Consider the following 230,686-nt stretch of genomic DNA (forward strand, 5'->3'; position numbering starts at 1 on the left):
ATGGCAGAAAGCCTCATTCTAGAGCCACGAAGGGGGCGAAGTTTTCCTCGTTCAGTCAACCCAAGACCACAGCGGTACGCTAGAAATAAAAAAGCCGTTCACCTTAAGTGAACGGCATTAAAGCCAAGAGGCTTGCTTTTTTATTTGTTTTATTCGAATGTAATGTCAACGTAATTAGTGACAAACGGGACTATATTAATATTACCTGTTGCATAGCTTTCTTTAGCAACGCCTTCCGTTCTTACCTTCATATAGTAACTACCAGAAGGAACTACCTTGTCATAGTGGGTTGTTCTTGTTTCGAGCCAAATACGATTACTTTGGGCATCTATTAACCAGCCTTGGGGGCTAATCTCGTACATATAAGCTTTACATTTCACTTCACCAACACGAGGATGCAAACATTTATTTATAGCAACTCGAGTTTGCTTTTTTGGATTTTCAGCTGTACTTACTAACATGATCTGACCAAAATCTCTAGATTCTTTTGTTGCTTTATACGCTAAAACTTTTGTTTGCGTCGTTGTATAAGTACTTTGATTTGAGGAACTAATTGACTGGTTGCTAGAGCTAGATACACCATTTACTGCACCGTTAATACCGTCTTTAACTGCGCGAGTTATATCATTACTTTTACAGCCACTCAGTACTATTAGTGCGGGAACAATAAGAGCGAACTTATTCATTTTTTGATCCTTAATGTTATTGTTTTATCCTGTGCTTTATTACTTTTAATAAAGCGTATTAGCATCATGGAATCCTACATTGCCATAACCGTGTTCATCCCTGATAAAGGTAAATAATGACTAAAATATACACTTTTATCAACCCCAAGTAACGAATCTTAATAGTTGATTTAAATATAAAGTAGGTTCATTATTGCACGCTGTTTACGGTTTGCTTACTTTATATCTATAAGTTTGCTTTTATACATTAATAAATAAATAGAAATTATGTACGAATATTCAAACAATTTAGAAAGGAAGCTCATTGTTCGGTTCTTTTCCTCAATAGGGTTTATAGCAACGTTTTCGATGGCTAGCTTGGCATTTATTAACAACAGCTATTTATTAGCATTTACTTTGGTTGTTTCTTCGTTTGTTTACTTATCTGCGTTTAATATAGGTAGAGGTGTAGAGAAGTCTGCAACTGTAATTTTATATAACCTGTATGCACTGATGTTTTATCTTGTACTTACAGGAGGAGCAGAAGGTACAGGGCCTATATGGATATTTATAGTGTCTCCTGTTACTTATTCAATTCGAGGGCTTAAACGAGGGACGTTTGATATTGTTTTATTTTTATCGGCGATTGTTCTCGGTTTCTATTGCGCTGATACATTTAATATATATGACTACAATCCTGAACAGTTTCCAGTCAGAATCATACTCGCTTTTATAATTGTTGCATCGCTGAGTGGTTATTACGAATTTTCAAGAGAAAAATACAGCAGTAAATTAATTGCTTTAAGCAAAAAAAATGAATTTTTAGCAACTATAGATCCACTCACTAATCTGCCAAACCGCCGTTTCACTATGAATAAGCTTATAGCTTTTAAAAATGAGCTTAAAAATAATAATATCCCGTTTGTAATATTATTAGCTGATGTAGATAATTTTAAAAAAATTAATGATCAATTCGGCCATGATTTTGGCGATGAAGCTCTTATCCATTTAGCAAAAACGTTTGAAAATAATATTCCGCAAAATGCGATTGCTTCACGTTGGGGCGGTGAGGAGTTTTTAATTGTGATTCCAAATGTAACCGTTGATGAGGGTGAGCTCGTTGCAGAAAAAATCCATAATGCCCTTAAAGCTTCAGCTGTAAGCTTATTTTCAGATAGTGTAAATATAACGCTAAGTATTGGCATCACAGCTGCAAACGCTGAGCGCTCAATTGACCTAGATATTAAGCATGCTGATGAACTACTTTATAAAGCAAAAGAGCAAGGTAAAAACAGAACGTGCTCTTTTTAAATGTTTATTTACTTTAATCCATTGAAAACGAATCAAGGGATGGCCTTATTTTAGCCTTTCTGCGTTTTAAGCTCATGTAGCATATTACAATACACGCAATCTGCATTGTAATTAAAACCCAATAACTAACACCTAAATCACTTAGTCCATTTATTTTTTCGCTAGTAAAGTAATAGGCCACAACGATTAGTTGAAAAACTAAAAAGCTATTTAAAAACTTAAATAAACGTTGTTTAAAACAAGTATGTTTATATTTACTAAATATAATTAAACAGGTGCTTAGTACTAATAACAACCAACTTAAAATTATACAAAAATCAACTAAAGTACTGTGCATTATTTAATCCTTGAAGACGTTATTTACTAACACATTAGGCATGAGCCATTATTAGTTCTTTAGCATTTGCTTTAGCTGTTTTGCTTATGTTATCGCCGCCAAGTAAACGGGCTATTTCATTAATACGGCCATCTTTATTTAAAGGCAGCATATGAGTAAACGTTTCGCCTTGTGCTATTTCTTTAGCTACAAAAAATTGCTGATGTGCACTACTGGCAACTTGCGGTAAATGAGTAACACAAATTACTTGAGTCGACTTACCTAATTGGCGTAATAACTTACCTACAGCAGATGCCGTTGGGCCAGAAATACCTACATCAACTTCATCAAAAATAAGCGTTGGGGTTGTTACTTTTTGGGCAATAATTACCTGTATAGCAAGACTTATACGAGAAAGCTCACCACCTGATGCTACTTTAGCTAATGGCTGAAGTGGTTGCCCCGGATTAGTTGATACTAAAAACGAGACATTATCAAAGCCTAGGCTGTTTGGTGTACGATTACTCTCTTGAGTTAAGGCTATTTCAAAAACACCGTTTTCCATTGATAAATTAGCCATGCTTTCACTTATTAGTGTGTTAAGTGTATTAGCATACTCGCAGCGGCTTTTACTTAATTCATCAGCAGTTTGCTTGTAACTAAGTAACGCGCTTTCTATTTCTGACTCAAGCTGCTCCAGACGATTACTATTATTACTTATTGACTCAAGTTCTTGAGCAATCGATTGATGAAACTCAACTAACTGCTGTGGTTTTATATGATGCTTACGCGCTAAATCCATCGATCCACTTAGCCTATTTTCTACTTCAACTAAGCGTGCCGGGTCTAAATCTGCTTGCTCAGTGTAATTGCGCACTTCGCGGCTTGCTTCTTCAACTTGTACAGCGGCTTCGCTAAGCATAGCAGCTACGCTTGCTAAACTTTCGTCATATTGAGCCAGTTCGGTAAATTGTTGAGCGCTGTGCTGTAGTAATGAGCAAGCGTTTTGCTCATCACTTTCATATAAGTGTTGTAACTCACGTTGGCACGATTCTAATATTGTTTGGCTATTGCTTAGTTTGTAATGCTCAGCCTCAATTAAATCAAACTCATTTTCTTGTAATGCAAATTCATCAAGCTCAGCAACTTGATACTCTAACAATTGTTTTTGCGCTGCTTGTTGCTGCTGTTGTTGTTCTAAGTGTTTAAATTCTTTTTGTAAGTTAGCAAACTGTTTATAGTTTTTATTTACTGAGTTTACTAAGTGGTGATGCCCTGCATAGGCATCTAAAAGCTGTAACTGATGCTCAGCTTTTAATAAATATTGGTGGGCATGTTGTCCATGAATAGATATTAAATATTGACCAAGTTCTTTTAATTGTGATGCGGTAACTGCACTACCATTAATATAGCTTTTACTACGGCCATTTTTACAAACAACACGACGTAATAAGCACTCGTTGTCAGAAGTGCTTAGCATATGTTGCTCTAAAAATGCTTGAGCAAGCGGTAGATCTGTTAAGTCAAATTGTGCACATACTTCTGCTTTATCAGAGCTTGGGCGAACTGCTGATGCTTCAGCGCGCTCACCTAAGCATAGCGATAGGGCATCAATAGCAATAGATTTACCAGCACCTGTCTCACCTGTGATCGCAGTCATACCGCTGCGCCATTCGGTGCTTAAATTACTTACGATTGCAAAATTTTTAACTTCTAAACCAATTAACATACTGTTTATCCATCCAGTCAATTAACTGTTAATTTATACAGTGTTTTGGTTTTTTGCAAATTAATTTTTTATTATTTAAGCAACACTTACATCTTGAGTAAACTGTGTATCGGAAGTTTGGGAAGATGCATCAATTTGATCATCAACAATATCAGTAGGTTGTATACTCTCTTCGATTTTAAGCAGAGCAATGAGGGGGGGTAATGTATTAATATAAAAACTCTTATTGTACAAAATTCCTTGCTGGGGCAACTCAGATACAAAGTACTGTACATTATCGATCAATGGTTGAATTATATTTGTTTGATTGGTTTTAATTAACTCGTTGGACAACGTATTAATTAGTAGGTCGGCGGTATCTTCAAGCTGTTGCAAGTTCTCGTCTGTATGTGATTGAACAACAAAAAAATTATTTACAATAGCTTGAATGCGAGGAACGTATTTTGGGCGAATTATTTTAGCATCAAGTAGATCATTAAGCTTTGCTTTAAGGCGCGTATTTACATGCGAAACACGTTCATTAAATAGCTTTTTTCTAGCTTCTATCGCTTTTTTACGGTTACTCTCAATTTTGAGGTAACTGTATAAAAGTGTAATTAATAGCAGTAAAGCAAAGAATACTACATAAGTCATTGCTACTCGTTCCTAAATTAGTTGATTATTATTTTAAGTCGCCATTTTGCTTTATAGTACTAAATTTGGCAATAAAATTAGTACAAACGACTACCCCAATTCAGTTTTGTACGTAAAACGTTGTAGTAAGAGTAATTTTTTGGATGAATTAAGCGCAATTGTTTATCGGCTTTTTTAATTACTACCTCATCGCCGGGTAATACGGCTAGCACTACGTGGCTGTCGCAGCTTACCTGTAGGCTATCTGTATTTTCTAGGCTTAGCTTTAAACGAACTTCATTATCGGCATCTACCACTAAAGGTCTGCTAGATAAGGTATGAGGAAACATAGGTACTAACGATATAGCATTTAGTTCTGGCGTTAATATTGGACCGCCACCTGAAAGTGAATACGCCGTAGAGCCTGTCGGGGTTGATACTATTAAACCATCGGAGCGCTGAGAAAACACAAAGTCATTATTTATAAAAGCTTCAAATTCAATCATGTGCGCTACTTTATCGGCATGAAGTACCGCTTCGTTAACGGCTGAGTTTGCACTTTTTAATTCGTTGTGGCGATATACTTCTACTTCTAATAAAAAACGTTTTTCTTCAAGATACTCACCACTGAGTACTTGCTCTAAGCTCGCTTCAAACCCTTCGGGGTTTAAATCAGTTAAAAAACCAAGGTTGCCTCTATTTACACCAATTACAGCAATGTTAAAGCGCGCAAGTACGCGAGCTGCGCCAAGCATGTTACCGTCACCGCCTACAACAATGGCTAAATCGGCTTGTTCACCTAAGTCGACTAACTTAACAAGTTTGTCATGCGGAATATCGTCTAACTGACTCCCTGTGCGTTTTTCTACTATTACCTCAAAGCCAAGCGCAAGTAAAAAGGTATGTAAACGCTGAAGGGTAGCAGCGGCTCCCGGGTGATTAGGTTTGCCAATTAGGCCTATGGTGTTAAAAGGAGAGTCCATAATGTACGCACAAAGAGATTTAATAATAGTAGAGTAACTCAAAACAGAAGTGTTTGAAAATACAGATTATAGCAATATTATAAACCTTCAATTTTATTCGCAGTGAGTTAGCTGCACGACTTGAAAAAGAACTAAACGCCCCGATATCTCTTTCATGCAACAAGATGTAGATACCATGAAACTAAACCCACGAGATCAGCAAATTTTTTCAGCTGTTATGAACATGTACTGTAATGGTGAAGGCTTGCCTGTTCCATCAACAAAAATTGCCAAGCTTAAAGGCATGGCAGTGTGTTCGGCTACGGTTCGTAATGCTATGGCTCGCTTAGAAAAAGTGGGCTTATTGTATTCACCTCATACATCCGCAGGGCGAGTGCCGACAAATGAAGGGTTTGATTATTGGTTTGACGAATTTTTTGTGCTTGCTGATATTGCTAATTATTGGCAACCACAGCAGTCACAACTCGTTGAGCTAGCGCATGGTTTGAGCCAAAAATATCAAGTATGTTGTTGTGTTGGTTTACCTCAAGCCAGTTCACAGCAAGTGTTTAGAGTAGAAGTGCTTGATTTTGATTCTACCGACTGGCTTATTTTATTAATAGATAGGGCAGGGCAGAGTCACAATATTTGTATTGATAAACCTCATGATTCGTCAGACTCTGTTCGTTATCAATTTGCCACGTGGTTGAACACTGTATTTAGCCAACAAACCTTAATGGAAGGTTTGTATCGTATGCAAGCTATGGCAAATACAGCGCCTCGAAATTGTCATGATTCGCTTAATCAATGGACGCGACAACTAAGCCAAAAATTAGGCTCAGATAATAGTATTGTTGTTGGTGAAAATTACCTCTACAAACAAATAGACTGCGAACAAAGTTTAAATATTGGTGTTTCGTTTTTAAATTATGTAGAAGATAAGCTTGCTTTTAAAAATGGTGTATCGGTACTTAATAGCGAAAAATTACCTTTTACTGAGTGCGATGAATTAATTGTAATAAGCGTGCCGTACTTTAAAAATCAAGAATATCAAAGCCGTTTTTGTATAATTTGTCCTAAATCAGCGCAGATTGAAGAAATAATTCAAGAATTTAAATTAATTGAGGCATCTAACTCTTGAATCTTTTTATTCAATCCCCATAATTACCGCAGTTGTAAAGAATTGGAGCACGTATTTTATGTCTGAGCAGACACAAAACCCTGAGCAAGAAGTAGAATTAAACGAAGAAATTTCTAAAATGCAGGCTGATGTAGAAGCAGCAGTAGAAGCCGCTGATCAACATGCAGAACAAGAACAAAGCCCTGAAGCAGAAATTGCGATGTTATATGCAGAGCTTGAAGCTGCAAAGCAAACAATTGCTGATCAAAAAGACGGTGTTGTTCGCGCTGCAGCTGACGTTGATAATATTCGTCGTCGTGCAGCACAAGATGTAGAAAAAGCGCATAAATTTGCACTAGAAAAATTTGCTAACGAATTACTACCTGTAATTGATAACCTTGAGCGTGCTATTGAATTTTCTGATAAAGAAAATGACACACTAAAGCCGTTGCTTGAAGGTATCGATATGACGGTTAAGAGCTTTAATGACGCTGTTTCTAAATTTGGTGTTGAAATTGTAAACCCACAAGGTGAGCAGTTTAATCCAGATTTTCATCAAGCAATGTCAATTCAACCAAGTAACGATGTAACACCTAATACAGTACTTGCTGTTATGCAAAAAGGTTACACATTGAATGGTCGTTTATTACGCCCTGCAATGGTTATGGTTTCTAAAGCTGCTGACGCTTAATTAATTTAAGGTTATTAGCTTTGATAAAAATGCCTCATATTGAGGCATTTTTTTTGTCTTTTTTATAGTGAATTAGCTGTACGAGCATAGTGAGTAATACAGCACTAAACATTAAACTTGAAAATGGCACTGCGCTTTTTGCGTGCATAATGGCGAGTAGCGGGCCAACTAATGCACCACTACCAAAACGAAGTGTGCCAATTACGGCCGTTGCTGTACCTGTGTTTCTTTCAAACTTCATTAATATTAGCGAATCAGCATTACTTGCAGTGACACCTAAACTCATCATTAATGGCGCAATAGCAGCCACAATATAATAAAGTGATAAGTGCAATAAGCTAAATGTTAACAGCGCAAGCCCCGATACAAACCCACATACAAGCCCAATATAGAGCATTTTTCGAGAGCCCAGCCTTGGTACAATTCGCGTATTTAAAAAGTTACCAAACATCAGCGCCATTACATTAAACGCAAATAACACACCAAATAATTGTTCTGATACTTCATATAAATCCAAATATATAAAAGGTACTGAGGTTAAAAAGCAAAAAAATCCAAACGATACAAACATAGAACTGAGTATATCCGCACGTGCGTCTTTATTGCTCAGTACAGTTTTATAGCTATCAAAAAATAGAGCGAGGCCTTTTTTCTCATTTTTATGAATAGGTATATCTATTAAATACACTTGTACAAACGCTAATATTAAAAAGCTATATCCAGCAAGAACCAAAAATATGGTTGACCAAACAGAAAATCCTAAAATAAACGAACCAACAGAGGGGGCTACTAACGGTGCTACCATCATGATCATCGACACATACGACATTCCCTTAGCTGTATTTTGCTGATAAATATGACGAATAATACCCGGTACGACTACGGTTGCTGCAGCTCCCGTAAATGCTTGCACTGCTCTAAGAGTCCAAAACGCATGGATTTCGGTTGTAAATGCGAGTGCAAGTGAGCTTGCGCCAAATAGGGTTAAGCCAATACGTGCGAGCTTACGGCGGCCAATTTGATCGGCAATAGGGCCAAAAAATAACATCCCCAATGAATAACCCGCTAAGTAAATACTCAACGATATTTGTACATTTGGCATATTAGTTTGTAAATCGCTTGCAATTACCAGCATGGCGGGCAAATACATATCAATAGCCAAAGGAGTAATCGCCACGATACTGGCTAATAAAGGCAATAAAATACGGGTATTAAAAGACGAGGCTGAGGCGTCCATGTGTAAACTCAACAATCACTAAAAACAAGGGCTATAGTGTAACAGGGCATTGTATTTGGATAAACTTAGTTTGCCTGCTAAGTTTATCGTCTCATCGTATCTTTTTAATATAAAGGTATATAAAGCAAATATTTTAAATTGATACTGTGTTTGCTATTCTACAAGCAATAAAAAATTCATTACTTAAGAGAATTATCATGAAAAAACTAGTACTTGCAGTATTAGCGACAGCCGTTTTAGCCGGTTGTAAAACGTCACCAACAGGACGCACTCAAATAGCGCTTTACTCAGATCAACAAATGAGTGAAATGGGCACTGCTAGTTTTGCAGATATGAAAAAAAGCCAACCAATTAATAAAGATGCAAAAACAAATGCATATGTAAATTGCATTGCTGAAAAAGTAGTGGCTGTATTACCAAAAGAATACGCGTCGCAAAATTGGGAAGTAGTTGTATTTGAAGATGAATCTGCTAATGCTTTTGCACTACCTGGTGGTTACATTGGGGTGCATACGGGCTTATTAAAAATAGCCACCAATCAAGACCAACTAGCAACAGTGCTAGGGCACGAAGTAGGGCACGTAATTGCTGAGCATTCTAATGAACGTGTTTCACAAAGCTCTATTTTAGATACCGGTATGCAACTTGGTAGTGCAGCACTTGAAATGGGTAACATTCAATACCGTAATGAAATTATGCAGGGTCTAGGCTTAGGCGCACAGTATGGTGTTGTTTTGCCATTTAGCCGTTCGCACGAGTCAGAAGCTGATGAAATTGGCTTAGATTTAATGGCTGAAGCAGGCTTTAATCCACAAGAATCAGTAACCCTTTGGCAAAATATGAGTGCAGCAGGTAGTGGTACAACACCTGAGTTTTTATCAACTCACCCAGCGCCAAGCAGTCGTATTAAAGACTTACAAGCACAAATGAGTAAAGCACTTAGCGAGCAAAGTACAGCTAAAGCACAGGGTAAAAACCCACAATGTAAGCTGTAATCTAGTTTAATTACTAAATAAAAACCCCTGTGAGTAATTACTTACAGGGGTTTTTGTATTCAGTACTCACCTTTATTTAGTTGTAAGCGCTTTTTGTAATACATTTTTAAAGCGTTCAAAATCTTCAATGTGCGGCAGGTGCCCTAAGTTATCTAGTTCGAATAATTGTGCGTCAGGGATAAGTGTTGCAGCGTGTTTGCCTAATTTATCGTATCGGCCAAGCTCGTAATCAACATCCTCTTTTTTCCAGTTACGGCCAGGACCGGTTCTATCGCGTGTACCAATAATTAATTTAACTGGCACAGTTAAATCTTTAAATTCGGTTATTACAGGTTGAGTGAAAATCATATCGTATGTTTTTGCATTCACCCATGCCATTTGCTCTTTATCTGGACCTTGTATTTGCCCTGTTATAAAGTCAGTTAAGGCTGAATATGTTGTATTCCACTTACCATCGTAGTAATTTTTTTGTTGATATTTTTTTACACCTTCAGGTGTTTTTGAAAGCTCGTTTTTATAGAAAAAATTAGTATCTTTGTAATCAACATACTGCAAGTAGTTTTCAAGCCCAATAGGGTTTAATAAAATTAGCTTTTTAGTTGTATTTGGATACATTAATGCAAAACGACTCGCTAGCATCCCACCCATAGAGTGCCCAAGTACAATCGACTCTTTAATATTAAGTGAATCTATTAACGCGTGAGTATGATGAGCAAGCGTCGCAAACGAATACTGGTAATCCGTTGGTTTAGATGACTTGCCAAAACCAATTTGATCAGGGATTAATACCCCATAACCTAAAGATTGCAGATACTGAGCGGTTGTAGTCCAGTAGTCGGCGTTAAAATTTTTGCCATGCATAAGTGTAACTGTAGGCATATCGGCTTTAGTTGGCTTTAAGTAAATATAAGCCATTTTTAATGATTGTTTTTGCGACTCAAGTGCAAAGTAATTTACCTTAAAATCGTATTCGTAATTGCTTAATAGTGCATCATAAGAAAGGGCGGATGTATCTTGAGAAGGGCCAGCTAAGGCATTGTTTGTTAGTACTAATAAAGTAGAGAAACAAATAACTTTAATCGACGACATTCAGTTACTCCTATTAAAGGCGAGCGCTTGGCTTAAAAAGAAGTACAACAATAACTAAGTATTTAAACCTGTTCAATTAAATGTTTTACGTGGACGAAAAAAAGCGAAGCTAAAATAGTGCTTCGCTTATTATTACTGAGTAAAGAGCTGATTGTTGAAGCTTAAAATGTCCACTCAATATGGATTTGTGGTACCGATTCAGTGACTTCAGTACCTAATTTGTTGTGCCAGTATTGTAATTCCATTCCCAGCAGTAGTGTGTTTTCTTTCATTTGAAGGGCGTGACCCATATCCCACACTAAAATAGGCTGTGCTAGTATCCAAGCTTGTACATCGTTACCAAATTCATCTTCACGCTCTGCGATGTATTCAGCGTGGCCTTTAAAGCTAAACTTTTGTGAGCCAATAGTGAAAGGATATTCAAAAGCTACATCAAGCATCCAACTATTAGTTTCGATAGGTGCGCCGCCTTTTGCTACACCTTCACTATCGTCAATGTAGGCTGTGAACAGCGTTTGAAAAAAGTTAAACCCAGGTACATCCCAGCTTAATTTTACACCTGGTAGATACTTCATTACTTTTGCATCACCAGCAACGTTAATACCGCCCGTTAGGCCAACATCTAATAATGCGCCAGAGCCAATTTGCTTACCAGTGATGGCAGATAAGCTAACCGTTGAGTACCACTCACCATAAAAATCAGCATCTTGGTAACCGTCATCTATATCGTCTTTACTGTAATCAATAAAAAAGAAATTATCGCCGTAGTCATAGCCCGATGCATGTTGAAGCGAGTAAACAGTGGTGTCTGACTCTTGCTTAGAAAATGGATTTTTTTGGCTGCCATTATTTATATGTACTGCTGTACTGCTCCAATTGGCAGCGAAAGCCGACGATGATAAAGCGAGAGAAGTAAGGGTAATAAAAGGGAGTAATTTTTTAAATTTCATAACTGTTTATAACTATAATTTTAGTGACACGCGGAAGCGGCAATTATAGCAGAAGAGATTGATTTGTTGATCGCTAATTTAACACATGTTGCAGCCTACTTAATAAGCTGCAACATGTAATGACTCAATTTATTACGCTTTATTACGGCGCAAGCAAATAACTGCAATGGCAGTAAATGCTAAAATAAAGCAGTAGTATGACGAGGTTGATACTTCCCACGGGCTTATTTTAAAAGTAGCGCCCAGTAATAAGGCTTGTGCGCCATAAGGAAGTGAACCTTGCGTTACACAAGCAAATATATCAAGCAAACTTGCAGAGCGTTTACCGCTTATTTCACCATCATCTGCCAGTTTTTTAGCAATAGGGCCAGCAACAATAATAGATACGGTGTTATTTGCAATACACATATTACTTGTCATAACCAATGCTGCAATACCTAATTGATCGGCCACTTTACGGTGCCATTTTGCGATGATTTTAGTTATTGCTTGAATTTTTTGAGCAATGTAATCAAGGCCACCGTTAATCCGAATAAATTCAGATAAGCCACCTATAAACATTGATAGTAAAAATATTTCCTGCATATCGGTAAAGCCTTTGTAAATATCTTTTACAAAGCTTGCGCCTTCGTAACTTCCGGTAAAGCCCATAAGTGCAGCAAAAATAATACCGCTAAATAACACAACAAATACGTTCAAGCCAGCAACGGCTAACACTAAAATAAAGGCATATGGTAGTACTAACCATATATCGTAATCTTTGGTTTCGACTGCTTGTGCAACTGGTGTTAAATAAAACAATAACCCGATTGTTAATATTGCAGCAGGGACTGCAATTTTAAGATTCTCTTTAAACTTGTCTTTCATTTCACAGCCCTGCGTGCGCGTAGCTGCAATAGTGGTGTCGGAAATAATTGATAAGTTGTCGCCAAACATAGCGCCAGATACAATCGTACCTGCCATTAATGCTGGATCTATACCTGTTTTAATTGATACCGCATAAGCAATAGGCCCAATGGCACCAATCGTTCCCATTGACGTGCCCATAGCTGTAGATACAACGGCTGCAATTAAAAATAAGCCAGGGAGCAATAACGAAGGTGGAATAAGAGATAAGCCTGCATTTACTACCGCATCTACACCACCGGTTGCACTGGCAACAGCAGAAAACGCACCTGCAAGTAAGTAGATTAAACACATGGTAATAATATTGTTGTGGCCGGCACCTTTTATAAAGGTTTCTACACACTCGTTTACTGTGCCTTTATTTAAAATAAACGCAAGCATAATGGCGGGTAATATAGCCACTGGAGCAGGAAGTTGATAAAAAGCGTAGTCAACCCCTTGCGATTGTAAATATAAACCAGAGCCCAAAAATAGTGCTACAAAGGTTAAAAGGGGTAGTAAAGAAAGTATTGCTTTATTTTTGTTAAATGATGGCTGCATCATAATCCTCGAAACCAGTTAATTTACAACAGCCAAAAACTCCTCTTTTAGCTGAATTTAGCAAATCTACCTACTATGTTAATCATTAACAAAATTAGGAGAGTGCAGCGCCCGCAAGCCAAAGACCAAATCGACGCGAAAGAGAAGTTTAAATGTATAGATGGCTAAAGTAAACTGGTATTGTTATTATTATTAAATTAAAAGGTCACCTGACTATTGCATGACTTTTAGATAATATCTACAAAGTAACGCTATTTTCAGCGATTAATATTTGTCCAACTGCATAAAAATGCCCAAGCGCGTATTTGTAATGCACCGGATATATACTCAGATTAGTAAAAAACGGATCCAAATTTAAATTAGGTAAAAACAATGACTACAAATCGAATAGGCGTTTTTGGTGCTAATGGCAGAATGGGCTTAGCTTTATTAGAAGCAGCGACAATTAAAGAGCAAACACAACTTACAGGTGCATACGTTCGTAGCAGTTCATCGTTATTAGGTATTAATGTAAATCAAGTAAATAGCGCAGCCGATAACAGTGTTAGCTTTAGCGAAGAAACCACAATAGATAATGTAGATGCTTTAATCGACTTTACGCTTCCCGCTGGTATGAAAAACCATTTAAAAACCGCTGTAGCACAAAAAATTCCTATGGTTATTGGTACAACGGGCTTAACAAGCGACGATATGGCACTTTTACACGATGCCGCTAAGCATATTCCTATTGTATTTGCGCGAAACTACAGCGTAGGAGTCAACGTATTACTGAACCTTGTGCAAACCGCAGCGACCAAATTTGGTGACGATTTAGATATTGAAATATTTGAAGCGCATCATCGTCATAAAATCGATGCGCCATCGGGCACAGCATTAGCCATTGGCGAATCAATTGCACAGGCTAAAGGCTGGAACCACGACGAGGTTGCCGTATATGACCGCAGCCAAGTGGAGACCGCTAAATCGCAAAATGAAATTGGTTATTCGGTACTAAGAGGGGGCGATATAGTAGGTGAACACACCGCATACTTCGCCACAATGGGCGAAAGACTCGAATTAACCCATAAAGCAAGTTCAAGAATGACATTCGCTCTAGGTGCTGTAAGGGCTGCAAGCTGGTTGAAAAATAAACCTGTAGGACTTTATGATATGCAAGATGTACTAGATCTGAAGTAGTTTAGTTACTTTTTTAACTGTTTGGGTCTAATTTTGCCTACAGTGACTTGTTTGTAACAATTTACTAAATAATATTAGACCTAAAAGCTAACTTAATGTAATATGCAGCCAATTTGCCAAAAATTACTAAATGCGTGTTTCCAATTATACCCAAGTGGCTAGTAAATCCGGGGTTTCAGTGGGAATAAAAATAGTTTTAGGCAAGAAAAAATGATTGAAGGTTGAATGCTTTACATCTGCATCATTTAAGACTGCGTAAAACAATTTAAGCTCACAGAAATCTGGTTTTGACGATCCCTCTGGGTATTGGCGGGGTGTTAAGCAATTGCTTACTCCCGTTTTTTACTGTTAGGAGGTTTAACTTGACTAAATCCGCTCTGTTAGTCCTAGAAGACGGCACAGTGTTTCGCGGTACTGCAATCGGCGCTGACGGCATGTCAGTCGGTGAAGTAGTATTCAATACGTCTATGACTGGTTATCAAGAAATTTTGACTGATCCATCATACGCGGAACAAATCGTAACTTTGACGTACCCACATATCGGTAATACGGGTACCAACAGCGAAGACGAAGAAGCGAATCAAATTTGGGCTAAAGGCCTAGTGATCCGTGATTTGCCACTGCTAGCAAGTAATTTTCGTAACGAGCAATCGTTAGATGATTACTTAAAAGAACGTAATATTTTAGGTATTGCGGACATCGACACCAGAAAGTTAACTCGAATTTTGCGTGATAAAGGCGCACAAAACGGGTGTATTATTGCTGGCGACGAGCTAGACGAAAATAAAGCGCTACAAGCCGCGCAAGCCTTCCCAGGCTTAAAAGGTATGGATTTAGCAAAAGTTGTCTCAACCAAGGAAAATTTTGAGTGGCGCGAATCAAGCTGGACATTAGGCGAAGGATTTAAAACTCTTGATGCTGCTGATGAAAAGTTTCATGTTGTTGCCTACGACTTCGGTGTAAAGCGTAATATTTTACGTATGCTTGTAGACCGTGGCTGTAAACTTACAGTAGTACCAGCGCAAACCTCTGCCGCTGACGTACTGGCTTTAAACCCTGATGGTATCTTCCTATCTAATGGCCCTGGCGATCCTGAGCCATGTACTTACGCTATTGATGCAATTAAAACCTTTTTAGAAACCGACACACCTATTTTTGGTATCTGTTTAGGTCATCAGTTATTAGCCCTTGCTTCAGGTGCTAAAACAGAAAAAATGAAATTTGGCCACCACGGCGCTAACCACCCAGTTAAAGACCTAGACCGCGATGTAGTTATGATCACAGCTCAAAACCATGGTTTTGCAGCTCAAGAGTCAAGCCTGCCAAGTACGCTTCGTGCCACGCACAAATCGTTATTTGACGGAACGCTTCAAGGTATTCATCGTACAGATAAACCTGCGTTTAGCTTCCAGGGTCACCCTGAAGCAAGCCCTGGTCCGCACGATGCAGCCCCATTATTTGACCACTTCATCGATTTGATGCAAGCGCGTAAACACTAATTTAACTGGAGTAATAATGCCAAAACGTACCGACATAAAAAGCATTCTTATCTTAGGCGCAGGCCCAATTGTAATTGGTCAAGCTTGTGAATTTGACTACTCTGGTGCTCAAGCGTGTAAAGCACTTAGAGAAGAAGGCTACAGAGTTATATTAGTTAACTCAAACCCTGCAACTATCATGACCGACCCTGATATGGCCGATGCAACATACATCGAACCAATTCACTGGGAAGTGGTAGAAAAAATTATTGAAAAAGAAAAGCCAGATGCAGTACTGCCTACAATGGGTGGTCAAACGGCATTAAACTGTGCGCTTGAACTAGACAAGCACGGTGTATTGGCTAAACATGGTGTTGAACTAATTGGTGCAACGGCTGATGCAATCGACAAAGCAGAAAACCGTGAACGCTTTGACGTAGCAATGAAAAATATTGGTCTTGAATGTCCTCGTGCTGAGATTGCTCACTCTATGGATGAAGCCAAAGACATCATAACGCGCATTGGTTTACCATGTATTATCAGGCCTTCTTTTACTATGGGCGGCACCGGCGGCGGTGTGGCGTATAATTTAGAAGAGTTTGAAGAAATTTGTGAACGAGGCTTAGATTTATCGCCAACGAACGAATTACTAATTGATGAATCACTGATTGGTTGGAAAGAGTACGAAACAGAAGTTGTACGTGATAAAAACGACAACTGTATTATTGTTTGTACCATTGAAAACTTTGACCCTATGGGTGTTCACACTGGCGATTCAATCACCGTTGCACCAGCGCAAACGCTAACCGACAAAGAATACCAAATTATGCGTAACGCCTCTATGGCAGTATTACGTGAAATTGGTGTAGAAACTGGCGGATCTAACGTGCAGTTTGGTATTAATCCTGAAGATGGCCGTATGGTTATCATTGAGATGAACCCACGTGTATCACGTTCATCTGCATTAGCATCAAAAGCAACGGGTTTCCCAATTGCTAAAATTGCAGCAAAACTAGCCGTAGGTTATACGCTTGACGAGCTTCAAAACGACATTACTGGTGGCAAAACTCCCGCGTCTTTTGAGCCTTCAATCGATTACGTTGTTACAAAAATTCCTCGCTTTAACTTTGAAAAATTTGCCGGTGCAAACGACCGTTTAACTACGCAAATGAAATCAGTTGGCGAAGTAATGGCAATTGGTCGTAACCAACAAGAATCATTACACAAAGCATTACGTGGTCTTGAAGTGGGTGCAACGGGATTTAACCCGATAGTTGCGCTTGATGATCCTAAAGCAAAAGAAAAAATAATTCGTGAACTACGCGAGCCAGGCGCTGAGCGTATTTGGTACATTGCCGATGCAATGCGCCATGGTATGAGCGTTGATGATGTTTACGAACTGACTAAAGTTAACCGCTGGTTCTTAGTACAAATAGAAGACATTTTAAAAGACGAAGCAAAAATAGCGAAAGTAGGCATGGCGGGTTTAAATGCTGACTTCCTACGTAAACTTAAACGCAAAGGCTTTGCAGATCCGCGTATAGCAGAAATTGCAGGTGTATCTGAAGCTGAAATTCGTAAAAAACGTCATTTATTAAACATCGTGCCAGTATACAAACGTGTTGATACGTGCGCTGCAGAATTTAGCTCAGACACTGCTTACATGTACTCAACTTACGATGAAGAGTGTGAAGCTAACCCAACAGATCGTGATAAAATCATGGTTATTGGTGGTGGTCCAAACCGTATCGGTCAAGGTATTGAGTTTGATTACTGTTGTGTACATGCCTCGCTTGCGCTTCGCGAAGACGGTTACGAAACAATTATGGTTAACTGTAACCCTGAAACGGTATCTACCGATTACGATACATCTGACAGGTTATACTTTGAACCAATTACGCTTGAAGACGTACTCGAAATCGTACGTGTTGAAAAGCCAAAAGGCGTTATCGTACAGTACGGTGGTCAAACACCACTTAAACTAGCGCGTGAGCTTGAAGCGAATGGTGTACCAGTGATTGGTACTTCACCTGATGCGATTGACCGTGCAGAAGACCGCGAACGCTTCCAACAACTTGTTGAGCGTTTAAACTTACTTCAGCCAGAAAATGCAACAGTAACTTCAACCGAAGAAGCCTTACTTAAATCAGTTGAAATTGGCTTCCCGTTAGTAGTACGCCCGTCGTATGTACTAGGCGGTCGTGCGATGGAAATTGTATACGACGAAGATGATTTACGTCGCTACATGACCGAAGCTGTACAAGCATCAAACGAAGCACCTGTATTACTGGATCGTTTCTTAGATAACGCGATTGAAGTTGACGTTGACGCAATTTGTGACGGCGAGCAAGTAATTATCGGCGGTATTATGGAGCACATTGAGCAAGCGGGTGTTCACTCGGGTGACTCAGCCTGTTCATTACCAGCACATTCTTTATCACAAGAAGTGCAAGACGTAATGCGCAAGCAAGTAACCGACATGGCGCTTGAACTTGGTGTTGTTGGCTTGATGAATACACAGTTTGCAGTAAAAGAAGACAAAGTGTACTTAATCGAAGTTAACCCGCGTGCTGCACGTACTGTACCGTTTGTATCAAAAGCAACCGGTGTGGCGCTTGCAAAAGTAGCTGCACGTTGTATGGCTGGGCAGTCTTTAGCGAGCCAAGGTATTACTAAAGAAGTGATCCCTCCTTACTACAGCGTTAAAGAAGTTGTTTTACCATTTGCTAAGTTTCAGGGTGTGGATCCAATCCGTGGTCCTGAGATGCGTTCAACAGGTGAAGTGATGGGTGTTGGTGATACTTTCGCCGAAGCATTCGCAAAAGCACAATTAGGTGCAAGCAACACTTTACCACGCGGTGGTCGCGCGCTATTATCTGTTCGTAATAGCGATAAGCCACGTATTGTTGAATTAGCCAAAATCATGACCGACTTAGGTTTTGAACTTGACGCAACTGGTGGCACGGCACAAGCTCTTGAAGAAGCTGGCATTGAAGTACGACGTGTAAACAAAGTATATGAAGGCCGCCCGCATATTCTTGATTATATCAAGAATAAAGAGTACAGCTATATCGTTAATACCACCGAAGGTCGCCAAGCGATCGAAGATTCGAAGGTGTTACGTCGTGGTGCATTGCAAAATAAAACCAACTATACGACAACCTTGAACGCGGCATTCGCTAACTGTACTGCTAATAAAGCAGATGACCGCAGCAAAGTGACGTCAGTTCAAGAGCTACATCTGCGATTGAACTAAGGAAATGTGCCAAGGCCAACTAGGGCCTTGGTGTTAAGTGAGAAAAGTATGCAATCAATTCCGATGACAGTTCGTGGCGCAGATTTACTGCGTAAAGAGCTTAACGAATTAAAAACAGTTACCCGTCCTAAAATCGTAAGTGATATTGCGGTTGCACGTGAACATGGTGACTTAAAAGAAAACGCTGAATACCACGCTGCGCGTGAGCAACAGGGTTTTTGTGAAGGGCGTATTCAAGAAATTGAAGCTAAACTTTCAAATGTTCAAATTATCGACGTAACTAAAATGCCAAATACCGGTAGAGTTATTTTTGGTACTACGGTAACTATTGTAAATATAGAAACCGATGCTGAAGTAAAATACCGTATTGTGGGCGATGACGAAGCAAATATTAAAAACAACTTAATATCTGTTAACTCACCGATTGCACGTGGCTTAATTGGTAAACAAATGGACGACGCAGTGTCTATTCAAACGCCAAAAGGTATTGTTGAGTTCGAAATCATTGAAGTTGAGTATCTTTAACGCATAACTCACTTTAACGTTTTTAAATAAAAACCGATGTAATTACATCGGTTTTTTTATGTCTGTAATTTAACCTTTAATGGTAGGCGCGTTTGTACAGTATTCATGTTCTATAAATATGGTCTATGTTGGTATAGTAGGTACTTATATCAATTTACTAAAAAAATGAGCATTTAGCGCATCAAATAACTCGCTGATTTAATGTAATTGGTATTAACGTATTCTCTAAAAAGGAAAATATATGCCTAATATACTTTACCCAGCGCCTTTAAAAGTAGGATCAAAAATAGCAATTTGTTCACTTTCATCAGGCCTTAAAGAAAAGTACCATGCACGGTTAGACATTGTTATTAATGGATTAAAACATCGAGGGTATGATGTTGTTGAAGGAGAGTTTTTACGTCAAAGCAAACCGCTTGGACAGCTTAACGCCAAAGCGCACGCTCAGCAGTTAATGGGTTTTTTATTAGATGACGAGATAGATGCAATTATGCCTCCATTTGGTGGCGAGCTAGCAATGGAAATACTGCCCCTACTTGATTTTAATGCAATTAAAGAAGCAAAGCCTAAATGGTTAGTTGGGTTCTCTGATGTAAGCACCATTGCATGCGCACTCACAGCAAAGTGCCAATGGGCAACACTACACAGCGCTAATCTTATGCAGTTACATCCTGACGAAAAAAGTCCTTATTGCCTGCAAATATTTGAAACACTAAGTTATGAAACAGGTAGCAAATTTGAGCAAGCACCGTCATCGCATCATCAAAAAAATAGACCTGATTACGTACAAAACCCAAATGCATTGTTTGAACATACAGAAGTTACTCAGTGGCAGTGTTTAAATTACTTTGATGCACGCACTATTGAAATGTCGGGCCGCTTATTTGGAGGCTGCCTAGATACCGTGGGTTTATTACTCGATTCACCATTTTTAGACCTGCATGAATTTAAAAAACACAGTGCACCCGAAGGGCTTATTTTATACCTAGAAAACTCAGAGCTGACGCCAACAACCGTTGCACGGTTTTTACTTTCATTAAAATTAGCAGGTATATTTGACGATATAAACGGTATTATTATTGGTCGCAGCGTGATCACTCAAGGTCAAGATGCTTCTTTTGATTACCGCCACGCGCTTGATGTTGCACTAGGTGGGTGTTTATTTCCTGTGATTGTTGATGCCGATATTGGTCATGCTCCACCTAACTTAAATTTAGTAAACGGCGCTACTTGTACAATCACCGCTGACATAAATGAAGGTAAAGTAGTCAAAGCCTCATTAAATACCGAGCTTTGTTAGAAGTTTATTCACTTACCTTTGATAAGTAATTAAGTTAAAGGGTATAATAAGCCCGCTTTTATAGCGCTTTAGTTATAAAAGTACATTCTCAGGGCGGGGCGAAATTCCCCACCGGCGGTATGTTTAATGTTATTTATAACTTAAACGAGCCCGCGAGCGCTTTATTTAACTTATTTTTTAACTAGGTTAAGTAAAGGTCAAGCAGATCTGGTGAGATGCCAGAGCCGACGGTTACAGTCCGGATGAAAGAGAATATGGCTTATTATACTAATATCAATTTTATTAAAGACACGATCATTGTATCGCGTTAAGTGAGCTATTTTTCTAGCGTTATAATAGGTCACTAATTTAATGCCGTTGGTATAACAGTGTGCGCTGCTTTTTGCTGCGTGCTTTTTGTTATTTTATTTAAGCTATTTTGGTAGTGATCGTTTTAAATTTAAAGCGATATATTACTGATCCTTTCACAGTCCTGAATCTATTATTTTTTATTTGGAATATAATGATGATTCAGTCTCTACTTACTCAATTCGGCGAAAGCCATATCCGCGTACAAAGCGCAATTGCTGCACTACAGCAAGGGCAAGGCGTACTTGTTGTTGATGATGAAAACCGTGAAAATGAAGGCGACTTTGTATTTTCAGCTGAGCATTTAACGACTTCTCAAATGGCCGAAATGATCCGCGAAGGCAGCGGTATTGTTTGCTTGTGTATGGGGGAGGAGCGCATTAAACAGCTCGACTTACCGCAAATGGTAACCCACAACACCAGTCAAAATAACACCGCTTATACAGTCACTATTGAAGCTAAGCATGGCGTTACAACAGGCGTGTCTGCTGCTGATAGAGTAACAACTATAAAAGCAGCGACAGCCGATAATGCAAAACCAAGTGATTTATCGCGCCCGGGGCATGTATTTGGTTTAAAAGCACAAACGGGTGGAGTATTAGTTCGTCGTGGTCATACCGAAGCATCCGTTGATTTAATGCAGCTTGCCGGCTTAAAACCATTTGGCGTAATATGCGAACTAACAAATCCAGATGGTTCAATGGCGCGCTTACCTGAGGTGAGTGATTATGCTAATAAACATAATATGACTGTGGTTTCTATTGAGGATTTAGTGCAATACATTCAGGCTGCGCAGCGCAAAGTAAGTTAAACTGCTTTAAAGCAAAAAACCACTTATTTAAATAAGTGGTTTTTTAATATTATTATCATTTAAGTTTATAACGTATTACTTATAAAACCTGAATAACTTGCTCTTTTGCTAAGCGAGATTTAGGTAATTTAGCATTATAGTCTTCTGCGCTATCGTGATAGCCAAGTACTAATGCTACGTCGCACACGTAACCATCAAGTTCTTTTTCAAAAACTTCGCCAATCAGCTCGGCATCTACGCCTTCCATTGGAGTAGAGTCAACACCTAAGCGTGCAGCTGCATGCATAGTGTTACCCAGTGCAATGTAAGTTTGTGCTTTAGTCCACTCTTCATTATTGCCTTGCTCATCAGTATTCATATCAACAAACGCGTAAGCACCAAAAGCTTGTTCGCGATTTTCTGCTTTAGTACGACCATTTTTAATATCTGCATCAATGATTTGTGCGTAATCATCGCGGGTATATTTAGGGTTGTGAGCAAATAATATTATATGCGAAGCTGTTTTAATGTGTGGCTGGTTAAACGCAAATTTATTAGCAAATGTACTATGCATACGCTCTTTAGCCTCATCTGATTCAATTACGATGAATTTCCAAGGCTGCGAGTTAATAGATGAAGGAGACAGGCGCATAGCTTCGTAAATAACGGCTAAATCGTCTTGAGATACACGTTTCGTTGCATCATAACGTTTTGCTGTGTAGCGCTTTTTTAAGTCATTAATAATAGGGTGAGTCATTAGTTTTTCCATTGAGTAGGTGTTTTACCAGTATTTACTATGTTGAGTCAGTTTTAGTAAAAACAAACCCTTTTAAAAATTTATTACAAAAATAATATCGTGCTTTTAAATCACTCTACTTACTTTATACAATCGATATATCTACGTAACGTAAGGCTTATCAATATAGCTATGTGCGGATAGTAGAGGATTATTACAATATGATAAACAGGTATATGGTTGAATCATTATCAAATATTATTAGGTAATCGTTTCTTTAATAAATATAAATACAGCCATAGCTACCGCAAAATATTGGCTGAAGACGCCAATTGCATTGGCGCCTTTAATCAATTCAGGTATAAATAAGGCGTGTAATATTTATAGAATTAAAAACCTTCCAACACTATTTTGCCAATAGAGCGACCGCCTTCAAGTTCTGTGTGTGCAATACGCAGGTTAGCCGCATTTATAGTGCCTAAGTTTTTACCAATCGTGGTTTGAATGTAGCCTTGGTCAATCAAATCGGCAACATGATTTAATAACTTACTTTGCTCAATTAAATCTTTGGCATTAAACATTGAGCGGGCAAACATAAATTCCCAATGTAGAGATAAGCTCTTCATTTTTAATTTACTTACATCGAGTGACTCAGGATCGTCAATCATTGCAATTTTACCAAATGGTGCAAGTACCTCTGTATACGCTTCAAAGTAAGTATCAGTACTATGCAGGCTTGCTACATGTGTTACCGAGCCAATGTTTAATGCGTCAATTTGAGCAGGTAATGGTTTTGTATGGTCAATGACATAATCTGCGCCTAGTTTTTTAACCCATGCTTGCGAGCTTTCACGCGATGCCGTGGCAATCACCGTTGCGCCAGTAATCGCTTTAGTGAGTTGAATAAAAATAGAGCCAACGCCGCCTGCTGCACCAGTTACTAAAATAACTTCGTCTGATTTTGTTTTTGCATCAGCTGCTTGTTTTACAATGTTTAAATGCTCAAATAATAATTCGTACGCTGTTATTGCAGTAAGTGGTAATGCAGCAGCTTCAGCATCGTTTAAGCTCTGCGGTTTAAAACCTACAATGCGCTCATCCACTAATTGAAATTCTGCATTACTACCTGGGCGAGTAATATCACCTGCGTAATAAACCGCATCACCTGGTTTAAAGCCTGTAACAGCTTCACCTGTTGCAACCACTTCGCCAACTGCATCCCAACCAATTACTTTTACTTCACCGTTTGTTGGTGGCATATATAGGCGCACTTTATAATCGGCAGGGTTAACAGCAATAGCCTTAACTTTTATAAGTAAATCGCGACCTGTTGCAATTGGCTGTGGTAGCTCAACATCAATTAGCGACTCAGGGTTTGAAACAGGAAGTGATTGTGTATAACCAATGGCTTTCATAATAAATGTCCTAATTTGTTTACGTATAAGATGCAAGCCATGCTTTGGCTAGCTGATGGATATATAGTAGACCTTGCTTTAATGTAAATAAACCGCATAATCGTTGAATCATTATCAAATATAAATAGATAATATGAACATAGAAGATTTAAAACTTATTTTAAAAGTCGCTGAGTTTAGAAGTATTACGCTTGCAGCTGCTAAGTTAGATATGCGTACAGCCACAGCAAGCGCCGCTATTAAACGCGTGGAGTCAGCGCTCGGTAGCGAACTGTTTGTTCGTACAACACGTCATTTGAGGTTGTCGGCTGCTGGGGAGCGCTACATACCACAATGTGAACAGGCTCTAGCAGTGCTTGAACTCGCAAAGCAAAATCTAAAAGGCGAACACGGCGAGATAGAAGGAAGGCTGCGTGTTGCACTTTCATCTGATTTAGGACGTAACTTGGTGATCCCATGGATTGATGAGCTCATGGATAGTTACCCTAAATTAAGTTTAAGAACCCATATAAGTGATAGTAATATCGACTTTTATCGCGATTCAGTTGATATAGCACTTCGTTATGGCTCGCCTAATGATGCAAGTATTTATGGTTTTAAAATTTGTAATGTACCGCGCTTGTTGTGTGCTAGCGAAGAATACCTGCTACAAAATGGAAGCCCTGTGCATCCCGATGATTTAGCGTCGCATCAAGGTTTGTTTTATCAGTTGCAGGATATTATAAATAATACGTGGGAATTTAGTGATGGTGAGTCAAAATATAAAGTTAAAATGGATGGTAGGCGCGCCTCAAACGATGGCGATTTAGTCAGGCGTTGGTGCGTTGCGGGTAAGGGCTTAGCTGTAAAGTCGGCTCTTGATATGGCCGACGATTTACTCAATGACAGAGTGGTTACTGTAATGCCAAATTATCAACATGTTAATGGTGAACTTTGGCTTATTTGCCCAAGTAGGCAGTCAATAACCCCTGCGGTGCGTTTACTACGTGATGTATGCAGAGCAAAATCCCAAGCTATTTTGCAGCAGTTGGTAAATAAAGGAATTATTGATAAAAGCGTATTAAAGGATTAATACGCAATCAGATCAACTTAGCTTATTATTAAAAAACTCAACGGTACGCTGCCATGCAAGCTCAGCATTGTCTTTATCATATCGACCTGTTGAGTCGTTATGAAAACCATGATTTGCCCCTTTATACATATGCATAGTGTACTCAACATTATTGGCTTTTAAATCTTGTTTGTACTGTGGCCACGATGCGTTTACACGTTTATCAAGCTCGCCCAATTGAATCATTAACGGCGCTTTAATATTTTTACGTAAACTTTCACTGGCGGGAGTGCCGTAAAATGGCACGCCGGCGCTGATTAAGTTGCTATCTACTGCTGCTAAATAATTAACAACGTAGCCGCCAAAACAAAAACCGACAGCGCCTAACTTACCGTTACTGTTAGCATGCGATTTTAAAAAGTGTGCTGCGGCTACAAAATCGTTTTGAATTTTAGCGCGATCTATGGTTTTTTGCATAGCGCGTCCTTCATCATCATTACCAGGGTAGCCACCCAGTGGAAATAGCGCATCGGGTGCAAATGCAATAAAGCCTACCTTCGCTAAGCGTCTTGCTACATCTTTTACGTATGGGTTTAATCCACGGTTTTCGTGTATCACAAGAACAACAGGGAGCTTACCTTCTACATTTTTAGGGGTTACTAAGTAACCTTTGCCTTTACCGTGCCCGTCTGGCGAATCAAATTCTTCGTATGTTGCTTTAATATCGCCGTCATTAAACGATACTTGTTCAGCAAGTGCATAGTTAGGTAATAATGCTGATGTAAGTACAGCCATCGAAAAGCCAAGTGCAGCAAGGCCACCGAGTTTTTTCATAAAAGTACGTCGGTCCATTAAACCGTGGGCGTATTCGTCATACCAATCAAAGGCTTCTTGAGGAATGTGATCAGAGGGAGATGTATTCATGGCTGTTCCTTAATTTTATTATGTCTATTTATTATTTAAATACCATAACGTATTAGGGATAAAAAACGAGCAATATTTCTATCAATTATTAGGACTGTTAATTAATCCTGCGTGCTAAAAAATAAGTAATAGAAGTAATGTTAGCAAATAGGTGAATATTATTCTTAAGTTAAAAATAAAAAGCTCGGCATATAGTATGCCGAGCTTTTTTGGCTGGGATGTTACTTAATTTAGCTGTGAGTAGGCGCTGGTTGGGCATCTACTAGTGGTGGCTTGCCACGCATTTTACGTACTAATCGTTTAGCATCTTCTAGTGCAACATACTGGCACGGTATAAGTATCAGTGTAATTACTGTGGCAAATAACACACCAAAAGCAAGTGATACAGCCATTGGGATAACAATTTTAGCTTGTAAACTCGTTTCAAAAATAATTGGCATGACACCAATAAAAGTAGTGATTGAGGTGAGTAATATCGCTCTAAAGCGACGAGCACCGGCTTGCATTACAGCATCCTTAATCGCAACACCTTCAGCGCGTGCTTTGTTTACAAAATCAACCATAACGAGGGAATCATTTACAACCACACCCGCTACAGCAATTATGCCAAACATAGATAAGCTACTCATGGTCATACCTAAAATCATATGCCCAAACATCGCGCCTACTACACCAAATGGAATAACCGACATTATAATGAGTGGCTGCGAGTAAGAGCGAAGTGGAATCGCTAATAAAGCAAATATAATCATCATTGATATACCAAAGTCACGAAGCTGTTCTGAAGCGCTATCCATCTCTTCTTGAATGCGCCCAGCTACATCACTTGTAACGCCAGGGTAGCTTTTAAGTAATGTTGGTAAGTATTCGTCACGAATTTCCTCAGCAATCGCAAATGGTTCGGCTTGGTCGGTATTTACCGCAGCCCATACATTTACAGTACGTTTAGAGTTTTCGCGGCGAATACGGTTTACACCGTCAACCAGCTTAACTTCGGCTACTTCGCTAAGTGGTACTTCAGCGCCAGTAGGCGTAATAATGCGCACACTTGCTATGTCGCTAATTGAATTACGTTCGTCTTCAGGGTAGCGGATCATGACTTTAATTTCTTCGCCTTCACGCAATATTCGCTGCGCTTCTAAGCCGTAGTAACTAAAGCTAACTTGCGACGCTACATCAGCAAGCGTTAAACCCATACTGTAAGCGAGTGGTTTTAAATCAAGTTGCACTTCGTCGGTAGCGCTTTGCATTGAATCGTTTACGTCGCCAACGCCTTCCATTGTTTGTAATTTGGCTTTTAATTTACCAGCCACTTCTTTTAGCTCGTCAGCATTTTTGCCTTCAAGTTTAAAGCTAACGTCGCCATCATCTCGACCGCCATTCATTATACTGTCTTGAATGGTCATGGTTTTAATGCCTGGTAGGGCGGGCATTTGCTCCCGCCATAATGCACTTAGGGCAAAGGTGTCGATAGGGCGTAAGTCAGGCTCTACCAAAATGGCCATAATATTTGCTTCAGTTCGTCCGCGCAGGCTTACCGATAAATCGCGGATCATCGGTTTACCGTATTGCTCTTGTAATTGCTGATCGACCTTTAACAACACGCTTTCTATTTTACGTGCGGTTTCAAGCGTTGCTTGCTCAGATGAAGCAAGGTTCATTTCTATATCAATACGCGGAAAGTCGTGCGGTATTTTAGGGTTTGGTACAAACTTAACTAAACCACCTGCAAACATACCTGCGCTTACAATAAGCAAACACATAAAGCCGACAATCACTGTATAGCGATAATGAATACAGCGGCTAACAAAAGGAAGGTAGTAGTTATTCACAAAGCCTTTTAAACCACTATCAATCACCATACGTAAGCGATGTAATAGGTTTTTAGGATTTGGTTTACGCGGGTTCATTGCTGCAATATGCGCAGGTAAAATTAGTTTTGATTCAATGAGTGAAAAAATCAAACATAAAATAATAACGCCACCAATGGCCTTAGAAAAAGCAGCGCCAGGGCCTGTTGCGAGTGTTTGAGGTAAAAATGCCGCAATGGTTGTTAGCACACCAAAAGTTGCTGGCATCGCAACGCGTTTTACACCGCGTACTACGTTATCAAGTGTATGGCCGTATTTTTCTATTTCGGCACTGGCAGATTCGCCCACAACTATGGCGTCATCAACAACAATCCCGAGTACAAGTATAAAAGCAAAGAGTGAGGCTAAATTAATTGTTACATCTAAAAAGCCAATGGGCATAAACAAAAAGGCACCTAGAAAAGACACCGGTAAGCCCATCATTACCCAAAATGCCAAGCGTAGTGGTAAAAATAGTGCCAGTACTATCATTACTAACAAGCCACCCCAAATCATGTTATCGACCATCATATCGAGTCGACCTTCAAGGTAGTAAGTTAAATCAACAATAGGAGATAGCTTAACACCTGCAGGTAAAAGTGGCTCTTTAGCCGCCATGTAGCTTTTAAGGACTTTTGCTACATCGGTAATATCTTGATCTTTTGATGCGTTAACTTCAAACGAGAGTGAATTTTTACCATTGTATTTTGAATACTGCAGACCTTCTTCAAAGCCGTCGTTAATGGTTGCTACATCGCCTAAATAAATTTGTGCGCCATCAGCAAGGGTAATAAGGGGGAGTTTTTCAAACTCAAAGCCACGGTAGGCTTGTTTTTCAACACGCATCGAAATATAACCGTTTTCAGAGCGTATTTGCCCCGCCGACATATTGGCCGAAAAGTTTTGTACAGCGCCTGCAATATCTCTAAATGTTAAGCCATATTCGCGCAGTTTATCGGGGCTAACTTCTATACCAATTTCGTACTCTAAACCGCCGTTAAAATTAACAAGGTTAACGTGAGGCAGTGCTTGTAACTCGTCTTTTATATCGTTGCCAAGCTCTTTTAACTGGTAGTTACTCATGTCGCCATAAAGCGCGAGTATCATTACCTCTTGCTCAAACTTATCGCGGCGAACAACAGGGCGCTCCATTCCCGCAGGAAAGGTGTTTATTGAATCAACTTGTACTTTAATTTCATCAAGTACTTCTTGTGGATTGTATTGTTCTTCTATTTCAATCCACGCTTGTGAAAAACCACGGTTAGAGTAAGTAATTAGGCGTTTAATGCCTTCAATACCTTCGAGGTTTTCCTCAACTTTTATGGTTATTCCTTCTTCAACTTCTTGCGGAGCAGCACCTGGGTAAACCGCTTGTACGCTTATCCAGTTACTTTCAAACTGTGGGAACATTTGTTTGCGAATGGTCATCGCCATTAAAATACCGCCCACTAATATAAATATCATTAGTAGGTTGGCAGCAACGGGATTTCGGGCAAACCATGCTATTAACCCTGTTTCACGAGTGTTCATGATTATTCCTCTTTCAGCGCAAGTTGAGTTACATCAGTTTTATCAGGCGCAATATCTTCAACTTTTACTGCCATACCTTCAGTTGGATACTCAAGCGCTGAGGTAACAATTTGCTCGCCATTTTTTAGCCCTTGGCTGGCTATAATCATGCCGTTTTGTTCGCGTATAATATTGAGAGTTTTAAACGATAATGTTAAATCGTCATTTAAAATTACAATTTTATTATCTTTAACTAAATGATGCGCAACAATAATTGCGTTATCAAGCGGGCGACCTTCAATGGTAGCGTTAATGTATGAACCAAAACGAAGAGGGCGTGTTTTATCGCCATAAGGTGTTGCAAGTTGTGCAACCAAGTAGCTCATACGGCTTGTTTGATCAACCACACCTTCGGTGCGAATTACTTTGGCTTGCCACATTGTTTGCTTACCCGCGTATTCTGCGTTAAATGTAACATTTGAGCCTACGCCGCCATTTTTTAAATATTGTAGTTCTTGGTCGGCAACGGGTAAACGTACCTCTGCAACTGAGGTTGCACTTAATGCACCAAAGCTGCTACCAGGGTTTACTACTGAGCCTAAGCTAATTGTGCGCTCATTAATAATGGCATCATATGGTGCTTTAATATAAGTACGTTCAAGGTTGCGGCTAGCACGTTTAACACTTGCTTGAGCAGAGCGGTAACGTGCTAGTTTTTCGGCTAATTGTGGTTTACGTAAATAAAGTTCTGAGGCGATAGCTTCGCTTGAGTCCGATTTAATACGCTCCCATTCAGCTTTTGCTACATGTGCTTGTGCGCGTTCTATTTCAAGTGCTGAGCTTGCTTGTGCTAAACCTGCTTGCGCTTCAATAAAGTCTGCCTCGTAATCATTTGCATCAATTCGTGCTAAAATATCGCCTTGCTTTACAAACGCGCCTTCAACAAATTGATCTGATACCGAAATAACTTGCCCACTAACTTGTGCTATCAGCTCGGTACGGTCCTTTGGTTTAACAATGCCGTACGATTTAACATCGAGCGTTATAGAATCTAAAAGTATGCTTTGTGTTGCAACTAAAGGGCGTAAATCTTGCTCTGGCTTTTCTTCGGGTGGCTGTTTCATCATCTTAAAAGCTATAGCTAACGCAATGCCGCCTGCTAAAACAGCAATTGGGAGTATTATTTGTTTTGTAGTAGCCACAAGGCATTCCTTCATAATTGGTGGTGACAGAGCAATAATACGCAATAAAGTGTTTACAAGCTGTTTTAAGATGTAACAAAGCATTACATATGTACATTACAACTCAACATGCGGCTAATTACGTTCCTAAAAAGGAATTAAAGTAAATGTTTTTTATACAGAGGATATTATGAAAACCGAATCTATGAGTTGCAGGCTAGGCTGCGGCGCATGTTGTATTGCCCCCAGTATTAGTTCGCCCATTCCAGGTATGCCAAATGGTAAAAAGGCAGGAGAGCGTTGTATTCAGTTGGACGAACGTAATTTATGTAAGTTATTTGGTGATTCAAGCCGACCTAAAGTATGTAGTGATTTTAGCGCCACATTTGATGTGTGCGGGTCAACAAATGCGCAGGCTCTAGCGCTTATTACAGAGCTCGAAGAGCTAACTTAGTGAGCTATTAAAATACACATATATTTACACTTATCTAGTAGTGAGTATTTATTTTAAGTAATTAAAAGCTGTGCTTTTCACGTGAGCAAGCTCTTCGTCTACCGCTAAAGTGTAGGCTTGTGGTTATTGTGTAGACGTGAAGCTTGCTTACGTTACTGTTTACCAGCTATACGTTGCGCTTAACGTATATTGCTCACCTCGCCCTGGTGTACCAGGTATCTCTTCAAACGATTCACCCCATAAGTTATCTGCTGCTAAAGTAATAAATAAGTTTTTTAGCATTGGCGGCGTAATTTTTAACGTTAAATGAGTAAATAAAGCATCGTCGTCACTACCGCGCAGCGCATTTTCGTGCTGTTTGCGCCACTCGTTATCTATTCTAAACTGCAATATATCAGTAGGATTCCACACTGCGCCGAGTGTTAGGCGGTGATCAGGAAAGTTTAATGCGTAAAAACTAGCATCAATATCTGCCGCACCGTAATTTTCTGATTTATGAAGGTAGGTGTAACTCGCTACAATTTCGGTTGTTTCAAAGTGTTTAGTTGCTAAGAACTCAATGCCCGTCGTATTTATATCTACAGGATTTGCAAAGCGCGCAGAGCTTGAATCAAAATTAAACGTCCAATCGGTTAAGTTGTCATCTTTGCGATAAAAAATAGCCGAATTAAGTTGCCAAGTTTGCTCATCAACTAATAAACCCAGCTCTAGGCTTTTAGTCGTTTCGCGCTCAAGGGTGTAATTACTTCTAAATAACCCGCCTGAATCACTTCCGCCAATGGCGGTATAGCCTGCCACTTGGCTTGCCTCTGCGTACGATAAATAAAACGTGCGCTCAAAACCTTTGCTGTTTTGTGTATTAAGCGTTATATCACCAATAAGTGACAGTTCAGAGTCGTCTCTATTTGTATCGTCAAACGCAGCACCTAAACGAAATGTAAGTTGTTTATTATCCTCAAGCGCCATTTTGTATTCAGGCAATACGCTTAATTTATAATACTTACGAGAGGTAAAGTTGTTTTCAAGCGTGGTAGATTCAATTGAGTCGTCAATAAACTGTGCTGAATAATTTACAGCAAATACATCGCTTTGAGCATGATGCCCCGATAGCGCTAACGACTTAACTTCACTTTTGTGAAACGCTTCAAAAGCGCTTGGATTTTCGCGAGAGTAAATGTAATGATCGTCGTGTGTGCGGTAATAAGCCGACACTTCAAAGTTACTGTCCTGCGCATAATTTTGCTTATGGTTTAGCATTAATAAGCGGGTTTCTAGCTCTTCTGTTTCGTTAACGCCAAATGGAGTGTACAAATTTGGCCAACCAAAAAACTTATCTTGTGAGCCAAAAAACAAATCTGTTTGAGAATCAGCGCCAGCTAATTGAACGCGACCCGATGCACGCGTAAAGTCGTGATCGCCGTTATCAATTGTGCCATCGCTTTGTGAGTGAGAAATCTCACCTTCAAAACCAAGCTTCCAATCCTTTGCGCCTTCAAGGGGCATACTTACACCTGCATGTAAGCTTTGTAAGTTAAAATCGTTTGTGCCAGTACCTACCGATACACTGCCGCCCGTGCTAATTGGTTTCCAGCCAAACGATACAGTGCCTACAGAGCTATTAGCACCATTAAGCGCATTGTCTGCGCCTGTTAAAATATAAGGGCCGGTAAGCATTTGCGGTGCAATAGGAATTTCAGCAAAGTAATGACCAGACTGTGGGTCAAGTAAAGTAGCACTACCAACTCTAAAGCCGGTATTTTCAAAAATACCACCGCGTATAGTTACATCGGCTTGCGCTTCAGCCATATTACGTGATTGTAAATCAACACGTGGGTCATACTCTAAATTAGATACTGGAGAGTCAAATGTACCTACAGGTAATGTGTTTGCCGTGGGCGATGCCTCAACCGTTATTTTTTCGATTGCCGGTGATGCTTCAGTTTTATCAGTTACAGCTTCGCCGTAGGCAAAACTGCTCGCGCTGCATAGCAGTGCAGGGAGTATAAAGTGCGGTGACCATTTCATGTTGTGTGTCTCATTTTTTATATGCAATTACGGTAACAATTAAATTCAGAACACACTTTTAAGGCGTGATAAAATAATTCAATTAAACAACTGCGATTTTGGCGCGATTGTACATTAATTCATTAAAAACTGCATTTGATAATCATTTGCAACGTTAATGCATCTAACAAATTTGGTCACATTTATTATGAATATAAAACAGCAAGATACTATTTACTTTGCAGGTGGCTGCCTGTGGGGCGTGCAAGAGTTTTTAAAGCACTTACCTGGTGTGATAAGTACTGAAGCAGGGCGGGCTAATGGAAAAAACGATAATACACAAGGTGAATACGACGGTTATGCTGAGTGTGTAAAAGTAATATTTAGTACAAAAGCGGTTAGCTTAAACGAGCTGTTTGGCTTCTTTTTTGAGATTATTGATCCGTATAGCGTTAACAAACAAGGGGATGACGTAGGCCCTAAATATCGCACTGCCATTTATAGCAAAAGCCAAGATCATTTAAAGGTTGCTAGCAATTATATAAGCCAGCGAAGTGATGCCGATAAAATTGTGGTAGGGGTAGAGCTGCTAACTAACTACGTGCCAAGCGATCCTGAGCATCAAGACCGCTTAACTAATCACCCAGATGACTACTGCCATATACCGCTTGAGTTACTGCATAAGTATAAATCGTAACTTTAACGCGGTGTTTTTGTAGACGTGCAGCTTGCTGACATGACGAGCGCAGCTCGTAATTTAAGGTTGAATATAGCGTTAGGTAAAGGTAAGTGATTAGAAGCTATCGCTTCTCGCGCAAGCAAGCTTAGCGCCTACAGGTAAAGTTTAATCCGGTGTTTATTTTGTAGACGTGCAGCTTGCTGACGTGACGGGCGTAGCTCGTAATTACTTTATTTTAAAAGTTCCAAAAATACACACCCACAAAAAAGCTCACGTACTGTGAGCTCTTTTAAAACTTACTTATAGCTAATTTTAACTTACTGCTGCTTTTGTGGCGGGAAGTTACTTAATATTTCGCTGACTGTTTTATTAATTGATGCTTCACGCTTTTCTGGCGATTGATTTTTCTTTAATCGACCTTCTTTTGCGCCGCGCCATACTAGCTGGTTAGATTCACGATCTACAATATCAATAATCAGTGTACCCACTTCGTATTCACGCGCAGTTGTATCGCGTTGAAAACCAGTACCCCAATAACCCCAATGCGGGCGGTAGTTTATATTGAAGTTGTCTACTTCAAGCTCTTTGTCTACCGATGCATGATAGTTAACAAGTACATCAGCTTGCGCTGCATCAACTAAACTCATACCTAGTGTTTGGCTCAGCTCTGCGTTAACGGCAGTGCGAACACGCTTTTCCATCAGGCCATTAATTTGATAGTTATTTGTGTCTTTAGTTAGGCTGGCGTTTTCTACCCAAGCAAATGTTTTAAAATTACTAAAGTTAGCTGATTTATCGTAATCCCAATCTGGGGTTTGTGTACAGGCTGTAAGAAGTGCTAGCGCTGCAACAATAAGTATATTTTTCATTACGTTTGCTCCAATAAAATGCATTAATTTAAAATAACACACATAGTTTAAATGTGTATTATTTAAACGTCCTAAATATTAGTCCAATCACTTTGGCTAATGTTCAACTTCAATCCAATCTTTTTCATCTACCCAGTTTTGTGCACCGTCTTTTACTGAACGAATAGGCACAATGTAGTCACAACTTATTTGTGGCTTAACTGAGGCAAATATAGGCACAAAACCAAAACTTAGTGCGGTTTCTATAATTGCTTTTTGATTTTGTGGGTCAATGTCGGCCGCTTCATCTATGTAAATAGGTATACGGTATAGGTTTTGTTCTTGGTCACTTAATAAGTAGCGAATAAACAACATGCCACACAATAACTTAATAGTAATTCGTGTGCCGTTTGAACCCGCCGAATCTATTTTTTCAAAGTGCTCTGTTTCACCTGCACGGTTAACCACTTCAAATCGAATATCAAATAAATCGGTAAGCGTTAAACCCGCTTTATCTGAGGCGAGTTTAATTAAGTGATCTTTCGCTTCGTTTACCGCACTTTCGCTGTACGGTTCTTGGCTCAGTAAATCAAGTGTGTCGCCTTGTTCAAACTGATGCGACGTGCTGATAATGGTATCTATACTATCAACCAGCATTTTGCGCGGTATTACGTTAATTTTAAACGCTTGCAGGTTTGAAATACGGTGCTGGCTTATGCCTTTATTAAAGCTGTTCATTTCGCGGCGAAGGCGGTCTAAATCTTCTCGTAAGCCTTTAATAGTTGCAGCCACTTCGGTAAGTGCAACACGAGCTTGGCGTTCAACAGCGTCGCGTTCGTTATCAATATTATGAAAGGCGCTTATTAGCTTTTGGTACTTAGTATATTCGTCGTTTTCGTTGTCGAATTTAGTAATACCCGCGTTATATACATGCAAATAGGTGTTGCGTACGTTTATGTCAAAATTACGCAGCTCTTGGCAGTCTTTATTAAAGTGATGAACAAGATCGCTTAAGTTATCAAAGTCGACCGTAATATCAATCATGTACGGGGTCACTTTGCCGCTGTATAAATCAAGCGTGTGGTCAATTCGTTCGCTTTTAACTTGGCGTAAGCGCTCAGTTTGGCGATTAATTTGCTCTTGTTTCGATTTAATTAACGAGCGACGATCGGCAATTGAGCCACTATTTTTTTGAATGTCTTGCAGGTAGTCGTCAACTTGTTCGCGCTCAGCTAATAACTGCTCTTTTAGCATGGCTTGCGCTTCAACCGACTGCTGCATTATATTAAACTGCTCTAAGCGTTTTAGGGCGCTCTCTGCACTCATAAGCTCATCGTATAGCGCGTCTTTTTCTTTTTGCTTGTCGGCAACGTTTGCTGCAACATCGCGTTGTTGTTTAAACTCTTTAAGTGAATGCTCAAGTGCACTGAGCTGAGCGGTTAATTGCTCTTTATTTTCGCCGCTTTGCATTTGCACAGGCGAGAGCTTTTTAAGCTTAATGCTCGCACCTGGTAGCGTTAGTACACCGCCTTTAACGTTTTCGCTAAGTAGCGATAAAAATTCACCAAACGCATCTTCGTCATCAATGGTTATATCGCCATTAGTGGTGGTTGCAAACGAGAGAATATCGGGGTTTAAAATCCGCGATATTTCTTCTACTTCTTTTAACGAGAGGTCTTCGCGCATACGGGTAAACAAATTAAACTCAAGGTTTTTAAGTTGCAGCTTTAAGCTCTTAATTTGTTTTTGTGTTTCGCTAATGCGATAGTCAAGCGTGTGTAGGCTTTGCCCTTGTGCGCTGGTTATAGAGTGCGAAAGTGACTCGTAATCTTGCTTTAACTGAGTCAAACTGGTTTTAAGGGTGGCTTTATTTACCAATTCAAACTCGCTTTTAAGCGCATCGTAATCTAAAAACCACTGCTCAATTTGTGTTTGTCTGCGCTCTATATCACGCGATTGCTGTACGTATAGGCTTTGCTTTTGCTCAAACTCGTGTTTTTCGTGCTCTATATCTTCAAGCGCTATACCCAGCTCATTAAGTTGCGATTCTTGATAGGTATCAAAATCAATCAGTGCTTGGTCAATTTTAGGTGCGTATGCGGCTAATTTACCTTTAAGCACGGTTTGGTTTTCAAGCATTGATTCAAGCGCAGCTATTGGCTCTTGCATTGACTCAAGGGCTTTTAATTCGCGTTTTGAGCGATTTACTTTATCAAACGAGCGACGCCATACTTCATAAAAGTCGACCTTAGAGTTCGACATATGGCGTTCAAACACGCGTAGCATAAAGCGTTTTACGTCGCTTGCGCCTAATTTGTGTAAGTTAAGAATACGTCTAAATATTTCTTTATAAATAGAAGAGTCTTGCACATTATTAAGTGGGATCATTTTTAGGTTAATGTCGCCGTCAAAAGGCGTTGCGCCGCCAGTAAGTAGCGCGTTGAGCTCTTGTGCTTTAAGCTCAATAGGGTTGTAGTTAAGTGATTTTAAATGGTTGAACAGCTTGGTAAATTTAATAATAGTTTTACCTTGCGTGTACTGCTCTAAATCAAGCTTTCCTTGGTAACAAAAGTACTGATGCGCGTAACCGGCAATTTTACCAAGTCCCGCAACGCCTATTACTACCGAGCCATGAGGCAAGTTAGCTTCGAGCAAAATGTACGACTGATCGGATGAAAAATAAAACTTACGGGTTTCATCTAAATCGTGTCCGTCCCATTCTGTTAAGCGCAAATCGTTAATAAGCGGAAACTGCAGGGCGTTAATAACCGAGCTTTTACCTGTGTTATTGGGCGCGCAAATAGAGCTGCTTTTATCAAGCGGGATCACACATTTTGCATAGCCTGCGGTGTTAAGTAGGGCGAGTTTACTTAGTCCGTATAGATTTTTCATTCCTCGTCCTCTGTAATATAGGTTTCTTCGTTTACTTCCATGAGTGCATCTATGTAGCGGTGAATTGGCGCTTGTAGCATAAAGCCGCCTTCTACTTCACGGGCTAAACCTAGGCGCACCATGCGCAGGTAAACGTCTTTGCGCAGGTCCGATCCCGAAAATATCTCAAGCTGATCAAACAAATGTTTGTTAATTTGCACCAGCGTTTGCATAAGCTCTAAATTGTTTACGTCGTCAAACAATGCGCGCATTGGGTCTTTACCCGTATTGGCGTAGTGCTCAATTAAAATGTAAATGGTGAGTGCGATAGCACGAGATATTTTGCCCATATTTGGCGTGCTTTCGTCGCTACCAAAGTAATAAAAGCCACGGCTGTCGCGTTTTAAATCGTTACCTAGGGCGGTAAATAGGGCGGTGTAGTCTTCTATGTGTTGGTCAAGCTCTTGCCACATTACGTTGTCTTGCTCGCAAATGTGATAACCCGCTACTAATTTTTTATTAATGGCTTGTAGATGGGTTAGCTCGTCTAAGTTTATGTGTGTCATGGTTTATTTACCTGCCTTTGAATCTGGCTGAGGCTCTGAATTAAATGGATATAAAGAAAAGTGCTGACCGGCAATTTTTACGCGGGCTTTTTCATCGCTTTGAATTATTTTAATATCGCTGTCGCTGACTAATTTTTGATACAAAAATAGCATTTCGTCGGCATCGAGATTTGGATAGCTTTCGTCTAAAAATTGCAGCAAGGGCTGCGGCTTTTTGCGTTTTTTATTAAAGCGCTTAGCAAAGCTGGTTTTAACATCGTTGTAGTCAGGAATATTAGGCGTAACAAATGCAGGCACGTCTTGTTGATCTGGCAATTGGTATTCTTCGTGTTCAAATTCAACCAAGCTTGCCATGTAAGCCACAATATGGCGTTGCTGACCAAGTGAATATCGCTGCGCGTCGCTCACAAAATGTGGCTGCACCGCACTTAGCATGTTGTCTACGCCATTTTTGCGCACAAGCCCAAGTACTTTGGCTGCTTGGCGAGTAATTAAGTTATTACGGCGTAGCTCCTCACGTAGTGGCATAAGCATGTCGGCACTTTTACGTAAGCTTTCTCGACCCACTAAATGCATTTCGAGTATACGAGTACGTAATTGCTCCAGCATGCGTTTGTCGTTATACGCTTTACCTGAGCGCTCAATGTGCAGTATTTGCTTACTTATTTGCTCTTCAATGAGGGTAAAACAAGCATGAAATTCACCGCGAATATCAACCATTTCAAGCATTGGCTCTATGTATTCGTCAAACGCTTCTATTACTGCCTTGTAACGCTTTTGCAGCGATTGCACCGCATTATTAGATTTAGCTTGTTCAACAATATTTAAAATAGCGTTTTCGTTGTGCGTATAGAGCTTCATTATTTTACGCACCCGATCATCCATAATGCGGCTGTAGCGGCGTAAATCGTCAAAGTCTTCTATTTCGCCAGCGTTATCTAGGCGGTTACCTAAACGTGCTAGGTCGTCGACTAATACGCTAATTTCTTGCGCTAAGCCTAAATGCTCTTCTTGCAGTAAAAAAGTAGCAAAATCGGCAATGGCACGATTTATTTCAAGCTGAGAAGATTTAGCCAGTGGAATTAAAATATCTTGGTTTAACAAACGATTTGTTTCTTTATAAATGCGTTCGTTTGACCACGTAGGCTGCTTTTGCTTAATCGCGTTTTGTACGTCTTTTAGGCTAAAGTCAGCCATTTTAAAACGTTTAAATAATAGCTCTAATACACCCCAATGTTCGGTTATAGTGTTTAGCAGCTTTTTAGCTGGGATCATAAGAGGTTACAACATCCTAGTATTTTATTATTGAGTTCTTTTAGAAGACTCATTATTACGTATTTTTAATTAACCTTGTCTGTATATAGTATTCGTTTTTAAGACCATTTAATAATAGTTTTTGCATAGAGGCAGTGCTAAAATTCGCGCCGAAAATAGGCACATGAAATGGAATGTTATTTGTGTGTTCTTTAAAACTATATCAAAGGTTGTTTAACTACCATGGTTTCCTCGATTATTCTAACCCTGATAGCGATTGCATTTTTACTGATCGTTATAGAAGATATAATCCATGTCAATAAAGCTAAAACCACGCTGTTTTTTGGTACGCTTTGCTGGATTCTTCTTTTTATATACCCTCTACACGGGCAAAGCCCCGATACAATTCAACACCTTTTAAATGAAAATATTTTAGAAATTGCCTCGTTATGGCTATTTTTAATGGCTGCGATGACCTTTGTCGCGTATTTAAATTCAAAGGGGTTTATAGAAAATATTGTGCACCGTGTTATGCCAAAAAGTATAAGCGAAAAAAAGCTCATGTTTTTGGTGGGGGGTTTTGCATTTTTGTTTTCGTCGATTTCAGACAACGTAACAGCGACGCTTATATCGCTCGCGGTTGTTATGTCATTAAAACTTGAACCTAAAAAGCTTATTAAATACGCCACGCTTATTGTGTTTGGGGTTAACTCAGGTGGGGTATCGCTAATAACAGGTGACGTAACCACACTGATGATATTTTTAGATGGCAAAGTAACCATAGGTCATTTATTACTACTTATAGCGCCAGCACTTGCAAGCGTTATGCTGCTAGCCGCGTTACTGTCTATCGGTATGAAAGGGCGTGTTGAGTTTGCTGGTGCAGGTAAAACCCGCATTGAAAAAACCGACATTACCATTGCTGTTATATTTTTATCTACCGTAGTGAGCACACTTATGCTGAGTGTAGTTTACAGCGTACCGCCTTTACTCACCTTTTTGTTTGGCTTATCAGTGATGTTTTTAGTAGCGCAATTTTTAATGCGCAAAAAAGACATAAACAAAGACATAATCGATTTTGTTCGCGATATAGAATACGACACATTATTGTTTTTTGTAGGTGTACTTTTACTTGTAGGCGCACTTAAAGAAATTGGTATGTTGAGTAAATTTACCGACCTATATACGGTAATGGCACCTGAGTACGCAAACTACTTAATGGGCATATTATCAGCAGGGGTCGATAACGTACCGCTTACTGCTGCTTTATTAAAAGCCGATATAGTAATGAGCCAACAGCACTGGTTGTCGTTTACGTATGCAACGGGCGTGGGCGGTTCAATGCTTATTATTGGTTCGGCTGCGGGCATTATTGCCATGAGCAAAGTTAAAGCGCTTACCTTTATGAGCTACTTGCGTTTATCGCTGCATTTATTAATTTGTTACACGGTTGGATATGCAGGCTCTTATTACATGGGCAGTTTTATTTAACGCATAAATTATTAAATGCTTGACAGCTAGACGTCTAAACGATAACTTTCAAAGCCCCGCTACTTAGTGGGGTTTTGTTTTATTAGCCACTGGTTAATAAAACATTCAGAAGAGGTGCGATACTTAGGTACTTAATGTTAGGCGACGAAAGCCGATGATCATTAAGGAGGGAAGTACTCGCCGAGGAAAATAATGGTACGTCGTCATTGTTTTTCGGTTTATGGGGCTGAATCCTCAAAACTGTCACCAATATAGGTGGAGAGCTTCTGGCAGTGGACTTATCTTCAAGCATTCCTTTGCCAAGTTCTTCTTGTTTTATTGCGATTTGGATATCGCGAAAGGAGACTAAATGACTACCCAATCAGCGCCACAAACAGTACCTCAAACAGTACTTCAAACAGAGTTAAGCGCAAAATCAGATTACATCGTTGCCAAATTTGGCGGAACCAGTGTTGCAAACTTTGAAGCGATGAGTCGCTGTAGCGAAATTATTGTTGCAGATAAAAGCGTACGTATTGTTGCCGTGAGCGCTAGTGCCGGCGTAACTAACCACTTAGTTGCACTGTGTAAATCAAGCATTACTCCTAGTGAGCGCCAAGAACACATAAACGGCGTGCTTGCTATTCAACAAACTATTTTAGATGAATTATCGCTAGATGCCGATTTAGCAGTTGGCTTTAACGAAACCCTAAAAGCATTTCAAACATTGGCTCAAGAGTCACTAACAACCGATCAGCAACACGACGAGCTACTTAGCTTTGGTGAGCGTTTATCGTCGTATTTATTTGCACAGGTACTTCGTTTACAAGGTTTAAATGCCGATCGCTTTGATGTGCGCAAGGTGCTTAAAACCGACAGCCAATTTGGTAAAGCAACGCCTAATGTTGCAGCCACAGCGCAAGCTGCTAAAGCACATTTAATCCCGCTGTTAGACGCTCAAGTAATTGTGACTCAGGGATTTATTGGCAGTGACGAATACGGCCAAACCACAACGCTAGGACGAGGTGGTTCAGACTATAGCGCTGCATTATTAGCTGAAGCAATTAACGCTAAAAGCGTGCATATTTGGACCGACGTAGTGGGCATTTTTAGCACCGACCCGCGTTTGTGCGCAAAAGCGACGCCTATTGCACGCTTAAGTTTTGACGAAGCCGCTGAAATGGCGACCTTTGGCGCAAAAGTATTGCACCCAGCGACTATTTTACCAGCGAGCCGTAGCCACATTAATGTATTTGTAGGCTCTAGCCGCGAGCCAGAGCGTGGCGGTACATGGATTGAGCGCGAAAAATCGCAGCAACCAGGTATACGCGCAGTAACACAACGTAAAAACCAAATTTTGCTTACGCTTAAAAGCCCAGAAATGCTCCTAGCAAGCGGCTTTTTAGCACGCGTATTTACACTATTAAGTGAATACAATATATCGGTAGATTTGGTAACTACATCAGAAATCAGCGTAGCTATAACCCTTGATAACGCGCAGAACGCCTCGCGCCCAGAGCTTGATCAAGAATGCCTAGATAAGCTTGCAGAGTTTTGCCATGTTTCGGTAGAAAACAACCTAACATTGGTGGCACTTATTGGCTCTGAGATTCAATTACGCCAACACGAAATGAACTTAATGAGTGTACTTAAAGACTTTAACATTCGATTAATTTGTCACGGTGCTAGTAAGCACAACCTGTGCTTTTTAGTAGAGCAAACTGAGTCGGATAACGTAGTACAGTCTATTCATAGCCGTTTATTAGAAAATGATTTTGCAGCGTAAATAACGGTTACTGTTTTAAAGTACTAATGCAAAGTCATTTAATAAAATGCATCGCCAGTCGATGCTTTTTTTATGCACCACACTTACATCAAAACAAACATTGCTGTCACTGCTATCAGCTACAGTAAGGCTATTACTGCAAGCACTCAGCTTTGCACTATGTAATTCGTCAAACACATTGGGGCTAAGTAATTTTGCAATAGGGCGGCTGGTGGCTTTAGCAAGTGACTCTTTTAATGTCCAAATTCTAAAAAACGTATCTGCTTGGGCTTGGGTATGAGTAGGCTCGGTAATAAGTGTAATTTCATCATTATGATAAAAATGCTTAGCAAGCTTTTCAAACGGGCGCTTTAAGCTTACTTTTTCAATATCAAAACCAAACTCACTTTTATCAAAATTTAGCGCCACCCCAACTAAACCATGCGAGTGCGAAATACAGGTATTAATAACATCACCATTTACGTGTATTTGCAGCTTTGAGCTTGCTTCGTCAAATTCGGTACTCATTTTATTAAGCGCTACGCGTGCATATTGCGGCTGCGTTACTTTAATAAGGTGTTTTAACAATAACCGCGTAGCTAAATACTCTTGCTTAGCTTGCACTCTTTTGCGGCGGTTTATAATGTTTAACTCAAACGGGCTTAAGCAATCGGGCAATTTAAAGTCACTAAGCTCAAGTGTTTTAGCATTAAATAATAAAATGCTGTTATTAGCTAAAGACAAATTTGCCAATTGAGTTGAAGTAATACTCAAGGCGTTTTTAAAATAGTGTTCAGTCATAAAAGCCCTAAAGCAAAAGAAGTCGCTGATATTGTGAGCGGTTAACGCCACTAACAAAGGCTGGGTACAATTTTATTACTCAGCTGGCATGAAATATGGTTTAATTCACAATAATCAAAATAATAACAGATTTGTAGATGTATGGCACAAGTGCGTGATGGGTTTCAAAGCCGACTTGGTTTTGTTTTAGCCGCTGCTGGCGCAGCAGTGGGTTTGGGTAATATTTGGGGTTTTCCTACGCAAGCGGCCAACCATGGTGGCGGTGCATTTTTACTGGTTTACTTTATTGTTATATTTTTACTTGCGCTTCCTGCGCTGTATACCGAACTTTATTTAGGTCACAAAGCACAAGCTAATCCGGTAAAAGCATTGGGCGATGCATGGCAAAACACTAACCGTAAGGTTGGTGCAGCAGCAGGTTACATAGGCCTTGCGGGCGCAGTTGTTATGCTAAGTTTTTACTCAATAGTAGCAGGGTGGATGCTCTCATACGCTATTGAACCCATAACAACCTTTTTTGGGTTTACAGGCGCAAGCGAGTTTTTACATAGCGACTCAGTGCTGCGTAATTTTGTATTTACGCCGCTTATGCTTATTTTAACCGCCAGTATTATTTTAAAAGGGGTTAAATCGGGAATCGAAACCTGGTCGCGCCGTTTAATGCCACTGTTGCTCGTATTGCTTGTTGGTTTAATTGCCTACATTGCAACACTTGATGGCGCAAGCGAAGGCTTTGCCGCGTATTTAATTCCTGATTTTAGCCAAATACTCGACCCTAATTTAATTATTGCCGCGATGGGGCAAGCGTTCTTTTCGCTCTCGTTAGGTGTGGGCTGTATGATGATTTACGGCTCGTATTTACAACCAGATGCTAATTTACCAAAGCTTACAGTAGGTGTTGCACTACTTGATACTGGCGTTGCTTTTTTAGCGGGGTTACTTATTATTCCTGCTATTTATGTGGCGCAACACAACGGTGTTGAAGTATTTAGTGGTGGTAAACTGATTGGCGAAGGGCAGCTTATTTTTGCTATTTTACCTGAGCTATTTAGCACCATGGGCGAAATTGGCTTATTAGTTGGTTTATTATTTTTTGTATTAATGTCTATCGCATCGGTTACGTCAACAATATCGACCACCGAAATTCCGGTAGCGTTTTTAGTCGAAAATCACAACGTTAGCCGCACCAAAGCAACATGGGCAGTGAGCGCCGTTGTTCTTGTGTGTGCAAGCGCAATTATACTAAATTTTGATTGGTTATTTGGCTTAGTTATTATGCTATTTACTCAATACCAATTGCCGCTTATGGGCTTGTTTTACTTTATTACGGTAGGTTGGATGTGGCAGCGTGGTAATAAATTACATCAAGCAACAACAGGCGTACATTACTGGTTTGCTCAGTATATTCGTTTTGTTTGCCCAATATTAATGACCTTGGTATTTGCAAACGTCGCGTTTGGTTAATTTTATCTAAACCCTAAAAATAGATTAATTAAGCGAAGTGAGTTTAAAACGCACTTCGCTTTTTTTGTGCCTATTATTTAGGTACAGCTAAGGTATTTATAAAACCTCATTAGTTAGAGGTTTACCTTCATTTACTTCAAGCGCGTTAAGTAGGGTTGTGTTTGCTATTTCGGTGAGTGCCTCTTGGGTAAAAAAGCCCTGATGGCCTGTTACTAAAACATTTTTAAAGCTCACTAAGCGCGAAAATATATCGTCTTGATTTATTTCGTCGCTGTGGTTTTTAAAAAACAGCTCCGACTCTTGCTCGTAAACGTCGAGCCCTAAATACCCTAATTTTTTAGTTTTAAGCGCACTAATACATGCGCTACTATCAAGTAATGCACCGCGTGAAGTATTAATTAACATAACGCCGGTTTTCATTTTACTAAACGCCTCGTCATTTATTAAATGATGAGTTTGTTCCGTTAGAGGGCAATGCAAAGAAATCACATCGCTTTGGCTAAGCAAGGTGTTTATATCGGTAATTGTATAATTGCCAGGTTGTGCGTATGGGTCGCACACTAATACTTTAGCGCCAAAGCCATTTAAAATGTTGCACAGCGCAAGGCCAATTTTACCGCAACCTACAATACCCACGGTTTTATTGTGCAAGTTAAAACCAAGCAATCCGTTTAAATCAAAATTGTCTTCGCGTACGCGGTTATACGCTTTATGCGTTTTACGGCTAAGCGTTAGCATAAGTGCAATACAATGCTCGGCTACGGCCTCAGGGCTGTATGCTGGGACGCGTAATACCTTTAAGTTATGTGCTTTTGCTGCAGTTAAATCAACGTTATTAAATCCTGCACAACGCAGCAAAATAGTATTTATGCCTTGGCTTGCCAGTTGTTCAATAACAGTGGCGTTTACGGTGTCGTTAACAAATACACATATGGCATCAAACCCGTTTGCTAAAATAGCCGTTTGTTCGCTCAGAGCTTGCTCAAAATACGTTATTTTTATATCGCGGTGATCGCGTGTACTTTGTTCAAAAAAAGGCAGTTCGTACTTTTGAGTACTAAAAAAAGCAATGTTCATGGTAATAGCCTCGACGCTTAAGGAGTATTATTTATTACTAATACAATAAACTACTTTATAAACCTGTGCTTTAGTAACGCGCATTTTATTGATTTAAATTAAGCCCTAATTTATGCCTTAGCCGACGTAAACAAAGGTATTTTATACGGTACCTTTTTACCAACTCTGGCAGCGCTTAACTTTGCGGCTTGCAGTAGGTTGCTTTCTATTACTTGTTTAAGTGTTTCAGGCTTAGTACGTGGTGCATAGCGTGCAACAAGTTGCCCTTGTGAGTTAATTAAAAACTTAGTGAAATTCCACTTAATTGCACGATTTTGCGAAATACCCCGCGTATGCGACTTTAAATAATTAAACAACGGATGTGTTTCTGGCCCGTTTACCATTACCTTACCAAATACCTCAAATGAGGTATTAAATTGCTCTTGGTAAAAGTCTTTAATGGCTAAATTATCAAGCGGCTCATTTTGGCCAAACTGGTTACACGGAAACGCAAGTACAGTAAAACCATTGCTTTTGTATTGCTGATAGAGCTTTTCGAGCGCATTTAATTGCACCGAAAAATTACACTTACTCGCTGTATTAACAATAAGGACGGTTTTGCCCTGTAATTGGCTAAGAGAAAAATTTTCGCTGTTAAAAAGTGGTGCATTAAATTGATAAATACTGTCCATAGGTTACCTACTTACCTTTCCCGTTAAGGAAATTTTATAAAGACTTTCATTCGCTTTTTTATCGACCGGTTGACATAATCGAGGTCTAGTTTCTAAGTTATCAGTTTAATAGGTCATTTTTATGTCAATGAAAGTCGCATTTATAGGTTTAGGCGTAATGGGTTACCCAATGGCGGGGCATTTAGCAAAAGCAGGGCACAGCGTATGCGTTTTTAACCGCACTCAAGCTAAAGCACAAGCGTGGACTGCAGAACATTCAGGAAGCTTTGCACCAACCCCGCGCGAAGCTGCCAACAATGCCGACATCGTATTTATGTGTGTTGGTAACGATGACGATTTACGCTCAGTAGTGTATGGCGACGACGGCGTGTTAGCGGGCATGTTACCGCACACTGTTTTGGTTGATCACACCACAACCTCTGCCGAAGTAGCACGTGAAGTGGCTGCAAAAGCGGCTCTGCAAAATATCGACTTTATAGATGCGCCTGTATCGGGCGGACAAGCTGGCGCCGAAAACGGCGTATTAACGGTTATGGCGGGTGGTAGTGAAGCTGTATTTGCTAAAGTGCAGCCAGTTATGGCGGCGTTTAGTCGTTTTAGCCAATTGCTAGGCGGCGTTGGCTCGGGACAACTTTGTAAAATGGTTAATCAAATTTGTATTGCTGGCGCAGTGCAAGGGTTAGCCGAAGGCTTACATTTTGCCAAGCAAGCTGGGCTTGATGGTGAAAAAGTTATAGAAACCATTTCTAAAGGCGCAGCCGGTTCGTGGCAAATGGAAAACCGCTACAAAACAATGTGGGCGGGTGAATATGAGTTTGGCTTTGCCGTAGATTGGATGCGTAAAGATTTAGGCATTGCACTCGATGAAGCTAAAAACAACGGCGCTACTTTACCAATGACTGCAACGGTCGATCAATACTACGCCGACGTACAAGCACTCGGCGGCGGCAGATACGACACCTCAAGTTTACTAGCACGCATTGAAGCGCTGCATAAAAAGTAACGTTTACGTTGAGTATTTAGATGTAGACGCCAAAGTATAGATTTGTGTTTTTTTCGTAGACGCCAAGCTTGCGTGACGGGCAAAGCCCGTAAAGTGATTTATTCACAAAGAGGTTATGAGGCGCTGCGCTTTTAGAGGAAGTAATAGATCTAAAAAATTATTGTTTTTATGTTTCTCATTTACTCCTCATTCGCTTCTCTTTGTGAAATAGATTTTACTTTGCGTGTAGTGGTACAAATATTTATAAACAAAAAAACGCGACACTTTATTGCTAAAGTGTCGCGTTTTTAATGCGTTATACACAAACTTAAAGCAAATTACATGCTTTGAGCGTAGTTATACAACGCCTTTAAAATTGTAAGATTTTTTTCGCTGTCGTCATGTTCATGCGCTAGGTTTTCAAGGGTGATCATAAAATCTTGCGCGTTAATCGATGGTTGATCTTCCCCGTGCATTAACTTGTTTTGGCAATACTGGCGCCATTGGTCAAGCTCTTGCTGGTTTAGCGTTTCAGGCCAGTTACGGGCGCGGTATCTAAACAACAATGTATTAAACTTTTTATCTTCAAAGTCTAACTTCAACCCAGCTAACTCATCTGGTTTTGCATCACGAATAATCGCAAATTTAGCTTTATCAGCATGGCTTGTAAACCCATCGTAAAGTAAGTAGTCAACGTTAGTAGTTGCGCTGTAATCGCCTTGCTCGTTAAACACTTCGGTTACTTTATCGCGAAGGTCGGTATTGGCTTTTAAAATAGCTAAGTTAGCTAAGCACTGCTCGCGGTCAATCCCAAGGCGGGCGGCGTTTTCAGGCAATAACGTTTTAGCTGGGGCTAAAATAGGGCACTTGTTTAAATGCACTAGTTTTAAGCCAACAGGTAAATCGTCTTCGGCTAAATCTACACGTTTGGTGTATAAGCGTTTGCGTAACTCTTCTACGTTTAAATCAATGAGTACTTGCGGGTTTTGAGTTAAATCAAAACAAATAACCGCGTTTTTATTTACCGGATGAAAGCTCATTGGTGCAACCCAGCTTGTACAGCCTTGTGTTGCAGGTATGCGCGACGTGGTATGCACAAGCGGCGTCATGTTAAATACATCAACCAATTCAGCAAGGGCTTTTTTGCCACGCAGCCCAAAAAAGAAGTTATATAGCTTTGGTTGCTTTTCTTTTATTAGCTTAGCCAGTGCAATAGTGGCGGTTACATCGCTTAGCGCATCGTGCGCTGCGGCGTGTTCAATACCATTGGCTACGGTTAAATGCTCTAACTTAAAGCTTGGGCTGCCGTCTTCTTTTAACGGCCATTCAATCCCTTCAGGGCGCAGCGCATAACAAGCACGCACTAAATCAATAATATCCCATCGGCTATTGTTATTTTTGTATTCGCGCTCGTACGGGTCGTAAAAATTACGATAAAAGCTATAACGGCTTACTTCATCATCAAACCGAATACTGTTATAACCGGCAACACAGGTGTTTGGTACACTAAATTCAGCATGAATTTTTGCTATAAACTCAGCTTCAACCAAGCCTTTTTTCATCGCCACTTGTGGCGTAATACCGGTAATTAAACACGCCTCAGGGTGAGGCAAGTAATCCGCTTGCGGCTTACAATATTCAATAAGCGGCTCGCCAATAATATTTAAATCAAGATCGGTACGAATACCCGCAAACTGGCTCGGCTTATCCTTTTGAGGGCTCGCCCCCCACGTCTCATAGTCGTGCCAATAGATTGTTGCTTGATTTTGCTCTTGATATGCCATGCTGAAAACCCTGAGTAGTTAACTTAAAAACGCCTAAATACGCGCCAAGTTACTAAAATAATGAATTATTTAGATTATGGCATATGGGCGAGGGAGTTTATAGGTTTGGGTGATAAATGATGTGTTAGTACACTTTTTTAATTTTGAGGGCAAGGACTTACCTAATGCTTAATTAAGTAGTTCCAAAGTGGGCTTTATTGCTGCGAATAAAATTAACTGTTACATTTGTAATCATATTATACGAAAGGACTCTGTAAAAATGAAACTCAATCAAGTTTTATCAATTGTTAACCAAGTCGAAAAATCTAAATTCATTTCGTGTCTCGACCGCCTTTGTTCTGATGCTGCTAAGAATAATAAAAAACTAGCTAAAACAATAGACAATATTGACGGTCAAATTAAAAACGCATCTGGTAGCGAAATTACCCAATTATTCCATACGGTCAGAGATTTTTTTAAATGCTCTGTAAAAGATCAAATATTAATGAGTACAGCACAACTCAACTTGCTAGTTAATATTTTGAGTCGTGATGGGAATGGAGTTGCTCGAATTAGCTGGATTGAATCGCTTTATGAGAAAGAGTGGGCTGAATTATCAAGGCTTTCTAAAGAGCTTAAAGAGTATATCCAACAAAATTCGACTGAAAGCATTTTAGAAAGAAATCGCGCCTTGAAAATTTATCATTCGTGCATGAAAGAAGCATACTTTAATGATGAAAAGAACAATCGCGATGCTAAAGTAACTGACGATGAGCGCAGCATTCTGAATGTGCTTGCAGATGAGTTGAATTTAACAACAGATGAATGCGCTGCTGTAGAGCATTTAGTCGATGTTATTCCTAAAAATGGAGTGTTGGATGCTTTAAATAGCCTGAGGGATATGGGGTTATTGTTTATAAGTAAAAAGCGCCAAGAAGTGTTCATTCCAGATGAAATAGTAACTTTACTTAATGAAATTCAAGGGAAAGATTTAGCTGATAAATATATATTAAGAATCCTTAGAACTCTTACAGACGCTGAGCTTTCAAATGCACTCAAAGCGCATGGGCGTAAAATAAGAGGCGTAAGCCGAACTGATAAGATTCAAACAATTATTCATTCAGGACTTAGCGCAGCTAAATTATTATCAGACGATATTCACAATGTTGAAGATAATCAAAATCAACGTAAAGAACGCTTAAAACAGTTAATACAAGACTTAGAAATTGACACAGAAAAACTTGGTACTACTTTAGATGAACGTATTGGTTTAATACTGTCATCGCTATCAGGTGCAACAGAAAAGGAGTTTGATTCCCTCAGTGCTAGTGGATTTAAGCAGCTTCTAAAAACATTAGAAGAACATTTCCCAACAATGCAGGTAGTGCTTAAAGAAGCATTTGAGCTTGAAGCTAATCAAATAATAGATACTGAACAATTACGTGCCTTAAGTATTACACCTCACGATATTCTATATTTACTTTCAAATGATGAAGTAAGGGAAGTTAGAGATAGTATGGGGCTATCTAAACGAGGTAATGCGCGTTTTGCTATTTTAGAAAGTTTTGCTAACGCGACTGATAAACTAATTGAAAATTACGACGCACTAGCGCGCCGCGATATTAATACTCTTAGAGAAGCTGGTGCAGATGTAACAGAAGCTGATATTGGTGTTAAGTTTGAAGAAGTCACAAAAGCAATTTTTGAACTACTAGAGCTTAATATCGACGAGGACCTTCGTAAAGACTTAAATACCGCTAAAGATAAAGCAGATATCGTAATTTCACTCAGTGATAACGATATAATTATAGGTGAAGCAAAAACATGTAAAAATGGAGATTTTGCCAAATATTCAACAACATCGCGCCAAGTAAAAGCCTATGTAACTCGTGCAGAAAACCAGGGTAAGCGCGTTGCACAAGTGTTGATCATCGCCCCCAGCTTTTCAGATGATTTCATTGAGTCCGCCGAAATGGATACTGAAGTAAATATCTCATTGTTAGAAGCGCATGGTCTTAAGTTAATACTTGATGCTTACAAATCTAAACGTAATCCAAGTTTCGCTCCTAAGTTACTTACTAAAGGTGGTTTGTTAAAAGCAGAGTTAATAGCCAAGAATATTTAAGGCAGACACTAAAGGCATGTACTAACTTTAAAAATTAGTTAATTTAATAAAAGAAAGATCTACCTAATACAATGAGATTAAAATTAAAAGTAACATTCCTTTGCTCATTCCTTATATCTACTAGTGCTTTAGCTGGACTGGCTAAAGTTCAAGTAAATGGCTTTGACGTTGAATACGAGCTAGCTGGTAAAGGTAAACATACTATTTTACTTGAAGCGGGCGGCTCTGCTGGTTTAAGTGATTGGGACCCGGTTTTTGAATCACTTACCAAGCACGGTAAAGTTATACGGTATTCTCGTATTGGTAATGGTGGTTCTACGCAAATAAAGAAAAACTATAGCTCAGAAGAATATGCAGCTGAGGCTGTATTATTACTCAAAACACTGAAAATAGAAGAGCCTGTTGTATATGTTGCGCATTCTTATGGTGCTTATATTGCGCGTGTATTTGCTGCGACATACCCTAATCAGATTAAGGCGTTGATGTTAATTGAGCCTGCATCAGAGCACGATGTAGATATTATGCGCGCGATTGATTTGCCACGCGCTGAAAAAGAAATTGCAGCAATAAAGCTCGACGATATGAAAAATGGAATGTCGAATCAGTATTTAGATTTTTGGGCAAAACGCCCGCTACCTAATTATCCACAAATTACTGATATACCCGTGACAGTAATTGCCTCAGTTAAAAAGTATAAAAAGCCATCTGTATTATTTTTTACCGACAAAGCGCGTGAAATGTGGGGCGACTTACATTCAAAGTGGGCTAATGCCTTTCCTCAAGGTGAAATAGTAATAACAAATAAAAGCTATCACTACCCGCAAAATGATGAGCCAGAAATGGTTGTAAGCCAAGTAGTTAAGTTACTTGAACGCACTAAATAAGGTGTGGGTTTGGTTGTTGATTATATAAATACCAATTGCTGTAAATTAGTAATTTGGCATTAGACTAAAGTCTATAGATTAGATTTATTCACTTATTAGGTTTGTTTTAATCGTTTGTCGGTTTTGTGTTAATTCTCTAAAGTTCAGTTGTCGGCAACAAGCACGGCTTAACCAACAGGACTACGACCATGAAAACACTTATCAAAACTATCGCTCTTAGCTCACTACTTACATGTTCAGCTGCTGCAATGGCTGAGCAAAGTGATTACAAATTAATGGTTATTGAAACTGCAACAGCGCCACAGCCACTTGAGCAATCATTTAATAGCTGCGCACTGAATGTTAAGTCAAAAAATTACGCTGAGGCTGAAGCAATTTGTACTAAAGCAATCGCACTTTTAAAAGACGCAGATGGCCCTAAATTTAAAGTACGCCAACTTACATCGTTTGCATTAAGCAACCGTGGTGTTGCACGTTTAAAAGCGAACAACGACACAGCTGGCCTTGCTGATTTATACGAAGCAAATGAAATGTCTAAAAGTGCAATGGTATCGCATAACTTAACTCGCGCTAAAGAAGACTTATCTTTGATAAGCGCTTTATAAAATACTTAAAAAAGTATGATATAAAATAGCGAGAGTAAAAAAGCCCATGTTAGGTTAATTCCTAACATGGGCTTTTTTGTTTTATTTAATGCGTAAGTTAATACCTTAAATACGTTAATAGAGTAGGGTGTGTATTTATAATTAATATTTTGGGTATGCTTGTTTAGGCTACGCGAATATAATGCGAGATAACCGTATAAAAAATAATAACCCTTCTGCTTTGCTTGTTTGAGCAAGGTATCATTAAATAAATATTGAGATTTAAACCATGGCAACAGGAACCAGCCTAAGCGTACTTGAAATAAGTGCGATATTTTTATCAATTACCGCGTTACTCACCTATGTAAACCATCGCTTTATTGGCTTGCCAACAACCATTGGCGTTATGGTTATTTCGATGCTTTTATCTATCGGCGCTATATTTTTGGGCTTTTTAGGGTTTGATGATCTTATAGATTACGAAGTGAGCTTACTCGATCAGTTAGATTTTACTGAAGTTTTGCTCGATGGCATGCTCTCTATGCTACTTTTTGCTGGGGCGCTACATGTAAATGTTAGCGATTTAAGGCGCTATAAATTGCCAATCGGTATTTTGGCCTGTGTTGGTACGTTGCTATCAACGGTTATTATTGCAGGCGCGCTTTATTTAGTACTTCCTTTGCTTGGTTTTGATTTAGCATTTATTTGGTGTTTATTGTTTGGCGCATTAATTTCGCCAACTGATCCTATTGCGGTAATGGGAATTTTACAATCTGCGGGGGCGCCTAAAAGTATTGAAACCGTGATTGCGGGTGAATCGTTGTTTAACGATGGTATAGGCGTGGTTATTTTTGTGCTTTTATTGGGTGTTTTATCAAGTGGTGATATTCCTACAACTTATTATGTAGCACACACGCTGGCGGTTGAAGCCGGTGGCGGTATTGTTTTTGGTTTGGTATTAGGTGGTATTTTATATTACTTACTTAAAAGTATTGATAGTTACCAAGAAGAAGTACTACTTACTTTAGCAGGCGTTATTGGTGGTTATGCACTGGCTAGCCATTGGCATTTGTCGGGCCCACTTGCAATGGTAATGATGGGGTTAATGGTGGGTAATCATGGTCGCAGTATGGCTATGAGCGACAAAACACGCCATTACGTTGATTTATTTTGGGAGCTGATTGACGAAATTTTAAATGCCATTTTATTTGTACTCATAGGGCTTGAGGTCGTCATGATTGCATTTTCGAGTAACTTGTTTATTGCTGGTGGCTTAACAATTTTAATAGCGTTACTCGCACGTTTAATTGTTGTGGGTATAACAACCACTACATTTAATAAGCAATTAGAGTTGCCATCTGGTGCGTGGAAAGTTTTAACCTGGGGTGGCTTGCGTGGTGGTATTTCGGTTGCATTGGTATTGCAACTACCTGATGGGAACGAGCGCGATATTTTGTTGGCTCTTACTTATGCGGTTGTGGTGTTTTCTATTTTAATTCAGGGTTTGAGTATTGGTAAAGTAGCCAAAACTATCCGTTAAATATAATTTTTTAAAAAGCGTGTGAAATAGCTGTATTTCACACGCTTTTTATTTTTCTTATAAAACAAAAAGGGCAATTAAAACGTAAAGCTGAGCTGCACACCGCTGTAAATATGTTCTTGTGCTTCCCAGTAGTCGCCATCTATTTGGCGTGCTCGGGTAAATACTTCTATTTTAAATGGCTTAAAGTGATAACCCGCACCTATACCTGCGTAACCATCTATGTCGTTGTTCGATTTTTCTATTTGGTAGGTGTTATCGCCCCTATCGTTTTTAAAGGCGAGTTCGAACAGATCTAAGCCAAGCTCGGCGTATATAAAAAAGTCATTAAAATAACCAAGCTTCATGCCATTGTCCCACGTTATAAATTCTTCTTGCTCGCCTTGTTTATTATTGATTACTGCCGCGCCAATTGCGCTTGTAAAAACAACACCAAAGTTACTGTAATTTTGCTTAACCATCATTTCTACACCCGCAGATGTAATGCTGCTATCGCCATTAAATTCTGATTTTATAAACATACCGGTGTTAGGCATGTCATTACCGAGCAAAAGCCTTGCGTTAGCATTTTGGCTAAATGATAAAAGCGTGCTTAATAAAACAAAAAGAGGAAGTGTGTGTTTCAAAAAAGTTAATCCATTAATGATGAAAAGTTACCAGAGCTACAATTATAAATACATAACTTAGTATTGCATGTAATTAAATGTATAAATTTGTTTGATTGTTATTCAGCTATGCCAAAGTAAGGTGTTTAAAATAAAACCGACTAAATAAAAGCATAAATAATTATATGTATTTTAAAATGCAAAGTAGCGATTTTAGGCACGTAAGATAGTGCGTAAGTTATTTAAATATATAGAAAAAGTTTAAACGTATTAGACTAAGGTCTATAGGTTAATTTTTCTCACTTATTAGGTTTGTTTTAATCGTTTGTCGGGGTTGTGGTAATTCACTAAAGTTCAGTTGTCGGCAACAAGCACGGCTTAACTAATCAGGAATATGACCATGAAACTTACACTTATCAAAACTATCGCTCTTAGCTCACTATTAACATGTTCAGCTGCTGCAATGGCTGATCAAAGTGATTACAAATTAATGGTTATTGAAACTGCAACAGCGCCACAGCCACTTGAGCAATCATTTAATAGCTGCGCACTAAATGTTAAGTCAAAAAACTACGCTGAAGCGGAAGCAATTTGTACTAAAGCAATCGCACTTTTAAAAGACGCAGATGGCCCTAAATTTAAAGTACGCCAACTTACGTCATTCGCATTAAGCAACCGTGGTGTTGCACGTTTAAAAGCGCATAACGACACTGCTGCACTTGCTGATTTATACGAAGCATCAAAATTGTCTAACAGCTCAATGGTATCGCACAACTTAACTCGCGCTAAAGAAGAGTTATCGTTATAAAAAACCTTTATAACGCGTTTTATAAAGTGCTTACTAAAGCATGATATGAAATAGCGAGAGTAAAAAAGCCGATGTTGGGTTAAACCCCAACATCGGCTTTTTCGTGTTTATAGCATTGATAAAATGCATTACATACATCATCACAATATAAAAGTAACACTCCTCATATAACGCCCAGCATCCCTTGTGTTTTAAATCTGTGCACTTATAGCCTCGCTTAGAATTAATTGATGATTAATTCTCATGGTGACCTATCAAAAAAGTAGTTTGTTTGTTGCTGAAATGTTAAGCAGAATTTGAGAGCTAATTTTAATAAATAATAAATGTGGTTAATAATTATTAGTCATATTTAATATACCGAAAAACATCTGTTTTTATTAGCATTATTGCTTTTACGCGGTTGGTTTTAACGTGTGATTAGGCTTACTTTTTAATGGAATTATTGTTTTTTTTGTAATTGTATTATTGCCTGTTTACGTGAATACAAAGCTAAAAGTAATAAAAAAACGAGTAATGCTACACATAATAAAACATCAACACGGCACACAAGGACACACAATGAGAGCTTTTAAACTATCGGCTTTAGCCGTTGCTATGGGGGTTGTTACCTGTAGTGCTAATGCAAGCGATGATCTAGACACAGTTAAACAGCAATTAAGCGAATTACAGCAACAGGTTGAAAATTTACAGCTTAAGCTTGCAAACGCCAATAAAAATGAAATAAATGCCATAAAACGCAATACTGAAAAACTATCAAATAGTGGCGAAGCGCAAGATGTTGTAGCTGAGCAAAAAGCAGGAGGAATAAAAGTAGGTGGGGCTGTTCGTACTAACTACAGTTATACGTCGTACGAGGATGGCAGTAAAAACAGAGGTGGGGATTTTGATTTTGATATTTTTAGGATAAATTTTACAGGCGATGTAGGTGGTGTAAAACTAAATGCCGAGATCCGTTTTTTTGATTATATGACCGCAGTTAAATATGCTTATGCAGCATATGATTTTGCTGACATTTGGCAAGTACAAGCCGGTATTACAAAGGTACCATTTGGTAATTGGCCTTATAATTCGCACAGCTATTTTTTTAGTACTAATTACTACATTGGGCTCGAGGATGACCACGATTTAGGGGTGATATTTAAACGTAAAATAGCAGATAATTGGCAGCTTGATTTAGGCTTTTTTAAAAATGATGAGCTAGGTGGCATAGATGGCTATGTTGATAACCGTAGTGATCGTTATTCATATGATGTAGTGGGTTTTAGGAGCGCGCAGGAGGGGACATACGCAGAGCTTGATAATCCACTTGCTGAATATAATACATTTTCCGCGCGTTATGGCTATCATATTGAACACGATAAAGGGAAGACTGAGGTTGGCTTTTCTGCTTTAAGTGGTGGATTACATGATGGTGTAGACAGAGCGGGTGATTATTATGCGTGGGCAGTGCATGTGAATAGTAATTTAGGGCCGTGGAATTTACAGTTTCAACATGGCGAATACAATTACGATATAGAAAACGCAAACACCATGGCTGTAGGTGCGTACTCGTTTTATGACAGTATTGCTGCTGAGGCCACTACAACCAATGCAAATATTGCTTACAACTTACCTGTAAAATGGGGGCCTGTAACCGCTTTGCAGTTTTATAATGATTACGGAGTAATTTACGATAAATCTGATAGCAGTGCAGATACTTGGATGAACGTAACAGGGTTTTCAGTTGCTGCCGGTGGATTGTTCACCTATTTTGACTTAGTACACGCTAAAAACCAGCCGTTTGTTGGTGGCTCAATTGCTGGTGACAGCGATGAAACTGAGCGCCGTTTTAATATTAATATTGGTTATTATTTTTAAAAAAGAAGAGCATAAGCTTTGCTTGAAATAAGTTTATGCTCTTATATTACTTTTTATAATCGGTTACAGTGAATTAGTCTATTTGAGATGATAGGTTGCTGGCAATCGACTTGGTAGAAAAACTCAAGCGAACAATGAGTTGACCACAACAATTACCTGCAAATTACTCACCTTAATTTATACCTTATAAACGTGTATGTATTCTCAAATTGGTTGGTCAGTCGTTTCTATTGAGTAGAGACAAAGTAGGAAGCTATATGAAAATTAATCCGTTACCGCCGTTAAATAGTTTAGTGGCATTTGAAGCGTCTGCACGACATTCAAGCTTCACTATTGCTGCAAAAGAGTTAAATGTGACGCAAGGGGCAATTAGCCGTCAAATTCGACAATTAGAAGAGTACTTAGGTAAGGCTATTTTTATTAGAGCAAGCCGAAGTATTCATTTAACACCAACGGGGCTTCAATATTATCAGGCAATCAGCCGCTCTTTAGTTGATATTGCAGATATAACTGGGCAAGTTAAAAAATGGCAAGGTGATAAAAAAATAACTGTAGCAACAACAAATGCCATGGCTTCGTTATGGTTGTTACCTAAAGTCGCCGAGTTTCAAAATTTACACGATGATATTGATTTGCGTATTTTAGCCTCCGATAACGAGATTGATTTAAACCGCTTGGAGTGTGATCTCGCTTTATTTTACTGCAGAACCCAACCTGCCAATATGAATATAACAACGTTGTTTTGCGAAGAAGTTTTTCCGGTGTGTAGCCCTTCTTATTTAGAAAAAATAGGCAGTCCAACTAAACCGGAAGATATTTTTACTAAAACAATTTTACACCTAGATGAAACACAAATGGGCTGGGTTAACTGGGAAGAGTGGTTTGCGGGTGTTGGGCTTGAGCAACTTGAGCCAAGAAACCGTATAAATATTAATAACTACCCAATGCTTTTACAAGCTTCAATTAACGGTCAAGGCATTGCATTAGCGTGGGGGTCACTAGTTGATGAATACTTACAAAGTGGAGTATTGATCCGGCCAACAGAACATGTACTTACTACAGGTTCTAAGTTTTCTATGATAGAACCTAATAATCGTGGTCGTATGCCAACAAGCGTTAAGCACTTTAGAGAATGGTTGTTACAACAAATTCCAGATGAGGTAGGTGAACGAGGACTCGTTTAATTACCCTCTGTTGTAAGGTTAGAATTTGGCGTTTAGATTCTGATATTTAATAGTATGAATGCGCTGCCTTAGAAGCAAACCTAAGAGCAGCGCGTATTATTTGATCATTTAGCAGATTAGTTGATTGTATTAGTATGCTTTATTGGTTCATCGAGTTGATCTTTACCAGGGCGAACATGTTGTGGAAGCATTGCCCAAGGTTTTGGCTCGCGTCGAATGCTATAAAATAGCGTTACACCCATCATTAAAATAAAAATCGAGATAGGAAAACCAATAATAATGGAGGCAAATTTAATTGCTTGTAATCCGCCTGCATAAATTAATACCCATGAAATTACCGCAATTGCAACTCCCCATAAGACACGTATAGATTTAGGTGGTTCTGTATCGCCTGCGGCATCAAGTATGCACAGGACTAACGTTCCTGAATCTGCAGAGGTGATAAAGTAAGTTGCGAGCAATATACACGCTAGAATACTGAGTATCGTCCCTAATAAACCTTCATCTAAGTTATTAAATAATGTAAACAGTGCGCGCGTGCTGTCTTCTTTTGTGGCCTTAAGGACTGTTCCACCTATAAATACATCTTGCTTAATTACTTGCTCTGAATTGCTTACTTGAGCTGCAACGTTATTTTGTTCAAAGGCGTTTCGCTCGTCTTGCTCTATTTTTAATGCACTGCCACCAAATACAGATAACCAAATAAATGCAATGGCTGTCGGTGCTATCAGTGCACCGCCTATAAGTTCACGAATTGTGCGACCTTTAGATATACGCGCAATAAACATGCCTACAAATGGCGCCCAGGTCATCCACCATGGCCAGTAAAAGCTAGTCCACGAACTTTGCCAATTGGTGTCTTTTTGTGTGTCGGTCCATAATCCCATTTGCACAATATTTTGAAGATAGTTACCAGTGCTTTCGAAAAAAATATTAAAGATGTATCGAGTAGGTCCAATCGCTAAAACAATTAATACTAATAATAGAGAAAGCAGCATATTCCACTGCGATAATAAACGAATACCTCGGCCAACCCCTGAAAGCACTGAGCCAACAGCGATGGTACATAAAGTAACAATTAAAATAGTTTGTGTTGTTAGGCTTATATCAATACCAAAAGTTTGTTGTAATCCGGAGTTTATTTGTATAACACCGAGGCTTAAAGTTTGGGCTATACCAAAGGCAGTTACAGCAACGGTAATAATATCGGCAATATGACCAATTGGGCCGTAAATACGTTCCCCTACGATAGGATATAAAATAGATCTAAAAGTGAATGGTAGGCCTTTACGATAAGAAAAGTAAGAGAGGGCTAGTGCGACAATAACAAAAAGTGACCATGGATGAAGACCCCAATGATAAAAAGTTAGCTGCATTGACATTGAGGCTGATTCGTCGGTTAACCCTTCGGTAAATGGATTATCTGCGTAATGCCACATAGGCTCTGCGACTGACCAAAAAACTAAACCTATTCCCATCCCGCCTGAAAACAACATTGAAATCCAAGCCCAAAAACTAAATTCGGGCTTGTCGTTATCGTTTTCGCTTAATCTAATATGGCCATAACGACTAACCATAAGATAAATCAAAAAGGCGACCACGAGCGAAACTAAGCCAATAGAAAACCACTTCATATTATAAAGTAAGAAAGTAGCGAGAGTTTCAAAGTAGTGACCTGCTTTATTAGCGAGTATCACAATAAATAAAATGAAGGCGATTAAAATTACTTTGGAAGCAATGGTAACCGTGGGGTTGAGTCCCTTAAAAATTCCGGACTTAGCTCTTATTGTGGAGTGTGTCATGTGTTGTCCTGTGAGTGTGTGTTTTTATTGCTTTTTGTTAAATAGTGTTTGAAAACTAGAAAATTTACCATCTCATTACAAATTATAAATTCTCATCAATCCATGAGTTTTAGTTATGCATGAGATTTAGTGCTATTACTCTAAAGCCTTTTCAGGTGTTAAGTTCAACAATTATGCATGATAAAAACTCATCGATAGGTAGCGCAAAAATCGTTTGTTTAGTGCGCTGTTGTTAATCAAAATCAAGTCAGTTGATAACAAAATGTAGTTATGACCTGAGAGTTTAATTTAAATAAAAACGCTTAATTTGTTTTTCTTAAATTAAAAGTTAGGACTTATCTTTCATCACACACACCGTTTGGAGAAATAGCATGAGCAATGTAAAACAAAAAATAATCCCTATTCAGCAGATTGATCGTGTACTTAATCCTATTCATGAGGCCACAGGGATGCCTAATGAGGCTTATACCAATCCAGAGTATTTTAAATTTGAACGCGATCAGGTTTTTGGCAGCACATGGGTCTGTGTTGGTTTCGCTTCTGATTTGACAAAAAATGGTTACGTAAAGCCAATTAACTTTATGGATTTACCACTTTTACTAATGAAAAACCGCCAAGGCGATGTGCAGGTTTTTCATAATGTATGTAGTCACCGAGGCATGAAGCTGATTCATGAAGAGGGTGAAGTACAAGGCATGATCCGCTGCCCTTATCATTCTTGGACATACGATCTGGACGGTAACTTAAAGGGGACTCCTCATATTGGTGGTATTGCAAAGCATAAAGACGAGCGCTTTAAGTGTGAAAATCATGGGTTAAAAGCACTGCGCTCAGCCATTTGGATGGATATGGTTTTTGTTAACTTGTCGGGCGATGCTGCAAGTTTTGAAGAGCACATTGCACCGCTTGAAAAACGTTGGGAACAATTTATTGGTAATGACGGTTTAGATTTATTGCGTCGCGTAAATATGAGCGGACACATTGAAATAGAAGTAAATAGTAACTGGAAACTAACAATAGAAAACTTTTGTGAAGCCTACCACTTACCTTGGATACACCCCGCTTTAAATAGTTACTCTAAGTTAGAAGATCATTATAACATTATGTTTAATGAGCATTTCTCTGGTCAGGGTAGCTTAGCGTATAACCTTTCTGATACCGCCGGTACACACTTACCTAAATTCCCTAACTGGCCTGAGGACAAGTTACGTCAAGCCGAATATATTGCGCTATTTCCTAATGTTTTAATTGGCATTCAAGCCGACCATGCATTTGCGATGATGATTGACCCGGTAAATACCGATAAAACAGTTGAGCGATTACGCATTTTTTATGTGGGTGACGAGGCAATGAAAGATGAATATGCGGCATGTAGAACGTCGACCGTTGAGTCTTGGCGCGTGGTATTTAGCGAAGACATTATTGCGGTTGAAGGCATGCAGCAAGGACGTTACTCTCCTGGATTTGGTGGTGGTGCTTTTTCTCCGGAAATGGACAAGCCAACTCACTTTTTTCAAACATGGTTAGCAAAACAAGTTAAATCGGCGACGGAGCAAGAGTGATGGCACATTACCTTAATTATATAGGCGGTCAATGGCTTAATGCTGATACCCATATAGATGTAATTAATCCTGCATCTGGGCAGTTATACGCAACAATTGCCAGTGCGACGATTAACGATGCCGATAAAGCGATGGCAGCGGCTAGACAATGCGTTAATAGCGGCGAGTTAAACGATATACGCCCTGCGATGCGCGCACACTGGATGCTCAATGCGGCGCAAGCAATACGAGATATTGCTGATGAAGGGGCGCTCGAGCTATGTCGCGAAAATGGTAAATCTTTGCAAGATGCTAAAGACGAATTTTTAGAATCGGCTCGCTATTTTGAATACTACGCAGGTATGGCGGATAAACTCGAAGGTACCTCTATTCCGCTTGGTAAAGACTACATTGATTTTACTCAATATGTGCCTATGGGTGTATCGGTTCAAATAGTGCCTTGGAATTTTCCAGTGTCTATTTGTGCACGCTCTCTAGCCCCGGCGCTTGCTGCAGGTAATGCCGTAGTTATTAAATCCCCTGAAATATCACCAGTAGGCATGGTGTATTTAATTAGGGCACTTGAAAACTGTGGTTTTCCTAAGGGATCAATAAACTTACTTTGCGGAAAAGGCTCAGTTATAGGTAACCATTTAGTTGAACACGCTGAAGTAAATCAAATTGTTTTTACGGGTTCAGTGCCTACAGGGCAGCATATTCTTAAAGCATCTGCTGCGAGAGCAACACCTTCAGTAATGGAATTAGGCGGTAAATCTGCCGCTATTGTTTTACATGATGCTGATTTACAAAACGTTGTAAGTAGTGTACGCAGCGGGATATTTTTTAATGCTGGACAAGTTTGCTCTGCTATGTCGCGTTTATTAGTACATAAAAGCCGTTATACAGAAGTGAAAGACGCAGTGGTAAAAATGGCTGAAAGCTTATTGATTGGCTCTGGCGAAGAGCAAGCTGATTTAACGCCTGTTGTCTCAAAAGCGCAGCAAATCAGTGTTATGGCAATGATCGAGCAAGCTAAAAAAGAAGGCGCAAAAATCATCACCGGTGGCTATATACCTGATATGCCTGGCTACTTTGTAGCACCAACCATAATTGAAGCAACGCCAGAAATGACAATAGCGCAAGAAGAAGTATTTGGCCCTGTACTTGTTGTTATGCCGTTTGATACAGACACTGAAGCTGTTGCTATTGCTAATGGAACCGACTTTGGTTTAGTTGCGGGTGTGTTTGGTGAGGGCTTAAACCATGTATTTAATGTTGCTCAGCAACTTAGAGGTGGCCAAGTGTTTGTTAATGAATGGTTTGCCGGTGGTATTGAAACCCCTTTTGGTGGTGTGGGCTTGTCTGGCTTTGGGCGAGAAAAAGGCCAAGAAGCAATTTATAGCTATGTTCAAACCCGCAATATTGCGATTCGTTTGCATCATTAAAACAATATTTCGGCTTGTTACTCGCATTCACTTCTTATTTTTTTATTCAATAAAGTGAATGCAACAGGTGTTTTAAATAAAGTCAGTAGGATGAGAGATATGAAAAAATGGCTCTGTATTATTTGTGGTCTTATTTACGATGAGGCTCAAGGCTGGCCAGCTGATGGCATTTTACCAGGCACTCGTTGGGAAGATGTACCAGAAGATTGGGTCTGCCCAGATTGTTTAGTAGGTAAAGCTGATTTTGAAATGATGGAGATCACACAAGACGACGTTCAAGTAGCGAGTCATGTGGAGCTAATCGAGCAGGCTCAACCTATTGCAGCACAAGACCTAAAATCAGACATTACTTTAAAACCGATTGTTATTATTGGCAGTGGGCATAGTGGTTATCAAGTAGCGGCAGCACTTCGTAAGCAATCTTCAACGGTCCCTATTACTGTTATTACTGCTGATAACGGCGCGCTTTATAGTAAACCGGCACTATCTAATTCATTTGCATTAGGTAAAAGTTGTGACGATTTACAAAATGAAAGTGCGTTAGAGTGGGAGCAAAGGCTTAATATTCGTGTCTACCCTCATACTCGAGTAGAAAAGATTGATAGGAATAAGCAGACCCTAAATACTAATATTGGCAGTTATGAATATAGCAAGTTAGTACTAGCCACTGGTGCTTCTGCTATTAAAATTCCGATTGCTGGCGATTGTAGTAATGTATTAAGTATTAATGATTTAACAGACTATCGCTGTTTTAAAAATGAGCTTACAGGAAAAAAACGCATCGCTATTCTAGGTGATGGTTTAATTGGCTGTGAATTTGCCAACGATTTGAGTGCAAGTGGTTATGACGTGAGTGTAATTGGTTTAGGTAAATGGCCAATTGAGCGCTTAATTCCACAAATATTAGGAGAGCGTTTAAAGAAATCATTGACCGATATTGGGGTTTCTTGGTTTTTAGAAGACAGTATTTCTCATATTGACGCTGAGCCTGGTGGAAGTTCTCAATTACATTTACAAAGTGGAAAAGTAATTGAAGCTGATTTAGTTATATCGGCCGTTGGCTTAAAACCAAATACAGCATTAGCAGAGCAAGCTGGCCTTGAAGTTGGCCGAGGTATAAAGGTTAACGACTATGGTCAAACAAGTGATGAAACTATTTTTTCATTGGGTGATTGCGCCGAAACAAGTCAAGGCTGGCAGCCATTTATAGCGCCAATTAATCAGCTTGTGCCTTCATTGGTTTCTTGTTTATTAGGCGACTTGACCAAAGCTATTTTTACATGTTCACCAGTGATAGTGAAAACTCCAATCATGCCTTTATCTATTTATCCTGCGGCAGTAGGGGCACTTGGTGAGTGGCAAATAGAGCAGATTGATGATGGTTTAACTGCTCGGTTTTATTCTGTTGATGGTTTATTACTAGGTTTTGCCCTTTTGGGTAAACAAGCTCAGATAAATAGAAGCCACTTATTTGAGCAGCTTAATACAAAACAGCTTACTGTAGCGGAGTAATAAATGATTCATTTACCAAACGATGATGCTACATGTGGTTGGTATCATGCAATAACTAAAACACCAGAAAAACCTAGACTAACAGGTGAACAAATTGCCGATTACGTTGTACTAGGTGGCGGGTTCGCTGGGCTTGCAATGGCTAGGCGACTAGCTTTGCATGCGCCTAATGCACGTATTATATTGGTTGATGCGCAGCGTATTGGGCAAGGAGCATCGGGTCGAAACTCAGGCTTTGTAATTGATCTACCGCATAAATTTTCATTAGAGCATCCAGATCCTGCGCATAAGCAAAAGCTACTTAAGCTTAATCGCTCAGCGATAGATCAGCTTTCGAGTTTAGTGTCGAAATATAAGATTGATTGCCAATGGTCTGCAGCTGGTAAATATCAAGGTGCAGTCGGTGAGCGTGGTGAAGCTTACTTAGATCATTTTGAACACTTAATGAAAGATTTAGGTGAGCCTTACCAACATATAAATGGAGATGATCTTTCTAAAGTATTGGGTACAAACTATTACAGTCGCGCTATTTATACACCTGGTGGTTATTTAGTTCAGCCTGCGGCTTTAGCATGCGGGTTAGGAGATAACCTTCCTGATAATGTTGAGGTATTAGAAAACTCGCCAATAAATAACTTATCTAAAGAGCATGGGAAGTGGCTACTGCACTCTAAGCATGGTGTAGTTAAAACACCTAAGTTACTACTTGGTACTAGTATATTTACGCGAGAGTTTGGCTTTTTAAAAAATCGATTATTACCTGTCATGACTTTTGCTAGTTGGACCAGGCCTTTAAACGATGATGAAATGAAAGCGTATACCGGGTTGTTAGATTGGGGCTTAACACCCGCAGATCATGCTGGTACAACGATAAGAATGACAGCCGATCGCCGCATATTAATTCGTAATACTTACAAGCATGTCGATAAATACGGTGCTAGTTCCACTGTAAATGAAAATGTGCGTAAACAGATTCAGGATGATCACCGTAAAGTATTTTTAGCACGTTATCCTCAGTTAATTGACGTTCCTTTTACCCATTCGTGGGGAGGTACTTATGCAATTTCTCGTAATTTTACCAACTTTTTTGGCGAATTAGATGATGGCGTATATGCCAGTGCATGTGATAACGGTGTAGGCATTGCGTGGGGGACTGTGTCGGGAACATTATTAGCTGATTTAGTGATGGGCGAACAATCAGAAGCCCTCGACGATATTCAACACGTTACAGGTATGCCCAGCCTTAATCCTCCAGAGCCGTTTTTAGGTATTGGTGTTAAAAGCCGAATTAGCTTAGCTAAATGGTTAAGCCGGAGCGAAATATGAAACAAGTTAAATTAGTAGATAGTAAAAATCTAGATTTTAATATTAGAGGGGAGACCCTTGGTATGGCTTATGTGGCACGAGCTTTAAGCACAGAAATATCACCTCACATTGGAGTGGGTTTTGCTAAGTGGGAAGGGGCGAAAGTTGCTTGGACCGTTTTATACGATGAAGTTATTTTTGTAATTGAAGGATGCTTTGAGCTAACTGCAAATGGAGAAACGCATTTGGTTCATCCGGGTCAAATGTTATGGATACCTGAGAATACAGAATTGGTATACGGCGGGCATGCGTTATTTGGCTATGTGGTACACCCAGGTAATTGGAAAGAAATACATGGAATAGTTTGATTTTTAAATCTACACATAGTTCCTGAGCCCTTAGTGCAACCAAACTAAGGGCTTTTTTAATATATTAGAGGAACTCAATTTTTGTAATTTAGGTAAATTTAAAACCAAATATTAGACTAAAGTCTATAGGTTAGATTTATTCACTTATTAGGTTTGTTTTTATCGTTTGTGGTAATTGAGCTAACACTCTAAAGTTTAGTTGTCGGCAACAAGTACGACTTAATTAATTAGGAATATAATCATGAAATTTACACTTTTAAAAACCATCGCTCTTGGCTCATTATTAACTTGCTCAGCTGCTGCAATGGCTAATCAAGGTGATTATAAATTAATGGTTATTGAAGACTCAGTAACAGCAGCCCCAGCATTTGAAAAATCGTTTAATAGCTGTGCTTTAACTGTTGAATCAAAAAACTACGAAGAAGCAGAAGCTATTTGTACACAAGCAATTGCATTGCTTAAGCAAAGCCATGGTCCGCGTTTAAAAGTACGCGAACTTACATCGTTTGCATTAAGTAACCGTGGTGTAGCGCGTATTAAGGCTCAAAAAGACACTGCTGGTATATCTGATTTATATGAAGCGGTTCAAATTTCTAAAAACTCACTTGTAACACATAACTTAACTCGCGCTAAAAAAGAGTTATCTCTTTGAGATTAACTTTATAGCTTGAATTAGCTGTAAAGTTCGCGAGTAGCAAAACCCCACGTTAGATAACACTTAACGTGGGGTTTTTGTATTTGTATTAAAAACACATTTGCTTACAAAAAACTATCTACCACCAACCCCCTTTAAACTTGGTACATATAGCTCATATTAGTGAATAAAAGTGAATAGTATGTTTATTTTATTAACAAATGTAAGGGCTAAATTTAACATAGCGTGTCACTATATAGGTACAGGGCATGTTAACTTGTTGCCATCCCCCCATAAAAATTCAATAAATTTCTGTTGTTTAAATTTACTTGTTATTTATTAAAGTAACCAATTCAATTTATAACAATATGATTTTTAATAATAATTAAAGTGCAAAAAAGGAAGTCTTTGTATGTTTTTTAAAAAAAGTCAGTTAGCTATTTCATTAGCGTTTACGCTAGGCCTTGTTGGATGTGGCGGCGGTGGCGATGATAAAGTGGTCGTTGTAGAGCCAGTTGTAGCTAAGCCTGACCCTATAAAAGTAGACCCCGTAGAAGTTAACACTATCTCTCTTACTGGAAAGGTTATTGATGGCTATGTATCTGGTGCAATAGTATGGCTAGATATTGATGGCGATGGTACTTTTGATGAGCAAACAGAACCTTCTGTAGTCTCTGAAGAATCGGGTAATTATAGTTTTAATTTTACAGAAGAGCAGGCGCTGTGTGTGCCGTATTCAACTATGTATGTTGATGTACCGGTTGGTGCAATTGACGAGGATTTAGGAGAGGTAACACAAGCGTATCAAATGTCATTTCCGCCCTCAATTGAGGCTTTGACTGATGAAGATATTCGAAATATATCCCCTTTAACAACCGTTATTTGGGAGCAGTTAAGCCTTCAATTACAAAAAAGTGGTAACAATAATTTAAGTTGTGATGCACTTAAAGAACATACTGAGCTACTTGCAAACCTTCAAAGCGAAATAACAAATGTTATGCAAAACTTGGTTGCGCATTATAATTTGTCGACTGAACAAATGTACTCAGATTTTATTGCCAATAGTGACAGTGATGCTTACGACAGAGCACAGGCGATTGTTAAAGGATTAAAAGCTGCCTATAAATTCAAGCAAGAGCTAGATGCTCAGTATCCTGATGCAGAAGAAGTAAGAGCAGTGATTTACCAGGACACAGCAAAAGATGCAGAGTATGGATTTGAAAATGCATGGTACCGCGATAAAGTTATTTTTGCAGGCGCTGAACTTATTTATGAGCAAGTAAAGCTTCAAAATACAGACGAACTCGACAAAATTGACGTTATTTTGTCTCGATTGGATTCAACAGATACGCCTTGGGGTGAAGAATCGTTAAATGGAAGATTAACAGTTAGAGACGATGTTTACATTAACGCCGATCGTACTTACCGATGCTCTAGCATTGAGAACGTTAATTTTGAGCAAAGCAATGTGCTTTATGGCGTTGATAATACAAGCCCATCGGTTAACTTCCCAACAGCAGATGAATGCGTTAGTGCTAATTTAGATACACCGTTCGAGCGAGGTTTTAGCATTAGCTATACTGAGTCGGGATCGTTTTACCAAACTGACTTTGCCTTTAGAGAGGAAAATGCTGACTTTCAAACATTATCTAATTGGGTAAATGTTAAAGACAAAGCTGCTGATTTAGAAACTCAAGATTTAGTTACTGTACTCGCTGCTATGCCTTATAAGTTTGATGACGAAACATCTATTGATGCTAGCTTTTGGCGTAAATATAAAACCACAGACAACGTACGTATTATTAAAACGATTGAAGGGAAATGGTTTAGAGATACTCGCCAAGAAGATGGAACAATGCTGCATGAGTGCGGTGAAAATGGTATTGATTGGGTGCAATGCGAATAATGTAAAAAGCACTTTAATAAATATTAGTTTAATGCCAGTCAGTAAATAACTGACTGGCATTTTTTTGTTTGAAAAGCTTACTTTTACGTGCGGTTTTTACTGTATACCTGATGAACACTATTTTTAATCTGTTTTTTACTTGGGTTTGCTGTAAAATTACTGGGTTAACATTTGTTAAGTAATACTTACAATTGTTATTGCTCATTAAGTATTTAAACTAATTTAAGTAGAGCTTATGATTTTTTATATTATAGGGTTAAGTTTACTTGTTATTATTTTATGCGTTGCGCTTTATGTAATTTACAGCAACGTACATAAAAGTCGGGTAAGAAAATCCAAAGAATACAACGTACTGTTTGATAAAGACACGATAGTGGATGATTTAATCACTCAACTAACAGAAAAAAATCAAACACAAGAAAACCAAGATAAAACAGCTAAAGGTAAAGAAGAAATCCTTGCAACATTTGTTGAGTTACATCGCTCTGGTAGCTTTTGCGCACATTTGAGTGAACAGGAAATTATTTACTTTGTTAAAAAGAAATTAAACATGGAGAGTAATAAAAATGGATAGCGAAAAAGCAGTCCCAGCAGTTAAAAGTGACTCATTTATGAGTCGATTTGGTCGTCGTAATGTAATTGTTGTTTCATCAATTGTTGTTGTATTAGCCGTAATTGCAACGCTTACATCGCAAGTTGTTTCGTGGAATGAAGCAGATGAGCGTTTAGTACATCAATCGGCTTTTACAGGTAACTTAACCGTAATAAATCAAGCCGGCCCTTACTTAAAAGCGTTTGGTACTACATCGGCTTATAAAAAAGTAATTTCGATTAACTTTACGGGCGATGCCGGTGCAACAGCAAGCGCAATTGTACCGCTAATACCAATTCGATTTTTAGATACTACAACGGGTGGCGCACGAGGTGTTTCTCGTTTTAGATTACCAGGCAATGTACCAGCAGCTGAATCGGGTGCTTTACGTGGTTTACTTAAAATACACGAAGAGTTTGGTTCACAAGAAACATTAATATCTAATTTATTAATGCGTGCAACCACTGAAAATGTAAAAGCGTCGGCGCGTATGATGTCGGTAGAGCAGCATTACTCTGGTGGTAATGGTCAATTAAGCCAAGATTTTGCTGATCAATTAACAAACGGTATTTTTGTTACTGAACAAATTATTAGTACGGGTGAGCGCGATAAATCTGACGATTTAGGTAATTTAAGTAAACAGCAGCGCGTCACTATTAATATTAAAATGGATGATGAGGGTAATACACTGCGTAACGCACCTATTTTAGGCGCTTACGGTATTACAGTAGTTGATGCCAGCATTATTGATATTGACTACGAAAGCAAAGTAAATGCTCGTCTTGAAGCCCAAAAGCAAGCTGCTGCTGATGAAGCGCTAGCGCGTCAAAACCTTAAAAAAGCTGAGCAACAAGCACGTACTGAAGTGGCTTTAGGTGAACAAGCAATTGCTAAGCAACGTGCTGAATCTGAAAAGCTTAAAATTAAAGAGCAAATTGATGCTGAACGAATTAAGGCAAATGCTATTATTTCTGCGCAGCAACGAGTGGCTGTAAAAGCCGAGCTTGCAAAAGAACAAGAAGAGATTTTAAAGCAACAACGCTTAGAAGCATTAGGTATGGACGTTTTAGCTGAGGCTCGTTTAAGAGCTAAGTCTGCTGCACTTGATCCAAAGTATGTATTTGATGAAACGCTAAAAGCAGAAGTGAAAATTCAAACTGCTTTATTTACGAGCTTAGGTAATAGCCGTTTAGTGCCTGAAATTGTGATTGGTGCAGGCCAAGGCGAGCAAAGTAATGGCTCTGAATTTATGCGTTTATTAGCCGCTGACGCTGCATTAAGTCTTAAAAAGCGTTTAGAAAAAGATAAAAAATAAACGATTAGTTAAGTATTGCACAAACAATAAAAACGTTGGCTGATTCGCATCGGCCAGCGTTTTTTATTGCGTAAATTTTGTTATTGTATGGTGCGGTTTAGCTTGTGAAAACAAGCTTTTTAAATTATGAAATAAAAGAGTGAGCAGTACTTATGGACTCCAGTAATCAGTTTATTTTAGATTTAGGGCAAGAGCATATTACCATTCAGCGACGATATGAAGCGCTGGGAGCGTTTAACGATTTTTTGATTGCTGTGTGGTTTTTAATTGGCAGTTTCTTCTTTTTAAATGATGCATTAGTGCAAAGTGGCACATGGTTGTTTATAGCGGGCAGTGCTCAATTGCTTATAAAACCTGTTTTGAAGTTGATCAGCTTAGTACATGTTAGTCGGGTATTTCATTCAAATAAAACTCCATAAATAAAACCATAAATACGACTCATGATGAGTTCAGTTATTATGGCTAATAATTTACCAGTATAAGTTATTTAAATATCAAGGATTGAAAAGTGAAAGTACTTAAGTGGATTGCAATTGGAATAGCTACTTTATTAATTATAGGCTTACTAATTCCCGAAAAAATAATGATTCCGGTACAAGGTGCCACAAGTAAAGATTGGAACCATAATACATTTTGGTATGAACCTTGGGGTAGGTCGGGTGTGCACAAAGGAATTGATATTTTTGGCACAAAAAATACTCCCGTAGTTGCCTCAACAAGCGGTGTTGTTATATTTGCAGGTGAGTTAACTCGCGGTGGTAAAGTGGTTGCGGTGCTTGGGCCTAAATGGCGCGTGCATTACTTTGCACATTTAAATGACTACTCGGTAAGTACAGGTGATGTGGTAAGCATAAACAGTCAAATTGGCTTACTGGGCGATACCGGAAATGCCGCAGGAAAACAACCTCATGTGCATTATTCTATTTTATCGTTAGTGCCCATGCCGTGGCTTTTTACAACGCAAAACCAAGGGTGGAAAAAGATGTTTTTTTTGAGCCCACATAAAAAACTCACTGCTAAATAATTACTTCATTATTTATAAATGACCTTTGTGTAAATAATAGTTTTAGCTGTTAAAGCAAGGTATTTAACAGCTAGAATCCGTTAATAAACAAGTGTGTATTTAAGCTGAAAATTAGCCTGCAACAGGTGTTTTACCTGCGCGAATATTTTTAATGCTTTTAATAAACATATAAATACAGGTAGTGATTAAACAGCCTGCTAAATAAAACACAATACCGTTAGGTGCATCAGATAAATTTGCGGCGAGCATAGGGCCAAATACCGAACCAATACTATAACTGAGCAGCATAACCTCAGTTGCCGATACTATTTTTGCCATTGGCAATGAGTCGCACGCAAGTGTTATAGCAATCGGGTAAAGTGCAAAGCTGCACGCGCCTAGTATTAAGTAGCTCACTATTAATCCTGCTAAAGTGTTTGCTTGTAATATACCCACAGCACCGGCTGCGCCTACTAAACAAAACATACCCATCAATAAGCTTTTTTCAAGCCGAGTAGATAAGTAACTTACAAGCGGCTGCACGACCATGCCGCCTAAAATAATAACCGCCATAAGTGTCCCTGTGTACTGAGCTTGATCAGCTTGTGCTGAAATATAAACCGGCATTAAGCCGTAAATAGGGCCCAGTAATAAGCCCGATGCTAAGCATCCGAGCATTGCAGGGTGGCTTAGTGTTTTTATTTCTTTTAGTGGTAGTTTTTCAAGGTGCTGTTTTTCGGGCTGACCTTTGGTTATTAATAAAGGGGCTAAAATAGCTAAAAATAATAGCGAGGCTACAAATAAATAAGGCGTTGAACCTTCGGTGCCAAGCGGCCCTATAGCAAGCTGGCCTACGGCGCTGCCCCCATAAAGTGAGGTCATGTATAAGCCCAAACGTTTAGCGCGCGACTTTGCTGTGTTGGTCATTAATAACCAAGACTCAACAACTACAAACACACCGGCAACAGCAAAACCTGCTACAAATCGTGCAATTAACCAGTTAACGGTATTTGGCAGTGCAAGTTGTGCAAGCACGCTTGCTATTAATAAGCTTAAAAATAATATAAAAGCGAAGCGATGACCAATTTTTACCACAATGCGCTCTATTGTGGTTGCGCCAATAAGTAAGCCAAAGTAAAAAATGCTCGCAAGCCAAGGCGCTAGGTTTTCATCGAGTTTAAATGCGGGTAACGACAGCGGAATAAGGCTCATTAAAAAGCCGGATGCGATAGCAAAAAATGACAGCCCGATAACGGGTGCTAAAGGGTTATTAGAGGTGCTTGTGGCGGCTGATTCGGCCATTTGTGTTTATCGACTCTTGAAGGTAAATAACCACTGTTTTAAAGTTTGAGAGGTTACTTTAATAATAAAATTTGCGCGAATTTAGAGCCAAATTAAAAATAAGTAAAGTGATATTTTATTAAACAATATAAATAAACTTTAAAACGATCTTTTTGGTAAATTATCGGATCTATTATGCTTTTTATTGTAGTGTTTTTATGTAGATATTGTTTTATATTTGAGAGCATTTATTAGGGCGTGTTGATCTTTGTGGATTGAAATTTGTTCAATCTAGGGGCGATTTAATCGCGGCGCGAGGTTTGTAACCTAGCGGGCTAAGTAAAAACCGAGCAACAAAGAGTTAATCGTTCCTAGAAAGAACCCAAAGGGCAGCGCATGTTTGGCATTTATGCTGCGTTATCGCCTATTTATGTGGAATAACCACACTACATAGGCTCTGCCTTGCTTAAATACCAGACAGTCTGCTGCAAAATCAATCACGAAAGGTCAACACGCCCTAATGTTAAACCCTATGTAGAATAGGGTTTAACAGTTTTTTAAAGTGATAAAATTAGCACTTATTTGTTTATTGCATTACTAGTGCAAGGTGGTGATATAAACCAATACCAACAATCACATTAAACGGAAAAGTTACACCGAGAGAGCTCAGCATAGCAAGACCAATATCGGCTTTAGGAATTGCCGCTTTTATAGCAGCGGGCGCGGCTATGTAAGAGGCGCTGGCTACTAAACTGCCCAATATAACTACCGAGCCTAATTCTAAATTTAAAAGTGTGCCTACTGCTGTGCCAATCGTGCCTAGAAATAGCGGGGTGACAATAGCAAATACCGCTAGTTTCCAATGTTTCCAAGGGATAGGACGAAGAGTTTGCGCGGCTACTAAACCCATTTCTAGTAAAAATAATGCCAACACAACCTTAAAGCTACTTGTTAAAAGACTCGTTACTTGGCTACCTTGCACCGTGCCGTACATCATACCGATAACCACGCCGCCAACGAGTAAAATCACACTTTTGTTCGTGAGAGTTTCGTGCCAAAGCGCCTTTAACGACAGCTTATTGTTTTGGCCGTTTTCTTTATCAAGTTTACGGTAAAGCAATAAACCAACAATGATTGCAGGAAGTTCTAGCATCACTAAATACAAGGTTACTTCTGCACCCACTACCAACTTAGCTGACTCGGCATAGGCGAGTGCAACAGCAAATGTACCTGCACTCACTGAGCCGTAATGCGCGGCAATACTGGCGCTATTAGCAACAGAGAGTTTAATCACGTATTTTAAAATAGGGTAAAGCATGAGGGGTATAAATGCACCAAGCAGCATTACCGACCCCATTTCGGGCAGTAGTTGCCAGCTTAAGTTACCGTGCAGTACCATCCCGCCTTTTAAGCCTATGGTTAACATGAGTAATAAACTTAATGTGTCGTAGGTGGCTTTTGGAATGGCTAAGTCCGAGCGTAAAATACCCGCTACTAATCCTAAAATAAAAAACATAACAACAATATCTGGCACTGGCTTTCCTTACTAGGTGGTAAATTAAGTGGCGCTATTGTAGATAAAACTTTGTATAGTAAATAATAAAATAAATACGAGTTAGTTATAGATAACTATCTATAGGTTGCTTGTTAAATAGCTATTATTAGATAAAGATTATGAGGTAGGTATGGATTTACGACATATATCGTTTAGGTTGCTTGAAGTATTTATGAGCGTGGTTAAAACGGGTTCAATCAGCGAAACCGCAAGGCGATTATACCTAACGCAGCCAACGGTATCGCTACAAATAAAGCGGCTGCAAGAAGCAGTAGGCGAGCCATTACTCCTTATACAACAGCAAAAGCTACACGTGACCGATGCGGGGCTTGAACTATTTAAAACATGCCAACAGGTATTTGGGCATTTTGAAGATTACCAAGATTTTTTAACCGAACTTAATGGTGGATCGCGCGGCCGTTGTAAAATTGCCATGGTTAATACCGCGCAATATATTTTACCAAAACTGCTTGGCCCTTATAGTAATTTACATCCTCATGTTGAGCTTCCGCTTGAAATTGGTAACAGGGCAGAAGTGCTTGATAGGTTTGAGCGGGGGGAGGACGATATTTATGTATTTAGCCACCCGCCGTCGCTTGAACACGCACAAGCTGCGCGCTTTTTGCATAATCCACTTGAATTTATAGTACCGTTAAACCACCCGTTAGCTCATGTAAAAGCCGTTAAATTAACTGATTTAATGCAGTATCGCTTTTTACTTCGAGAAAATGGCTCAGCAACACGTATGTTATTTGAAAGCGAGTTACAAAGCCGAGGGTTAGTGCTGAGCGATAGCGTGCAAATGGCGAGTAATGAAGCAATACGCGTCGCGGTTGCATCCGGGATGGGCATTGCGATTTTATCACGCCATGTACTTGCAACAGACGATACTAGTTTTAAAATTTTAAACGTAACCGATGCCCATTTAGCGAGTCATTGGTATTTTGTAATGCGAACAGATAGACACATATCGCATGCTGCACGTAACTTTTTAAAGTTTGCGCAGCAGCACGTAGAGCAATATTTAGATACGCAGTGGGTGCGTAATGAATTACATAACTTAGATTTAAACTAGATTTAAATTAGGTTTAAAGTTAATTAATGTCGGGTGTTGAGTCTCTTAAAATAAGCTTTGGCTGAAACACATGTTTTACTGTTATACCGCTTTTTTTATAAATATCTTTAAGTACTAAGTTAGCCGCAGCTCGGCCCATTTCGGGAACTGGGTTATCTATTGTAGTCAGTGTTGGGTAGAGGTAATTGGTAAAAATTACGTTATCGAACCCAATAATAGCTAAATCTTTTGGTAAGTTAAAACCGTGCTCTCGGGCGTATTTCATGGCACCCGATGCCATTTCGTCATTGGCGCATACAAGCGCGGTTATTTGCGCTTTATTTTGAATAAAATGCCTTAAGCCATCGCTGCCACCGGTTTCTTTAAAGTCGCCTATGTAAAATAGGTTTTCGTCAAAGGTTAGGTTGTACTCTGCTAGGGCTTGTTTGTGACCTTTTAAACGATTTGACGCGTCTTCTTTAAACTGCGGGCCTGCTATGTACGCAATGTTTTTATGACCTTTGTTGATCATGGCTTTAGTGGCTAAGTAGCCGCCCATTACGTTGTCGAGGCTAATGCAGTTTTCTTCAATTTCTTTAACGTAGCGGCTCATTAAGTAAATAGGGGTTTTGCCTTTACTTAACTCAATTAGGTACTCGTTTGATACCGCTTCTACGTGGGCAATAATAGCGTCGCAATTACGGCCTATTAAAAACTCAAAGCCGCTTTTTTCTTTTTTCTCGTCACTGTGCCCAGGGGTAATAATAACGTGTTTACCCGCAATACGAAGATGCTCTTCAATGGCTGACATCATCTGACCAAAAAACGGACCATCCAACTCAGAAACTAAAATACCGACGCTGTTTGTAGTGCTAGACGCCAAAGAGCGTGCAATAGAACTTGGCTGATAGCCTAGCTCTTTCATTGCTTCTAATACCTTTTTTTTAGTTTTTTTGCTTACGTAGTCGTTGTCGTTAAGTACCCTTGAAACAGTTGATAAAGACACACCTGCCATTTCTGATACTTGATAAATTGTCGCCATTGATGTCCTAGCTTATATGTGTTTTTACTCGCGCTTTATAAAAATATAAAGCGCGAAGGGTCATTAAAAGTTAATTTACACATTACTGCGTCTAATTGCTAAGTCTTCTGTTATTTTTTGCGTCATCGCTGAGGTTAGCGGATAAATAAGCATCAATGCGGCACCTAAAAAAGCAAATGCGGCGGGTATCCAGCTCATAAGTAACTGCATACCAGGTAGGGCTTGTGTAATTGTTAGCTCATCCATGCCGTTATAGCCGTAGCCTGCAAGTACCACTAATACTAATGCACCTGCAAAACCACCACCGGTTTTTTGCACAAATGTACCCGCAGAATAAATAAGGCCTGTAGCGCGGCGTTTGTTTTTCCACTCTGAATAATCGGCTGAATCACCAAGCATACTAAAAAATAATGTTGGCATCATTGCGGCAAAAAATTCAGCGGCGCAACCAAAGGTAAATACAGCAACCAGATTATCGCTAGGCACCCAGTAAAATGCAGTAGTGAGTATGCCGCTTAGCATTAATGATGCAATAAATAGGTTTCGTTTACCCATAATTTCGGCCAGTTTACCTGTGGCAAGTGCGCCTAATATAGATACAACCAACAAGGCGATAAAGTATTGCCCAGCCATGAGTTCATTGTCTACGTGGTACTTAAAGTAGTACGCAATTACACCGTATTTTATGCCATTAAACATCATGGTTAAAAAACCAATGCCAAGTAACACCAACCAAGGTTTATTGGTCAGAAGATCAACCATATCGCGCTGTGATCCCGTTAAGCTTTGCTTATCTTTATTGAGTAATTTTTTAATAACGAATGTCATTGCTGCCATAACAAGGGCAAAAAATACGCCGCTGTATAAATCGCGGTAATAAAAAAATAAGGTAGTAGCAAGCAAAGGTAGGATTATAAATGGCAGGCTTTTGGTTAAATCAAATAACTCTGATTTTAAATTGCCTTCATTTGAGGCATGCGGTGTTACACGCTCTTTAGTGGTCGCAAACGTTATAATCATTAAAATAATAAGTAAGCTGGCAAATAAGTACATAGTAAGCTGATAGCCTTTGGCATCGTCGCCGCCACCAAAAAAAGCCACTAGCTCAGGTAAAAAGCCCATAACCAGTAAGCCACCACTAAACGCACCTGCAAACCTAAAACCAGAGAGCTTTGTGCGCTCTGTATCGTCTGGTGTCATTACGCCCATAAGTGCCGAGTAGGGCACGTTACTTACGGTGTAAGCAAGCGTTAAACCAATGTAGGTTACGTAAGCATAAATAAGTTTGTTGGTGGTGCTAAAGTCGGGTGTAGTAAAACACAACACCATAAACAAGCCCAAAAACGGTGCCGAGTAGAGTATCCACGGGCGAAATTTACCAAAGCGCGACTGCGTTCTGTCGGCAATCATACCCATAATAATGTCGGTTACGCCATCTGATAGCCTTACAACCAAAAATAACATGGCAGCGGCTGCAGCCGATATGCCAAATGTATCGGTGTAAAACACCGCTAAATAAGCAAGCGCACCGCGCCATACTAAGTTAGCGCCGGCATCGCCCATGGCGTAACCGACTTTTTCGTATAAAGGGAGTTTGTTCACAGTGTGTGTTCTTATTGTTATAAGCCGATAAATTATCGGCTAGTTATTAGTTTACTGTACGCTTTACCGCTGGCTTTAACAGTTCGGTTTTGTGTGTTGTAGTCTACGTGTACTATTCCAAAACGTTTTAAATATCCCTCTGCCCATTCAAAGTTATCCATTAGGCTCCACGCAAAGTAACCATCTACTTTAACGCCTTGCTCTGCTGCGTTATGTAGAGCATTTAAATGTTCGTGGTAATATTCAATACGGTCGTTGTCTTTTACTTCACCGTCTTTAAATTCGTCAGCCATGGCTGCACCGTTTTCGGTAATATAAATAGGCGGTAGGGTGTATTTTTCGTTTAACGATACAAGTAATTCTGTAAGCGCTTTAGGGTAAATTTCCCAGCCAATATCGGTCATTGGCGCTTTATGTGGCAGCTCATGGTAAAAGTCGGTTTCGCTTGCTTGATAATGCATGCGGGTATAAAAGTTAACCCCTAAATAATCCAGCGGTTGATCAATTATTTCCATATCGCCATCTAAAATATCAGGGCGGTGGACTTTAGGTAATTGCTTAATAATATCAGGGTATTTACCTTGCATTACAGGCTGCATGTACCATTGGTTTATATAGTCATCAGCAAATGCAGTGGCTTTTAAATCTTCTTCACTTTGGGTAACGGAGTAACAAGGCGTAAAGTTAAGTACAATACCGTTTAGCGTATTTGGGCTATTTTTAGCAAGTACTTGCATAGCTAAACCGTGACCTAGTAATAAGTGGTGCGCGGCTTTACGACCAAATTCGCGGCCTACTATGCCAGGCGCATGTACGCCAATTTCGTAACCTAAGTAAGAGCTACAAAACGGTTCGTTTAAGGTGGCGTATGAGTGCACACGTTCCCCAAATGCTTTGGTAATTAAATCTGCGTAATGGGCAAATTCGTAAGCGGTGTTACGGTTTAGCCAGCCACCTTCGTCTTCAATGTGTTGTGGTAAATCCCAGTGGTATAGCGTTACAAAAGCTTTAATGTTACGGCGTTTTAATTCATCTAAAATGTCGGTATAAAACTTAACGCCGGTCGGGTTTAAGTGACCGCTTTTAGTCATTACGCGCGGCCACGAAATCGAAAGTCTGTAAGCGTCTACACCTAATGACTCAATTAGGTTTATATCGTCTTTCCAGCGAGTGTAGTGCTCGCAGGCTACGTCGCCATTTGAATTATCGACTATTTTGCCTTCTTTACTGCAAAAGGTATCCCAAATACATGGCAAGCGATCAGCTGCGCCGCCTTCAATTTGAAATGAGGCCGTAGCTACACCATAGGTAAAATTTTTGGCTAAAAGTGGTGAGCCACTAGGTAAAGATAATTGTTTCATTAAGAGAAAACCTCTGTTTCTTTGTAGTAAATTTTGCTTTTATTTATAGTTTATAAATCGCATTAATGGAAGCGCTTCCATATTTAATTTGATTAATCACTAAGGATGGTATTTAATAACTTTAAGGAAGCGCTTCCATATTTAGGTTAGTGGCTATTGTTAAGCAGGTCAATAGTTAAATTTAAATAACAAATAGGCGTTTTACAAAAACACACTGACACAACACAGGGCTATAAAAATGAAAAAAAGCTTAAACACTAACAGGTTACGCATGCTCCCTATTTTAATAGGAGGATTGTGCGTTTTAAGTGCGTGTAATAAACAAGAGGTTAACGCTAATAATAGCCAAGACACCTTAGCCAAAAAGGCTGAGCATGAGCAAGGTGATTTATCACTTTGGCCAACGCTTAAAAGTAAGGTAGTGAAAACGCCTGAAATTGAAAATACGATTGCACAGTATTTAAAAACAATGACGCTTGAGCAAAAAGTAGCGCAGATGATCCAACCTGAAATTCGCGATATAACTGCTGCAGACATGCGCAAATATGGTTTTGGTTCGTATTTAAATGGCGGTGGCTCGTTCCCGAATGCTAATAAGCATGCAACGCCTGCAGATTGGATAACGCTTGCTGAAAGCATGTATCAGGCCTCGGTTGATGACTCAATTGATGGCAGTAAAATTCCAACCATGTGGGGCACCGATGCCGTACATGGCCATAATAATGTGATTTGGGCGACGTTATTCCCGCACAATATTGGTTTAGGTGCTGCTAATAACCCCGCATTAATTGAGCGAATTGCAGCAGCTACTGCAATAGAGGTAATGGCAACAGGCATAGATTGGGTGTTTGCACCGACTGTTGCGGTTGTGCGCGATGACCGATGGGGCAGAACGTACGAAGGCTACTCAGAAGACCCTGCAATTGTACGTGAGTATTCAGCCGCAATTGTAAACGGATTGCAAGGCAGAGCCGATGAGGACTTTTTAAGTGATAAACGCGTAATTAGTACTGTTAAGCACTTTTTAGGCGATGGCGGAACCGTAGATGGTGACGATCAAGGCGATAACATTGATAGCGAAGAGGTGTTATATAATATTCATGCGCAAGGTTATATAGGTGGCTTAACAGCAGGTAGTCAGTCGGTTATGGCATCGTTTAATAGCTGGAATGGTAAAAAAAATCACGGCAATAAATACTTACTTACCGATGTGTTAAAAACAAAAATGGGTTTTGATGGCTTTGTTGTAGGAGATTGGAACGGACACGGACAAGTTGCAGGCTGTACAAATGAAAGCTGCCCGCAAGCTGTTAATGCCGGGCTTGATATTTTTATGGTACCAACGGGTGCTTGGAAGCCACTTTATGAAAATACAATTAAACAAGTAAAAGCAGGCACAATAACAATGGCGCGAATAGATGACGCCGTAGCACGTATTTTACGCGTTAAATTACGCGCGGGTTTATTTGATAAACCAAGCCCTGCAAATCGAAAATATTCAGGTAAATTAGAACTAATAGGTGCGCCAGCACATCGCGATATTGCCCGCCAAGCGGTACAAGAGTCGTTAGTACTGCTTAAAAACAACAACCATTTATTACCGCTTAACCCATCAAGCAACATACTTATAGCAGGCGATGCGGCCGATAACATTGGCAAGCAATCGGGTGGTTGGAGTATTACGTGGCAGGGAACTAATAATCAAAATGCAGATTTTCCCGGAGCAACGTCTATTTATGCGGGGCTAAAAACGCAAATAGAGGCTGCTGGCGGTAACGCTATTTTAAGCCCAACGGGTGAATTTAATACCAAACCCGATGTAGCCATTGTTGTATTTGGTGAAGAACCATACGCAGAGGGGCATGGTGATAAAGACAACCTTGAGTTTGAACGTAACAATAAACGTTCTCTTAAAATATTAAAAACATTAAAGCAGCAAGGTATTGCGGTGGTATCGGTGTTTATATCGGGCAGACCAATGTGGGTTAACAGCGAGCTAAATGCGTCAGATGCATTTGTAGCAGCATGGCTTCCTGGCACTGAAGGACAAGGCATTGCAGATGTTTTACTAGCGGATGCAAGTGGGCAGGTACAATACGACTTTAAAGGTAAGTTGTCGTTCTCGTGGCCTAAATCGCCACTTCAAACCGCAGTAAATAAGGGCGATGCTGATTACTCGCCATTATTACCCTATGGCTTTGGCTTAACGTATAAAGATGAAAGTACGCTTAGCAATAATCTAAATGAAGACTCAGGTGTTGATATTAGTAACCTTGCGCCGCTATCTATATTTAATGGCAGCTTTAAAACGCCGTGGCGTTTGTTTTTAAATTCAAACAGCGAGCAGCACCAAGTAGCAAGTAACAGTGTAAAGCTCGGCGGCATTACTTATCGCACTGAAGACAAAGCGATTCAAGAAGATGCGATGCAATTTAATTTTGATGGCACTGCAGCCAGCTACATCGAAATTAATAGTAACTTTACCGAAGATAAAGTGGCCTACATTGAAGCAAATTCGGCCCTTAGCTTTAGCTATAAAGTAAACCAAATACCTAGCTCACAGACATACCTTGCAATGAAATGCGAACAAGGCTGTGGTGGCGAGCTTGATATTACCAATGAGCTTAAAAATGCTGATTTAAATACATGGCAAACCATAAGTATAGATTTAACGTGTTTTGCTAAAAAGGGCGTTGATTTTGCCAGAGTAACCAGCCCTTTTATTATTAAAACAGCAGGAGAGCTTAACGTTTCAGTTGCAGATATTAGCTTTGAACCACAAAGCGCTAAAAGCGCCGTGGTTAAGTGTGAATAAGAAAACGTAAAAGTTATAGTGTGTTGTCTCAAAGCCCTTAGTAATAAGGGCTTTTTTTATAAAAAATATTTATGCTGGGCAATACTGTTTTAAAAACTCATGATGAGATGGTAATTGGCTTACGCGTTGCTCTATTTGTTGCTTAATACCGTGTAAAAAACGGGTGAGTTCTTCATCGCTCATCATGCTGGCTATTAAGTGATGTTGATTAGGCTCAATGCCTTGACCAAGCATAACTTGCACCCACGAATCGACTCTAAAAATATCGCCATCGTCTAAAAATACACGGCCGGTTTGCTTAAACAAATCAATTTTATGCTGAAGTGTTTTTGGCACTTCCATGGCGCTACAGTGTTGCCAAAACTCACTGTCATCGCGATTAGTTACTTTGTAGTGCAGCACAATAAAGTCGCGAATATTTTCAATTTCGCTTTTAAGCTGTTTGTTGTATTCGTCAATGGCGTGATTAGTTATGCCATTAAACGGAAATAAACGCATAAAGCGAATAATACCCGACATAATTAAGTGAATGCTGGTGGACTCAAGTGGCTCTACAAAACCGCTAGCAAGGCCAAGCGCTAGGCAGTTTTTGTTCCAGCCTTTTAAGCGACGCCCTGTTTTAAATTTAATAATACGGGGCTCTGTAAGCGCCTCGCCCTCAATGTTATTTAATAATAGCGCTTTGGCTTGTTCGTCATCCATATATTGGCTGCAATAAACTAACCCGTTGCCGACACGGTTTTGCAGCGGTATACGCCATTGCCAGCCGCTTTTGTGGGCAATAGAGCGGGTAAGTGGCAATACGGTCTCGCTGGTTGATTTTGTTTGCACGGCAATGGCGCTGTTACACGGTAGTAAATGCGACCAGTCTTCGTAGCCAGTATGCAATGCTTGCTCTATTAATAAGCCTCTAAAGCCGGTGCAATCAATAAAAAAGTCGCCGTTAATGTGCTCGCCATTATTTAAAATCAATGATTCTATATGGCCCGTTTTAGTGTTTTTTACTACTTTTTGTATTTTACCTTCAATGCGTTTTACACCCAATGGCTCTGAAAATTCACGTAAAAACTGCGCGTAACGTGTGGCATCCATATGGTAGGCATAGTTAATAGGGTTTTGCTGATTAAACGCAAATTTACCGCTTTTAGCCGCTTGCAACTCGTAGCAGTAATCGCCAAATGGGTTGTTTATTCCAAGTGCTTTACCTTGCAGCCAAAAGTGATGAAATTCACCCGCCCAACATTCTTTGCCCGTTGCGCCAAATGAGTGAATATAATGCGTGTTTTCATCGCCCCAGTTTTCAAAGCTAATACCTAATTTAAAACTGGCTTGAGTGGCTTTCATAAATGCTTGCTCGTTTATACCCAGCAATTTATGAAATGTACGAATAGGCGGAATTGTTGCTTCGCCAACACCTACAGTGCCAATATCGTCAGATTCAACAAGGGTTATGTTTATATTGTTACCAACTAGTTTAGCAAGTGCCGCTGCGGCCATCCAACCTGCAGTGCCGCCTCCAGCAATTACTACGTTTTTAACAGCGTTTGTTTTAGTCATTATGTGGCTGCCCATTATTTGATAAAAGGTGATTTAAAAGCGCGCGATTACTTGGCAGTCCATTTAAACACTGCGCTATTTTTTCGCGATTTTGCTGATAATAGTAATCCCCAGCACGTGGGTCGTTAAATGTATTTTGTGCAGATACTGTTTGTGTATTAAAGCCCATGCCATATAAAACGTATTGATAACTGCTTGATGAAAACACTTCTTCGTTTTCAATAAAATCAAAGCGGCTAGGGGGCTGAAATTGCCAAAGTTTAAGTAAGTTTTGCAGGCGCTCGGGCGCGGTATTTAAATTACTAATATCTTGCCAATAAGGCGTGTCGTCGCGCTCGCTTAGCACATAATGAAGTTTTAAAAACTCAATAACGCGCTGCCAACGAGTACTAAAAAGGTCATTAAAACGCGTTTCAAGCTGGCTCATGTGGGTGCGGTTTTGCGGGAGTTGCTCGCTTATCATGCTAATTGAAAGCTCAACCATGGCAAGTGCTGACGCTTCAAGAGGCTCTAAAAAGCCAGCAGACATACCCACGGCAACACAGTTTTTAATCCAAAATTTTTGCCTGTTACCAGGGCTGAATTTTAATACGCGGTAGTTAAGTTGCTCAGCTTGTTGCTCACTGGTGCTTTTGGCTATGTAGCTTTTTAGTGTATTTGTTGCGCTTTCATCACTTTGATATTTACTACTAAATACATAACCTGTGCCACGGCGTGTTGGCAGGGCTATATCCCAAATCCAGCCGTTGCTTTGCGCTGTAGATAGCGTAGCAGAGGCGATTGGTTGATCGATGTGTGCATTAGGTATTTGCGCCGCAACAGCGCTGTTATTAAATAAAATATGATCTTGCGCTATAAACTCACTATTAAAATGCTCACCAATTAAACGAGCGCGAGAGCCTGAGCAATCTATAAATAAATCACCCGTTATATCGCTATTATTATTTGTTTTTAATGAGGCAATATAGCCATGCTCGTCGTTAATAACCTCGGTTACATCGTCAGTAATATGCGTAACATTTAGATTTTTAACACAGTGATTTTTTAAAAATTCAGCAAATTTACCCGCATCTAAATGATAGCCATAGTTGGTAACTGCTGCATATTCAGGTGTTTGTAATTGCTTTGGTGCAAGTGCTGCTTGGCATACAAAGCTTTGCATATTAACAACGTCGGCAAATTTTTGGTTAGGTGCAATACGTTGCCAACTGGCGTGTAAATTAGTGTGCTCGTAGCCTTGTGGATTCATAAAAGGGTGGTAGTAGTTTTCTCCCTCGCTGAGGTTGCGCCAATTTATAAATTTAGAACCTTGCTTAAATGACGCGTCGCACTGGGCTATAAAATCAATTTCTTTAATGCCAATGCGTTGTAGCGTATTGCGCATTGACGGCCACGTGCCTTCGCCCACGCCCAGTATAGGTACATTTGCCGACTCTACTAACGTTACATTAAGGTGCGGGTGTTCGGCGGCTAATAAGCCTGCGCTTAGCCAGCCGGCAGTACCACCACCTAAAACGACTATTTTTGTTATTGGTTTGGTCATGAGTTAACACCCTAAAGTTGATAACAATTAAACTAGCATTAATACTGTTTTAAATACAAAAAAGCCGCTAGTAAAAACTAACGGCTTTACTTTGTATTACCTTTAGAAGTTGTAACGCATACCAATATTGTAACGTGCACCTAGCTGTTGTAGGTTCCACAATTGTACTGACGTACGGCCATGTTCGCGGCTGTTTTGTTCAGTAATATTAAGGCCTTCAACAAAAAACGATAGTTGCTCGCTGTAGTTGTACGCAACATTAAAGTCGATTTGATAATATTCTTCAGTAAAGCCTGGCTCATTTACGTATCGAGCTGCGCTATTTAAAAACTTATCACGCCAGTTGTAAGCAATACGTGCTTGAAAATCATCGTTTTCGTACATTGCAATAAAGTTAGCTGTATCGCTTAAACCCACTAGTGCAAATTGTGTAGTAGTAGGGTCAGCGTTTACATCAAAGTCTATGTCGCCATTAACTGTGGTGTAGTTTGCTTGCACCCCAAAACCGCTTTCACCAAAAAAGTGCTGAAAGGCAATTTCGAAACCATCAATTGTGGCATTTTTATTGTTGGTAGGTACTTGCGCTGTAAATTCTAGTAATGGGTCATCGCTGTTAGCAATTACATCGTAAGCGGCTTCAAACTCTTCGTAGGTCATAGAGTCAAAATCAACATTGTTTTCTGTTGCGGCAACCATTTGAAATAAGTTTGAATCGGTTAGGGCAAGTCCGCGAGATTCTAGCTCAGCAATGGCAGCTTGAGCGCGAGGGCCCGCTGTTGCATCACGTAATCCGTAGTAGTTTTGTGTCATTGGTGTTAAACCAATAAAGTTTTCGATGTCTTTAGTGTAATAACCTACCGACACATAACTTGTTTCTGCAAAGTACCACTCAGCCGATACATCAATATTATCTGATTCAAGCGGCACTAAACCAGGATTACCCGTTGACGCTGTAGCTGGTGATGAACCCGCTAAAAGAGTAGGCGCACCTGGTACACCAACCGTCGCTGCTGAACTTAAGTTGTCGTAAGTTGGGCGAGCAATTGTTGTGCTATAAGAAAAACGCGCTTTTACGTTTTCAATTACTTCTATGTCAAAGTCAAAGCTTGGTAAAAAGTGATCGTAGCTAGATTTAAGCGTGAAATCTTCTTTATCTGAGCCAAAACGAACGTTAAAGTCGTTATTACCTTCCCACGCTACTGCGTTAGGTAAATCGATATTAGCCGTTGAGGTAATGTCAGTAGACTCTTGGCGCGCGCCAATAACAATGTTGTATGGCATATCGCCAATGTAACCATTGTAAGTAAATTGCACAAACGCTGCGGTTATATCTTCTTCAATGGTGCGGTTAGTTGCAAATGCGCCATCGGCTGCAAAATTAAAGCCGTATTCTTCACCTGCCCAGTAACCAATTTGCGATGCGCTGCCGGTATAACCTTGGTTGAACGAGCCCGATGTATCGTAGTCGTCAAACTCAGCTAAAAAGTTTGTAGGATTTAGGTAGCCATCAGGTAGTTCGCCTGGGTTTTCTATACCCCAGTTACCCATTGTATTACGTGTAAGTGATTGCAGTGAATGGCTTTCCATAGAGCGAGACTCTATACCAAAGTCAATTGCGCCGTTTTCAATTTCGTATTTACCATGGATTCTAAATTCTGTGATTTCAGACTCTTGGCGAGCAAAGTTAGAATCTAAAATAGACGTACCCACATCAGAGGCATCTAACGTGTTATTACAATTTAGGTTGTCTCGGCGGCAATCATCAAAATCGATACTCATTGATGGAAGCTCGCGGCCAAAATCAACTTCTTGTGCGTTAACTACGTTTGCGCCCAAGCCTGCGTTTACCCAGCTGCCGTAAGGTGCATCTGGTTTGCTAGTGGCTTTTGAATTGTGCGCATCAAACATAAAGCTCAATTCTGAATTGAAATAGTATTCAACGTTTAAACCAATAGAGTCGTTTTGGTTAACTTGGTTTAGCTCTTGAAACGCTAAACCTAAATCGCGTGTTTGCTGATCGCGACGTTCTTCTCGGTAGTAAATAGGGGTTTTTACCGTGTTATCGTCAAATGTTAGCGCGCTTTTGTAGTTATCCATCCATATTGATTGCTCAGCACGGGCTTCGAACAAGTCTTGCTTAGAGTACGTGTAATCAAGCGTGGCTGTTAAATCGTCAATTGGGCTGTACTGCAGCGTTAATTGTGCGTTTGTACGAGTACGTTCTCTGTCGGCAATGGTGTAGCGCAAATCTGATGGCATTGAATAAAGCTGGCCAACGGCGGGTGCATTAGTTAAAACAATATCGTCTGCAGCTTGTGGGATTGTGCCGTCAAAAGCAGATGTATTCCATTGATTTACAAACGCACCTGTTGATGAGCTATCGCGCTGTTGCATGCTTGCAGTTAACGAGGCACCAAATTTAGCTTCACTGTCGGTCCAGCTAATTAAGCCCGAAAGCTCGGGTGTTATGTCATCACCAACGCGGTTTGTTGAGTCGTGTAATGCTTTTACGCCAATGCTTGAAACAAAGCCTGGATTGTCGAGTGGGCGAGCCGTATTAATATTGATTGTTGCGCCAATACCACCAGATGCAATGCTTGCTTTACCTGTTTTGTATACTTCAACCGATTTAACGCTATCAGACGCTAAGTTTGCAAAGTCAAAAGCACGAGAGCTTGGTGTACCACCGCCTGAAGGCAATGAAGCTGCCGGCATAGTTCGACCGTTTAGGGTTACCATATTGTAGTCGGGACCAAAACCACGAACCGTTACTTTAGAGCCTTCACCATTTGAACGATCAATAGAAACACCCGTAATACGCTGTAGCGACTCGGCTAAGTTGGTATCGGGGAATTTACCAATATCTTCAGCTGATATTGCATCTACAACACCTGCGGCGTCGCGTTTTAACCGAGTTGACTCTTTAATACTGCTTTTAAAACCAGTAACTTGAATTACTTCAACATCTGTATTTGCTTCTTGTGCATATACAGGTAAAGAGATTGATGCGCCTAAAATCAGAGATAGGCTGGTCGCTATCTTTGTTTTTCTTACAATATGGTTGGACATTCGGTTTCCCTCGCACTTTTATCATTATTATTAACAGCTGTATGGGGCTGTTATTGTGTAATTATAAACATTGTCAAATGTATGGAAGCGCTTCCAGAAAATTCATTTAACTGGGCTTTGTGGAAGCGCTTCCAGAAATGCTAGTTTAAATTTTAAAAAGGGTCAACTATTGTTTTAATAAAATGAGACTAAATTGTTTTTAAAATGTATTTTTTTAAATTTAATTTTATTTAAATTATAAATTACAGGTGGTTATAAAAAACCGTTTGAAATAGTGCTGTAACAACATTTTATTATAAGAAAACCAATTATTGATTAATTTAGTTATTTACACACTTTTATAAGGTGTTTAAATCAGCTATTAGTAAGGGCTAAAATTAATAAGTAGTCCGTTGGTCACTCAACTAGGACAAAACTTAAATTACTTATTACACTCAGCCATAGACTCAACTTAAAACACTATTTATAGGTATTAATAATTATGAGCAATGTAAAACAAGGACTAGCTGTAACCGCTTTAATTATAGCGTCGTTTAGTAGTATTGGCGCGCAGCAATGTAGTGATGTAAGTTTGCAAATTTTAGGCTCGGGCGGCCCTGAGCTTGACGATGGTCGCGCAGCAACAAGTTACCTTATATGGCACGAAGATAAAGCCAGAGTGTTAGTTGACGTAGGCTCTGGTGCCAGTATTGGGTTTGATAAAGCAGGTGCAAAATTTAGTGATGTTGATGCCATTTTATTAAGCCATTTACACACTGACCATGCTGGCGATTTACCTAGTTTTATAAAAGGCAGTTACTTTACATCACGCGATAAAGCACTTGCGATATTTGGCCCCCAGGACAACCGTGTAATGGCTTCTACTAACGAATATGCACAAGCGTTACTAGGTAAGCAGGGCGCATTTAGATACTTAAGTGATTACGTAGAAGGTAATGAAAACTACAAATTAGATATTCGTTCTGTTGCACCAACAAAACAAAATGAATTTAAACAATCACTACAAAGTGATTTGGCTGTTAATGCAATGACAGTTAACCATGGACCTATTCCGGCTTTAGCGTGGAAAGTGAGTATAGCAGGATGCGAACTTGTGTTTGCAGGCGACATGACCAACAAGTTAGGCACATTTACTGACTTTGCTAAAAATGCCGATGTAGTGGTTATGCACAACGCAATTGATGAAAACGCATCAGACGGGGCTAAAAATTTACACATTACCCCAAGTCAAATCACTAAGGTACTAATTGAGGCTGCACCTAAAACGGCGGTTCTATCTCATTTTATGAATCGGTCATTAAAAAATCAGCAATTGTTTAAAAAATCGTTAATTAAATCACTAAAAAGTAACGTAGTTTTTGCAGAAGATGGTTTAAAAATAAACTTATAAAGTATTGCGCATAAGAGTGTTGCGGGTCGCTAGTTTTATCGCTATTTTAAAGGCTCTCTCATAGATGGATTTTATTATGCGCATTAAATTTTTAGCGAGCTTTTATTCTTTCTTCTTGTTTGCACTGTTTGGTTGTGACGACCAAAGCATGGCAATGCAAGATAGCCCTCAGCTAAATAGTAATGCAAGTAACTTACCCTCTGATCTCAAAGTAAACACACCTCCAGCAGCTCAAACAAACGAACCCGCTTTAGTGGTCGGTATGCTAGCAACACATTGCAAAAGTAATGAAGCAGCCTACATTAACGCAAAAATGCATAAAGTTGTGCGTAACCCAGATGTAAGTACAGCCTACAAGTTAGAGCCTACCGATAAAGTGCTTTCTATTTGTGTTGCAAAAGATGACTCATCGCTTAGTTATCGATTTGGTAGAGTTAATGACATAGGGCTTGAAAAAGAAGCAACACCGGATGCACCATTTGGTAGTTACTACAGGCAAGTAGGGCGTATTGGCGAGAGTATTTTATTTTTTAGTAACGGCGAATATCATTATTATATTATTAACTCAGGCGGTATGGGCAGCGGTGTAACCGTTAATGTTTATAAAAACGATACATTAATAACTGAGTTGTTTTCGGGTAATGATCCTTACGATGATTTTGTTATAGCAACCGATTTAAATTTCCCTAAAAAATTGGTTAGCGAAAAACAGCCATTTAATAAGCAAATGCAGTAAATAATGACTCCACAGCAGCAAAACGTTATAGAGCAAGGGCATTGGTTTAAAAACCGTAGCGCTTATTTAAAAAGCTTTTTATTAACGCAGGGCAAAACGCTCTCGCTAAAAGCTCAGCAATCATTATTTTTGCGAGGTGATAAGCACGATGGAATTTATGCAGTACTTAGCGGCGTGGTCCGTATTAGTGGCGTAAGTAACGAAGGCAAAGAAGCCGTATTGAGCTTTATTGATTCATCATTGTGGTTTGGCGAAGTTACCTTGTTTGATGGTGGCCTGCGTACTCACGATGTATATGCACAAACTGATGTTGTGCTTTTTTACGTGCCCCAACGCGAGCTTGAACAGCTATTAAACGAACAGCCACAATATTGGCAAGAGTTTGGTTTATTGCTGGCACAAAAGTTACGCCTAATGTTTACCTCAATGGAAGATCACGCATTACTAAGTGCTGAGCAGAAAGTATGCAATCGACTTTTAATGCTCAGCGAGCATACAGAGCACTTAACACCACTTGTTTTATCTCAGCAGCAACTTGCTGATATGACCTACCTAACGCGCCAAACTATTAATCAAATACTGCAACGGCTTGTTAGCCTACAAGCCATTAGTTTGGGGTATCAACGCATAACTGTTTTAGATAAACAAAAGTTACAGGCGCGTGCTACACAAGCTTAAATAGAGACTGTTTTATTTAGTTGGAACCAAAATTGCTACAGATAATGTAACGCAACAATGGATTTGAGCTAATGACTACAATAACCTTTAAAAATCAATATAGTAATTATAACTCTCCTACAGTAAATAAAGCGGCAGGTCCAAGCGAAGTTGCGGCAACTAATACCCTCCCTAATGAAAAAACAAGTGATGCTTAAGGCATTACCTCAGCCCCTAAAGAACCAACGTTTTTAGAAAGTGCCCAAGAAGCGCTGGTTTATCAGCGCTTAGGTGTAAACAAAAACAAAATAGACGAGCTAAAAGCGACAATAGAAGAGCTCATGAAAGAACAGCAAAGTGAGGGCGCAGACCCTAGCGCAATTGCTGATAAAATAGAGGAACTTCAAAAAATGCTTGAGCAAGAGTATCAAAAAGGGCGCGAGCGAACGGATATGAAAGGTGAGCATGAGCCGGGTAAAATAATTTCTGCATTTGTTTAATTTACAAAATGTCGGATACCTGACATTGTTGCTGTGCTTACTTTTGCTAAAGTAAGTTTTATATATAAAAATAAAGGCAAAACAATGAAAACACTTCAACAGCAACTTGGTAAATATGGTTTGTATCATCGTTCTAAGCGTAATGTACTAACGCACTTTATTGGTATTCCGCTCATTGTATTTGCAGCGTTGTGTTTACTAGCGCGCATTCAAATACCCCTTGGTAGTGTAGTAATTGATGGTGCACAACTTTTTGTATTAGCGTCGGTTGTTTATTATTTTATGCTGAGCTTTTCGCTTGGCTTTATTATGGCCGTGATATTCACTTTACTCCTTGTTGGTGCTCAGCCTATTGCGGCAATGGCGTTTTGGCCTTGGTTGAGTATTGGCGTAGGTGTGTTTGTATTTGGCTGGGTATTACAGTTTATTGGGCACTATTACGAAGGTAAAAAACCGGCGTTTGTAGATGACCTAATTGGTTTAATTATTGGCCCTTTGTACGTAACTGTTGAACTACTATTTTTAATGGGTTTTTACAAAACATTAGAAGATGAAGTAAACGCAATAGCAGGTCCTACAAAGGCGTAAAATACTTTACTAAGTACCTTTATAAAACCTAATAAATAACAATAAAAGGGCAGATAACGCATGCAATATAATAATAAAACCGTGTGGATCACCGGCGCATCATCAGGTATTGGTAAAGAGCTTGCTATACAATTTGCCGAACTTGGCGCGCGCGTTATTTTATCGGCGCGCAATGTAGATAAACTAAACGATTTAAAATCAACGCTTAAAGGCGAAGGGCACTTAGTTGTGCCGCTGGACTTAGCCCAGCCAGAGCATGTACTGAGTACAATAACAGCAAAAATGAGCGAGCTTCCTGCAATTGATATTTTAATTAATAACGGCGGCGTATCGCAGCGTAGCTTATTTTTAGAAAACGACTTTAACGTGTATCGCCAATTAATGGAGGTTAATTACTTTGGCTTAATTGCACTTACTAAAGCTGTATTGCCTACTATGGTGGCAAGGCACAGTGGCTCAATTGTGTCTATTAGTAGTGTGGCGGGTAAAGTTGGTTCAAAATTTAGAACAGGTTATTCGGGTTCTAAATATGCGGTGGTTGGTTTTATGGATTGCCTACGTGCAGAAGTAGCACAACATAACATTCATTGTTTAACAATTTGCCCAGGCTCTATTAAAACAGCAATTGCGCATAACTCACTAAACGAGCAAGGCATAGCGCAAAATAAACCAGAAGAGTCGATAGAAAATGGCATGGATGTAAGCGTAGCTGCTTCAAAAATGATTCGTGCCATTAGTAATAAAAAAGACGAAGTGATTATTGGCAAAGGTTTAAGTGGTTGGGCGCCTACAATTAAGCGCTTTTTTCCTACTTTGTTTAATCGCATTACCGCAAAAACAAACTATAGGTAGCGTCGTTTATTTCAAAGGCGTAAAATGCCGTAAATTTGATCAATTTAGAAAAGGATTCTAAATGAAGTATTTATGGCTGAGCCTGTTTTTTATTGTATTAATTTGGTCTGGTATTAACCCAAAAGATCAATTTACATGGCTGCTTGAAGTTATCCCCGCAATTATTGGTTTAGTGCTGCTGGCAAGCACCTATAGCCACTTTAAACTTACTCCTATTTTATATACATTTATTTTAGCGCATTGCATTGTGCTGATGATTGGCGGGCATTACACCTACGCCGAGGTCCCTTTGTTCGATAACCTATTTGGTAGCGAGCGTAATAACTACGACAAAGTTGGGCACTTTTTTCAAGGGTTTGTACCTGCACTACTAGCACGCGAAATTTTACTGCGCAAAAAAGTAGTAAATGGTCGAGGTTGGTTAATCACCTTTGTTATTTCGGTATGTTTAGCATTTAGCGCGTTTTACGAATTAATAGAATGGTGGGTTGCAGTATTAAGCGGCGAAAACGCAGAAGCGTTTTTAGGCACGCAAGGTTACGTGTGGGATACCCAATCAGATATGGGACTGGCGTTATTTGGGGCTATTTGCTCGCTGTTAGTACTTTCAAGAGTACACGACAAACAGCTTAAAAACGTTAAAGATTATTTATAGACTATAGGAACGTTAAATACTATTTATAGGAACGTTCTATAGAAATGTTTATAAAAACATTGATAAAAAAGACTACTAACTTATGACAGTAAACATTAGTAACTACTCAATAAGCACAGAAAAAAGCAAACTTAACTTTAACGTTATTTATAACTTTATTGCTAATAGCTATTGGGCCAAAGGCATTCCTAAAAGCGTGATGCAATCGGCTATTGATAACTCAATGTGCTTTGGTGTTTACAGCGCTCATAACGAGCAAGTTGGCTTTGCCCGAGTCGTGACCGATAAAGCAACCTTTGCCTATTTAGCCGATGTATTTATTGCCCCGCACTCGCAAGGAAATGGGCTGAGTAAGTTACTTATTAAAACGATAGTAGAGCACCCTGAGCTGCAAGGGCTCAGGCGCTTTTTATTAGCGACTTCTGATGCACATGGCCTTTATGCGCAATACGGGTTTAAACCGATAGACAACCCCGCACTACTAATGCAAATAAACCCTGAGAATGTGTATGGTAAAAAATAATCGTGAGGTATATTAAACGGGAGGGAAGAACAAATTCCGTTTAATGTTCTTGTCAGAACTTACCTACACTTAACTTACTCTGTGGCCATATTAAATGCGTCTTCAGGTGAAACACCTTTACGAATCAATGAAATAATAAACTCACGATTACTTAAGAGTTTATCTCTAGGGTAACTTTTCCCTTTGTCTTTATTAAAGTTAGACCTTAATTGTTTTGCATCTTGTTCTGAGATTACTAATGGATCTCGTGGATTACATTTTTGGCACTCTTTGCTAAATGAGAAACCATTCTCGACTAACCAGTTATTTAGGCCTTGAATTGATTCAGAACAAATTTTTGTATAACCATTATTTGTAAAAGCATCTTCACTTGCGACAGAAGCTAATTCATTGATCGTTCTACATTGGTGTGTGTAAAACCATATATTTTGAAGATGGGACTTTGTATGTATTCGCGACAAAACCAACTAGATTTGATTTTATCCAGTTTTGATATTCACTATCTGTTTTTGGAATTAAAACTGACATTTATTTCCTCTGTGATTTAACACCATGATTAAATTTTCACTCAAAACTAGAGTAAGTTCTAACGAGCCTGTAGATTAACTCGTTTTTTATTTGTTTTTATTGATAAACAAACCATAGCTGAGTTCCTATTTTGGTTCAATCGATTACTGTATTTTTACGCAGAATATAGAAGTGTTTGATATTGTTTTTGTTAGCTTTAAGTACGCTTAAGATACTTACGTAATTTACCCACGAGTACTTTTTTTTGTGATACATACTCAGGATCTATATTTGGTATTCCTGAAATTGGATCTATATTCTTTGATTTTCTATCGTTAGATAATGAATCATTAAACTGGTTAACTAAATTTATAAATAACCGGCGTTTGCGCCAAGGAATATAAGAAGCAAACAAAGTTAAATCTTTAATATTAGGTAGAAAATGATCATTGTCTTTTTCTATGTAGTCATAAAACTTTGAATTTAACTCTAATGCTTTCTCGTTAAACTCTTTACGTTTATCTCGCCCAATTGATAACCAATGCCCTAGCAACAAGCCTAGAAAAAATGTTACCAATGACAATTTGTAATCCATATTTATCTTTCCATTTATGCGTAACAACTCAATTAGATTTAAAACTAACGCTGTTTTAAGCGGCAAATTTCAGTTGGCTAAAATGTGTGAGGTACGAACAACAGCCAACTGTAATTTGTCCGACTTGAAAACCATTGTTAGGTGCTACTTTTCTCCGAACTAGAAGCTAAATTTTCTAGCATTGAAGCTAAAGCTTTGCCTACAGCCTTAAGCTCTATGTAACCAAAAATGACTCGTTCTTCTGCTTTTAATAAAACTTTATTATTATCTAAAGAATGAACTTCCAGATCAAAACCAACTTTAGCGTAATGTTTTGGATTCGCTTTTTTACCAACAACAACCTGAGTAGCACGCAAATCTGAAAAAAAATCACCTTCGATTCGGAATTTTAATATTGAGCTATTACTATTTAAAGGTTTATGTTGTGACTTCAAGTTATCGATGAATTTATCATAACCATTTTTCAACTCAAAATTGAATTCGGCTTTAGCTTTTGGAGCAAGTAAATCTAAGATTAATGACACCATGCTATGAGTACACCTAACGCCTTTGTCAGCCGCGTTTTGGTTGTAGTGGATTTTTGTGCAAAGATGGCCGTAGGCCATGCACAAAAAGGAGCGAAGACCGAAACGTTGGCTGGACAAACTTGTTAGTGCTTTGGGTATTAATCATCTGGATACTCAGACAAATATAGTTTGATGCCTAGTTTTGACATAATTCTCATGGCCTCAACTGAAAGTATGGCACCACCACCGCAAGCATTCTTGCGCATAGAAAATCCTATATCAGCGGTATATGCCCCTGGACTAATTACACTTTCATTTTCAGTTAGCCATTTTTCCAATTCGACAATTTGGGATGGTAGCTCCCAGTCTTCTTTGGCCAAGTGGGCCAATCGCTCATTGCCAGATTCATCTTTCACATAGATAGACAATCAATTCTCCTTTGAGCACTAACGCCTCAAACAGAGGCTAAAAATTGTTGGCCAAAATGGCGAGGCACGAGCAACGGCCAGCTGTTTTTAGTCCTGCTGCTTTGCCTTGTTAGGTGTACTTTAACGCAAAACCAGATATATAAATAATGTTGAAAATAAACCTTTTGAAAAAAGTATTAACCCAAACGATTTGGGATTTTTTGTACGGTTTACCATAAAGCCTTTAATATCTATTTGTCCAAATTTAAAAGCAATAACATTATGAATAATCCAATGACCTGACAGAGCAAGTATTGCAACACTTGCCACTGAATCCCCATAACCTTCGACTTGCGGTGTTACAAATACAGCTACAAGAATAATCATTAAAAAGAATATGAGTGATATTTTATACGCTTTCTCGTAACTCAATTTTGTACACCTAACGAGCCTGTAGATTAACTCGTTTTTAAATTTGTTTTTATTGATAAACAAACCATAGCTGAGTTCCTATTTTGGTTCAATTGATTACTGTATTTTTACGCAGAATATAGAAGTGTTTGATATTGTTTTAATTGGCGTTTTGGAAGGGATTAAGGGTGGTTGGGTGGCTTTTATTTAGGGTAAAAGGGCTTACCCTTCTTAATGCATCGTGTTTTGCAGCTTTTCTATATTATGAACAAGACAATACAGTTGCCGCAGCGTGAAGTAAGGCATTCACTTTCATTTGACCCCGTAAGGTCAATTTATTCATGCCTTTGTTCACTGTAATGTTCCGCTTTTTATTTAAAGGAAAGTCGGTTCAAGGTAATTAGGATGGGTGTCATCCTAATTTTTCTTTAAGGCAAACATTTGTGGAATGGGCTGGATTATCTGTGCGTTATTCATTTTGGGCTAAAGCATATTATCGGCAGCAAGAAGCCAAAGGAAAACCTCATAATACCATCATCAGATCATTGGCATTTAAGTGGATACGAATCCTATTTAGGTGCTGGAAAACACATACGCCCTACGATGAATCAACTTACTTAACCGCATTGAAAAGTAAGGGATCACCGCTGTTAAAATTTGCGGTGGAAAGTGAGCTTTAGCGCTTGCTGTCCATCTCAGGGCGTGTTGTTATGTGACGTTGAATATACGTTATAAATTTAATTCACGCATATGTTGTATTACTTCCTCAACACCAGTTGAACCTGCAGAAATTAAGTACTCTTGAGCAATTGAAAATGGAGCATCTTGTCTACACTGCTTTGCAAACCGAATAAAATTCTTATCCGCGGACATTACTACATCGACATCTATTAAATGTGAACTTAGTTGCGAATCTCCGGGTGTGCCAGAGGTTATTTTATGAAAGCATTGTAGATACATGAATGCCCCACGTAACCACTCCCTAGGTAGTTCATTAATCGAAACCTCGTTGTACCATAGACCAGCCAACAAATCCGATTGACTTTCAATTTTTGAAACTTCAATGAAGTAATCAAGCCACTCCCGATATGGACTGGTATAAATTGCAAATTCAGCTTTAAAAAGATACAAACTTTGAGCTCGCCAGTATTCAACAAACTCCCTTTCAGGTTTTGAATTTTCAGCAGATAGAGGAAAATAGACCTTTTTAAGATCTAAAGATGCAGGCAATACAGATTTTTTCTCATTTATCCGTACGCGAATTTCTTTTGATTCTTGTTGTGCAAGCTCATGCTCCAATTCTCCTCGTTGGCTTTCATCTGTAACTGGAGGTGATATATCATTTGCTACATCTTCCCAATACCCGCCTTCGGATTTTGTCCAGTTATCTATTAATGAATCACATTCAGAACCGTCGGGATTTGGTATTAGCCACTCTCTACGGTACTTCTCCATTATTTTCTTAATATCTTCAGCTTCAAGATAAATTTCAGGCATTAAGCGAACTAAACGAGGACTTGCAATAATGTTAAGAATTTTTTTCCGTAGGGTATCATCCCTCAGCTGTCTAACTTCATGAACTAAAGCAGGCGCAACTACCAATTCAATCCCATTATTTGAAGCAGTTTCCACTAAAGTATTGAAAGCTCCAGTATCTGCTATATAGCGCCAAATATTTGTATCTAAAAATACCTTCATTAACCTACCATTTCATTAATAAATTCAATAATCAGGAATTGCTACAGACGATAGTCACATAACGAGCCTGTAGATTAACTCGTTTTTAAATTTGTTTTTATTGATAAACAAACCATAGCTGAGTTCCTATTTTGGTTCAATTGATTACTGTATTTTTACGCAGAATATAGAAGTGTTTGATATTGTTTTAATTGGCGCTTTGGAAGGGATTACGCGTGTTTGAGTGGCTTTTATTTAGAGTAAGAGGGCTTACCCTTCTTAATGCATCGTGTTTTGCAGCTTTTCTATATTATGAACAAGGCAATACAGTCGCCGCAGCGTGAAGTAAGGCATTCACTTTCATTTGACCCGCATGATGGGTGGTGTGGGGCTGGAGGTTAGAGACCTCCGGCTACCCGATTAACTTTCATTACAGCCAAAATAAAAATTTTGTGCTATTTCAATTGAGCTTCGGTTAAGATCATTAACTTCGACATTATTAATTACTCGATGTTCTTCTTCACCCCCTTTAATCGCCATTAAATAATACTTGGGGGATATTGCCATCCCCATTGACTTTGCATAGCAATCAGCCGATATGAATTTTTTATCATTAGACTCTAATATTTGCCACTGATAACCCGAATAAACATCCTTATTATCGATGAGTAATTGTTTAATATCTAGAGTAGCAGTAAACCTTCCAGCAATTTTACCGCCAGTTCTAACAGGAACTTTACCTAATGACTCAATGAGTTCTTCAGTATTTTTATCTAGAGTTCCACAAGGAAAATTATTAAATAACTCTGAATCCTCTGCCTGATTTATGGAGTAGTGCCACCGTAAATACCACAACAAATGATAATCAGATATAGCCTTATGATCTGAAATACTTTCTCCACTTTCAATTCGATCAACTTCCCTTAAAAATTTATTCTCTATTGGATGGCTCACTAATGTTTCACATTCTTGTGACCATGCTCTATTGCCAAGAAAACAAGAACCTTTAACTCCAATAGATTTAGTCTCAGCTCCTTTAAAGCTGACCTGCAACATATTATTTAGAGAAAACCTTTTTAAAATAGCTTTCATATGGAAATGCTGATTTTTAGTTAATCTGTAATCGTTATTATAAGATGTAGGTTCGAATGACACGACTCTCTCCATGAAAGTTAACGCCGCCAGCAGAGGCCGAAAAACCAGAGCGAAGCGGCGGTTTTTGGTCCCTCTGGCTGGCCCTGTTAGCGGTCTTTTCCTGCGTTGTAGATTGCTTTAGCCATCATTTCAGTGGTGGTTGTTTCATTATCTCTAGTTCTACTTGTATCAGGGCTATAATCACCATTTTTGTACATTTCCCATTCAGCATTAAGTAGCTTCTCTTCAAAATGATTTAAGTTGAGATTCAACCACATGGAAAGCTGCTGAAAGTTATGTGCAATTTTTTCGCCCTGTTGCTCCTTTAGAAAGGATTCCAAGTCGATTGGGTAATTTCGCTCCTCAGCAGCCATTATTGCTGTTCGCGCTGTTGTTAGTAATTGTTGCCCTGTAAATTGCATTGAATAGTCTATTACATCGTGACGAAGACCATATTCAATTCTCACCCTTTTAGAGTGAGACCAATACCTATCTTCCAAAAGTACAAGGCGTTTATAGTAGGTTTTTAAAATCTCAGCCTCAATGATGCCCTTAGTGTCAGACTTCAGTTCATCGAAGGTCTTAAGTTTTACATTGGTGCTTTCAGCCGCTTCAAATGCACCGCTTTGAAACCCTGCTATAGATATAATAAATCCGCGATCTGCACCTATGTCTTCTACAATCGACCTAAGTGCTAACACTTGAGCCTTGGTCACTTTACTCTTCCAATGTTTAGCCTCAACAATCCAAGTAATGTTTTCACCCAAAAATTTGGTTTTGACGAATACATCAACGTCATGGCAAGTTCGTACACCTTGAACTCGGACGTTAGTCTCTGCATCAGCTCCTAGCGAATCAAAGTGATCTTTTATGTCTTCCTGAAAGATATACCAATCTGAATCTTTACTCATAACTACCTTTGACCGCTAACAGCTTTATCGAGGACACTTTCCTCTTTTTTATGAGCAATGTATGTCCTCTTAATTATTTTTAATATTAATAACAAATCCTGTAACACATTGCGAGTATTAAACTTTAAGTCGGGATGTTCTTTTAATAATATGCAGAAAAGAGGAAGACGTCCTCATTTTTTGACTTATGAGGAAAAACGCCAGCACGGTACATAAATGCAGCAATTAAGTATTTAAAATGAAAACCAAATCCGATTTTAAATCATTTAATAGTCACTAAAAAACGCCAGCGATAACGTAAGTAACCGCTTTAAGCACACTTGTTTGTGTAAGCATATTATAAAAGGTGGTTTAGGGCTGGTGGAAGCTGTAAAAAAGGAGGTCATTAATTATTTACTAAACGCGTCTTCCTACTTTTAAAACAGGACAGACACGTTTAATACGAATTTACTTGGCTTTTTTAGCTTCTAGAATTTCTATTTCACTCCAAACTTTTTCGGCTTCTGCACTTAACATGGCAAAGCTTTTAATGTCGCCTTTTCTTTGTGCCTGCATGCCTTGCTCTAGTTTTACGTCGTATTCTTTACGCAGTTTTTTTATTGGGTCAGGCTTTAAAAATGAAAACATTATTATTCTCTTAATTTATTAAATTATATGTAATTAGTGTACGCATTAATGGGCTTAATAGTTCTTTGTTTGGTGAAAATGTTTACTTTGCGCTTTTAAAGCGCACAGTAAACACGGTGTAATTATTAACGTACTGTGTGCTAGTTCTAGTGTTTACGTTTCTGGCTCTAGGCGTTTAATACCTTGACCATCAATACCTAAATAAATAAAACCATCACTGCCTTGGGCTAGGCTGCGTACTCTGCCAATTCCATCGAGTATTTTATATTGCTTAACAACCTTACCTTTTGATAGTTCCAGAGCGCTAATAAATGCAAATTTCATTGATGCTAGTAATAGCTTACCTTTAAGCTTTGGGTATTTATCACTCGTTACATACAACATATCGGAAGGGGCAATTGAAGGGGTCCAATGTAATACGGGCGATTGCATGCCGTCTTTTTCTTTAAGGTCGGTAAACTTGGTACCGCTGTAGTTAACGCCATAACTTACTAAAGGCCATCCGTAGTTAGCGCCTTTTTTTATAATATTAAGCTCATCGCCGCCGCGTGGCCCGTGTTCGTGAGACCATAAAATATTATTTTGATTATCAAACCACATGCCTTGTGGATTACGGTGCCCATAAGACCATGCCGCATGTTTTGCATCTTTTTGTTTAACAAACGGATTGTCGCTTGGGATACTACCATCTTCGTGTAAGCGATAAATTTTACCGCCGTCCCGCGTGAGATCTTGCGGGTTTATGTCGCGCGAGCCGCGATCGCCAATTGAAAAATAAACATAACCTTCATTATCAAACACAATACGGCTGCCGTAGTGCTGGCCTTTGGTACTATTATGCTCGCCTTTGTATAGCAATTGCTGATCAGACAGCTGCGTATGATCGCTATTTAGCTTGGCGCGCATTAAGGCGGTGTTACTTCCGCTTCCTTTGCCCTCACTACTTGAGTAACTAAAGTATAGCCATTGGTTTTGCTTACTATCGGTGTGTAGTGATAAATCAAGCAATCCACCTTGGCCATTAGCGTCAATGTTGGGCAGCCCTGAGACTTTAGTTAACGTAGTGGTATTTTTAGGTAATAAAAATAACGTTCCGCTGCGCTCAGATATTAGCAAATCACCATTAGCTAAAGGCTCAATAGCCCAAGGTATAACCACACCATCTGCCGCTGTTACTGCGTTAACGTTAAGCGATAAAGTATCTAGCTGTTTATAGTTTTTTACGTAATCGCTTTTTGCATTTGCGGGGGCGTTAGTAGCAAACATAGCAACGGCTAAGCCTGCACTTATTAGTTTAGGGAGTGTGTTATGTGACATTAAATTTATCATTATGGCTTCCAAAATTAATCCAATCTTACATAACCTTAACATGGCATAAATAAATTTGTTAAGCGTTGAGTTGAATGAAAAACACACACTTATATTTTTATATGATGACCTTTTAACAGAAAATTGTTTAGTAATTAGCGCTAATAAAAAATTGAATAATTACTCTATTGGGGTTGAAAACTAAAAATTTCAGCGTACACTTGTGCGCTGAAGTTTGAGCGTACACGTGTAAGTTCAAACGTTAAGTATTTTACGATCCAAGAGATTAATAGTGATGATAATTAAAGTATTAAACCAATTTTCAAAATGGTTTTTACACCATCAAAGTTTTGCAGGCTACATAGAGCCAATAATGCAGGTATTTAAACCTGCATGGCGTGCAGGGCAGTTTAGAGCGCAAGTAGTTAGTACAGCTGTGCTTGATGGCGGTTTTTTAAGTGTGCAGCTTAAGCCAAGCAAACAATGGCAGGCGCATACGTCAGGGCAGCATATAAGTTTAACGCTTGAAATTAATGGGCGATTATTAACACGCGTTTTTACCGTGGCTTCAAGCGCTCAGCAATTTAAAAATACAGGTTTGGTGCGCTTACTAATCAAAACAAATGTGCAAGGGCGCTTTACTGGCTTACTCAGCAGCGCATTAAAAGCGGGTTTGTGGTGCAATATTTCTGCGCCAAGTGGCGACTTTGTATTTAAAAACACACACACGCCAGCCACTTTTATTGCAGGCGGCTCGGGTATAACACCTATGCTAGCTATGCTTGATGATTACTTAAGCCAAACTACGCAAAAAGTGTCGTTGGTGTATTACGCAAAAGCTACTGAGCATCAATGTGTTGATGAACTAAGTGAGTTGGCAGCGCAATTTGAGCATTTTTCGTTTTTATTATTAACGCGTGAGCAATCAAACGATATAACCAGCAATATTAAGCCGTGGGAAAACCCAGACATTTACTGCTGTGGCCCTGCAGCATTTATGCAGACAGTGAGCGATTTTGCTAAAACGCATAAGCTAAATTACTACCAAGAAGCATTTGGTTTGGCGCTGCCTAGCTTAAACGATGACAGCCAATTTAATGTAAAAATTAACGCCAGTGCCCATATTGTATCGGGCAACGATGCTTTACTACCTCAGTTTGAAGAAAAAAAGCTACCCGTTAAACGCGGTTGCGGTATTGGTATTTGTCATCAATGCCAATGTATTAAAAAGTCAGGCGTGGTACGCAATTTAAAAACAGGTGAATTGAGTGACAACGGCGAGCAGTTAATACAACTTTGCGTAAGCCAACCTGTTAGTGATTTGGAGTTACAATTATGAAAAACATTAACTATGACATGCTCGCAAGCGAGTTAGATGCCATTAAAATGGACACCCTTGGCAAAGTAGGTCAACAAGATGCTGACTACATTCGCTCTGTTGTGCGCAAACAGCGAGTGTGTGAATGGAGCGGGCGAATTTTGCTAATGCTTGGTTTTATTCAGCCATTATTGTGGGTTGCAGGTGTATTGCTATTAGCACTTGCTAAAATTTTAGACAATATGGAAATTGGCCACAATGTAATGCATGGTCAATACGATTGGATGAACGACAAGCAACTTAACTCACAACATTATGAGTGGGACATAGCGTGCGATGGGCAAAGTTGGCACCGAGTTCATAACTTTGAACACCATACGTATACTAATATTATTGGTAAAGACCGTGATTTTGGCTATGGCTTGTTGCGTTTAAGCGATGATTTTAAGTGGCGTTTTAAAAATGTATGGCAGTTTTTTACGTATATTAATTTAAGTGTGTTATTTCAGTGGGGCGTGTCGTATCACGAGTTAGCTGCAGAGCGTGTTTTTATTGGTAAAAAGAAAGAAAACCGTGAAGGTCTTGTATCACACTCTAAATTAAAGCAGCGCTTTTTTAGTAAAGGCGCTCGCCAATTAATTAAAGATTATGCGATATTTCCGTTACTTGCAGGGCCTTTATTTTTATGGGTATTGGCCGGTAATTTAGTAGCAAACTTAATCCGTAATTTATGGACGTCGACCATAATATTTTGTGGTCACTTTACCGAAGAAACGCAAACTTTTAAACAAGAAGACTGCGTAAACGAAACCCAAGGGCAGTGGTATTACCGCCAAGTACTGGGTTCGTCTAATATTAAAGGGCCACATTGGTTTCATGTTTTAACAGGGCATTTGAGCTGTCAAATAGAGCATCATTTATTTCCTGATATGCCGTCTTCGCGCTATCAAGAAGTTGCGCCACAAGTACAAGCTGTTTTGAAAAAACACGGTGTTGATTATCATACGGGTGGTTTTTTTAGACAGTATACGTCGGTGTTAAAACGTATTATTAAATATTCGTTTAAATAAACATGTTTTAATTAACGAATGAAAAAATCGGTCTGTGTAACTACACTGACCGATTTTTTTGTTTATTGCACTCAATACGGTTGATTAGTAAACAGCACTTGCAAAAAATTCTCATAGTTAATTAAAAAAGCCTTACTTTAGCTATGGTTAAATGGCGGGTGATTGTCATACAATGGAGGGAAATAGACCACACAAGAGAGATTAAAATGGCCGCATTTGGTACCGTGTTTATGCCGCAGATGATTCAAGCTCGTTTTTCTGATAATAAATGGAGCGAGAGCTCAATTGTCCCTTCCGATAAACTTGAACTTCATGCTGGTGCACACGTTCTTCATTATTCAAGTACATGTTTTGAAGGCTTAAAAGCCTTTCGCCATGAAGATGGTTCTGTTTATCTTTTTAGAATGGATGCAAACATTGCACGCATGCAACAAAGCTCAGCGCTATTAAGCTTACCGAGTTTTGACAGCGATATGCTAAAAACGATGATTATCGATATTATGCGTGAATACGCAGATGAAACGCCATTACCACCAGGCTCTATGTATATTCGCCCAACGCACATTGGTACTGAGGCGGCAATTGGTAAAGCGGCTGCGCCATCAATGAGCTCGCTTTTATACACGTTACTATCGCCAGTAGGTGATTATTTTGCCGGTGGTGCAACTGCACTGCGCGTACTGCTTGAAGAAGATGGCATGCGCTGCGCTCCGCACATGGGTATGGTAAAAAGTGGTGGTAACTACGCCAGTGCTCTAGCACCTATTAGTGCTGCACGAACTAAGTATCAAGCAGATCAAATTTTATTTTGCCCAGGTGGCGACGTACAAGAAACCGGTGCTGCTAACTTTATACTTATTGATGGCAACGAAATTATTACTAAAGCGCTTGATAGCACGTTTTTACACGGTGTAACGCGTAATAGTATTTTAACCATTGCAAAAGATTTAGGTATGACGGTAAGCGAGCGTAACTTTAGCGTTACTGAGCTATTAGAGCGTGCTGCTAAACCAGGTACTGAAGCGGCGCTTTCGGGCACTGCAGCTGTACTAACTGCTGTGGGTACGTTTATTCATAACGATAAAGAATACAAAGTAGGTACTGGCGAGCCAGGCCCAACTACTGCGCGCCTTCGCCAAGCATTGAACGATATTCAATGGGGTAAAAGTGAAGACAAACACGGTTGGTTAACTAAAATCTAATTATAGATTTAATAGCAACTCGCATTAAAAAGCCACCTAATCGGTGGCTTTTGTGTGTTTGGTTACTTTAAGCTTTGCTTATTAGAACTTCATTTCTATTTTACCGTACACGTAGCGTCCGTTAAATCCGTACGGCGAGAAGCTAGAGTAAGCAAATAAACGTGAGAAGGTGGTTACATCGTCAACATTTTCACGGGTTGCATCTGGGTAAACATCAAAAATGTTATTAGCACCTAAGCTCAGCGATACGTTTTCACTAAGCGAGTAGGCTACATCTAAGTCGGTTATCCATTTAGGCTTAAGCACTTCGTTACGTTCAGGGTTGTCTGAAGGGTCTTGAGTTTCGCCGTAACGCGTTGTTCTAAGAGTGGTACGAATATCATCGTTAGTCCACGTTGCGCTTAAGTTGTACTTATTACGCGGTGTGCTTACTTCAAAACGACGCAGCTCAGTGCCTGAGAACAAGTTGTCTTGATCAAACCCTGCACCTTGTAGCTCTGCTGGTGGGTCGATAATATTTGTTACTTCATTTTTGCCGTAGTTATAACCTAGGTTAAAGGCTAAATCGCCGTAACCATCAGTTGCTACATTATATGAGGCAACCACATCAACACCACGGGTTTTACTGTCAATTGCATTTAAGAAGAAACGACCTTGGTTAGCGCCTGTGCCTTGAAGTAAATCGGCAATAGCATCGCCCGATAAGTTGTTTGATAACACAATGCGGTCATCAATTAATATTTGGTAGTAATCAACCGATAAGCTGAAATTAAAGTCGGTAGACCATGTAAAACCAACGCCGTAGTTTGTTGCTTCCTCAGCATCAAGACCCGGTGAGCCCAGTGCTTTTGCTACATCGCTGCTTGGTGCGAACGTACCTGTTTCGGTTGGTTCGCCATCAACAAATACAGTGGCCACTGAGGTAAAGTATTGTTGCTGCAAAGAAGGTGCTCTAAAACCAGTAGATACAGAGGCGCGTAGTGCTAAGTCTTCAGTTAATGAATAACGAGTTGCAATTTTACCGTTAAGTGTATCGCCAAAGTCCGAGTAATCTTCATAACGGGCGGCAACCGCTAAATTCCAATCGTCGGTTAGGTAGGTTTCAAGATCTATATATAAGCTCACGTTGTGGCGGCTGTTATCGCCCTCTGATTCGGGTGTAAACCCCGGGAATACTTGTGCCCCCGCTGCGCCAAATGGGCCATCAACTGGGTCGGTTACTGCGCCTCCTGGGCCAAATGTACCTTGTGCATATGATGCTTCTTCGCCAGCATCTATTTGGTATCCTTCGCGGCGATACTCAGCACCTACAGCTACGTTTACAGAGCTTTCTAAAAAGCTGACGTCTACCTCGCGGCTAAAATCAACGTTTAAAGTAAGTTGATCGTAGGTAAGTGTTCCTGCATCAAAGCTTGTTTGGCTAGAAGGGCCGTATGAGGTATTTAAGCTATTTATAACACCAAACTCAAATGCATCTTGACCATATACGGCCGATACATCGTAATTCCATTCACTTACAAAACCTTTAGCGCCAAGTGCCAGTGAAAAGTCATCTATGTCTGAGGTAATAACAGGTAAAAAGCCGTCAGGGTAAACTTCTTCTATATTACGGCTATCGCTTGCACGGCGATAAAACCCGCCGCCTTCGCCTTCACGTTTGCTGTAAGAGCCAAACGAATATAAATCAACTTCGTTTGTTAACTGGTAACCTGCGTTATAAAACATTGAAAAATCTTCAACATCGCCATTACCAAAGTTATGGTTGTAACGATTTACGGTAAGTTCACGTGGGTCAAGCGCGCCATCTACTGAACCGTCATCTATGCGTGCGTAGTTTTCACGGTTATCGTAGTCTGAGCGGTTAGTTGAATGGCGGTCGCGGTATTCTGTTGAGATGTTTAAAAAGCCATTATCGCCAAGCTCAAAACCCATATTACCTTGCAGCGTTAGTGTTTGACCATCGGTTAAAGAGCGATCGCCCCCTTCGGTAAATGCTAAATTACCATCACTGCCTTCAGATACTGATTTTAGCTGTGGTACACCGTCCATTTCGGTTACGTTAGCACCATATATAGCCGCAACTGAACCACCGCTGCTGGCACTTTTAAGTACAATATTAATAACACCAGCTATCGCATCAGAGCCATATTGCGCTGCTGCACCATCGCGTAATACTTCAATACGGGCAATAGCATTTGCAGGTATCGCATTTAAGTCAACCGATGATGAACCACGACCCGTTGAGCCATTTAAGTTAAGTAATGCGTTGCTGTGGCGGCGCTTACCATTAACAAGCACTAAGGTGTGATCGGGTGCTAAGCCACGAAGCTGAGCGGGACGTACATGGTCGCTGCCATCAGTAAGTGATGCTTGTGGGAAGTTAAAGCTGGGTAATAAACTGCTAAGCAGGGCATTCGTTTCAGTAAAGCCTGAATTTTTAAGTGCATCTGCACCAATTATATCGATGGGTACTGCGCTGTCTTCTACTGTACGGCCTAATCGGCGAGAGCCAATTACGCTTATTTGTTCGATGTTTTCTTCTGCTTTGGTGTCTTGCTCTGCAGCATTTACTGAGAGCGAACCAAGTAGCGCAGCTGATGCGCTCATGGCGAGTAATATTTGTGGTACCGACTGCTGTAATTTTAATAACGGTTTTCTATTCATGCTGTATTTCCCCATACCCATTGAATTATTTTAGTTTTGTACAAAAAGCTCAAACCTCTTTGTTACCTTGAACATATACTTAATTAACAAAGTCAGTCAATTGAATAACATTCAATTAATTTAAGGGTTTTTATAATTACATTTGGTTGTTTTTTATAATGATCATTGTTTTAGTTATATAGCGAAGGTAATTGCTAAGTAATTGATGGATAATGAATTATATTAAAAAATTAAATTTAACGTTTAATTAACTGGTAAGACGAGATTGATGGGTTAAATTAATTATGGGTAGGGAACCATTTTTATTGGGCTGGCAATAAATAGCTGTTGAGCTATAAATATTTTTTAAAATTTAAAATACAAATAAACCCATTAAATGTTAACTAAATTAACATTTAATGGGTGTACTATAAATTATGTACTACTTATTAGAACCTATACTTTAAAGCATGAAGCAATTTTGTTTTTATAAGTAATCGGTATAAAAAAGAGTGCTAAAAATAGTGTTAAAATTTAATTTTTCCAACAAGCATATCTTTAAACATTACCCAATCTCCCCATAAACTGTAAAAAGGGTGTTTAAAAGTAGCAGGGCGGTTTTTTTCAAAAAAGAAATGTCCGACCCACGCAAACCCATATCCAATAACAGGTAATAGCCACAATAAACTGTAGTGTTGTTTTAATAATGCTATTGCGATTACAGCAAGAACAAGTGTACTTCCTATAAAATGTAATCGGCGGCAAATCACGTTGCGGTGTTCTTTTAAATAATAAGGGTAGAAGGCTTTAAAGCTTTTAAACGTGGGGTTTTTACTTTGCATAGTGTGCTCTTTTATTGTTTTTTATTTTAATGAGGGTCGTGCTATTAAAGCGTAAGTTTACATTTGTTTACAGCGATAAATGGCGCTTAACGCATCTAAATAGACAAAAGGGCTAAAAGTTAATAACTTAGGCGCACTATTAATAAATAAGAATGGAACTCAGGATGTTTAAACACACTCTAGCATGTGCTGTAATTGTAGCGCTTAGCGGCTGTTCAGAGCCAACTAATACGGTAACTCAAGAAGAAGTAAAAGCACCAATGAAGCAAGTTAACGCAGTTATATACCCAGAAACAAAAAAAGGCGATATCGTAGACACCTACTTTGAAGAAGCCGTTAGCGACCCATATCGTTGGCTTGAAGATGATATGAGCAGAGAAACTGCCGATTGGGTTAAAACGCAAAACAATTTAACGTTTTCTTATTTAGAACAAATCCCTTATCGCGATAAGTTAAAGCAGCGCCTTGAAAAACTAATGAATTACGAAAAAATAGGCGCTCCTTTTACTGAAGGCGATTACACCTATTTTTATAAAAACGATGGCCTGCAAAATCAATATGTTTTGTACCGCAGTAAAGATGGCGGCGACGTTGAAGTATTTTTAGATCCAAACAAGTTTAGTGACGATGGTACGACGTCTATGTCGGGTTTATCGTTTTCAAAAGATGGGTCATTACTCGCGTATCAAATATCTGAAGGCGGCAGCGATTGGCGCAAAATTATAGTTATTGATGCACATACTAAAGAGCAAGTTGAAGAAGCGCTTGTTGACGTTAAATTTAGTGGCATTGATTGGTTAGGCAACGAAGGTTTTTATTATTCAAGTTACGAAAAACCTAAAGGCAGTGAGCTTTCGGCTAAAACAGATCAGCATAAAGCGTATTACCATAAGCTAGGTACTGCTCAGTCTGCTGATAGTGTTGTATTTGGTGAAACTGATGAGCAAAAACATCGCTATGTAGGCGCTGATGTAACCCATGACGGCCACTACTTACTTATTTCAGCTAGTACGTCTACTTCAGGCAATAAGCTGTTTATAAAAGATTTAACAAAAGAAAACAGTGAGTTTGTAACGGTTGTTGGAAATACTGATTCAGATACATCGGTTATTGATAACGAAGGCAGCAAGCTGTTTTTAGTTACTAACCTTAATGCACCAAACAAAAAAGTAGTGACGGTTGATGCAAGTAACCCAAGCCCTGAAAATTGGGTTGATTTAATTCCAGAAACCAAAAACGTACTAAATCTTACAAAAGGTGGCGATACCTTTTTTGCCAACTACATGGTTGATGCTATTTCGCAGGTAAAACAGTACAACAAAAAAGGCGAGCTAATTCGCGAAATTACATTACCAGGCGTGGGTACAGCACGTGGTTTTGGCGGTAAAAAAGATCAAACAACGCTTTATTATTCGTTCACTAACTACAAAACACCAGGTACTACTTATACGTTTGATGTAACTACGGGTGAATCGGGTGTTTATCGTAAGTCGGCTATTGATTTTAATAGTGATGATTACACGTCTGAGCAAGTGTTTTACACATCAAAAGACGGCACTAAAATACCGATGGTAATTACCTATAAAACAGGCATTAAGCTTGATGGTTCAAACCCTACTATTTTATACGGTTACGGTGGTTTTAATATTAGTTTAACGCCAAGCTTTAGCCCTGTTAATGCAGTATGGCTTGAGCAAGGTGGTGTATACGCCGTTGCTAATATTCGCGGTGGTGGTGAGTACGGTAAAGACTGGCACAATGCCGGCACTAAATTGCAAAAGCAAAATGTGTTTGACGACTTTATTGCGGCTGCTGAGTATTTAAAAGATAAAAAGTACACGTCTAAAAAGCGTTTAGCACTTCGCGGTGGATCTAATGGTGGTTTGTTAGTTGGCGCAGTAATGACTCAGCGCCCAGACTTATTTCAAGTTGCTCTACCTGCTGTAGGTGTACTTGATATGCTGCGCTACCATACATTTACTGCGGGCGCTGGTTGGGCATACGACTACGGTACCAGTGAGCAAAGCAAAGAAATGTTTGAATACATAAAAGGGTATTCACCACTTCATAATGTAAAAGCAGGTGTTGAGTATCCAGCCACTATGATTACAACTGGCGATCATGATGACCGCGTTGTCCCTTCGCATTCGTTTAAGTTTGCTGCTGAGCTTCAAGCAAAGCAAACAGGTAATAACCCAACGCTTATCCGCATAGAAACAAATGCGGGGCATGGTGCAGGTACACCAACGAGTAAAACAATTGAGCAGTATGCTGATATATTTGGTTTTACGCTATATAACATGGGCGTAGAGTCGTTATAAAAGCGCTTTAACAAAATAGCTAACTTTAATAGCTGAGCAAAAGGCCGAGTAAATTTAATTTACTCGGCCTTTTTAATGTTTGTTAGTAGTTAGTAGTTAGCAGTTAGCTATTGCATAGGTGAAAACAATCGTTGATACGTTTTATAAGCGTACTCGTCGGTCATTCCGCTTAAGTAATCGCAAATTATACGCATACCTTGGTTTTGTTTTTCGGCTTCTATGTATTGTGCTTGTGTTGTTTCGGGTAATAAACGCAGCGGATCGCTAGCAAACGCGGTAAATAACTCTATTAGTAAGTTTTGACCTTTAAACTCTATTTGCTGCATTTCGGGGTCGCGTATTAAACGTTGAAACACAAAATGCTTAAGTATTTGCAATACACTGTCGTATTGGGCATCTAATTTAGCGGTGTACTTTAAAATAGGGCATTCAAAGTCATCGTTTTGAATATCTAAATGTATATGAATAATAAAGGTATTAACCAGCTCACCTATGGCATCTTTTCGCTCATAATCATTTTTTGAAAACAAGCGCTGGGTCAGCGATTCAAGCATGGCGTTTAGCCAGTCAAAGTTTAGTGCTTTTAAATGAGGTAGGGCATGAGTTTGCCAATCGTCTAACGTAAGTACATGGGTTGCAATGGCATCTTCTAAGTCGTGTACGGCGTATGCTATATCGTCGGCATGTTCCATTATGGCGCTATCGAGCGATTTATACGTTGTTTTAGCGCGGTACTTATCAATAGCGCCATGGTTACCCAGCAACGTTTTATCGTTTTGACTCAGTGGTTCTACTATCCAATTGAATATGGCTGCATCGTCGTTGTACAACCCTTTGGCAGGTCGCCAATCATCTGCTTTTATAAATGCACGGCCGGTTGTATCGTCGGGAATGGTATGCCAAAGCGTATTAATAAACGCGGGGTATTTTATAAAACCTAATAAAGTACGACGAGTTAGGTTCATCCCGTGCCCATTACTGTAGGGCTCAAGTTTTGCAACTATGCGCAGTGTTTGTGCGTTACCTTCAAAACCACCGTGATCGCGCATCATGTAATTTAGCGCTATTTCACCACCATGGCCAAAAGGTGGATGGCCAATATCGTGCGCCAAACACAGTGTTTCTAGCAGTCCGGTTGATGGAAAGTGCGTAAAGTCGCTATGTTGCGCTTTTAAGTGGCGCAATATGCCAGTACCAATTTGCGATACTTCTAAAGAGTGGGTAAGGCGAGTGCGGTAAAAGTCGTTTAGGCCAATGCCCATAATTTGGGTTTTAGCTTGCAAACGCCTAAATGCAGCTGCATGAATAATACGCGAACGATCGACCTGCCACGGCGAGCGATTATCGTTAGGACGATGTTTATATTGCTCTATTATTCGGCTTTGCCATTGTTTATTCATACTGCTTACTCACACATAGTTAATATTATTAAACTTTGCCCAGTATACCCATGGACTTATAAATTGCGAATGAACAAATGCACTACATAGGCTCTGTTTTATCTAAAATTCAAATACACTGCTGAAAATTCAACCGTAAAAGGTCATCAAACCCCAGTTATTCGCGTTTATAAAGTGGCTTAGGTATAATGCGCCTTCGTATGCTTGTGTATTAACCATGCATAGCTGTTGTTTCAAAGAGAGAATACATGTTAAAAACGATTTTTAAGCTTTTACTAACCGTGTTTTTTGTATGGGCGCTTGCATATCCGTTTATACAAAATGATGATGTTGAACTAGATGAACAAACGTCAGAACAACCAAAAAAAGTGAAGAAAAAAGAAAAACCATTACATAATGTAAAACTGCCAAAGTTTTCAGAATTTAGTGATGTTAAAGAAAAAAAACATGCATTTTTTAGCTTTATTCGTCCGCACGTTGAAGCCGAAAATAAAAAAATATTACAGCAACGCGCTAAGCTCGAAATAGCACGCATGATGTTACAAAACGAATTACCTTTAGAAAAAAAGCAAAACAAAGATATTGCTAAAATTTTAAAGTCGTATGACTTACCAACCACAGTTGATACGCTAATACTTACGCAAGCACTACGCCGTGTTGATATAATTCCTAAAGAATTAGCGCTTATGCAAGCTGCAAACGAATCTGCATGGGGCACTTCGCGTTTTGCACGTATTGGCCTTAACTTTTTTGGTCAGTGGTGCTACACAAAAGGTTGTGGCATGGTGCCAAAACGCCGTAATACCGGGGCTGCGCACGAAGTTGCTGCGTTTAAATCGGTAAGAGCTGCTATAAACTCTTACTTTAAAAACATAAATACGCATCCTGCTTATAAAGATTTGCGCGCAATACGTGAAAACTTACGTCTTGAGCAAAAACCAATTTTAGCGACTGAACTTACACATGGTTTAATGTCTTACTCTGAGCGCGGTGAAGCGTATATAGAAGAGTTAAACACGATGATTAGCCAAAATAGAGCCTACTTTGATGAATAAATACATTTTTAATTGTACCAACGCTATTGTGTTAGTGCTGCTGAGCATCAGTGCATTTAATGTAAATGCGAGAGAATTTGTGATGTCGTATGACGGTTTTTACGACCGCTTAAAAATTGTTAACAAAGGCGATTTTCAATATGCGCGAGTTAACTTTTACATTAGTGATATTGGTACTAATGAAACATGTGCGATTAAAAGCGGTACTATTTTAACCGAAAGAAACGAGTATCCACTTAACTTTACCGATAAAGCACAATTACTATTGCCGTTCGATAAGCAGCTTGATACCGATAAAGCGGTCATTGTAGTAGAGCCGCTCAATCCTGTACACGATTGCCAATTAAAGTTACAAATAGAAGCAAACGAACTTGAAGGTTTAGCATTTTCAAAGCAGTCGTTATATACCATTAACGAAGAGCTTGATGAGCTATTAACTGATTTGTCGGGCTTTTTTGTAAGTAAATTAATGTGGTTTTTATTACCAGAGCAAAAGGGCGTAGCAGTTACATTTAAAAGCCCAATGCAATTTGATGATGAAAATATAACGTGTGAAAAGTCAGTGTGTTATTTTGCAGTTGAAGATAGCTGGGAAGATGATAGCGCAGTGCTTGGCGATATATCGAACGTTATTAAAGTAACGCCTTGGATTGTTAAGTAGCTCACATACAAAAAGCGGCATTTAGCCGCTTTTTTTGTACCAAAATCAGTACTCGTTTTTAGTCTTTGGTTTTTATTTAATAAGTGGCGCTGATGAATCTCGCTGCATTAAAGTAGGTTCAAAAAAGCGGTTTATAACGAGGTTTTTATTTTGATATACGTCTTTAAGCACTAATTTAGCAGCCATTTCGCCCATTTTTCCGACCGGATTATCTATGGTCGTGAGTGTAGGGTATAGGTAGTTTGCAAAAATAACGTTATCAAATCCAACAATCGATAAATCAATTGGTAAGTTATAACCGTGCTCTCGTGCATACTTCATGGCACCGGAGGCCATTTCGTCATTGGCGCATACCAGTGCAGTAAAGCTAAGTTTTTCATCAATAAAATGTTTTAAGCCTTTACTACCGCCAGTTTCGTTAAAGTCGCCAATATAATAAAGCGTAGGATCAAATTTAACACCAGCCTCTGTAAGCGCTTGTTTGTGACCTTCAAGTCTATTAAATGCATCGGCTTTAAACTGCGGGCCTGCAATATACGCTATTTGTGTATGGCCTTGATTTAATATCGATTTAGTAGCTAGGTAACCACCTAATTGATTATCTAGACTGATACAGTTGTCTTTTAGTTGCTCTACGTAACGGCTCATTAAATAAACGGGTGTAGAGCCTTGGCTTAGTTTTATTAGGTAGTCGTCTGAGACGGCTTCTACGTGCAAAATAATGGCATCGCAGCGTCTGCTAATTAAAAACTCAATGCCTTCTTGTTCTTTGTCTTCTTCACTGTGTCCGGTGGTAATAATAACGTGTTTACCCGCAGCACGAAGCTCTGACTCAATACCTGCCATCATTTGGGCAAAGAAAGGGCCATGTAACTCAGACACTAAAATACCGACACTGTTAGTACAGTTAGAGGCTAAAGATTGCGCTATTGAATTAGGCTTGTAGCCAAGCTGCGCCATAGCATCAAGCACTTTTTGTTTAGTTTTATCGCTTACACGGGTATTTTTGTTCATCACGCGAGAAACGGTGGCTAACGATACGCCCGCAAGCTCTGAGACTTGATAAATTGTTGCCATGTTATTTGTTCACTCGCTTATCCTTAACTACTTCGGCTAAATAATACCTTAGAGTATATATCTTAACTAGCTGTTAGTTTAGATTGAATATTTTCAACAACCTGATTAGTCAGTGTATATTTTTTCATTATGTAGGCAACAAATAATGAGCCAAAAGCAGGTAGTACAGTGAATGACAGTAAAATACCGTGTTGGGTATCAATAGTTTGTACTGCATCGGCCTGATAACTGTAAAAAGATAACAACCAGCCTGCAATTGCGCCGCCTACAGCCACGCCCATTTTAATAAAAAATATAACGCCTGAATAAACTAAACCCGTAATGCGTACACCTGTTTTTTCATGCCCGTAATCTATGGTGTCGGCCATTTTTGCCCACAACAACGGGGTTGCCATATCTAAAAAGAATTTCCATAAAATAAAGGCAGTAAATGCGAGTACTAATTGATCTTTACTAATAAAGTAACTAAAACCACAAATAGCGGCGGCAATAACTTGTAAGCTTATATAGGCCTTTATTTTGCAAAAGCGCTTTGCAAGTGGTTGAGCTAAAGCACAACCTACCATGCTGGCTGCAACACCTAGCGTCATAAATAAAGTGATTAAATCGTCTCGACCTAAATAGTACTTTACGTAGTAAACAGCAAGCGTAAGCCTTAATACTTGCCCGGTAAGTAAAAAGAATGCAGCTAAGCAAAGTGTTCGCCATTGATCGTTTTTAATTAATGCTTTAACACTTTGGGCAAAAGGAATGTTTTGCTCTTTAGGTTGTTGTATACGCTCTTTTGTGCCTAAAAAACAAAGTAAAAACAGTACAAGGCCTAAAATACTCATTGCAGTCATTGTGTATTGATAGCCCTTTGCTGCATCGCCTTGGCCAAAATACTCAACCATTGGCATAGTACAACCCGCTACAATAACACCACCTAACATACCAAATACAAACCGATAAGACTGAATGGTTACGCGCTCTTTTGCGTCGCTTGTAAGTACGCCACCTAAAGCACAATACGGAATATTAATAGCGGTGTAGACAACCATAAGCAGAGTGTAAGTAGTAAAGGCATAAATTATTTTATCGGTGCCTTCTAAATCGGGCGTAGTGAACGCTAAAATACTAATAATGGCAAAGGGAAGGGCAAGCCACAGTAAATAGGGGCGAAAGTGCCCCCAGCGCGTATGTGTTTTATCAGCAAGGTTACCCATTAATGGGTCGGTTACGGCATCAAAAATACGCACTGCTAAAAACATAGTACCTACAACAGCAGGCGATAAACCCACTACGTCTGTGTAGTACAGCATTAAAAACATCATAACTGTTTGAAAAATAATATTACTGGCGGTGTCGCCTAAGCCATACGCTATTTTTTCTTTTACACTGACCATGATTGTTTATCCCGCTTTATACTTGTTTTTAGTTGTGGGTATACTCTTATCTTTTAGAGATGAGTTCTTTATAAGCTAAACCACTATTTTTAATGGTGCGTTGCTGCGTCTTATAATCTACATACACAATACCAAAACGTTTTAAATAACCTTCTGCCCACTCAAAGTTATCCATTAAGCTCCAAGCAAAGTAGCCATCTATAACAACACCTTGTTCAATCGCATTATGAACCGCATTTAAGTGATCATTATAGTAATTTAAACGATCTAAGTCGTTAACTTCACCATTATTATATGTATCGGGCATGGCTGCGCCATTTTCTGTTATATAAATAGGCGGTAGGGTGTATGTTTTATTTAGCGATACGAGCAAGTCGGTGAACGATTGCGGATAAACTTCCCATCCCATATCAGTTAACGGACCTGTAGGTGCAATGGGTTCATAAATGTCAGTAGGGTGCGCTTTATAAATTTGGCGGGTATAAAAGTTAATGCCTAAGTAATCAATTGGCTGAGAAATTAATTCCATATCACCAGGGTGTATGTCTGGTAAATGATCGCTTGGTAATTGGTTAATTATATCGGGGTACTTACCATCCATTATTGGTTTCATGTACCACTGATTTAAGTAGTCATCAGCGTATTTGGCACTGTCTATGTCTTGCTGAGTATCAGTAAGTGGATATGCGGGTGTAAAGTTAAGCACAATGCCGTTTTTAGTATTAGGCGATGTTTTATTTAGCACGTTCATGGCCAGACCATGAGCGAGTAATAAGTGATGAGCTGCTTTTTTACCATACTGCTTACCGACTAGACCTGGGGCATGTATGCCAATTTCGTAACCCAAAAACGCGCTGCAAAAGGGTTCGTTTAATGTAGCGTACGAATAAACTCGGGTTCCAAACGCGTTAGTAATTAGTTCTACGTATTGCTCAAATGCATAAGCTGTTTTTCTGTTGAGCCAGCCGCCTTCATCTTCAAGGTGTTGCGGTAAATCCCAGTGGTACAAAGTAACAAAGGCTTTTATATTTTTTCGTTTTAGTTCATCTAAAATATCAGTATAAAACTTAACGCCTACGGGATTTAACTTTCCGTCTTGAGTCATCACGCGAGGCCATGAAATAGAAAGCCTGTAAGCATCAACACCTAGAGACTCTATTAAATCTATGTCTTGTTGCCAATTGTTGTAATGATCGCAGGCAATATGACCATGTGAATTGTCAGCAATTTTACCTGCAGTACTACAAAAGGTATCCCAAATACACGGTAAGCGATGCTCATATCCGCCCTCTATCTGAAATGATGCTGTAGCTACACCATAAACAAAGTCTTTTGTTAATAGAGGTGAATTAAATGGTAATGATATTTTTGTCATTGGTTACAAACCTTTTTGAGAACTTAATTGCACGCTTAGCGCTTATTTTTACTGACTTTCAGCGGGTACAAAATATTATTAAAAATAAAAGTTGTTGAAATATGTAACATGTTCGTATTTAATTAGCCGTGAAAGCGCTTACATTTTTAGATTAATGTTAATTAATCTTCAGGTCAACTCTTAAATACTGCGCCTTAGCGGGGGTTGTATTAATTACTTACTGAAGATCAATTTATAATAATAAATTGCGGAGAGCACATGGCTAGTTCAGCACCACTGACATCACACACACAGTCGCAAAACCACCAAGATAAAAACTATGGTTTTGCACTTACATCTTTAACTTCACTGTTTTTTATGTGGGGTTTTATTACTTGCTTAAATGATATTTTGATTCCGCATTTAAAAGCGGTTTTCGATTTAACGTATGTACAAGCAATGCTTGTGCAGTTTTGCTTTTTTGGCGCTTACTTTTTAATGTCACTCCCTAGTGGACACATTGTTAAAAAGCTTGGTTATAAAAAAGGAATCGTGGTTGGGCTTTTAATTGCGGCAGTAGGGTGTGTCTTATTTTACCCAGCAGCGTCTTTACATAGTTATCCTGTATTTTTATTCGCTTTATTTGTACTTGCCAGTGGCATAACGTTATTACAAGTATCTGCAAATCCTTATGTAAGTTTGTTGGGTTCAGCAAAAACAGCGTCTTCTCGTTTAACGCTTACTCAAGCTTTTAACGCGTTAGGTACTACGGTTGCGCCATCATTTGGTGCTCTGTTAATTCTGGACTCAGCGTCAGAAGCCTTTTTAACACCTGCACAAAATGCAGAGTCAGTTCAACTTCCTTACCTCCTTTTAGCTGCAATGCTTATTTTACTAGCCGGTATTTTTGCATGGCTTAAATTACCAGACATTATGAGCGAGCAAAAAGCAGAAGCCGAAAAATCAGAGGCAATTGAAGGCAGTGCTTGGCAGTATCGCCATCTTGTATTAGGTGCTGTGGGTATATTTATGTACGTTGGCGCAGAAGTGGCAATTGGTAGCTTTTTAGTAAGCTTTTTAGCGCAAGAACATATTGCAGGACTAAAAGAGCATGCTGCAGCTCATTACATCACTTATTATTTTGGTGGTGCTATGGTTGGGCGTTTTATTGGTGCTGCTGTAATGCAAAAATTACCCGCTGGTAAAGTACTTGGCTTCAATGCAACCATGGCTATTATTTTAGTCGTTATTGCCATGAGCACGTCGGGTCAATTAGCAATGTGGTCAATACTATTGGTTGGTTTATTCAATTCTATTATGTTCCCCACTATTTTTAGTTTAGCGTTAAATGGGCTTGGTAAGCATACAGCTCAAGGCTCTGGTATTTTGTGTTTGGCGATTGTGGGTGGTGCAATAGTGCCACTTTTACAAGGTGCACTTGCTGATAGTGTGGGTGTTCAACTTTCGTATGTTTTACCTATTTTATGTTACATATTTATCGTGTTCTATGGTTTAAGCGGTAGTAAACCAGTTCAAGCGCAGGAGACTCTATAATGAAAACCCCTTTTACACTTAATAAAATAGCCTTAGCAACATTAATTGCATCAGTAGGTACTTTATCGGCTTGTTCAAAGGACGCTGTGACATCGGTTGAAAGTAATGAAACGTTATCTAAAACAGCGCAAATTTGGCCAAAACTTAATATTGCCGTTAAAAAAGACGCCGATATTGAAGCTAAAATAGTTAACTATTTAAAAGCCATGACACTTGAGCAAAAGGTTGCTCAAATGATTCAGCCAGAAATTCGTGATATTACCGTTGAAGACATGCGTAAATATGGCTTCGGTTCATATCTTAATGGCGGTGGTGCATTCCCTAATGGCGACAAACATGCAACACCAATGGACTGGGTGGCCTTAGCAGAGAGCTTTTATCAAGCTTCTGTCGATGACTCAGTTGATGGCAGTAGTATCCCAACTATGTGGGGCACCGATGCAGTACATGGCCATAATAATGTAATTGGTGCCACGTTATTTCCGCACAACATTGGTTTAGGCGCGGCGAATAACCCTGATTTAATCGAGCAAATAGCATCGATTACTGCAGTAGAGGTAATGGCTACGGGTATTGATTGGGTATTTGCACCCACAGTTGCCGTAGTGCGCGACGATCGCTGGGGAAGAACCTACGAAGGTTACTCAGAAGATCCAAAAATTGTACATGATTACTCAGCAGCCATAGTAAATGGCTTACAAGGTAAAGCCGATGGCGACTTTTTAAGTGACAAGCGTGTAATTAGTACCGTTAAACACTTTATTGGCGACGGTGGCACGGTTGATGGGGATGATCAGGGAAATAATATAGATAGCGAACAGTCGCTATTTGATATTCATGCCCAAGGTTATGTAGGCGGTTTATCGGCGGGTAGCCAATCGGTTATGGCGTCTTTTAATAGCTGGAATGGCGTTAAAAATCACGGCAATAAATACTTACTTACAGATGTATTAAAAACACGTATGGGTTTTGATGGCTTTGTAGTGGGTGATTGGAATGGTCATGGGCAAATTAAAGGCTGTACTAACGAAAGCTGTGCACAAGCCGTTAATGCAGGCCTCGATATATTTATGGTGCCAACAGGTGCCTGGAAGCCACTTTATAACAATACAATTGCGCAAGTTAAGTCAGGCGAAATTAGTATGTCGCGTATTGATGATGCAGTGAGCAGAATATTACGCGTAAAACTTCGCGCTGGTTTATTTGATAAACCAAGTCCGGCTAAGCGTCTTTACTCGGGTAAAACAGAACTTATTGGCGCGCAAGAGCATCGCGAAGTTGCACGTCAAGCTGTGCGCGAATCGCTTGTATTACTTAAAAATAAAAATAACCTATTACCTATCGAAGCTAATCAACGCGTACTTGTTGCAGGTGATGGTGCTGATAATATAGGTAAACAGTCGGGTGGTTGGAGTATTACGTGGCAGGGGACTAATAATAAAAATGCTGATTTCCCTGGTGCTACTTCGATATATAAAGGGCTTGAAGAACAAATATCTGCAGCAGGTGGAAGTGTTACTTTAAGTGCTGATGGTACGTTTGATCAACGTCCTGATGTTGCCATTGTTGTATTTGGTGAAGAACCTTACGCAGAAGGGCACGGCGATAAAGATAACCTTGAGTTTGAGCGCGGAAATAAAAAGTCATTAGCACTTTTAAGCTCGCTAAAAGAGCAAGGTATCCCTGTTGTATCGGTGTTTATATCAGGTCGACCTATGTGGGTTAACAGCGAACTTAACGCATCTGACGCGTTTGTAGCTGCATGGTTGCCAGGTACAGAAGGCGCAGGTATTGCTGATGTTTTATTAAAAGCGGCAGACGGCACCACTCAAAATAACTTTAAAGGTAAATTATCGTTTTCTTGGCCTAAATCAGCGGTACAAACTGCAGTTAATAAAGGCGATGAAAATTACGACCCATTACTCCCTTATGGTTTTGGTTTAACATACGGCGATAAAAACGTATTAGCTGACGACCTTGATGAAGACTCTAAACTTGATAACTCAGGGCTTACGAGTATGGATATACTTGTTGGTGCACCTGTAGCACCATGGCGCTTATTGTTAAAATCGGGCGATGAGCTTTTAGATGTATCGAGTAGTACTCATGAATTTGGTGCAATTAAATACCGAACTGAGGACAAAATAGTACAAGAAGACGCGCGCCAATTTAACTTTAGCGGTGCAGAAAAAGCCAGTGCTGAAATAGTAACAAGCTTCGCAGAAGATACCATTGCTTACGTTGAAGCCGATAGTGTGATTAGCTTTGATATTAAATTAAACGAAGCACTAACGAGCGATATAGCACTTGCTATGACTTGCTCGGGTGAATGTGGTGCAAGCATTGATTTAGCAAACGTAGTGGATAAAACCATTGAGAATAAATGGCAGTCAGTATCAATCGATTTAGGTTGTTTTGCTGATAAGGGTGTTAATTTTACAAACCTAACAAGCCCATTTAGCTTACGCAGCAATGGTAAAGCGTCAATTTCTGTGGCTAATATTCAGTTTGTGCCAAATAAGGCAGGCGAAGCTACACTGTCTTGTAAGTAGTTTATTAACTCTATTGTGTATACCAAAGCCCTTCGAATGAAGGGCTTTTTTTATGTAGAGGTTTAATACTAACCTGCATAAATACTTGAGCTAATTGATATAACTAAATAGGAACAAGTCGCTATAAATACAAAGAGTTACCACGTTTTTATAGGAAGAACCTTTTTTATAATAGCTTGTAAAATAATTAGCACTGCATTAAGAGGTTTTTTTCGTCAAAGCTAACTACTTTATCTCTGCCGGTTTCTTTAGCAAGATAAAGGCGTTTATCAGCCAACGACAGTAAGTCTTTTACACTCATTTTACCATTTACAGAGTGACTCACTCCGGCGCTCACAGATAGGTTTATATGCGCGTTTTGATAATAAAACGGATGCTTAGAAATATTTTCACGTAAATGCTCTGCATATTCTTTAGCTGCTCGTAGAGAATAGTCTGGTAGTAATATTGCAAATTCTTCACCGCCTATTCTGGCGCAAATACCTTCATCAAAAAATTGCTCTTTTATGTGCTGCGCAATCCATTTAATTGCTTGATCGCCCGTGTCGTGGCCGTACTTATCGTTTACATGCTTAAAAAAGTCGATATCTAGAATAATTATAGATACATTTATATCATTGTTATTAGGTTGTTTAAGGACTGCTTTGGCGTTATTAAAGAAACCTCTGCGATTAAATAACTGTGTAAGAGAGTCGGTATTGGCAAGGTTCGATAGCGTATATTCACTATTGGAAAATAACAAAAATGGCAGTATAAGAGCACTCAGTGTGGCTAATAGTAAATGACTAATAAGCACAATTTGCAAAGGGGTTGCTACATCTTGAATACTCGAACTAAGTACCGGTATTGATAGAAATATAGCATTTAAAAACATAACTCCACTGTGCACTAAAAAGCAGGTAATTAACGCCTTTTTCTGGGCTTTAGCAACAAAGCTCATGCTTTTGATTAAATACGCTGTGTAAATAAATAATCCGGCAATTACTAAACTCGTTAGCATTTTTGCTGCACCGAAAGGATAAATTGCCAATAACAATAAGCTAGAAAAACCAAATATACAGTAAAGAGGCATTAAGCTAATATTTTGTACGTTTTTGTATTTATATAGTCCAACAATGATTAAAAGTGGGCTAGTAATCATTGAAACACTAGCTAAATAGTGGGTTATTAAAGGAAAGTCTATGAATAAGCGCAAACATGCCAGTATTTCGGCTAATGCAAATGTGGCACAGGCTAAACCAAATAATAAAAAAGATGTTTGTTTTTTATATTTATAAATTGAGAGAAAAAATAAGCTTATGAACAAGTTAAGGATAAAAGAGAAGAAGATCACAGTAGGCAAATGAAACATGATTTATTCTCTTTATTATAAAATGATGAAATATATATTTAACTAACTATTGTAATTATTATGTATTAATAAGAAAAGGTCAATTCAGTTAAAAGGATTGCTTTTTCAATTTTCATATTTTACCTCAAGAATTATTAACGCCCGCTAAACCAAACTCTCTAAAGCTGATTTAATATCAGGATGATGAAAACGATAATTATGAACGAGTGCCTTTTTAGGGACTACAAATTGTCCCGTTGTTAGTAAGTCTGACATTTCACCCATTAATAGATTAAGTACTGCAGTGGGCATAGTGATAAATGCAGGTCGCGATAACGCCTCGCCTAAGCTTTTACCAAATTGAGCATTGCTTACAGGATTTGGCGCAGTTGCGTTAACAGGGCCAGATATTTCTGGATGCTTAATAATAAAAAGTATTAGCTGAATCATATCGTCGATGTGTATCCACGACATTCCTTGCTCGCCATTACCAATTGGACCGCCTAAACACAATTTAAAAGCGGGTAGCATTTTACTTAATGCTCCACCTTTTTTAGCTAAAACAATACCCGTGCGCAAAAGGCACACTCTGGTGTGTTCTGATTGCGCGAGTAGCGCTGCATTTTCCCAGTCTTTACAAAGCTGGTGGCTAAATTCGTCGTGTGGGTTTTCAAAAGTTTCATCAATAGGGTTACTATTTTGTCGACCATAAAACCCAACGGCGCTTCCAGATATATAAGTATGCGGGGCAGTGCTACAAGCTTTAATAGCTTCGCTAATTTGTTGTGTAACACCAATACGGCTGTCGCGTATTATTTGCTTTTGTTTGTCGCTCCAGCGTTTATTTACAATAGGTTCGCCAGCTAGATTAATAACAATATCAACAGTGTTAAAATCTACTGCATTAACATTGCTTACGGCTTTAACTTTATGGCCCAATAATACGTTTGCTTTAGTCGGATTTCGGCTAAGCACAGTAACAGTATTATGATGAAGTAAAAAAGGGCATAAGTGCTTACCAATTAATCCCGTCGCGCCAGTAACAAATATATGCATTATTAATCCTTACAATAAAATAGTAGCAAGTGATTAAAAAACATACTCGCTAGCAAACAGCTTTGCAAATTTATACGTAAAACAGGCTTTTATGATCACTTCGTAATTATTTCATTTAATTACCTTTTGCCTTACACTAAAGCCATATAATTAATAAAAGGATTAATAAATTGGCAAGTTTAACTGGAGTAAATAAAAGCTTAATAGTTTTTGCTTCCTTAGTGGTCGTACTCGCGGGGATAAAAGCGGCAAGTGTAATTATTATTCCGTTTATTTTGGCGGCGTTTATTGCCATTATTTGTAATCCGCTTATCAAGTTTTTTGCGCGCTACCGAATTCCTAAAGGCATTGCTGTTATGTTGGTAGTGCTTATTATAGTTGGCTTAGGTGTAAGCCTTGGCGGGCTTGTAGGGCAATCAATAAACGATTTTTCGCAGCAACTTCCTGAGTATAAAACACAACTCAAAGAAGAATTTGTATGGCTTGTAGATTTAGCATCTCAATACAACATATTGATTAATAAAGAACAGTTAATCAATATGTTCGACCCAGGTAAAATGGTTGATGTAGCCACTAATATGCTCACCGGTTTAGGTGGCGTAATGGCAAACATGTTTTTAATTATTTTAACCGTTGTTTTTATGTTGTTTGAAGGGCCAATGCTGAGCAAAAAAATACACATGGCACTTGAAGATCCCGATAGCAAAATGAAGCAAATTGACCGCTTTTTAGAGTCTATTAATTCATATCTGGCAATTAAAACGCTAGTAAGTTTAGGTACGGGTATTATTGCTGCGTTTTACTTATGGATTTTAGACGTTGACTACTTTGTGCTGTGGGGGGTATTGGCATTTATGTTCAATTACATTCCTAATATTGGGTCAATTATTGCGGCTGTACCGGCTGTATTACTTGCGCTTATTACTCAAGGTCCGTTAATTGCGGGATTGGTTGCTGCAGGTTATTTAACAATAAATACGGTGATGGGCAATATTGTAGAGCCTAAGTTTTTGGGCAAAGGGCTGGGTCTTTCAACGCTAGTGGTATTTTTATCATTAATATTTTGGGGCTGGTTATTAGGTACTGTGGGTATGCTTTTATCTGTGCCATTAACTATGATTGTAAAAATAGGCTTAGAAGCCAGTGCTGAAGGTAAGTGGGTTGCCACCTTACTAGGCAGTGGCGAAGACGTTGCTAAAAATAACTAACATCTATAATCATCAAGGGCTGTAAAATTAAAGCCCTTGATGGTTAAATTATCAGTAAATACAGGGCTATTAATTAACAAACAATTTAATAGCGTCATCCACTGCGTTTATTGCGCCTTCTAAATATCCTGCTTCTTGTTTTGCAAACTCACTCGCTACAAAATGAATGTTCAAGTTATTTAATTGCTCATCTAAGCCTGAAAAATCAAATTCTGGGTGCTGCGAAGGCTGAGTTTGATCGTCTCTATTAGCTACAAACTTATCGTCTGCCCAATCTTTAATAAAATACCCCGTTGCCTTTTCAGCATCTTTACCATAAAAGTAGCTAAGCTGCTGGGCACAGGCTTGAATTAATTGCTCTTTAGTTACTTGGTTTCTTGATAAGTAGGGCACACCTATAAAGCCAAATAATGCGGCGTAATTGCCATCTTCAGCACTGGCATCGTGAATTTCGACCATTGGGCCTACGCGACTAAAGCATTGTCCTGATAAGTTTTTATCACGCCAAAATGCATGTTCAAAAGTAGCTATAAATTTGGCTTGTCCTGCCATCCATGTAGGTACACTACTAAGGCGGTTTATGAGCGTTGGAGTAGCCCATAGTTCAGGTGTTAAGTGTGTTGTAACCATACGAGCAGGAATAGCTGAAATTAGTTTTTCAGTAGTAAGGTGCTTTATATTACCTAAGTGATTAACCGTAATTTGCCAGTTATTATCACCTTTTTTAAGCTCAGTGACATTGTGTTCCAATAACACTGAATCAGGATTAAGTTGCTCGTATAAGGCAGTTATTAAGGTATTCATGCCGTGTTTGAGTCTAAATAGTTGCATATCTCCAGCACCTGCAATTTGTTGAGGCTGCTTGGAATTAGGCGCTTGATATAACACATCACCTTTGTTGTATTGCTCAAATATACTTAAGCGGAGTGACTTTACTAAAGCTTGAATTTTTGGTTGGTGAGGAAATATCCACGTAGGACCCAAATCAAAACTAACATCGTTATTTATTGGTGATTGCGCAGCAAAAACTCGGCCGCCTAATTGCGATTTAGCCTCCAGTAATAAGTACTCAATATTAAGCAGTTGTAATTTATACGCACTGTATAAGCCGGCCAGTCCGCCACCTATAATTATTACTGGTTTAGTCATTTGTTTACCTATTAGCTATTTAGCAATCTACTAGTAGGTAGTTTGTTTTGATATGAATAAATTGTCAAGTAGGCTAAAGGGAACGAGTAGTGAAACGTAATACCAATCTGCTTATATACGAGGTCTATTTAACGTTAAGAAAATTACGCTAGAACTAGGCAAAAATTTTTGTATCTAGTTGTTCTAAATAAAAAATTTTTAACGACGTTATAGTGCAATTTAATTCGTTAAATTGATCAAAGATTTATGCAGGTTGGTATAACTAGTTTAGTGTGCTTAAGTTACGTTAAAATGGGTGTTTTAGTGATTTTGTAAATTGATTTATAAGCTCAATTTCACAGAGTTTATAGCTAATGGCTGCTGTTGTCGCATTAGGAAGTTTTATTAAGTAACGCCATTGGCAGGCACTCTCAAGGTACTTTTCGTTATTTTTAATGCTGCGCATAAATAACGGCAGTACTTGCGTATTACCTGTGCTTTCTTGTGATTTAGTTAGCTCATATTTGCGCTTTTGTATCCAACTGCCTTGTGCTTGCTTTGCTTTATCAATCTGGCTATCTAGGCATTGAATATACCGCTTAGCTTCATCGGTTGTTGCTTTAGCGGCTAAAGTACATGCCTCATCTGCAAAGCTGTACTGGCTTGTAGTTAATAGCACAATGGCAGTTAGTTTTAATAAATAGTTACTTTTTGTCATTGTAATTAAACTCTAAGATAAATTGAGCGCCGGCTAAGTTATCAGCATCGGTAATGGTAAGTGTCCCGTTATACGACTTAACTAAATCAGATACAATCGCCATGCCTACGCCGTGTCCGCTTTCGTATGTATCGAGGCGAGTACCACGTGTAAGTAAAGATTCACGTTTATCCTCTGGCACACCAGGGCCATCATCGCTAATTCCAATACACAGAGTTTTACTTTGGATTACTTGTATTTCTACTTGCGAGCGACACGCTTTACAGGCGTTATCAATCAAGTTACCGAGTAATTCCGTTAAATCTGTTTGGTCACCTAAAAAGTAATCTTTTTCGGTTACGGTGCAGGTAAAAATAATATCTTTATCACGGTATACTTTTGCCATAGCACTGAGTATTGAATCGAGTACTGGCTTAATAGGTGTTTGCTTTTTCCACGTGTCTGATGCACCCGTTGCAGCACGCTTTAATTGGTGCTCGATCATCACATTAATTCGGTCGAGTTGTTCTTGTGCATCGGCATCGTTTGCCAATGGACTTGATTTTAGTACTGCAAGCGGTGTTTTAAGTGCATGAGCAAGGTCGCTCAATGAGGCTCTATAGCGCTCTTTTTGGCGCTGTTGCGACTCAAGTAGCAAGTTTAGGTCTGCTTTTATTGTTTGCAGCTCTACAGGGTAGAGGCCTTTAATTTCTTGAATATCACCCGATTCAATCGCTTTTATTTCTTTATCGAGTCGTTGGAGTGGGCGAGCGCTCCAAATGAAACCAATCGCCATTAGGCCTGCAATTGCAATCCCCATGATAAACATCCAATCTACAAGGGTTTGCTTAAAGCCATCCATTATACGAAGTAGAGCGTCGTTACGTTTGACTAATATAAAGCGAGCTTGTTCTGATTGATCTATGTTGTTTAAAATTACAGTCAGGCTAAGTTGCCAGTACGCGGTACTATTATACTCCACACGCCTGAAGTCGGCGGCACCGGCTTTGGTTTCTATTTGCTCTGGTACATAGTTTAAATTTACAGCCGATTCTGAGTTCCAAACAGGGTCATCATCGCGGTAAATCATTGCGTAGGTGTCTGAATTTAATCTGTTTAACTCAGGCGCTAAAATAGTGCTGGGCATAATAATACCATGCTCAGTAAAGTCGACTTCAGATATTAGCGAGTAGAGCTGTGCCTCGAGGGTTTTTTCTGTCGCATCAACAAGTGAAGCGTAATACGCTTTGCCAATTGAATAAAATAAGATAGGGAGTGCGACTAATAAAACAAAGACAAGGATAAATCCTTGCCTTATTTTTAACGATATTTGCGGTATTACCACTGGCTTTTAAGCCTGTAACCACGCCCACGTAGTGTCTCTACTGGGTTTAGTACGCCTTCTGGATCAAGCTTTTTACGCAAACGTAGTACAAATACTTCAATTACGTTTGAATCAAGGTCGAAATCTTGGTCGTAAATATGCTCAGTAAGTTCTGATTTAGAAATTACTTTTTGCGGATTTACCATTAAGTATTCAAGTACTTTATATTCGTAAGCTGTAAGGCTAAGTTCTTTATCATCAACCCATACTTGTTGTGAACGTGTATGAATTTTAATTGGACCCGCAGTCATTTCTGGATTTGCTTTACCAGCACTGCGACGAATTAATGCATTACAACGTGCAATAAGTTCTTCAACATGAAATGGTTTTGTAAGGTAGTCATCTGCACCTGCATCTAAACCTTCTACTTTATCCTGCCAGCGATCGCGCGCTGTTAATATTAAAATAGGGATAGTAATGCCTTGTGCTCGTGCTTTATTGATTAGCTCAATACCGTCTATTTTAGGTAAACCTAAATCAACTACGGCCATATCAAGCGGGTATTCTGTAATGTGGAAAAGACCTGCTTCACCATCGTGACATAAATCCACGCTGTAACGTTCTTTTTCTAAAGCATTACGTAGGTTATCTGCTAAATGTAAATCGTCTTCAATAACTAAAATTCGCATTTGTTAATCCTTTTTCACTTCGCCGGTTTTTTTATTTATATGTAAATCAACGACGTGGCCGTCAGATTTGAGTATTCGTACGGTATAAAAATCTGTTTTTTCGGTAATTTTTAAGGTCTTACCGCCTATTGTTTTCTTTGCAAGTATTACGGCTTTCTTTTTGTCCACCTCAGCATGAGATGCTTGGGTGGCCGTCGCTGCTTGAGCAAAGTTAGCTAAGCTAACACAAGCAATAAAACCGAGGCTTAATAATACGCGCATAATGGAAAACTCCTAAACCAGACCCACTTAGTTTAATTAACTAAGTTACTAAAATTCAAGTAAAAACGCTAAATTCGCTTTTATCTCAGTAATTTTAATTAAAATCTTGTGAACAAACCCTGAATTACAGTGCAACACACGCTCTTAGGGTTTAATACACTTTTAAGCAGGGAACACTTTTTTGAAAGGTTTAACAATTGTATTTTCATAGATGCCAGCGGCAACGTAAGGGTCAGCTGCTGCCCACTCTCGAGCTGCTTCTATTGATTCAAACTCAGCAACAACTAATGAACCGGTAAAACCTGCTTCTTGAGGATCTTCACTATCGACTGCCGGAAACGGACCCGCAGTTAATAAACGGTTTTGTGAATCAAGCTCACTAAGGCGTGCTAAATGTGCCGGGCGTGCTGCTTTTCTAAGCTCTAAGCTGTTTTCAACATCTGTTGAGTGAATCATGTACAACATAAGGAATCTCATAAAAATTGTTAAATTTGATTAACGCAATACTACCACAGCGTTGAAAATTGGTGAATTAAAAGCGTATTTACACAGGTTTACACTTCGATTTTATTTTTAAGCTGTAATTGCTTGAAAATATCTGTGTAACACTGGTAGAGTCGCTGAAATATACAAAATAATAAAAAGGTTTTATGCATGAGCGAAAATAGAGAACGATTTAGTTCCCGTCTCGGATTCATAATGGCAGCGGCAGGTTCGGCTGTTGGTATTGGTAATTTAGTTGGTTTTCCGGTTTCTGCTACCAAAAATGGTGGTGGCGCATTCTTATTAATTTACGCTTTATTTGTCGTGTTCATTTGTTTACCAGTCATGATGGCTGAAATGGCAATGGGTCGTAACGCTCAAAAAGATCCACTTGGTTCGTACAAGCTATTATCTAATAACGATAAAAAATGGAAGCTAGCAGGTTTTTTAGCGGTGCTTACACCATTTATGATTGCTGTGTTTTATATGGTAATTACGGTTTGGATTTTTGGTTACTTAACGCAAACAGGCCTCGGTAATTTAGATTTACTTGCAGATCCTGGCCACTTTGGTGTTTTTATTAATAGTTACACTGTGTTTGGTTATATGGCCGTTGTGGTTATTATTGTTAACTTAATTTTATTAGGGGGTGTTAAACAAGGCATAGAAAAAGCCGCTAAATTTTTAATGCCAGCCTTACTTTTCATGCTACTTGCTTTAGTTACTTATGTATTAACGCTTGATAACGCAATGGCCGGTGTTAAATACTACATTATTCCTGATTTTTCTAAGATGAGTGCAAGTGTACTTAATGGCGCATTAAGCCAAGCGTTTTTCTCGCTATCGCTGGGTATGGGTATATTAATGACTTACGCGTCGTATATTTCTAAAAAGGATGACATTGTAAGTAGCGCTAAAATGGTCGCTATTACGGACTCACTCGTTGCGTTTGTAGCGGGCCTAATGGTGTTGCCCGCTATATTTAGCTTTGATCCAAACACAGACCCATCAGCACTTTCTGACTCGTCTGTATCAATGATTTTTGTATACCTACCTAAAATATTATTAGCACTGCAAAATGATATTGGTTATGTAGGTGCGTCTATTGTTGCGTTCTCATTCTTCTTATTAGTATTTTTTGCAGCGATTACTTCACTTGTTTCAATAGTAGAAGTACCGACAGCAACACTAAGTGACCGTAAAGGTATTAGCCGTAAAAAAGCATTGGGCATCCTTACACTTTCAACCGGTGTACTTACTATTTTATGTACAATGTCGTTTGGTATGATTGACAGCCTTACTTCGTTCACCAGTTATGGCGGCGTTAATAAGAGCTTTTTTGATATTATTGTTGATGTATTTTACGACACAATTTTACCGCTTAATGGCTTAATGGTGTGTTTGTTTGTAATGTACCGCTGGAAAAAAGCACGCTTAACACAAGAGCTAAGCTTAGGTTCGCCTAATTATGCGGGAAGCTTGATGGAAAAGTACGTTAACTTTTCACTTTCAACGTTTATTCCTGTCATTCTAGCTGTGATATTTATAAATACAGTGGCGACTAAGTTTTTTGATTTAAAAATATTCGGTTTTTAAATAGACCTCTTTAAAAGCTTATTGAATAATAAAATGCCGCTCAGTTAAGCTTAGCGGCATTTTTTATAGGCGTTTTTAATTATTAAAGGGATTTAAAATGAATAAAATTATTATTGGGTTTGCTTTTGCTATTTCATCATTTGGCGCATTTGCACAAAGCGCTGATGGTTGGCCAGAAGGCGGTGCAATGCACACCGGCAATACTTATAATTTAGAGGGTAATAGATACAAAACTAAAATCAGTAAAATGATGGATGAAATTTACCCGCAACTAACTGATGATTACCAAGTAGATGCAGTTAAAGCACAAATAAAAGCATGGGAGCAGTATATAGATGCTACATGTAACGTTGTTGGCATAGCAACGGGGGCCGGTGGCTCTTGGCCCTCAACGTATAGTGTTAAATGCGAAAGAAGCCTAAGTTATGATAGATACTTTGCGACTAAAAATGCGCTAAAGTGTGTTAATAGATTGAGCAAAGAAGAGTTTGTAGGGCGTAGCGAAAAGTTAAATTGTTTAATTCAAACATTAAATATAAAAATATTTTAAGACCTACATAGCGCTACAGCTAAATTATACAGTTAGCTGTAGCATTTTAGGCTTTATAGCAACTCAATACTTACTGTTGCGCCTTTTTCGATATTGCCGCTTTGTGCTGGCACTACAATTAAGCAGTTAGCTTTACTAAGCGACGAAAGTACACCCGAGCCCTGTTTATTAAACGGGGCAACGACTAAGTCACCTTGCTCGTTAATTGTTGCTGTACCGCGTTGAAAGTCGGCTCTGCCAGGGCGCTTTTTAATAACGGATGTAGTAACAGCGTTAAAGCGCATTTTAGGGTTTACTTCACCAAGACCCGACAGCTTTTGCAGTGCAGGCTCTACTAACTGATTAAACGTAACAGCAGCCGACACAGGGTTACCTGGCAAGCCAAAAAAGTAACTGTTACTTAGTTTACCAAAGGCAAAAGGTTTGCCTGGTTTCATGGCTATTTTCCAAAAGTGAATTTCGCCAATTTCGTTGAGCACTTCTTTAGTAAAGTCGGCTTCACCAACCGATACACCGCCTGAGCTTATTACGGCATCGGCAAGTTCGTTCGCTTTCAAAAATGCATTAGTAATGAGTTCTTTGTCATCAGGAATAATTCCTAAATCAATCACGTCTATATTTTTTTGTTGCAGCGCACTAATAATAACAGCGCGGTTGCTTTCAAAAATAGCGCCTTGCTTAAGAGGCTGACCAGGTTCAATTAGCTCATCGCCAGTAGAAAGCACGGCTATTTTTAAGGTTCTTACCACGTCTATATTGGCAATCCCTAAAGATGCAAGTAATCCCACATCAACGGCTTTTAATTTATCGCCTGCTTTTAAAATAACGTCGTCTATAGCAATATCTTCGCCAGCAAAACGTACATTTTCATTTAGTTCTGGTTGCGCAGTAAACGTAATTTTATCGCCATCAACCGAGGCGTTTTCTTGCATTACAACGCCGTTAGCGCCTGGTGCAATGGCGGCGCCGGTCATTATTCTTACGCATTGCCCAGGGGTAAGTGTTCCTTCAAAAACTTGACCTGCAAACACACTACCTACTTGTGTATAGGTTAAGCTTTTATCTGAAATACACAGCGCATAGCCATCCATTGCAGAGTTGTTATGAGCGGGTACGTTTATAGTTGATTTAACATCGCTTGCTAAAACGCGATCAACGCTTTGCATTATTGATATGGTTTCAACGTCTTTAACTGGCGCTATTGTGCCAAGTATATTGTGTATTGCAGTTTCAATTGGCAATAAACCGGGTGCATTGCAAACATCGTTCATATATATTGCTTACTTAAATCATTTTATTTTGAAACAATACTTATAATGTCAAAGCTTTACAATACATGGTTGGGTTATTTTTTGCTTATCGCATGCATGCTTTCGTGCGGCGTAAACGCAAAAGAAACGCTGCAAGTAGCCGTAGCGAGTAATTTTAAAACTGTATTGCAAACCCTACTAAAAAAATCCCCATTACCTAATGTTGACGTGAAAATATCAGCCGCTTCTAGCGGTGTTTTATATTCGCAAATAGTGCATGGCGCACCATTTGATGTGTTTTTATCGGCCGACGATTTTCGACCGCAATCACTTATTAAAGAAGGCTATGCCGAGCAAAGCAGTTTAATCACTTACGCGTTAGGCGAACTTGCTTTGTGGCAACCCAAAGCTGAAAAAGTAAATAATAAAGTAGCCATTGCTAATCCGCGTTTTTCACCATACGGGCGTGCCTCAGAGCACTACGCGAATAATCATTTTAAAAAGCCAGTAAATTATGTGTACGGGAATAATATCACGCATGCGTTTCAGTTTGTTGAAAGTGGTAATGTAGGAGTAGGGCTGGTGGCAGTTTCATCACTAAAGGCGGCTTACAGTAACACGCAAGATCAAAAATATTTAGATTACACCGTGCTGCCTATAAATCAATATCCCGATATAATTCAACAAGGCGTTATTATTAGCTCGACTAAAAAGCATGCTAGCGCTAAGCAACTTATGCAATTTTTAATGACGCAGGCTACGCAGCAACAGTTAATTGAATTAGGTTACAGAATAAAGGACAACAATGCTTCAAAGTGATTTAACCGCGCTGTGGTTAACTATAAAACTTGCCTTTATAACCGCAGTGCTCCTTCTTGTTTTTTGCATTCCACTGGCTTACAAGCTCGCTGGCTATAACGGTAAATTTAAACCATTTTTAGAGGCATTAATTGCAATGCCTTTAGTGCTGCCGCCTACGTTATTAGGGTTTTACTTACTTGTTTTGTTTTCGCCTGATCACGCTTTTGGGCAGTTTTGGTTTTGGCTAACGGGTACTCAGCTTGCGTTTAGTTTTCAGGGCGTGGTTATTGGCTCGCTTTTTTATTCGCTGCCTTTTGTAATGCAGCCTCTTGTGGCTGGGTTTAAGCATATTAATCAAACCTATAACGAAGCTGCCATTGCGCTTGGGTTAAGCCCGTTTAAACGCTTTGTGCATTTAATTATTCCGCTTTTAAAACCCAGTATTGGTAGCGCATTTGCTTTAGGCTTTGCGCATACATTGGGTGAGTTTGGTTTGGTATTAATGATTGGCGGTAATATTCAGGGGCAAACACAGGTGGTGTCTATTGCGCTTTATGACCATGTTGAATCGTTAAATTATACGGCGGCGCATCAGCTTTCACTTATTTTACTGGCTATTTCGTTTGCCTGTTTAGTGCTGTTATTTAAGTTTAATAAAAGCATTGTAGGGGTTAAGCAATAACATGATTAAGTTAAGCCTTTTTAAAGCACTCAATAATTTTGATTTAGATATAAACCTTGAGCTTGAGTCGTTTAATGTATTGGGTGTTTACGGACCTTCCGGTTCGGGTAAGTCAACATTACTGCGTTGTATTAGCGGTTTAGAGCCTGCAAAAAGTGTTTATGTAAACAATCAGCCAGTGCATGAGTTGCCAAGCGATAAACGCGGTATTACGCTTCAGTTGCAATCGTGCCCGTTGTTTCCTCATTTAGATGTAGCAGGTAATTTAGCGTTTACACAAAAACACTGCGGGAATAAGCAAACCAGCTTAACGCTAGAATACGTTGTTAAAACACTTGAATTACAAGACTTACTAAACCGTGATGTACAAAGCTTATCGGGTGGCGAACGCCAACGTGTAGTATTTGCGCGCACTTTGCTTGCCGGTCAAAAATTTATAATGCTTGATGAGCCCTTTAGTGCGCTTGATTGGTCATTGCGTTTTAAAACGCTCACTAAACTTAGCGAGTTTGCAGTTAAGTTTAATATTAAATTTATAATAGTAAGTCACTCATTAAAAGAGCTGCTATTTTGCTGCGATACCCTTATTCAGCTTGATAAAGGTAAGGTGATAAACCAAGGTGCAAGTGCACACGTTGCAAAAGCTATTTATGCAAACGATAGACAAACACCGCTGAGCTTAATTAATTACAATGTGGTTAAATTTGATGAAGACTACGGGCTATATCAACTGCAATTACAGCAAAGTGAGCAGCCGCTTTTTGTGCTTCCTGCACTTGTAGATAGCAGTAATAAGCTAATTATAGAAAGTGAGCAAATGTCGTTTAGTGCGTTAAAGCCTGAGCAAACAACGCACAGTAATGTTTTAAAGTCGGTATTAACTCAGGCTGAGCTTATTAATAATAAGTGGCAGCTAACGCTTAATGTAGATGGGCAAACATTGTATTGCTTGGCATCAAGACGAGTGTGGGACAAAAACGACTTTAAAGTGGGCGATGTGCTTTATACAACAATCAGTAATCTAGAATAACTAAATGCTGCATACCGCACATTGACTGTTTTTAGCTATTTTAAAACGATTAAACTCCATGCTTAAACCATCCACCAGCAATAAGTGCTCGCTTAAACCACTTGGCAAACCAGCAAGCATTTTTAGCGCTTCAGTAGCCTGAATGCTGCCTATTAACCCCACAATAGGAGAAAGCACACCAGATTCAGAGCAGCTTTGTGTTTGTTCACTAAAAAATTGCGATAAACAACCATAACAGTGGCTGTTTTCATCCATAGTAAAACACGCGACTTGTCCTTCCATACGTATTGCAGAGCCTGACACTAGCGGAACTTTAGCGTTAAAACAGGCGCTATTAAGTGCATTACGCGTTGCTAGGTTATCTGAGCAATCAATCACTATATCTATGTTATTAAATAATTGTTCTGTGGAGGTACTTGCATCAAAAAATGCCTCAATGGTGTTTATGTCTATTTCACTATTAAGCGCGTTAAGCTGTTTTTTAGCAGCACTGCATTTTGAACTACCAATATCACTTTCTTTATACAGTATTTGTCTTTGCAGGTTGGTCACGTCTATTTCATCGTTATCAACTAAGGTAAGCGTCCCAACGCCAGATGCCGCTAAGTATTGACCTACCGCACACCCAAGCCCACCCACACCAATAATTAAAGCATGCGATTGCCATAGTCGCTCTTGTCCGTCTATATCAAGCTGCGGCAGCATAATGTGCCGAGAATAGCGCAGTTGCTGCTGGTAAGTTAGCGGTGTTTTTTGCATTTTCAAACTTCTCATACTTTTTTTGAACAATACCAAGTTGTTAAATCCAAGAGCAAGTAGTAACGCTTTTTATTTGCACTCTAACAACCCAGAGCCCTTCACTCATATAGTGCAACTATAACGTATAAAAACAACTGTTGCATGTAACCGCATGAAATTTATGGTTTTTAATTAGTGGCTCAGTAATTGCTATATCGGGTTAACTTAAATTTAACAAACATTGGGCTGCTACTCATATAAAAGGGTGGGGCATTAATAAAACAATAATACGTTTACGAGGAAAATAAACATGCAACCGAGTTCAGGGTTTAACCTAATATCGTTTAGCGGAAAAATGAAAGTATTGCATCTAAGTTGGATGGTCTTTTTTGTGTCATTTTTTGTATGGTTTAACCATGCTCCTTTATTAGGTGCCATAGCGGGTTCACTTGGGATCACCATGGCACAAGTTAAAACATTACTAATTTTAAATGTAGCGTTAACTATTCCAGCGCGTGTTGTGGTGGGTATGCTAACCGATAAATTTGGTCCCCGTATTGTTTATGCGGCACTACTTATTAGCTGTAGTATTCCATGTTTTATGTTTGCTATGGCAACCACATTTGAGCAAGCCGCAATAGCGCGTTTTGCTTTAGGCTTTATTGGTGCTGGCTTTGTTGTGGGCATTCGAATGGTGAGTGAATGGTTTCCTGCTAATGAGTTGGGTATAGCGGAAGGTATTTATGGCGGTTGGGGTAACTTTGGTTCAGCAGCAGCGGCTATGTTATTGCCAATTATTGCACTAATGTTTGGCGGCGAAGATGGCTGGCGTTATGCAGTAGGTTTAACCGGTGTATTAAGCGTTATATTTGGTGTTATTTGGTACTTAAATGTAACCGATACGCCAAAAGGCGGTACATACTTTAAACCTAAAAAAGTAGGCGCAATGGAAGTTACCAGTAAAGGCGACTTTGTATTACTGCTTATTATGAAAATTCCTATGTACGGCGCATTAGCATTACTTACTTGGAAGCTTTCGCCAACCGGTGCTAACCTAATTTCGGCTAATTTTGTACTTGCTGTGTATGCTTTTTTAGTCCTACTTTATATTTACGAAGTGTATAAAACCTTTGACGTAAATGGTCATATTTTTAAAGAGCCTGTACCCGAGTCGCATCGTTATGAGTTTAAGCAAGTGGCTGTTTTAAATATTTTATATTTTACAACTTTTGGTTCTGAGCTTGCGGTTGTCTCTATGTTACCGCTGTTTTTTATGGATGTGTTTGCGCTTGATATGGTGTACGCGGGTATTTTAGCCTCTGCTTACGCATTTATGAACTTAGCATCTCGCCCTGGTGGCGGTTGGATTTCAGATAAATTAGGTCGTCGTATAACACTTATTGTACTTACGATGGGTCTTGCTGTTGGTTATTTTGTAATGGGCTTAGTTGATGCATCGTGGCCTTTATGGCTTGCAGTTGTTGCAGCTATGGCGTGTTCGTTCTTTGTGCAAGCTGGTGAAGGCGCTGTATTTGCCGCAGTACCACTAATTAAGCGTCGTTTAACTGGGCAAATAGCTGGAATGACAGGTGCTTACGGTAATGTTGGTGCAGTAGTGTACTTAACGGCATTATCACTTGTTGATTATCAAACCTTCTTTTTCATTATTGCGGGTAGTGCATTACTTGGCTTAGGCGCACTGTTTTTTATGAAAGAACCAGACGGACACATTACCGAAGTAAATGAAGACGGCACCGTTGAACTTATTTCAGTGACTTAAGGCATTATTGACTATGTTTGATGAAACACACCACGCTAAAGCGCTTGAAAATGAACTCAACGTTTCATTTGGCGGCCACAGCGCTAAAGGGTTAAAAGCAGAAAACCAAGATGCGTTTGCTGCCCTTAATACCAAAGCGCAAGAAAAAGAGTCTAAAGGCGTTATTGCCTGCTTAGCCGATGGGTGTTCATCAGCAAAAAATGCTAAACAAGCGTCTCAACTTTCGGTTACTCATTTTATAAATGAGTATTTAAATACTCCCGAAAGTTGGGCGGTTAAAAAGTCAGTATCGAAGGTGTTAGCAAGTTTAAATCAGTGGCTTTATTCGCAATCGGTTAATTATAATCACCTTGGTCAGCGCCAAGCCGATTGGATGACGACTTTTACAGCACTTATTTTAAAGTCGGCAACGGGTTATATATTTCACTTAGGTGATACGCGTATTACTCGCTTGCGAGGAAATAAAATAGAGGCAATAACACGGGATCACAAAGTAAACGATACCCTAACGCGTGCACTTGGCGCACAACTTCATCAAGAAATAGATGTTTATGAAGTAGAGCTTAAAGCAGGCGATATTTATATATTAACCTGCGATGGCGTACACGATGTGCTCCCAAGTAGTGATATAGCTAAATTAATTAACGAGCACACTAATTTAGAAAATGCAGCTAAAGCAATTACCGAACTTGCATTAGCGCGAGGCAGTGACGACAACGTAAGTTGCTTACTGGTAAAAGTAGAAAATATTGCCGAGCAAAAGTTAGATGAACTTTATCATTCGCTAACACGACGAAAAATTCCACCTGCGCTTAATGTTGGGCAAAAAATTGATGACTACACGGTTATTCGTAAATTACATGCCAGTAGTCGCTCACACATTTATTTAGTGCAACAAGCGCCCGATATACCGCCAGTGGTTTTAAAAGCACCTTCGGTTAATTTTGAAGACGATGTGCACTACCTTCAAGGCTTTATAAGAGAAGGCTGGGTAGGGCAACGCATAAACCATTTAAACGTGATGAAAGTACTGAGTACGCAATCGCAGAGTCGTTTTTTGTATCATATTTGTGAGTACATGGACGGGCAAACACTCAGAGATTGGAAGCACGACGTGCCGCACCCAGAAATAACCCAAGTACGCAGTATTATTGAACAAATAGTACATGCACTAAGGGCGTTTCAGCGACTCGATATGGTGCATCGCGATTTAAAACTCGATAATGTAATGATAGATGCGCACGGTAAAGTAACGCTAATAGATTACGGCACCGTAAGTGTTGCGGCTATGGACGAGTCGGTTAAACAAATTGCGGATGATTGCCCGCAAGGCACAGCCGATTACACCGCACCCGAAACACTTATTACTATGCACGCCGATTTTAAAAGTGATTTGTTTTCACTTGGCGTCATTGCATACGAGTTATTGTGCTCAAAATTACCTTATAAACCACTGCCACTTAACCACGTAGCGCCAAAAGATTACAGCCATTGGCACTACACAAGTATTCGTAAATACAGAGCCGATATTCCGTTTTGGTTAGATCAAGCCCTTATGAAGGCGCTTGCCCCTAAACCTGAGCTCAGATACCAAGCTTTTTCTGAGTTTATAAACGATATCAACAAACCTAATCCTTATTTAGAAAGTACCGCTAATAAAAGTTCAATAATGAAACGCGATCCAGTTATGGTGTGGAAATGTATTTCGCTGTGTTTATTTATTGCTTTGGTATGTGTATTAATAATTAAAACTTAGAGAACCAAAATGCTTAACTATAAGAACAACTTACCTATTATTTTTATACTGGGTTGCTTCACTGCGCCTTCAATAAGCCAAGCTTCGCAAACTGATCTTGATTTTAGACTGCGTTTTGAAAGCGTTGATCAAAACAATGCTCTAAAAGATGCAAGTGGCTTAACACTTAGAACCCGCTTAACGCATCAAACAGATGAGGTGAATGGTTTTTCAGCCCTTATTGAAGTAGAAGACATTCGCAGCCTATTGGGCGTAGATGATTACAACAATACGGTGGGAAAAAACACTAATTACTCTGTTATTGCAGACCCAGAAAACACTGAGATAGACCAAGGTTTTGTTAAATATACCCGCGATGGTTTATCGCTAAAAGTAGGGCGCCAAGTAATAGCCCTTGATGGGCAGCGTTTTGTCGGGCACGTAGGTTGGCGCCAAGACAGGCAAACCTTTGATGCCGCAACCATTAATTACGCATTTAATAACATAGATTTACAATACAGTTATTTAAATAAGCGTAACCGCATATTTGCTGACGATAAAGACATTAAATCGTCCGATCATCTTATTAATGCAAGCTTTAAAACAGACTACGGTAAAGTGGTTTTATACAGTTACTTATTAAGTGACGATGCACTACAAGACGACAGTTTAGACACTTATGGCGTTTCTTTTAACGGTAATAAAACCCTAAACGACATAAAATTTTATTACAAAGCGGAGTATGCAACGCAGTCTGCCTCAACAAGCGTGAGTGATTTTGATGCCGATTACTATGCACTTGAAGGCGCTGTTGATTTAAATGGTTTGGGCGTAAAAACAGTAACTTTAAAAGTCGGCATAGAGTCACTTGGCTCTGACAATGGCGATTACGGGTTTGCAACACCGCTTGCCACGTTACATAAATTTAATGGTTGGACAGATACGTTTTTAAATACACCCACACAGGGCTTGGACGACACTTACATAAGCTTAAACGGTAAAGCGTTTGACGGAAAGTGGCTGGTGGCTTATCACAGCTTTGATGCTAATGAGCAATCAAATGGGGTTGACGATTTGGGTACTGAACTAAACGTACAATACGTTAAACCTATTAATAAACAATACGCAGTGGGTGTTAAATATGCTGATTACTCAGCGGGCGATACTGCAGCTAATAAAGTCGATACTCAAAAATTGTGGGTATGGATGAGCGCTAAATTTTAACCCTCACTATCTTCTAAAATCCTCTTGTAATTTATGGCGACACAAGATGGTGCAGTTGCACCATCTTGTGGGGTTTTACGCTTCAAGCCTCTGCACCAATGTAGGCAACTTACTGATTTTAAATGCTTATATATTTGGCTTACATATTGCTATAACAATCCTATAACAAATCATTCGATTTCAATTTTAGTCAATTACTAAAGTAGATATCATTTTAAGGTGAGTAAATGCTAAGCAAGCAGCGTGTTGTAGTGGTAGGAAACGGAATGGTGGGGCACCATTTTGTGCAGCAGCTGGTTTCTCAAAATCAAGCTGATGAGCAATTTGAAATTACGGTACTGAGCGGTGAAGACCGTTTAGCGTATGACCGCGTACAACTATCCTCTTTTTTTAAAGGCAAAACCGCAGACGACCTCGCACTTACATGCAATAAAACCTATGACGATTGGCAAGTACGCTTTCATACTCATTCTAAAGTGGTTGATATAAATCGTGATGCACAAACTGTAACGACCGCTAAAGGGGAGTTGTTTGAATACGACAAGCTTGTGCTTGCTACAGGTTCATTTCCATTTGTACCGCCTATACCGGGTAAAGATCGCGAGCATTGCCTTGTTTATCGCACCATTAATGATTTACACGCAATAAAAAACTCAGCCCACGGTAGTAAAGTAGGCGTGGTAATTGGTGGCGGTTTACTGGGTCTTGAGGCTGCAAACGCATTAAAGCAATTGGGTTTACAGACTCACGTAATAGAATTTGCACCGCAACTTATGGGCGTACAAGTTGATGCGGGTGGCGGTCGGCTACTAAAAAACAAAATTACAGATTTAGGCGTTACTGTGCATACATCGGTAGCAACTGAGGAGATAGTAGAGGGTGAGAGTTGCCGTTACAAAATGTGTTTTAAAGGCGGTAAAACCCTTGAAACCGACATGATTGTATTTTCGGCGGGTATTCGCCCTTATGATAATTTAGCCCGCGAGTTTAATTTAGAGATAGGTGAGCGCGGCGGTATTGTAATTAATAACCACTGCCAAACGAGCGACAAAAACATATACGCGATTGGCGAATGTGCACTATGGAATAACTTTATTTTTGGCTTAGTAGCACCCGGTTACGCCATGGCTAAAATAGCAGTTGGGCATATTTTACAACAGACGCAGCAAGGTACTTTGCAAAGTACTGACTTAGACAATAAAGCCGATGAATTTAGCGGTGCCGATATGAGCACCAAGCTTAAATTAATGGGTGTTGAAGTGGGCTCTATTGGCGATGCACATGCACGCAGCGAAGGCGCAATAAGCTATTACTTTGAAGACCAACCCAATGGCATTTATAAAAAAGTAGTCACTAATTCACAAAGTAATAAACTGATTGGCGCCGTGCTTGTTGGCGATACCAGCGATTACGATAATTTACTGCAATATCATTTAAACGACATTGAACTTACCACCGCCCCCGAAGCGCTCATTATGCCCCTTGCCGGCGATATCGCAGAGCTAAGCGCCGACGACTTGCCTGATGACGCTATTATTTGCGCTTGTCATAAAGTAACTAAACACACCATTGAACAAACAGTCGCTAAAGGCTTTATAGACCTAGCAAGTGTGCAGCAAAGCACCAAAGCCAGTACAGGCTGTGGAGGTTGTGAAAAGCTCGTTCAAAACGTAATAAACAGCGCACTCGCTAAAGCAAGTAACACTATTAACGTAGTTACTCTTAATGAGCCTGTTAAACAGCCCGCATAAATTAAAGCACACTAAAAGAGAGCAGTATGGCAACCGTAAACACGTCACCAACTATAAATAAAACGAGTTTAAAACAAACAACATGTGCTTACTGTGGTGTAGGGTGTGGTGTTGATATTTCACTTTTTAATAATGTGCCAACCAAGCTTGAAGGCATGCGAGAGCACCCCGCAAACTTTGGTCGTTTATGTGTAAAAGGCACCCATTTGCTCGACACCACAGGCAGTGATAACCGCTTAACGTCACCCCTTATTAATAATCAAGCTGTTACGTGGGATGAAGCCACCGACCATGTTGCCAATAAATTTAACGACATAATACAAAAGCACGGACCCGATGCGGTGGCTTTTTATGTGTCAGGGCAGTTACTTACTGAAGATTACTACATCGCTAATAAATTAATGAAAGGCTACATAGGCTCAGGCAATATTGATACAAATTCGCGCCTGTGTATGTCGTCTGCTGTGGCAGGTTATAAACGGGCTTTTGGTGAAGACGTAGTGCCGTGTACTTACGAGGATTTAGAGCAAACTGAGCTGCTTATTTTAATTGGCTCTAATGCAGCGTGGACTCATCCGGTTTTGTATCAGCGAATGGAGCGTGCAAAGCAACTTAACCCAAATATGAAAGTGGTGGTTATTGATCCGCGTAAAACTGACACAGCTGAGCTTGCCGACACATTTTTAAATATAAAACCAGGCAGTGACGCCGCACTTTATAACGGTTTACTTAATTATTTACATGAGCATAACCACCTCGATACGCAATTTATTAATCAGCACACAAACGGCTTTGAAAGCGCACTGCAAGAGGCAACAAAATGGAGTTGTGAGGCAGTTAGCGATTTTTGCGATATAGCAATTGAGCAAGTAACTGAGTTTTACGCGCTATTTGCTAACAGCCCAAGTGCGATTAGCTTTTACTCAATGGGTATAAATCAATCAAGTTCGGGTGTAGATAAATGCAACGCTATTATTAATGCGCATTTAGCCTCAGGTAAATTACTTAAACCAGGCAACGGTCCGTTTTCGATTACGGGGCAACCCAATGCGATGGGCGGGCGCGAAGTAGGTGGTTTGGCTAATCAGTTAGCGGCGCATTTAGATATTGAAAACGAAGCGCATCAATCACTTGTGCAACGTTTTTGGCTCTCGCCAACTATCGCTAAAAAAGCAGGCAGTAATGCTATTGATATGTTTGATGAAATAGCCGCAGGCAAAATAAAAGCAGTGTGGATAATGGCAACAAACCCAATGGTGAGCTTGCCCAATAACGCCGCAATTAAAAAAGCATTAGAGACCTGCGAGCTGGTGGTTGTATCTGACTGTATTGCAAAAAGTGATACGTTAAAATTTGCCAATGTTGCTTTTCCATCAACCGGATGGGGCGAAAAAAACGGCACAGTAACTAACTCAGAGCGCAGAATATCAAGGCAGCGCCCGTTGGTAGTGCCTTATTCGGGAGCTAAAAACGATTGGCAAATTATGTGCAGTGTTGCTAAAAAAATGGGCTTTGAAGGATTTGACTTTACAGATCCAAGTGGCATTTTTGAAGAGTGGGCACAATTAACCGACTTTGAAAATAACGGCAGCCGATTATTAAACCTCTCTGGTTTAGTTGGGCTCACACAAAATCAGTATGATAATTTAAAACCCATTATGTGGCCTGTTGTTAAAAATCAGCCTTATAAAAATGGTCAGGTTTTTACAGATAACCAATTTAGCACCGCTGATAAAAAAGCGCGCTTTATACCCATAACGCCACAATTACCGGTACAAAAAACATCAAGTGATTATCCGTTTGTAATGAACTCAGGGCGTATACGAGACCAATGGCATACCATGAGCCGCACCGGTAAAAGCACTGCGCTTTCATCGCATATTACACGCCCGTATATTGAAATTAATCCGCTTGATGCCAGTAAATTAGCAATAAAACAAAACGATTTAATAAGTGCGATTGCCCAAACTGGGCAGGTTACCGCGCATGCAAAAGTAACCGATGCCGTGCGCAAAGGTGAATGCTTTATGCCTATTCATTGGAACAAACAATTTGCATCGTCAGCAACAGTAAGTGGGTTGTATCAATCGGTAGTTGACCCTCTATCTGGTCAGGCTGAGTGCAAACACGGCGCTGTTAATATAGTTAAAGCACCCTTTGTGCAATATATGCAGCTGTTTGCTAAAAACGAACTTGTTATAAACAGTGATTTTTGGCTCAAAGTTAATGCAAGTAATTGCTTTAATTACCAATTGGCGCTTAATGAACCACAAAGTGATTTACTGTATTACTGCCAAACCTTAACCGGTTTACAAGGACAGTGGTCGGCTATGAATACGGCAAAAGCCATGCATGTGCAGTGTATTCAAAACGATCAATTAGCGTTCGTTGGTGTTATTTCTAATGAGCAAAAAGAAATATCACTTGAGTGGATAAACCATTTGTTTGCAGAGCCATTACTGACTTTTACACAGTTACAGTCTTTGCTTTATGCAACCCCCGATGAAGAATTTACCCAAGGCGTGCAAGTGTGTAGCTGCTTTAAAGTAAGAGAGCAGCCGATTATAAACGCCATTAAAAACGGTGCAAACACCGTCGAGCAATTGGGGTCTGAACTTAAATGTGGAACGAACTGTGGTTCGTGTAAAACACAATTAAGCCAATTAATAAAACAACATTACAAAGCAGGTTCTAGCAGCATTGATGTTGCGGTTGTAATGTAAAGAAAAAAGGAAGCATATGCTAAATGATCAATTTGGTCGGCAGTTTAACTATTTGCGCCTCTCAATAACCGATGTATGTAATTTTAGTTGTAGTTATTGTTTACCAAACGGGTATCAGTGCGATACGCCGCGTAATTTTTTAAATAAAAACGAAATTAGCACGCTGGTAAATGCGTTTGCAGAGCTAGGTACTAAAAAAGTGCGCATTACAGGTGGCGAACCATGCTTACGAAACGACGTAACCGATATTATAAAGCTCTGTAAAAATACGCCAGGCATAGAAAAAGTAGCTATTACTACCAACGGGTTTAATTTATTAAATAAAATTGATGAATTTGCAGAAGCAGGGCTTGATGCGCTTAATGTCAGCATTGATAGTTTAAATCCGAGTATGTTTAAACTCATAACAGGGCACGACAAACTTACCCTTATTTTAAAAGGGATTGAGCGCGCGGTAGAGCTGGGCATAAAAGATATAAAAATAAATGCGGTGCTTGCCAAGCAGTTTAATAAAAACCAATTGAAGGATTTTTTAGCGTGGGTAAAACACCACAAAGTTACAGTTCGCTTTATAGAATTAATGGAAACCGGTGACGGCGCCACCTTTTTTGAAGAAAACCACTTAAGTGGGCAAACGGTTAAAGCACAATTACTCGACCAAGGTTGGTTACAAGTAGTTAGGGGGAAATTAAACGGACCCGCTGAGGAGTTTTGTCATCCTGATTACGATGGTCGTATTGGTTTAATAATGCCGTACAGTAAAGATTTTTGTAAAAGTTGTAATCGCTTAAGGGTGTCGGCGCTGGGTAAATTACACTTATGTTTGTTTGCCGAACAAGGTATAGATTTACGCGAACTACTCAACGAGGACGATACTGTAGCGACCGTAAAGGCAATTCGAGCTGCTATGGGCAATAAAGAAATAAGCCATGAGCTAGATAAACGCTTAACAGGTGCGACAACTCACTTAGCCATGTTAGGTGGCTAATATGAGTGCTTGTAACGGATCTAATACAGGATCGAATATAAAAGCTCAACACGATTTTACAGGCGTTGTACTTGCTGGTGGTAAGTCATCAAGAATGGGCACAGACAAAGCCGATTTAGTTTTAAAAAATAAAACGCTATTGCACAATGCGTGTGATTTATTAAAAGACGCAGGCGCTAAAAACATATTGGTAAGTCGCAACGTTACAAATCCAGTCAAATCATTGAACCATTATTCACCGAGCGATTATCCCTCAGAAAAGTACGTTAAAGATATATACCCAAATAGTGGACCCCTTGGCGGAATTTACTCAACATTAATAGCCACCGATCACGATTTACTTATTACTGCGGTAGATATGCCTCTACTTACGAGTAGTTTGTTAAGCACAATAGTGCTGGCTTCTCATACAAATAACGTACAAAGTGTGAGCAATCAATTAAATCAGTCACAAATACATGCTTGGCACTTTGAAAATGAACCACTACCGCTGTATATTCGTAATACAAGCAGTGTAAAAAATCATTTAAAACACATACTCACAAACGCAAACAGTCATAAATCAATAAAACAGTTTACCCAAAGCATTGGTGTGCAAACGCTTTTATGTAACAAAGCGCATGCATTAATAAACACCAATACACCGGCGCAATTTAAAGCTGTAAATGAGCATTTTGACCTAAGCATTAACCAATTGAGAAGAACATTATGAGCCACACAAGCGATACACAAATACCTTTAAACATTGCCGTACTTACCGTAAGCGACACGCGCGATGCGATTACCGATACTTCTGGTCATTACTTAATTAAAGCGCTAACTGAGGCGGGTCATCATTTAGCGGATAAAGAAATTGTAAAAGATGATGTTTACCAAATGCGCGCTATTGCATCGCAGTGGATAGCCGACGACACCATTCACGCTATTTTAGTGACTGGTGGTACAGGATTTACCGAACGTGATTCAACACCTGAGGCATTTGCGCCGCTGTTTGATAAAAGCGTAGACGGCTTTGGTGAGCTATTTAGACATATATCGTACGGTGAAATTGGTAACTCAACTATTCAATCTCGTGCACTTGCGGGGCTTGCTAACAACACCGTTATTTTTTGTATGCCAGGCTCTACAGGCGCATGTAAAACAGCGTGGACAGGTATTATAAAAGATCAACTTAACTCAATGCATAAACCGTGTAACTTTGTACCGCATATTACCATTGGTAAAAAGTGTGAATCGCGTGAGCAATAGTATGTTAAGCCACGTTGACGAAAACGGCCAAGCTAATATGGTTGATGTATCGCTCAAAGACATAACCCTGCGCGATGCCTCAGCTGAAGCATTTATTAGCATGAGCAAGCTTGCCTTTGAACAAGTAATGCTTAATCAAAACAAAAAGGGCGATGTGTTAGGCGTGGCACGTATTGCGGGTATTCAAGGCGCTAAAAAGTGCGCTGATTTAATCCCGCTTTGTCATCCGCTTGCACTTACTAAAGTAGCTGTTGATTTTGAACTTGATGAAGCAAACAGCCAAATTAAAATAACCAGCTACTGCAAACTTGCCGGTAAAACCGGGGTCGAAATGGAAGCGCTAACGGCGGTATCTGTTGCTGCACTTACTTTGTTTGATATGTGTAAAGCAGCCGACCCACTTATGGAAATTAGTGGCATGCGCGTTACTCAAAAAACTGGGGGCAAAAATGGCAGTTGGCAACGCGATTAATCCAAACGATGCTATACCTAGCGCCGGAAAAGTAGAGTTATTGTTTTTTGGGCAACTAAAAGAGCGGTTAAAGTGCAGTAAATTAAGCCTTGAGATTACGCAGTCGCTTACTATTTCAGAACTTAAATTAAGATTAGTTAGCCAATACCCGCATTGGCAACCGTGGCTTGAGGAGCGTGAGCTACTTGCAGCGCTTAACCAAACTATGTCATCAAGCGACGAAATAGTGAAAGCAGGGGATGAGCTTGCCTTTTTTCCGCCGGTTACAGGTGGCTAATGAGCATACATATTCAAGTACAAACCAATGATTTTAATGTAGGTGACGAGCACAATACGCTTTGTAGTAATAACAAAAGCGATGGCGCTGTTGTCACCTTTACAGGTTTGGTAAGAGAGTTCAGCAGTGGCGATAATGTTATTGCACTTGAGCTTGAGCACTACCCTGGTATGACCGAGCAACTGCTTCAATCTATTGCAGAGCAAGCACAAACTCGCTGGCAACTGGCGAGAATATGCATTATTCATCGCGTTGGTTACTTAGCACTTGGCGAGCAAATTGTATTTGTAGGCGTAACTTGCCGCCATCGCCAAGCCGCGTTCGAAGGCGCACAATTTATAATGGATTACTTAAAAAACCATGCCACGTTTTGGAAAAAAGAGCACTTTAAAGACTCATCAAATTGGGTTGAGTTTAAACAAAGCGACAAACAAGCGCTGGGTAAATGGGAAAAGTGATGCAGATATTTCATTACTTGTGCTCTACAGAGGTTATATAGCTCTCAGTTTGCGTTTTTCGTGTTATAAATCAGCAATATTAGATTGTTAGCTCGACCCAAGTCTGGAAGACATATGCGCACATCAAAAATGTTATATTTTACAATATTATTACTTGTTCTACTTTCAGCTTTTCTTGCTGTATGGGTATATGATTTAAAAGAAGGTAAAGATTTACTAAGCTTTACCATATCAACAGTAAGCTTTTGTATAGCCGTATTAGCTTTATTTATTACTGTTAGAACATATACATCAATTGATAGTGTAAATAACATTAGTAAAATGGAAGGTAACATTTTAGATAATGAAAATTACGTAACCTCACTTCCAGAGTTAATTAATCAGTTTAAGTCCCAAGATGAAAATACACTAGAGAAAGAAATTTTTGACTCTATTGAGCATAAACTAAAAAAAGAGTCAGAAACCGCCGTTCTTTTTGCCGATACCCTTCAGTATATAATTGACCTAATTGTTTTATTTCCAGCTGTTTTTAATGCATCAGAAACTAACAAAGTACTTTATAAAAAGCGTATGGATACAATTTTGTCAGAAGTTGATAGGCGCTGTGAAATATTGCACTCGGTGAGTAAAGGTAATTCAATTCAAATAACGGAAACAATAAAGCTATTTAAAGCTGTTGTGTCTTACCAAAGTTTTGTAGCTGATGATAATTTTAATATTCATGCAGACTTACTTCATGTGAGAGGTCCAATTCTTCGTAACCCAGTGACAAAAACCATTTACCATAATTACCTAGGTTTGTATTACAACAAAAAAGGCATGCATTTATTACGAGAGTCGCTAAATATGAACTCTGTAGATATTTTGTCGATTGATGGTTTAGAGCTGGCTCAAAAAAATATTAATACCATAGAGCCATCAATACTTGAAGAAGTAAGTATGTATCTTAAATCTGCCGCTGAGCAGTTTGATAAAGCACTTAAAGTATCTAGTGAAGATGTTATGTGGCCTGGTTTTATTAATTATAATAAAGCACGTACGGTATATTTTTTATCTTTACTATCAAATACAAAGCTTAATTGGTTAGATATTCTCGACGAAGCAATAGAGTCTCGCAGCAGGTTAAATCGACTAATTGACGAAATTTTGATGATCGATAGATCAAAACCAGCCAATATTGTTAGTACACATTTAAGAGAATTTTTTCTATATCAAGAAGAGTTAGCACGTACAGTAAAATTGAATATTTTACTGTCGAATAATCTAACCAGACAAAATAATGCATCTATTATATATAAAGGGATTAATATCTCTGATATATCAAACGAAAAACTAACTGAATTATTTGTATCAATACAAAAGTTTTCTACAGTTAGTATTTACCAAGAAAAAATCATAAGTCGACTTAAGAATAACCTCGCTGTGACAAGCTAATAAAGCTTCAGCGAGAAAGTAGGGATATATACTATTTTTAGACTTTTATTTTTACGGCTTTTTTCTCATCATAAAAAAGCCACCTACCTATGCATGAAAAGTCATAGCAAGAATAAATGGCTCTTTATTAAAATGTTTTTTGGACTGAGCTTATTTTATTACACTTTTCCAATGCTCACATCAGGCATTAAATTGAGCCTGTTATGAATGGCATGATGGATGAAAGATAACTTAGTTCGCACCGCTTGAGTAAGTACAAATGGGTAGGCATCGGCAAGTCCCATGCTGCGATTTAGTGAATTTAGAATGATCGAAAATTCCATCCAAGTATCTAAAATAGCATCAATCGATGTTTGTGAATTAAAGTAATAAGCACTTTGTGGCAATCGAAGCTCGTCTGCTTCATCTAATTCAAACTCATTACCCGTTGTTGAGCCTGTAATTGAAAAGTTTTTGGCTGTTTCTAAAGTATCGATAATATGCATGTAATGCGCCCATGTTTCTGCCCAGTCTTCATAAGGGTGCATAGTAGCGTATTCACTAATAAAGGTTTCATGCCAGTTAGCTGGCGCACCTTGCTTGTAATGAGTATCGAGCGCTTGCTGGTAATCTAATTCGTCATCACCAAAATATTGCTTACATAAAGTATGTTTTTTTGGTGAATTTGCGATTAGTTGATCAAAATAATAATGACCAAGTTCATGGCGAAAATGACCAAGTAGAGTACGGTAACGCTCGCCCATAGCTATTTTAGCTTGAGAGCGTGCTACATCGTCTGCTTCAGCTAGGTTTATAGTGATATGCCCGCAATCGTGCCCTGTAAATACAACGTCCTGACCTATAATAGGGCTTACAAAGTGATCGCTTACGTTACGGTCTGCTATAAAATCGAAGCTTAATCCGCTTTCAGGTTCTTGAATCGTTGTATTTAAAGGGAGTGATAATGATTTTAATGTATACAAAGCGCGACGTTTTGCTGTTTCCATTTTTTTCCATAATGGAATATGTTCAACAATACTTAAATCGGGCACCGTTTCATTAAAGCGGCACGAAAAACACAGCACTTCGTCTTTATCGGCAACAGGTATAAATGTGTCTAAATTAACCATACCATTGCATACGTGATACTGAGCGTTGTTATCACATTTTTTATAAAAAACGTCAGGCGCTTCTGCTTTGTAAAATAACCCCGATTGCTCATCAATTTCATAGGGTTCAACTTGGTCGAACTCATCATCAATACCCACGGTTCTACCGCAAGCCAAACAATGGCTGCTTTCAAAAAATAAAATAAGTTGATCTGTGCAATTACATTTAAATGTTTTCATATGTTACCGAATAAAAAAGAGAACGTATAAACCACTTTTACTTAGCGCTATGCTATTGGAGGATAGTGGTTAAATCCTTTTTAAAAGTTCAGACTTTTTAATATTAAATTCATCATCACTCAACGCATTAGAGTCGCGAAGTTGTGCTAACTTTTCAATAATTTGAAGTGTTTCGTCTACCGAGTATTGCGCTATTGTATTATTAACAGGTGCTTCAACTTGATTTGGTGTTAACGATGCAAAATTCGGCTGCGTTACTTGCTGCGTAAAATCTTTTTGAGGTTCTGGAGGCGTTGGCGTTTGCTCTGAAATTAATGGCAGGGTATTTACATTAATTGTCCCCCACTGACTGTTAAATGTAAGAGAGGTACTATTGCCTTGCTGTTGGCTTACACCACCAATATTATGATCTAACGTGTCGTATACGCTCACTTGTCCATTTAATTCAACGGCTAAGCGATTAGGGAATATAGCGTAGCGAATATTATTTTGCGCACCACTGCTAAATGGGCTGCCTAGATTACCTGGCCACCATTGATTGCTGCCAGGCGTTCCTGCAGGAATAACCGGAAATATTTGGTTATTGCTCAATATATTAGCAAGTTCGTTGCACAAGTTATCAACGGTTGATTTTAAACCGTTGTTAAACATGTCGCCAACCATTGTCATTCCGCCACGCATCCATTGACCAGAACCACCAAGTTCTGGGCAATTAAACTGTGCCATTGAGCAACCGCCGTTATTAACGCTAACTAACATGTGAATTACTGCATCGTGACTGAGGTTATAACGAGATGCTATACCATTAACTAAGTTTTCACCGACATCTGTTAGCTTTTGCATAAGAAAATATCCTATTAGGTAGATTGGGTTGATTTAAAAAATCTGAAAATACGCCAGGGCTGCATTACCTTTAGCATTGATGATAATGAAAAATTAACAGGTTAGTGAGGTGTGCTGGTTTTTCAAATTGGACGTGTTCTGTTTTGTTTGAAATTAAAACACACCACTGTAAAACTAATCTTTAAAGTAAGCATCTATGTATTAAAAGTTGCTTGTTTTATCTCATCGAGATTGTTAGTTTTACTGTAACGTAAGCGGTTAAAAATCGATCTAGTATAGCACCGTTACTTACTTTAACAGCAGCTTTATTGTGAACTATTTCTTACTATTTAATGATTATTTTTAATGATTTTTAAACTCTAAATAAATACTTTTAATTATAACCGTTTAGCGTTATAAATAACGGAGTAAGTCTTTTTAAAAATTAACTTTATTTGTTTTATTTCAATATTTTAAATTAATTAGCTTTAATTGTAAGTTGTTTCAAAGCACTATTTTGGTGCATTTTCTGCACCATTAAAAATCTAAAATTGATGGTTTAAATTACACTAAGTTTACTATTTATTGAATTGGTGTGTTTTTCCTATTAATTAGGTCAAAACCTATATGCATAACGTTGCTTTGTGCAAGAGCAAGAGCCGCGAGTGGATGAACAGTACTACTTAAGCAAGTCTTTTGGTATAAAAATTGCACAAGTGAATTAGTCCAAATAATATTTTCAGCGTTATATTGTGGCCATACATTATTAAAGGGGAATTAATAGATGACAATTACAGTTGGGATTTCGCACCATACTCAGTATAAATACGATCGGTCAGTTAATATGGGGCCGCATATATTCCGATTACGTCCAGCGCCACATAGCCGTACAAAAATTAAAAGTTATTCTTTAAAAATAGTTCCAGAAGATCACTATATAAATTGGCAACAAGACCCTTTTGGTAATTACCAAGCGAGGGTGGTGTTTAACAAGCCAACTACCGAATTTAGTTTTACAGTTGATTTGGTCGCCGAACTAACGGTTATTAATCCTTTTGATTTCTTTTTAGAAGATTACGCCGAAAACTTCCCGTTTGTTTACGATGCTATTTCAAAGTCAGAACTCACTCCTTATTTAAAAAAACGCAAAGCCAGCCCAAAATTTAAAGAATTAATTGAATCTTTAAATCCTAAAGAGCCGCTTAGAAGCGTTGATTTTTTAGTGGCTGTTAATCAAGCTATTTATGAATTAGTAGGTTATGGCATTCGGCTAGAACCAGGTGTGCAAACGGCAAACGAAACAATAAGTAAAAAAACAGGTTCGTGTCGTGATTCCGCTTGGTTGTTAGTACAATTGTTTCGTCATTTAGGGTTGGCATCTCGATTTGTATCGGGCTACCTAGTACAGCTAACGTCTGATCAAAAATCACTAGATGGCCCAAGCGGTCCAGAAGAAGACTTTACCGATTTGCATGCATGGACCGAGGTGTATATTCCGGGTGCAGGTTGGATAGGGCTTGATCCTACCTCGGGTTTATTTGCTGGTGAAGGTCATATTCCATTGGCGTGTACGCCAGAGCCAAGCTCGGCAGCGCCGGTAACCGGCGGTATAGACGACTGTAAATCTGAGTTTAGCTTTTATAATAAAGTAACGCGTGTACACGAAGACCCACGTGTTACTAAGCCTTATTCTGAGGCGCAGTGGGCGGCAATTAACCGCTTAGGTCAGCACGTTGACAACGTTTACAATGAAGAAAACATACATTTAACTATGGGTGGCGAGCCTACGTTTATTTCTATTGACGATATGGAACATCCTCAGTGGAATACTGATGCCGATGGTAAAGAAAAAAGAATATTAGCCCAAAATTTATTTGTAGAAATGAATAAAGTATACACAAAAGGTGGCTTTACTCATTACGGACAAGGTAAATGGTATCCGGGTGAGCCATTACCACGTTGGCAATATGCGTGCTATTGGCGCAAAGACGGCGAGCCTTTATGGCAAGATGCTGCACTATTAGCCGATCCTAATAAAGATTATAAATTTGATCATACCGATACTAAAAAGTTTGCTGATAAACTGTGTGACTCACTTGGTCTTGAAACCAAGGCACTTACTACGGCTTATGAAGATATTTTATATCACATGTGGCAAGAAGCCTCATTACCTACCGAAATAAAGCCAGATCAACCAGAACTTCTCCATGCAATGAGCCGAAAAGGCTTTTTAGCTAAAATGGATAAAGGGATAGAAAAGCCTGTTGGCTATGTTCTACCTTTAAAATGGAACGATAGTAAAAACTGTTGGCAGTCGTGTACGTGGGAGTTTAAACGGGGTCATTGTTTTTTATTACCGGGTGAATCACCACTTGGTTATCGCCTACCTTTAGACAGCCTTGAGTGGAGCGGCAATATTATTGACCGCGACCCGTTTGATATTCCAGAAAATTTTGCCAAAGCGAAAAAGCTTAAAAAGGGCTTTATTGGTAAAGAAATGGTTAAAACTGCGCTTGTAATGGAAGTGAGAGAGGGGCGTTTATATATATTTATGCCACCAACAAGTCATTTTGAACATTACATGGGTTTAATAAGTAGTATAGAGAGTGTGGCTAAAGAACTTAAAATGCCGCTTGTTATTGAAGGCTATAGCCCACCTAAAGATAGCCGCGTAGAAAAATACGCTGTAACGCCAGATCCAGGTGTTATTGAAGTAAATATTCATCCTTCAACATCGTGGGATCAATTAGTCAGTCGAACCACAACGTTATACGGTTTAGCAAAAGAATGCCGATTAGGTACCGATAAGTTTATGGCAGATGGTCGCCATACTGGTACTGGTGGTGGTAACCACGTAACGCTTGGTGGCGAAACACCTGAGCAAAGCCCATTTTTACGCAGACCCGATATTTTAAGAAGTTTTATTACCTATTGGCAGCATCATCCTGGTTTGTCGTATTTATTTTCGGGGCTTTTTATTGGTCCTACAAGCCAAGCACCGCGAGTGGATGAAGCCCGTGATGAAGTTTTATATGAGCTAGAAATTGCTTTCTCACATATGCCTGAAGGTGAGGTGCCTGAACCTTGGTTAGTTGATAGGCTACTTCGTAATTTATTAGTGGATTTAACGGGTAATACACACAGAGCAGAATTTTGTATTGATAAGCTCTATTCACCCGACTCAGCCACAGGTCGTTTAGGGATTGTAGAATTTAGAGGCTTTGAAATGCCTCCACATTCACAAATGAGTTTAGTGCAAATGCTACTGTTACGTACTTTACTTGCTTGGTTTTGGAAAAAACCTTACCACAAGCCATTAATACGTTGGGGTACAGAGTTACACGATAAGTTTTTATTACCACAATATGTAGAAAACGATTTAGCTGAAGTAAGCCGTGATTTACAACAAGCAGGTTTTCAATTTCAGTTAAGTTGGTTAAATCCATTTTTTGAATTTAGGTTTCCGGTATGTGGAACGCGAGAACTTGATAACGTCACACTTGAGCTTAGAACCGCAATCGAGCCTTGGCATGTACTAGGCGAAGAGGCAAGTGCGTCGGGTACGGCGCGCTATGTAGATTCGTCATTAGAAAGAGTACAAATAAAAGTACAAGGAACAATGAGCGATCGCTATGTTGTAACGTGTAATGGTCGAAGAGTGCCGCTTAAACCGGTTAAAGGTAAAGCAAAAGATGAAATGGTCGCGGGTATACGATACAGAGCTTGGCAACCACCTACAGCGCTTCACCCAACTATTGGCGTACATGCTCCATTAGTTTTTGATTTAATCGATACGTGGGAAGGTCGTTCAGTTGGAGGCTTTGTATATCATGTGAGCCATGCTGGGGGTCGTAATCCTGAAACGCTACCGGTTAATGCATTTGAAGCCGAAGGGCGCAGGGTTGCAAGATTTTGGGAGCATGGGCATACACCATCGTTACTTGCATCAGCTGAACCAAGCTGGAGCCCATCGGCGGTTACGCATAGTTTTCAATCGGCGCAAAGTGCAAGTGAATACGTGGTACCTGATGAAGAAAGTAGTAATCCTGATTATCCAAATACCTTGGATTTACGCAGGCAGCCCAACTTTAAATAATAATTGATAGTTGTGTCATTCCACTTTGAAATTATTTAAAGTGGAATGACTAAATATTTTTAAAGCATCATTATGAACACGGCTATTTACTATAAATTGGAGCGCTTTCAGCTTGTATATTAACAATAACGCGATGCCGGAATTGCCTGAGTGGTTGTCTTTATACCTTGATAAATCACATGGACATGATGAACTAGCAAACCACAGTGGTTTAAACCCAGACCATTGGGATACTTTATTTAAGCGTTTAGCTAGCCTAACAGCAGATGATGTTAGTAGCCGCGCTACAGAAATTAGCCAATTGCTACAAAATGGCAATATTAAAAATGAAAGCAATAAGCAGTGGCATTTCGACCCATTGCCATTTATGTTATCTAAAGCTGATTGGGCATTGCTCGAAGAGGGAATAAAACAGAGAACCCTTTTATTAAATAAAATTCAGCAAGATATTTACGGTGACCAAACATTATTAGTTGATGGTCATATTCCTGCAAAGCAGCTTTTTCAAGACCCTAATTACTTACGCGAAGGTTTTAGCTTACCTAGTAACGAATTAACACTATTTTTTACTGCATTAGATGTTTACCGCACGCCAACAGGCGAATTTAAAGTATTAAGCGATCATTGTCAGTGCCCGTTAGGCTTAGGGCTATTAATTAAAAGCCGTATTATTGCAAGGCGTGTAATGGCTGAAGAATTTGCCGAATGTAATGTTCAGCAAATTAAAGAATTTTTAAACCTATTCCAAGAGGGTATTAACGAATATACCCACTACATGGATGACCCACGAATTGTAATTCTAACCCAAGGAATTGATGACCCTAACTACAACGAGCATGCATTCCTATCTACCTACTTTGGCTACACATTAGTACAAAGCGCCGACTTAACCGTACGTGGTGGTGACGTTTGTTTAAAATCGTTACAAGGCTTGGGTAAAATTAATGTCATTTTACGCTGGGTTTCTGATCGTTGTATTGACTCTTTAGAGCAAACTGAATATTCACTTCATGGTATTCCGGGCTTATTACAATCGGTACGACAAGGGTCAGTTAAGGTTTTAAACCCGTTTGGTAGCGGTGTGCTCTCGTCACCTTCAATAAAATGCAACTTAGAAAAGTTATCGCAGCAAATTTTAAAACAACCGCTGTTGTTAGGTGAGCCAAATTACTTAAGTGTAAAAGAAGCGCAAGCCATTGATTGGAATAACCTCGAACTACTATCTGCTATAGACCCTACACTTAAGTTAGATGGAGTGTTAGACGAGCAAGAAATAAAGCTACTTATTAGCAAAGAACCCGATAATTACTTTTTCCAAGAAAAGCCTTCTTTTAGCAGTGCACCATTTTGGCATGACGGGCAATTAATCTCCAAGCCAGTGGTGTTTAGGTGTTATGCATTAACCACAGAAAATGGCGTAGAAGTACTTCCTTCAGCACTGTGTTTTTCGAACGAAAAAAGTAACAACCCGAGAATATCTGGTTGGATCAAAGATACATGGATAAATACAGCCGATAGAGTTGATTTAGGCGAGCATAATCCACCGGTGCCAATTAGAAAAAGAATGGATGTAACGCTACTTGAAGGGGTTATTTCGAGCCGTACGGCTGAGCACCTTTTTTGGTTGGGTCGATACTTAGAACGCTGCGAAAACACCATACGTATATTGCGTATTTTTATAGACAAGTACACCGAGTTTTCTGTTTACCCAGATTCAATACGAAAAAGTATAGTTGCACGGCTTTCTAATGCCATTAGGTCGCAATATATTGTTTATCCCTATATAGAACCTGATTTAAAACTAGATGGCATTGATGTAAATCTGTCTAAAGAAACCGCCTTTCAACTCCTTGCAGACGAGCAATGCGCTGGCAGTATTATTAATACATTAAAGTACATTGCAAATGCGTCGGTGCAAATTCAAGAATTACTATCTCATGATAGCCGCCGAATAATTGATGATATTAATGAGCAAATTAAAGTATTTAAAAATGTAAATATTAATATTCCAACGCGTGCAATGCAAAGCAGCCTAGATAGAGTTATAGGCTCAATTATGGCTTTTAATGGCTCGATTGCAGATTGTATGCCAAATAGTAACGGCTGGTTTTTACTCGAAATGGGCAGAAGAGTAGAGCGTAGCTTACAAATAACATCACTAAGTGCGGCTTTATTAACCAAAGAGTTAGACGAGCCCGAAGAGCTTGGCTTACTTGAAGCAGTGCTAAGTTGCCAAGTTAGTTTAGTTACGCATAAGCGCCGATATAGAATGTATCAAACCATTGGTACAGGGCTTGAGCTATTACTTTTAGATGCTGAATACCCACGTTCTTTATTATTTCAGTTAGAGGAAATTAATAAGTTGTGTAAGCATTTACCCACAAAACGCAGACAAGGCGTAATTGCGGCACACGAAAAAGCAATTTTACTATCTAAAACAAGTTGTTATGTAACTGAGAAAGATTACCTACAAAAAAGTGAAAATGGACAACGTAACCAGTTAATCGAATTTAACCATAATACGCGTATGAACTTAGATACATTTTGTGATGTATTATTACTACAGTATTTTTCTCATACCCAAACGGCAAATAAATTGAACTGGACTAATATTGAGCAAGCTCAATCGTGAAATATAAAATAAAGCACTCGACTACATACAACTATTCAGACTTTGTTAGTTTGTGTCAAAACCAAGCGCGATTAACGCCAAAAACGAATCGCGGGCAAATATGCCACAGTAGTCGTGTAGAAATTGAACCTACACCGACTTACTTACAAACATTTACTGATTATTTTAATAATCAGGTAACAGCGTTTGAAATAGCAATACAGCATAAAAAACTTAAAGTAACGATGATCAGCGAGGTAGAACTGTTAGTCGGCGCTAATAGCAATTTAGAGAGTGTTGATATTTCTTGGCGAAAAGTACGTGATTTATTGGTTAAACCAAATACAGCGGAATTATTAAAAACGTCTGAATTTGTACTACCTTCACAGCTTATTCCAATAGATAAAGGAATTAAGGAATACGCATTAATTTCGTTTGATGCACACAAAAATATAATTTCTGCATGCAAAGATTTAATGGCACGGATTTTTCAAGAATTTCATTATGATCCTGGTTTTACAACAATTAGTACGCCTTTGAGTACTGTTTTTGCACAAAAAAGGGGCGTTTGCCAAGACTTTGCACACTTTGCGCTTGCATGCTTACGCAGCGTAGGGTTAGCAGGTCGATACGTAAGTGGGTACATAGAAACCATGCCGCCAGAAGGCGAAGAAAAGCTAGAAGGTGCAGATGCAACTCATGCATGGTTTGCGGTATTTGTGCCAAACTTTGGTTGGGTTGATTTTGATCCAACAAATAATGTTTTACCACGCGATCAGCATATTACTCTAGCAGTAGGGCGAGACTTTTCTGACGTAACTCCTTTAAAAGGAGTGGTATTTGGTGGCGGTAGTCAATTGCTTGATGTAGCGGTTGATATGATTCGAATGGAATAGCAGTTTAACTACGTCATATATGATGATGGATAAGGTGAAAGAGTGTATGAAAATTGATTGGAAAGCGTACCAAACAAAAGGTTTCTTTGATGAATTAATTGATGCACAAGGAAACGTTAGATCGCATGGAACACAATTAGCACAATTTTTTGCTAATTTATCAGCAGAAGAATTAGTAAAAGCCAGAGCGGTTGCTGATTTAGCTATTAAAGAAATGGGGATTACTTTCACGGTTTACAACGAAGGTAATATGATAGATAGAGCCTGGCCGTTTGATATTATTCCTCGAACTATTGGTAAAAAAGAATGGCAAAGCGTAGAGGTTGGTTTAAAGCAACGTGTTGAAGCGCTTAACCTTTTTATAGATGATTTATACCACGACCAAAAAATAATAAAAGATGGTGTTTTTCCAAAAGGGTTACTAGAAAAATCAGTTAACTTTCGCCAGCAATGCGTGGGAATAAACCCGCCAAATAAAATATGGGCGCATATTTGTGGCTCAGATTTAGTACGCGATGGTAGCGGTACAATGTATGTGCTTGAGGATAACCTGCGTGTTCCTTCGGGCGTATCTTATATGCTTGAAAATCGCTCTGTAATGAAGCGTGTATTCCCTGAATTATTTGAGCAAGTATCGATTTTACCTGTTGATGATTACCCTTCACAATTATTTGATATGCTAGCGGCAATGTCGCCTCGCCCACAAGATAAACCAGAAGTTGTGGTACTTACTCCTGGGGTATTTAACTCCGCTTATTTTGAACATTGTTACCTTGCCCAAGAAATGGGTTGCGAACTGGTAGAAGGGCGCGATTTAGTTGTTGAAAAAGATGACTGTGTATACATGAGAACAATCACAGGGCTACAACGAGTTGATGTTATTTATCGTCGTATAGATGATTTATTTTTAGACCCAGAAGCCTTTTTACCAGAATCCCAACTTGGCGTTCCTGGATTAATGCGTGCTTGGTCTAAAGGTAATGTTGCTTTGGTTAATGCACCAGGCGCAGGCGTTGCTGATGACAAAGTAGTTTACGCCTATGTACCTGAGATGATTAAGTACTACTTAGGCGAGGAAGCTAAACTTGCTAATGTCCCAACGTTCAAATGTTTAGACCCGAAAGAATGCGACCATGTGATTAAAAATATCGATAAGCTTGTTGTTAAACCAGCAAATGAATCTGGCGGATATGGATTATTAATTGGTCCTAAATCGACTAAAAAAGAACAAGAAGCGTGTATTGCTCAAATTAAAGCGGACCCACGAAACTGGGTAGCTCAACCAACATTAGATTTATCAACAGTACCAACATTTGATGGTAATAAACCAGATGGTCGACATACCGATTTAAGACCGTTTATTTTATCATCAGGTAAAGATACGCAAGTTACCACTGGCGGATTAACGCGTGTTGCTATGGTTAAAGGCTCTTTGGTGGTTAATTCATCACAAGGTGGTGGCAGTAAAGATACTTGGATTGTTGACGAAGAGGCTAAATAATATGTTATCAAGAGTAGGCGAAACTTTATATTGGGTATCTCGATACATTGAGCGTGCGGAAAATGTAGCTCGTTTAATCAACGTTAACAATTTACTGATGATGGACTTACCCAAAGGCGTATGTACTGGCTGGGAACCATTAATTGATATTATTGGTGTACGTAAAGCGTATTCAGAAAACCATACTGATTTTACTGAACAAAAAGCATTAAGGTATTTACTTGTTGGTAGTGATAACAGCTCGTCAATTTTAAACTCTATTACTTCGGCACGAGAAAGCGCGCGTACAATCCGCGATGTAATTCCTCGAGATGTATGGGAAGAAATTAACTCTCTTTATTATTATGTAAAAGATAATCAAAAAGAAGGGATAACAAAGCGCGGACGTTTTGATTATTTAAAAAAGATTATAGATTCAGCCCATCAAATATTTGGGGCGTTAGATGCCACAATTAATCATGATCAGGGCTATGTTTTTATCCGCTTTGGTTCGATTATAGAGCGTGCAGATATGACATCGCGAATTTTAGATATTCGCTCTGCTACGTTAATTACTAATGAAGAAGAAGTGAAGCCGTTTGATAATATTCAGTGGATCAGTTTATTGCGTTCGTTAAGTGCTTATCAAATGTATCGCCAAGAAATGGGCGTTAGAGTACAGCGTGCTGATGTAATAGAATTTGTGATGCACAGCAAAGTATTCCCACGATCTATTTTATTTTGTATGAATGAATTAAAAGCATTGGTTTTACCTTTGCCAAACTCAACAGAAATTATTAAATCAATTGATGATGCAATTGTTGAGTTAGAAAATAAAGACGTACGAGTACTTAAAAATGGTCTGTTGCATGACTTTATCGATGAAATACAAATAGACTTAGCTGGAATACATAACGGACTGGCCGAAACGTATTTTTTAAAGCAAGCAGAACAATAAAAAATGTATATTGTGAAATGACTGCTTAGGGCGTGTTGAACTTTGGTGGTTGAATTTGCAGCAGTATGTTTGGTTTTTAGGCAAGGCAGAGCCTATGTAGTGTGGTTATTCCCCATTAATGGGCGATAACGCAGCATAAATACCAAACATGCGCTGCCCTCTGGGTTCTTTCTAGGGACGATTAACTCTTTGTTGCTCGGTTTTTACTTAGCCCACTAGGTTACAAACCTCGCGCCGCGATTTAATCGCCCCTAGATTGAATAAATTTCAATCCACAAAGATAAACACGCCCTAGTCTTGATCGGTCATCTTTTTGCTTAAATTTATTTATAATAATTTTAAAACCTGCATAATTAATCTTTACTTCCTCATCCGCTGGTATCGCAATGAAAATCATCTCGACTAATATCTCTAAAATTAAAACTCTTATTCATAATGGTAAAGAGGTGAAAACGGGAATATTCAAAACCCCAACTAACGAACCTGTTGTTATTGAAAAACTAAACATTATAGGTGACGAGCAAGCTGATTTAGTTAATCACGGCGGGGTAGATAAAGCGGTATATGCTTTTTCGCACAATCATTATGAGTATTGGAAACAAACCCTCGAGAATGATGATTTGGCAGTAGGTGCCTTTGGCGAAAACTTCACGATTTCTGACCTTAATGAAGCGAATATACACATAGGTGACCATATTCGAATTGGTACTGCATTGCTTGAAGTAAGCCAGCCTCGTGTACCTTGTTTTAAACTCGCTATCGCCCTTAATAATAAAAACAGTCTTAAACTGTTTACGCAGCATTACTGCACTGGCGTTTATTTTAGGGTACTAGAGCAAGGCGTTGCAAAAACGGGTGATAGTGTTGTTATCGAGAAGAAAGCCTCGCACGACATATCAGTTAAAAAACTGTTCCAGGCATTTTTTGATAAAAAATACGTAGGTTATGAAGACATACTTTTAGAAGCATTAACTTTGCCAGAGCTTGCTGTAGAGTGGCAAGAAAAGCTAAAGAAGAAGCTTGCTATTAAAAGTGAATAAAGCAGTTTAAAACTGTTTTATTCCCGCGCTATCACTCTTTAAAAAGTGTTGCTGCAACCTATTTATTAAACTTTGAAGAACAGGTCCTGTTGATTGGCTTCTTGAAACAATGCATCCCACAGGAGTAAGCCAACCGCCTTGTTCATGAGTAACGGGTAGCGTTACCACTTCAGCTTGGTTTATATACCTCTTAATAGCAAACTCGGGTACAAGCGCCCAACCAATACCCTGAACTACTAAGTCGATAAGGGTTTGATGTGTATTTGCGTACCAAATTCTAGAGCTAATTGCGTAGCTAAACCATAACTCTTTTTGGCTAAGGCTGCGATGAACACATTGCCTATGGGCTTTTAAATCATTGCTTGTTACAGCCTTTAGCTTTGCAAGCGGGTGTTCTGGTGATGAAATCGTTAAAAATCGAGCTTGACCTAATAGAAAAAAATCCATATCAACTTTTAGTTCCCCATCACTATAAATGATACCTACTTGTGCTTTTCCTATTTTTACTAAGTTTTCTACAACGTCAGTTGTTGTCGATATTATTTCGAAATTAGTAATCGGGAACTGATCAGCAAGTGGGGCAATCACTTTTAAAATATCTTGATTATTTAGGCTTTCATCAATAGCTATAATTACCTCATGCTCATAATTTTTTGCTAATGCATCCACTTTTTGGTCAAAATACTTTTGCTGATGAAGTATAGAGTATGCGACAGGTAACAATGCCTTACCACTGATCGTTAAGCTGGGTATATTTTTATTACGCGTAAACAATGTTTGATTAATCGCTATTTCAAGATTAGAAATAGCTTGGCTAATTCCCGATTGTGCACGGTTAAGCTTTCGGGCTGTTGCCGAAAAAGATCCTGTTTCTACCACGGTTACAAAAATTTTTAGTTGCTCAAAACTATACATATCATTCAACTTAAAGGTGAGTACTTATTTGCTCATCTTATCACTAAAGGTGATGGCTACTAACTTTGCAAATAATTAAATTATGTCACTATTATTTTCTTTAATTATTTGGCGTAAAAGGGGTTAATTATGGATGCAAAAATGGGGTCGCTAGAGAGGATGTTTCAGGCTGTTTTGTTTGAAGTATTAGCGGTAACGCTGTCGATTATTGGTTTGGCTGTATTTACAGAGCATGCAATATCGGCTTTATCAGGCACTATGATTATAATTGCAACGATTGCGATGTGTTGGAATTTTGTTTTTAATTGGTTTTTTGACAAAGTAGCTACCGGTGCAAAAGAGCAACGTTCTGTATTATTCCGTATTTTTCACGTGATTTTATTCCAAGGCGGGTTACTTGTTTTTACTATTCCCGTAATGGCGAGCATTTTAAACGTAGGCTTATGGGAAGCATTAATAATGGATATCGGCGTAACTTTTTTTATAACCCTTTACGCTTTTACTTTTAACCTAGTGTACGACCACACACGAGCCTATATTTTTCATTCAAAAAATGCTGCATGTTAATACACTTTTTAAATATGGGATGACTTAACAAAGTTTTGTATTTAGCTACTGGTGTATTTGCCAATGCACCAGCACTTTTAGAGGCGTAATATTACCCAAGTTTGCTTTATAGTGGCAAAAAACTAATAAAGGATCTTTTTATTAAAAGTGAATAAAGCTAAATATCAACTGTTATTCATAGAGGAGCTAGTAAAAAAGATAAAATCTGCTATACCTAAGGTTATAAATACTATAATTATTATAGTGTTATTTAAAGATTTTTGGGTTAGTAGCTAAAATAGGTGTCGTATATGAATATCTCAAGAAAACTGATGCTTATTGTAATATTAACTGCAGCAGAGATAAGTATTACTGTCTACTCAGCTTTTGAAATAGCTAAAGGGGCTAAGTTTCATCAACTTAACTTTCTTCATTTAAAGTATACACATCAACTTACCAAGTCAGTTAAAAAAATAGAAAATGATATCCCCATAGATATAAATACCATTGAGTCGGATATATTGTTAATTAGGCAGCAACCAATTGAATGTATTGAACAAATAAACCCGTTAAATTATGCTGTTATGAAGGTTATTAACACAGAACATACATTAACAATCTGTGAAAACGATATTGAAATTGCTGATAAAGCCTTATTGTCAGTTAATCAGTATAAAAAGGGGGAACTTAGTAGAGACGCTTTTTTACTAAATCTTAATACTTCGCTAAGTGGCTTTAATAAAAACACGGAGCTGTTTGAGGAACCAATTAGAAAAACAGTATCGTTTATACTAATGACGTTAATTCCACTTGTTATAATCATATCTTTTTTTAATATTCTTTTTATAAGTTACCTTTCTCGCACAATATCGAGCTCTATACGAAATCTAACTCTACTTTTATCAAGTAAGCCCGAAAACAATATTAATCTAGACGATGAACTTGATATAAAAACGTCGGGTGAATTAAAAGCACTCGTTATCGCGGCCAGACAGCGAATTAAAAATGATCTTTTAAATATTGAAAACAGTATTGAACTCAAAGAGATTATAAACAGCCAGACAGCTTCCCTGCAGCAAGCAAATGATGAGCTTGCCCAGTTTGCTTATCGGGCTTCCCATGACCTAAAATCACCGCTGTCAGGGGCTAAATCCTTAGCGCATTTTGTTATCGAAGATATAAAAGCGGGAGACACAGAGGAAGCAAGCCGAAATGCACTGGTTATTTATCAACAAATGGAAAAGTTAGAAACACTTGTTGTTGATATTTTATTGTTAGCCAAAGCTGAAATTGGTAATGAGGATAAAGATTTAATTGACTTTAACCAGTTAATTATTGATATGAAAGAACGACTGTCTTGGCTCATGAAAGATAACCCTTGTACGCTCGAAACAACAATTAATCTATCAGTACCTATAAAGTCGGAAAAAGCGCGTTTTGCTCAAATTATTGAAAATTTGATATCAAATGGGTTGAAGTATTACGATAGAAATAAAGACTCGCCTTATGTCCGCTGTGACATTTTTAATGAGCAAGAGACGTTTTTTATTACTGTTACAGATAACGGAATGGGAATACCACAAAAGCATCAAAGTGAAGTGTTTGATATGTTTAAGCGATTTCATGCACAGACGAGCACAGGCTCTGGTTTAGGGATGGCGCTGGTTAAAAAACATATTGAGTATTTAAATGGTGAAGTATTACTGCAAAGCTCTGATGAAGGTACGACGTTTAAAATAATAATACCAATGGATAAGCTAACATGACAAAAATTAAACCCCCTATATTAATTGTCGATGACAATGAAGTTGACCGGTATATTCTTAAAAGATTAATTAAAGAGGCTGAATTAGATCTTACAATTTTTGAAAAAAAAGATGGCCAGGAAGCATTAGAATTTCTAGAAAATTATGAAGCTAACAGAAAAGAGTACCCTGATGGATTTCCTCCAATACTCATATTTTTGGACATCAATATGCCAAGAGTCAATGGTATTCAGTTTTTAGAAGAGTTTTCTAAACTGAGGAAGATGATAGAAATCAGCTCGTGTGTGGTTATGATGTTTAGCTCATCAGAAAGAGAAGAAGAAAAAAAGATTATAATGTCACACGATTTTGTTAAAGGTTACCTTGTAAAAGGAAGTTTTCAGGCAGCAGAGTTAAAAGAAAAAGTATTGGCTGTCATCGGTCAGCATTTGGAAAAACACAGCTGATTTGCATGTGTTTTAGGTTTTAACCCGCTAGGCGGTGCAAATTGGAGAACCTTTAGTTTGAGTATGTGGCACAAACCAAAGGTTTTTAGCTTAAGGTTACACAGATGTTTGATTTAAGCTTCAATTTTATTTTACAAAGGCTCAAAATAACCTATTTATTAAAGTTTTATTTTTTTACTATAGTCATCGAGCAGCAAATTAATTTCGTTTACAGGCATAGGCTTTGAAAAGAGAAAACCTTGCAAGTAGTCTATATTTAATTTTTTACACAGCTGATGCTGGGTTTCAGTTTCGATTCCTTCAGCTACCACAGAAAAATCTAGTTTCTTCAGCATTAAAGATAAGCTCTCGATTATTTTTAATCGTTTATTATTTTCTCCACCTAACGATTGCATGCTTTTGTCTAATTTTACTATATCAATAGGGTAGGAAATAAGGTGAGATATGGATGAATAACCCATACCAAAATCGTCCAAAGCAATCCTAAACCCTTTATTAGACAAAGAAGTTAATATTTCAATCACTTCTTTACTGTTTTCCATAAAAGCTGTTTCTGTTATTTCCAGAATAATACTACTGGTTTTTAAATTGTATTTTTCGACCGTCTCTAATAGATACGTTTGTAAAACTTCTCTTTGCAGCTGTATCGGTGAAATATTAATAGATAGAGTTAACGGCGTTTGATAGTCTTTCTGCCACAAAGATAACTGCTTTAAAGCGCTCGCAATTATCCATTTTCCAAGAGGGACTATTAATCGGCACTCTTCAGCAATAGGAATAAACTCATCGGGGGTATAATTAACGGTTGTATCTGGCCAACGGATAAGGGCTTCGACACCTGTCATTATTTGTGTTTTTGAACAGTAAACAGGTTGATAAAATAGCCTAAAGTTTTTTTCCTCTATATGCTCTTTTATACTATTTTGAATATCTACCCGACGACTAAATTCATATTGATATTGCTCTTTGTAAAAGCTTATTCTACTTTTACCACTTTGTTTTGAGCGATACATTGCAATATCAGCACATTTTAGCAGTTCATGAGATTCAGTAGCATCATTTGGGTATATGGCGCTTCCAATGCTAACACTGCAATTTAAAGTTCTGCCTTCATGCAAAAAGGGTTTAGAAACTTCAGCTAAAATTCTATTTGCTATCATACCTATTTGATTAATATTGCAAATTCCACCTATTATAACTGCAAATTCATCGCCTCCTAAGCGTGCAAATCCTTCATTTTGCCTCAGGCAACTATGAATCCTTTCTACTGTTTGTATTAAAATTTCGTCGCCGACACTATGCCCAAGCGTATCATTAATATTTTTGAAGTTATCTAAATCTAAAGCAAGTAACGCCACGCAGTTTTTAGCACGTTTATTGTTAGCTATCATTACTTTTAGTATTTCTTCAAAATGATATCGATTAGACAAACCAGTAAGCTGATCCCGTTCTGCCATATGCTTTACAGCAAGATAACTGTTGTGCATACGTTGTTCTGCCTCGAAGCGTTTTTTGGCATATATAAGCGCTTTATTTAAACTATCCCTCGTTATATCACCTTTTGGTAAAAAGTCTTGAGCGCCGGCTTCTATACACTCAATAGCCAAAGCTGAATTTTCTGAGGAGCTAATCATGATAATTGCGGTGTTACCGAGTTTAGGCTTTGCACGCATTTCAATTAGCATTTCAATGCCATCTTCTTTAGGCATATTATAATCGAGTAGTATTATATCAAAGTGCGTGTCTTCAATGGCTTTCAAGCCCTCGGATACGCACGTTACCTCGGTAATGTCATGATGATGAGAGCCATCAGAAATAAGCATTTTTTTAATTAATTTGCGATCAACTAAGTCATCATCAACAATTAAAATATTCATAAGTTCCTTCTAAGAGCAGCATCTACATGATGCTCGTTTATAATTGATAATTTCATAGTTAAACTTTGGGCCAATAAATAGTGAATGTACTGCCAAGTTCCCCATCGGAGGCTACTTCAATTTTGCCCCCATAATTAATAATGAGCTTATTGGCAATACAGAGTCCAATGCCGCTCCCTTCAACATCATCTCGAGATTGCAATGTCTGAAATAACTTAAATATGAGTGAAAAATATTTAGGGTCAATTCCAGGGCCATTATCTGTTATCTCAATAATGTAATATTGATTAGAGGGGATAAGTGAAATATCGATAACCGGGTGCTCTTTATTGTTATGTTTTATTGCATTACTAATAAGATTTTGAAAAACAGTTTTAAAAGGGATCAGCGGTATATCGAGTACTTCGTTATTGGCGTGTATATCAACAGTGACAGCTTGTGGAACTTCTAAAATTTGTTCTATATCTTGGTAAATACTTTCTAAAGATATGTTTGCATGAGTTGAATCACAGCTATTTATTCTCGAGTAGCTTAGTAAATCTTCTAGCAGTACTTGCATTCTATTAGCCCGGCTGAGCACAAGCTGAAAGTTTTCTAGGTGCTCTTGAGGGAGTAAATCTTTACAGTCATCATAAATCCACTCTAATAAACGTTTTATAGCATTTAATGGTGACTTTAGATCGTGTGAAGCAATACTGGTAAATTCATCTAGTTCATCGCTCATTTTTTGTAATTTTTTGATTAGGCGATCTTTTTCAGTTTCGTCTTTTTTTAGCTCGCTAATTGTTGAGTGAAACTTAGAACTGTTTATTTTATCTAATGAATTTTTACGTTGGACTAACTGATTAACAAAGTTTTTTTGTAAACTATTTAAGATTAATTTTTCTTTTTCGGTAAGTAGTGAATCACTTGCTCGGTCAAATATAAACCATCCAAATTTAAGGTTTGAGGGCAAAATAATAGGTGATACCACTCTAAATATTTTAGGAGCATGCTCGATAATCGATTCATTAAAAACGTCATCAGATAGTTGCTCTTTAGCTACTGTTATTTTTGAACCTGATTTATATAGCTCGACAGCACGTTGAGGCAGGTTAGCAACAATAGAGAATGAGCTCGTATCAAAAATGTTTAAAATTAGCTCAGCAAAGCTTTTTAAGCTTGTTTGAATGTCATTATCAAGAGAAGTCGTTAATTGCTGCTCATCTATTAATGATACACCTTCTAAATAACTCTCTACATTGGGCATTCAAACTCCTACAACAGTATTAAATAAATATGCCTCATTAAAATGAGATGCAACAAATGATTAACTTATTGTAGTTGATTATTTTGAATGTGTTGAATTATTCACTTTATAAATTAACGCCAAATTAAAGCCTTACCTTATTATAGTCAGTAGCTTATGAACCTATTTTCTAATAAGGTAAAACTAAGTCTGATCGTGAAATTTATGACTGAATAAATAAGTATTATGTTGGGTAGTGTTCTTACTAAAGATCAACATGCCCAAGTAAAAACAGCATATTTAATCGCTCATTTGTATAATTGTTTGCGCTACGCTAAATAAGGTTTTATGCGTATCCATTGCTTGTTTTTGTAGCTGTTTATGGGCTTGCTCTTCAGTGAGCTTTAACTGCTCAATAAGTATGTACTTGGCTTGGTGAATTACCTTTTGCTCACTAATTACTTTTTTAGCGTCAAGTAACGCTTGGTTTATTTGTTTAATATGCTGGCTTTGCTCGATAATTAAATCGTACATACTTTTATTACTATTGAGCTTATCGGCCGCTATGTTTTGGCTCACTTCTGGCTCTGGTTGCTTAACGGCTAATTGGCCAAAAGTAGGGGCTATGTGTTGCTCTACCATATTGTTAAGTACCTGCTTGTTTGTATTTAAGCTACGTTGAGCACAGGCTATTTGCATTGCTGCGGTATCAATTAACTGATCTGCTATATTTTGTTCAATTTTGTGCATTATATCTATGCGCGTAGTGGTTACTTCGTACCATACTTCGCTAAGTTGTGAGAGCGGTTGAGCGTTCTCGTCATCGAGCTTTTGCAGTAAACTTCTAAGTTGCTCTACCTGATTATTAACCTGATGCGTTGTTAGTGTGCCAAAACATTTTAAAAGGTGCGCATCGGCGTACTCATTAAAAAAGTCAAAGCTGTGGTTTTGCTCTTGTACAAAATGCGCGAGTTGTTGTTTTTGTTCTGTGGTAAATTTACTCGCTGCAAATGCTTGTGCACCACAGGCACGCTCTTGTCCTGCGTATTCTTTACCTTGCATAAAATTAAAAAATGCGACTAATAAGCGCGTTATTTTGGGATCGCTTGCGCCATCAGCTGCCTCTAAAATAATATTGAGTAAACTAGCAATTAACTGAGTGAATGACTGCGTAGCATGTACCGCACTAATGTTTTGTTGTGCTATTTGCTTGCGCAATACCGGTAATGCATCGAGTGCTTGTAAGCTATAGGTAATTAAATTAAATAACCGAGTATGGCCAGTATCGGCGTTGTCGTTTATAAATGTTTGTTTAAGAGAATCATAAAATGCAGTTTGTGCGCTGTCGCTTAAAGGGATTTGTTCTTGTAATTGGGTTTTAAATCGCTCTCGATTTGAGGCCAAAAATATATTACTCATTGCGCGTTCTTTTTGTAACTGATGTACAAAATCGCCTAATTTAGTAAGCGAGGCACAACTGTTTTGTAATTGCTTTAGCGCGTGTATTTCTTGATACTTTGCTGCTAATAAAAACTGTTTTGTGAGAGGATTGCTTGTCGCCATTGGTATTATTCCACACTTTTTTGTTTTTAAAGTGCAACCACTGTTCCAATCATTAATAAATTTCATCATTGAATTTAAAATCAAGCTAATACAATTGCTTAAAGTGTTGTTTTTGTTTGCCACTGTTTTTCTATAATTTAAATTACCATTACTTTTAACTTATTTGGTGCATTTAAACATGTTATTGCACACAACTTGAACCCAAATTAAAAACAAAAAAAGCGCCTACTCCTGGGGAGGTAGTAAGCGCGAAAAGTGCATTATTCATTTTGTATCATGCGTTAACATTTATACTGTTTAATAACTCAGGGCTAATTGCCATTTTATGATTTATTACTTCACCAATCATAATAAGGGTAGGACCTTGAAGGTTGTGTTTAGCATGCTCATTTACTATCAGTTCAAGCGTACTAGTAATTACTTTTTGCTTAGTGGTAGTGGCATTCTCTATTAGTGCAATGGGTGTATTACTTGGCCAGCCCACTGATTGCAAACCGTTGCTTAGCGTTTGTAAGCGCGAAAGCCCCATATAAACCACTAAAGTGGGGTTGTTGTTTGCAGGCATAAACGCGTAATTTTGCCAATGAGGTTGCTTGTTAGGATCGGCAAACTGCGCCGTTAAAAATGTAACACTACGCGCTACATCGCGTGCAGTGAGCGGAATACCCGTATAAGCAGAAGTAGCACAAGCCGTTGTAACACCCGGAATAATAGCAAAATTAATATTATGCTTGGTAAGTGCATCGGCTTCTTCGTTAATACGTGCAAATATACTCGGATCACCGCCTTTTAAACGCACTACGTTTAAGCCTTGTTGCGCGTATTTAACCAGTAGTTCGCAAATGTTAGCTTGGGTCATTGAGTGCTTACCCGCACGTTTACCTACAAATACACGCTGCGCTTTTTTAGGGAGCGTTTTTAATAAATCATCGCTTACTAACCAATCGTATAAAACAACATCGGCGGTATTAATTAAACGCTGCGCTTTTACCGTAATTAGCTCTGCGTCTCCTGGGCCCGCACCAATTATATAAACGTTGCCGCTTTTAGCACTGCGATCATTTGAGCTTGTTAGCTTAGTAACAAGCTTATTTAGCCACACGTTTTCAATACCCGAAAAATAAGACAGTACACTCATAATATTCCCCTAAGCCACAGCTGTTGTAACTTTTGGTTCAGAGCTTATAAATACACTGCCGTCTTCAATTTTTGCATTAAAAACCGGTAAGTGTATTGCTTCTGCTTCTAAACATTCGCCTGTTTCTAGGCAAAAGTGTTGCTTATATAAAGGCGATGCGACAACTAATTTATTGTCGATTGAGCCAATAATGCCACGCGATAATACATTGGCTTTGCCAATCGGGTCGTAGTTGCTAATGGCAAACACAGCCGTTGGATTTTGTGGAATGTAAAAAATAGCCACTTGCTGATTATTAACTAATGCGCATACGCCGCTATTAGCCACTAGGTTGTCGATTGTTCCAATATTATGCCAAGACATCAGCTTGCTCCTCTTCAACTTCCATTACTGGAATACGGTTTTGTGTATTACGTTGCTCACGTTTTTCGGCTTCTGTAGCAGGGCGAATTTGGTTACGCTCTTGCACAAACAAAATGTTGTCGTCGGTTTCGGGGCTATTAACAAACTGGCGGAATCGTTTGGCAGCATCTGGGCTTTCAATCGCTTTTTTCCACTCACACGCATAGGTTTGCGTAATTAATTCCATTTGCGCTTCTAGTTCGTCGCAAATGCCTAAGCTGTCGTCAATGACTACGCTTTTAAGGTAGTCTAAACCGCCTTCAAGGTTTTCCATCCATACCGACGTACGCTGTAATTTGTCAGCTGTTTTAATGTAAAACATAATCACGCGGTCAATGTATTTAATCAGTGTTGGCGTGTCTAAATCGGTCGCAAATAAATCAGCATGGCGAGGGCGCATACCGCCATTACCACACACGTATAAGTTCCAGCCGTTTTCGGTAGCTATAATGCCAATATCTTTACTTTGTGCTTCGGCGCATTCGCGGGTACAGCCCGATACCGCCATTTTAAATTTATGCGGTGCACGCAGTCCTTTATAGCGGTTTTCTATTTCTATTGCGTGTCCAACGCTGTCTTGCACACCATAACGACACCACGTACTACCCACACAAGATTTAACGGTTCTAAGAGACTTACCATAAGCATGACCGGTCTCAAATCCAGCTTCGATCAATCGCTCCCAAATAACAGGAAGCTCTTCTAAGCGTGCACCAAATAAATCAATACGCTGACCGCCAGTGACTTTGCAGTACAGGTTAAAGTCTTTTGCTACTTGTCCAATTACAATGAGTTTGTCGGGCGTTATTTCGCCACCAGCAATACGGGGTACTACAGAGTACGAACCATCTTTTTGCATATTTGCTAGGTACGTATCGTTAGTGTCTTGTAAGCCAACATGAGCGGGTTCTAAAATGAAGTCGTTCCATGTTGAGGCTAAAATAGAGCCAATGGCAGGTTTACATATTTCACAGCCATGACCGCTGCCGTGTTTAGTTAGTAAGTCATCAAAGCTTTTAATGCTTTCTACTTTTACCATGTGCAGTAGTTCTTGGCGTGAATACGCAAAGTGCTCACATACATGGTTGTTTACTTCAACTCCACGGCTTGCTAATTCGTTATCAACAACTGATTTTAATAACGCGGCACAACCACCACAGCCGCTTGCTGCTTTAGTGCATGATTTTACTGAGGCTAAATCGCATGAGCCGCCATCAATTGCACCTACAATGTCGCCTTTACTCACATTGTGACACGAACAAATAGTGGCTGTGTCGGGTAGGGCACTGCCAGATAACGACGGCGCGCCGCCGCTGTCTGGTAAAATTAAACACTCAGGGTTTTCTGGTAAGTCCATGTCGTTAAGCATGTACTGCAATAAAGTATCGTAGTCGCTGGTATCGCCAACTAGTACAGCGCCCAGTAATTTATCGCCTTTCTCACTTAGTATGATTTTTTTATAACAGCCGCGAATAGCGTCTTGGTATATAAGTTCTTTGCAGTCTGGCGTTTTTGCATGAGCGTCGCCAATTGAGCCTACTTCTACACCTAATAACTTAAGTTTTGTGCTCATGTCGGCACCTAAAAACTCAAGCTCGCCACCACTTAATTGACTCGCTGCAACGCGCGCCATGTTGTAACCTGGTGCAACTAAGCCAAATAGTTTTTTGTCCCACAGGGCACATTCACCAATGGCTAAAATATCAGGATCTGATGTTTGGCATTGGTTATTAATAATAATACCGCCGCGTTCACCCAGCTCTAAGTCGGCAATTTTGCCGAGTTGGTCATACGGGCGAATACCGGCAGAGAACAAAATTAGGTCTGTTTCTAAAAATGTCTCATCCGAAAAATTTAATCTAAAGCGACTCGTTTCGCCTTTTACTATTTCACTGGTCGCTTTTGATGTATGCACCGTTACGCCGAGTTCTTCTATTTTATTTTTTAGTAGCGTACCGCCTTGTCCATCAAGCTGAACAGCCATAAGTTGTGGCGCAAATTCAACTACGTGGGTATCAAGCCCTAGTTGCTTAATGGCGTTTGCGGCTTCAAGCCCCAACAAACCACCGCCAATAACTACACCGCTTTTACTTACAGCAGCACTGGCTTTTATTTGTTCTAAATCTTCTAATGTGCGATACACCAAACAATGGGGTTGGTCGTTACCTTTTATAGGTGGCACAAACGGAAATGACCCTGTCGCGAGTATAAGTTTGTCGTATGGGTATTGTTCACCGGTTAATGTGGTCACTATTTTTGCTGATCTATCAATGCCTTCAACCCACTGGCTGGTATGCACATTAATATTAAGCTGTTTGTAGTTGTCGTGAGTGGTAAGTGCTAAATCGGCGGCGGTTTTGCCATCAAATACACTTGATAAGTACACGCGATCGTATGCAAGATTTGCTTCTCCGCAAAGTACAGTAATGTCTGCGTTGGCATCGCTTTGGCGCATTTGCTCAACAAAGTGGTGTCCGACCATACCATTACCAATAATGAGTATTTTTTGCGAGGTTTGCATAGGGCATTCCTTAAAGTGACGGTTTAAATACAAATAACAAAAAAGCCCGCCACAAATACGCAATATGCATAACTGTGTGCGGGCTTCTTTGCCGATGGTTGCTAATAGCTATTGTGCTCACAACCTAAATTTTTGCCGTAAGTAAAACGGGCTTGTTAATAGAATGTTTGCAAAAATACAGCCAGTTTTTTAAGTTATTGTTTAAATAGTATTTAATGTGTTTTTAGAGTGAGGATAAAACCTATTTTGTTATATGTTGGTGCGCGCCTGGCACTAAGAGGGTGCAAGTATTGTCATTGTTTTGTGCATTATCAGTCAATAAAACACCCATTATCATTCATTGTGTATTGAGTTAAATTTAGCCCATGAAATACGCACACGAATTACGAGCAAAATGACTAACACAAACTCAATAGATGCTTCACCTTTTCACGAAGGCGAGCTGGCAGTACAAGACAAACTCGGTAAACGAGAAATAATGGAAACATTTGGTAAACGTGCCGTGCGCTCATTTATGCCAAAGCAACATCAAGCCTTTTTTGAGCAGTTACCATTTGTGGTTGCAGGCAGTGTTGATGAAAACGCTAATCCGTGGGTATCTATTGTTTCAGGACAGTCAGGCTTTTTAAGCGCCCCCACACCTACGTCGTTATTAATGAAGCACGCGGTTGATAAAAACGACCCCTTACATGACACGTTAAATATTGCCGGCTCGCCAATTGGTTTATTAGGCATTGAGCTAAGCACGCGTAGGCGTAACCGTTTAAATGTGCGCGTAGGTGAGGCAATTAGTAATAATAAAGTGAGTTTTAATGTTGATCAATCCTTTGGAAATTGCCCACAGTATATTCAAACGCGCGACTTAACGTTTAATAGAGATCCTTTACTTAAAAGTAATGCGGTACAAAAAGTTGAATTTAATACACTTGATAACGCAGCTAGTGCGTTAATTGACACAACCGATACATTTTTTGTTTCAAGCTTTATAACCGCTAAAAACAATCCAAAAATTGAAGGTGTTGATGTTTCTCACCGTGGTGGATTGCCGGGCTTTGTAAAGCGAGAAGGCAATACATTAACGATTCCTGATTACGCAGGTAATAATTTTTTTAATACCTTGGGTAACTTTTTATTAAACCCAAAAGCAGGTTTGTTATTTCCTGATTTTGACACGGGTAATGTATTAATGCTTACCGGCAGTGTTGAAATTTTATGGGACGGGCACCCAGAGTTAGAGGGCTTTATTGGTGCAGACCGAGGCTGGAAATTCACCCTCACTAAAGGAATGTGGCTTAAAAACTTACTCCCGTTTAGTGCTAAATTTGATGCTTATTCCCCTAATACTAAAATGACGGGCACGTGGCTTGAGGCTGATAAAAACAAACAAGCCGAAAAACTAAAACATACTTGGCAGCCTTTAAAAGTAACCAAAATAATTAAAGAAAGTAATGTAATTACCTCCTTTTATTTAGAAGGGCATAACAATACAACCTTGTTACCGTTTAAAGCTGGGCAGCATTTAACTGTACAAATACCATATAAAAATAGTAGCAATAGCAATAACAGTAATAGCAAACCTGTTATTAGAACCTACACCGTGTCATCAAGCCCTCATGAACTATTTTATAGGTTATCGATTAAAAAAGAGCTCAGTGGCGAGGTATCTAACTACTTTCATAATAACGTAAAAGTAGGCGACGTTATTTTAGCTAAATACCCACAAGGGCAGTTTTTTATTGACCCAACCAGCATTAAACCTGCGGTGCTAATTGGTGGCGGAATAGGTATTACACCTATGATCTCAATGGCTAAACATATTGCACACGAAGGGTTAAGAACCCGCTATACACGCCCTTTGCATATTTTTCACAGTGCTAAAAATAAACAGCAGCGTGCGTTTTATAACGAGCTAAAAACGCTTGCAGATACGAGTGGCGGCGCAATTGATTACTACTCACTTTTATCTCAGCCTGAGCTTGATGAAAAGCAAGGCAATGGCTCTAATTTAAAAAATGAGAGCTTTAACTTAAAATACGAAAGCTTTAATTTAAAAGGGCGCATAAATGCGGATGTGTTTAGGTATTATTTACCACTTGATGATTACGAGTTCTTTTTATGTGGACCTGCTGCGTTTATGCAGCACGTATATAACGAACTGTTATTACTCGGTGTGCAGGATAAAAACATATTTGCTGAAGCATTTGGACCCTCCAGTATTAAGCGCAAAGTGCTTAACACAAGCGAAGCCCCTAATAAAAGCAAAGAGATTAGCACTGAGGAAGCCGACAACACTGTAATTAAATTTAGTAAATCGGGCTTTGAACAGCGTTGGAATAAAGGCGATAACACTATACTTAATGTAGCCGAATCCCATGGTTTAGAACCTGAGTTTGGCTGTCGAAACGGCAGCTGCGGCAGTTGCGCTGTAAAAATAAACGCAGGCGCTGTGGTTTATCGCAATAACGTAAGTTACCCAGTAGAGACAGAGCAGGCGCTAATTTGCTGCGCCGTACCTGCTAAAGGCGTTGAGGAGCTTGATTTAGAGTTGTAGTGTTTTGAAACAAAGTATTAAACTTTAATTTAGTGTAAACTGAAAAGCTTGAGAGGCAAAAGTATTGGGGCCGCTTAACGTTATTAAGAGATATGTGGGTAAGCTCACTTAACGGTAGTTAAGCCTGAAATTGTTTTTTATTAATAATAGGCACAAAGGTGGAAGGTAAGTTGCCTTCCAACCTGATATGTAAACTTTACCTGAGGTATTTATTTATTAATATGTGAAACAGCGGCACACCTAATGTAAGTATAAGTCCCATGGACATGCCTGCTATGAGACAAGCTGCACTCCAAAATGACCACTTTTTCTGAACAGCTTGAAAGTGTTCAATATTATCCCATCTTTTATTTTGCCATGCCCATTCTCGTCCTTTAAAACCTAAGACAAATGCCATGATAAAACCAAGATAAGGAACAAGAACAAGTGCGCCAATCCATGTCCGGTTATGTATTGCCCACGCCCAATTAAATAAAAAGGCGCCCCAGCTCCATCCTTTTATACCTTCTGGTAGCTTATGGCCCTTTCCCATGCCTGAAGTGTTGGCATCACTCTTTATGTTTTTACCAGATTTGGCGTTTGAACGTTTTTTACTCACTTACTCTCTCCTTGAATATATACAATAGTCCTGTAAATTAAATCATTTTTAATTTGTTATTAAAAAATAATAACTTGAATCCTATTTGCATTCAATAGTTTACTGTATTTTATGCAGGAAATGATAAAGAGTTTTTCTTTGTCACTATTACTTATTTACACTGTTTCAAAATCATATTTATGTGTAATTGCTTTACCAGAAAGTATTTTCCTTGTTTTATATAAAAATGTCTGCACATTTTAAGAAACCATTCGCAGGATATATTTTAACTTATCGTAAAATAAAAATATTATTCACTTTTTGCAGATTCCACTTAATCAAGCACAAAAAAAGAGGCTTAATAGCCTCTTATAAAACAGTATTAAAAACTTAAAACTAAGCGAGTAAACCCGCTTCTGTTTCAGGCATTGCTATATAGCCATCAAGTTTACGAACGTTGCTTAACCATCTTAAAATATTTGGGTATTCACTAAGTGATACGCCGCCCTCTGGTGCGTGCGCTATGTACGAAAAGTTGGCAATGTCGGCAATAGTTGGCTGAGTGCCTACTAAGTACTCGCGATTTTGTAAATACGCATCCATTGTTTTAAATAATGTGTGGGCAATGTTTATCGCATTTTGATGATCAAGCTCTGCGCCAAATACAGTAACTAAACGCGCCGAACACGGACCTGAAGCTACAAGCCCTGCAGCAACGCTCAACCAGCGCTGAATATGCGCTTGAACAGTTACATCTTCAGGGTACCAGGTTCTGTTAGCATCAAATTTTTGTGCCAAATACAGCAAAATAGCGTTTGAATCGTTAATAATGTCATCGTTATGTTTAAGTACCGGGACTTGCCCAAAAATATTCATTTTTAGAAAGTCAGCTTGCTTTTGTGCGCCGTTTTGCAGTGCCACATCAACCATATTTACATCAAGCTTTAAAAGCGATGTAAATAACTCTGCACGATGTGAATGACCAGATAAAGTAAAACGGTATAGCGTTAGGTTGCTCATGGGTTGTCCTGTTTTTTAATTTTGAATAGTGATTTTTAATAACGCTATTCTTTCACTATTATCAGTATTGAAAAACCGAGCTAGTAAGGAATTAATGTCAATGCTATATTGACAATCATGGATACTATTATTGGCATTAAAACAATCATAGCGGTTGTTGAAACAGGCTCTTTTACAGCCGCAGGCGACAGACTAGGGCTTTCAAAGGCACTGGTTAGTAAATACGTGGGCATTGTAGAGCAAGACTTAGGGGTTAGATTATTTAACCGCTCCACGCGCAGAATTTCGATTACCGAGGCGGGGCAAAGTTATTACGCAAGCGTAGTGCCTGTAATTGAAAGCTACAGCGAAATGCTCGATAACTTATCGGGTCAAACAGCGCTTGCTAGCGGCAAGCTTCGGGTGAGTGCGCCGGTGTCGTTTGGCGAATCAGATCTTGCGCCGTTAATGCCTGAGTTACTGAGCCGCTACCCTGATTTAAGTATTGATTTAGTGCTTTCAGACAAAACAATTGATTTGCTAGAAGAGGGGGTTGATTTAGCAATAAGAATTGGCAGTGTGTCTGACTCTAATTTAATTGCGAGGCAAATTACCAGTTACCCTTTAATTTTATGTGCATCAGCCGAATACATTCAGCGTTTTGGCGCACCTATAAGTGTTGGCGAGCTTGAACAACACGCTACGGTGATTGATAGCAACTTTAAAATAGGTCGCCATTGGCCTTTAATTTCACCTAGTGGTGAGGCATTAACGGCAAGCGTAAACTCGCGTGTTTCGGTTAATAATCCGCAAGCTGTAAAAGAGGTGGTTGTAGCAGGTGGCGGTATTGGCTTAATTCCTGAGATAGTGGTGAGAGACGATATTGCATCGGGTAAGCTTGTACAGGTTATGCAAGGTTATAAAACCTTTGAGTTTGGCTTATTTGCTATTTATCCGCATAGAAAGTTTGTGGCTCAAAAGGTTACGTCGTTTATTCAGTTTTTATTTGAAAAGTTTGAAGCTAAAAAATAAAGCTTACTTTAAACCTTACTTTAAAACTGAAAGCCAAACCAAACCAAACCAAGCCAAAAACAAAAAAGCCTAAAATCAGTTAAGTGATTTTAGGTTTTTTAAAGTAGGTCATTAAAATATCATTTAAAACAGTTGCTTATTTAAAAATGGCGCTTACTTAAAACAACCACTTACTTTAATATAATAACTGGCACATCGTTGTTTTCGAGCATTTTAATGGTATTACTGCCCACAAAAAACTGCCTTAACTTAGAATGCCCAAAAGCCCCCATAACAATTAAATCAATATTATTTTGTTCTTTGTATTGCATTAACGAGTCAAAAACATTGCCCTCTAAAAAGCTTGCAGACACTTCAAAACCCATACTACTGAGTTTAAATTGTGCGTTAAGAAACTTCTCTTCTAAGTTCTTCTCATTATTATTAATACTCACTAAATGACAATGAAGCCCATGTAATAAACCGCCATCAATGACTTGTTGCAGTGCTTTGTCGGCTGTTTCGCGACCATCGTACGCAATCATAAATGATTTAGGCTGCTTAAACTTTTTAGAAATAAGCAATATTGGTTGCGAGGCGCTACGCACGAGCGTTTCGATGTGTGAACCAAGTGCATTTAAATCAACACGATGATCAACACCATTTCGACCAATAACGATTAAGCGAGTATCATCTTTAAAATCAATAATAGCGTCGATTACATCACCGTGACGTTTAATTAATTCATAGTTTTGAATATGAGCAATTTTTGCTTGTACAGCAACCGAGTCGAGTAATTCATCTGCTAGTTTTAAAGAAACTTTACTACGGTGTTCATCGAGTTTTGTCATTTCTTCAAGCAAAGCCGATTGGGCACCTAAACCAATTGTACCGGTGTAGTTACCTACATTAGTTTGTTGTATTTTTTCAAGCATATGTATAAAGCTAATTGATTTATCTAGCTTTTTTGAAGCCCAAATAGCAGCTTCGGTTACAGCGTGTGTAATGACAGAGCCATCGATACAGGTAATTATTTTTTCCATTACATTCTCCTTAATGACCGCCAAGTAGTTTATCGACTTCTTTGGGGTCGTTATGTACGCCAAATTTATCAACAACTGTTTCGGTTGCGCTATTCATACCAACAATATTAACTGTTGCGCCTTCGCGTCTAAACTTAATAACCACCTTATCGAGTGACGATACACCGGTTATATCCCAAAAGTGGGCATGGGTTAAATCAATTACTACGTTAGAAACCGCATTTTTAAAATCGAACGACGCTATAAACTGCTCAGCTGAGGCAAAAAATACCTGGCCTACAACTTCATAAGTTACTAGGTTTTTAGTTTCATCGTGCTTAGTTGTAACAACCATAAAGCGACCAATTTTGTTCGCAAAAAACAACGTAGCTAGCAATACGCCAACTAAAACACCAATGGCTAGATTATGCGTGGCAACAACCACAATAACGGTTGAAATCATCACTACGTTTGATGAAAGAGGGTTCTTTTTTAAATCTTTAACTGATGCCCACGAAAACGTACCAATAGATACCATAATCATTACTGCAACTAATGCAGCCATAGGAATTAAACGCAGCCACTCATCTAAAAACACCACCATGATGATTAAAAATAAACCAGCAATAAAGGTTGAAAGTCGTCCACGACCGCCCGATTTAACGTTGATGATTGACTGTCCAATCATGGCGCAACCCGCCATACCACCAAATAAACCTGCGCCAATATTAGCAATACCTTGGCCCTTACATTCTTTATTACGATCGCTCGTTGTATCAGTTAAGTCATCAACAATGGTGGCGGTCATCATTGATTCAAGTAAGCCCACAACCGCAAGACCAATTGAATACGGTAAAACAATTTGCAGTGTTTCGAGTGTTAGTGGTACATCGGGCCATAAAAATATAGGTAGGGTGTCTGGCAGTTCGCCCATGTCGCCAACGGTTCTTATATCAAGACCCAAAAACAGTGAAACCAGTGTAATAACAACAATACACACTAAAGGAGAGGGAAGTATTTTGCCAATAGTTGGAATGTATGGGAATAAGTAAATAATACCTAAGCCTGCAGCAGTCATGGCGTAAACATGCCAAGTAACATTGGTAAGCTCAGGTAACTGTGCCATAAATATTAAAATCGCCAGCGCATTTACAAACCCTGTTACAACAGAACGCGATACAAACCGCATTAATTCACCGAGCTTTAAAAAGCCTGCAAATATTTGTAGTACACCAGTAAGTAAGGTAGCAACCAGTAAGTATTCCAGACCATGATCTTTAACCAGCGTCACCATTAACAGCGCCATTGCACCGGTAGCAGCCGATATCATGCCAGGGCGACCGCCTACAAAGGCAATAATAACCGCAATACAAAATGAGGCGTATAAACCCACTTTAGGATCAACACCCGCAATAATAGAAAAGGCAATAGCTTCCGGTATTAGGGCAAGCGCCACAACAATACCAGCAAGCACATCACCACGAACATTAGAGAGCCAATCTCTTTTTACGTGATCAAACATGTAATAAACCTAATTAGTTAGTTTCCCAAAGTATAGGGGAGTATTTTATTTAAATAACAATGATTCTCGCGCAGATGGCGATTAAGGGTGCACGCAACGTGCTGATGAAAAAGGGAGTGGTTGCCTAGGGCGGCGTAAGTTTCAAGTAAAAAGCTCCTTTTTGATTAATTAATTTACTAGCTACGTGAAAATAACATAAGAAAAAGTTTGTTTCTAGCGAATAGAAAAATAGAAGGTTACGGCTGATGAATAAAAGCCTAGTTACATTTTAGAAACATATACAATAAATAAGTTATTAATTATATAAAATAACTTAGTATATTAACAGTGAGCTATTAAGGTAATTATAATACTATGTTATTTAAAACACTCGTTATTTGCACTGTTTTAGTGCACTCAAACGTTTTTTTATTTAATCTGGTGCGTAACTGGAGTTAAATAAATGCTTCTGTATATTCTAACGTTATATTGTTGACAAGATGTAACTTGTCGCTATTATACATTCTTCAAAAAACTCCAAATTACTTTTTATTTTACGTAAAAATAAAACATGTTTGATATAAATAATGGAAATTAAATAAGTGAAAACGGAGCAATTAAGGATACCTTACGGTTTTACCCTTATTGAATTAATGATAGTAATTGCTATTATCGGGATTTTATATGCAATTGCACTTCCAAGTTATACGAGTTACATACAACAAAGTCGAAGAGCTGATATCCAACAGGTTTTACTACAGCAAACAGCTGTTCTCGAAAGACAATACACTCGTGTTGGTGGTTACCCAAATACATTTACTTTTCCTACCTCAGATTATTACTCCTTTAGCTATACAACCGATGCAACTACAGGCGCTTCAAATGGGTCTGAATTTACAATACAAGTTACACCTAAAGGTGCTCAGAAAAGTGATGAGTGTGGCAAGTTGTCTGTAAATCAAAGTGGTACTAAGTCAGCAGATAAATCTAAATGCTGGTAAAAAAAAGCCTTGGTTTTACTTTACTCGAAGTTTTAATCACGATGACCATTATTGGTATTTTAACTGCAGTTGCGACTCCTTCGTTTATTACTTTTATAAAGCGGGATAGATTAGTTACAAATTCGAATCAACTGCACAGTGTTTTTAAATTTGCGCGTAGTGAAGCCATTAAAAGAGATCAAAGTGTTTCTATCAAAACGTTGAATAAACAATGGCTAGTAAAAACTGCTATTAATTCGACGCAAACCACGTTAAATATTTTTGAAACTACACATAGCAGCATTTCTGTAGATTTAAAGAATATTAATATTTCAAGTACGGGTGAATTAGGCCAAATGTATCAAATCTTGGTGAGCGATAAGGACAGTACAACTGGCGACTTTACTTTATGTATTTTACAAAGTGGACAAAGTTGGTTAGTTGAGGCCCCAGAGACATGCTAATAAATTACAGCAAAGGGTTTTCTCTTTTAGAAGTTATGGTTGCTTTAATTGTCGCGACGGTTGCATTGTTAGGGCTTGCTTCAGGTCAACTAAAATCATTGCAATATATTACAAACAGCTTTAATTATACGGTGTCAATAATTGAGGCTAATAATGTTTTAGAGCGTATTTGGCCTCATTTATGCGAGCTACAACAAACAGATCCAAGTTTGTACAACGATACTGACTTTAGAAATTATTTATCCCCACAAATTGATGCATATACACTCACTCTACCTGCTAACTTTTCAAATGATTTATCGGTTGAAGTAACCTGGCAAGATAAGCGTTTGACTGACAACTTAGAAAATCGCGTTGTAATTACAGGAAGCTTCCCAACACTACCTGATGGTTGCACGCCATGAAACATCTAATAAATAAACATAAAGGCTTTACTTTAATAGAGCTTATGGTTGCACTTGCTGCAGGTATGTTTCTATTAGGCGGTGTGAGTCTGGCTTATTCTTCAATTAATAGCAGTACCAGCACAGCAAAAGATTTAGAAAATGCATTAGATGTAATCCGATTTAGCAGTAAAGTATTTACACGAAGTCTAAAACAAACCAACTCAGTCCCTACTTACACAAATAATATTCTAAGTGTTGAGCAAGAGATGGGGTCATCTGCTTGTACTGGCTTAACTATTAGTGCGCCATTTATCGAAAAATATAGCCATGAAGATGACTCATTATTTTGTGATGTAGGGAATGGAAAAGTAAAAATATTAAAAGGTGTTAATGCAATTAGCTACGTAATTGATAACAACGTAGTGAGTGTCCTTGTAGAACCTACAAACTTACCAAGCCAATTCAATAACAGCTTAGTGATTGATATATCTTTGTCGCAAATGGTAATGAATAAGGCATTTCAATAAATGAAAAATACATCTGGTTTTACACTTGTTACTGTACTTATTTTAACATCTATGGCTTCAATTGTTGTACTTAGTACTCTTAGAGATAGTGTGATCCAGGAGCGCTTGAGTGGTAATTTTCAGAAAAAATTGAACGCAAGGTTGATGTCTGAGAAAGGAGTATTTTCAAGTATTGAAAAACTAGAAACAGCAATGCTTGCAGATCCGACTATAAATATTAACGATTTAATAGCCCATAATAGTGAAGTTTCTGGTACAAGTTCGCTTGAATCTAGTATATACAATGCAACCATTGAGATTGACAGTAATGGCGATATTTTAATTTCTAGCGAAGGTACTCGCTTTGAAGGTGAGAACCAAATGCAAGCTATATTCGAATATGTAGCTGGTGGGGGCGGAACGACCAGCAGTGCCTCAGTTTTTTCTAATGGAATTACAGGGTGTTCTGGTGTTGCAATTAGTGGAAGTGGCTTAATTGATAGCTATGATTCGTCTTTAGGGGATTATAACGACACACTAGCTGATGGTAACAAAAATACATCAGAAGAATCTTTTGTTAATACAGTTAACGACTCTGGTGATATTACGCTCAATGGTAGCGGTACAATTGAAGGTAATGTTCTATCCTCTAGTAATTTATCAATTATTCAAGGCGCTGATATTACAGGCAATATTCATAGTAATGGAAATTTAATACTCTCTGGTGGCGTGGTCGTTGGAGGGGATGCATCGGCATATCTAAGTTTCACACAAAGTAGTGGTACTGTTTCAGGTAGTATTTCAGCAAACCAATCTATATCAGTAAAGCAAACTCCAGTTGGTGGTGATATTAGTTCATCAGGTCCAATTTCTATTACAGGTAATGCAGTCCAAGGAACAATTCGTTCATATGATTTAGTCGCTCTTAATCAAACAACAATACGGCACGGCGTTTATACCTCCGGGAATTATGAGCAAACAGGGGGAAGTGTATACGGTGGAGTGCGTGTTCAAGGTAATGTGACGCTTAAACAGTGGGGCAGTACTATTGATAGTAAAGACCTTAGATACGCAGGTAATGGCTCTTTTAAGGACGACACACCAGAGTATGCTTTTTCACCTTATAAAGTATCAAGTACAGACATATCAATACCAACTATTGAGCCAGTTGAAAAAATAACACCAGAAAGTGAAAATAATAGAGGGTTAACTGCGTGTGATCCACTTGATATTGCAACAGCAATTGATAGCGTGTCAGTTAATACGACAAGCCCTGACCTTTTTATAAATAACAATAGCAGAGCTGGTGACTTACTCGAGTTAGAAACTAACACGGCTAACTTTTTAGTAGACTTTGGAAGCACTCCAGATGGTACCATCACTGCTAAAGCTGCAACTTTCCTTGATTCAGAAACTCAAATATTTTATTTTGATGATGTAACAATTAAAGGCCGAATGCAGGTAAAAAGTAATCATAATGCAGTTATGTTTGTAGATGGCGATTTTACAATGAATGGCGCAAGTTCGCTAACAATCCCTGATAACAGCAGCTTAACTATCATAATTAAAGGAAAGCTTAAGATAGGAAATGGGGCACAAGTTTACGCACCTGACAATGGGATTACAAATGAAGGCAGGCCCGTTTTTAGTATTTATAGTTCTTACAGTGGAAATGATACTGGAATAGAGTTTTCAGGTGGTACACGAGAGCTTTATGCTGTTATATACGCACCACTTTCACAAGTTAAAGTTACTTCAGCAGTTGGTTTTAAAGGGTCTATTTTAGGAGATACTGTTATTGTAAGCGGCGCCGGTGGTATTCACTTTGACACGGCGTTAAATGAAGCCAGTTTTGGTGGTTCTTCATCTGGTGGTAATGGATCTGCAAGCAAGTTAGTTTTCAAAGGATGGCGCTTTACCCCCGTTGAAAAAAGCAATGAATAACAAAGCTATTAGGTCGTTATTCAAAGCTCAATTCTATAAGGGAATCTATCAGGATTATTAAATTAATTACTTTGCTCAAGATTTGCTTATTTAAAACTCAAACGTAAAACCAAACTCTCTTAATTTTTCGTACACGTTTATGTCAAAACGATAAAGCGTTGCGGCTCTGTGAGCTACGTTGGTTTGTTTTTCTTTGCAGTTTATTAGTAAGTTCATTTTTTGAAACTTACGTCTAAAGTTAGGTTTATCGAGTGATTTATTTAAAATCGACTCGTAAATTCCTTGTAGCTCAAGCAGGGTAAATTTTTCAGGGAGTAAGCTAAAACCAATAGGCTCGTGTCTTACTTTGTAGCGTAAGTAGTCTAAGCCACTTTTTAAAATATCGGCATGGTCAAACATTAAAGCCGGTACACTATTTACATCAAACCATTCACATTCTAAAGCATTATCGCCGCTCACAAGGTTGGTTTCTTCAAAGCGAACGAGCGAATAATAAACAATGGTAATAATACGTCTAGCAGGGTAGCGGTCTACGTTACCAAAAGCACCTAACTGATCTAAGTACAGGTTTTCAACACCGGTCGTACTTTTAACAACACGTAAAGCTGCAAGGTCTAAGTTTTCATCTTTACGAACCCAATGACCAATTAAACCCCACTGGCTTGTTGCAAGGCCTCGGTTATATTTAACCAGCAACACCTTTAACTTACCTTCATGAATAGCAAATACAATATTATCTACGGTTAGATTACTAATGCAGTCATCAGGAATCGATTCTTCGTCGATATTGTTAGAAATGTTTGATGTTTTATAGTGCATAAATTACTCAGCCAAAGCTATACGAAGATATTGTTATAAAGACTATTAAGGGTATATAAAAGGTGGGTAAAGCGCAAATAAAAAGCTTTTATAATTCCTATTTAAAACAATCACATCTATTTAATTAATCACTTTATACACTGTACCTGTTTTTACGCGTTAACGCCGATATTCGACTTTGGTTTGGTATTGGTTTTTTATTGAACGAATAATACCTTTGTATGTTAGTAAATTTAACGCTTAATTAGCGCCATGTATTAAATAAATTACTGGCTGATTAAAAATGTAACATAAATGTTTACATGCGCTAAAAATGCATATAGTATTTTTGACTATATCGATTTGCATTGAAAATTGAGCACACATGAACAACACAAAACACACACTCACAATTAAAGAAAAAATAGGGTACGGCCTTGGTGATACAGCCAGTAATATTGTATTTCAAATGGTCGCTAACTTTATGTTGATATTTTATACCGATGTTTACGGTTTATCTGCAGCCGCTGCGGGTACCTTATTATTAGCGGTTCGTTTATTTGATGGTATTACCGACCCTATAATGGGCAGTATTGCCGATAGAACGCGCAGCCGTTGGGGCTCTTACCGCCCATATATATTATTTTTAGCCGTGCCTTACGGTGTGTTTGCTTGCTTAGCATTCATAACCCCAGATTTTGATTCCACGGGCAAGCTTATATATGCCTACTTTACTTACGGGCTATTAATGACGTGTTATACCGCCATTAATATACCGTACGGCGCACTTGGCGCAGTAATGACAAACGACCCTAAAGAGCGTGCATCGCTTCAGTCATACCGCTTTGCAATGGCAATGGCTGCACTGCTTGTAATTGTATGGGCACTGCCTAAGCTAGTTGCTTTTTTTGGCGACGGCGACGATGTAGTAGGTTACCCGCTAGCCATGGTGTTTTTAGGCGGACTTGCAGCGGCTTGTTTTTTACTGTGTTTTAAAATGACCAAAGAAACCAAACAAGTTAAACCCGCGCAAAGTAAAAAAAATGCCTTCCTTGAATTTTTAAGCTTATTTAAAAACGATCAATGGGTTGTAATAGCCGTTATAAGCCTAGCAACATTAATATTAATTGGCGTTAGAGCCTCAGTAGCACCGCATTATATTAAGTACTACGTAGGAGAAGCCTCACTTACTTCTAACTTTTTAACACTCTCAGCAATTGGCTCAGTACTAGGCGCTGTGTCTACCAACTTTTTAACCAAATTTATTGAAAAGAAAACACTATTTATAGTCGCTTTAGTGGTCGTAATTATTTCTCACAGCATGTTTTACGTACTTGAGCGCGACGCCATAGTCACCATTTTTATTGTCTACTTTATTGCTAACTTTGCCCACATGATAATTACCCCAATTATGTTTTCGATGGTGGCAGATACGGTTGACTACGGGGCATTAAAAATTGGTCGCAGATTAACCGCTGTTACGTTTTCTGGTCATTTATTGGCAATAAAACTAGGCTTTGCAATTGGCGGTGCTATTGCAGGGTGGATATTATCTGGCTATGCATACGTGCCTAATCAAGAGCAGTCAGAACACACGTTATCAGGCATTTTACTCGCCTTTGCTGGTATTCCAGTAATTTGTACCGTGGCATGTTTAATTTTTATAACACGTTACAAACTTACCGAGCCTGAGGTAAAGCGCATTCAAACGCAGCTGGCTGATAACAAAACCATAAACTAATTTAGCAGCCCATTTTATACCTTTTTAAAGTGCAAAGTGGGCAGGCAATACTAGGAGTAAAAATGCAAAATACAGCACAAGCAGCACCCCCATCTAATGGATTAAGTGACGCTGAACTTAAACAGTTAAAAGACTTACAACGAGCCAACTCGTTAATACAAAATCATAATGTATTAGTTGATCACATGTATACCGCCGATCCTTCTGCGCATGTGTTTAATGGCAAAGTGTATATTTATCCATCGCATGACATTGAATCAAAAAATGAAATTAATGATAACGGCGACCACTTTGCAATGCGCGACTACCATGTGTTTTCGCTTGACGAAAGCTCAGGCAAAGCCATAGACCATGGCGTAGCACTTTGTGTAGATGACGTAAAATGGGCAAGTAAGCAAATGTGGGCACCCGATGCTGCGCATAAACTTGGTCAGTATTACCTTTATTTTCCGGCGCGCGATCAGCAAGGTATTTTTAGAATTGGCGTTGCAAAAAGTGACAGTCCAACAGGTCCATTTAAAGCCGAAGACGATTACATTCAAGGGACGTTTAGTATTGACCCTGCTGTATTTGAAGATGACGACTCAAGCTATTATTTGTATTTTGGTGGCTTGTGGGGCGGCCAATTACAAAATTGGCAAACCAGCGAATTTAATGAACAAAGCACGTATCCAAAAAATGGTGAACCTGCAATTCCTGCGCGCGTTGCAAAATTATCGGAAGATATGATCAGCCTAAGCGAAGACGTAAAAGAGGTTGTTGTACTAGATGAAAGCGGCTCGCCAATTACAGTATGCGATAACAACCGCCGCTTTTTTGAAGGCCCTTGGGTACACAAACACAACGGTGTTTATTACTTTTCGTACTCAACGGGCGATACACACAAAATTGTATACGCAACGGGCGATAATCCATACGGACCATTTACCTATCAGGGCGTTATTTTAAACCCAGTACTTGGTTGGACCACGCATCACTCAATTGTTAAGCACAATGATGGTTGGTTTTTATTTTATCACGACAGTACGTTGTCGGGCGGGCAAACCCATTTACGCAGTATGAAAATGGCTAAGCTCGAACACGACTCAAACGGAAAAATTCAAACAATAAGCCCATATGAACACGCTTAACAAAAATAGTTATAAACAATGCAAATTATCTGCGTGAGCACCGCTACAGCTTTTATTTGCACAAAAAAGATATAGTCAATATGACCATTAATTTATTTTGTTAATGGTCTAAATAAGAGGAAGCTGAGGACATATGACAAAATGAAAATATTTTAAAGCAAAAAATTAGCACAAAGAATTAGCATAAACATCCTGTTATTTAACGGTTTTTAGTTAAGTAGCACATGTTTAAAACTGGTTGTGGTCTTTGTAAAACGTTTAAAACATACACACACAATAATTATTTATTGACCGTAAAATGAAACAAATAGTTTACAATTATGTTTCGAGTAATTCTTAAAGTCTTGCAGTACGTCAATAATAATTAAATAAGAAAAAGGCATCATGATGTTTAAGAAAAAGATAATTTCAACAGCCATACTCGCTGCAATGGGTACCGTTACGCTTCCTCACCAAAGCTACGCTGCAGAAACCATTGTTGACGAAGATGTAGAAATAATACAAGTAACAGGCATTAGAGGTTCATTGCAGCGCTCTATGGATGTTAAACGCGATTCTTCTGGTATTGTCGATGCAATTTCGGCTGAGGATATGGGGAAATTTCCTGATACCAATCTTGCTGAATCGCTACAACGTATTACCGGCGTATCAATTGATAGAGCGGGCGGTGAAGGTAGCCGCGTAACAGTACGTGGATTTGGACCTGCTAATAACTTAATTACTATTAATGGCCGCCAACTTCCAAATACAACAGGTGACCGTACATTTGATTTTGCAAATGTTGCATCTGAAAGCGTATCGGGCGTGCAAGTTTATAAAACATCAGACGCAAGTGTTACCTCAGGTGGAATTGGTGCAACTATAAACTTAACAACAAACAGACCTTTAAATAGCCCAGGTATAAAAGCATCGTTTGGCGTAAAAGCTGTAGACGATCAATCAACCGACGAGGGCAGCATTACACCAGAGGTAAGCGGTTTATATTCGCAAACATTTGGGGATGACAAGTTTGGTATTTCGATTTCAGGTAGCTACCAAGACCGTGAAAGCGGTATGCAGCAGTTTATTCAAGATCAAGGCTACAGAGCATCTGATTACACAAATACAGGATGGGGCGGTGTACCTGCAGGCGCAGAAGGCGGAGCAAACAGACCTACATCAGGCATTTACTCAAACCCGCAACAACCACGTTATGTGTTTGAAGAGCGTCAACGTGAACGTGTAAATGGTCAGTTGGTATTTCAATATCAACCTGTTGAAAATATTACAGCAACCCTTGATTACACGGGCTTTAAAACAACCGTTGAAGAGCAGCACACTGATGCCTCAGTATGGTTTAACTATGCTGGCGACAGAAGTGAATCTGTTTGGGCGGGTGAGTCTAACGCGTACCCACTTATTTACTCAGAAATTTATGACATTCAAAGTGATGCCGATTACCGCGATACGTCGCTTACGGTAGGTTCTTGGGGTCGCGAAGAAAAAACAGATTCATTAGGCTTTAATCTAGAATGGGCGGTGTCTGATCAGCTTAACCTAGAGTTTGATCACCACAGTTCAAAAGCATCAATGAAAGCAACTGATCCACGCCACGGTACACGTAATAATATTCAGTTACCGTCGTACACACGTTCGCGCTCAGGGCTTGATTTAACAGGCGACTTACCAGGTATTGCTATTGGTAATATTGAAAACTTTAACCCAAGTACTATGCGTTTATCTGGTAGCTGGTTTGCAAACGATAAATACGATTCAGAAATCGATCAAACACAAATCTCAGGTAAGTACTTTTTTGACGACAGTTTAAGCATTGACTTTGGTGTTGCGGTTAATAAAGTAAATAACCATTACCGTCATACACAAGTACAGCGCCCAGATTGGGGTGGTGTTGGTGTTGAGGGTGACTTTGCTGATATTGATTGGCGCCAAGATACTATTTTAGATAAGTTTCAAGCTAAAGCGGGTAATTTTGAAGGCACTGCAACACAAGGCGAATACGATTTATTTAATACAATCTTTTTTGCCGACTTTGATGCGATTGTAAATGCAGCAGAGTACGCAGATCCTATTGCTAACGTAGATAACCTTTACGGTGATTGTAAAGCAGCCGACGGCGCAGCAGCAGGACCAAACGGCGAAGGACAATTTTGTGCCTCAACCGACTGGGATGCAGCAACAAACCGCTTTACTGAAGAAAAAACGCAGTCTGCTTTTGCACAAGTAAATTACAAAGGCGAATTGAGTGGCATGTTCTTCGACCTGCAAATTGGCTTACGCTACGAAAAAACAGACGTATTTTCTAAAGCAACTGCACCCGGTTACAGCCGCGTAGAGTGGAACGAAGATACAGCTACATCAGTAACCGGTGTTACCGGTATTGAAACGCTAAGCCAATCTGCAGATTACAGCCAGTTCCTGCCAAATATTAACTTTAATATTGAAGTTGTTGAAGATGTAATGATTCGCGCAGCAGCAAGCAAAACTATTTCAAGAGCGGGTTATGGCCAACTACAAGGCGGTACAACGATTAATACCGGCGGTAGCTTAAGTGGTTATTCGGGTGGCTCTGGTAACCCAGGACTTAAACCGCTTGAATCAATTAACTACGACTTATCAAGTGAATGGTATTACGGCGAAGGAAGCTATATTTCGTTTGGTTACTTTAAAAAAGACGTAACAAATTGGATCACTACAGGTACTATCGACTCAAATATATTTAACTTAGCTGATCCATTAAATGGTGAAAAGTTTAGAGCTGCTACAGCGGCACTTGGCGCTAATGCATCTAACGAAGATATCAGAACCTATATATTTGAAAACTTTGCTGATGATCCAAATGTACAACCTAAATTTGATGAAGATGGCGAGTTAGACGGCGGCACAATTGTTGGTGACCCAGACTCAGATGATCCAATTAACTTTAGAATAAACGTGCCTGTAAATGGCGACCAAGAATACACCATTGATGGTTTTGAATTTAATATTCAGCACTTATTTGGTGAGTCAGGCTTTGGTGGTATTTTTAACTACACCATGGTTGACTCAGGCCTTGAATACGACAACGACTCGCTAGAGGATACAGAAGCGCTAGTAGGGTTAAGTGATACTGCAAACGTGGTGTTCTTTTACGATAAAGAAGGCTTACAAGCACGTATTGCGTATAACTGGCGCGACTCGTTTTTAAATGAGCGTCGTGTAAATGGCGATTTAACCGCACCAATTTACACTGATGAGTATTACCAAATAGACTTTAACGTAAGTTACGAAGTACCCGCAGTAGAGGGACTTACCGTATTTATTGAAGGTATAAACATTACTGACGAGTACGTAACATCGTACGGGCGTAAGCAACAGTTGATTTATAACATCACTCAAACTGGCTCTCGTTACGGTTTAGGTGTTCGTTATAATTTTTAATAAATTACTCTTGTAGCAACCTTATAAAAGCCGCATTTTGCGGCTTTTTTATTTGCCTAAATTAACCTAGTAATAATAATATCCAGCTGTTATAGTCAATATGAATTTAACTTATTAGTTACATTTAATGTGTAGCAATAAGTAAAGGCACACAACAACAGTTGGAGCACACAATCCATGGCCAATCATGCATTATTAAATAATGTTGAACATCAGCATTTAAAAATAAACCCTGCACGCAGCACACACTTAGGTGACGGGGTTTGGTATAGCGAAACATTTGTGAGCGAATTTAGAGTCGCTCAAGCACATTACCCAATATTTTTTACCAAAGACGATACAACAAATACATTTTCGCCGGTGTGTTTGTACGGCATAAATAAAGACGAAAATTTATTTTTAGTAAACCAGCAATGGCAAGCACACTACATTCCGCTAAGTATGCAGCGACTGCCTTTTGCTATAGCGACTCAAAATACAATGCAAAACGGTGTGGCAACGCAAGAGCGCATGCTTAGCATTGATTTAGACTCGCCAAAAGTGACAACAAAGCAGGGTATTAACTTATTTTTAGAACACGGCGGGAATAGCGATTACCTCGAAAACATCATAAACGTGCTCGACAACCTGCATCATGGGCTAGAACAAAACCAGCCCTTTATTAAAATCTTAATTAAACATGGTTTGCTTGAATCGGTATCGCTAGAGCTTGATTTAGTAAACGGGCTTAAACATAACTTACTCGGTTTTTATACCATAAACGAAGACTCGCTTAACCAGCTAAGTAGCGAGGCAATTGCAGAGCTGCATTCGCAAGGGTATTTAGCGTGTATATACATGATCATTGCATCGCAAGTACATGTGCGTGATTTAGTGGCGCTTAAAAACGAGCAACTTATGCTACAAAAGCACGCTGTGTAAGTACTTAGCTATGGAAAATTTAGCAAATAATATTCAAACGCTGAGTGGCTTAACTCCCAGTACGTTGCCCAAGGAGCTTTTAAACTCGCCTTTGCCTATTGTACTAAAAGGGTTTGTAAGCGATTGGCCCCTCGTTATTGCTGCTAAAAAGTCAGACAGTGCAGCAATTGATTATTTAACGCCGTTTTACGAAGGTTTTTTAGTTAATACTTGCACAATACCCGCCAGTCAAAGCGGGGTTGTAGGGTATAACCCCGATATGAGCGGTTTTAATTTTACTAATCAGCAAGCGGCATTTATTAATGCGCTTGAGCAAATAGCGCAAAGTGCAAATAACCCACAAGCCGACACTTTATACATTGGCTCTACTAGCATTGCACAGTGCTTACCTGGTTTGGTTAATCACTGCCACGTTAACGCATTAAACGAAGGCTGTTTATTTAATGTATGGGCAGGCGGAAAGGTTACCGTACCAGCACATTACGACGTAGCGCAAAATTTAGCATGTTGTGTTGCAGGTAAAAGGCGTTTTACTTTATTTGCCCCCGATCAAATAGATAATTTATACATAGGTCCGCTTGATAAAGCACCCGGTGGTCAGCCAATAAGCTTAACCACCACAACTGCGCCCAACTTCACGCAATACCCTAAATTTGAGCAGGCAATAAAAGCGGCAATTACCGTTGATCTTGAAGCAGGCGATGCGCTTATATTACCCAGCATGTGGTGGCACCAAGTAGAGGGGCTTGGCAGTTTAAATATACTGTTTAATTATTGGTTTAAAAATACGCCAGCGGTGTATGGGCAGCCTACTAATGCGTTGCACCTTGCTATTTTAAACATACGTAATTTACCAAAGCATGAGCGCGCAGCATGGCAACGTTTGTTTAATTACTATGTATTTGCTGATAACGAATTTACCCACATACCAGAGCCCGCACAGGCTATTTTAACAAAGCCAATGAATGAGCTAACAGCGCGCAAATTAAGAGCCGAATTACAAAATAAATTAAGACGCTAAGCGTACTAGTAAGGTTTGAATTATGAATCAAAATGCAATTAAAAAAATCGTAATAGCAGGTGGCGGTACCGCCGGTTGGATGTGCAGCGCTGCAATGGCAAAGCTACTAGGTAAAAATATTGAAATATGCTTGGTTGAATCCGATTTAATACCTACCGTAGGGGTCGGGGAATCTACTATTCCTACGCTGCATATATTTCATGATTTACTAAAAATTAGCGAATCAGAATTTATGGCAGCCACTAATGCCACGTTTAAATTAGGCATATCGTTTGAGGGTTGGAAACAAAACCAGCAAAGCTACTTTCACTCATTTGGTTATGTGGGGCAAGGTTGTTGGGCTGCAGGTTTTCAGCACTTTTGGCTAAAAGGGATGCAACAAGGTGTAGCAGCCGATATTGGTGATTATTGCACAGAGCACGTAGCAAGTCGCTTGGGTAAATTTGCCGTAGTGCCGAATCAAGACCGTAACCATGCTTATCAGTTAGATGCAGGTTTGTACGCTAAATTTTTACGAAATTTTGCACAGCAAAACGGCGCTAAACGTATAGAAGGCATGATAAGCAAAGTTAACTTAGAGCCCACTAATGGCTTTATAAAATCGCTTACTTTAGGTGACGGGCAAATTATTGAGGGTGATTTATTTATAGATTGCACCGGCTTTAAAGGTTTATTAATAGAGCAAGCGCTACACACCGGATACGAAGATTGGAGCCATTGGCTCCCGTGCGACAGCGCAGTAGCAGTACAAACCGAATTAGTAAGCCCAATAGTGCCATACACACGTGCAATGGCACATAAATGTGGTTGGCAGTGGCAAATACCGCTGCAAAGCCGCCGTGGTAATGGCTTAGTGTTTTGTAGTAAATACATGAGCGATGATGAGGCCAAAACAGCGCTACTCAATAACGTAGAAGGCAAACCTATTAATGAGCCGCGCGTTATTAAATACCGCACCGGTACACGGCGTAAACATTGGAACAAAAACTGTGTTGCTATTGGCTTGGCAAGTGGTTTTATTGAGCCGCTTGAATCAACCAGTATTCATTTAATTCAGCAAAGCATTATAAGATTAATGCAAAACATGCCAACCAAAGCAATCGAGTCGTGCTATCAAGATGACTTTAACAACAAAATGCGCTTTGAAGCCGAAAACATTCGCGACTTTATTATACTTCATTACCATGTGACGCAGCGCACCGACAGCGACTTTTGGCGCTACTGTAAAAACATGCCAATTCCAGAGTCGCTTGCCAAGCGCATTGAGCTATTTAAGCAAAGCGGGCATGTATATAAAGCAGAGCAAGAGTTATTTGGCGAAGCCTCGTGGTTACAAGTGATGTTAGGGCAAGGGCTAGTGCCGCAAAATTATCACCCCATTGTAGACAGCATGAGCGATGATGAGCTTAAACGATTTTTAGAATCAATAAAAAATCATGTGGCTAAAAAAGCAAATAGCTTACCGAGTCACATTGATTTTATTAATCATTATTGCAAGGCTAAGTAAGTATTATGCTAACACTTGGCAATAACTTACAGCCGCAGTATGAGTTTATAGGGCAAGAGCAAACGCCAATTATTATAATTGACGACTACCTGAGTGAGCTGCAAAAACTTATAAACTTAGCGCAAAGTGCTGATGAAAATCATGCACAAAATCAGGGAGAGTTTAAACCTGACGAACTCACTCAATACCCAGGTTTACGCATGCCGCTGCCAAAGCAATGTGTGGTTGATTACCTAAAGCCGCTTATACAGGGGTTTTATAACGTATTTAATATTGGGCAAACACTTACCCCATACCCAAAAGATAATACCTTATCGTTAATTACTAAAACGCAGAAGCAGCTATCACCAATACAAACCTTGCCACACTTTGATACAAACGATCCTAACTTAATTGCCATTATTCATTACCTTGGCGAAGGCGAGCATGGCGGCACTGGGTTTTTTAGGCATAAAAAAACAGGGTTTGAAACAATAAGCACAAAGCGCAAAAACACGTATTTAACACATGCTCAGCAATACCTTGAATTAGCAAATACAAAGCCTAGTTACTGCACCACGCAGCACAGTGAGTTTGAGTGCTACAAGCACATAGAATATAAGCCAAATAGGCTTATTGTGTTTCCTGGGTATTTGCTGCACACCAGTTTACTTAATACGTCTACCGATATTTCGTCGTGTCCACAAACAGGGCGGCTAACGGCTAATATGTTTGTTCATTTTAAATAGGATTACTGTGTCTTTTTCTTTACCTAGATTCGCATATATAGGTTGGCTATTAAGCTTTGTTGTATTGGCGCTGAGTATGGCAACAGTGCAAAAAAGTAATGCTACAGGGTTTGATACCCTCCCTAAAAAGCAATTTAATGTGCTGCTATTTACAAAAACCGCAGGGTGGCACCATAAGTCGCAAACCGAAGGCGTTAAAGCGCTAGAAGGCTTAGCCGATAAGCACTTTTTCAACTTAATTTGGCACGAAGAAAGCCATTATTTTAACGACGATTACTTAAAAAATGTTGATGTAGTGGTATTTTTATCAACCACGGGCGATATTTTAAACCCAAAAGAGCAAGCCGCGCTTGAGCGATTTGTAAAAGCAGGTAAAGGCTTTGTTGGTATTCATAGCGCATCAGATACCGAATACGACTGGGCGTGGTATCAAAAGCTGGTGGGGCGCACCTTTAACATTCATCCTGTTATTCAAACTGGCGTACTAAGTAAAGTACCTAATACTCGCTTTATTGGCTTAAACCATATGCCGCAGGAAATGCTTTGGACAGACGAGTGGTACGAATTTGGGCCTGAGCTAACTAAGTTAAACTACTTACTCACAGTTGATGAGCAAAGTTACAATCCAACTGCCGATTGGGGTAATAACAAAACAGGCTCGGGTATGGGGGCGTTTCATCCTATTTCGTGGTATCACAATTACGATGGTGGTCGCTCATTTTATACAGCTCTTGGGCATACTAATGCGGTGTATAAAAGTGAGTTTTTAACAGAGCATATTTATGGCGGAATTTATTGGGCTGCAACGGGTAAAGGGTTAAAAAAGTAGCAATTAATAAATAACTAATAAATACGCTTTTAACACTATTTGTGTCGATTTAGGCTGCTTTTTTAAGCGGCCTTTTATATTTTTTAAGAACTTATTAAACACCTTCACACATTTCACTTAGTTTATAAAACAAACAAATAATTTTGAGAATTCCTTGATCAAATGGTCAAAAAGACTATATTAAATTTGCACGCTGATATAATTCAAATAAAGAGGATAAACATGAAAGTATTTTTTAAAATAACAACTTTATTGTTAACGCTAATAAGCTATCAATCACTTGCTGCATTTAATAATAACCCATCGAGTGTAGGCGCCGACAGTTCAGGAGCATACCGTAACCTCGCACAAGAAATGGGTAAAACAAATATACAGCAAAAAGTGAATAGTACTTTTGACAATATGTTTGGCTATAACAACACACAACAACTTTACTACCCGTACACCGAAAACGGTGTTTATAAAGCACACTACATAAAAGCAATTAACCCAGACGAAGGCGACGATATAAGAACAGAAGGGCAATCGTGGGGAATGACCGCCGCTGTCATGCTTAATAAACAAGAAGAATTTGATAACCTATGGCGCTTTGCAAAAGCGTATCAAAAAAATCCAGACAATCACCCTGATGTAAAAAAACAAGGCGTTTACGCGTGGAAACTAAAGCTTAATCAAAACGGCTTTGTTTATAAAGTGGATGAGGGCCCCGCTCCCGATGGTGAAGAGTACTTTGCGTTTGCACTACTTAATGCCTCTGCTCGTTGGGGGAATTCGGGTGAGTTTAACTACTACAACGATGCCATTACCATGTTAAACACAATTAAAAATAAGCTGATGGAAAACCAAATAATCCGCTTTTCACCTTACATTGATAACCTAACAGACCCTTCTTATCACATACCTGCGTTTTATGACTACTTTGCAAATAACGTAACTAACCAAGCAGACAAAACTTACTGGCGACAAGTAGCCACAAAAAGTAGAACCTTACTTAAAAACCATTTTACAAAAGTAAGTGGTAGCCCGCATTGGAACTTACCTACATTTTTATCGCGCTTAGATGGCAGCCCTGTTATTGGCTACATTTTTAACGACCAAGCAAACCCAGGTCAATGGTATGAATTTGATGCATGGCGCGTAATTATGAATGTGGGTTTAGACGCGCATTTAATGGGTGCTCAAGCGTGGCATAAAAGCGCAGTAAATAAAGCACTGGGCTTTTTAAGTTATGCAAAAACTAACAACAGTAATAACTGTTACGAGCAAGTGTATTCGTACGGTGGAGCGCAAAACAAAGGCTGTGCAGGCGAAGGTCAAAAAGCCGCGAATGCAGTAGCATTACTGGCTTCAACAAACTCTGGGCAAGCAAATGAGTTTTTTAACGAATTTTGGTCTTTATCGCAACCAACAGGTAGCTACCGTTACTACAATGGTTCGTTATATATGTTAGCTATGCTGCATGTATCGGGCAATTTTAAGTTTTATAACAACACGTTTAATTAAAATAACACTACCTAAGTAGCAAAAGCCTAAGCGGCAAAAGCTTAGGTAGCAATAACTTAAATAATAAAAAACCGGTGTAACTAAGTTACACCGGTTTTTGTGCTTAACGAGTGAGCTTAACTTTCTCTTTAATACGTTGCTTAACTAATTTAGCTAATTAGCCAAACCCGCTACTTTTACATCAAGCGTAAACAAGCCCTTAGCGGTGGTTATTAATAACGTTTTGCGATTTTTACCACCAAACGCAAGGTTAGTTACATTAGGGCCAAGTTCAATTTTATCGATAAGTGAGCCGCGTGGCGTGTAAATATTAATAACGCCTTTTTTGTGACTGCTTACGTAAATATTGCCAGCAGAGTCTACTTTTATACCATCGGGTGAGGTTACTATAATAAAGTCTTCACGTGTTGAAATATCACCGTTTTCATCAATAGTGTATTTGCTGACGCGGTTACTAAAGTCGCCAATATAAAGGGTACGTTGATCGGGCGAGAGCGCAACACCATTGGGCTTTTCAAGAGTAGCGTCAATTAAACTAAGTACGCCTGTATTGCTTAACTTATACACACCGGTATAAGACATTTGCTGAGTGCGTTCGCCTAGTTGCCAATTAGGATCGGTAAAAAATATATCGCCATTTTTATGCATAGTCATATCGTTTGGCGAGCTAAAGCTTAGCCCATCAAATTTATTGACTATTACGGTATTGGTCTTACTTTTTATATTAATTTTAGAAAGCGATTGCGTACTATGGTTAAGCGTATAGAGGCTCTCTCCTTTGGCATACAAGCCGTTTGTACCACTGTGTTTTAAATAAGTGGTGAGGGTATTGGGCAGCACTAATTTATAAATGGTCGAATCAGGGCCAAGTGCTTGCGAGCTAGCAAAGTTTATTTCTGAAAAATAAAACGCATTGTCTTGGCTTGACCACGTTGGGCCTTCTAAAAATAATAAATTGTCACTAACGAGTGTGGGTGTTACGCCCTTTATTAATGGCGACTGCTCATTGCTTTGGCTGTTTACAGCGTTTAACAAAGGTGTATTTTCAGGTTGTTGTGCCAGCGCTGCTTTATTAAAACAGAGCATTAATACAACTAGGCTTAGCGTTTTTTTGTGTGTTTTTAGCATAGACGTTTACTCAGGTTTGTTTAATTTATAATTAATGGTCATTTTGACTATATCATTTATTTTTTTCGTTGTATGATATTTATCGAAAATAATAACGATTCAACGGAGCACACACATGCATAAAAAACACACACTCAGCCTGCTTTTACTTGCAGGATCATTAAGCGTAAACGCTGCACAAGACCAAGGCCTTAAAAACACCTTTGTAGACTCATTCAAAATGGGGGTTGCTGTAAATCAAGATATAGTGACAGGCAAAAACGCAGCCGCGCAGTCAATTATTGCTAAGCAATTTAATACAGTCACCCTAGAAAACGCCATGAAAGCAGAAGTAATTTACCCACAGCAAGGTAAGATCGATTTTAGTGGTGCTGATGCATTTATAGATTTTGCCAAGCAAAATAACATGTTTACCGTAGCCCACACCTTAGTGTGGCATAACCAAACACCTGACTGGTTTTTTACAAATAGCAAAAATGAGCCAAATACCCCTGCAGAGCAGTTAGAGCAAATGCGCAAACACATAGAGCTGGTAGCAGGGCGCTATAAAAACAAAGTAGATGCATGGGACGTAGTAAACGAAGTGATTGCTGATGATGGCTCTTATCGCCCAACTGTGTGGGTTAACCGCGTAGGCGATGGCGATACTATGGTAAAAGCCGCATTTAAATACGCCCAGCAGTATTCACCTAATACCGAGCTTTACTACAATGACTTTAATGCATGGCGACCAGAAAAAAGAGACGGCATTATACGTATGATCAAAATGCTGCAAAAAGAAGGTATTCGAATCGATGGCATTGGCATACAAGCGCACTGGGGGCTTAATTTTCCTAAAATGCAATACATTGAACAAGCCATTGACGCCTACGCTGCGCTGGGTATAAAAGTGATGATCACTGAGCTTGATATAGACGTGCTGCCTTTAACAAAAGAAGGGCAGATTACCGGCACCGATATGATGAAACCACAGTTTCAGTTAGAAGAGTTTGAAACCTACCTCGACCCATACAAAAATGGCTTGCCGAGCGACGTAGAAGCGCAACTAAACGCCCGTTATAAAGCCTTGTTTGAACTGTTTTACGCAAAACGCGACAAAATAGACCGCGTAACCTTTTGGGGATTACACGATGGTATGTCGTGGAAAAACGACTACCCAATCCCAAACAGAACAAACTACCCATTACTATGGGATCGTAATTTAAACCCTAAGCCAGTTATTAAAACCATTGCTGAAGTAGTTCAGTAAACCGCATTGTGTAGTCAAAGCCGAGTATTTTTAAATACTCGGCTTTTTTTTGGGAATTTTCACGAAGAGAAAAGAATGAGAAGAAAATGAGAAGTGCCCCATGACTTTTAAGCATCATGATAAGCAAAAAGAGCTTAAAGTTTATAACTAGCAATAGGTTATAGTATTTGGTACTAATGTAGTTAAAGAGCATGCTGTAATCATAAAGTGAAAAATAATTTTTGATTGAGCTTTTATTTGAATCTCTAATTGGGAATTTTATTGAATGATTAATATTTTAGGAAATTTTGCTAGATTAGAAGAGCTTTTTTTGATGCTTGATGCAAAATTATCCGAAATAGATTTAGCGATTCAAAGTTCAGCAGACCCTGATTCAGATGGCTTATTTGATCAGTCAGAATATTATGTTGGTCTTGGTTTTGTTGCTGCGCAGCAATGCTTAGTCGAAACAGTTATTTTTTCAGGTTTAGGTAAAAATAAAAAAGCATATAAATTAGGTCCTCGTCACCGTTCTGGAATTGCTTATGTAGCAGCAATAAACTCTGCCGCTGATTGGTGGAAACATGAAGCAGAATGGTGGGTTGATTTGGATATAATTAAAAATTCAAATGCTACAACTGTAAATAACGTTCTAGTCATTTCAAATAGTAATAGTTATCAACTATCGAACCTTTTATTCGCATTATCAAATAATAAGGAAATAAAGCTAAAGTGTTTGTTGCCAATAATTACAGAATGGGAACATGCGTTAACTAATTGGAAGAACAAATAAGAAGTTGCCAAGATACATTTATTCTTTGAGGGGGCTTATATAACCTTATTTAGGAATGGTTATTTTTTCTCTTACTCAAAATAGCCTGTGTTCTGATCCAACATCAGGCTGTTTTGTTTTCCTCTAAAAGCGAAGCGCCTCTTAACCTCTTTGTGCATAATTCACTTAGTCTATTTCACTAAAAAACTACTTAGCCTGATACCTCACTACTACAAACTTAAGCGGCGCATCGCCGTTGTTATAAATGCCGTGTACGTCGTTAGGGGCTGCAAATAAAATATCTCCAGTGCGTGCTGGCTGGCTTTTGCCATTAAGCGTCCACGTGCCAGAGCCTTCAAGAATCATTAAGTATTCTTCATCGGGATGCTGGTGGGCAGGATGTATTTCGTTATGAGGTTTAATAACGGCAACGCCTGTAATAGCGCCTTTGGTGAGTGGTGTATCGCCATAAAAGTAAGTATGAAAATCGCCGCCTTCGTAGTGAGTAATGTGCGCATCTTTTTGACTCACAATAGCTGATGTAAGTTGTGTGGGTTTATCTTCTGCGTTTACAGGCAATGCTATGGTGGCTGCGGTTGTAAGTAATACGCCGGTTACACAATGTTTAACTGTTAAATGATTCATGGCTGTTATCCTTATTATTTAGCGCTTAGGTTAATTAAATAAACCCAGTCGTTGTTAGGTGTGTTGGGTGGTGTTGCCAGTTGTGTACTCGTTGCGGTATTTACACAAAAGCGTTTGCCGTTTATGTAGTTGTTAGTTCGTGGGTTAAACCAGTCGAGGGTATAACACGCGTTTGGTAATGTGACTTGTGCTTGGCTTGCATTACTAAAATAAAATAAGTAAAACGTTGAGTTATCACTTAACGCCCAGCCTGTTTTTGTAAGCTCTGGGGCTGGTGTAAGCTTTGTAAATGGCACGTATTTTTGAAAAAACGCAACAGCGTTGGTCATCGCTAAATAGTAATTTTTGTAAGGCGTTAAATCTTGTTCAACAAGGTCGCCGCCACCGCCTAAATAAAACTCAATACCTGCGCCACCTGCCATAAATGTGGCCCACACGTTACTTTTACGCCACGTATCTACATTGTTTGCATACTCGTAAATATAGGCCTCGTCCATGGTGATCACCCACGGGTGAGCATTGTTTTGAGTAAGCTGGCGGTACTTTAAAACATCGCCGTAAGTGGTGTTAGTTTTAAGTTCACCTTGTAAGCTTGCCCCTGTGTAGGCGGGGTAGCCCAAAATGTTGTCGTTTGGTTTATCGTAAATATGGTAGTCGAGCGACGGGCCATTGTGTACAACAATATGCTCTGGGTAGTAGGTGAGTGATTGAAAGTAATCGGCAAATTGCTTTCTTTGTTTTGTGGTATTAGCTTTTTGTTGTTTATCGTCGCCGCTTGGATCTTGCCAGCCGTTTTCTTCGCCTATATTCCACGTGGTTGCTAAATGATAGCCAAAGCGGGCAAATAACTCGCGATAGTAAATTTTACGACTAACAGCAAAGTCGTTTTTAAGCTGGCTTTCGTTCCATTCAAACAGTGATTCGTTTTCGGTTTCGCTCATTACAAAGTGAGTCATTATGCCTTTTTGCTGCATGTGGCTAAATACAATATCCCACTGAGTTAATTTAGATACATCGTAGCGTGTGGTTTGGGTTTTGCTAAGCCATGGCCAAACTTGGTCGCCATCGCCGTAGGCGTTCATGGTTAAAAAGTAATACGCGTTAATGTTAAGCGACGCTAAATAATTTATTAGCCCAATAATGCCTTTAGAGGATTGATGACTACTGTTATCAGTCTCTGTATTGATTGTTTGCCATGTAGGGTCGCTATTTTGCCAATGCTTTATATGCGCTTGGTAGTTACGCTTTGTGGGAGTGGCATCAAACCCTGAAAAGCCAAGCAGCACTTCGGGGCTGTTAGCACCGGCTTTTAAAAAGTACTCTTTTGAGCCATTAAACTGCAAATAGGGTTTATTAACGTATTCAAGCTTACCTTTGCTTTTAAAGTCTTTACTGCTGGATGACTTAGTGGCGGTGGTAACATTAAACTCGCCTGTTTGTTTATCAAAAAAACCGCCTGATTGCTCATTTGTAACAGTATTTAATGGCACGCTTGCGATATTACGGCCTTTAACAAATGAGAGTGTATAGCGCCATTTGCCAAGTTCGTTGGGCGAAAACAAAACCTGCCATTTGTTGCCTGCTGTTGCATGTGTTTGAGCAGTGTTTGCATCGGCTGCATAATATCCAGGTACTGTATATTGCCTGTTAGTGGGGCTGGTAAATGTTGCATCTAAGCGGTAGTCGGTAAAGGGGTTAGGCGTGGCAAGCTCGCTGGTGTGCGGGCCTTCAAGGGTTAAGCTTAATTTATGCCAAATAGGCACGTGAGTGCTGGTTTTATCTGCTCGAATTAGGGCGCTGAAAATAAATGAGGCGAAAAATGCGCTAATTAACAGAAGCCGTTTTATTGTTATTTTTTTCATGTGTGTCCTTGCTAATTTTGTTGCTAGTAAAGTGTGTGATTAAGGAATGTGTACTGTGTTATTTTTGTTCAGTCTATTTTAATAAAACGTTGTTGTCAAAAAGACTATATGGTGTTAAGTTTACCTTGCACACTAAAAAACACACAACAGGTACATCATGCATAAAAATAAATTTACGATTGCTATTTTATTAGGAATGTCGAGCCTTGCACTTGGCTGTAATGGTGCAGCAGAGCAAAGTAAACCAACATTAAAAGCGCCGGAGCAATTAACGCTTAAAGCGCAATTTAAAGACCACTTTAAAATAGGTACAGCGATTAGCCGCGACCAAATATTAGGGGCTTTGCCTGAAGATTTAAATGTGGCTAAAGCGCAATTTAATACCTTTACGCCAGAGAACTCAATGAAGTGGGAGCGTATACACCCAGAGCTTGAAACCTATGATTTTGAAGCCGCTGATGCGTTAGTTCAGTACGCACAAGAGAACAACCAAGAATTAGTTGGGCACACATTAGTGTGGCATTCGCAAACTCCTGACTGGGTTTTTGAAGACGAACAAGGCGAGCCGCTAACCCGCGATGCATTACTTAAGCGCATGCAAAACCATATTAATGCAGTTGCAGGGCGCTATAAAAACCGTATTTTTGCATGGGACGTGGTAAACGAAGCACTTAACGAAGACGGCACACTGCGTGAATCTAAATGGAGCACCATTATTGGTGACGACTTTATAGAATATGCGTTTAAATACGCTAAGCAGGCAGCGCCTAATGCCAAGTTATACTACAACGATTACAACTTATATAAGCCAGAAAAAAGAGACGGTGCAATTGCGCTTATTAAAAATTTACAAAGCAAAGGCATTGAAATAGATGGTATTGGTATGCAAGCGCATTATTCCCTTGATAACCCAGAGCTTTCGTTAATGGAAGACTCTATTGTGGCATACGCTGCAACGGGTATTGATGTGATGATAACCGAGCTTGATATTTCGGTATTGCCATTCCCTGAGGGTGAAGAACAAGGGGCTGATATTTCGTTAGATATTGCGCTACAAGAGCGATTTAACCCATACCCGAATGGTTTGCCTAGTGAAGTAAACACCCAGTTAGGCGAGCGCTATAAAGCCGTGTTCGACATACTTAAAAAACATGACGATAAAGTAAGCCGCGTTACTTTTTGGGGCATAAGCGATGCACGCACTTGGCGTAACGATTGGCCAATGCAAGGGCGCACCGATTACCCATTATTAATTGACCGTGAGCTAAAACTTAAAAGCTTTGTAAGCGATTTATAATCGCACTAAACATTTAACCTCCCGCAAAGGATCGCTTAATAGCGATCCTTTTTTGGTTTATAAAATAGCTATTTTTTATTGGTTTTAGTTAAGCAGTAACTAATATGCGTTTGCAAAGGCACTTGTGGTGTTAAATAGCTAAATGGGAAGAGTGGGTTATTAGGGCTGTCGGGGCAAAATTGCGGCTCTAAGCAAATACCGTCAAATTGGTTAAACGGATTTTTTAAGTGCTGCCCTGTATATACCTGAATAGCAGGGTAGTTAGAAAGCACACTCAGCATTACTTTTTCATCGGCGCTTGTAAGCTCTGCGTGTTGCTTATTGGCTTGCAGATTAAGTACTTGCTCGGTTACAAAGTTATGATCGAGTTTATCGGTTTTATTAAGCACCCGCGCATTTGTGTAGTCAAAAGTGGTATTTGCTACTGGGGCTAGTAAACCTGTGGGAATGGCGTTTGTATCTACGGGGGTATAATGCGCGGCAGCCAGTTTTAATGTATGCCCTTGTGCGCTGTTAGTAATGCCATTTAAATTAAAATATGGGTGCGCTGTTGGCCCTGCAATGGTTTTTTTATTACTGGTAATCGTAAATTTAATATCAAGATTACTTTGGTTTTTACTGTTAGTGGTAAAGGTATACAGCACGTTAAATATAGTTTTACCGGGGTAGCCGTTGTATCCATCGGGTAGAGTAATACTTAAACTTAGCGCATTTTTTTGATGATAATCGAGCTGCCAAAATAAGTCGCTTAATGCTTTTTGGCCGCCGTGAAGTTGGTTTACTCCTTCGTTTTTATTAAGTGCATAGGCTTTATCATCGATGTTTATTTGGGCGTTACTTAGCCTGTTTGCATAAGGACCGGCTACAGCGCCTAAGTAAAACGTGTCATTTAAATATTCATTAATATTAGAATAGCCAAGTACAATATTTCGTTTTTTATTATCAACATGGGTAACCCAGCTGGTAAGCCGGGCACCGTAGTTAATAATAGAAATAGTGTCGTTTGCTTCATTACTTAGTGTGTATTGAACAATTGAAGTTGTCATGGTAGTTACTCTTTTAATTGTTCGTTCTAGCTTTTTTAATTTCTTCTTTTACGATTGGGTACAGATCGTATGTTGGATAAAACTCAGTGCTGTAGGCTTTCCAACCATAACGTTCAATCGATAAATTTACTTTTGGTAATAACGCTGCCGGAAAGCGCAAGGTAACTACTTGCCCTATACCCATCATTACTTTCCAAGATTCTACTGTTGCGCCTTCTGGCGGGAAGTGTTTGTAAAAGTTAGCGTTGTTGAGTATTTCTTTTATTTCAGAGAGGTTTTTTGATTGGTCGTGCTTTAAAAAAATCGTTAGCATTAGTTCATCATTTTGCTCGTCACTTGCCCATGCGTTAAAACTAGTACTTGCACTAAAAAGCATAATTAATAGTAAGTATTTCATAGTTCACCTTTGTTAGTTAATTATAAAAATGCGCCGAGCTTTGAAAGGCTTGGCGCATTAATTGGATAAAGTTTGGATTATTTAGCGCATTACGCGTACTAAATATATTAAGTGTTGGCTTTAATTAACGCCTGCGCGGTGCTCACTACATTTTTGGTGGTAAAGCCAAAATGCTCTAATAACACGTTACCTGGCGCCGACTCACCAAAAGTGCTCATACCAATTACTTTGCCTTGTAAGCCAACATATTTAAGCCAGTAATCTTGGTGTGATGTTTCAATTGCAATACGGTTTGCTACCGAGTTTGGCAATACACTTTGCTTGTAATCGTCTGATTGTAGATCAAACAATGTGGTGCTTGGCATTGATACCACACGCACTGCAACACCTTGTGCTGTCAGCTCTTTTGCGGCTTGCATTGCTAAATCAACTTCAGAACCCGTTGCAATTAAAATAAGCTCAGGCACTTTATTGCTATCGCTAAGAATATAGCCGCCTTTTTCTATGTCGCTAATTTGCTGAGCGCTGCGTGGCTGGTGGTTGAGCCCTTGGCGACTAAAAATAAGCGCAGTAGGTTGCTGCTGATTTTGTATCGCGTTTTTCCACGACACTGCAGTTTCTACTGCATCACACGGGCGCCATGTGACTAAGTTTGGGGTCATACGTAGGTTGGCTAGTTGCTCAATAGGTTGATGAGTCGGGCCGTCTTCACCTTGGCCAATAGAGTCGTGGGTATACACAAATATATTTTGAATACCCATAAGTGCCGACATTCTTACTGCGTTACGGGCGTATTCCATAAACATTAAAAACGTAGCACCGTAATTAATAAAGCCACTGTGCAGTGATATGCCATTCATAATGCCGCTCATACCAAACTCGCGCACGCCATAAAACAGGTAATTACCGCTGGCGTCATCTGCGCTTATGCCTTTAGAGCCAGACCACAGCGTTAAGTTAGAACCGGCTAAATCAGCAGAGCCACCCAGTAACTCTGGTAAATGCGGGGCAAAGGCTTCAATGGTGTTTTGCGAGGCTTTTCGGCTGGCAATGTTAGCGGCGTCATTGTTGCACTGTGCAATATAGTTGTTTGCAATAGCTTCAAAGTTGTCAGGCAGGGTACGTTTAATTACGCGGCGTTCAAATTCTTTGGCAAGCTCAGGGTGGCTTTTGGTGTAGTCGCTAAACAGTTGCTGCCATTGTTTTTGTTTTTTATCACCGCTTTGTTTAGCGTCCCAATGGGCGTAAATATCATCACTGATACTAAATGCTTCATTTGGTAGGTTTAAAAATTTGCGTGCAGCAGTTATTTCGTCATTACCTAATGGCGAGCCATGGCAGTCGTGCGAGCCTGATTTATTTGGCGAGCCAAAACCAATCACGGTTTTACAACAAAGTAGAGTAGGTTTATCGCTCACTCGTTTGGCTTGTGCAATGGCGTTGGCAATTTGCTCTGGGTCGTGGCCGTCAATATCTTTTATTACATGCCAGCCGTAAGCGTCAAAGCGTTTTGCGGTGTCGTCGGTAAACCAGCCCTCAACGTGTCCGTCGATAGATATGCCGTTATCGTCCCAAAAAGCAATAAGTTTACCCAGGCCTAATGTGCCTGCAAGCGAACATGCTTCGTGCGATATGCCTTCCATTAAACAGCCATCACCCATAAAACAGTAAGTGTAATGAGCTACAATATCAAAACTCTCTTTGTTAAATTGTGCTGCTAGGGCTTTTTCGGCAATAGCCATACCTACGGCATTTGATAAACCTGCGCCAAGCGGACCTGTGGTTGTTTCAACACCTGGGGTATAACCGTATTCAGGGTGACCTGGGGTTTTTGAATGCATTTGTCTAAATTGTTTAAGCTCGCTAAGTGGTAACTCGTACCCGCTTAAATGCAATAAAGAATAAATAAGCATAGAGCCGTGACCGTTACTAAGTACAAAGCGGTCTCGGTTTGGCCAATTTGGATCGGTTGGATTGTGGTTTAAAAAATCGTTCCACAGTACTTCGGCTATATCGGCCATACCCATAGGTGCGCCCGGATGCCCTGAGTTTGCTTGCTGTACCGCATCCATACTGAGTGCACGAATGGCATTAGCAAAAGGCGCACGAGAAGAAAGTTGAGTCATGTATTACCTCAAATAAAATTAAAAAAGCCCGCACGTTATGTAGCAGGCTTGAGGGAAATTAGTTTAGTAAGTCTTCAACCAATTTAGCCAAAATACGCTGATCTTTGGCAAAGTTACGAATACCTTCACCGAGCTTTTCGCTGGCCATTGGATCTTCGTTGTGCTGCCATAAAAATTGCTCGTGGGTGAGTGGGGTTATGTCGCTTTGCGGTGCTTTGGCAATGTTTGCAGCGTCAAGCTTTGTAACCAGTTCACCTTCTTGGCTTTGTAAATCATTGAGTAATGATGGCGAGATAGTCAGTAAATCGCAGCCAGCAAGTTCGATTATTTCCTGAATGTTTCTAAAGCTTGCGCCCATTACCACGGTTTTATAATCGTACTTTTTATAGTACTGATAAATACCTGTAACCGACTGCACACCAGGATCTTCGCTTGGGGTGTATTCTTTATTATCGCGGGCTTTGTACCAATCAAGAATACGACCAACAAACGGAGATATAAGCGTTACGTTAGCTTGTGCGCACGCAATGGCTTGAGCCATCGAAAAAAGCAGCGTTAAGTTACACTTAATGCCTTCTTTTTCTAATTGCTCTGCGGCTTTTATACCTTCCCATGTTGAAGCAAGTTTAATAAGTACGCGGTCTTTTGAAATACCCGCTTGCTCGTAAAGTGAAATAAGCTTACGCCCTTTGGCAATACTTGCTTGGGTATCAAACGATAAACGCGCATCTACTTCGCTCGATATACGCCCAGGTATTACTTTTAGTATTTCACAGCCAAAGTTAACAATAAGTTGGTCGCATATAGCGTCAACGTTGTTGCCAGCTTTTTGTATAGCGTCTTCAATTAAATGTTTATATTGAGGTAATTTTGCAGCTTGTAAAATTAACGAAGGATTGGTTGTTGCATCAACCGGTTGTAGGGCTTTGATTGACTCTACATCGCCACTGTCGGCAACGACTGTGGTTACTTTTTTGAGTTGTTCTAACAAGTTCATAATGATGTACGCCTCGGCTTTAAAACCGAGGCGATGTCCTTATACGTAGCGGTTAACAATATTCTCAAGCAGTTCTTGGCGACCAGAAACTTGCTTAGGATCGATGTTGTTCTCGTGTACTAAGGCTGAAAGGCTTTCAAGTGATTGCTCACCATTTAGAATGCTTTGACCTAGGTCTTCTTTCCAACCAGCGTAACGTTTTTCAACAAAATCAGTCAGCTCGCCACCTTCAATCATTGCTGCTGCATTGAGTAATGCTTTAGCCATCGTATCCATACCGCCAATGTGACCAATGAATAAGTCATCACGCTCACACGATTGACGACGAAGTTTAGTGTCAAAGTTAAAGCCGCCCGTTGTAAAACCACCCATTTTTAAAATTTCGTAAACAACAAGTGTGCACTCAGCTACATCGTTAGGAAATTGGTCAGTATCCCAACCGTTTTGCATGTCGCCACGGTTAGCATCAATACTACCCATAATGCCTTCTGCGCAAGCAACTGCAATTTCGTGGTGGAAGCTATGACCCGCAAGTGTTGCGTGGTTTGCTTCAATGTTTACTTTAATTTCGTCTTGTAAGCCGTGCTTGTATAAAAAGCCTGCAACCGTTGCTGTATCGTAATCGTACTGGTGCTTAGTTGGCTCTTGTGGTTTTGGCTCAATTAATAATGTGCCTTTAAAACCAATTTTTTTCTTGTGCTCTACAACCATTTTCAAAAAGCGTGCGTACTGTTCGCTTTCTTGTGCAAGGTCTGTATTTAGTAGCGTGTCGTAACCTTCACGACCACCCCAAAGTACGTAGTTTTCGCCGCCTAAACGATGCGTAATTTCCATTGCATGTTTAACTTGTGCTGCTGCATATGCATACGTATCAGGGTTAGGGTTTGTTGCACCACCGGCACAAAAACGCTGATTTGAGAATAAGTTAGCAGTACCCCACAGTAGTTTTACACCTGTGCGCTGCATTTCTTTTTCGATAATGTTAGCTATGTGCGTTACGTTATCGTGGCTTTCTTGTAGTGTTTTGCCTTCAGGGGCAATATCAACATCATGAAAACAAAAGTAAGGAACGCCTAATTTTTCATAAAATTCAAAGGCTACTTTTACTTTTTGTTCAGCAAGTTCTAATTGATTGCCTACAGGTTGGATCCAAGGACGGTCAAACGTACCTTCACCAAAAATATCAAACCCTGTAGAACAAAAGTTATGCCAGTAACAGGCTGCAAAACGTAAATGTTCTTTCATTGTTTTGCCAAGCACTACTTGGTTTTCGTCGTAATAACGAAATGCAAATGGATTTTTAGAGTTTTCACCCTCAAATTTGATTTTTTCAACGTTTGTAAAAAATTGTTCGCTCATAATGTGCTCCGTTAATTTTATAATAGTGTATTAAAAGTATGTTTTTACACTTTGGTAAAGTGCTTTGTATGTAGTGTATTGCTGCGCGTAAAAGTCTTGCATGACTGGGTCTGGCTCAATTGTTTGCGTTACTTTGCCGTTAACACACACTTGTTGTGCAGGGAGTTGTGTTACTGCTATTCGGGCAAGTCTTGCTGCGCCAAATGCGGGGCCAACCTCTGAGCCTTCTCGGTAAATTAGGGGGCGGTTGAGTACACTTGCGATGATTTTTCCCCACAGTGGGCTTTTAGCGCCACCACCAATAACGGTTACATCGTCAATTTGTGCGCCAGCATCAAGCAGTACTTGTTGGCCATCGGCAAAGGCAAAAGCAACGCCCTCTAGTACTGCGCGGCCAAGGGCTGCTGCATCGGTATCGCTGTCTAAACCAAAAAATACGCCTTTGGCATCGGGGTTATTATGCGGCGTACGCTCGCCAGTTAAATAAGGTAAAAATATGACTGAGCTTGGTTTGCTAAAATCGCATTTACTTACTTGTTCAAGCAATGCGCTTTCGTTTTTAAAACCGGTTAATTTAGTGACCCAGGTTAAACAGCTTGCTGCGCTTAACACCACTGACATTTGGTGCCAGGTGTTTTCAATGCAATGACAAAAAGTATGTACAGCACCTTCTGGGTTAGGCAGGTATTTATCGTTAGCAACAAAGTAAACGCCCGAAGTACCTAATGACAAAAACGCTTGTTTAGGCCTTACTACGCCAACACCGGCAGCGCCTGCAGCATTATCGCCACCGCCTGCCACAACGGGAACTTGCTCCATTCCCCATTTAGCAGCAACTTGGGCTGTTAATTTGCCAGTAATTTGTGTGCCCTCAAAAAGGGTAGGCATGTGCTGCTCTGTTAAGTCGCAGGCGCTAAGCATTTTTTGCGACCATGCTCTTTTTTCTACGTCTAGCCACAGTGTGCCTGCTGAGTCAGACATGTCTGATGCAAAATCACCGGTCATTAAAAAGCGTAGGTAGTCTTTTGGTAGTAATACTTTGGCTACTTTTGCAAAGTTTTCTGGTTCAAACTCTTTTAACCACACCAATTTAGGCGCAGTAAAACCAGGCATTACTATGTTGCCGGTAATATTACGAGAATTTGGTTCGCGTTTTTCAAGCTCTACACATTGTGCAGCACTGCGCCCGTCGTTCCATAAAATGGCTGGGCGAATAATATTATTGTTTTTATCAAGCAGCGTTGCGCCATGCATTTGCCCAGAAAGGCCCACAGCCTTTACCGATTTTAGTAATGCAGGGTGAGTATTTTTAAGCTCCTCGATTGCACTACAGGTAGCAAGCCACCAATCTGAAGGGTTTTGCTCAGAAAAAAGTGGTGCTGGGCGTGAAACGCTTAAAGAGCCACTTGCTTGAGCAAGCAATTGGTCTTGCTCGTCTAAAATAATTACTTTTACACCTGAAGTGCCTAAATCGATACCAAGGAACATAAATGTGATACTTAATGTTGTTTTAGTGTTAGCGCTAACATTAATGATTTGATATTGTTAAGTCAAGCTAGTTTTAAACTATGTTTAACAATTAATTTGCAAGTTTATTGCTTGGTTGTTGGAGTTCACTTAAATTTCTTTTTAAGATCATAAGGAAACACTATGAAAAAAATAAACTGGGGTATTGTTGGTTGTGGCCGAATTGCCGCACAATTTTGTGAAGACTTAGCACATACAAATAATGGTGTTGCGTACGCAGTTGCAGCAAGAAATGGGGATGATGCAACCGCTTTTGCGAGCAAGTATGGTGCGGCTAATGCCTACGAAGGGTATCAGGCACTATTTGACGATAAAAACGTTGATGTAGTTTACATTGCGACCCCGCATAACTTTCACTTTAAAAATGCCAGCGATGCTATTAAAGCAGGTAAGCATGTATTGTGCGAAAAGCCCATTACGGTCTCGGCTGAAGAGTGTAAGCAGTTGTCTTTACTGGCTAAAAAGCACGACGTATTTTTAATGGAAGCCATGTGGACGTACTTTTTACCTGCAATACAAAAAGCAAAACAATGGGTAGAGCAAGGGCGAATTGGCACTATTAAACATGTTAAAGCTGACTTTGGTTACCCTGTGCCTTTTAACCCCGACGGGCGTGAATACAACCCAGATTTAGCGGGCGGTTGTTTACTTGATATGGGAATTTATCCGCTTGCCATTGCCAATTACTTTTTAAATAACGACCTTGAAAACTTACACGTAAGAGCAAATATTCGCTATAAAGGCGTGGAAGACGATGTACTTATTACTGCTAATTGTGGCGATGTAATGGTGAGCTTAGCAACGTCATTTCAATGCCGGTTAGGGAATGACGCGTATATTATTGGCGACAAAGGCTATATAAAAATACCCGATGCATTTAGAGCTTATGAGTGCTCCTTGTATGAGCTTGATGACTTAATTGAGCATTTTGAAGATGGCAGGCAGTCACAAGGTTACAGCTTTGAAGCCCAAGAAGTAGGGCGCTTACTGAGCGAAAATAAACGAGAGAGTGACATTATGAGCCACTCTCAAAGTTTACTTTTACAATCACAAATGGAGCGTATTAAAGCCCTGTTTTAAAATAGTTTTAAGAGAACTTTAATAGAGCTTTGAATGAGCTTTAAAGCAGTTTCAAAAAGCTTTCAATCAACTAATAAACTTAACTGGCGGCGATTTATTCGCCGCTAGGTTCGTCATAATTAAAAAATGAAAAGTGAGCTTCTTTATTTTTCCCCGATAAGTCTTGGCACGCCATACCAACAAAAGCACCAGTAAAACACGGGCGATACCCTTGTGGTGATTGCTGCACGTAATCATCAGATAAAATACTGCCATCGAGCACTGGACCAAACTTTATCCAGCAGCTTTTTTCGGTGGCGTAGTAAAACTGCAGCTGAGCGCCATTAAAGTCAGCTTTTAAGTAAACAGGTTTGTTTGTTTTAAGCAAAAGCGGTGCAACAGGCGTGCTTGTTTGGTATTTATCGCAGCTTATTATATTTAAATAACGTGGTGTGGTTTCATCGCCTACATCGCCGCCGCTTATATGCAAATAGTAGTAATGAGCGGTATTGTAATAACATACAAGCCCCGCCATTTGCTGAAAACTGCTCGGCGCAAAATCAACGCATGTGCTGCTAACAGTATGATGAGCCTGTACACGCCTGGCAATAAAACTTTGCTGATGCAATGAGCTTAAAGACTCTTTACCTACTAGGGTAAGCGATGCTTTTTGAGTGTTTTTATACACCCAGCTTTTGCACATGGGTATGCGCAATGACTGAAAATCAACAGTAAGCCCATCGTTACTAAAATCAATATGTGTTGAGGGTTGAGGCTGTGGGTTTAGCGTTAAACCTTCAACGGGTACGTGTATTCTGGGGGCTTTATTTGTGTGTTTGGCATAAGGCCAGTCATCGTCTTTCCAGATTATTTGCTCAATCCCTGTTTCACGCCCTGTAATGCAGCGGCCGCGCTCAGTCAGTGGTCTAGATGTTAAAAATACCGTGTACCAATCACCGGTTTGTGTTTGAAAAAAATCTCCATGGCCACATTTTTGTAGCGTATTACTCGGCTCGTGGGCTGCTGTAATAACGGGGTTGTGCGGGTGTACTTGGTAAGGGCCAAATACGTTTTTAGCACGCGCTACACTAATGCAGTGTTCATACCCAGTGCCACCTTCAGCGGTAATTAAATAGTAGTAAGCGCCGCGTTTTAAAATATGTGGGCCTTCAGTGCAACCAAGTTTTGTGCCTGAAAATATAGGTTTAACATCGCCTATTAATTTATTGGTTTTTAGGCAAAGCTCTTGCATTACTATGCCACCAAATAGTGCGTTGTTGCGGTGATCAACCAGCATGTTTAGCAAATAGCTTTTACCGTCATCATCGTGAAAAATAGACGGATCAAAACCGCTAGAGTTTAAGTAAGTCGCTTGTGACCAGTTACCGGTAATATCAGTGGTTGATACAAAATAGTTTGGTGTGTCTTTGTAAGGGCCATCAAAGCTTTTTACATTGGTATATACCAAATAAAAACGGCCATTATTGTAACTAAGTTGCGGTGCCCATACGCCGCAAGAGTCGGGCATTCCTCGCATATCGAGTTGCTCTACGGTGTTAAGTGCTTGGCCTATAACTCGCCAATTTACTAAATCGGTAGAGTGGTGAATTTGCACACCGCCAAACCATTCAAATGTTGAAGTGGCTATGTAGTAGTCGTTATTAACTCTGACGATGTTTGGGTCTGGGTTAAAGCCTCTTAGAATTGGGTTTTGCAGCATGCTCATAATATAGGCCTTTTTAAGTTTTTTATATTATTGGGTATGAATATTACAAATTTGTTGTTAGCGCTAACATTTTCGGTGTAGTATAAGACTTTGTCAATAAGTAATCATATAAAACGCGCTGTAAACAATATCAAGCTTTACAATTATGTATAATGAAAATTAAGAAAGTTAATTATAACAATCCACTGATTGTGAGTAGGTAATAACAGTAATGGCCGATCCTAAAAGAGCAAGAATACAAGATGTAGCCGAGCAGGCTGGTGTATCAATGATGACAGTTTCGCGCGTGCTCAACCAAGACAAAAAAGTAAGCGACAAAACCCGCGAAAAAGTAATGACGGTTGTTGAGCAATTAAATTACAGGCCAAATGTGTCTGCTAGGCGCCTTGCTAGTACTAAGTCATTCTTTTTAGGGCTTTTATACGATAACCCAAGTGACTCTTACATAAGCCAGTTTTTGTTAGCAGCGCTTAAAAAATGCCGCGCTCTGGGCTACCACCTAGTTGTTGACGAAGCGCATACCGATATTGACAAAACAATTGAATCGGTAAAGCAACTTATTGATGTTACACAAGTTGATGGCATGATTTTACTGCCTCCTATGTGCGATAACGAACAGGTTTTAGATGTGCTTACTAAAGCTCAAGTGCCATTTGTAAGAATAACGCCAGATACAAAATTAAATCGCTCCCCTTATATATGCATGGACGATTATCAAGCGGCGTTTGATGTTACAGAGCATTTAATAAATCAAGGGCATAGCAAAATTGCACATATTATTGGCGACACTAAACAAGGTGTAAGCCGTTTGCGTTACCAAGGTTATTTAGATGCGCTGCGCTCTAATGAAATAATAACGCCACCTGAGTATATAGAGCAGGGCAGTTTTACCTATCAATCGGGTATGGAAGCGGCAATAAAATTACTTTCGCTTGATGATAAACCAACAGCTATTTTTGCAGCTAACGATGATATGGCAGCCGCTGTAATCTCAATAGCTCAAAAACAAGGTATTAATATTCCAAGCGAACTGTCGGTTGTTGGCTTTGATGACACGCAACTTGCGACCATAGTTTGGCCAAATATTTCAACCGTAAGACAGCCCATTAATGAAATGGCTGAGCTTGCCATTACTTTACTTGCATCAGGTCAGTATAACGATTTGAGCAATGTAAAAAGCTTAGACTTAAGACATATTTTAGATTTTGAATTAATAGAAAGAGAATCAAGCTCAGCCAATAAAAATAACTAAATAAGCGAAAACGTATATCCTTTTGAGCTTCAAAATCTATATAAAATAACAACAACACACAATATGGATACTTATGAACGAGAAAGAAAATGTACTTTTAATAGTATTGGTTTGCTTTGTTGCGACCATTGGCGGTTTTTTATTTGGGTTTGACAGCGGCGTAATTAACGGCACGGTTGATGGGCTCCAAACTGCGTTTGACTCCAGTAGTGCGGGTACGGGATTTAACGTATCGAGTATGCTAATTGGTTGCGCCATTGGTGCTTTTGGCGCAGGTCGATTGGCTGATAAATTTGGTCGGCGTCCAATTTTACTTTTTGCCGCTGCTTTATTTATTATAAGTGCTTGGGGCTCGGGTGTGTCAGTCACATCGTTTGAATTTGTGATTTATCGCATTTTAGGTGGCTTAGCTGTAGGGGCTGCATCGGTTATGACCCCAGCTTATATTAGCGAAATTGCCCCCGCACGATACAGAGGCACGCTCTCTACACTGCAACAAGTGGCTATTATATTTGGTTTGTTTAGCGCATTTGTAAGTAACTACTTTTTAGCAAATACGGCTGGCGGTTCTACGGCTTTATTTTGGCTCGACTTCGAAACATGGCGTTGGATGTTTTGGGTTGAATTATTACCTGCATGCTTGTTTTTAATCGCTTTATTTTTTATCCCCGAAAGCCCTCGATACTTAATTATGGCTGGTAAAAAAGACGCTGCTGCACGTGTGTTATCGTCATTATATGGTGCTGAAACTGCCTCTCTTAAATTAAATGAAATAGCAGAGTCTCTTGCTGGTGATAAACACCAACCTAAATTATCTGATCTTATTGATAAACCTAAAAAACGTTTACGCCCCATTGTTTGGATAGGAATTGGCTTAGCTACATTTCAACAATTAGTAGGCATTAACGTTGTTTTTTACTACGGCGCGGTACTTTGGCAAGCCGCTGGTTTTACTGAATCTGACGCGTTACTTATTAATATAATAAGCGGCTTTGTAAGTATTTTAGCGGTGTTTATTACCATGTATTTTATAGACAAAATTGGCAGAAAACCTTTTTTGTTAACCGGCTCAATTGGTATGACGGTGACGCTTTCGGTTATTGTTTATGCCTTTTTAAATGCAGATATTGGCTCAACAGGTAATTTAGAATTAGGAGAGCAGGGCATAGTTGCTTTAATAGCCGCTAATGCGTATGTGTTCTTTTTTAATCTATCGTGGGGCCCTGTAATGTGGGTTATGCTAGGTGAAATGTTCCCTAACCAAATTCGCGGCTCTGGCCTTGCAGTTACCGGCTTTGCCCAGTGGATAGCTAACTTTTTAATTACCTGGTCGTTCCCTGTTATGCTCACAGGCATTGGTTTAGCTGGGGCTTATGGTTTTTACGCATTTTGTGCGTTTGTTTCAGTTATATTTGTATTTAAGTTTTTACACGAAACCAAAGGCAAAGAGCTTGAACAAATGAAAGGCTAGTATTATCCCTTTAATAAGCGCCAAAACTAAAGCAATAGAACTAGAATAATAGAACTAAAGCAATAGTTTTGGCGTTGTTAGACTGCTTCACTCGTTAAGCTTTTTTTACCAAACCCAAACATTTTATAAACTCGTAGTAATTACCTCATTTCTCAATAGTTAAATTACTAATGCACTTAAGTAAAGTGTGAGTCGCTTGTTCAATATCACGATTTGCAATAGCGTTTAACATCATTTTTTAAACTTTTATTATTTCGATTTAAGCTGCCTCGATCGCTGTTTTCCCTTAGTTGTTAACTGGGTCATCAGCTTTCGAATATGTTTAAAGATGAATAATATTAGACGTGACGTAGTTTTTAAAAAGACGTAGTAGAGCGATTGGCGTAATAGACAGCTAAAAAACACATAAAGCTAATAGTTTGCAGTGAGCGATCAACGGACGGTCAAATTTATATTTTCGATGGGCAGCTTCTCACTCATAGCTGCCGTTGATGTTTTGCTTCTACAGATAAATATTATATTTGAAATGTGAGTTGCCAGCTTCTTCTGTTTGAGAGTAAAGGCTGGCTTAAGGTGCTGTTAAACTATAGCGCCTGATCTAGTAATGCTAATGCTGATACAATGGTATGAACTGAATTTCGTTCGAATTCGGCTCGGTCTACTTCATCATGAGTGCCTTTGTTCAGATATCTCCATTCTAGAGAGTCACCATTAATACCTAATAATTGTTCAATGGGAGACAAAACATTATGTTTTTCAGCGTCAGTAAAGTCACCTTTTTTAATCTTACTTTTGAGTTGGTCTGTTAATTGACGTAATCCAATTGGTGCGTTTGCGGCACGTAATTTGATACTTAAATTACCATCACCATGTTTGCTGACATATTGCCATACTTTCCCTGTAGTTAATGACTCCAAAGCTTGGCGAGATTTACCCAGTGCAAATCGTAATTCATTTTTGCGAAAATGCTCTAATGCCCCCTCAATATAGTTTCTTGGGGCGCATTTGAAATCAACTTGAATATGCGGTTCATCAATGCGGGGCAAGAACGCTAACCGCTGACTACTTTTAACTTGTTCCACCGACAATTGATTTTGGATATCTTTAAAAAACTCCTCCCCATGACACGTCAAAATAATTTGTTTTCCATCAAAGTAATCATCTTCAAATAGCGTGCGTCTGATGGATTGACGATGATCATCATCAATGGCATTAACTGGGTCATCAAAGATAAGAAGAGGACAATCTTCTTTGATATTTTTCGCCAGTAATATTGCCAAGCCAACACAACGAATATGCCCTTCACTTAGTACATGAAGCGCATCAAAATATTTTTGAGGCTCGTTTTGGTAGGAAATTTTTAGCTTCTGGTTTTGTGCTAGCGGTAGCTGAATTGATGCCAATAGCTCTGTTGGCGCATCATTACGGTTGAATGCATTATATAATTTAACAACTTCATCTCCTAAGTTTTCGACTAGCAGTGCAGGTAGCTTTTTGCGATAGGCGTTAAGTAAAGTTACAAACTGCTGGTAGGACTCTCTGATGTCAATATTCTGTTCAACAATAGGCTTTTCTTGTTCGACTTCACCGATGAGTGCTTTATTTGCTTCGTCAAATTCACTAATTAGTTTTTGAGCACCTTTAATTGCGTTGATTGCCGCCCCCTTCGAAGCAGCTAGCTTTTGAGCGTCATTTAAGAAACCTTTTAATCGATTCAATTCTTGTTGCTGAGCTTTCTTATTTTGTTCAATTTGAACACTTTTAGTATCCTGTTTTTCTAGGTAATCTACTTGTGTATCAATATGCTGAATGGCTGATGTGCCATCGCCTAGCGCTGCATGCAAACTATTCCACTATGCCACATTTAATTGGGACATATCAGCTAGCTTGAATTGTGCTAACTTGTTATCAGTGGGATAAAAATTTAAACAAGTGGATAATATCTGATGCAATTCTTGAAGCTTTTGAAGCACTGTTTGCTCAAGTTGTTTTATTTTAGTTTGCAATTCAGCTAGGTGTTGAAGTTTGGCTAGCTCCTCTACTGCGTGAGTGAAAGGATTAACGGATACTTCCGTTAATGGGGTTAAACATGCAGGGCATTTATCAGGACTAATTTGTTGAACTTGAGTTACTGATTCAAATAGCCGCTGGAAAGATACTTGTTGGCTTGCATTCGCTAATTCTTCTATTTTTTGCTTATGATCGTTTAGACTACTTACTAACGTTTGTTTGATTAAGGCTAGGTTAGCAGCGGTTAAGTTACTTTTTTGCGGAACAGGCTTTTGCACCTCTGCTTCTAATAAAGGTATTTGTCCTTGTCTTTCCCCTGAGCCATTAAGTTCAAACATCATTTTCAGTAAAGTACAGCCTTCTCTATAGCGTATTGCTAGTGAAGTTTCTTCACCCTTCACCTGTTCAACAATACCTTGATTAAGCCTTATTTGCTGCTCAGCGCCTTGGAGTTGTAGCCGTTTTTGAGAAAGCTTCTTTGCTTTGACACCTTCTACATCAATGTGTTTTCCATCCATTTCAGGAGAGAAATTTTTGACAAACTCATTAAACGCATCAAGGCCAAATAGTGTTGATATTAGTTCTGACTGTTTGGCTGGAGCTTGTGCAGCAATACGTGAAAAGCTGTCTATTCGATTTTTCTCAACAAAGCAAAATCGATAAAGAGCATCATTAGGTTTGATATTGACATCACCGCCTTCAGCATCAATTCCGATCAATTTGGGAGGTGCGAATTTATTGGTATGGGCATTTTTTAAATAAGCTTCAACATCTCTAAAACGTTTACTTTCAGCTTCTGCTACTGAACCTAATAAGGCATATTCTAATGCTTCACAAAAACTAGATTTCCCCGTACCATTTGGCCCAAAGATAAGTACTAGCAGACTATTTAGGTCAAAAGTTTCCTCACGGCTAAATCCCCTAAATGAATCAACCGATAACTCTTTTAGTAGAGTAAAAGATGCAACATCTGACTCAACATCTTCAAGATTAGTTGGAATATCTTGGCTTACGCTAGCCCATTCTTTTTGAGCAAGCTTTGCGACATGTTTAACTCGTTGTCCCTGATAAGTACTTAGTGGAACAATTTCATCCAGATTTTTTAGTACCAAGTTAGCGAATTTATGAACTGACGCACTAGATGGAGATGAAAGTAAAGTTTGCAGAAAACGTTGAAATTCAGACTGAATCATACTTTCCCTTATATTTGATAAATTGTCAGATTAGGCAGTAAAATCTATACCTAACGACAGTGTCCTTATTAAAGTCTAATATCAAAGCTATCAGTTAAAAAAACTTGTGTAAATCAATATGCAACCTAATGTTGATTACTTTGATTTTACACAATTAAAGTCTCTGTATGGAATTGGGTTAAATACTTAGATCGACTAAAAGTAACTCTATAGAATTATATCAATGACCGCTTTAGTGGCATATAAGAATTTCAGCTTATAGTAAAATTGAAATGCAGAATGACCGCGATTGGTACATAGCCGGAGTTGATGTTAAAGCCAAACGTTCAGCTAGCCCAATATAAAGCGGATTAAACCTGCTCTACAGAATAACTTGCGAAGTTAAAACCTCAGTAATTAGCGAGTACTCCCTTTATTTCAGTTTGAGATACTCAAGTTAGTAATACTTATTTCTGATATACTCATTCAGCACTTTTACTCAAAAGGTAATAGTCTTCAGCTTGCAACTCAATGCAAGTTAACTCACTGCTCTTCATTATTTATTGTCAAAATTACACCTTTGTAAAATAGAGTTGGTTCATCCGAGCCAAAAACGTACAGAAAAAACACCGCCTAAGTTTATTGGCGAAGTATGATGATTCGTTGATGAACTCAAGCGTACTTACTTTATAAACAGGACTTAGCATGAGTGAATTAACTATCGGCGTTATCGGAACATCCCGCAAGACAGATGAAAGACGGTATCCTATTCACCCAGAGCACTTATTACGAATTCCCGAAAGTCTTAGAAAACAAATGGTGTTTGAACAAGGCTATGGCACCGCTTTTAATGTTAGCGATGAATATATTGCAACGTTAACGGGTGGCATTGCATCGCGCAGCGAAATACTTACCCATATTGGCACTGCTATTATTGCAAAGCCTGTACTTGCTGACTTAGAAGAAATGCGCGAAGGAGGCACTATTTGGGGCTATGCCCACTGCGTTCAACAGCATGAAATAACACAAGCGGCGATAGAACGTAAACTTACCTTAATTGCTTTTGAAGATATGTATGTGTGGTCACCACAAGGAAATGCAGGGCGCCATACTTTTTATAAAAACAATGAAATGGCAGGGTATTGCGCTGTAATACATGCTTTGCAACTTAAGGGTATTGATGGTCATTATGGCGATCAACGTAAAACGATTATATTTAGTTTTGGTGCAGTGAGTAGAGGCGCAATTTACGCTCTTAAAGCGCATGGTTTTAGAGATATTACAATTTGTATTCAGCGTCCTGATCACGAAGTGCGTGAAGAAATATTAGATTGTCATTATGTTAAGGTACGAGAAGGTCTTGAAGGAGAGGCTCGCATGATGGTTGTTGAGCATGATGGGACTAATCGACCTCTTGGCGATCTAATTAGCGAAGCCGATATTATCGTTAACGGGACTTATCAAGAAACAGCTCATCCGGTTAACTTTGTAATTGAAACAGAGGCCGACTGCTTAAAACCAAACAGCTTAATTATTGATGTTAGCTGTGATGAGGGGATGGGATTCTTTTTTGCAAAGCCGACAACGTTTAAAAACCCTTTATTTCGATATAACAACACGGATTATTATGGCGTTGATCATACACCGAGTTATTTATGGGAAAGCGCGACGCGTTCAATCTCTGCGGCGCTCATTGTATATTTACAAACGATACTTAAAGGTGCTTTGCAGTGGCAAAAAGATGAAACCATTCGCCGTGCAATAAACATTGAGCAAGGAATAATTAAAAATACGGCTATTTTGGCATTCCAAAACCGCGAAAATATTTACCCTTATAACGTAATAACACAATGATTATATCTATCTCTAATCTAATTTTACGTAAGATTAATTAGGGGTGTGCACTTCGTCTTAATGCTAGTAATTTTAAGGCGAAGTGTTTGTTGACTGATAGTAAAACTGGAGAACTTAAATCTTAAAAGTTTTTATAAAACGAACACCCACAATTTATAAGGCTACCTGATATGCCTAACGATTCTAAAAATATACTAAATCGTGGCTTAGACTATATGCACGACCCATTTTCTAATTTTATGCGTGCTCAAACCACCTCTAGTCTGTTTCTTCTGGTATCTACGATCATTGCACTATGGTGGGCAAATTCAGCTTATTCAGCTACCTATCTGAACTTAGTGCACACGCCTATTGGGATCTCATTAGGAAACTTTGAGCTAAAAACCTCGCTTAAACACATTATTAATGATGGTTTGATGGTGATATTTTTCTTATTGCTTGGGCTTGAAATAAAAAGAGAGGTACTTGCTGGAGATTTAGCTGAGCCCAAAAATAGACACATGCTCATTTTTTGCGCCATAGGCGGAATGGTCGTGCCGGCTGGTATTTATTCGTTGTTTAACTGGGGGCAAGATTCACTGATTGGTTGGGGTATACCCATGGCAACCGACACTGCGTTTGCATTAGGTGTGCTTACAATTGTAAGAAAACATATACCAACAAGCTTGTTGGCTTTTATTGTAGGTCTTGCGATTGTTGACGATGTGGGGGCAATACTCGTTATTGCCGTGTTTTATACCCAAGAAATATCGGTGATGTATTTGTCATGCGCCGTTGTTCTATTTACTTTTTTAGTAGCCGCCAATTATGCCGGAATAAGACAACCGCTTTTTTACATTATAATTGGTCTTGCCACCTGGTGGATGATGTTACAGTCAGGTGTGCATCCTACTGTAGCAGGTGTTGCTATTGCTTTAACGGCTCCTGCACGCTCAATGTTGGGCTCAGGAAGGTCGCTTGAAAAGGCAAAAACAACCATTACCTCTATGCAAAAAGAAATAGAGAAAGTAGATGTTCTGGCTAGCAGGCAGGATCATAAACAGGTACTCGAAATTCGTGATTTAGCCGAAAATGCGGGTACACCTTTGCGTCGGTGGGAAGATGTGCTGCACCTGCCTGTCGCACTGTTTATTTTACCGCTATTTGCTTTAGTTAATGCGGGTGTGGTTTTTAACTTTAGTTCATTTGTTGAGAGTCTCAGTGATCCCGTTGGCTTAGGTATTATTAGTGGTCTTGTTGTTGGTAAGTTTATTGGTATTTCGGGTGCGTGTTGGCTTGCTTTGCGCTACAAAATAGGTTGCTTGCCTGAGGGCATCAATCTTCAGCATGTTATTGGTGCTTCACTTATCGCCGGGATTGGATTCACCATGTCTACCTTTATTGCTACGTTGGGGTTTGATGGGCAAGCCGAGCATCTTCATAACGCAAAAACATCGGTTTTAGTGGCTTCGGTTCTTTCTGCAATACTTGGGGTTTTATATATTCGAGTGGTTGCCTCAAAAAAGAGCAATAAATCAATTAATTCAACGCCGTAATAGGGCGTGAAGGGGCTAATGGGTATTCAATAATGTGTACTCATTAGTTGTACTTAACCCTTTATTTATCAATTAAACCTATTGTTTAAAACACGCTATGTGGCGTACCGAACAGACCAATTAAAATAAATACGCTAATGTCTTACTAAGGTTTTTTGGCTTTAAATTAATCTATAAGTGCATGAATTTAAATTTTAAAACTATTCCTTAAAGCATTACCCCTAAATTATTACCCTTAAATTATACAGAGGAAGTTATCACCTAGATTGCGAAGCACGCTAGCGCTTATGACAATCTAAAGTAGTAATAAGGCTCCATATTTTTGGTTTCTTAAAAAGGAGAATATTATTTCTACACAAAACGAAAATAATCCAAATTCTAAAAGTAAAAGCGGTCCGCCAGATATCGATAAAGTGATGAGTGGTGCGCTGCAAAAGTATAAGAAGTTGCTGAGTGGAAAATTTAGCACTAGTTTAACCATAGTACTGTTTTTGGGATTGATT

The 230,686-nt window shown here is 39.2% G+C and carries 187 protein-coding genes, 3 pseudogenes and 2 riboswitches (1 of these 192 cut by a window edge); of the genes and pseudogenes, 106 read left to right on the forward strand and 84 right to left on the reverse strand.

The annotated features are described in order from the left end of the window. Positions 1-149: 149 nt before the first annotated feature. Complete coding sequence (locus I6E70_RS03895) at positions 150-686, reverse strand: hypothetical protein (protein WP_197173852.1); 537 nt, start codon at positions 684-686, stop codon at positions 150-152. A gap of 267 nt (positions 687-953) precedes the next feature. Between I6E70_RS03895 and I6E70_RS03900 the strand changes: the two genes are divergently transcribed. Then, positions 954-1,976, forward strand: coding sequence for a GGDEF domain-containing protein (locus I6E70_RS03900; protein WP_331459185.1), 1,023 nt, complete (start codon positions 954-956; stop codon positions 1,974-1,976). Positions 1,977-2,347: 371 nt separating this feature from the next. On the opposite strand, the gene recN is transcribed toward I6E70_RS03900, so the two are convergent. The 3 genes from recN to nadK form a co-directional block, all read right to left on the reverse strand. Next, entirely contained in the window at positions 2,348-4,021 is a 1,674-nt protein-coding gene (recN, locus tag I6E70_RS03905; protein ID WP_197188058.1) for a DNA repair protein RecN, read from the reverse strand. Between the two features lie 75 nt (positions 4,022-4,096). After that, entirely contained in the window at positions 4,097-4,654 is a 558-nt protein-coding gene (locus I6E70_RS03910) for a hypothetical protein (RefSeq protein WP_197188059.1), read from the reverse strand. A 77-nt stretch (positions 4,655-4,731) separates the two neighbouring features. Next, positions 4,732-5,616 carry an NAD(+) kinase gene (nadK, locus tag I6E70_RS03915; protein WP_004335384.1) on the reverse strand — a complete coding sequence of 295 codons (885 nt, stop codon included), beginning with the start codon at positions 5,614-5,616 and terminating at the stop codon, positions 4,732-4,734. A 154-nt stretch (positions 5,617-5,770) separates the two neighbouring features. Between nadK and I6E70_RS03920 the strand changes: the two genes are divergently transcribed. Together I6E70_RS03920 and grpE are read left to right on the forward strand one after the other, a co-directional pair. Beyond that, positions 5,771-6,736, forward strand: a complete 966-nt coding sequence (locus I6E70_RS03920) for an HrcA family transcriptional regulator (RefSeq protein ID WP_024590838.1) — start codon at positions 5,771-5,773, stop codon at positions 6,734-6,736. A gap of 58 nt (positions 6,737-6,794) precedes the next feature. Then, positions 6,795-7,406 carry a nucleotide exchange factor GrpE gene (grpE, locus tag I6E70_RS03925; RefSeq protein WP_197188060.1) on the forward strand — a complete coding sequence of 204 codons (612 nt, stop codon included), beginning with the start codon at positions 6,795-6,797 and terminating at the stop codon, positions 7,404-7,406. Positions 7,407-7,440: 34 nt separating this feature from the next. On the opposite strand, the gene I6E70_RS03930 is transcribed toward grpE, so the two are convergent. Next, positions 7,441-8,643 (reverse strand): Bcr/CflA family efflux MFS transporter, encoded by a 1,203-nt coding sequence (locus I6E70_RS03930; protein WP_010553412.1) that lies wholly within the window; start codon positions 8,641-8,643, stop codon positions 7,441-7,443. Positions 8,644-8,840: 197 nt separating this feature from the next. Between I6E70_RS03930 and I6E70_RS03935 the strand changes: the two genes are divergently transcribed. Next, positions 8,841-9,638 (forward strand): M48 family metallopeptidase, encoded by a 798-nt coding sequence (locus tag I6E70_RS03935; RefSeq protein ID WP_197173854.1) that lies wholly within the window; start codon positions 8,841-8,843, stop codon positions 9,636-9,638. A gap of 72 nt (positions 9,639-9,710) precedes the next feature. Here I6E70_RS03935 and I6E70_RS03940 read toward each other — a convergent pair whose 3' ends face one another. The 3 genes from I6E70_RS03940 to I6E70_RS03950 all read right to left on the reverse strand — a co-directional run bounded on the left by I6E70_RS03940 (position 9,711) and on the right by I6E70_RS03950 (position 13,123). Then, a complete protein-coding gene (locus tag I6E70_RS03940; RefSeq protein WP_197188061.1) occupies positions 9,711-10,727 on the reverse strand; it encodes an alpha/beta fold hydrolase in 1,017 nt (338 codons plus the stop codon). A gap of 161 nt (positions 10,728-10,888) precedes the next feature. Then, positions 10,889-11,677, reverse strand: coding sequence for a hypothetical protein (locus tag I6E70_RS03945; protein WP_010553415.1), 789 nt, complete (start codon positions 11,675-11,677; stop codon positions 10,889-10,891). A gap of 132 nt (positions 11,678-11,809) precedes the next feature. Further along, on the reverse strand, positions 11,810-13,123 hold the full coding sequence (locus I6E70_RS03950) for a Na+/H+ antiporter NhaC family protein (protein ID WP_197188062.1): 1,314 nt from the start codon (positions 13,121-13,123) through the stop codon (positions 11,810-11,812). Positions 13,124-13,495: 372 nt separating this feature from the next. Between I6E70_RS03950 and dapB the strand changes: the two genes are divergently transcribed. The 6 genes from dapB to ribB all read left to right on the forward strand — a co-directional run bounded on the left by dapB (position 13,496) and on the right by ribB (position 22,017). Beyond that, positions 13,496-14,299, forward strand: coding sequence for a 4-hydroxy-tetrahydrodipicolinate reductase (gene dapB / locus I6E70_RS03955; RefSeq protein WP_197188063.1), 804 nt, complete (start codon positions 13,496-13,498; stop codon positions 14,297-14,299). A gap of 362 nt (positions 14,300-14,661) precedes the next feature. Next, the gene (gene carA / locus I6E70_RS03960; protein ID WP_007375827.1) at positions 14,662-15,798 is read left to right on the forward strand and encodes a glutamine-hydrolyzing carbamoyl-phosphate synthase small subunit; all 1,137 of its coding nucleotides are present in this window, start codon (positions 14,662-14,664) and stop codon (positions 15,796-15,798) included. A gap of 16 nt (positions 15,799-15,814) precedes the next feature. After that, positions 15,815-19,033, forward strand: a complete 3,219-nt coding sequence (gene carB / locus I6E70_RS03965) for a carbamoyl-phosphate synthase large subunit (RefSeq protein ID WP_121955296.1) — start codon at positions 15,815-15,817, stop codon at positions 19,031-19,033. A 48-nt stretch (positions 19,034-19,081) separates the two neighbouring features. Beyond that, entirely contained in the window at positions 19,082-19,558 is a 477-nt protein-coding gene (gene greA / locus I6E70_RS03970; RefSeq protein WP_010553419.1) for a transcription elongation factor GreA, read from the forward strand. 241 nt (positions 19,559-19,799) lie between these two features. Then, entirely contained in the window at positions 19,800-20,858 is a 1,059-nt protein-coding gene (locus tag I6E70_RS03975) for a S66 family peptidase (protein WP_197188064.1), read from the forward strand. A gap of 80 nt (positions 20,859-20,938) precedes the next feature. Further along, positions 20,939-21,116: riboswitch (FMN riboswitch) on the forward strand. Positions 21,117-21,363: 247 nt separating this feature from the next. Beyond that, positions 21,364-22,017 carry a 3,4-dihydroxy-2-butanone-4-phosphate synthase gene (gene ribB, locus I6E70_RS03980; RefSeq protein WP_197188177.1) on the forward strand — a complete coding sequence of 218 codons (654 nt, stop codon included), beginning with the start codon at positions 21,364-21,366 and terminating at the stop codon, positions 22,015-22,017. A 79-nt stretch (positions 22,018-22,096) separates the two neighbouring features. On the opposite strand, the gene I6E70_RS03985 is transcribed toward ribB, so the two are convergent. Next, positions 22,097-22,753, reverse strand: a complete 657-nt coding sequence (locus I6E70_RS03985; RefSeq protein WP_197188065.1) for a nitroreductase family protein — start codon at positions 22,751-22,753, stop codon at positions 22,097-22,099. A gap of 368 nt (positions 22,754-23,121) precedes the next feature. Continuing rightward, positions 23,122-24,147 carry a zinc-binding alcohol dehydrogenase family protein gene (locus I6E70_RS03990; RefSeq protein ID WP_197188066.1) on the reverse strand — a complete coding sequence of 342 codons (1,026 nt, stop codon included), beginning with the start codon at positions 24,145-24,147 and terminating at the stop codon, positions 23,122-23,124. A gap of 133 nt (positions 24,148-24,280) precedes the next feature. Here I6E70_RS03990 and I6E70_RS03995 point away from each other — a divergent pair, with 133 nt between their 5' ends. Further along, on the forward strand, positions 24,281-25,219 hold the full coding sequence (locus I6E70_RS03995) for a LysR family transcriptional regulator (protein WP_197188067.1): 939 nt from the start codon (positions 24,281-24,283) through the stop codon (positions 25,217-25,219). A gap of 12 nt (positions 25,220-25,231) precedes the next feature. Here the strand turns inward: I6E70_RS03995 and I6E70_RS04000 are convergent, their stop codons facing one another. The 3 genes from I6E70_RS04000 to I6E70_RS04010 form a co-directional block, all read right to left on the reverse strand. Continuing rightward, positions 25,232-26,122, reverse strand: coding sequence for a dienelactone hydrolase family protein (locus I6E70_RS04000; protein WP_197188068.1), 891 nt, complete (start codon positions 26,120-26,122; stop codon positions 25,232-25,234). Between the two features lie 230 nt (positions 26,123-26,352). Continuing rightward, positions 26,353-29,502: an efflux RND transporter permease subunit gene (locus I6E70_RS04005; protein ID WP_197188069.1), complete on the reverse strand. Its 3,150-nt coding sequence runs from the start codon at positions 29,500-29,502 to the stop codon at positions 26,353-26,355. Between the two features lie 2 nt (positions 29,503-29,504). Further along, positions 29,505-30,683: an efflux RND transporter periplasmic adaptor subunit gene (locus I6E70_RS04010; RefSeq protein ID WP_197188070.1), complete on the reverse strand. Its 1,179-nt coding sequence runs from the start codon at positions 30,681-30,683 to the stop codon at positions 29,505-29,507. Between the two features lie 169 nt (positions 30,684-30,852). Here I6E70_RS04010 and I6E70_RS04015 point away from each other — a divergent pair, with 169 nt between their 5' ends. Further along, entirely contained in the window at positions 30,853-31,116 is a 264-nt protein-coding gene (locus tag I6E70_RS04015) for a YkgJ family cysteine cluster protein (RefSeq protein ID WP_024612699.1), read from the forward strand. Between the two features lie 159 nt (positions 31,117-31,275). Here I6E70_RS04015 and I6E70_RS04020 read toward each other — a convergent pair whose 3' ends face one another. Next, positions 31,276-33,141: a TonB-dependent receptor plug domain-containing protein gene (locus tag I6E70_RS04020; RefSeq protein WP_197150793.1), complete on the reverse strand. Its 1,866-nt coding sequence runs from the start codon at positions 33,139-33,141 to the stop codon at positions 31,276-31,278. Positions 33,142-33,328: 187 nt separating this feature from the next. On the opposite strand from I6E70_RS04020, the gene I6E70_RS04025 reads away from it, so the two are divergent. Beyond that, complete coding sequence (locus I6E70_RS04025) at positions 33,329-33,817, forward strand: peptide-methionine (S)-S-oxide reductase (RefSeq protein ID WP_007581898.1); 489 nt, start codon at positions 33,329-33,331, stop codon at positions 33,815-33,817. A gap of 299 nt (positions 33,818-34,116) precedes the next feature. Here I6E70_RS04025 and I6E70_RS04030 read toward each other — a convergent pair whose 3' ends face one another. From I6E70_RS04030 to I6E70_RS04045, 4 genes are all read right to left on the reverse strand, one after another. Continuing rightward, complete coding sequence (locus tag I6E70_RS04030) at positions 34,117-34,668, reverse strand: DUF4136 domain-containing protein (protein ID WP_007581899.1); 552 nt, start codon at positions 34,666-34,668, stop codon at positions 34,117-34,119. 96 nt (positions 34,669-34,764) lie between these two features. Then, entirely contained in the window at positions 34,765-37,539 is a 2,775-nt protein-coding gene (locus I6E70_RS04035; protein WP_010553431.1) for an ATPase, read from the reverse strand. Next, positions 37,536-38,084, reverse strand: coding sequence for a condensin complex protein MksE (locus I6E70_RS04040; RefSeq protein WP_007581901.1), 549 nt, complete (start codon positions 38,082-38,084; stop codon positions 37,536-37,538). Before I6E70_RS04040 ends, I6E70_RS04035 begins: the two co-directional genes overlap by 4 nt. A gap of 3 nt (positions 38,085-38,087) precedes the next feature. Continuing rightward, positions 38,088-39,359, reverse strand: a complete 1,272-nt coding sequence (locus tag I6E70_RS04045) for a hypothetical protein (protein WP_197188071.1) — start codon at positions 39,357-39,359, stop codon at positions 38,088-38,090. 222 nt (positions 39,360-39,581) lie between these two features. Between I6E70_RS04045 and nhaD the strand changes: the two genes are divergently transcribed. Next, a complete protein-coding gene (nhaD, locus tag I6E70_RS04050) occupies positions 39,582-40,829 on the forward strand; it encodes a sodium:proton antiporter NhaD (protein WP_197188072.1) in 1,248 nt (415 codons plus the stop codon). Between the two features lie 101 nt (positions 40,830-40,930). After that, positions 40,931-41,103, forward strand: a riboswitch (Lysine riboswitch). A 75-nt stretch (positions 41,104-41,178) separates the two neighbouring features. Beyond that, positions 41,179-42,594 (forward strand): lysine-sensitive aspartokinase 3, encoded by a 1,416-nt coding sequence (gene lysC, locus I6E70_RS04055; protein ID WP_197188073.1) that lies wholly within the window; start codon positions 41,179-41,181, stop codon positions 42,592-42,594. 15 nt (positions 42,595-42,609) lie between these two features. On the opposite strand, the gene I6E70_RS04060 is transcribed toward lysC, so the two are convergent. Further along, positions 42,610-43,374 carry a 4'-phosphopantetheinyl transferase family protein gene (locus tag I6E70_RS04060; protein WP_197188074.1) on the reverse strand — a complete coding sequence of 255 codons (765 nt, stop codon included), beginning with the start codon at positions 43,372-43,374 and terminating at the stop codon, positions 42,610-42,612. Positions 43,375-43,515: 141 nt separating this feature from the next. On the opposite strand from I6E70_RS04060, the gene I6E70_RS04065 reads away from it, so the two are divergent. Next, positions 43,516-44,838 carry a sodium-dependent transporter gene (locus I6E70_RS04065; RefSeq protein ID WP_197183458.1) on the forward strand — a complete coding sequence of 441 codons (1,323 nt, stop codon included), beginning with the start codon at positions 43,516-43,518 and terminating at the stop codon, positions 44,836-44,838. A gap of 96 nt (positions 44,839-44,934) precedes the next feature. On the opposite strand, the gene I6E70_RS04070 is transcribed toward I6E70_RS04065, so the two are convergent. Together I6E70_RS04070 and I6E70_RS04075 are read right to left on the reverse strand one after the other, a co-directional pair. Further along, positions 44,935-45,915, reverse strand: a complete 981-nt coding sequence (locus I6E70_RS04070; protein WP_197188075.1) for a 2-hydroxyacid dehydrogenase — start codon at positions 45,913-45,915, stop codon at positions 44,935-44,937. Between the two features lie 110 nt (positions 45,916-46,025). Then, a complete protein-coding gene (locus tag I6E70_RS04075; RefSeq protein ID WP_197188076.1) occupies positions 46,026-46,586 on the reverse strand; it encodes a glutathione peroxidase in 561 nt (186 codons plus the stop codon). A 121-nt stretch (positions 46,587-46,707) separates the two neighbouring features. On the opposite strand from I6E70_RS04075, the gene I6E70_RS04080 reads away from it, so the two are divergent. Continuing rightward, positions 46,708-47,589 carry an NAD(P)-dependent oxidoreductase gene (locus tag I6E70_RS04080; RefSeq protein WP_197188077.1) on the forward strand — a complete coding sequence of 294 codons (882 nt, stop codon included), beginning with the start codon at positions 46,708-46,710 and terminating at the stop codon, positions 47,587-47,589. 317 nt (positions 47,590-47,906) lie between these two features. Here I6E70_RS04080 and sbcB read toward each other — a convergent pair whose 3' ends face one another. After that, entirely contained in the window at positions 47,907-49,352 is a 1,446-nt protein-coding gene (sbcB, locus tag I6E70_RS04085) for an exodeoxyribonuclease I (RefSeq protein WP_007581911.1), read from the reverse strand. Positions 49,353-49,611: 259 nt separating this feature from the next. Between sbcB and I6E70_RS04090 the strand changes: the two genes are divergently transcribed. From I6E70_RS04090 to I6E70_RS04105, 4 genes are all read left to right on the forward strand, one after another. Next, positions 49,612-51,456, forward strand: a complete 1,845-nt coding sequence (locus I6E70_RS04090) for a hypothetical protein (protein ID WP_197188078.1) — start codon at positions 49,612-49,614, stop codon at positions 51,454-51,456. Positions 51,457-51,527: 71 nt separating this feature from the next. Then, complete coding sequence (locus I6E70_RS04095; protein WP_197188079.1) at positions 51,528-52,340, forward strand: alpha/beta fold hydrolase; 813 nt, start codon at positions 51,528-51,530, stop codon at positions 52,338-52,340. A 188-nt stretch (positions 52,341-52,528) separates the two neighbouring features. After that, positions 52,529-52,945: a hypothetical protein gene (locus tag I6E70_RS04100; protein ID WP_007581917.1), complete on the forward strand. Its 417-nt coding sequence runs from the start codon at positions 52,529-52,531 to the stop codon at positions 52,943-52,945. Positions 52,946-53,213: 268 nt separating this feature from the next. Continuing rightward, complete coding sequence (locus tag I6E70_RS04105) at positions 53,214-54,464, forward strand: cation:proton antiporter (RefSeq protein WP_182673487.1); 1,251 nt, start codon at positions 53,214-53,216, stop codon at positions 54,462-54,464. Positions 54,465-54,541: 77 nt separating this feature from the next. Here the strand turns inward: I6E70_RS04105 and I6E70_RS04110 are convergent, their stop codons facing one another. Further along, positions 54,542-55,090, reverse strand: a complete 549-nt coding sequence (locus I6E70_RS04110; RefSeq protein WP_197188080.1) for a hypothetical protein — start codon at positions 55,088-55,090, stop codon at positions 54,542-54,544. Between the two features lie 379 nt (positions 55,091-55,469). Between I6E70_RS04110 and I6E70_RS04115 the strand changes: the two genes are divergently transcribed. The 3 genes from I6E70_RS04115 to I6E70_RS04125 all read left to right on the forward strand — a co-directional run bounded on the left by I6E70_RS04115 (position 55,470) and on the right by I6E70_RS04125 (position 58,918). After that, positions 55,470-55,877, forward strand: coding sequence for a hypothetical protein (locus I6E70_RS04115; RefSeq protein WP_182197206.1), 408 nt, complete (start codon positions 55,470-55,472; stop codon positions 55,875-55,877). Between the two features lie 558 nt (positions 55,878-56,435). Further along, a complete protein-coding gene (locus I6E70_RS04120; protein WP_197188081.1) occupies positions 56,436-57,734 on the forward strand; it encodes a porin in 1,299 nt (432 codons plus the stop codon). 257 nt (positions 57,735-57,991) lie between these two features. Continuing rightward, positions 57,992-58,918, forward strand: coding sequence for a LysR substrate-binding domain-containing protein (locus tag I6E70_RS04125; RefSeq protein WP_024609352.1), 927 nt, complete (start codon positions 57,992-57,994; stop codon positions 58,916-58,918). Positions 58,919-59,034: 116 nt separating this feature from the next. Here I6E70_RS04125 and I6E70_RS04130 read toward each other — a convergent pair whose 3' ends face one another. After that, entirely contained in the window at positions 59,035-60,720 is a 1,686-nt protein-coding gene (locus tag I6E70_RS04130; protein WP_197188082.1) for a BCCT family transporter, read from the reverse strand. 371 nt (positions 60,721-61,091) lie between these two features. Between I6E70_RS04130 and I6E70_RS04135 the strand changes: the two genes are divergently transcribed. From I6E70_RS04135 to I6E70_RS04185, 11 genes are all read left to right on the forward strand, one after another. Next, the gene (locus I6E70_RS04135; protein WP_010553492.1) at positions 61,092-62,282 is read left to right on the forward strand and encodes an aromatic ring-hydroxylating oxygenase subunit alpha; all 1,191 of its coding nucleotides are present in this window, start codon (positions 61,092-61,094) and stop codon (positions 62,280-62,282) included. Further along, entirely contained in the window at positions 62,282-63,706 is a 1,425-nt protein-coding gene (locus tag I6E70_RS04140) for an aldehyde dehydrogenase family protein (RefSeq protein WP_010553493.1), read from the forward strand. Before I6E70_RS04135 ends, I6E70_RS04140 begins: the two co-directional genes overlap by 1 nt. Before the next feature lie 99 nt (positions 63,707-63,805). Beyond that, positions 63,806-65,218, forward strand: coding sequence for an FAD-dependent oxidoreductase (locus tag I6E70_RS04145; RefSeq protein WP_197188083.1), 1,413 nt, complete (start codon positions 63,806-63,808; stop codon positions 65,216-65,218). A gap of 3 nt (positions 65,219-65,221) precedes the next feature. Then, complete coding sequence (locus I6E70_RS04150; RefSeq protein WP_197188084.1) at positions 65,222-66,544, forward strand: NAD(P)/FAD-dependent oxidoreductase; 1,323 nt, start codon at positions 65,222-65,224, stop codon at positions 66,542-66,544. Next, positions 66,541-66,891, forward strand: a complete 351-nt coding sequence (locus tag I6E70_RS04155; RefSeq protein ID WP_024590873.1) for an ethanolamine utilization protein EutQ — start codon at positions 66,541-66,543, stop codon at positions 66,889-66,891. Before I6E70_RS04150 ends, I6E70_RS04155 begins: the two co-directional genes overlap by 4 nt. Before the next feature lie 241 nt (positions 66,892-67,132). Next, on the forward strand, positions 67,133-67,543 hold the full coding sequence (locus I6E70_RS04160) for a hypothetical protein (RefSeq protein ID WP_010553497.1): 411 nt from the start codon (positions 67,133-67,135) through the stop codon (positions 67,541-67,543). A gap of 394 nt (positions 67,544-67,937) precedes the next feature. After that, positions 67,938-69,431, forward strand: coding sequence for a hypothetical protein (locus tag I6E70_RS04165; protein WP_197188085.1), 1,494 nt, complete (start codon positions 67,938-67,940; stop codon positions 69,429-69,431). A gap of 235 nt (positions 69,432-69,666) precedes the next feature. Next, the gene (locus I6E70_RS04170; RefSeq protein ID WP_008137861.1) at positions 69,667-70,005 is read left to right on the forward strand and encodes a hypothetical protein; all 339 of its coding nucleotides are present in this window, start codon (positions 69,667-69,669) and stop codon (positions 70,003-70,005) included. Further along, positions 69,998-71,338 (forward strand): SPFH domain-containing protein, encoded by a 1,341-nt coding sequence (locus I6E70_RS04175; protein ID WP_010553499.1) that lies wholly within the window; start codon positions 69,998-70,000, stop codon positions 71,336-71,338. The genes I6E70_RS04170 and I6E70_RS04175 overlap by 8 nt, the downstream gene beginning before the upstream one ends. Positions 71,339-71,490: 152 nt before the next feature. Beyond that, entirely contained in the window at positions 71,491-71,757 is a 267-nt protein-coding gene (locus I6E70_RS04180; RefSeq protein ID WP_024590876.1) for a YrhK family protein, read from the forward strand. 89 nt (positions 71,758-71,846) lie between these two features. Next, positions 71,847-72,362, forward strand: coding sequence for a M23 family metallopeptidase (locus tag I6E70_RS04185; RefSeq protein ID WP_024590877.1), 516 nt, complete (start codon positions 71,847-71,849; stop codon positions 72,360-72,362). A gap of 111 nt (positions 72,363-72,473) precedes the next feature. Here I6E70_RS04185 and I6E70_RS04190 read toward each other — a convergent pair whose 3' ends face one another. Together I6E70_RS04190 and I6E70_RS04195 are read right to left on the reverse strand one after the other, a co-directional pair. Continuing rightward, positions 72,474-73,643 (reverse strand): MFS transporter, encoded by a 1,170-nt coding sequence (locus I6E70_RS04190; protein WP_169060318.1) that lies wholly within the window; start codon positions 73,641-73,643, stop codon positions 72,474-72,476. A gap of 565 nt (positions 73,644-74,208) precedes the next feature. After that, positions 74,209-75,156 (reverse strand): sodium-dependent bicarbonate transport family permease, encoded by a 948-nt coding sequence (locus tag I6E70_RS04195; protein ID WP_197188086.1) that lies wholly within the window; start codon positions 75,154-75,156, stop codon positions 74,209-74,211. 151 nt (positions 75,157-75,307) lie between these two features. Between I6E70_RS04195 and I6E70_RS04200 the strand changes: the two genes are divergently transcribed. Continuing rightward, the gene (locus I6E70_RS04200; protein ID WP_197188087.1) at positions 75,308-76,252 is read left to right on the forward strand and encodes a LysR family transcriptional regulator; all 945 of its coding nucleotides are present in this window, start codon (positions 75,308-75,310) and stop codon (positions 76,250-76,252) included. A 19-nt stretch (positions 76,253-76,271) separates the two neighbouring features. On the opposite strand, the gene I6E70_RS04205 is transcribed toward I6E70_RS04200, so the two are convergent. From I6E70_RS04205 to I6E70_RS04215, 3 genes are all read right to left on the reverse strand, one after another. After that, positions 76,272-77,273: a LacI family DNA-binding transcriptional regulator gene (locus I6E70_RS04205; RefSeq protein ID WP_007583313.1), complete on the reverse strand. Its 1,002-nt coding sequence runs from the start codon at positions 77,271-77,273 to the stop codon at positions 76,272-76,274. 75 nt (positions 77,274-77,348) lie between these two features. Beyond that, a complete protein-coding gene (locus I6E70_RS04210; protein WP_197188088.1) occupies positions 77,349-78,875 on the reverse strand; it encodes an MFS transporter in 1,527 nt (508 codons plus the stop codon). A 32-nt stretch (positions 78,876-78,907) separates the two neighbouring features. Further along, complete coding sequence (locus I6E70_RS04215) at positions 78,908-80,236, reverse strand: GH1 family beta-glucosidase (protein ID WP_197188089.1); 1,329 nt, start codon at positions 80,234-80,236, stop codon at positions 78,908-78,910. Positions 80,237-80,474: 238 nt separating this feature from the next. Here I6E70_RS04215 and I6E70_RS04220 point away from each other — a divergent pair, with 238 nt between their 5' ends. After that, positions 80,475-83,051: a glycoside hydrolase family 3 protein gene (locus I6E70_RS04220; protein ID WP_197188090.1), complete on the forward strand. Its 2,577-nt coding sequence runs from the start codon at positions 80,475-80,477 to the stop codon at positions 83,049-83,051. Between the two features lie 69 nt (positions 83,052-83,120). Here the strand turns inward: I6E70_RS04220 and I6E70_RS04225 are convergent, their stop codons facing one another. The 3 genes from I6E70_RS04225 to I6E70_RS04235 form a co-directional block, all read right to left on the reverse strand. Beyond that, positions 83,121-84,608: a tryptophan halogenase family protein gene (locus tag I6E70_RS04225; protein WP_197188091.1), complete on the reverse strand. Its 1,488-nt coding sequence runs from the start codon at positions 84,606-84,608 to the stop codon at positions 83,121-83,123. After that, positions 84,601-86,151, reverse strand: coding sequence for a tryptophan halogenase family protein (locus I6E70_RS04230; protein WP_197188092.1), 1,551 nt, complete (start codon positions 86,149-86,151; stop codon positions 84,601-84,603). Before I6E70_RS04230 ends, I6E70_RS04225 begins: the two co-directional genes overlap by 8 nt. A gap of 102 nt (positions 86,152-86,253) precedes the next feature. Beyond that, entirely contained in the window at positions 86,254-89,220 is a 2,967-nt protein-coding gene (locus I6E70_RS04235; RefSeq protein ID WP_197188093.1) for a TonB-dependent receptor, read from the reverse strand. Between the two features lie 481 nt (positions 89,221-89,701). Between I6E70_RS04235 and I6E70_RS04240 the strand changes: the two genes are divergently transcribed. The 8 genes and pseudogenes from I6E70_RS04240 (at position 89,702) to I6E70_RS04275 (ending at position 95,121) form a co-directional block, all read left to right on the forward strand. Continuing rightward, positions 89,702-90,610: an MBL fold metallo-hydrolase gene (locus tag I6E70_RS04240; RefSeq protein WP_197188094.1), complete on the forward strand. Its 909-nt coding sequence runs from the start codon at positions 89,702-89,704 to the stop codon at positions 90,608-90,610. Positions 90,611-90,674: 64 nt separating this feature from the next. Next, entirely contained in the window at positions 90,675-91,346 is a 672-nt protein-coding gene (locus I6E70_RS04245) for a hypothetical protein (protein WP_197188095.1), read from the forward strand. Between the two features lie 3 nt (positions 91,347-91,349). After that, the gene (locus tag I6E70_RS04250) at positions 91,350-92,024 is read left to right on the forward strand and encodes a Crp/Fnr family transcriptional regulator (RefSeq protein ID WP_197188096.1); all 675 of its coding nucleotides are present in this window, start codon (positions 91,350-91,352) and stop codon (positions 92,022-92,024) included. Between the two features lie 71 nt (positions 92,025-92,095). Then, positions 92,096-92,503 (forward strand): annotated as a pseudogene (locus I6E70_RS04255) (hypothetical protein). Between the two features lie 84 nt (positions 92,504-92,587). Next, the gene (locus I6E70_RS04260; protein WP_010553511.1) at positions 92,588-93,091 is read left to right on the forward strand and encodes an Mpo1 family 2-hydroxy fatty acid dioxygenase; all 504 of its coding nucleotides are present in this window, start codon (positions 92,588-92,590) and stop codon (positions 93,089-93,091) included. A gap of 60 nt (positions 93,092-93,151) precedes the next feature. Continuing rightward, the gene (locus I6E70_RS04265) at positions 93,152-93,943 is read left to right on the forward strand and encodes an SDR family oxidoreductase (protein WP_197188097.1); all 792 of its coding nucleotides are present in this window, start codon (positions 93,152-93,154) and stop codon (positions 93,941-93,943) included. A gap of 61 nt (positions 93,944-94,004) precedes the next feature. Next, positions 94,005-94,598: a DUF2238 domain-containing protein gene (locus I6E70_RS04270; protein ID WP_033038325.1), complete on the forward strand. Its 594-nt coding sequence runs from the start codon at positions 94,005-94,007 to the stop codon at positions 94,596-94,598. 82 nt (positions 94,599-94,680) lie between these two features. Further along, a complete protein-coding gene (locus I6E70_RS04275) occupies positions 94,681-95,121 on the forward strand; it encodes a GNAT family N-acetyltransferase (protein ID WP_197188098.1) in 441 nt (146 codons plus the stop codon). A gap of 724 nt (positions 95,122-95,845) precedes the next feature. Here the strand turns inward: I6E70_RS04275 and I6E70_RS04280 are convergent. From I6E70_RS04280 to I6E70_RS20890, 5 genes and pseudogenes are all read right to left on the reverse strand, one after another. After that, positions 95,846-96,223 (reverse strand): hypothetical protein, encoded by a 378-nt coding sequence (locus tag I6E70_RS04280; protein WP_197188099.1) that lies wholly within the window; start codon positions 96,221-96,223, stop codon positions 95,846-95,848. Between the two features lie 137 nt (positions 96,224-96,360). Continuing rightward, positions 96,361-96,750, reverse strand: a complete 390-nt coding sequence (locus I6E70_RS04285; protein ID WP_165742163.1) for a hypothetical protein — start codon at positions 96,748-96,750, stop codon at positions 96,361-96,363. Between the two features lie 137 nt (positions 96,751-96,887). Further along, on the reverse strand, positions 96,888-97,157 hold the full coding sequence (locus tag I6E70_RS04290; RefSeq protein ID WP_197188100.1) for a hypothetical protein: 270 nt from the start codon (positions 97,155-97,157) through the stop codon (positions 96,888-96,890). A 120-nt stretch (positions 97,158-97,277) separates the two neighbouring features. Further along, entirely contained in the window at positions 97,278-97,568 is a 291-nt protein-coding gene (locus I6E70_RS04295; RefSeq protein WP_231609578.1) for a hypothetical protein, read from the reverse strand. 210 nt (positions 97,569-97,778) lie between these two features. Continuing rightward, positions 97,779-97,911 (reverse strand): annotated as a pseudogene (locus I6E70_RS20890) (transposase); the annotation flags it as partial. A gap of 64 nt (positions 97,912-97,975) precedes the next feature. Here I6E70_RS20890 and I6E70_RS20635 point away from each other — a divergent pair. Continuing rightward, positions 97,976-98,227: pseudogene (locus tag I6E70_RS20635) on the forward strand (IS110 family transposase); the annotation flags it as partial. A gap of 49 nt (positions 98,228-98,276) precedes the next feature. Here the strand turns inward: I6E70_RS20635 and I6E70_RS04300 are convergent. From I6E70_RS04300 to I6E70_RS04320, 5 genes are all read right to left on the reverse strand, one after another. After that, on the reverse strand, positions 98,277-99,245 hold the full coding sequence (locus tag I6E70_RS04300; protein WP_197188101.1) for a hypothetical protein: 969 nt from the start codon (positions 99,243-99,245) through the stop codon (positions 98,277-98,279). 399 nt (positions 99,246-99,644) lie between these two features. Then, on the reverse strand, positions 99,645-100,379 hold the full coding sequence (locus tag I6E70_RS04305; RefSeq protein WP_197188102.1) for a hypothetical protein: 735 nt from the start codon (positions 100,377-100,379) through the stop codon (positions 99,645-99,647). An 86-nt stretch (positions 100,380-100,465) separates the two neighbouring features. Beyond that, complete coding sequence (locus I6E70_RS04310; protein WP_197188103.1) at positions 100,466-101,269, reverse strand: restriction endonuclease; 804 nt, start codon at positions 101,267-101,269, stop codon at positions 100,466-100,468. A 447-nt stretch (positions 101,270-101,716) separates the two neighbouring features. After that, positions 101,717-101,896, reverse strand: coding sequence for a DUF6435 family protein (locus I6E70_RS04315; protein WP_197188104.1), 180 nt, complete (start codon positions 101,894-101,896; stop codon positions 101,717-101,719). A gap of 153 nt (positions 101,897-102,049) precedes the next feature. After that, positions 102,050-103,225, reverse strand: coding sequence for a PQQ-dependent sugar dehydrogenase (locus tag I6E70_RS04320; protein ID WP_197188105.1), 1,176 nt, complete (start codon positions 103,223-103,225; stop codon positions 102,050-102,052). A 274-nt stretch (positions 103,226-103,499) separates the two neighbouring features. Between I6E70_RS04320 and I6E70_RS04325 the strand changes: the two genes are divergently transcribed. The 3 genes from I6E70_RS04325 (at position 103,500) to I6E70_RS04335 (ending at position 106,794) form a co-directional block, all read left to right on the forward strand. After that, positions 103,500-104,543 (forward strand): flavin reductase family protein, encoded by a 1,044-nt coding sequence (locus I6E70_RS04325; protein WP_197188178.1) that lies wholly within the window; start codon positions 103,500-103,502, stop codon positions 104,541-104,543. Then, positions 104,540-105,592, forward strand: a complete 1,053-nt coding sequence (locus tag I6E70_RS04330; protein ID WP_197188106.1) for a fatty acid desaturase family protein — start codon at positions 104,540-104,542, stop codon at positions 105,590-105,592. The genes I6E70_RS04325 and I6E70_RS04330 overlap by 4 nt, the downstream gene beginning before the upstream one ends. Before the next feature lie 143 nt (positions 105,593-105,735). Next, positions 105,736-106,794: a branched-chain amino acid aminotransferase gene (locus I6E70_RS04335; protein WP_269435109.1), complete on the forward strand. Its 1,059-nt coding sequence runs from the start codon at positions 105,736-105,738 to the stop codon at positions 106,792-106,794. An 81-nt stretch (positions 106,795-106,875) separates the two neighbouring features. Here I6E70_RS04335 and I6E70_RS04340 read toward each other — a convergent pair whose 3' ends face one another. Further along, complete coding sequence (locus tag I6E70_RS04340) at positions 106,876-109,458, reverse strand: TonB-dependent receptor plug domain-containing protein (protein ID WP_197188107.1); 2,583 nt, start codon at positions 109,456-109,458, stop codon at positions 106,876-106,878. A gap of 506 nt (positions 109,459-109,964) precedes the next feature. Continuing rightward, a complete protein-coding gene (locus I6E70_RS04345; RefSeq protein ID WP_165723651.1) occupies positions 109,965-110,279 on the reverse strand; it encodes a DUF962 domain-containing protein in 315 nt (104 codons plus the stop codon). A 164-nt stretch (positions 110,280-110,443) separates the two neighbouring features. Between I6E70_RS04345 and I6E70_RS04350 the strand changes: the two genes are divergently transcribed. Continuing rightward, on the forward strand, positions 110,444-112,600 hold the full coding sequence (locus I6E70_RS04350) for a prolyl oligopeptidase family serine peptidase (RefSeq protein WP_197188108.1): 2,157 nt from the start codon (positions 110,444-110,446) through the stop codon (positions 112,598-112,600). 107 nt (positions 112,601-112,707) lie between these two features. Here the strand turns inward: I6E70_RS04350 and I6E70_RS04355 are convergent, their stop codons facing one another. Next, on the reverse strand, positions 112,708-114,000 hold the full coding sequence (locus I6E70_RS04355) for an anti-phage deoxyguanosine triphosphatase (protein ID WP_165726369.1): 1,293 nt from the start codon (positions 113,998-114,000) through the stop codon (positions 112,708-112,710). 248 nt (positions 114,001-114,248) lie between these two features. Here I6E70_RS04355 and I6E70_RS04360 point away from each other — a divergent pair, with 248 nt between their 5' ends. Both I6E70_RS04360 and I6E70_RS04365 read left to right on the forward strand, forming a co-directional pair. Beyond that, the gene (locus tag I6E70_RS04360) at positions 114,249-115,055 is read left to right on the forward strand and encodes a glucosaminidase domain-containing protein (RefSeq protein ID WP_197188109.1); all 807 of its coding nucleotides are present in this window, start codon (positions 114,249-114,251) and stop codon (positions 115,053-115,055) included. After that, positions 115,048-115,716: a DUF2987 domain-containing protein gene (locus I6E70_RS04365; RefSeq protein WP_007585308.1), complete on the forward strand. Its 669-nt coding sequence runs from the start codon at positions 115,048-115,050 to the stop codon at positions 115,714-115,716. Before I6E70_RS04360 ends, I6E70_RS04365 begins: the two co-directional genes overlap by 8 nt. A 72-nt stretch (positions 115,717-115,788) precedes the next feature. Here the strand turns inward: I6E70_RS04365 and I6E70_RS04370 are convergent, their stop codons facing one another. From I6E70_RS04370 to I6E70_RS04380, 3 genes are all read right to left on the reverse strand, one after another. After that, complete coding sequence (locus I6E70_RS04370; protein WP_010552528.1) at positions 115,789-116,793, reverse strand: LacI family DNA-binding transcriptional regulator; 1,005 nt, start codon at positions 116,791-116,793, stop codon at positions 115,789-115,791. Between the two features lie 62 nt (positions 116,794-116,855). Continuing rightward, on the reverse strand, positions 116,856-118,178 hold the full coding sequence (locus tag I6E70_RS04375) for a glycoside-pentoside-hexuronide (GPH):cation symporter (RefSeq protein ID WP_197188110.1): 1,323 nt from the start codon (positions 118,176-118,178) through the stop codon (positions 116,856-116,858). 46 nt (positions 118,179-118,224) lie between these two features. Then, positions 118,225-119,553 (reverse strand): GH1 family beta-glucosidase, encoded by a 1,329-nt coding sequence (locus I6E70_RS04380; protein WP_197188111.1) that lies wholly within the window; start codon positions 119,551-119,553, stop codon positions 118,225-118,227. A 258-nt stretch (positions 119,554-119,811) separates the two neighbouring features. Here I6E70_RS04380 and I6E70_RS04385 point away from each other — a divergent pair, with 258 nt between their 5' ends. Beyond that, on the forward strand, positions 119,812-121,086 hold the full coding sequence (locus I6E70_RS04385) for a sugar MFS transporter (RefSeq protein ID WP_197188112.1): 1,275 nt from the start codon (positions 119,812-119,814) through the stop codon (positions 121,084-121,086). Beyond that, on the forward strand, positions 121,086-123,638 hold the full coding sequence (locus I6E70_RS04390) for a glycoside hydrolase family 3 protein (RefSeq protein WP_197188113.1): 2,553 nt from the start codon (positions 121,086-121,088) through the stop codon (positions 123,636-123,638). Before I6E70_RS04385 ends, I6E70_RS04390 begins: the two co-directional genes overlap by 1 nt. 187 nt (positions 123,639-123,825) lie before the next feature. Here I6E70_RS04390 and I6E70_RS04395 read toward each other — a convergent pair whose 3' ends face one another. Together I6E70_RS04395 and I6E70_RS04400 are read right to left on the reverse strand one after the other, a co-directional pair. Beyond that, a complete protein-coding gene (locus I6E70_RS04395; RefSeq protein ID WP_197188114.1) occupies positions 123,826-124,779 on the reverse strand; it encodes a GGDEF domain-containing protein in 954 nt (317 codons plus the stop codon). A gap of 354 nt (positions 124,780-125,133) precedes the next feature. Continuing rightward, entirely contained in the window at positions 125,134-126,024 is an 891-nt protein-coding gene (locus I6E70_RS04400; protein ID WP_197188115.1) for a TIGR01777 family oxidoreductase, read from the reverse strand. 170 nt (positions 126,025-126,194) lie between these two features. Here I6E70_RS04400 and I6E70_RS04405 point away from each other — a divergent pair, with 170 nt between their 5' ends. Beyond that, on the forward strand, positions 126,195-127,232 hold the full coding sequence (locus I6E70_RS04405; RefSeq protein ID WP_007585280.1) for an AI-2E family transporter: 1,038 nt from the start codon (positions 126,195-126,197) through the stop codon (positions 127,230-127,232). Positions 127,233-127,301: 69 nt separating this feature from the next. Here I6E70_RS04405 and I6E70_RS04410 read toward each other — a convergent pair whose 3' ends face one another. The 6 genes from I6E70_RS04410 to I6E70_RS04435 all read right to left on the reverse strand — a co-directional run bounded on the left by I6E70_RS04410 (position 127,302) and on the right by I6E70_RS04435 (position 131,796). Next, on the reverse strand, positions 127,302-128,381 hold the full coding sequence (locus I6E70_RS04410; RefSeq protein ID WP_197188116.1) for a flavin monoamine oxidase family protein: 1,080 nt from the start codon (positions 128,379-128,381) through the stop codon (positions 127,302-127,304). A 286-nt stretch (positions 128,382-128,667) separates the two neighbouring features. Further along, positions 128,668-129,078, reverse strand: coding sequence for a hypothetical protein (locus I6E70_RS04415; protein ID WP_197188117.1), 411 nt, complete (start codon positions 129,076-129,078; stop codon positions 128,668-128,670). Continuing rightward, positions 129,065-130,402 carry an ATP-binding protein gene (locus tag I6E70_RS04420; RefSeq protein ID WP_197188118.1) on the reverse strand — a complete coding sequence of 446 codons (1,338 nt, stop codon included), beginning with the start codon at positions 130,400-130,402 and terminating at the stop codon, positions 129,065-129,067. The genes I6E70_RS04415 and I6E70_RS04420 overlap by 14 nt, the downstream gene beginning before the upstream one ends. Further along, on the reverse strand, positions 130,396-131,070 hold the full coding sequence (locus I6E70_RS04425; RefSeq protein WP_007375447.1) for a response regulator transcription factor: 675 nt from the start codon (positions 131,068-131,070) through the stop codon (positions 130,396-130,398). The genes I6E70_RS04420 and I6E70_RS04425 overlap by 7 nt, the downstream gene beginning before the upstream one ends. Positions 131,071-131,073: 3 nt before the next feature. Continuing rightward, positions 131,074-131,331 (reverse strand): PepSY domain-containing protein, encoded by a 258-nt coding sequence (locus I6E70_RS04430; protein WP_002959808.1) that lies wholly within the window; start codon positions 131,329-131,331, stop codon positions 131,074-131,076. A 162-nt stretch (positions 131,332-131,493) separates the two neighbouring features. After that, complete coding sequence (locus tag I6E70_RS04435; protein WP_010552536.1) at positions 131,494-131,796, reverse strand: YciI family protein; 303 nt, start codon at positions 131,794-131,796, stop codon at positions 131,494-131,496. Positions 131,797-131,985: 189 nt separating this feature from the next. Between I6E70_RS04435 and I6E70_RS04440 the strand changes: the two genes are divergently transcribed. Both I6E70_RS04440 and I6E70_RS04445 read left to right on the forward strand, forming a co-directional pair. After that, entirely contained in the window at positions 131,986-133,410 is a 1,425-nt protein-coding gene (locus I6E70_RS04440; protein WP_010552537.1) for a sodium-dependent transporter, read from the forward strand. A gap of 97 nt (positions 133,411-133,507) precedes the next feature. Continuing rightward, on the forward strand, positions 133,508-133,960 hold the full coding sequence (locus tag I6E70_RS04445; protein WP_197188119.1) for a hypothetical protein: 453 nt from the start codon (positions 133,508-133,510) through the stop codon (positions 133,958-133,960). Between the two features lie 53 nt (positions 133,961-134,013). Here the strand turns inward: I6E70_RS04445 and moeA are convergent, their stop codons facing one another. Then, positions 134,014-135,231, reverse strand: a complete 1,218-nt coding sequence (gene moeA, locus I6E70_RS04450) for a molybdopterin molybdotransferase MoeA (protein WP_197188120.1) — start codon at positions 135,229-135,231, stop codon at positions 134,014-134,016. Between the two features lie 45 nt (positions 135,232-135,276). Here moeA and modA point away from each other — a divergent pair, with 45 nt between their 5' ends. Genes modA through I6E70_RS04465 form a run of 3 tightly spaced genes read left to right on the forward strand, consistent with a single transcriptional unit; the run spans position 135,277 to position 137,723 of the window. After that, positions 135,277-136,029, forward strand: coding sequence for a molybdate ABC transporter substrate-binding protein (gene modA, locus I6E70_RS04455; protein WP_197188121.1), 753 nt, complete (start codon positions 135,277-135,279; stop codon positions 136,027-136,029). Then, complete coding sequence (gene modB, locus I6E70_RS04460; protein ID WP_002959821.1) at positions 136,016-136,693, forward strand: molybdate ABC transporter permease subunit; 678 nt, start codon at positions 136,016-136,018, stop codon at positions 136,691-136,693. Before modA ends, modB begins: the two co-directional genes overlap by 14 nt. A 1-nt stretch (position 136,694) precedes the next feature. Continuing rightward, the gene (locus tag I6E70_RS04465; protein ID WP_197188122.1) at positions 136,695-137,723 is read left to right on the forward strand and encodes an ATP-binding cassette domain-containing protein; all 1,029 of its coding nucleotides are present in this window, start codon (positions 136,695-136,697) and stop codon (positions 137,721-137,723) included. On the opposite strand, the gene moeB is transcribed toward I6E70_RS04465, so the two are convergent. Then, positions 137,724-138,482 carry a molybdopterin-synthase adenylyltransferase MoeB gene (gene moeB, locus I6E70_RS04470; protein ID WP_197188123.1) on the reverse strand — a complete coding sequence of 253 codons (759 nt, stop codon included), beginning with the start codon at positions 138,480-138,482 and terminating at the stop codon, positions 137,724-137,726. Positions 138,483-138,771: 289 nt separating this feature from the next. Here moeB and I6E70_RS04475 point away from each other — a divergent pair, with 289 nt between their 5' ends. From I6E70_RS04475 to I6E70_RS04530, 12 genes are all read left to right on the forward strand, one after another. Further along, positions 138,772-140,241 (forward strand): NarK family nitrate/nitrite MFS transporter, encoded by a 1,470-nt coding sequence (locus I6E70_RS04475; RefSeq protein WP_007585259.1) that lies wholly within the window; start codon positions 138,772-138,774, stop codon positions 140,239-140,241. 13 nt (positions 140,242-140,254) lie between these two features. Next, positions 140,255-141,997, forward strand: coding sequence for a bifunctional protein-serine/threonine kinase/phosphatase (locus I6E70_RS04480; RefSeq protein ID WP_197188124.1), 1,743 nt, complete (start codon positions 140,255-140,257; stop codon positions 141,995-141,997). Positions 141,998-142,006: 9 nt separating this feature from the next. Further along, the gene (locus tag I6E70_RS04485; RefSeq protein ID WP_197188125.1) at positions 142,007-143,200 is read left to right on the forward strand and encodes an alginate export family protein; all 1,194 of its coding nucleotides are present in this window, start codon (positions 142,007-142,009) and stop codon (positions 143,198-143,200) included. A gap of 227 nt (positions 143,201-143,427) precedes the next feature. Then, on the forward strand, positions 143,428-144,951 hold the full coding sequence (locus I6E70_RS04490; protein ID WP_197188126.1) for an FAD-dependent oxidoreductase: 1,524 nt from the start codon (positions 143,428-143,430) through the stop codon (positions 144,949-144,951). Between the two features lie 26 nt (positions 144,952-144,977). Further along, a complete protein-coding gene (locus I6E70_RS04495) occupies positions 144,978-147,674 on the forward strand; it encodes a nitrate reductase (protein ID WP_197188127.1) in 2,697 nt (898 codons plus the stop codon). A 16-nt stretch (positions 147,675-147,690) separates the two neighbouring features. Beyond that, positions 147,691-148,662, forward strand: coding sequence for a GTP 3',8-cyclase MoaA (gene moaA / locus I6E70_RS04500; RefSeq protein WP_197188128.1), 972 nt, complete (start codon positions 147,691-147,693; stop codon positions 148,660-148,662). A 1-nt stretch (position 148,663) separates the two neighbouring features. After that, positions 148,664-149,374: a molybdenum cofactor guanylyltransferase gene (locus I6E70_RS04505; protein WP_197188129.1), complete on the forward strand. Its 711-nt coding sequence runs from the start codon at positions 148,664-148,666 to the stop codon at positions 149,372-149,374. Then, the gene (gene moaB / locus I6E70_RS04510; protein ID WP_007585240.1) at positions 149,371-149,910 is read left to right on the forward strand and encodes a molybdenum cofactor biosynthesis protein B; all 540 of its coding nucleotides are present in this window, start codon (positions 149,371-149,373) and stop codon (positions 149,908-149,910) included. Before I6E70_RS04505 ends, moaB begins: the two co-directional genes overlap by 4 nt. A 1-nt stretch (position 149,911) precedes the next feature. Next, complete coding sequence (moaC, locus tag I6E70_RS04515) at positions 149,912-150,382, forward strand: cyclic pyranopterin monophosphate synthase MoaC (protein WP_197188179.1); 471 nt, start codon at positions 149,912-149,914, stop codon at positions 150,380-150,382. After that, positions 150,360-150,659, forward strand: a complete 300-nt coding sequence (locus I6E70_RS04520) for a MoaD/ThiS family protein (RefSeq protein ID WP_197188130.1) — start codon at positions 150,360-150,362, stop codon at positions 150,657-150,659. The genes moaC and I6E70_RS04520 overlap by 23 nt, the downstream gene beginning before the upstream one ends. Next, complete coding sequence (gene moaE, locus I6E70_RS04525; protein WP_197188131.1) at positions 150,659-151,117, forward strand: molybdopterin synthase catalytic subunit MoaE; 459 nt, start codon at positions 150,659-150,661, stop codon at positions 151,115-151,117. The genes I6E70_RS04520 and moaE overlap by 1 nt, the downstream gene beginning before the upstream one ends. Positions 151,118-151,231: 114 nt before the next feature. After that, the gene (locus I6E70_RS04530; RefSeq protein WP_197188132.1) at positions 151,232-152,551 is read left to right on the forward strand and encodes a hypothetical protein; all 1,320 of its coding nucleotides are present in this window, start codon (positions 151,232-151,234) and stop codon (positions 152,549-152,551) included. A gap of 158 nt (positions 152,552-152,709) precedes the next feature. Here the strand turns inward: I6E70_RS04530 and I6E70_RS04535 are convergent, their stop codons facing one another. After that, complete coding sequence (locus I6E70_RS04535; protein WP_197188133.1) at positions 152,710-153,879, reverse strand: zinc-binding metallopeptidase family protein; 1,170 nt, start codon at positions 153,877-153,879, stop codon at positions 152,710-152,712. Between the two features lie 69 nt (positions 153,880-153,948). Further along, the gene (locus I6E70_RS04540) at positions 153,949-154,722 is read right to left on the reverse strand and encodes an SHOCT domain-containing protein (RefSeq protein ID WP_197188134.1); all 774 of its coding nucleotides are present in this window, start codon (positions 154,720-154,722) and stop codon (positions 153,949-153,951) included. Between the two features lie 763 nt (positions 154,723-155,485). Here I6E70_RS04540 and I6E70_RS04545 point away from each other — a divergent pair. The 6 genes from I6E70_RS04545 (at position 155,486) to I6E70_RS04570 (ending at position 165,782) form a co-directional block, all read left to right on the forward strand. Continuing rightward, positions 155,486-158,797 (forward strand): transglutaminase family protein, encoded by a 3,312-nt coding sequence (locus I6E70_RS04545; protein ID WP_166377606.1) that lies wholly within the window; start codon positions 155,486-155,488, stop codon positions 158,795-158,797. 112 nt (positions 158,798-158,909) lie between these two features. Further along, positions 158,910-161,429 carry a circularly permuted type 2 ATP-grasp protein gene (locus tag I6E70_RS04550; RefSeq protein WP_024607622.1) on the forward strand — a complete coding sequence of 840 codons (2,520 nt, stop codon included), beginning with the start codon at positions 158,910-158,912 and terminating at the stop codon, positions 161,427-161,429. Continuing rightward, positions 161,426-162,304: a transglutaminase family protein gene (locus tag I6E70_RS04555; RefSeq protein ID WP_197188135.1), complete on the forward strand. Its 879-nt coding sequence runs from the start codon at positions 161,426-161,428 to the stop codon at positions 162,302-162,304. Before I6E70_RS04550 ends, I6E70_RS04555 begins: the two co-directional genes overlap by 4 nt. A gap of 46 nt (positions 162,305-162,350) precedes the next feature. Beyond that, positions 162,351-163,805: a circularly permuted type 2 ATP-grasp protein gene (locus I6E70_RS04560; RefSeq protein ID WP_007585223.1), complete on the forward strand. Its 1,455-nt coding sequence runs from the start codon at positions 162,351-162,353 to the stop codon at positions 163,803-163,805. Between the two features lies 1 nt (position 163,806). After that, positions 163,807-164,742, forward strand: a complete 936-nt coding sequence (locus I6E70_RS04565; protein ID WP_197188136.1) for an alpha-E domain-containing protein — start codon at positions 163,807-163,809, stop codon at positions 164,740-164,742. Positions 164,743-165,128: 386 nt separating this feature from the next. Further along, a complete protein-coding gene (locus tag I6E70_RS04570) occupies positions 165,129-165,782 on the forward strand; it encodes an MOSC domain-containing protein (protein WP_101216456.1) in 654 nt (217 codons plus the stop codon). A 6-nt stretch (positions 165,783-165,788) separates the two neighbouring features. Here I6E70_RS04570 and I6E70_RS04575 read toward each other — a convergent pair whose 3' ends face one another. After that, positions 165,789-166,697, reverse strand: a complete 909-nt coding sequence (locus I6E70_RS04575) for a LysR family transcriptional regulator (protein WP_197188137.1) — start codon at positions 166,695-166,697, stop codon at positions 165,789-165,791. Between the two features lie 129 nt (positions 166,698-166,826). Here I6E70_RS04575 and I6E70_RS04580 point away from each other — a divergent pair, with 129 nt between their 5' ends. From I6E70_RS04580 to I6E70_RS04590, 3 genes are all read left to right on the forward strand, one after another. Next, positions 166,827-167,264 (forward strand): PACE efflux transporter, encoded by a 438-nt coding sequence (locus tag I6E70_RS04580; protein ID WP_007585216.1) that lies wholly within the window; start codon positions 166,827-166,829, stop codon positions 167,262-167,264. Between the two features lie 290 nt (positions 167,265-167,554). Then, positions 167,555-169,009, forward strand: coding sequence for a sensor histidine kinase (locus I6E70_RS04585; protein WP_197188138.1), 1,455 nt, complete (start codon positions 167,555-167,557; stop codon positions 169,007-169,009). After that, positions 169,006-169,455 (forward strand): response regulator, encoded by a 450-nt coding sequence (locus tag I6E70_RS04590; RefSeq protein WP_010552557.1) that lies wholly within the window; start codon positions 169,006-169,008, stop codon positions 169,453-169,455. The genes I6E70_RS04585 and I6E70_RS04590 overlap by 4 nt, the downstream gene beginning before the upstream one ends. A 158-nt stretch (positions 169,456-169,613) precedes the next feature. Here I6E70_RS04590 and I6E70_RS04595 read toward each other — a convergent pair whose 3' ends face one another. From I6E70_RS04595 to nirB, 6 genes are all read right to left on the reverse strand, one after another. Then, entirely contained in the window at positions 169,614-171,332 is a 1,719-nt protein-coding gene (locus I6E70_RS04595) for a two-component system response regulator (protein WP_197188139.1), read from the reverse strand. Between the two features lie 58 nt (positions 171,333-171,390). Continuing rightward, positions 171,391-172,581, reverse strand: a complete 1,191-nt coding sequence (locus tag I6E70_RS04600; RefSeq protein WP_197188140.1) for a sensor histidine kinase — start codon at positions 172,579-172,581, stop codon at positions 171,391-171,393. A gap of 279 nt (positions 172,582-172,860) precedes the next feature. Then, positions 172,861-174,123, reverse strand: coding sequence for a nitrate regulatory protein (locus I6E70_RS04605; protein WP_007585210.1), 1,263 nt, complete (start codon positions 174,121-174,123; stop codon positions 172,861-172,863). Between the two features lie 274 nt (positions 174,124-174,397). After that, entirely contained in the window at positions 174,398-175,261 is an 864-nt protein-coding gene (gene cobA / locus I6E70_RS04610) for a uroporphyrinogen-III C-methyltransferase (protein WP_010552560.1), read from the reverse strand. A 9-nt stretch (positions 175,262-175,270) separates the two neighbouring features. Beyond that, the gene (nirD, locus tag I6E70_RS04615) at positions 175,271-175,624 is read right to left on the reverse strand and encodes a nitrite reductase small subunit NirD (RefSeq protein ID WP_002959861.1); all 354 of its coding nucleotides are present in this window, start codon (positions 175,622-175,624) and stop codon (positions 175,271-175,273) included. Beyond that, positions 175,611-178,184 carry a nitrite reductase large subunit NirB gene (nirB, locus tag I6E70_RS04620; protein ID WP_197188141.1) on the reverse strand — a complete coding sequence of 858 codons (2,574 nt, stop codon included), beginning with the start codon at positions 178,182-178,184 and terminating at the stop codon, positions 175,611-175,613. Before nirB ends, nirD begins: the two co-directional genes overlap by 14 nt. 394 nt (positions 178,185-178,578) lie before the next feature. Between nirB and I6E70_RS04625 the strand changes: the two genes are divergently transcribed. Next, positions 178,579-180,735 carry a 2Fe-2S iron-sulfur cluster-binding protein gene (locus I6E70_RS04625; RefSeq protein WP_197188142.1) on the forward strand — a complete coding sequence of 719 codons (2,157 nt, stop codon included), beginning with the start codon at positions 178,579-178,581 and terminating at the stop codon, positions 180,733-180,735. A 196-nt stretch (positions 180,736-180,931) separates the two neighbouring features. On the opposite strand, the gene I6E70_RS04630 is transcribed toward I6E70_RS04625, so the two are convergent. Together I6E70_RS04630 and I6E70_RS04635 are read right to left on the reverse strand one after the other, a co-directional pair. After that, positions 180,932-181,333, reverse strand: coding sequence for a hypothetical protein (locus I6E70_RS04630; protein ID WP_010552564.1), 402 nt, complete (start codon positions 181,331-181,333; stop codon positions 180,932-180,934). A gap of 375 nt (positions 181,334-181,708) precedes the next feature. Then, entirely contained in the window at positions 181,709-182,332 is a 624-nt protein-coding gene (locus I6E70_RS04635; RefSeq protein ID WP_197188143.1) for a glutathione S-transferase, read from the reverse strand. A gap of 117 nt (positions 182,333-182,449) precedes the next feature. On the opposite strand from I6E70_RS04635, the gene I6E70_RS04640 reads away from it, so the two are divergent. Further along, on the forward strand, positions 182,450-183,343 hold the full coding sequence (locus I6E70_RS04640; RefSeq protein WP_197188144.1) for a LysR family transcriptional regulator: 894 nt from the start codon (positions 182,450-182,452) through the stop codon (positions 183,341-183,343). Positions 183,344-183,513: 170 nt separating this feature from the next. On the opposite strand, the gene I6E70_RS04645 is transcribed toward I6E70_RS04640, so the two are convergent. Both I6E70_RS04645 and I6E70_RS04650 read right to left on the reverse strand, forming a co-directional pair. Then, complete coding sequence (locus I6E70_RS04645; RefSeq protein WP_197188145.1) at positions 183,514-184,365, reverse strand: universal stress protein; 852 nt, start codon at positions 184,363-184,365, stop codon at positions 183,514-183,516. A gap of 10 nt (positions 184,366-184,375) precedes the next feature. Further along, positions 184,376-185,866, reverse strand: coding sequence for a SulP family inorganic anion transporter (locus I6E70_RS04650; RefSeq protein ID WP_121954540.1), 1,491 nt, complete (start codon positions 185,864-185,866; stop codon positions 184,376-184,378). 581 nt (positions 185,867-186,447) lie between these two features. On the opposite strand from I6E70_RS04650, the gene I6E70_RS04655 reads away from it, so the two are divergent. From I6E70_RS04655 to I6E70_RS04675, 5 genes are read left to right on the forward strand one after another with little or no spacing between them, the layout of a single operon-like run. After that, positions 186,448-186,846 (forward strand): type IV pilin protein, encoded by a 399-nt coding sequence (locus I6E70_RS04655; protein WP_165721814.1) that lies wholly within the window; start codon positions 186,448-186,450, stop codon positions 186,844-186,846. Beyond that, on the forward strand, positions 186,837-187,289 hold the full coding sequence (locus I6E70_RS04660; RefSeq protein WP_007585191.1) for a GspH/FimT family pseudopilin: 453 nt from the start codon (positions 186,837-186,839) through the stop codon (positions 187,287-187,289). Before I6E70_RS04655 ends, I6E70_RS04660 begins: the two co-directional genes overlap by 10 nt. Next, positions 187,283-187,693, forward strand: a complete 411-nt coding sequence (locus I6E70_RS04665; RefSeq protein ID WP_007585189.1) for a type IV pilus modification PilV family protein — start codon at positions 187,283-187,285, stop codon at positions 187,691-187,693. The genes I6E70_RS04660 and I6E70_RS04665 overlap by 7 nt, the downstream gene beginning before the upstream one ends. Then, entirely contained in the window at positions 187,690-188,202 is a 513-nt protein-coding gene (locus tag I6E70_RS04670; protein WP_007585188.1) for a PilW family protein, read from the forward strand. Before I6E70_RS04665 ends, I6E70_RS04670 begins: the two co-directional genes overlap by 4 nt. Then, complete coding sequence (locus tag I6E70_RS04675) at positions 188,203-190,125, forward strand: DUF7305 domain-containing protein (RefSeq protein WP_197188146.1); 1,923 nt, start codon at positions 188,203-188,205, stop codon at positions 190,123-190,125. It begins immediately after the preceding gene. Between the two features lie 90 nt (positions 190,126-190,215). Here the strand turns inward: I6E70_RS04675 and I6E70_RS04680 are convergent, their stop codons facing one another. Then, positions 190,216-190,944 (reverse strand): NUDIX hydrolase, encoded by a 729-nt coding sequence (locus tag I6E70_RS04680; protein ID WP_007585186.1) that lies wholly within the window; start codon positions 190,942-190,944, stop codon positions 190,216-190,218. A gap of 364 nt (positions 190,945-191,308) precedes the next feature. Between I6E70_RS04680 and I6E70_RS04685 the strand changes: the two genes are divergently transcribed. The 9 genes from I6E70_RS04685 (at position 191,309) to I6E70_RS04725 (ending at position 203,720) form a co-directional block, all read left to right on the forward strand. Continuing rightward, positions 191,309-192,664 (forward strand): MFS transporter, encoded by a 1,356-nt coding sequence (locus I6E70_RS04685; protein ID WP_165721810.1) that lies wholly within the window; start codon positions 191,309-191,311, stop codon positions 192,662-192,664. Positions 192,665-192,726: 62 nt separating this feature from the next. Then, positions 192,727-193,794, forward strand: a complete 1,068-nt coding sequence (locus tag I6E70_RS04690; RefSeq protein ID WP_197188147.1) for a glycoside hydrolase family 43 protein — start codon at positions 192,727-192,729, stop codon at positions 193,792-193,794. A 387-nt stretch (positions 193,795-194,181) separates the two neighbouring features. Next, positions 194,182-197,211, forward strand: coding sequence for a TonB-dependent receptor (locus I6E70_RS04695; protein ID WP_197188148.1), 3,030 nt, complete (start codon positions 194,182-194,184; stop codon positions 197,209-197,211). Positions 197,212-197,388: 177 nt separating this feature from the next. After that, positions 197,389-198,132 (forward strand): SapC family protein, encoded by a 744-nt coding sequence (locus I6E70_RS04700; protein ID WP_197188149.1) that lies wholly within the window; start codon positions 197,389-197,391, stop codon positions 198,130-198,132. A 10-nt stretch (positions 198,133-198,142) separates the two neighbouring features. Next, on the forward strand, positions 198,143-199,153 hold the full coding sequence (locus tag I6E70_RS04705; protein ID WP_197188150.1) for a cupin-like domain-containing protein: 1,011 nt from the start codon (positions 198,143-198,145) through the stop codon (positions 199,151-199,153). A gap of 22 nt (positions 199,154-199,175) precedes the next feature. Further along, positions 199,176-200,660: a tryptophan halogenase family protein gene (locus I6E70_RS04710; RefSeq protein ID WP_197188151.1), complete on the forward strand. Its 1,485-nt coding sequence runs from the start codon at positions 199,176-199,178 to the stop codon at positions 200,658-200,660. A 5-nt stretch (positions 200,661-200,665) separates the two neighbouring features. Continuing rightward, on the forward strand, positions 200,666-201,388 hold the full coding sequence (locus I6E70_RS04715) for a DUF6445 family protein (protein WP_197188152.1): 723 nt from the start codon (positions 200,666-200,668) through the stop codon (positions 201,386-201,388). Positions 201,389-201,464: 76 nt separating this feature from the next. Continuing rightward, the gene (locus tag I6E70_RS04720) at positions 201,465-202,217 is read left to right on the forward strand and encodes a ThuA domain-containing protein (protein ID WP_231620052.1); all 753 of its coding nucleotides are present in this window, start codon (positions 201,465-201,467) and stop codon (positions 202,215-202,217) included. Positions 202,218-202,439: 222 nt separating this feature from the next. Beyond that, positions 202,440-203,720: a glycosyl hydrolase family 8 gene (locus I6E70_RS04725; RefSeq protein WP_197188154.1), complete on the forward strand. Its 1,281-nt coding sequence runs from the start codon at positions 202,440-202,442 to the stop codon at positions 203,718-203,720. Between the two features lie 153 nt (positions 203,721-203,873). Here the strand turns inward: I6E70_RS04725 and I6E70_RS04730 are convergent, their stop codons facing one another. Further along, positions 203,874-204,848: an SMP-30/gluconolactonase/LRE family protein gene (locus tag I6E70_RS04730; protein WP_197188155.1), complete on the reverse strand. Its 975-nt coding sequence runs from the start codon at positions 204,846-204,848 to the stop codon at positions 203,874-203,876. A gap of 115 nt (positions 204,849-204,963) precedes the next feature. Here I6E70_RS04730 and I6E70_RS04735 point away from each other — a divergent pair, with 115 nt between their 5' ends. Together I6E70_RS04735 and I6E70_RS04740 are read left to right on the forward strand one after the other, a co-directional pair. Continuing rightward, positions 204,964-206,097: an endo-1,4-beta-xylanase gene (locus I6E70_RS04735; RefSeq protein WP_197188156.1), complete on the forward strand. Its 1,134-nt coding sequence runs from the start codon at positions 204,964-204,966 to the stop codon at positions 206,095-206,097. Between the two features lie 265 nt (positions 206,098-206,362). After that, positions 206,363-206,869 (forward strand): hypothetical protein, encoded by a 507-nt coding sequence (locus I6E70_RS04740; RefSeq protein WP_197188157.1) that lies wholly within the window; start codon positions 206,363-206,365, stop codon positions 206,867-206,869. 186 nt (positions 206,870-207,055) lie between these two features. Here I6E70_RS04740 and I6E70_RS04745 read toward each other — a convergent pair whose 3' ends face one another. After that, complete coding sequence (locus tag I6E70_RS04745) at positions 207,056-207,493, reverse strand: cupin domain-containing protein (RefSeq protein ID WP_197188158.1); 438 nt, start codon at positions 207,491-207,493, stop codon at positions 207,056-207,058. 14 nt (positions 207,494-207,507) lie between these two features. Beyond that, on the reverse strand, positions 207,508-209,355 hold the full coding sequence (locus tag I6E70_RS04750; protein WP_197188159.1) for a DUF5060 domain-containing protein: 1,848 nt from the start codon (positions 209,353-209,355) through the stop codon (positions 207,508-207,510). A gap of 157 nt (positions 209,356-209,512) precedes the next feature. Between I6E70_RS04750 and I6E70_RS04755 the strand changes: the two genes are divergently transcribed. Beyond that, a complete protein-coding gene (locus tag I6E70_RS04755) occupies positions 209,513-210,652 on the forward strand; it encodes an endo-1,4-beta-xylanase (protein ID WP_197188160.1) in 1,140 nt (379 codons plus the stop codon). 68 nt (positions 210,653-210,720) lie between these two features. On the opposite strand, the gene I6E70_RS04760 is transcribed toward I6E70_RS04755, so the two are convergent. The 6 genes from I6E70_RS04760 to xylB form a co-directional block, all read right to left on the reverse strand. Further along, on the reverse strand, positions 210,721-211,698 hold the full coding sequence (locus tag I6E70_RS04760) for an aldose epimerase family protein (protein ID WP_197188161.1): 978 nt from the start codon (positions 211,696-211,698) through the stop codon (positions 210,721-210,723). 13 nt (positions 211,699-211,711) lie between these two features. Beyond that, positions 211,712-212,095: a hypothetical protein gene (locus I6E70_RS04765; RefSeq protein ID WP_007585159.1), complete on the reverse strand. Its 384-nt coding sequence runs from the start codon at positions 212,093-212,095 to the stop codon at positions 211,712-211,714. A 107-nt stretch (positions 212,096-212,202) separates the two neighbouring features. After that, on the reverse strand, positions 212,203-214,221 hold the full coding sequence (gene tkt / locus I6E70_RS04770) for a transketolase (RefSeq protein WP_197188162.1): 2,019 nt from the start codon (positions 214,219-214,221) through the stop codon (positions 212,203-212,205). 58 nt (positions 214,222-214,279) lie between these two features. Then, the gene (tal, locus tag I6E70_RS04775) at positions 214,280-215,221 is read right to left on the reverse strand and encodes a transaldolase (RefSeq protein ID WP_442960293.1); all 942 of its coding nucleotides are present in this window, start codon (positions 215,219-215,221) and stop codon (positions 214,280-214,282) included. 36 nt (positions 215,222-215,257) lie between these two features. Then, a complete protein-coding gene (xylA, locus tag I6E70_RS04780) occupies positions 215,258-216,577 on the reverse strand; it encodes a xylose isomerase (RefSeq protein WP_024594232.1) in 1,320 nt (439 codons plus the stop codon). A gap of 30 nt (positions 216,578-216,607) precedes the next feature. Continuing rightward, on the reverse strand, positions 216,608-218,065 hold the full coding sequence (gene xylB, locus I6E70_RS04785) for a xylulokinase (RefSeq protein ID WP_197188164.1): 1,458 nt from the start codon (positions 218,063-218,065) through the stop codon (positions 216,608-216,610). Between the two features lie 162 nt (positions 218,066-218,227). On the opposite strand from xylB, the gene I6E70_RS04790 reads away from it, so the two are divergent. After that, the gene (locus tag I6E70_RS04790; protein WP_197188165.1) at positions 218,228-219,184 is read left to right on the forward strand and encodes a Gfo/Idh/MocA family protein; all 957 of its coding nucleotides are present in this window, start codon (positions 218,228-218,230) and stop codon (positions 219,182-219,184) included. A 94-nt stretch (positions 219,185-219,278) separates the two neighbouring features. Here I6E70_RS04790 and I6E70_RS04795 read toward each other — a convergent pair whose 3' ends face one another. Then, positions 219,279-220,889 (reverse strand): glycoside hydrolase family 43 protein, encoded by a 1,611-nt coding sequence (locus I6E70_RS04795; RefSeq protein ID WP_197188166.1) that lies wholly within the window; start codon positions 220,887-220,889, stop codon positions 219,279-219,281. 211 nt (positions 220,890-221,100) lie between these two features. On the opposite strand from I6E70_RS04795, the gene I6E70_RS04800 reads away from it, so the two are divergent. Further along, positions 221,101-222,141, forward strand: a complete 1,041-nt coding sequence (locus tag I6E70_RS04800; protein ID WP_197188167.1) for a LacI family DNA-binding transcriptional regulator — start codon at positions 221,101-221,103, stop codon at positions 222,139-222,141. A 67-nt stretch (positions 222,142-222,208) separates the two neighbouring features. Beyond that, complete coding sequence (locus tag I6E70_RS04805; protein WP_442960294.1) at positions 222,209-223,612, forward strand: sugar porter family MFS transporter; 1,404 nt, start codon at positions 222,209-222,211, stop codon at positions 223,610-223,612. A 584-nt stretch (positions 223,613-224,196) separates the two neighbouring features. On the opposite strand, the gene I6E70_RS04810 is transcribed toward I6E70_RS04805, so the two are convergent. Beyond that, positions 224,197-225,456 carry a hypothetical protein gene (locus tag I6E70_RS04810; protein ID WP_197188169.1) on the reverse strand — a complete coding sequence of 420 codons (1,260 nt, stop codon included), beginning with the start codon at positions 225,454-225,456 and terminating at the stop codon, positions 224,197-224,199. A gap of 9 nt (positions 225,457-225,465) precedes the next feature. After that, complete coding sequence (locus I6E70_RS04815) at positions 225,466-226,815, reverse strand: AAA family ATPase (protein WP_197188170.1); 1,350 nt, start codon at positions 226,813-226,815, stop codon at positions 225,466-225,468. 684 nt (positions 226,816-227,499) lie between these two features. Between I6E70_RS04815 and I6E70_RS04820 the strand changes: the two genes are divergently transcribed. The 3 genes from I6E70_RS04820 to hflK form a co-directional block, all read left to right on the forward strand. Further along, positions 227,500-228,648 (forward strand): N(5)-(carboxyethyl)ornithine synthase, encoded by a 1,149-nt coding sequence (locus I6E70_RS04820; protein ID WP_024590357.1) that lies wholly within the window; start codon positions 227,500-227,502, stop codon positions 228,646-228,648. 170 nt (positions 228,649-228,818) lie between these two features. Continuing rightward, the gene (gene nhaA, locus I6E70_RS04825; RefSeq protein WP_197188171.1) at positions 228,819-230,183 is read left to right on the forward strand and encodes a Na+/H+ antiporter NhaA; all 1,365 of its coding nucleotides are present in this window, start codon (positions 228,819-228,821) and stop codon (positions 230,181-230,183) included. A gap of 497 nt (positions 230,184-230,680) precedes the next feature. Beyond that, a protein-coding gene (gene hflK, locus I6E70_RS04830) for an FtsH protease activity modulator HflK (protein WP_002962612.1) crosses the window boundary here: on the forward strand, positions 230,681-230,686 show its 5' portion. The gene runs 936 nt beyond the window's last position; only the first 6 of its 942 coding nucleotides appear in the window; the start codon lies at positions 230,681-230,683; its stop codon lies off the right edge, out of view.

The organism is Pseudoalteromonas sp. NGC95 (genome assembly GCF_015864705.1).
Taxonomy (GTDB): domain Bacteria; phylum Pseudomonadota; class Gammaproteobacteria; order Enterobacterales; family Alteromonadaceae; genus Pseudoalteromonas; species Pseudoalteromonas arctica.

Bases quoted from the DNA above. Each gene is read 5' to 3' on its own strand.
- I6E70_RS03895 (WP_197173852.1), bottom strand. From the start codon at position 686: ATGAATAAGTTCGCTCTTATTGTTCCCGCACTAATAGTACTGAGTGGC.
- I6E70_RS03900 (WP_331459185.1), top strand. From the start codon at position 954: ATGTACGAATATTCAAACAATTTAGAAAGGAAGCTCATTGTTCGGTTC.
- recN (WP_197188058.1), bottom strand. From the start codon at position 4,021: ATGTTAATTGGTTTAGAAGTTAAAAATTTTGCAATCGTAAGTAATTTA.
- I6E70_RS03910 (WP_197188059.1), bottom strand. From the start codon at position 4,654: ATGACTTATGTAGTATTCTTTGCTTTACTGCTATTAATTACACTTTTA.
- nadK (WP_004335384.1), bottom strand. From the start codon at position 5,616: ATGGACTCTCCTTTTAACACCATAGGCCTAATTGGCAAACCTAATCAC.
- I6E70_RS03920 (WP_024590838.1), top strand. From the start codon at position 5,771: ATGCAACAAGATGTAGATACCATGAAACTAAACCCACGAGATCAGCAA.
- grpE (WP_197188060.1), top strand. From the start codon at position 6,795: ATGTCTGAGCAGACACAAAACCCTGAGCAAGAAGTAGAATTAAACGAA.
- I6E70_RS03930 (WP_010553412.1), bottom strand. From the start codon at position 8,643: ATGGACGCCTCAGCCTCGTCTTTTAATACCCGTATTTTATTGCCTTTA.
- I6E70_RS03935 (WP_197173854.1), top strand. From the start codon at position 8,841: ATGAAAAAACTAGTACTTGCAGTATTAGCGACAGCCGTTTTAGCCGGT.
- I6E70_RS03940 (WP_197188061.1), bottom strand. From the start codon at position 10,727: ATGTCGTCGATTAAAGTTATTTGTTTCTCTACTTTATTAGTACTAACA.
- I6E70_RS03945 (WP_010553415.1), bottom strand. From the start codon at position 11,677: ATGAAATTTAAAAAATTACTCCCTTTTATTACCCTTACTTCTCTCGCT.
- I6E70_RS03950 (WP_197188062.1), bottom strand. From the start codon at position 13,123: ATGCAGCCATCATTTAACAAAAATAAAGCAATACTTTCTTTACTACCC.
- dapB (WP_197188063.1), top strand. From the start codon at position 13,496: ATGACTACAAATCGAATAGGCGTTTTTGGTGCTAATGGCAGAATGGGC.
- carB (WP_121955296.1), top strand. From the start codon at position 15,815: ATGCCAAAACGTACCGACATAAAAAGCATTCTTATCTTAGGCGCAGGC.
- greA (WP_010553419.1), top strand. From the start codon at position 19,082: ATGCAATCAATTCCGATGACAGTTCGTGGCGCAGATTTACTGCGTAAA.
- I6E70_RS03975 (WP_197188064.1), top strand. From the start codon at position 19,800: ATGCCTAATATACTTTACCCAGCGCCTTTAAAAGTAGGATCAAAAATA.
- ribB (WP_197188177.1), top strand. From the start codon at position 21,364: ATGATTCAGTCTCTACTTACTCAATTCGGCGAAAGCCATATCCGCGTA.
- I6E70_RS03985 (WP_197188065.1), bottom strand. From the start codon at position 22,753: ATGACTCACCCTATTATTAATGACTTAAAAAAGCGCTACACAGCAAAA.
- I6E70_RS03990 (WP_197188066.1), bottom strand. From the start codon at position 24,147: ATGAAAGCCATTGGTTATACACAATCACTTCCTGTTTCAAACCCTGAG.
- I6E70_RS03995 (WP_197188067.1), top strand. From the start codon at position 24,281: ATGAACATAGAAGATTTAAAACTTATTTTAAAAGTCGCTGAGTTTAGA.
- I6E70_RS04000 (WP_197188068.1), bottom strand. From the start codon at position 26,122: ATGAATACATCTCCCTCTGATCACATTCCTCAAGAAGCCTTTGATTGG.
- I6E70_RS04005 (WP_197188069.1), bottom strand. From the start codon at position 29,502: ATGAACACTCGTGAAACAGGGTTAATAGCATGGTTTGCCCGAAATCCC.
- I6E70_RS04015 (WP_024612699.1), top strand. From the start codon at position 30,853: ATGAAAACCGAATCTATGAGTTGCAGGCTAGGCTGCGGCGCATGTTGT.
- I6E70_RS04020 (WP_197150793.1), bottom strand. From the start codon at position 33,141: ATGAAATGGTCACCGCACTTTATACTCCCTGCACTGCTATGCAGCGCG.
- I6E70_RS04025 (WP_007581898.1), top strand. From the start codon at position 33,329: ATGAATATAAAACAGCAAGATACTATTTACTTTGCAGGTGGCTGCCTG.
- I6E70_RS04030 (WP_007581899.1), bottom strand. From the start codon at position 34,668: ATGAAAAATATACTTATTGTTGCAGCGCTAGCACTTCTTACAGCCTGT.
- I6E70_RS04035 (WP_010553431.1), bottom strand. From the start codon at position 37,539: ATGAAAAATCTATACGGACTAAGTAAACTCGCCCTACTTAACACCGCA.
- I6E70_RS04040 (WP_007581901.1), bottom strand. From the start codon at position 38,084: ATGACACACATAAACTTAGACGAGCTAACCCATCTACAAGCCATTAAT.
- I6E70_RS04045 (WP_197188071.1), bottom strand. From the start codon at position 39,359: ATGATCCCAGCTAAAAAGCTGCTAAACACTATAACCGAACATTGGGGT.
- nhaD (WP_197188072.1), top strand. From the start codon at position 39,582: ATGGTTTCCTCGATTATTCTAACCCTGATAGCGATTGCATTTTTACTG.
- lysC (WP_197188073.1), top strand. From the start codon at position 41,179: ATGACTACCCAATCAGCGCCACAAACAGTACCTCAAACAGTACTTCAA.
- I6E70_RS04060 (WP_197188074.1), bottom strand. From the start codon at position 43,374: ATGACTGAACACTATTTTAAAAACGCCTTGAGTATTACTTCAACTCAA.
- I6E70_RS04065 (WP_197183458.1), top strand. From the start codon at position 43,516: ATGGCACAAGTGCGTGATGGGTTTCAAAGCCGACTTGGTTTTGTTTTA.
- I6E70_RS04070 (WP_197188075.1), bottom strand. From the start codon at position 45,915: ATGAACATTGCTTTTTTTAGTACTCAAAAGTACGAACTGCCTTTTTTT.
- I6E70_RS04075 (WP_197188076.1), bottom strand. From the start codon at position 46,586: ATGGACAGTATTTATCAATTTAATGCACCACTTTTTAACAGCGAAAAT.
- I6E70_RS04080 (WP_197188077.1), top strand. From the start codon at position 46,708: ATGTCAATGAAAGTCGCATTTATAGGTTTAGGCGTAATGGGTTACCCA.
- sbcB (WP_007581911.1), bottom strand. From the start codon at position 49,352: ATGGCATATCAAGAGCAAAATCAAGCAACAATCTATTGGCACGACTAT.
- I6E70_RS04090 (WP_197188078.1), top strand. From the start codon at position 49,612: ATGAAACTCAATCAAGTTTTATCAATTGTTAACCAAGTCGAAAAATCT.
- I6E70_RS04095 (WP_197188079.1), top strand. From the start codon at position 51,528: ATGAGATTAAAATTAAAAGTAACATTCCTTTGCTCATTCCTTATATCT.
- I6E70_RS04100 (WP_007581917.1), top strand. From the start codon at position 52,529: ATGAAAACACTTATCAAAACTATCGCTCTTAGCTCACTACTTACATGT.
- I6E70_RS04105 (WP_182673487.1), top strand. From the start codon at position 53,214: ATGGCAACAGGAACCAGCCTAAGCGTACTTGAAATAAGTGCGATATTT.
- I6E70_RS04115 (WP_182197206.1), top strand. From the start codon at position 55,470: ATGAAACTTACACTTATCAAAACTATCGCTCTTAGCTCACTATTAACA.
- I6E70_RS04120 (WP_197188081.1), top strand. From the start codon at position 56,436: ATGAGAGCTTTTAAACTATCGGCTTTAGCCGTTGCTATGGGGGTTGTT.
- I6E70_RS04125 (WP_024609352.1), top strand. From the start codon at position 57,992: ATGAAAATTAATCCGTTACCGCCGTTAAATAGTTTAGTGGCATTTGAA.
- I6E70_RS04130 (WP_197188082.1), bottom strand. From the start codon at position 60,720: ATGACACACTCCACAATAAGAGCTAAGTCCGGAATTTTTAAGGGACTC.
- I6E70_RS04135 (WP_010553492.1), top strand. From the start codon at position 61,092: ATGAGCAATGTAAAACAAAAAATAATCCCTATTCAGCAGATTGATCGT.
- I6E70_RS04140 (WP_010553493.1), top strand. From the start codon at position 62,282: ATGGCACATTACCTTAATTATATAGGCGGTCAATGGCTTAATGCTGAT.
- I6E70_RS04145 (WP_197188083.1), top strand. From the start codon at position 63,806: ATGAAAAAATGGCTCTGTATTATTTGTGGTCTTATTTACGATGAGGCT.
- I6E70_RS04150 (WP_197188084.1), top strand. From the start codon at position 65,222: ATGATTCATTTACCAAACGATGATGCTACATGTGGTTGGTATCATGCA.
- I6E70_RS04155 (WP_024590873.1), top strand. From the start codon at position 66,541: ATGAAACAAGTTAAATTAGTAGATAGTAAAAATCTAGATTTTAATATT.
- I6E70_RS04160 (WP_010553497.1), top strand. From the start codon at position 67,133: ATGAAATTTACACTTTTAAAAACCATCGCTCTTGGCTCATTATTAACT.
- I6E70_RS04165 (WP_197188085.1), top strand. From the start codon at position 67,938: ATGTTTTTTAAAAAAAGTCAGTTAGCTATTTCATTAGCGTTTACGCTA.
- I6E70_RS04170 (WP_008137861.1), top strand. From the start codon at position 69,667: ATGATTTTTTATATTATAGGGTTAAGTTTACTTGTTATTATTTTATGC.
- I6E70_RS04175 (WP_010553499.1), top strand. From the start codon at position 69,998: ATGGATAGCGAAAAAGCAGTCCCAGCAGTTAAAAGTGACTCATTTATG.
- I6E70_RS04180 (WP_024590876.1), top strand. From the start codon at position 71,491: ATGGACTCCAGTAATCAGTTTATTTTAGATTTAGGGCAAGAGCATATT.
- I6E70_RS04190 (WP_169060318.1), bottom strand. From the start codon at position 73,643: ATGGCCGAATCAGCCGCCACAAGCACCTCTAATAACCCTTTAGCACCC.
- I6E70_RS04200 (WP_197188087.1), top strand. From the start codon at position 75,308: ATGGATTTACGACATATATCGTTTAGGTTGCTTGAAGTATTTATGAGC.
- I6E70_RS04205 (WP_007583313.1), bottom strand. From the start codon at position 77,273: ATGGCGACAATTTATCAAGTATCAGAAATGGCAGGTGTGTCTTTATCA.
- I6E70_RS04215 (WP_197188089.1), bottom strand. From the start codon at position 80,236: ATGAAACAATTATCTTTACCTAGTGGCTCACCACTTTTAGCCAAAAAT.
- I6E70_RS04220 (WP_197188090.1), top strand. From the start codon at position 80,475: ATGAAAAAAAGCTTAAACACTAACAGGTTACGCATGCTCCCTATTTTA.
- I6E70_RS04225 (WP_197188091.1), bottom strand. From the start codon at position 84,608: ATGACTAAAACAAACGCTGTTAAAAACGTAGTAATTGCTGGAGGCGGC.
- I6E70_RS04230 (WP_197188092.1), bottom strand. From the start codon at position 86,151: ATGACCAAACCAATAACAAAAATAGTCGTTTTAGGTGGTGGTACTGCC.
- I6E70_RS04235 (WP_197188093.1), bottom strand. From the start codon at position 89,220: ATGTCCAACCATATTGTAAGAAAAACAAAGATAGCGACCAGCCTATCT.
- I6E70_RS04240 (WP_197188094.1), top strand. From the start codon at position 89,702: ATGAGCAATGTAAAACAAGGACTAGCTGTAACCGCTTTAATTATAGCG.
- I6E70_RS04245 (WP_197188095.1), top strand. From the start codon at position 90,675: ATGGATTTTATTATGCGCATTAAATTTTTAGCGAGCTTTTATTCTTTC.
- I6E70_RS04250 (WP_197188096.1), top strand. From the start codon at position 91,350: ATGACTCCACAGCAGCAAAACGTTATAGAGCAAGGGCATTGGTTTAAA.
- I6E70_RS04260 (WP_010553511.1), top strand. From the start codon at position 92,588: ATGAAAACACTTCAACAGCAACTTGGTAAATATGGTTTGTATCATCGT.
- I6E70_RS04265 (WP_197188097.1), top strand. From the start codon at position 93,152: ATGCAATATAATAATAAAACCGTGTGGATCACCGGCGCATCATCAGGT.
- I6E70_RS04270 (WP_033038325.1), top strand. From the start codon at position 94,005: ATGAAGTATTTATGGCTGAGCCTGTTTTTTATTGTATTAATTTGGTCT.
- I6E70_RS04275 (WP_197188098.1), top strand. From the start codon at position 94,681: ATGACAGTAAACATTAGTAACTACTCAATAAGCACAGAAAAAAGCAAA.
- I6E70_RS04280 (WP_197188099.1), bottom strand. From the start codon at position 96,223: ATGGATTACAAATTGTCATTGGTAACATTTTTTCTAGGCTTGTTGCTA.
- I6E70_RS04285 (WP_165742163.1), bottom strand. From the start codon at position 96,750: ATGGTGTCATTAATCTTAGATTTACTTGCTCCAAAAGCTAAAGCCGAA.
- I6E70_RS04300 (WP_197188101.1), bottom strand. From the start codon at position 99,245: ATGAAGGTATTTTTAGATACAAATATTTGGCGCTATATAGCAGATACT.
- I6E70_RS04310 (WP_197188103.1), bottom strand. From the start codon at position 101,269: ATGAGTAAAGATTCAGATTGGTATATCTTTCAGGAAGACATAAAAGAT.
- I6E70_RS04315 (WP_197188104.1), bottom strand. From the start codon at position 101,896: ATGTTTTCATTTTTAAAGCCTGACCCAATAAAAAAACTGCGTAAAGAA.
- I6E70_RS04320 (WP_197188105.1), bottom strand. From the start codon at position 103,225: ATGATAAATTTAATGTCACATAACACACTCCCTAAACTAATAAGTGCA.
- I6E70_RS04325 (WP_197188178.1), top strand. From the start codon at position 103,500: ATGATAATTAAAGTATTAAACCAATTTTCAAAATGGTTTTTACACCAT.
- I6E70_RS04330 (WP_197188106.1), top strand. From the start codon at position 104,540: ATGAAAAACATTAACTATGACATGCTCGCAAGCGAGTTAGATGCCATT.
- I6E70_RS04335 (WP_269435109.1), top strand. From the start codon at position 105,736: ATGGTTAAATGGCGGGTGATTGTCATACAATGGAGGGAAATAGACCAC.
- I6E70_RS04340 (WP_197188107.1), bottom strand. From the start codon at position 109,458: ATGAATAGAAAACCGTTATTAAAATTACAGCAGTCGGTACCACAAATA.
- I6E70_RS04345 (WP_165723651.1), bottom strand. From the start codon at position 110,279: ATGCAAAGTAAAAACCCCACGTTTAAAAGCTTTAAAGCCTTCTACCCT.
- I6E70_RS04350 (WP_197188108.1), top strand. From the start codon at position 110,444: ATGTTTAAACACACTCTAGCATGTGCTGTAATTGTAGCGCTTAGCGGC.
- I6E70_RS04355 (WP_165726369.1), bottom strand. From the start codon at position 114,000: ATGAATAAACAATGGCAAAGCCGAATAATAGAGCAATATAAACATCGT.
- I6E70_RS04360 (WP_197188109.1), top strand. From the start codon at position 114,249: ATGTTAAAAACGATTTTTAAGCTTTTACTAACCGTGTTTTTTGTATGG.
- I6E70_RS04365 (WP_007585308.1), top strand. From the start codon at position 115,048: ATGAATAAATACATTTTTAATTGTACCAACGCTATTGTGTTAGTGCTG.
- I6E70_RS04370 (WP_010552528.1), bottom strand. From the start codon at position 116,793: ATGGCAACAATTTATCAAGTCTCAGAGCTTGCGGGCGTATCGTTAGCC.
- I6E70_RS04375 (WP_197188110.1), bottom strand. From the start codon at position 118,178: ATGGTCAGTGTAAAAGAAAAAATAGCGTATGGCTTAGGCGACACCGCC.
- I6E70_RS04380 (WP_197188111.1), bottom strand. From the start codon at position 119,553: ATGACAAAAATATCATTACCATTTAATTCACCTCTATTAACAAAAGAC.
- I6E70_RS04385 (WP_197188112.1), top strand. From the start codon at position 119,812: ATGGCTAGTTCAGCACCACTGACATCACACACACAGTCGCAAAACCAC.
- I6E70_RS04390 (WP_197188113.1), top strand. From the start codon at position 121,086: ATGAAAACCCCTTTTACACTTAATAAAATAGCCTTAGCAACATTAATT.
- I6E70_RS04395 (WP_197188114.1), bottom strand. From the start codon at position 124,779: ATGATTACTAGCCCACTTTTAATCATTGTTGGACTATATAAATACAAA.
- I6E70_RS04400 (WP_197188115.1), bottom strand. From the start codon at position 126,024: ATGCATATATTTGTTACTGGCGCGACGGGATTAATTGGTAAGCACTTA.
- I6E70_RS04410 (WP_197188116.1), bottom strand. From the start codon at position 128,381: ATGACTAAACCAGTAATAATTATAGGTGGCGGACTGGCCGGCTTATAC.
- I6E70_RS04415 (WP_197188117.1), bottom strand. From the start codon at position 129,078: ATGACAAAAAGTAACTATTTATTAAAACTAACTGCCATTGTGCTATTA.
- I6E70_RS04425 (WP_007375447.1), bottom strand. From the start codon at position 131,070: ATGCGAATTTTAGTTATTGAAGACGATTTACATTTAGCAGATAACCTA.
- I6E70_RS04430 (WP_002959808.1), bottom strand. From the start codon at position 131,331: ATGCGCGTATTATTAAGCCTCGGTTTTATTGCTTGTGTTAGCTTAGCT.
- I6E70_RS04435 (WP_010552536.1), bottom strand. From the start codon at position 131,796: ATGTTGTACATGATTCACTCAACAGATGTTGAAAACAGCTTAGAGCTT.
- I6E70_RS04440 (WP_010552537.1), top strand. From the start codon at position 131,986: ATGAGCGAAAATAGAGAACGATTTAGTTCCCGTCTCGGATTCATAATG.
- I6E70_RS04445 (WP_197188119.1), top strand. From the start codon at position 133,508: ATGAATAAAATTATTATTGGGTTTGCTTTTGCTATTTCATCATTTGGC.
- moeA (WP_197188120.1), bottom strand. From the start codon at position 135,231: ATGAACGATGTTTGCAATGCACCCGGTTTATTGCCAATTGAAACTGCA.
- modA (WP_197188121.1), top strand. From the start codon at position 135,277: ATGTCAAAGCTTTACAATACATGGTTGGGTTATTTTTTGCTTATCGCA.
- modB (WP_002959821.1), top strand. From the start codon at position 136,016: ATGCTTCAAAGTGATTTAACCGCGCTGTGGTTAACTATAAAACTTGCC.
- I6E70_RS04465 (WP_197188122.1), top strand. From the start codon at position 136,695: ATGATTAAGTTAAGCCTTTTTAAAGCACTCAATAATTTTGATTTAGAT.
- moeB (WP_197188123.1), bottom strand. From the start codon at position 138,482: ATGCAAAAAACACCGCTAACTTACCAGCAGCAACTGCGCTATTCTCGG.
- I6E70_RS04475 (WP_007585259.1), top strand. From the start codon at position 138,772: ATGCAACCGAGTTCAGGGTTTAACCTAATATCGTTTAGCGGAAAAATG.
- I6E70_RS04480 (WP_197188124.1), top strand. From the start codon at position 140,255: ATGTTTGATGAAACACACCACGCTAAAGCGCTTGAAAATGAACTCAAC.
- I6E70_RS04485 (WP_197188125.1), top strand. From the start codon at position 142,007: ATGCTTAACTATAAGAACAACTTACCTATTATTTTTATACTGGGTTGC.
- I6E70_RS04490 (WP_197188126.1), top strand. From the start codon at position 143,428: ATGCTAAGCAAGCAGCGTGTTGTAGTGGTAGGAAACGGAATGGTGGGG.
- I6E70_RS04495 (WP_197188127.1), top strand. From the start codon at position 144,978: ATGGCAACCGTAAACACGTCACCAACTATAAATAAAACGAGTTTAAAA.
- moaA (WP_197188128.1), top strand. From the start codon at position 147,691: ATGCTAAATGATCAATTTGGTCGGCAGTTTAACTATTTGCGCCTCTCA.
- I6E70_RS04505 (WP_197188129.1), top strand. From the start codon at position 148,664: ATGAGTGCTTGTAACGGATCTAATACAGGATCGAATATAAAAGCTCAA.
- moaB (WP_007585240.1), top strand. From the start codon at position 149,371: ATGAGCCACACAAGCGATACACAAATACCTTTAAACATTGCCGTACTT.
- moaC (WP_197188179.1), top strand. From the start codon at position 149,912: ATGTTAAGCCACGTTGACGAAAACGGCCAAGCTAATATGGTTGATGTA.
- I6E70_RS04520 (WP_197188130.1), top strand. From the start codon at position 150,360: ATGGCAGTTGGCAACGCGATTAATCCAAACGATGCTATACCTAGCGCC.
- moaE (WP_197188131.1), top strand. From the start codon at position 150,659: ATGAGCATACATATTCAAGTACAAACCAATGATTTTAATGTAGGTGAC.
- I6E70_RS04530 (WP_197188132.1), top strand. From the start codon at position 151,232: ATGCGCACATCAAAAATGTTATATTTTACAATATTATTACTTGTTCTA.
- I6E70_RS04535 (WP_197188133.1), bottom strand. From the start codon at position 153,879: ATGAAAACATTTAAATGTAATTGCACAGATCAACTTATTTTATTTTTT.
- I6E70_RS04540 (WP_197188134.1), bottom strand. From the start codon at position 154,722: ATGCAAAAGCTAACAGATGTCGGTGAAAACTTAGTTAATGGTATAGCA.
- I6E70_RS04545 (WP_166377606.1), top strand. From the start codon at position 155,486: ATGACAATTACAGTTGGGATTTCGCACCATACTCAGTATAAATACGAT.
- I6E70_RS04560 (WP_007585223.1), top strand. From the start codon at position 162,351: ATGAAAATTGATTGGAAAGCGTACCAAACAAAAGGTTTCTTTGATGAA.
- I6E70_RS04565 (WP_197188136.1), top strand. From the start codon at position 163,807: ATGTTATCAAGAGTAGGCGAAACTTTATATTGGGTATCTCGATACATT.
- I6E70_RS04570 (WP_101216456.1), top strand. From the start codon at position 165,129: ATGAAAATCATCTCGACTAATATCTCTAAAATTAAAACTCTTATTCAT.
- I6E70_RS04575 (WP_197188137.1), bottom strand. From the start codon at position 166,697: ATGTATAGTTTTGAGCAACTAAAAATTTTTGTAACCGTGGTAGAAACA.
- I6E70_RS04580 (WP_007585216.1), top strand. From the start codon at position 166,827: ATGGATGCAAAAATGGGGTCGCTAGAGAGGATGTTTCAGGCTGTTTTG.
- I6E70_RS04585 (WP_197188138.1), top strand. From the start codon at position 167,555: ATGAATATCTCAAGAAAACTGATGCTTATTGTAATATTAACTGCAGCA.
- I6E70_RS04590 (WP_010552557.1), top strand. From the start codon at position 169,006: ATGACAAAAATTAAACCCCCTATATTAATTGTCGATGACAATGAAGTT.
- I6E70_RS04595 (WP_197188139.1), bottom strand. From the start codon at position 171,332: ATGAATATTTTAATTGTTGATGATGACTTAGTTGATCGCAAATTAATT.
- I6E70_RS04600 (WP_197188140.1), bottom strand. From the start codon at position 172,581: ATGCCCAATGTAGAGAGTTATTTAGAAGGTGTATCATTAATAGATGAG.
- I6E70_RS04605 (WP_007585210.1), bottom strand. From the start codon at position 174,123: ATGGCGACAAGCAATCCTCTCACAAAACAGTTTTTATTAGCAGCAAAG.
- cobA (WP_010552560.1), bottom strand. From the start codon at position 175,261: ATGAGTGTACTGTCTTATTTTTCGGGTATTGAAAACGTGTGGCTAAAT.
- nirD (WP_002959861.1), bottom strand. From the start codon at position 175,624: ATGTCTTGGCATAATATTGGAACAATCGACAACCTAGTGGCTAATAGC.
- nirB (WP_197188141.1), bottom strand. From the start codon at position 178,184: ATGCAAACCTCGCAAAAAATACTCATTATTGGTAATGGTATGGTCGGA.
- I6E70_RS04625 (WP_197188142.1), top strand. From the start codon at position 178,579: ATGACTAACACAAACTCAATAGATGCTTCACCTTTTCACGAAGGCGAG.
- I6E70_RS04635 (WP_197188143.1), bottom strand. From the start codon at position 182,332: ATGAGCAACCTAACGCTATACCGTTTTACTTTATCTGGTCATTCACAT.
- I6E70_RS04640 (WP_197188144.1), top strand. From the start codon at position 182,450: ATGGATACTATTATTGGCATTAAAACAATCATAGCGGTTGTTGAAACA.
- I6E70_RS04645 (WP_197188145.1), bottom strand. From the start codon at position 184,365: ATGGAAAAAATAATTACCTGTATCGATGGCTCTGTCATTACACACGCT.
- I6E70_RS04650 (WP_121954540.1), bottom strand. From the start codon at position 185,866: ATGTTTGATCACGTAAAAAGAGATTGGCTCTCTAATGTTCGTGGTGAT.
- I6E70_RS04660 (WP_007585191.1), top strand. From the start codon at position 186,837: ATGCTGGTAAAAAAAAGCCTTGGTTTTACTTTACTCGAAGTTTTAATC.
- I6E70_RS04665 (WP_007585189.1), top strand. From the start codon at position 187,283: ATGCTAATAAATTACAGCAAAGGGTTTTCTCTTTTAGAAGTTATGGTT.
- I6E70_RS04670 (WP_007585188.1), top strand. From the start codon at position 187,690: ATGAAACATCTAATAAATAAACATAAAGGCTTTACTTTAATAGAGCTT.
- I6E70_RS04675 (WP_197188146.1), top strand. From the start codon at position 188,203: ATGAAAAATACATCTGGTTTTACACTTGTTACTGTACTTATTTTAACA.
- I6E70_RS04680 (WP_007585186.1), bottom strand. From the start codon at position 190,944: ATGCACTATAAAACATCAAACATTTCTAACAATATCGACGAAGAATCG.
- I6E70_RS04685 (WP_165721810.1), top strand. From the start codon at position 191,309: ATGAACAACACAAAACACACACTCACAATTAAAGAAAAAATAGGGTAC.
- I6E70_RS04690 (WP_197188147.1), top strand. From the start codon at position 192,727: ATGCAAAATACAGCACAAGCAGCACCCCCATCTAATGGATTAAGTGAC.
- I6E70_RS04695 (WP_197188148.1), top strand. From the start codon at position 194,182: ATGTTTAAGAAAAAGATAATTTCAACAGCCATACTCGCTGCAATGGGT.
- I6E70_RS04700 (WP_197188149.1), top strand. From the start codon at position 197,389: ATGGCCAATCATGCATTATTAAATAATGTTGAACATCAGCATTTAAAA.
- I6E70_RS04705 (WP_197188150.1), top strand. From the start codon at position 198,143: ATGGAAAATTTAGCAAATAATATTCAAACGCTGAGTGGCTTAACTCCC.
- I6E70_RS04710 (WP_197188151.1), top strand. From the start codon at position 199,176: ATGAATCAAAATGCAATTAAAAAAATCGTAATAGCAGGTGGCGGTACC.
- I6E70_RS04715 (WP_197188152.1), top strand. From the start codon at position 200,666: ATGCTAACACTTGGCAATAACTTACAGCCGCAGTATGAGTTTATAGGG.
- I6E70_RS04720 (WP_231620052.1), top strand. From the start codon at position 201,465: ATGGCAACAGTGCAAAAAAGTAATGCTACAGGGTTTGATACCCTCCCT.
- I6E70_RS04725 (WP_197188154.1), top strand. From the start codon at position 202,440: ATGAAAGTATTTTTTAAAATAACAACTTTATTGTTAACGCTAATAAGC.
- I6E70_RS04730 (WP_197188155.1), bottom strand. From the start codon at position 204,848: ATGCTAAAAACACACAAAAAAACGCTAAGCCTAGTTGTATTAATGCTC.
- I6E70_RS04735 (WP_197188156.1), top strand. From the start codon at position 204,964: ATGCATAAAAAACACACACTCAGCCTGCTTTTACTTGCAGGATCATTA.
- I6E70_RS04740 (WP_197188157.1), top strand. From the start codon at position 206,363: ATGATTAATATTTTAGGAAATTTTGCTAGATTAGAAGAGCTTTTTTTG.
- I6E70_RS04745 (WP_197188158.1), bottom strand. From the start codon at position 207,493: ATGAATCATTTAACAGTTAAACATTGTGTAACCGGCGTATTACTTACA.
- I6E70_RS04750 (WP_197188159.1), bottom strand. From the start codon at position 209,355: ATGAAAAAAATAACAATAAAACGGCTTCTGTTAATTAGCGCATTTTTC.
- I6E70_RS04755 (WP_197188160.1), top strand. From the start codon at position 209,513: ATGCATAAAAATAAATTTACGATTGCTATTTTATTAGGAATGTCGAGC.
- I6E70_RS04760 (WP_197188161.1), bottom strand. From the start codon at position 211,698: ATGACAACTTCAATTGTTCAATACACACTAAGTAATGAAGCAAACGAC.
- I6E70_RS04765 (WP_007585159.1), bottom strand. From the start codon at position 212,095: ATGAAATACTTACTATTAATTATGCTTTTTAGTGCAAGTACTAGTTTT.
- tkt (WP_197188162.1), bottom strand. From the start codon at position 214,221: ATGACTCAACTTTCTTCTCGTGCGCCTTTTGCTAATGCCATTCGTGCA.
- xylA (WP_024594232.1), bottom strand. From the start codon at position 216,577: ATGAGCGAACAATTTTTTACAAACGTTGAAAAAATCAAATTTGAGGGT.
- xylB (WP_197188164.1), bottom strand. From the start codon at position 218,065: ATGTTCCTTGGTATCGATTTAGGCACTTCAGGTGTAAAAGTAATTATT.
- I6E70_RS04790 (WP_197188165.1), top strand. From the start codon at position 218,228: ATGAAAAAAATAAACTGGGGTATTGTTGGTTGTGGCCGAATTGCCGCA.
- I6E70_RS04795 (WP_197188166.1), bottom strand. From the start codon at position 220,889: ATGAGCATGCTGCAAAACCCAATTCTAAGAGGCTTTAACCCAGACCCA.
- I6E70_RS04800 (WP_197188167.1), top strand. From the start codon at position 221,101: ATGGCCGATCCTAAAAGAGCAAGAATACAAGATGTAGCCGAGCAGGCT.
- I6E70_RS04815 (WP_197188170.1), bottom strand. From the start codon at position 226,815: ATGATTCAGTCTGAATTTCAACGTTTTCTGCAAACTTTACTTTCATCT.
- I6E70_RS04820 (WP_024590357.1), top strand. From the start codon at position 227,500: ATGAGTGAATTAACTATCGGCGTTATCGGAACATCCCGCAAGACAGAT.
- nhaA (WP_197188171.1), top strand. From the start codon at position 228,819: ATGCCTAACGATTCTAAAAATATACTAAATCGTGGCTTAGACTATATG.